We start from the raw sequence: 206032 nt of genomic DNA, 5'->3' as shown, positions 1-206032 counted from the left end.
GACCGCTAGCTTGCTGTGGTCGTCGTTGATGTCTGGTTGCGGGTTTTATGGTTTGAGGGGGTGGGGGGGGGGGGGAGGGGGGGGGTGGGGGGGGGGGTGGGGGGGGGGGGGGGGGGGGGGGGGGGGGGCAGATGAGGTTTTCGGTTGTGCTCGTGCTACATACGTGACGCGTGACGCTATCTACAGGTTTTCGGTCCGAATAGACTTAGTAAGGACCATATGACTGAATCGCTACTGTCTGCCTTGATAGGTCTTGTCCCTGATTTGGGTGATTCTGGTGGCTATCGCGGTCCAATAAGTAAGGACCATATATCCTTAACGTTACTTCTTGTCCTGATTCGGCTTGTCCATCAAGCGGGCGATCTCGGCAGCCATCTCGGCGACCCGGCGCCGCTCCTCTTCGGTCAGGCTCGCCGGCACGCTCACGGTGACCCACTCGGTGTCACCGGTCTGTACTGTCGCTACCTCATAGTCCAGGTACTGCTCGATCGCCAACGCGCGCACTACATCGAGGTCAACACCCATCCCGGCCGCCAGGGCACGCAACCGCCATAGGTCTGGTGTTCTCTTTAGCCGGCCGCTCGCCACATCCCGGATCCACTGATCAGTCAGGGACTGCCCTGTGATCGGATCCTCGCAGCGGCTCGCCAGAGTGATGTAACTGATGCCCTTGTCGATAACATGGGCATGAATGAAGTCGCTCAACGGTCGCTTGGAGCGCCCGTTGCGTTGATCCCCGCTGGGCGGCATCTCACATACACCTCTTCGTATGTCCCTCGCGGCAGTGCTCGCCATCGTGCCTGAATATTGTGTTGTCAGCCCGTCACGGAGTGTGTAACGCACATCACCTCTGTAGACAAGATGCTGCCATTGAATCAGGACAGAGGGGACAGCCTGGTGTCACCTCTCCGATTGAGTCCCCGCAGTTATGGACACTCCATCTTGTCTACAGCTACAGTGACAAAAAAATCTGGTGGGAACGAACGGAGGGATTGGCGATGCCAGGCAGACCCGAGATGACCATCCGGAGCCGGAGGGTCCTCAACGGCCTCATGGGGGACCGCAGCGCCCGCGCCATCGCACGCGCCCATGGCTGCAACCACCAGGTGCTTTCCGCGCTCGCCTCCGGTCGTCGCGCCTCATGCAGCCGTACGCAGGCCGAAGCCATCGCGCAGGCGCTCGGCGTCGAAGTCGATGACCTTTTCATGGAGCGAGCAACAAAAAAATCTTTTGTGAAGGAACAGGCGGCATGAACAGGACCGTCACCTACGACCAGGCGCTCAACGAGGCGGCACAGATCTTCGCCGACGCCCGCGCCCGCCGCGACTCCCTGCCCGCCGACCAGGCCGCCCGCGAGGCATGGGTACCCGGCGGCCCCTCCGTCACCGAGATCACCGCCCTGATCAACCGGCAGCGCGCGCAGTGCCGCGAGCGCCGCCTGGCCAACGCCGCCGCCTGAACCACCCGCACCACCCCTCACCGATGAGGAGCCCGCACCTCATGCCCGAGCAGATGACCCCCGAGGAGCGTGACGCATTCCTGGCGTCCATGACCGCCCTGGAGTGCCGCCTGGTCCTGTGCGCCCTGGCGAACGTCGCCCCCGAGGCGTTCGACGCCGCCGCCGCTGCCGTCCAGCGCGATCGCGCCCTCGCCACCAACCCGCCCAAGGAGACCCGATGATCAGCACCGACCGAGACTCGATGCTCGATATCCAGCACGCCGCCGCGCTCGTGCTCGCCGACCTGCTTACCCGTGATCTGCCCAGCGCCAGCTGGACCGTCTGCAACGTCTACGACTCGCTCGACGGCCAGATCAGCAGTTGGAGCAGCAGCAAGGACGACCGGATCGCGATGATCCGCCGCTGGGCGGACACCTTCGGCGTCGAGCCCACCGTCCAGCACGCCGGGACCAAGGCCGAGAACTTGCGAGTGGTGTTCCGCCACCAGGGCGTGGAGGTCCAGGTGTGGACCTGCATTGCCGACCCGGCGGAGCCCGCTTCTGGGGAGGCGTGATGGGCCGCCGTCACCGCTCCGGCCGCCTCGCCGCCATCCGCGCCTGGTGGCAGCGCCGCCGCCGCATCTCCCGCGAGATCGACGCCTGGAACCGCCGCTTGCCCGGCGACCCCGCCATGTGGACCGCTGACCTCGAGATCGGGTCCTGGCACGTCGCCGCGCAGCTCCGCCGCACCTACCGCAACCGCGGCGACCTTCTCCCGACCCACCCGCACAAGGAGAACCCGTGACCATGCCCGCCACGCTGGAAGGCCGCCTCGAATGCGGCACCCCCGGCTGCCCGACCGTCTTCACCCTCGACCCCCTGCCGGTCCACCACGGCGCCTACACCGACCGGGAGATCCTCCGCCGCAACGCCGAACCCGCCGGGTGGCGCGTCTGCTCCGGCGGCCTCGACCGGTGCCCCGCCTGCGCGACCGGGCCCGCCGACTTCCTCATCCCCGGATGGGTGCAGCGGTGGACGCCGCCCGACCCGGACGCTGAGGCCGTCCGCCAGCTGCTGCACGCCAACAGCGACCCCACCGGCACCTTCGCCGTCGTCAACAAGGACGGGGGAGACCAGTGAGCAACGCCGCCTTCTGGATCTCCGTCGCCTGGCTGTCCCTGGCCGGGCTGGTCCTGATCGCCTGGAACCGCATCCGCCGCCGGGACAAGAATCGCCCCGGCCCGGCCAGCCCGCTCGACCACCACTGGGACACCCTCCCGCGCGAGCACCGAGGCGGCCAGGAATGAACCAGCTGATCGACCCCGACATGCCGCTGCGCCTGTTCCTCGCCTGCATGGCCGCTCTGGCCGGATCCGTCGCCGGATCCGCCGTCTGGCACCTGCTGCGTGCGCTGGGACGGGCCATACGACGCGCCCGCCAGCAGCGGTTCACCGCTCGCGCGGATCAGGCCCTGGCGCTCGTCGCCGACCTGCACCTGCACTGCGAACGGGCCGGGAGGCGGCGATGAGCTTCGCCGGATACGCCGTCACGTTGACGATCGCCGCCGCGGCCACCTTCGCCTGGGTCGGGTCCCTGCTGTGGATGACCGGCGGCGACTACCCGGCCGACCGGCTCGGCACCTGGACCCCGGAGATGACCGAGGCGTTCCGGGCCGCCCTGCGCGCCGAGGCCGAGAAGGGCGGCCGCCCGTGAACGCCGAGACCCGCGCCATGACCACCCGCATCATCCGCCAGCACCTGGAGGTCGCCGGCCAGCACCTCGGCCACGCCCGCCAGCAGTTGGAGCTGCTGCACGACACCGAGGGCTACGCGGACGCGCTCACCGAGCTGGAGGAGACGCGCGCCGCCCTGCTGTCGACCGACCGCGCCGCCGCCGACATTGCCAAGGAGCAGGCGTGAACGACTTCGAGACTCCGTCCCGGCACCAGCCCCCCGCATCGGGGGAGGGGGCTGTGGCCGCGACGGACCAGACGCTGCCCGTCCTGGGGGGTGCGGGCAGCACCCGGCAGATCCCTGACCCCACGCAGGGGTCTGCCGGCCCCACCGGCCCGGCCGCCGCTCCCGTCCTTCCCACGGTTGAGCAGCCCGGGCTGGTGGGCCAGCCCGCGGACGACCCAAGCGGGGGGTCGTCCGCGGGCCCAGGCCCCCGAAAGCGCCGCAACAAGTCCAAGGAGATCGGCACGAAGGCGGAGACCGCCGTCGTCCGCTACCTCCACGCGAACGGGTTCCCGCACGCCGAGCGCCGCAGCCTGCGCGGCCAGCTCGACGCTGGGGACATCACCGGCACGATCGGCGTCGCCTGGGAAGTGAAGGGCGGCCACGCCGCGTGGGACGCCTCCGACGCGCAGATCGCTGCCTGGTGGGACGAAGCCGAGGCGGAGCGAGAGAACGCCGGTCTGGCCTGGGCCGAGGTCGCCGTGCTCGTCGTGCAGCGGCGCGGCTACGGACCCGAACGAGCCGGGAACTGGTGGGCGTACGCCGACCTCGCCACCATCACTGCCCTCGCCACCGCCGGCGAAGGGTTCCTCTCCGCGGCGGCCCCGAACTTCTGGCTGAAGACGCGGCTGTCCGACATCGTCCTCGCGCTGCGCTGGGCCGGGTACGGCGAGCCCCTCCCGGGACGGGAGGTGGAGCCGTGATCCGCCGACGCGACACTCGCCGCCTGGTCGCCGCGCTCGTCGCCCACACCAACGAACTCGGCATCGACCGCCAGGTCTTCGCCGACGCTCTCGGCGTCACCCGCTACACAATCAACGCCTGGTTCAGGCACGCCTACCTGCCCAGCTACGTTCACGCCGCCGCCTGGGCCGAGTACATCGGCCTGCGCCTGGCCGTCGTCCTGGACGGACGGGTGTTCTCCGAAGGGGCCGATGTCCCCTCCGACTTCGTGTGGCTCCGGCGCCGCCAGGAGCTGTCTCAGAAGGAGGTGGCCGCCCGCGCCAACACCCATCGCGCCGTGATCAGCATGCGCGAGCGCCAGAAGCAGAAGCACGGCCTGGCCACGGTGCATGACCACGTCACCCTGCTCGGCTACCGGCTCACCCTCCTGCACGCCCGCCAGGCCGAGGCGGTGAGCGCATGACCCTCTTCGACCTCGGCGGCGCCGTGCCCGAGCCGCGACGACCCGCAGATGAGGAGACCGGGAAACCGGTGTGGACCAAGCTCTGGCGCGGTGGCCGCGACAAGTGCCAGCGCTGCGTCCAGCGCATCGCGGGCGGCGACGACACCAGCCGGGCCGCCACCGCGCGCTACCGCCGCCGCCACCAGGGTGCCGACCTCTACCTGTGCTCGCCGTGCGCGCAGGACCAGAAGGTCGCTGACGGCTTCGCCCAGACCGACCAAGACGGCACGTCATGACCCGGCATGTCGTCTTCATCGTCGCGCTGCTGGTCCTCGCCCTGGCGTGCCACGCGCTCGCCGCCGCCATCGACAAGGCCCACCCGGCCCCGCCCTCGGTGGTCCGCACCTGGACGCCCGAGACGCCGTTCATCACCACCACTACACACTGATCGGAGGAACCCCCCGTGTCCCTGACCCTGCCCGTCACCGCCGCCGGCATCCGGGTGGAACACCACACCCACAACGGCACCCCGCACCCCGGGCTCGTCGACACCCACCACGGCCGGCCCATCGCCTGCCTGGACCCGCACTGGGCGCGTGTGCTGGCCGCCGCGATCCTGGCCGCCTGCGACAACCCCGCGCCGGAGGACACCAACACCAACGACGTCCCCGAGGAGCTGCTGCTGCTCGCCCTCATGGGCGCCTTCGGGACCGGCGCCACCAGCATCGACGGCTACGACGGCGACGACGTCATGTGGCTCACCCTCGCGCTCGCCACGGTCATCCCGGCGATCCACTACGCCACCCGTCGTGAAGTGGCCGCCGTCCTCGTGAACCGCGCCAAGACCGTCACCTACGGCCAGACGCAGGCGGAATCCAACGCCTACGCCCAGGGCCTCGCCGACGGCGCCGCCCTCATCGAGCTCGGAAGGACCGCGTGACCGTGATGTTCACCCAGCCCGCACCGGTCGGCGACCAGTCGCCCGCCTTCGTTCAGCCTTCCACTTTCGTGGGCGCATTCACCGCGCCCGGGCTCGCGCCCACGCCCGAGCAATCCGACATCCTCGACGCGGCCGAGACCCGGCGCGACCTCGTAATCGAGGCCGGAGCCGGGACCGGGAAGACGACGACCTTGCGCATGGTCGCCGGCGCCGTCCGCAGCAACCGCTCCCTCTACCTCGCCTACAACAAGGCCATCGCCGAGGACGCCCGCGCATCCTTCCCGATCGTCACCCACTGCGCGACCGCGCACTCGATCGCCTTCCGGGCGGTCGGCTACCGGTACGAGGCCCGGCTCAACAGCCCGCGGCTGCCCGCGAAGATGGTCGCCCGGATCCTCGGCATCCCGCCGGTGCTCGACCTCGGCAAGCACGCCCTGACCGCGCCCAAGGTCGCCCGGGTCGTCATGGACACCGTCGCGAAGTTCTGCCACTCCGACGCCGACACCATCGGCCCCGAGCACGTTCCTGTCGTCCCTGGCCTGGAGGACGCCAACGCGCGCATGGCCCTTCGCGCCGCGATCGTGCCCCTGGCCCTGCGCGCCTGGACCGACATCACTGACCCGAACGGCAAGCTGCGCTTCACCCACGACCACTACCTGAAGATCTGGGCACTCGGCCGGCCCGCCCTGCCGTACGACCTGGTGATGCTCGACGAAGCCCAGGACGCCAACCCGGTCATCGCCGACGTCGTCACCCGCCAGTCCGCCCAGCGCATCCTCGTGGGCGACCGCTCCCAGGCCATCTACGGCTGGCGCGGCGCCATCGACGCCATGACCACCTTCGACGGCCAGCGGCTCGCCCTCACGCAGTCCTGGCGGTTCGGCCAGGCCATCGCCGACGAAGCCAACGTCTGGCTCGACCTGCTGAACGCGCCCCTGCGCCTGGCCGGCAACCCCGCCCTCGACTCCCGGCTCGCCCGCCTGACCAACCCGGCCGCCATCCTGTGCCGGACCAACGCCGGCGCCATCGCCCAGGCCATGGCCGCCCTCGCCACCGGGCAGAAGGTCGCCCTGGTCGGCGACGGCGTCGAGATCCGCGCGCTGGCCGAAGCCTGCCGGGACCTGCGAGCCGGGAAGCCGACCTACCACCCCGAGCTGATGGCCTTCAAGACCTGGGCCGAGGTCCAGGACTACGTGGAGAACGACTCCGGCGGCACCGACCTCAAGGTCCTGGTCAAGCTGATCGACTCCCACGGGCCCGAGACCATCATCAGCACCGTCGACCAGCTCTCCTCCGAGCTCGTGGCCGACGTCGTCATCAGCACGGCTCACAAGGCCAAGGGCCGCGAGTGGGCCACCGTACGGCTCGCGCCGGACTTCCCCGACATGCTCGACGACGACGGCACGCTGAAGACGGCCGAGGCGATGCTCGCCTACGTCGCCGTCACCCGTGCCCGGGAGGTCCTCGACCGGTCTGCCCTGTGGGGCGGCACCGGCGACGAGACCTGGGCCCAGACCCCCATCCCTGTGGAAAACGCTGTAGATGCCCCCAGAACCGAATTCGGCGCGGCGATCTGTCGCTCGCTGGATCAAGACTCAGAAACCATGAAGATCCTCACCGAGGAGAAGGAAACCGACCCCGCCGAGGCGAAGGAAACCGACCCCGCCACGGTCGAGCTGCCCGCCGAGGCCGCCAACTGGCTCGCCCTCTACAAGGAGGCCGCCAAGAACGAAGCCGCGTGGAAGGCCGCCAAGGAGCGCGCCGAAGAGCAGCTCCAGGCCCTCATCGGCGACGCCCAGGAGGCCACCATCGGCGGTCGACCCGCCATCACCTGGAAGTGGTCCAAGCCCGGCGGCGGCATCGACGGCAAGGCTCTCAAGGCGGACCACCCCGACATCTACGCCAAGTACTACAAGGCCAAGAAGCCGGGCCGTCCCTTCAACCTGGTGGGGGAGTGGAAGTGACGACCGCGTTCTCGCAGCCGACCGCCGGATGGGCGTCCCCGGCGCTCACCGGCCTCGCCGCCGAGATCGCCGCCCACGTCACCGGCGTCATCAAGGCCGCCAACGACAACGCCCCCCGATCCCGGCAGCGCTCCATCGGCCCGTCCGAGATCGGCACCCCGTGCGTGCGCCGCCTCGCCTACAAACTGCTCGACTGGGACCCCAAGCCCAACAGCGACACCGACCCGTGGGCGGCGATCGTCGGTACCGCCGTCCACGCCTGGCTGGAGCACACGTTCGGCGCGGCGAACTACGCGCTGCCGGACGGCCGGCCCAGGTACGTACTCGAGCGCCGGGTCGCCGCCGACGCCAAGCTCGTCGGCTCGTCCGACCTGCTCGACCGGCTCTTCAAGTGCGTCATCGACTGGAAGGTGCCCGGCGCCACCGCGATGACCGAGTACCGCAAGAAGCAGGACCCCGGCCTCACCTACCGCGTCCAGGCCCACACCTACGGCCTCGGCTATGCCAACGCGGGCGAGGACATCGAGCACGTCGCCATCGTGTTCCTGCCCCGCTCCGGCCGCCTCGACGGCATGTGGGTGTGGACCGAGCCCTTCCAGCCGCTGCTCGCCCAGGCCGCCCTCCAGCGGCGCGACAACGTCCTCGCCGCCGTCGTTGGCCTGGACCCCGAGGCCAACCCGCAGATGTGGGCGGCCTTCCCCACCACGGAGGCGTACTGCACGTACTGCCCCTGGTTCCTGCCCAAGTCCACCGACCTCTCCCGGGGCTGCCCGGGAGCCAACCAGTAACCCTCCGAAAGGAACGTCCCATGCAGTTCAGCCAGCCCAGCGCCGGATCCGACTGGCGCGCCAAGGACTACGTCGGCCACCTGATCCTCTTCTACGTCCGCGAGCTGAGGAAGGGCATCGTCACCCAGTTCGGGGCGTCCGACGCCATCCAGGTGGACCTCGTGGTCCTCACCCACCCCGAGGGCCCGAAGGCCGAGGAGAACGTGCTCCTCTTCCAGAAGCCCCTCATCGGCTCCCTGTCCGCCAACATCGGCAAGGACCCCGTCCTCGCCCGCCTCGGGCAGGGCACCGCCAAGCCGGGCCAGAGCGCGCCGTACATCCTCCAGCCGTTCAACGAGCAGGACGCCGCGTACGCCGCGCAGTACCTGCAGAGCGTCGGGGGCAACCCGTTCGGGACCACGAACTTCGGGGCCGCGGCGCAGCAGCCCGCTCCCCAGGCTCAGCACGTGCCGCTCCCGCAGGCCGCCCCGGCTCCGGTGGCCGCCGCGCCGGTCGCCCCCGCACCCGTGGCCCCGGCCGTGGCCTACCCGCAGCCTGCTCCCCAGGCGGTCCCGGCCGCCGTGCCCGCTCCGGTGCCTGCTGCGGTCCCGGCGGTCGGGACGGTCACCCTGCCCAACGGGCAGCAGGTCACGCCCGAGGTCGCCGCCGCCATGGCGCAGCTCGGCATGGCCGTTCCACCGGCACCACCCGCCGCCTGAGACGGCGGCACCCAGACGCGGGCGGGTCAGGAGGCGGGTCCTGGCCCGCCCGCCCCATTCCGAGATCGAAAACCGACGAAGCGGGGGGAACCACACCTTGAACGACAACGCCATCCTCCAGGCGGCCCACGCCCTCGCGAACGCCGGGCTCTGCGTCCTCCCCGCCGCGCCAGACGGCACCAAGCGGCCCGCGGTCCCCTGGAAGGAATGGCAGCACACCCGGCCCACACCCGAGCAGCTCGACACCTGGTTCGCCGGGGGAGGGCACCAGGGCCTCGGCGTCGTCTGCGGCGCCGTGTCCGGCGGCCTGGAGATGCTGGAGCTGGAAGGCCGCGCCGTCGCCGACAACCTGCTCGCCCAGATGACCGAGCTCGCGCACGCGTCCGGCCTCGGCGACCTGTGGCGGCGCGTCGCCGGCGGCTACATGGAGGTCACCCCCACCGGCGGCATCCACCTGCTCTACCGCGTCACCGGGCCGGTAGCCGGGAACACGAAGCTCGCCCGCCGCCCCGGCCCGCCCGACCCCGCCACCGGCCGCCCCACCATCGAACTCCTGGCCGAGACCCGCGGTGAAGGCGGATGGGTCGTCGTCGCGCCCTCCGCCGGGACCACGCACCCCAGCGGGAAGCCGTGGACGCTCGCGGCCGGCGGCCCCGGCTCCATCGCCACCCTCACCGAGGCCGAGCGCGACGCCCTCCACCACCTCGCCGGGGCCTTCGACGCCATGCCCATCGGCCCCCAGGACCTGCACGCCCAGCCCGACGGGACGCGGCTGTTCACCCAGCCCGCCCCCGGCTACGAAGACGGCGGAGTGCCACCCGGCGACGACTACAACGAGCGGACCACCTGGGACGAGATCCTGATCCCGCTCGGCTGGACCCGCGTCTGGCAGCGCGGCAACGAGGTCTTCTGGTGCCGCCCCGGCAAGTCCACCGGGATCAGCGCGACCACCGGCCGCAACGACGCCGACAACCTGTTCGTCTTCTCCACCTCCACCGACTTCGAGCCTGAGCGGCCTTACGACAAGTTCGGCGCGTACGCGCACATCCACCACGGCGGCAACCACTCCCAGGCCGCCCGCGCGCTACTGGCCGCCGGGTACGGCAGGCGCCCCGAGCCCACCCGGCCTGCCACCGGCCCACAGGCGCCGCCGCTCGTGGACGGCAACCTCGCCACCGTCCACGAGCTCCAGCCCGGCACCGCCCACCTCACGCTCGTGGAGGAACGCACCTACGCCAACTCCGACGACGGCAACGCCCTGGCGCTCGTCGATCGCTTCGGCGACGTCGTACGCTTCTGCGCCGACCGCGGCCGGTGGCTCGCCTGGGACGGCACCCGCTGGGAATGGCAGCCCGTCTCCGGCGGCATCGTCCGCGAGTACGCCAAGCGCGTCGCCCGCGCCCTCCCCGAAGGCGACAAGCAGTCCACCACGCACAAGAAGTACGCCCTGTCCGCGTCCGGCGTCACCGCCATGCTCACCCAGGCCAGCACGGACACGAGGACCGTCGTCGCGTTCGGCGACCTCGACGCCCACCCCTTCGAGCTCAACACCCCAGCCGGGATCATCGACCTCACCAGCGGCCAGCTCCTGCCCTCCGACGCCTCCCGCCTCCACACCCGCATCACCAGCTGCGCCCCCGACCCCAGCGCCGACACAACCCTGTGGACCCAATTCCTGAACGACACCTTCGGCGCCGACGACGAACTCATCTCCTACCTGCGCAGGCTCGTCGGCTATTCCGCCACCGGGGCCGTCACCCGCCACGTCCTGCCGTTCTGCGTCGGCTCCGGAGGCAACGGCAAGGGCGTGTTCCTTGAGGCGTTGATGGCTGTTCTCGGCGATTATGCGACCACCGCGCCGAGTGGTTTCCTGATGGCCAAGGCGCACCCCCAGCACGAAACAGAAATTGCGCGCCTGGCAGGTGTAAGAATGGTCGTCTGCTCCGAAGTCGGAGACGACGACCGATTTGACGAAGTGAAAGTCAAGCTGCTGACCGGTGGCGATTCCCTGACCGCCCGGTTCATGCGCCAGGACCATTTCACGTTCACCGCCACGCACACGCTGTGGCTCATGGGAAACCACAAGCCCCACGTCCGCGCGGGCGGACGGGCCTTCTGGCGCCGCCTGCGCCTCATCCCCTTCGAGCACGAAGTCCCCGAAGACAAGATGATCGATGACCTCCAGGGGATCCTGGCACGCGACCACGGGCCCGCCCTGCTCGCCTGGATCGTCGCGGGCGCCGCAGAGTACGCCGCGGGCGGCCTGGCCGAGCCCGAGCGGGTCAAGGCCGCCACCGCCGAGTACGCCGCCGACCAGGACACCGTCAGCCGCTTCGTGGAGGAGCGCTGCCACCTCGCGCCGCTCACGCCCGACCACGTGCAGACCCAGACCACGAAGCTGCGCCAGGCGTACGAGGCGTGGTGTTACTCCGAGGGCGAAGCCCCGGTCTCCGCCAAGAAGCTCACGCAGGAGCTCGCTCGCAAGTTCGGCGTCGGCCAAGACCGCACATCCAAGGCCCGGTCCTACACCGGCATCGCGCTGCTCGCCGACGACGAGGATCCGTCATCGGGTCCAGAGGCCGACAACGGGAAGATCGGCGGCCCAGGTTGGTGACCAACCGCCTCCCGGGCCGCCCTCACCCGTCACCCGATGACAGATGCGTCATCGCCTCGATCCGGAACCTGACCTGCACAAAGACCATACCCAAGCAAGATCGAATGACAGATGACAGATTCGCTCCCGTTGATCTCCTTACACACGCGTGTACGCGCACGCGCGCGCGTCACGCGCCCGTGTGTAGGCCGTCAAGCGGAGCCACGTGTCACATCCGTCATCCGTCACCCCGGACGGCGAGGCGATCATGACCGAGCACTTCATCTCCACCCCCGCACTCCTGGACACCTGCCACCGCTGCGGCCGGCCCATCCTCGCCGCCCACAGCCAAGGACTCCTAGCTCGCGCCGACCCGGCCCCCATCGACCCCGCCGACGAGCTCGCCGCCCTCATCGCCGGCCGAATGACCTACGACATCCACCCCATAGGCCTTCCCCGAAAGCCCTACCTCGTGCACCGCACCCAATTCCGCATCCGAGCTCCCCGGAAATGGACCGTCGTCGCCGAACACCAATGCCCACCCGGACCGCATTTCCCGCCACCACGAAAACCCGCCGTCCACCTCGAAATACCCATCGCCCCGCCTACGCCCGACCAGCCGCCGTACTGAAAGGACAGGAAACATGAGCCTTCCCTGCCCCACCCACGGATGCACGCGGCAAATGCCGGGCAACCATCGGATTTGCCGAGCCTGCGCAGCGAAAACAATCCGCGACCTCGCCGACTGCCCATCCCTCGACCGGCACCTCGACATCACCCTCACCCGCCAATCCCGCATCGGCGAAACCGGCGGATCCAGGTCCACCGAGACCGCCCTCCCGTGGGACCAAAGGGCACGCGAAGCCCGCCAGATCCTCCACAGCGCCCTTTCCGGCTGGTGGACGGCGCTCGCCGCCCGCGCCGACCTGAAAGACGCCCATGGGCCGGTCTGCCGTCTCTGCGACCACCTCTCATGCGAACGCATCGACCTCACCCGCCCACCGGCCGACACAGTGCCCGCCCTCGCCCTGTGGCTCCTACGCCACCGCGGACGGCTCCTCGGCCACCACGGCGCCGCCCAGGCCGTCGACGAGCTCGGCGACGCCGTACGCCAGGCACGACGCGCCATCGACCTGCCACCAGGCATGTGGTACGCCGGGCCCTGCGGGGTCAGCGGGTGCGACGCCGACCTGTACGCCCGGCACGGCGCCCGCACCATCCGCTGCCGCACCTGCGGCGCGACGCACGACGCCTCGGCGCGGGAGGCGTGGCTGATGCAGCAGGTGGCCGACCGACTCGGCACCGCCACCGAGATCGCCCGCGCCCTGCACGGGTTCCGGCCCGACCTCACGCCGTCGATGATCCGCGGCTACGCCCACCGCGGGCGCCTGCTCGGGCACGGGGCCGACGAGCTCGGGCGCCCGCTCTACCGGGTCGGGGACGTGCTCACGCTTATGGGTCGTTGACGTGGTGACTTTCATGCTGCCATGTCCCCGCGTGCCGTCGTCTCGTGCGGGACAGACCACCATGCCTGGCCGTCTTCTCGCCCCGACGGGTTACCTGGGAGGCGAATCGTCATCCCACCGTATCGGCTGGGCTTGCGGTAGCTCGATCCATAGCCCTGCTTGGGCGATCATGCCGCTTATCTGATCCGAGAGCGCTTTAGTGTCGGAGGATTCCAGAAATTGCCGAAATGCACTTGCGAGACGTTTCATGTTGTCACTCCTCCAATCATCGATGTACTCGTTGTCGATGACGTAAGAGAAGGTAGCGACCAGGACGCCCAATCGGGTAAGTGCGTCACTCGCGCCCCTTGCATCCCCAGCCAGGGCTCGCTGCGCTAACTCGTTAAGGGCAATAAGGAAATCCTGGCCTACGTCGTGGCGGCGTGCTTCGCGCTGCCTTTCCTGAGCCGCCTCTAGCTCTGCTTGATGTCTAAGTTGAGCATCATTTCGCTCTCGCTCATGTTGCTCGCGAGCCGCCGCCATCTCCAGCTCGTGCCTAGCCTGCGCTGCTTCCATTTGTTCGTGGTGGCGCACAGCAGCCAAGCGAAGGTCCTCCTCGCGGTCCGCGCGCGTCTGCAACTCACTCTCTCTCCTTGCCTCTGCTTCGCGGTTGAGAAGCCATCGGGCGACGGCGAAGGCAACAACGCCGCCAATGACCGCTCCAAGGAAGGCTCCCGCAAACCCGTCCAGCAGAGTGCTCGGCCAGTTCACGCTGTCTGGTGGAGTGGTGATGATAGGTGTCGGAATAGAAGTGGGGACGATGACGGTGTCTGTGACAGTAACTGTGGGGGCTGGCGTTGGTGGCGACGGTGTTGGTAGCGAAAAGAGCACAGAGGGACATTATCTAGACGATCGTCAGAAGGGGAGCGTTGTTAGCCGTCGTGTATCTTCGCGCGGACTCCAGTTGGCCAGCTCTCGTGCGTGTCGACTTGACGGACCACCTGCGCGAACGCATCATCATGGTGTCCTGAAACGAGTAGGCCCGCCGGTGAGCGGGCCTTCGTCGTGTTCGGATCGCGTTATCGCTCGACGGTCGCCGACTCCACCCAGCGGGCGAGCATGCTGAACGCCGCCAGCTGCTCCAGCGCCTCGTGCTCGGGAAGCTCGGGCTGAGGCACGTGACTGCTGGGGTTGCGGATCGCGCGGTAGCAGCCCTCCGCGAAGGCGGCCACGCCCTCCTGGAGGCTGGTGTACGTGGGCGAGCCGTCGTCGGGCATCAGCCGCAGGCGCGCCTTGCCAGGCTCCGGCGCCTTCGTGGTGAACGCCTGCCGGAAGAGGTCCTTCTCGGACACGTCGTTGCGGCCGATCTTGTTCTGCAACTCCGCGTTCAGCTTGATTGCCGCTGCGACGACCGCCTGTCGGTAGTGACCGGACTGCCACATCGCCTTGGCGCCGTCCCAGATCCACGGATGCATCTGGGACGCGTTCAGGTCCGGAGCGTCCTCGCCGAGCTTCTCGGCGATCTCTTCACGGCGCTCCAGCTCAACGACCGCTCTGCGGGCCGCCTCGATGTGCTGGCACCACTTGTTCACGGTCTCGTTCTCGTCGGCAGGAACCGCAGTCCTCCACCGAGGCAGGGCGCGATCAAGGATCTTCTCCACGACCTGCGCGCTCTCTGCGATCTCGTCGTCGCTGGCGGCGTTCCACATCCCGCTGCCGAAGTAAGCGATGTCGGGGATTTCGATTGGACGGAGTTTCGCCAGCTCAAGGAAGTGCCTCAGCTCAGCAACCGCCCATGGGATGTCCATACTCACGTCACCATCATCCACTAATGCGGGACCAATTCGGGCATTGTGACACCAAGGACCCAAAGGTACATAAGACCTAATCGGGAGAAATGTCACGGCACCATGGGCGTAATAGCTTTCGCTCTGCCTTTCGTCGCGTCCGGGCTCATCCACAGAACCGCCCTCGACCCCACCCGGCACAGCCCGGCCTGGTCACCCTCGGGGGCATGATGACCAACCTCACCGCCGAGGCCCTCGCCTACCTCGACCAGGCCCGGGCCGCGCTCACCGACCACACCCTCGACCCGCATGCTGCAGCGCTCGACGCCTACCGCTGCACGCGCATCGCAAGCCTGGCCCTCGCCGAACACCTGGGCCACACAGACTCCGACGGGCGGTCGGAGGTCGGGGAAGACGGGGCGGCAGGAACTGACGCGGGGTCCCTGCCGCACCCACCCTCGGGAGGGAGCCATGGCCGCCGGCCGGACTGAGCTCGCCACGTACGAGTACCGCAAGCTGCGCGCTCGCATCCTGGCGGAGTCCGACGTCTGCCTGGTGTGCGGGCACGGCGGGGCCGACGCCGTGGACCACGTGGTCTCGGTCAAGCAGGGCGGAGCACGACTCGACCCCGAGAACATGGCGCCCATTCACGGCGTAGACGGCTGCCCGGTGTGCCTGCGCAAGTGCAACAGCGAGAAGGGCGACAAGCCGTTGTCCCAGGTGAGACGGCTGATCACCTCGCGGGATTGGTACGCAGGGCCCTGACCTGCGGAGACCCGAGGGGGCGAAGATCGCCACCAGAATCGGACATTCTCGCGTTTGTGCAGGTCAGAGTTTTTTGATCACGATCTTGTCTTGACCCGCGCCCAGGCTGCCATTTTTCTCCCCCTGAAGCCGATGATCACATCGGCGATGATGGCGAGCGCCGAGACGGAGGCGGTCATGGCGAGCAGGCCCGTGGACATCGGCAAGATCGGTGAGCACGTCGCCGAGGCCATCGCTCGCCTGCGCCGGGGCCGCGGGTGGGATCAGGGACAGCTCGCCGATCGGGTCACCGAGGCCGGCCGCGTAATGAGCGCCTCGGTGCTCAGCAAGATCGAGTCGGGGGCGCGGCGAGTCGACGTCGACGACCTGGTCGCGATCGCGACCGCCCTGGAGGTCACTCCGGCGCTGCTTCTGCTCGCGGCCCCGGACGCCAGTCAGCCGGCGACGCTCCCTGAGGAGGCCCTGCGAGGGCCGGTGACCGCCGCCGTACAGAGCGACATTGAGGCTCTGGGCGATCTGGTGGGATTGGAGCCGTCGCTGGCCCAGATGGCCTATCGGCTCGCTCGCGAGATCGACAACGGCGGTGGCGAGGACGGCAAGCTCCTGCCACAGCTGAATCGCGAGCTGCGCGCCACGCTCGCGCAGCTGATGGAGGCCAGGGCTCCCGAGGAGGACGATGACGACCTCGGAGACCTGGCAGATCCCACCTGAGTTCGCCGAGCAGTGCCGCGAGCTGTACGGGCTGGAGTGCCCGCCGCTGTGGGGCACGCCGCGCCGGCCGGACCGGCCGTCACTCGGCCCGAAGGCGTGGAAGGTCATGGAGCGGCTCGGCTACCCGCCGATGCCGTGGCAGAAGTACGTGCTCGACGTGGCGCTGGAGATCGACCCGGACACGGGTGTGTTCTCCTACCGCGAGGTCGGGCTGAGCGTGCCGCGACAGCAGGGCAAGACGCAGCAGATCCTCGGCCTGATGGTGCACCGGATCGCGGCCTGGCATCGGCAGCGGGTCGTGTACGCGGCGCAGACGCGCGGGATGGCGCGGGAGCGGTTCGAGGACGAGTTCCTGGTCACGCTGGACGAGTCGTCGCTTGCTGGGAAGTACCGGACTCGGATGTCGAACGGCAACGAGGCGATCATCTGGTCCAAGACCAGGTCCAAGCTCGGCATCACCGCGAACACCGAGAAAGCCGGGCACGGCCCGCCCTTGGACCTGGGCGTGATCGATGAGGCGTTCGCGCACGAGGATGACCGGCTGGAGCAGGCCTTCTCCCCGGCCATGCTGACCCGGGACATGGCCCAGCTGTGGTGGGCCAGCGCGGGCGGCACCGAGAAGTCGGTGTGGCTGAACAAGAAGCGCGCCGCCGGCCGGGAGCTGGTCGAGCGGCTGTGGGAGACCGGGGAGCACTCGCGGATCGCCTACTTCGAGTGGTTCGCCCCGGACGAGCTGCCGCGGGACGACCCGGAGACGTGGCGCACCTGCCTGCCCGCGCTGGGGCACACGGTCACCGAGGACACGATCCGCGCCGAGCTGGACAAGCTCGACCCGGCCGAGTTCGACCGGGCGTACCTGAACCGGACCCGCAAGCAGGTGCCGCCGCAGGACCCGAACATCCCCGTGAAGGCATGGGCGGGGCTGGCCGACGCCGACTCGCAGGCCGGGCGCGAGCTGGCGTTCGTGATCGAGGTGGCGCACGACCGGGCGTGGTCCTCGATCGGGCTGGCGGCCCTGCGCGACGACGGCCGTGTGCACCTGGAGGTCGTGGACCGGCACCCGGGCACGGACTGGGCGGTCCCGGCGATCGTGCGGCTGCGGGCGCTGTGGGATCCGGTCGCGGTCGCGGTGGCGTCGACCGGCTCCCCCGCAGGGTCGCTGATCGATGACCTGGTGGCGGCCGGGGTGACGACGCCAAAGGACAAGGACCGGCCGATGCGCGGCGACCTGATCGTGATGCGTACCGGCGACATTGTCGAGGCGTGCGGCCAGATGGCCGATGCGATCAACCAGGGCACGGTGGTGCACCGCGACCAGGCGGAGCTGACGGCCGCGGTGAACGGGGCGCGGACGCGGCCATTCGGGGACGCGTGGGCGCTGGACCGGCGCCGCTCGCTGGTGGACGTGAGCCCGTTCTTCTCGGTGACGCTCGCCCGGTGGGTGCTGCTGATCATCGGCCCGCAGGTGAGCAGGGACTACGACCCACTCGACTCGGTGTACTGAAGGAGGCGGCGGCGTGCGGGAGCTGGTGACGGACCTGCTGGACGTGCTGGGGCTGCTGCTGGTCGCGGCCGGGGTCGCCGCGGCGCTGCTGCCGCTGCTCGGCTGGGGAGCACTCGCCGCCGCCGGTGTGGTGGTCCTGGCTGGGTCATGGTGGGCGGCACGGCAGGACCGTCCGGACCCGGCGGCTGAGCGGCGGGGGGCGGCGTGAGCCTGTTCTCCCGGCGGGCCGCGCGGGTCTCGAAGGTGCAGGGCCCCGGGGACATCCCGCCGCGGCCCGAGGCGCGCCGCGGCGCGGTCACCGTGACCCAGGAGTCCGCGTTGCGGCACAGCGCGGTGTGGGCGTGCCTGCGACTGCGGGCGAACCTCATCAGCACGATGCCGATCGACGTGTTCCGCAGGGTGGGCGGCGTGCAGGTGGAGATGCCCAAGCCCCCGGTGCTGATCAACCCGGGCGGCGAACGCGTCGACATGCTGGAGTGGATGTACTCGACGCAGTTCGACCTGGATCGGGGCGGCAACACGTTCGGACTGATCGCCGCGCGGGACGGGCTGGGCCTGCCGGCGCGGATCGAGCTGCAGCCGCTGTCCGACGTGGTGGTTCGGGTCCGGAAGGGCGAGCTGAAGTACGTCATCGGCGGGATCGAGTACAGCCCAGACCAGGTGTGGCACGAGAAGCAGTACACGGTCTCCGGCCTCCCGGTAGGCCTGTCTCCCGTCGCGTACGCCGCATGGTCGATCGGCGAGTACCTGTCGATCCAGGACTTCGCGCTGGACTGGTTCGCCGGCGGCGCCGTCCCGGCCGCGCACCTGAAGAACACCGAGAAGGTCCTGACGACGGCGCAGGCCGACGAGACCAAGCGCCGTTTCAGGGCGTCGGTGGAGACCGGCGGCGTGTTCGTCACGGGGTCGGACTGGGAGTACCACATGCTCCAGGCCGAGCAGGCCGGGGCCGACTGGATCGAGGGCAAGCGGTATGGCGTCAACGACATCGCGCGGTTCTTCGACTGCCCGGGTGACCTAATCGACGCCGCCGTGTCGTCGGGCAGCATCACCTACGCCTCGATCACGCAACGGAACCTTGAGTTCCTCGTGCTGCACCTCGGGCCGACCGTCGTGCGCCGGGAGACGGCGCTGAACCGGCTCACCCCCAAGCCGCGGTATGTGAAGCTCAACGCCGACGCGCTGCTGCGGATGGACCCCCAGGCGCGGGCGCAGACGCTGAAGACGCAGATCGACGCCCGCATGCTCACGCCATCGGAGGCGCGGGAGCTGGAGAACCGGCCGCCGCTCACCGAGGAGCAGTACGCCGAGTTCGACCGGGTGTTCGGCAGCCCCAACAAGCAGCCGGCCGCGACCACAGCGAAAGGATCGTCATGACCGACCTGTCTCAGCTGCGCGCCACCGCGGCGGCCGAGCGCGCCAAGGCGGCCCGCTCCACCGAGATGGCGCTGCCGCGCGACCGGCCCGAGCAGCCCGACCTACGGTTCACGTCGTCGCTGCGCGCCAAGAAGGTCGAGCGCGACGGCCAGCAGTGGTATCTGGTCGAGGGCTACGCCAGCGTGTTCGAGCGCGGGTACGAGATGTACGACTGGTATGGCCCCTACACGGAGGTCGTGTCGGCCGGCGCGGCCGACAAGACGCTGGAGGCCAACCCTGAGGTGGTGTTCCGGTTCAACCACGCCGGCACGCCGATGGCGGGCACCAGGAACGGCAGGTTGGAGCTGTGGGCCGATGAGACCGGCCTCGGTGAGCGGGCGTACCTGAACCCCAAGCGCAGCGATGTGCAGCTGCTCATGCAGGCCATCGAGGACGACGACGTGCGCGAGCAGTCGTTCATGTTCCGCATCACCAGCGGGCACTGGTCGCCGGACTACACCGAGTACCGGATCGACGCGTTCGACCTGGACCGCGGCGACGTCGGCCCGGTGACGTACGGTGCGAACCCGCACACGAGCATCTCGGCGCGGACCGGGGAGTTCCTCGACGCGATCCCGCAGATGCCGCTGCTGGCCGCCCGGGAGGCGTACGAGCGGCTCGGGCAGCGCCTGGACGTGGCCGCCTCGCTGCGGCACACGCCGCCGCCCGCGCCGGAACCGAAGGGCGCCTCTGTCGCGCTGCTCCAGGCGCAGCTGCTCGTGGAGAGGGCCCGCGAGGACTTCTGACCTGGCGCCCCCGGCAGACGCCCGGGGCCGCCCTGCACCACCCCCGCTGTCCGGCAGATCGCCCGGCGGCAGCCCCGAATCGGCTGGCAGATCGCCCAGCGTGAGGGCCTTTCCATCCGGAATCAACACGAAGGGTTCGCCTCATGGCTGGAACCATTGACGACCTGATCGCATCGATCGAGGTCGAGCTGGAGGCCGCGCAGAAGCGCGTCTCCAAGACCCTGAAGGAGGGCGAGCTCATCCTCGCCAAGGCCCAGCAGGAGGGCCGGTCCCACCTCACGGAGGAGGAGACCGAGCGGGTCGAGGAGCTCAAGAAGATCCGCGAGCAGGCCAAGGCCGACATCGCCGGGGCGAAGGAGAAGCTGGCCCGGGCCCAGGAGGTCAAGGCCGAGGAGCTGGAGCGCGACGAGCAGCAGCGCGAGATCAAGCCGACCGGTGTCCGCGCGCAGGGCCGGGATCAGCGGATCCAGGTGGGCCGCGAGGAGCGCACGTACCGGCCGGACACCGACCCGTACGGCAAGGGATTCCTGCTCGACGTGGCGCGCAGCTTCCTGTTCCAGGACGTGGAGGCGTCCAACAAGCTGGCGCGGCACATGGCCGAGGAGCGGGTCGAGCGGTCGGAGTACTTCAAGCGCGCGGTGGGCACGGGCGCCTTCGCCGGCCTCACGGTGCCCGCCTACTTGACCGAGATGTACGCGCCGGCGACCGCGGCCCTGCGGCCCTTCGCCGACGTCTGTAACCGTCACCCGCTCCCCGAGAGCGGCATGAGCGTGAACATCTCCCGCATCACGACCGCCTCCGGCGCGGCCCTGCAGTCGGCCGAGAACGCGGCGGTGCAGGAGACCAACATGGACGACACGCTGCTGACCATCCCGGTGCAGACCGCGGCCGGCCAGCAGACCGTGTCCCGGCAGGCGATCGACCGCGGGACCGGCATCGAGGACGTCACGCTCCAGGATCTTTTCAACCGGGTCGCGACGGTCCTCGACGCGACGCTGCTCAACCAGGCCACGACCGGCCTGACGAACGTGGCGACGGCCACCAGCTACACCGACGCGTCCCCGACGGGTGCCGAGCTGTACCCGAAGATCCTGGGCGCGGCGGCCGGGGTGGAGGCGGCACTGCTGGCGATGGGCCGCCCGTCGCACGCCATCATGCACTCGCGGCGCTGGTACTGGCTGTCCAGCCAGATGAGCAGCACCTGGCCGATGATCAACTGGGCGGGAATCCCCACGCAGGCGGGCGGCGTGGCCAACCCGAACAGCTCCTACGCCTCCGGCCCGCGCGGTGTACTGCCGTGCGGCCTGGAGGTCATCGTGGACAACAACATCGCCACGAACGTCGGTGCCGGCACCAACGAGGACGAGCTGTACGTCGTCCCGCAGGCCGAGTGCCACCTGTGGGAGGACCCGAACGCGCCGCTGTTCATCCGGGCCGAGCAGCCCGCCGCGGCCTCGCTGGGCGTGCTCCTGGTCGCCTACTCGTACTTCGCGTACACCTTCGGCCGGTACTCCAACGGCATGGGCAAGGTGTCGGGCACGGGCATGGTGACCCCGACCTTCTAGGGCGTGATGCCGGGCCAGGGGGTGCCCCTTGGCCCGGCTCAGGAAGGAGCAACGGGTGGGGCTTCGGAACGTGCTCGGGGACGCTGCGCTGCCATCGGCGGCGCGCGCCGCCGGCACCTACACCAGCGGCCCGGTGGCCAACGCCGGTTTGGCCGCGGACGTGTGGCTCATGGTCCACGTCACCGCCGTCTCCGGCACCCCGACGCTGAACTGCTCTCTGGAGGAGTCGGCCGACGGGTCGTCGTGGTCGGCCGTGCCTGGCAGTTCGACGTCGCAACTGACGGCGGCCGGGAACGCGGTCGCCGCGGCGGCCGTGACGAAGAACTACGTCCGGGTCACCGCGACGGTGGCCGGGACGACGCCCAGCGTGACCTTCAGGGCCTCGCTGCTGATCGTCCCTGAGTGACGAAGGAGGAGACCATGGTGGCCAGAGACGAGAACATGATCGCCGCTCTGAAGCGGGAGCGGGCGGTCTACGCCAACCAGGGCGACACCGACCGGGTGGCGCAGGTGGACGGGCAGCTCAAGCACTACGGGTACGAGGGGACGCAGGACGCCGACCCGAACGCTCCGGCGGAGCCGCCGCAGGGCCGTACGGCCGCCGGTGAGCGGCAGACCGCCGAGGGCGGCCAGGGCAAGACGGCCGCGGCGAGCAAGGCCAAGCCGAAGTCCTGATGGCCACCCTGGTCAGCTTGGAAGAGGCCAAGGCGCACCTGAACATCAGCTCGGGCACGGACGACGCCGAGATCCTCCGGATGGTCGAGGGGATCACGGCGCCGATCGAGCGGATCGTCGGCTCGGTGCTGCCCGCCAGCTACACCGAGCGGCACGACGGCTGGCGACCCGGGATCGCGCTGCGGCACCGGCCGGTGCAGTCGGTGACGTCGGTGACGCTGCCAGGCGGCGCCGTGCTGGGCGTGGACGGCTACGAGCTGGACGGCGACGCCGGGGTGCTCACCAGGTTGTCCGGCGGCCGTGAGTGGGTCTGGGAGGACGGCCGGATCACGGTCGTCTACACGGCGGGGATGGCGGAGGTCCCGGCGAACGTGAAGCTGGCCGCGCTGATCGTCCTTCAGCACATGTGGAAGACGCAGCGCGGCACGAGCCGGGATGCCCGGTTCGGCGGCGGCGGTGAGGAGCAGTGGACGCCGGGGATGGGGTTCACGCTGCCGCGCCGTGCGCTGGAGCTGCTCGGCGACCAGGTCTCGGGGATCGCGTGATGGCGTCGACCATCCCGGCCGTGCTCGACCGGCTCGTCGCCGTCGCCCGCCTGGCAGTGGACGACGGCGTGGAGGTCATCGACGGACAGCCCGTCAGCGGCACGCAGCCGGACTTCATCGCGATCGGCTTCACCGGCGAGCCGGGCGAGGCCGTGGTGGAGGCCGCCCTCGACCGCGAGCAGCTGGCGTTCACGCCGGACCGAGAGCGGTACGACGTGTACTGCCTGGCGTCGTCGCTGCGGGGCGAGACCGACGCCCAGGCCGTACGCACCCAGGTCTTCAAGCTCATCGAGGCGCTGCGCGGTGAGCTGCGGCGCGATCCGACGCTGGACGGGCTGGTGATGTCGGCCCAGCTGGCGGTGCTGACAGTCACGGCGGAGCAGACCGAGGACGGCGCGCTGGCGGAGGTCCGGCTGGCCATCCGCATCGACGCGTTCGCGGGGTGATGCGGTGAGCGAGATCCGGCGCCTGATCGAGTCGTTCGGGAAGATCCCGCCGGATCTGCGGCGGGAGCTGCGCCCAGCCGTACGGAAAGCCGCACGGAGCGTGCTGGAGGAAGCGCGAGGGCGGGCGTCGTGGTCGTCTCGGATCCCGGGCGCGATGCGGGTCAGCGTGCGGCTCTCCGGCCGAGGGGCGGGGGCGTCGGTCGTCGTGTCGGCCGCGAAGGCACCCCACGGCAGGCCCTACGAGCACCTTGGCCAACCCGGCACGTTCCGTCATCCGGTGTTCTGGCCGCGCTCCCGGCACATGGTCTTCGGGGTGGAGCGGCCCGGCGCCTTCAAGCACGGCCGATGGGTGTCCCAAGCGGCACGCCCATACCTGTTCCCGGCCGCGGAAGCTCGGGCGGACGCGGCGGCCAAGGAGATCGACCAGGCGGTGCAGCGCGTGATGCTCCGCCACGGATGGAGCTAAGGAGGGCGGCGTGGCCGCATTGACCACGACCGTGGTCCCGAATACGGGACTGCGGATCGACAACCTGTTCGTGGCTGCCGGTGGCAGCGGTGACACCTGCGAGACCGGCGCCGGGGTGAACCTGATCGTGAAGAACGGCGCCGGATCGTCGGTCACGGTCACCGTGGCCTACCCCCAGAAGTACGACGGCGACCAGACGGTCAGCGGGCGGACCTTCACCGTGCCGGCCACATCCGGGGAGTTCGTCATCCCGGTGCGGGACATCTACCGGGACCCGGCGACGGGGCGGGCGTCGGTCACCTACAGCTCGGCCACGTCGGTGACGGTGGCTGTGGTGCGGACGCAGGTGTCGTGATGGCGACCATCACACACCCGGACATCCCGGGTTCCGAGGTGGACGTGCCGGACTCGTCTCTGCCGTTTCACCAGGCGGCCGGGTGGGTCGTCAAGGGGTCGGAGGACGACCCCGAGGTGAAGGCCGCGGCCGAGAAGGGCGAGACGGCCGACGGCGGCAAGGACGCCCAGCCGGACAGTTCGAAGGAGACGCCGAAGGGTCGGCGCGCGAGCACGAAGGACGGTGACTGATCGTGGCGGCGACGCCGATCACCGCGAGCACGCGGTACATCAACCCCGGGGTGACGGTCGTCCTCTGGCTTCCGTCGGTCGCGAACAAGAGCGCCCCGACCCGGGCAGAGATCAACGCGGGCACGGACCTGTCGCGTGAGATCGCGGACAACTCCGGCTGGCAGACGACGTCGAACCAGTCGGACGCCCCGGACATGGGGTCGCGGTTCACAGGCAAGGTCGCGGGCCGGATCAGCGCGGATGACTCCTCGTTGACGACGTACGCGAGCAAGAACGGCATCGACTCCCGGCAGTTGATGCCGCGCGACGCGACCGGGTTCGTGGCGTGGATGGACGGCGGCGACGTGGCCGGGCAGCCCATGGACGTCTTCCCGGTCACGGTGTCGTCGGTGAGCAAGCCCCGCTCGGTGGGTGACGAGGTGGCCAGGATCGTCCACCAGTTCGCCATCACGAGCCAGCCGGCCGAGAACGTCACGATCCCGGCATGAGCCTTCGTGACCGGTTGAAGCAGCGGTCCAGGCCCTCGACGGTCTGGCCGCTGCGGATCGCCGACCTGCCGGTGGTGGAGGCGGCCCGCGGCGAGCTGGCGCGGGCCGAGGACGAGCAGCGCATCACGGCGATCAGCGCCGAGCCCGGATCGGCGGAGCTGGCCGCCGCCGACGCTCGTCTCGCCGCCGCCCGCCAGGCCTTGGCGGAGTGCTTCGAGCCAGTCGAGCTCGTGGCGCTGGACGCGCCCGGGTACGAGGCGCTGCTGAAGGAGCATCCGGCCGTCGCTGATGATCAGGCGTGGGGGCCGGGGTTTCCCCGCGCGCTGTTCCTGGCGTGCGTGCAGGGCGAGCTGGAGCGGGACGAGTGGGTGCTGTGCTTGGACACGCAGCTGTCCCATGGTGAGCGAGTCGAGGCATACAACCTCGCGCTGGCCATCAACCTGCGGGTCCCTGATCCCGGCCTCCCAAAAGGCTGGACCTCGACCCCCAGCTGATCGCCGAGCTGGAGATCTGCGAGCTGTACGGCATCCGCCACTCGGAGTTCCTGTCGTGGTCGGCCGACGACCGGGACAAGGCGCTGGCGTACCGGGCCAGGAAGCATCAGGAGTGCCCGAACTGCGGCACCAGGGCGGCTGAGTGGGATGAGCGGGTCGGCGGTGACCGGCACGCCTACCGCGGTGACAAGTATCGCTGCCGCGGCTGCGAAGTGCTCGAGGAAGTGCATTCATCGATCACGCCTGAGGACGGCAAGGGCGTGTTCCCTGTGTTGAGACCGAGGGAGGTCGTGCGTGCCGAGTCGTGACCTGCGGGTCAACATCGACGCCGACCCGTCCGGTTTCAACCGGGGGATGAAGAGCGCTGAGGAGAGCGCAAAGGTCTTCGAGCGCGAGCTGGAGAAGCTGGAGCGCAAGCGGCACGAGGCGATGACATCCTTCGGGCAGGTCGCCGTCGGCGTCGGTGCCGGCCTCCTGGCCGGGTTCGGTGTGGCCATCAAGACCGCCGCCGACTTCGAGAAGGCCATGTCCGGGGTGGCCGCCGCCTCCGGCGCGGCCGGGGCCGAGTTCGACGCCCTGCGGGATGCCGCGATCCGGGCCGGGGCCAGCACGGCGTTCTCCGCGAGCGAGGCGGCGCAGGCGGAGACGGAGCTGGCGAAGGTCGGCATCTCCACGGCCGACATCCTCGGCGGCGCGCTGAAGGGCAGCCTGGACCTGGCGGCGGCGGGGCAGCTCGACCTCGCGCAGGCGGCCGCCATCTCCGGCGAGGCGATGACCATCTTCCAGCTCAAGGGGAAGGATGTCGGGCACATCGCCGACGTCCTGACGAGCGGCGCGAACGCCAGCTCGGCGAGCGTCGAGAGCATGGCCGAGTCCATGCAACAGGCCGGGCTCGTGGCCGCGCAGACCGGCCTCAGCCTGGAAGACACCGTCGGCACCCTCACGGCCTTCAGCAAGGCCGGGCTCAACGGGTCCGACGCTGGCACCTCGCTGAAGACGATGCTCCAGCGGCTGTCCGCGCCGACGAGCGTGGCGGCGGGCCTGATGGACGAGCTGGGTATCCAGGCGTACGACGCCAGCGGGCAGTTCGCCGGCATCACGACCGTCGCCGGGCAGCTGCGCCAGGGCCTCGGTCAGTTGACGCCCGCCCAGCGGCAGGCGGCGCTCGCCACGATCTTCGGCAGTGATGCGATCCGCGCGGCGACCGTGCTCTACTCGACCGGCGAGCAGGGCCTACGCGGCTACATCCGGGCCGTCGACGACTCCGGCGCCGCGTCTCGCCAGGCCGCGAAGCTCACCGACAACCTCGCCGGCGACTTGGAACGGCTCCAGGGGTCCTTGGAGACCGCGCTGATTCAGTCCGGGTCCGGCGCCGCCGACGCGCTGCGCGTGCTCGTCAAGGCTGCGGGAGGGGCCGTGGACATCTTCAACGAGCTCCCTCAGCCGCTCCAGACCACCGTGACCGTCGCGGGCGGCCTGGCCGGTGTCATCTCCACCGTGTCCGGCGCGTTCCTGCTCGGCGTTCCGAAGATCGCCGAATACAAGGCCGCCCTCGCGGACATGGGGCCGCGGGCGCAGAAGTTCGGATCGGCCCTCGGCGCGGTCGGCTCGTTCCTGAGCGGGCCGTGGGGCATCGCGGTCGGCGCGGCCGTTGTCGGCCTGGGCTACTTCGCCGTCAAGCACGCCGAGGCACAGCAGCGCGTGCAGGAGCTCGCCAACACCCTCAACGCTGAGACCGGCGCGTTCACCGACTCCACCCGGGCCATGGTCGTTAACCGGCTGGAGTCGGACGGCGTCCTCAAGGCCGCCCAGCGGCTCGGGTTGAGCATGAGCGACGTGACGGACGCCGCGCTCGGCATGCCTGACGCGCTGTCGCGGATCAGCACCGGGATGAAGGCGGCCCGCGACCGGGCGATTGAGCTCGACCGGCAGTATGACAGCGGTATCGACGCGCAGAACGGCTACGCGATCAATGCCAACACCGTCCGCTCGGCCTTGGACGGGCAGAACAGCGACCTGCGCGAGTCCCAAGAGCAGTGGAAGCGCACCAACGAGGCGATGAAGGAATCGCAGGGCGGCGCGGCTCCCACGGCCGAGGCGATCCGCCAGGTCGGCGGCGCCGCGCAGGAGTCAACCGATGAGCTGGAGGACCTGAAGGCCGCACTGAAGGACGTCTTCGCCCCGAGCATCGACCTGTTCGAGGCCCAGACCGACCTCAAGCGCGCCTTCGCCGACGCCCGCGAGGCCATCCACAAGTCCGGCGGGTCGCTCGGCCTGAACGGCGAGGCGGCGCTTGATGCCCGCGACAAGTTCGCCGCCCTACTCCACTCGGTGGTCAACGTGGCGACCGCGCAGGGCACGGTGTCCCGCACCAGCGACAGCGCCCGCGAGTCGTTCCTGAAGCAGCTCCCCGGCCTGGCTGCGCTGGCCGGGAAGAACGCCACAGCTCAGGATCAGGTGGCCGCGCTGGCCCACTCATTCGGCATCAGTGGCAAGCAGGCGGCCGACGCCGGGGTGAAGACGCAGGGCCTCATCAACAAAATCAACGGCCTGCACAGCAAGAAGGTCGACATCACGGCGAACACGGGCCAGGCGCAGGCCGCGTTCGAGGACCTCCGGCGTCGTCTGCTCGCGATCCACAACAAGACCGTCACCATCACCGCCGTCCGCATCGGGGACTTCTCCAGTTCCGCGCCGGGGGCCGGCCGGGCGCTGCACGCCGACGGCGGCCTGGTGACCGGGCCCGGCGGGCCGCGCGACGACCGGGTGCCCATCCTGGCGTCCAACGGCGAGTTCGTCGTAAACGCCGCGGCGACCTCGCGGCACCGGGACCTGCTGGAGGCCATCAACGCGGGCCGGTTCGCCGCTGGCGGCCTGGTCGGATACGCCGACGGCGGGTACGTGCGGGGTTACGCCAGCGGCGGCGCCGTGGACGCCGTGGACGTGCCGCTGAGCGGGTTCATCGACCGGTACATGGGCAAGACGGCGACGAAGGACGACCTCAAGAAGGCGACGAACGCTCGCAAGGACGCGATCGACCAGCTGCGGCGGGCGGAGCGGAAACTGGCCGACGACCGCCGGCACCACCGCAGCGCGCGGACGATCGCTGACGACGAGGCCCGCGTCCGTAAGGAGCGCAGAGACCTCGCGGCGGCGACCGACAAGCTGCGCACGACCGAGGCCAACTACAAGAAGACCAAGCTGACCCCGGTTCAGCGGCTCACCGCCGGGCTCGCGCTCGGCATCAAGAACACCGGCGCGTTCATCAAGAACATCCAGAAGCTCGCTGACATGGGGTTTTACGACCTGGCGCAGCAGCTGCTGAACATGGGCGGCCCGGACGCCGAGAAGATCGCCGCCGAGGCGGTCAAGCTCAGCAAGTCCAAGCTGAAGGCCCTCAACGCGCAGGTGACGAAGGCCAGCGCGCAGCAGGCGCAGCTGGAGCAGCTCCCGAACATCTTGAAGATCAAGGATGCGCTGAAGCACGGCGCCAAGTCGGTGCCCGCGATGATGCAGTACACCGGCCTGAGCGAAGACGAGCTCGCCGCCGCCAACGCCGTCGGGCACCTCTTCGAGGCCGGCGGCATCATGCGGTACGCCTCGGGCGGGCTGCGGCCCGGCCCAGGCGTCGCCACCCGACCGACCGTGCTGTTCGGCGAGGGCAAGTACCCCGAGGGCTACGTGCCGTACGACCCGGCCTACCGTGGCCGGGCGATGGGCTTGGTGGCGAAGATGGCCGGCGACTTCGGCATGGGCGGCGTGGTCAACCACATCGTGGTCCAGGGCGCTATCGATCCGCTGTCCACCGCTCGGCAGATCGAGCAGATCCTGACCAAGCTGTGGCGGGCCAACGGCCGGTCCAGCACCAACGTCATGATCCGGAGGTGAGCGGTGCCGCACGCCCCGATCGTTGAGGTGGACTGGCCGAACACCAACACCTGGACCGACGTCACCCGCTACGTCCGCGACGAGTCCGGGATCCAGATCACCCGTGGCCGCGGAGACGAGCAGGGCGACATCCAGCCCGGCACGATGTCGCTGACGTTCCACAACCCCGACGGGCGCTTCACCCCCGGCCTGGCAACGGGGGCGTATTGGCCGAACGTGCGGAAGAACCGGCCGATCCGGTGCCGCCTGGTGACCTGGACGAAGAACATGGTCACCAACTCGGGGTTTGAGACGAACATCAACGACTGGTCGGCCGCCGGGACGGTGGCTCCATCCTTGGCCCGCTCGACCACCCGGGGGCAGGTCGGCAGCGCGAGCCTGCTCGTCACCTGGGGCACCGGCGGGACGGGCCCGGCCGCGCAGGTCACGGTGTACGGGTTCGAGATCGGTGAGGTCTACACGGCCAGCGCGTACGTCTGGGTGCCCTCGGGCGGGTCGCCGGCCGTACGGCTCGGCGTCTCCGGCGTCGGCACCGGCACCGCGTCGAGCACGACGAACGCCTTCCAGCGCATCACCTTCACCTGGACGGCGACCGACACCTGGCAGGTCCTCCAGATCACCCCGTCGACCTCCCCCACATCGGGCCAACAGGTCTGGGTGGACGCCGTCCAGGTGGAGCGGGGCGGATCGGCGAGCGCCTACAGCAGCACCGACGCCGCGATCTCCACCCGGTTCATCGGCACCGTGAACGAGTGGCCGGTCGCCTGGCTCGACGGCCCGGGCCTGGCCCTGTCGGACGTGACGGCGTCGGATCTGCTGAAGCGTCTCGGCAGGCTCAACCCCATGCGGTCGCTCCTCGAGGAGGAGATGCTCTTCCAGGGGCCGCACGGCTACTGGACGCTCGGGGACGACAGCGACTCCACGTCCGCTGGTGACACGTCCGGCTACGCGCAGGAGAGCCTGAAGACCTACCAGGTGGCCGGCGCGGGCGGCGTGGTGGATTTCGGGGCGGCTGATGGGCCGGGCACGGACGATATCCCCGCGCCGCGCTTCACCCCGTACAGCTTCACTCAGGGCAAGGGCCTGCGTGCGAACCTAGCTTCGGCCACCGGCGGCATCGTGGTGGCCTGCTGGATCAACACCACCGTCGGCGGCAGGGACTTCTTGCAGGTGTGCAACAGGTTCACCGGGCTCGGCGGGGCGGCCGTCGTGCTTGATGTGACCCCCGCAGGATTCCTGCAGGTGGGCGTGTTCCTCGGCGACGACTTCTCCATCGGGGTGTTCAACCTGACTCAGTTCCCCGCCGGGTTTAACCTCGCGGACGGCAAGGACCACTTGGTCGCGCTGCAGATCAGGTCGGACGGCGGGGTCTTCGCGACCATCGACGGCGTGGCCGGCGCGACAGGCTTCGGGTACGGCAGCATCGTCCAGACGGACTTGTACGACCGGATCGTCGTCGGCGGCTTCAAGTCGCCGGACGGGTCGGCGAACTTATTCGACGGCGTGATCAGCCACGTGTGGTACATGCGGCGCAACACGATGCCGGACTGGACGTACGCCTACTCGGCCGGGGCGGGCACCACCGAGTCCACGCCGCAGCGGTTCCTGCGGGTGTATGGGCTGCTGCACCTGGAGGGCGCGGTCAGGGGGTCGTCCACGACGCAGATGTCGCCGCAGGTGGCGGGCGGGTCCACGCCCCTGCAGGCGCTTCGGGACGTTGCCGCGGTCGAGGCCGGGCTGGTGTACGCCGACCGCGAGCTCGGCGACACGGTCGTGCTGGAGTGCCGCAACTGGCGGTACAACGAGGCGTCGTCGGTGACGCTCGTCGCCTCGGACCTCTTGGACGACCTGAAGTGGTCGGATGACGACCAGCCGATCGTGAACGATGTGACGCACCGCAGGGACGGCGGCGCCGACCAGCGGGTGACCAACGCGGCGAGCATCGACGAGTACGGCACGTACGACGACAGCAAGAGCAGCCCGTGGGCGACCGACGATGATGCACTGGCGGCGGCGCAGTGGGCCGTCTACAAGGGCGCGGACCCGCCGCCTCGGATTACGCAGGTCACCTTCATGGCCAACACGCGCGCCCAGTACGCGTCGATCCTGGGCGTCGACATCAGCGATGTCATCACCCTGACGGGGCTGCCGGCCCCGTCGCCGACGTCCTCCATGGACCTGCATGTGGAGGGCTACAGCGAGACGATCTCGCTGACGCAGCACAGGATCACGTTCAACACTTCGCCGGCTGCGGTCTCGCAGGTGTGGCAGCTCGGGGTGCCAGGCCGGAGCGAGCTGGGCGTGACCACGCGGATCGGGCTGTGAGGGGGCTGCCATGGCCGGTCCGGTGATTCCCGCGGCGGGCCTCCTGGAGGACAAGACCTTCTGGGACGCCGAGGTCTACCAGAAGTGGGTGGACCTGTATGCCGGATGGACTGCCTACACGCCGACGTGGTCGACCAGCAACGCCACCCAGCCCAGTGTCGGCAACGGCACCCTCACCGGGGCCTACCGCGCGGTCGGCAAGACGGTCTTCTTTCGGTTGAGGTTCCAGGCCGGCAGCACGACGACGTTCGGCGACGGATTGTGGAGCTTCTCGCTCCCTGTCGGTTACGCGCCGACGGCGGTCCAGGCCGCGCCGGGTGTGGCGATCGGCCCGTCGTCCGCGCGCTACCCCATCGGCTGCTATCTCACCAGCGGAAACGGGGTTTACAGGATGCCGGTCAACGGGTCCGGCGGCATCCGCACCAACCTGGGGGCGACGGTCGACGTCCCCTTCGAGTGGGGCAGCGGTCATCAAATCATCATCGCGGGTGTGTATGAGGCGTCGTAGGGGGATCCGATGGCCGCACCAGTGAGCCCGGCGTCCGCGCAGTTCATCGACGCCACGTTCTGGGCCCAGGAGATCACCAACAGGTGGACGGACCTGTACGCCGGGTGGACCTCCTACACGCCGACGTGGACAGGGTCCACGAGCAACCCGTCCCTGGGGAACGGGACGATCACGGCGGCGTACAAGCGGGCGGACACTGCCAAGACCGCGTCGATCCGAATCCGATTGGCGGCGGGGTCGACCACGACGTACGGCAGCGGCCAGTGGTCGTTCAGCCTGCCGCCGGGCCTGGCGCCGGTGACGATCCAGGCGATCAGTGGACACATCCTGGACGCCTCCAGCACCAACCGATGGGCGTGCACCGCCTACATTGCCGCCGCGACCGGGGTGGAGCGGATCGCGGTCGATGGGTCGCTTGGGGTGTCCGGGCTGATTCCGATGACGTGGGCGGTGTCCGACCAGTTGCTACTGGCCGGCACGTTCGAGATCAGCTAGGGGAGCCATGGCCGCACCCGTCGCACCGTCCAACGGGGACTTCATCAACCGGGCGTTCTGGAAGAGGGAGGTATCAGACCGCTGGTCGGACCTGTATTCCCCGTGGACGTACTACGCCCCCGCGTGGAGCGCGTCCACCACAGCGCCTGTCCTCGGCAACGGCACCTTGGTCGGGGCGTACCTCCCTGCTGGGAAGACGGTGTATCTGCGGCTGCGGCTGCAGATCGGATCGGGCACGAACGTCGGATCGGGCGCCTGGTCGTTCTCGCTGCCGACCGACGCGCAGCCCGCGTTCATCCAGGGGATGCAGGGGTTCGTTGCGAACGCCGGCGGCACCGTGCGGTGGCCGATGACGGCGTTCTTGACCACAGCGAACGGCATCGAACGGATGGGGATCAGCAACAACATCGTCGGGTCGGCGGTGCCGTTCGCGTGGGCGGCCGGCGACCAGCTCGTTCTGACTGGCGCGTACGAGATCTAGGAGGCGCGGTGCTGCGGTGGATCCCCGACCAGGGGTTCGTGTACCTGCCCCCGGAGGGGCCTGCCGATTCGAGTCCGGGTGGGCTGCTGGCGTACGCCCGGCAGATCCTCGCCGAGGCGGTGGCCGAGTCCGAAGCGTGGCTGCTGGAGCAGGAGCGCATGTCGCCGTGGGAGTTGGCCCCGGCGAACCTGCTCGGCCGGTCGCTGATTGCCTGGTGGAACGAGGACCTGGGGTTCGTGCAGGAGCATCATCCGGAGGGGCAGCTGGTGGCGGTGGTGGCCGTGCCCGTGCCGGACCTGCCGCCGCCGCCTCCGGAGCCGGAGGACATTCCAGCGCCGCCAGCTGAGCCCGGAGAACGGCTGTGACGGACGTCCTGGATCCGGCGGATCCACGGGCGCTGCTGCGGCGCCTGGCGGCGTTGGAGCGGCGCGTACGGTCCAACGAGGTCATCGCCCGGGGTGGGCAGTACGCCGCCGACGAAGGTGGCCAGCGGACCGTCGCGAGCGCAGGCAGCTTCTTGGACTTCACGTCCCAGCCCACGGTCACGGTCGCCGTGCCCGACAGCGGCCGGATCCGCGTCAGCTGGGGCTTCACCGGCTTCAACTCCAACACGGGCGGCTCGACGTTGCGCCTGGCCGTGGCCATGTCCGGGGCGAACACCCAGGCCGCGTCGGTGACCAGCTCGGCGAGCGTGGCCGGCGACAACAACGGCGCCGGAACCGATCCGACGCAGCCGCCGATCTCGGCCACCCGGATCAAGATCTACGAGGGTCTCACCGCAGGCTCGACGACCTTCAAGCTGCAGGGCCGCATCTCGTCCGGCACCACGAGCACGCACAGCATTCAAGATTCGTGGCTGTTGGTCGAGCCGCTGCCATAACCCGGGGGAGAGCATGAGCGGTGAGGACGTGAGCCTCGCACGCATCGAAGCGAAGATCGATGTCCTGGTGTCCCAGACGACGGCCGACCGGACCCGCCTCGACGACCACGAGACACGCATCCGGGCGCTGGAGAAGGCGGACGTCACCGAGGACGTGGACGACCACGAGAAGCGCATCCGGTCCATCGAGCAGTGGCGTTACGCGCTGCCGATCGCCAGCGTCGGCACGGTGCTCACCGGCGTCGCCGCCATCATCGCCGCAATCGCAGCCCTCAAAGGAGGCTGACCATGGCCGACCTCGTCACCCGGACAGAATGGGGTGCCCGTGCGCCGCACGGTTCCTACAGCACGCTCATGAGCACACGCGGGGTGAAAGTCCATTACACCGGCGGCCGGGTGGACCCGAAGATGCTCGACGACCACGACCGGTGCATCGGCGCGGTGAAGTCGTTCCAGAACTTCCACATGGACGGCAACGGGTGGATCGACCTCGGCTACACGTGCGTCGCGTGCTGGCACCGGAAGGTCTTCGTCGGCCGCGGGCTCCACCACTTGCCGGCCGCGAACGGGCCTGGCCTCAACTCCGGCCACTACGCGGTGCTCGCCCTGGTCGGCAACGCGGGGTTGGTCGAGCCCACCGACGAGCTGCTGCTCGCGATCTGGGACGCGATCGATTGGCTACGCGCTAACGGCGGCGCGGGCAAGGAGATCAAGGGTCACCGAGACGGCTACTCCACCGACTGCCCCGGCGACCCGCTGTACTCGTGGATCAGGAAGGGTGCGCCGCGACCCCGTGGCGGGACGCGACCGGCGGACGTGGATGCGAAACCGGTCACCGGCCACACGCCACGGTGGCCCGGCCGACTCCTGACGTATCCGCCGCTCACCGTCGGCGACGACGTCGAGGACTGGCAGCGGCAGATGGAGCGTCGGGGCTGGGACATCACGGTCGATGGGCAGTACGGCCCGCAATCAGCCGACGTGTGCCGCCGGTTCCAGGCAGAGAAGGGTCTGGCGGTCGACGGGATCGTTGGCGCGCGCACCTGGCGAGCCGCGTTCGAGGCTCCGATCACATGACCGGAGCAGCAGTCCTCCCTGCAGATGAGGCTTTCCTGGGCACTTAGTGCATGGGGCACGTCGGTTTTACCTGATCTGCGCGTCCAAAACATGAGAGCCCCGGCGCGAGCCGGATCGGCGATGTACAGTCGCGCCGAACCACCCGAGAACCGACATTCGCGGACGTGGGGGTGCGCCACCGATGACCGACCTGATGGATCCGCTGGACGAGCAGGAAGGGCAGACCAAGGGACGCGAAGGACGAGTTGCCGGCGTCCGGCTGACCGTCGAACAAGCCGAGGCCTTATGGGAACTGGCGCTCGGCGGCTTCGAGGGTGACGCCAAGACGATCGTTACCTACGAGATCGGCGGGGACTCCACCAAGGCCCGCACCCCCGCCAGGCTGTGGCCCATGCTCGGGGACCGCGAAGCGCTCGACAACCTCCGTATGGAGGCCCGCCAGCAGGAGCCGTACCGCCACGTCACGATTCAGCTCGGCCCCGGCAAGTGGACCACTTACACCGTGCGGGCTGAAGACCCCACCTGGGCCCTCGGCCGGTACGAGGAACTCACGGAGTGGCTCGTCGCCCGCCAAAGCTTCCTGGTCAGGGTAGACACCAAGAGACCCGAGATCGCCCTCACCCCGCCGGCTGACGCCCCCTCGCGCAAGGCAACCGACTCCGACACCACCTGGGCCAGCCGCGACGTGTGGTCCCCCCGCCCGACACGCCCGTGGGAAACCCCGACCAGCCTCGCCATCATGCTGATCTGGGCGCTGGCGGTGTGCGCCACCGTCGGATGGCTCTCGCTCGTCGTCGGGCAGTTCACCGGCCGCAACTATATGGAGAACGGGTCGCCCCCGATCACGCCCGCCGATCTGTCCCAGCGCGGGTTCTACCTCTGGTCCGCGATCGCGCTTGGTGCCGCCGTGTTCGCAGTCAAGCGGGCGACCGCCCTCAAGATGCGCACCCAGGTCCAGTTGAAGCCGCGCAAGGAATATGACACTGGGACGGTCATTTCGATCGCCGCCGCCGTCGTCGGTGCCGTCGGGACAGTCCTCCAGCTCTTCAAATGACCCGCGCGCCGCGGTCAGCCGACTGCGGGTGGCGCAGCTTGCCCAGCGGCGGTGGTGGGCGCCTCTTGATCCGAGAGTCCACCTTGGGATCCAATTGTCGCCACCCGTGCAGAAGCGCGCGATCGATGCTGGTCATGCGGCAGGCGTTGGTGTAGCCGATGTCCTGGCCGCCCGTCTAGAGCTGTCAGCGCATCCTCAACCCGGCTGGGCTGTTCCTCCACCCGCTCGCCGAGGGCGGGTGCTTCCAGCCGGAGCGCGAGCACCGTGGCGGGACCCGGCACTGGCCCGAATCTGACAATCAACGGCTCGCGATGCCGCCCATGAGGAAAGCGATGTCGAAGATGGCCGCAGGAATGCCCATCAGGTAGCCGAGGATGAGCCCGGCGACCGCCATACCGTGGCCACCCTTCTGCCCGTTCTTCGTCTCCTTCAGCGCCTGGTGACCGGTGGCAATCGCGATGAAGCACGGCAGGCCGAAGGTGCACCAGCCGATGAGCACCCCGATGATGCCGAGCACCATGCTGGCGGTCGCCACCCCGGACGTCGGCGGGGTCTGCACGAACATCGGCATGGGCTGGTAGCCGTATGGCGCCGACTGGTAGGGCTGCGGCGGGTACGGCTGCGGCGCCTGATAGGGGTGGCCGCTCGGCTGCGTCCCGTACGGGTCACTCGGGTAGGGCGGCATCTCGCTCATCTCGGCGGCTCTCGGGTCGGGGGGCTCCAGCGTAAGCAGGACGCCACAAGATTCCCACGGGTTGGCCGCCGCGACCTGATCGTGATCAGAGGTTTCCAACAGACGTGGCCGTGCGGTTGGAAGTACGGCCCTGCCCTCTCACGGAGGTTGCACGGTGGACAGAATCGAAGCCCTCGCCCGGGCGGCCCGCTCGCTGGTCCAGGGTGCGATCGCGGCCGGCGGCGTCGCGGCCTGGTTGGCGCTGCAGACGGCCCTGGCCGGCGGTGAGTTCCAGCCCCGCATCGTGATCGTGGCCGTCGTGACCGCGTTCATCACGGCCGCCGTCAGCTACCTCTACAACAGCATCGCGCCGCGCCTCGGCATCGCAGGTAACCCGCGTATCGAGGCGCTCGTCCGCGCGCTGCGGACGCTGCTCGCCGGTGCCATTTCGACCGCGCTGCTGGCCGCATGGGAGACCATGTACTCGGCCGCACAGGCTGGCACTTTCAGCCCGTGGGTCCTGGGTACGGCGGCCGCGTCGGCCGGGGTCACCGCATTTGTTGCGTTCGTGCACAACCTGCTCCGGCCGCGGGATCCCGTACGCCCGCCCGCGACCCTGTAGCCGCTTCTGGCCGTAGCTCGACCGCCCCGCCCTCTCCTGCCTGGGGAGGGCGGGTTCTTCCGCGTTACGCCCAGCATCGACATGGGGATACTGATACCAACTTTTCCCTACTCTTTGGTGATCGGCGGAGGTTTTGCATGCATGCGCTCTGGCAAGACGAAGTTCGGTCGGTGGCTAATCGGTACCGCTTGGCGCTGTCCGTTGCGAAAAAATTTGGCGAGGAGGCGGCACAGCTCGCCGACTGGGCGTCGGATGCCGACGAGGACGGCGCTCCCTGGGATCAGTGGGCCACAGTCAAGGCGGCCCAGGCGAGTGAAGCGTGGGCTCGGGCCACCAAGCAGTTCAAGACCGAGATGAATGAGATCCGCTCGTGGCGTGATCACCCGGCCGTCTGGATCCGTAGTTATCAGCAGAGTTCTCTGAAGGCTTACCACCTCCGCGATGACTGCGGGTGGATCGGTGACGAGCGGGGTCGCAAGCAGGTGCTCTTGGGGAGGGCGATCAAGGAGGGGTTGCACGTCTGCAAGGCGTGCAGGGAGATGGCCGGATCGGCCTCTCTTCTGGCCGCTGCCGGGTGCTCCTAAGGGCACAGGCTGCGGCACTGGGAACACGAAGGCCCTGGTCCTCTTCTGAGGTGCCGGGGCCGTTCCTTTTCTGTTCGCCTGATGCCTGCCAAAGTTCGCGCTCAATGCTGACACTCCCTGCCCCAGCAGCGAGGAGGCAATGGTCTGAACATGTGGCCCGTGAGGTCCGCGCTCTGATCAGGCATGTCACAGCTTTTCGGCTAATTCACCCTCGCGGCTGGATGTCGCGTGCCAGACTGTGGCTGCTCGGGCGGCCCCACCGTCCGTGCCATCACCACTCCTCAAGGACGCCTCCTGTCGGTCTCTCTCCTGGCGGGGCCGCGGGGGCCTCAGGTTCTCACCAAGCCTGAGGTGATCAGTTGGGCTACAACTAAATACGCAAACCACCACCACTGGCGTTCATACGCTGTGCCTGCGCGCGGGTTACCAGGAGACCCGCCTTTGAAGGGGCACTCGTATGGGCGCTTTTCGTTTTCGGGAGAAAGGAGAAAAGTCACCATGAGCGACGAAGGTAGCGAACCACCTGGGACCGAGGTAGCAGAAGAAGCAGGCCGGACGGCCCGGGCAGCTATCGAGAGCTGGCCCAAGACCGCCCGGCTCGGCGTACTGTGCCTGTTCGCGGCAGGCGCGTTCGCCGTGTTCTATGCGCTGACTCACTCTTCGCGGGAGGAGCCACCGCAGTGTCGCATCGACGTCGTCATCCCCGCACCCGGCAAGGTTGGAGGTGAACTGCGCGTCTAGCTGACCAGTAAACGACTGTACGCCCTATTAAGACGCCAGCCCTGGCTTTCGGTAGACGGCCGGGGCTGGCGCCCCTCCACGCACGGCCCCCCGATGACGCGCGGGGCTAGTCGGCCCGGTCAAAAGTGGCCGGAGGCGAGAGCCACCGCGCTACAGCTTTATCGTGGCGCTGGCGGGGCGTGGGCCTGGTTTCGTCGGGTGCTCGCGTCGCTCGTCGAGGTCGCCGCGGCGGAAGCGCGGAACCCCGGACACGCCTACGGGCGCCAGGCGCTGCTCGTGCTGGTCACGCCGCAGCGTGCCGTGGTCGATCCCGATTCATGATGGTCGACGAGAGCGTCATGCCGGCAGTTCCCTCGGCGTTGGCCGCCGCCTATTCCGTGGCCTGGCAGGTGATCTCGTCGAGATGCTGTTCGGCCTCTTCTGAGTGGGGTACGCGGTGCCAAAGGCCGCCCAGTCCGACCTGTCGTCGCGCACTCGTTTGTAGCGGTGGGCTTCGGCCTTGGGAAACACGAACGGCCCCGCTCTCCGTCGCAGGAGGGTGGGGCCGTTCATCGCCTTAACTTCCGTCGGATGGTTGTCCGGCGGGGGTATTCCGCCGCTTCACCTTGACGTTCCAGCGCTTCCGCAGCCACTGGACGCCTTCATAGGTGCAGACGACGCTGGGCAGCGTGAAGAGCGCCGATCCCCAGCCCTGAGAAAGGTGCACGTTGATCACCGCGAAGACCAGGATCGGCCCGAGGAGGCCCCATGTGCGAAATTTTGAGATGAGGATCCAACATAAAGTGCGGTGGAGCCGGTAGAACCGTGGCTGATCCGGTGCCTGAAGTGCAGCTCGAAGCTGCCATACTCGCCGCAATTGCTGTATGGCGTAGATGACCTGCATAATTGGAGTGGCCTTCGCCTCGGCCAGTCCTCGCACCTCCGAGTAAAACTCCTCCCGGTAACGGCTCCGGTATTCGTTTGGCAATAGTCGCATCTCAACGCCGATTAAGTGCGACGCTGATCGCGCAACGACTGGTTCCGGCTTCGGGGACTGAGGTGCGAGCGCTGCCGGAGGCATCGGCTGAAGATTCGCCAAAAGGGACTGGGCCAGCCAGTAGGCTCGGTCAAGTTCGTGAGGAAGCTTATGGGTCCGGTTGTATTCCCTACGAGCCTGCTTAAGAACTGCGGCGAGCTCACGGTAACGAAGATAGTCGATAGTGCATTGGCGGGTAGTCTGAGGCCGGGCGAGAAGACGATTTGAAAAATTCGCGATCCACTCGGCGAGGAGGCATGCATGGTCCACGTAGGCGACTAGTACGACATTGAGATCACGGAGCGCTGCGCGCTCAGGGGAATCCTTGTACGCGCTCCAACTTTGGGGCGACTGGAGGATCAAACGGACACGATCGCGAGCCAGGATCCCCGCGTCTTGGAGGATAGAGCAAAGGTCTACGGCATCGCTTCTAAGCTCGTCCCCTGGGTAGTCGCGATGATCGATGTCCGCGGCCGAGTTGTTCTCACTCATATGGGACGGCCAGCCAGTCGGGAGCGGAAACTGTCGAGCTCGGCGACCTTAGTGCGAGCCTGGGCGAGGGCTAGACGAGAGCGCTCCACGCCCTCCGGTGTGAGCCGGTAATAGCGCCGACGGGGTCGTCCCTCTTCGCTGGGGTCGAGGTCCTCCCAGCGCGATTCGAGCCAACCAATTCCCTCGAAGCGCGCCAGGATCGGATGGATGGTGCCGCTGGGCAACCCGGCGGCGCCACAGATCTCCAGCCCGTACATCTCGCGCGTCGGGTCCTCCAGGAGCGCGCGAAGAACGAGCTGGGTTGGCATGGTCATTCTCGGCATGCTACCCATGCTGTAACTCTACCTAGGGGCTAGGTAGAGAACAACCAGGACAGGCGAAGTCGGCGCCGACCGTCCTCGTGCGGGCGCTGAGGTCGTGGGAACCCGACTTCCCGCAGGATGACCGGTACGCCACCGGCCCAAAGTGCCTCTAGTGTGTGCAACGTGGCACAGATCGAAGATCGACCGTCCGGTGATGGTGAGGTGCCGGAGGACGCGTCAGATCGTGAGCAGAGCACCCTCCCCGGAGAAGATTCTGTAAGGCTCGACGCCGCTGTGGACCCGCTCAGGGAGTACATGCGGCGGACCCTAGAGCCGCATACCAACGCCCTCTCGCAGGCACTTGCAGCGGCATGGCGGCCGCACGCCGAGCAGATCTCGCAGATCGTGACTGAGACGCTGCTGCCTCGGGTGGAGGGCTACTACCAGGAGAGGTTGCGTCTTCTCGCGGATGCTTGGCGTCCGGCTTTCTCTCGCCTTTGGGAGCAGATGGCTCCCGCGATGGCCGACCTCCAGAGATGGATAGAGGAGCAGCTTCCCCCGAACTGGCAGGATGCCGACATCGAGTACGGGAAGATCGAGGAGATCGTCTCTCGCGACAGTATCCCGCTCGTGTGGGTACCTCGTGCGGATATCATCTCCGCGATCATGAAGGTGGACTCTCGGGATGAGCGCGTCGCGATCCTGGTAGACCGAGGTGCCGAGATCGCGGAGGACTGCCTGGCGGTGCTCGATGAAATCCACCAGGAGGACCTGCTGACGCGAGCGGACTTCGCTCGCAAGGCCATCGCCGCATGGCGCGACGGACACATCGAAGCAGCTCAGGTACTCGCCGCATGCGTCACGGAGGCCCTCGTTACCAGGTACATCGGAAAGCCTTCAGACGCCGTCGAGCACGCAACGATCGACTGGGGTGAGCTTTCGCTCAGGCGCCTCAAGTGGGCGGCCGCCATCGGGCCGCTGCTGCAGTTCTACGCCAGGTGGTGGCCAGACAAGGGCGAGCCTCCGCTGACGACGTTGAGCCGGCACGTGAGCGTCCACGCGCCCTCCGCTCAGCAGTGCACGCCGGAAAACTGCACGATCGCCGTGATGCTGCTGACTTCTCTGCTCAGAACCATGCAGGAGATGCTCCATGAGCAGCAGCGGCGCGAGAAGGAGCATGCCGATCATTGAGGTGAAGAACACATAGGGCGCCGCTCGATGGGCGGCGCCCTTTACTTGTGCTTCGTGCCTACCGGGCTGCAGGCGTCGACGGTCGTGGGCCTGGCTTCCCCGGGTGGTCGCGGCGTTCGTCGAGGTCGCTGCGGCGGAAGTGCGGCACCCCGCATACCCCGATGGCGTTCAGGCGCTGCTCGTGCTGATAGCGCCGCAGCGTGCCGTAGTCGATGCCGAGGTACTCGGCGGCCTCCGGTCCGTCGAGTAGGTCGTCGGGGTGCTGGCGGGTGTCGACTGGCCACGTCGGGAGCTCGCGGCCGTCGCGGGCTGCTTCGACCTGCGCCCGGTCGAACAACGGCTTCCGGGCACCCGGATTGAAGGGGCGCAGACCGAAGCGCTCGGCGCCGCCGGTGTTGCGCCAGGTCTTGTAGCTGATGCCGAGCAGCTGCGCGGCGGCCTGGCCGTCAACGGCCTGGCGGTCGTGCGGGATCACGCGTCGTCCCTGTCGTCGAGGATGGCCGAGTGGTACGGCATCGTCGTGTCCGGGGTCATGGTGAAGGTGGCGGCGAGCTCGCCCGTGTCGGCGTTCACGATGGTCCACGACAGCGTCATGCCGGCGGTTCCCTCGGCGTTGGCCGCGGCCTGCTCGGTGGCCTGGCGGGCGATCTCGTCGAGACGCTGTTCGGCCTCTTCGAAGGTGGGCCGGCTGTCGATGACGTTCTCGCGGTCGTCTCTGATCTCGTACATGTGTGGTCCCCTCGGCGCGTGTTCGGTCTCAAGAAGGGTGCGCGGGCGGCGGCCCGGCCGTGTGGCCGAGCCGGATTCTGTGGACAGGAGGTGGCGGGCTCGAGGGCCCGCCGGTCACCTCCAGACCTCGGGAACCAGGGCGGCCGCCTGCGCCCAGGTGGTGGCCTGCCGGTCGAACGCCGCCCGGTCGTCGCAGACGATCCGGAGCGCGCCCACCTGGACCTTCAGCTCGCCGCAGCGGCTGGGGGAGTGCTGCGGGGTGCGGCCGTAGACCTGGACCCCACTGAACATCCCGATCAGGGACACCGCGCTGTGGACCACCTGTGTGCCCTGCCCCCAGCCGGGCACCTCGTACGGGGTGGCGGTCTGGCCGTTGAAGACGGCGTCCGCCTGACGCGCCGCGCGCCGCCAGACGGTGGCCATCTGCCAGGCGGCGATCCGGTCGCGCAGGACCACCAGGAGCCCGGGGATCAGGACGTGGATGGCGTCCGCCTCGGTCAGGACACGGGTCTCGTGGGCGCCCATGAGGCGGATCGAGATGACGGGGAGGTGGTGGCGGGTCTGCATTTCCCGGCTCCTCTCGTGAGGGTTGATCGGCCTGTCGTTCGGGGCTCTCACCCCCCTCCCGACACCCTTAAATCTACAACAGTTCTGCCCCGGATGGAAGAACTCCCAGGTAAAGAACTACGCTGGGAGCCTCGGCTGATCGGCCGATCGGGACTGGCGGACTCTCACCGGCGCGAGCCGACCCCCGTCGGTCCCTCAGACCTCTACCCGTCGCCGGTGCTTCGTCGCACGGTGGAGACGCGGCTGGGAAGCACGCGCCCCCGGCCTCCTGTGAGGGGTCGGGGGCGTTCTCACATGTGTGACGCAGATCACTATCGGCGCGAAAACACGTATCAACTACACCATTACCATTTCTCGGGCGCTTCCCGAGACCATGTAGACATGAACCTGAACATTAGGTGCGAGGTGTGCACCAACGTGTCCATGACCGTGCCCGACGCCGACTGGAACGAGGCTCAGCGGCATCTCGTCGGAGAGTGGTGGGACCGGCACCTGAAGGATGCCCACGATGGCGAGGAGGGTGTCGTGTACACGTTCGACGAGAACATCTTCTACGAGCGGCCTCGGCGCTTCTGAGACGCCCGCACACGGCTGCGCGTGGGATGCGCGGCGGATACTTTTTGATCTTGCTGCCCGGGTGCCACACCCGGGTGCCACACCCTCGCCACATCGGTGCCACCCCAGGTGCCACGAAGGGGTGCCACGACCGTGGCACCCCTCCTGACCTGTAACCCTCCCCCCGACCCCCCTACCGTGGCACGCCGAGGGGTGCCACGCGATCATTCAACCTCGGGCCGCTCCGGCATCAGGTACCTCTGTCGCTCGTCGTCGTACCCGCCCAAGATCCCCGCCTGGGCGAGCCGCTTCAGCTGCTTCTGCACCCACGCCCGGGAGATGTCCGTCGTCTCCCACAGCACCCGCAGGTCCCCGCTGGAGAAGTCGCGGGCGCCGTCGTCCCACATCTCCTGCAACCGCTTCATCAGCGCCGCGCCCCGCTCCTCCGGGCTCATGCGCTGCCCCGGCGGAGCGAACTTCCACGGCGGCTCGCCCTCATCGATGTCCGGGATCTCGTCGTCGATCCCGGCCTGGACCCCGGGGTCGGGGTCGTCGGTCTCCAGGTACTCGCTCGCCACGTCCTCCGGCACGTCGTCCTCCTGCTCGGTCTCGTCGCCCGTCTCCTCCGCTGACGTCGGCGAGCTGGACAGCCGGGACAGAGCCGCGGTCGTCGGATCGACCTTCTTGGCCGAGGCCGGCCACTGGGCGGCGTGGTTGCGCATCGCCGCGCTCGCGAGCTCGTCGTCGAACTCGCCGTCCTTGATGCCCCACGCGTACGTGCGCATCGGCATCGCGATCCGGCCCTGGTCGATGCCGGGAGCGTCCAGGAACGCCATGCCGGGCTGCTTGGCCGCCCACAGCTCCGGGCGGGCGTTCGCGTCCTGCTGCGCCTCCGACAGGCCGAACGAGGCGTCGGCCGCGTTCTCGACGCCGAAGCACATCTTGGCGAGCTGCCCACGGGCGATCGTCGGCATCTGCGTGTAGTCCGACCGCTGCAAGGACAGCACGATCGTGCCGCCGCCCGAGCGGAGCGCCTTCACCAGGGACAGGAACTTCTCCATCTCCGGGTCGGTCATCGCGTCCAGGATGTCCGGGCACTCCTCTAGCCAGATGATCCAGTACGGCAGGCCGCAGCCGGGCTTCCACTTCTGCAGCCCGAGCTGGGCGAGCTGGCTCGTGCGCTCCTTCACCCGGGCCTGGAGGTCGCGCAGCATGGCGCGCGCGCCCTCCGTGGTCGTCTCCAGCCGGTGCAACGCCCCGGCCAGCGGGCCGAGGGTCTGCGTGCCCTTGGTGACGTCGGCCGCGAACACCGCCACGTCCGTCCTGGTGATCGCCTCACCGAGGATGTTCCAGCACCCGCCGATGGACTTCCCGGCGCCCGACATGCCCATGATCTGCAGATGGTGACCCATGATCCGGTACTCGACCGGGTCCAGGTCCTGCCACAGGCCGATCCGGATCGGGTCGGCGATGCTGCCGCCGGGCCACGCCGGGCCCGGCCACAGGATCGGGGACTTCATCACCCGCGGGTCGGAGACCGTCACCTTGGCTTTGCTGGCGTCGTCCGGGTCGATGCTCGTGCTGATCGACCCGGGCGGCAGCGCACTCCCGGACTCGATGTAGCCGACCTTCTTCTGCAGGTCGTCGGCGGTCTGCCGGCCGGGCTCAAGCTGGACCTCGCCCTCCACCTTGTGCGCGGTCGCCTTCGTCGTCTTGGCCTCGATGGCCAGCCCGGCCCGCTCGGCGCCCTGGCCGAACAGGAACGCCAGCGGGTCAACGACGGCGCCGGGCTGGTCCCAGCCCTTGAGCCGGATCACCGTGCGGATGTTCCACGACAGGGCCATGGTGACGCCGCCGACGACGCCGAGCCGCCAGATGACCGGGTGCCCGGGGCCCGCGATGATGACGGCGACCGTCCACATCCCGGCCAGGTACGTGCTGGCCGTCGTGTGGATCCGCCCCCAGTTGCCGCGGGCGTGCGACTGCCCGTACGTCACCGCGGTCAGGATCAACACGCAGATGGTCACCATGGACGCCCAGCCCGCTATCCAGCCCGGGTCCGGGCGGTAGAGGACGAAGTGCAGGCCGGACGCCAGCCCGAAGCCGAGCATGCCGACGAACCACGGCAGGGCGACCGCGATCGCCTTGCCGATCTCCTTGGCCGCGACCTTCGACAGCGAGGACTCCTCGACGGTCGCGACTTCCTTGCTCCGTGTCGCTGTGGCTGCCATCACGAGTCCTTCGTCCAGTCGAACGTCTGCCGCTTGGCGGGCTTGGCCGGCGGCAGGACCTCGACGAACTCCTTGCAGAACTGGGCGTGGAACTTCACCAGCTCCACGCCGGCCCCGCGCTGGAGCTCGGCCGCGCGCTTGAGCCGCTTGACGACGCGGCGGGCGCGCATGCGCACGTCCGGCGCGCCGAACACCTTCAGGACCGGGTGCCCCTGGAAGCTGCGGATCAGGACGGCGTACAGCTCATCGGAGCCGAGGGCGAACTCCTCGCCGACGTCCCGGCATAGGTCGCGCCCGACCTTGGCGTACTGGGTGACGGAGACGGGCCCCTCCCAGGGGATCGCGGACAGTTCGGGGATCCGGGCCCGGCCCGGCTTGTCGGTGCTCATGGGGTCCACTCCCAGGTTTCACGGGCCGCGTCGGCGAGCTGGTGGGAAAGGAAGCCGACGCGGCGGGTGCCGATCGCGGCGGTGATCAGCGCGTCGAGCGCGCCCACCGCGAGCGTGACGAGATGGCCGAGGAATGCCAGCCAGATGACGATGCGCGCGAGCGCCACGAGGGCGAGGAACCGCGCCCGCTGCGCGCGGGAGCTGGGCGCGGTGGTGACGACGTACACGGTCCTCATCGGCGGCCCGCCCACCAGGCGAGGCACAGCGCGCCGACCGCGCCGGCCGCAACATGGGGGACCGGCTCGGGCAGGCCGACCACCTTGGTCAGGACGGCCCACGCGAACCAGGCGAGGATCAGCGCGGTGCACAGCGCCGCGAACACGTTCATGCGCTTCTTGCGCTTGACCCGGGCCATCACAGGACACCGTTCGTACGGCCCGTGGGGGCCGATCCGTTGACGCTCGCCGTCAACGCGTCGTCGGCCATCAACGCCGCGGCGCGCATCGCCGTGACCCTCTGGCGGATCGCCTCCGGGCTGACGTCCTCGCGGGTGTCCTCGACCTCGACCTCGACGTCGGTCTTGATGTAGCCCGCCTGCCGTTCACTGATCCCGGTCACGGTGGACAGGCGCTTGCGGGACAGCTCCACCCCGGCCTCCAGGCACGCGCGGTACACCAGCTTGGCCACCTCGCGCGGGTCCGGCTCGACGGCCGCCGGGGGCGTCTCGGGCTGCTCCGGATCGCCCTCCGGGGCCGTCCCGGCGTCCACTTCCGGCCTGGCCGCGGTCGTCGGTAGGGGAGCGGGGGAGTCGGAGCCGACGCTGGGGAACAGGTGCCGGAAGACGTGCACGAGGATGTGCGACCCGAAGAAGATCGCCGCGATGACCTGGAGGGCGACGAGCGCGACGACGGGCCAGGGGAGCGGCTTCACCAGCTCGGCGGTTCCCGGGTGTATGGCGAACCAGCCGAGTCCATGCAGGTGGTTGATGACGTACGAGGTGCCGGTGAACAGCGCGACGACGGTCAGACAGTAGAAACGTGCCCCCCGGGAGTGCCGCAGCACCATCGCCGCCACCAACGCGATGATGATCAGCCCGTCAGGGGCGAACGGATAGAGGCCGGCGCCCATCGGGTCGAAGTGTGCCCCGAGGGCCGCGTCCCGGTGAGCCGTCCACGAGCCGCGGAACGCCACGGCGATCAACGCGACCAGGAGCCCGCCGAGGGCGGCCACGGCGATCGACTCGCCCTTCGACGGGCGGCCCCGCCGTACGAGCGGGACGGCCCCGGACGGCGGCCGGGAGGCGGTCGAGACGTCCGCGGGGGATGGTTCCCGCAGGGCCGCGATGACGGCGTCGGCCTCCGCGCCGGCCGCAGCCTCGGCGGCGCGGTCCCGGCGGAGCCAGGACCACAGGCGGCCCGCTCGGCTGGGGGCCGGTACGGCCTGCGCCGGGTGGTCCGCAGGCGGCGCGTCCGGCTCGCTGGTTGTGAGATCTGGCGCGCTGATCGCGCCGTCGTTAGGGTCTCGCATAGCCCGGATCTCCTGTTCCGTAGGTGCATCTGGGTCAGGAGCCCGGCCGGTGCTTTGATCACCGTCCGGGCTCCGTTCAGTTGTGGGGTGGCCCCGCCTGACCCTCCAGTGGCGCGCGGGGCCACCAGCCCGCCAGGTTGGCGGGCCGATCAGAGGGTCAGACGGCGCGGCCGGTGAGGATCCAGTCCCACATCTCCCGGGTGATGGCGGTGCGTAGGCGCTCGGTCTCGACGGTGTCGTCGGCGTTGACGCGCTGGATGAACGCCAGCCCGCCCGTCTGGAACAGCGTGTAGACCACCGCCCGGCAGGGGCAGGTCTTCGACCGCTCCCGCACGCGGGTGTTGCGGTGCCAGTCCGGCTTCAACCAGCGCAGCTTCACGTGCCCAGGCCGAAGGTCGGGCACGTGAACGCCGTGGTAGCTGGCCAGAAGGAGGCTCACGCCTGAACCTCGGCGAGCAGCTGCTCCTGAACGGCGAGCAGCTCGGCGAGCTCGTCGAGGGAATGTGCCTCCAGCGTCATCGCGAGGGCGGTCTCGTGGGTCAGCCGGAGGGGAAGCTGACGCAGGCGCGTCGCGGACGGCGCCGGGACGTCTCGGATCACCCAGTTCTGGCCGTACCGATCTTTGAGTTCAAGGAGAGTCATGAACCGACAGTACGGCTCTCGGTCGGCACCTGTCTATATACCTGTCGGCGGCTGACCACGCACATAGAGATCAGAGTAGGGGCAGACAGGTACCCTCGTACGGTCCGACGTATGAGCCTGATCGATCCGGAGTCCGCGGTGCCCGTCTACAAGCAGGTGGCTCGTGCGCTGCGCGAGCGGATCGACGACGGCCGGCTCCAGCCCGGCCGCCCGCTGCCGTCCGAGCTGCATCTCCAGCAGGAGTTCGGCGTCGCGCGGGACACCGTCCGCAGGGCGATCGGGCACCTGGCCGAGCTCGGCCTGGTGCACACCGTGCCCGGCCGCGGCACCTTCGTCCGGGCCGGCCATCACGTGATCGATGCGCGACCCGGCATGCGTGTGTTCGCGAGGAAGGCGAGCGAGGCGGAACGGGCACGGTTCGACCTCTCGGAGGGCGCGTTCATGCTCGTGGCCGAGGCGGCCGGGGGAGAGGTCGAAGCCTGGCCGGCCGAGTCGGCCGAGGTGCGCATCCCGGAGTAGGTCAGCTGCCGAGCGTCAGTCTGAGCGCCTCGGCCAGCTGCGCCTCGGTGTACTGCAACCTGCCGCGATGGGACACCTCGACTCCGTAGAAGCGGCGTCCCGCCGGCGCCTTGACCAGGAAGGGGAAGACGCAGCTGCGCGTGCCCCAGGCCTGAAGGTTCGGCAGATCGAGTGTGCCCTCCCCGAGGTTGCCGATGGCTATGGTGGTGCCTTTCTCGTCGCTGACGACGACCTGGGCGCCCTGGCGGATGTCGCTGTAGCCGCCGTCCATCACGCAGGTCTGGCCGGGCCCTCCGTCGAGGCCCTGTTCGGTGACGCCGCCGGGGACGGTGATGGTCCCGAAGACGGCGAGCGTCTTGGGTGGCGCGGGGGCGGGCGGGTCGGCGGCGCACGCGGTAAGGGCGGAGGCGGCGGCAAGAATCAACGCGACACGGGTCCGCATGATCGCTCCTAGCGGGGTGGGGAGTCGGATGCGCCCAGTGGACGCCGCCGGCCGCCGGCCCGTTGGCTTATCCGCCCCGAGAGGATGGGGTCCCAGGTCCGGAGGCGCGTGCTTTAGAACAACTCTCAAAGGAGAGGTTCACCACGTCGGCCCGGCCGCCGCGCAGCGCGGCGAGCGCGCGCAGCAGCGCCGCCTCGTCGCTCACGCCGTCGCTGTCGAGGAGGCGCAGGACGCGCAGCCGGACGCCGGGCGCGTGCCGCAGGATCAGTCCGGCCACGAACGTGCCGTGCCCCGCCTGCCGGTCGCGCGCGCCGTCGCCGTCCGCGTCGGGCGTCTCGGCGATGTCGTCGCTGTACCACCGGGCCAGCCAGGGGTGCGGCGCCAGGCCGGTGTCGAGGACCGCCACGGTGACCTCGCCCGGCTCGCCCGGCTCGTACGGCGGCGCCGCCGCGGGCAGGGGCGGTCCGCCGGGTCCGCCGAAGAACAGCGGCTGGCCGGACAGGACGTGGTTGGGGGAGGCGGCGTGCCCGCGGTCGCGGAGCGTGGCCGTCAGGTCGATCACGTCGGTGCCCGGCGGCAGCCGTACGCGATGGACGCGGCCGGCGCCCGGAAGGGGTTCTGAGGCCAGGGCCCACCGGGCGACGGCGGCGGGGGAGGAGGTCAGGAGTTCGTCCGGACGGATGAGAACGGGCCGTCCCGGGAGGGGTTCGACGAGCCGGCTGCGCATCGGGGGGCCTTTCCGTGATGGTTACGGAACGCGTCCTTCCCGATTCGGTTGGTCGCCAAGCACCAATCGGTATGACCCCCCTCTGGTGCCAGACTGCGACGGACGGTAGTCTCTCCTACAGTCATCCAACCGTGATCATTCCAAGTGTGAGGCCGTTGGGGAAGGCGCACCTCATGCGAATTGGGAGGTCCGGTGGCTGCTGCTCGTGGCGTCCTGTACGTCCACTCGGCTCAGCCTGCGCTGTGCCCGCATATCGAGTGGGCCGTCGCAGGCGTTCTTGGCGTGCCCGTCGACCTGACGTGGACCGCCCAGCCCGCCGCGCCCGGGACCCTGCGGGCCCAGGCCGAGTGGGAGGGGCGTCCCGGCACGGCGGCGGCGATCACGTCCTCACTCATGGGCTGGCAGCGCATCCGCTTCGAGATAACCGAGGACGCGTCGCCGGGCGTCGACGGCTCCCGGCACGCCTACACGCCGACGCTGGGCGCCTTCACGGCGGTCGTCGGCGCGAACGGGGACATCCTGATCCCCGAGGACCGGCTACGCAACGTGATGCTGATGGCGGCCCAGGGCCGGGTCGTCCTCGAGGAGGAGCTCGACCGCCTGCTCGGCAAGCAGTGGGACGAGGAGCTGGAGTCGTTCCGGTACGCGGGCGAGGGCGCGCCGGTGCGCTGGCTGCACGCGGCCGTCTGACGCCTTTATGCGGATGGTGATAACAATCCGCCCTTGCGCCTTGTGAAAGCGACATAGCAAGTCGTCTTTTTCGCAGATATACCGGGACTCATCCACGTCCGCACCCCCCGACGCGGACCCGAGGAGGAGTCCATGAGCGTTCTTGCCCGGCGCCTGGCGATCGGCGTGGCGGCGGCGGCGCTGCTGGCCGGCCCGGCGGCGCCCGCCCAGGCGGCCGCCGCCTACGACTACCACCCCAGCGACGCCGACTGGGCCGACTGCCCACGGCTTCCGGCCGGTGCCACGCCCGACACCTGGAGCTGCATCTTCATCATCACCGTGGGCGGCTCGATCAAGCTCGGCTCGATCAAGCAGGACATCAGCGAGCCCCTGCGGATCACCGTGGCCCAGGGCAAGCTCGCCGACGGCAGCACGGCGGCGGCGTTCGGCAGCGTCGCCGGCGGCCGGATGAAGGTGCCCGGCGGCCTCATCGGCAAGCCGTTCGAGGTGCCCAAGCTCACCGACGTGTACGTGGAGACCCAGGGCACCGGGAAGGTCGAGGCCGGCCCGATCTTCCCCGGAGGTGTCGGCATCAAGATCCGCATGATCCACTCACTGCTCGGCAAGAGGTGCTACATCGGGAGCGACGCCGCTCCGATCGTGCTGAACCCCGAGGTCACCTCGCTGGACCTGACGTCCATCGACGGGACGCCGGTCTTCAAGGTCGCGGCCACGGACACGACGTTCGCCGTGCCGAAGGCGTCGGGCTGCGGCCTCGACTGGGGCCTGGTCAACACGGCCGTGAACCTGCGGGCCGGGCTGCCCTCGCCGAGCGGCAAGAACGCGGCCGACTTCCAGTGGTTCGTCCGCGGCAAGTCCTACCTGGAGCTTCCCCAGCTCACCTCCTGACCTCGTCCGCATCCGCCCGGCCCCCTGCCTGGGGAGGCCGGGCGGGTGACGCCTCAGGCCAGCCCGTCCAGCAGGGCGATGTCCTCGGGGGGCAGGCGGAGCCGGGCCGCGGCCATGTTCTCCTCCAGGTGAGCGAGCGAGGAGGTGCCGGGAATGGCCAGGGTGACCGGGGAACGGCCGAGCAGCCAGGCGAGCGCCACCTGGGCGCGGGTCGCGCCGCACCGTCCGGCGACCTCGTCGAGCACGGCCAGCCGCTCGGCCGAGGGGGCCATGCCGGGCGGGGCCTGCGACAGATCCACGTCGGGCCGGAGCAAGCCGGCGGCGAGCGGGAAGTAGGCGGTGAACGCGATGCCGGCGGCCTCGCACGCGGCCAGGACGTCCGCGCCCGACCGGTCGAACAGGTGGAGCCGGTTCTGCACCGCCGCCACGGGCGCGATCGCACGCGCCTCGGCCAGTTGCCCCGTCGTCACGCCGCTGAGTCCGAGCGCCCGGATCAACCCGCGTCGGTGCAGCTCGGCCAGCGCCCCGAAGGACTCGGCGAAGGGCGCCTCGCCGGGGAACAGCAGTCCGTCGCCGCCCACACGCAGATAGACGAGATCGAGCCGGGCCCGGCCGAGCCGGACCAGGTTCTCCTCGACCTGCTCGCGCAGCCGCTCGGGCTCCGCGGCGGCCTCGAACCCGCGCCACTCGTCGCGGACCACGCCGACCTTGGTGGCGACGACCAGGTCGTCCGGATAGGGGTGCAGGGCCTGTCTGATCAGGTCGTTGGCGACGTGCGGGCCGTAGAAGTCGCTGGTGTCGATGTGGGTGACGCCGAGTTCCACGGCCCGGCGCAGCACGGCGAGTGCGGTGGCGTGGTCCCGCGGCGGGCCCCACACGCCCGGACCCGGCAGCCGCATCGCGCCGTATCCCAGCCGCCGTACGGCCAGGCCGTCCGCCAGCCGCAGGACGTCGCCGGTCGTTACGGTCATTCGGGCCTCCTCATGCCGGCCGCGGCCTGGTCGCCGCGGCTACGGGAGAGGCGGGCCTGGATCGACGCCGTGGTGATCGCACCCTCGGGATCGCGGTCGAGCTTGTGCCGGCGCACCAGGTCGTGCACCCCCTGACGGGTGATGCCGAGCATCGCCGCCGCCACCGAGACCGGCACCGCGGTCGCGGCCGGGTGCCCCGCGCGCCGGGCGACCGCCCGGCCCAGTGGCGTGCCCCACCAGGCGGCGGGCGGGTCGAACGGCGCGTCGCCCGGATACAGCGCGCTCACCAGCCGGATCGCGAGGAAGGCGGCCGCGCGGTCGTCCTCGCCGCACAGCACGTCGGCCCAGGCCCGGCTCTTCACCGCCAGAAGCTCGCGCAGTCGCGTGTCCTCGCCGGACAGCTCGCCCGGCTCGAAGAGGATCTCCAGCGCGTCGAGCACCCTGCCGCCGACGACCCGGCACAGGTCCTCGGCAAGTTCGCGGCGCTCGTCCATGCCCGCCTCCCTTCTACTTGACGACAAGCATCAAGTACTTGTCGCCTAGCGTCAAGTAGCTGAACGTCCGGTCCCGGAGAACGCGGAAGCGCCGGTCCCCGGATGCGGGGACCGGCGCTTCCGGTACGTCGTCAGAGCGGGATGTTGCCGTGGGCGCCGCGGGCCGGGGTGGCCTGGGCGAGCACCCGGGCGATCATGCCGCGCGTCTTGGCCGGCTCGATCACCTCGTCGATCACGCCGAGGTCGAGGGCGCGCTGGAGGCCGCCCGCCGTCTTCTCGTGCTCCTCGGCCAGCCGGGCCTCGAGCGCGGAGCGCTCCTCCTCCGGGGCGGCGGCGAGCTCGCGCCGCTTGAGGACGCGGACGGCCGCGACCGCACCCATGACGGCCACCTCGGCGGTCGGCCAGGCGAACACGCGGGTCGCGCCCAGTGCGCGGGAGTTCATCGCGATGTAGGCGCCGCCGAACGCCTTACGGGTGATCAGCGTGACGCGGGGCACCGAGGCCTCGGCGAACGCGTGCAGCAGCTTCGCGCCGCGCCGGACGATGCCATCGTGCTCCTGGCCGACCCCGGGGAGGTAGCCCGGCACGTCCACGAGCACCACCAGCGGCACCCCGAAGGCATCGCACATCCGGACGAACCGGGCGGCCTTCTCCGCGGAGGTGGAGTCGAGGCAGCCGCCGAGCCGCATGGGGTTGTTGGCGATGACGCCGACCGTGCGGCCACCGAGCCGGCCCAGGGTGGTGACGATGTTCGGCGCCCACTTGGGGTGCAACTCCACACCGGGCTCGTCGAGCAGCCCGTTCACCAGTGGGTGCACGTCGTACGCGCGGCGCGGGTTCTCGGGGAGCAGGCTGCTGAAGTCGACCTCGTCCACCTCGCGCATCCGGCCCTGGTGGCCGAGCAGGCAGGCGAGCTGGCGGGCCCTGAGCAGGGCCTCACCTTCGCTCTTGGCGACGACGTGGACGACGCCGCTGCGCTTGCTGTGCGGCTCCGGTCCGCCGAGCGAGGCCATGTCGGTCTGCTCGCCGGTCACGCTGCGCACGACGTCGGGCCCGGTGACGAAGATGCGGCCGTTGTCGGCGAGGATCACGATGTCGGTCAGGGCGGGGCCGTAGGCGCCGCCGCCGGCCACCGGGCCGACCACGACGGAGATCTGGGGGACCAGGCCCGACGCCTTGGTCATGGCGGCGAACACCCGGCCGACCGCGTGCAGGGACTCCGCGCCCTCGGCGAGCCGGGCGCCGCCGGAGTGCCACACGCCGATGATGGGCACCCGCTCGCGAACGGCCACGTCGTAGGCGTGGACGATGTGCTCACAGCCCTCCGAGCCCATCGCACCGCCCTGGACCCGGGCGTCGCTGCAGAACGCCACGACCGGTACGCCCTCGATGCGCCCGGTCACCGCCCGCACGCCGCTCTTGTCCTCGGGGGTGATGGGCCGGATCGAGCCCTCGTCCAGCAGGTGGCCGAGGCGCACCAGGGGGTCACGGGCGTCGACGGCGGCCGCGTCGGCGGCGTCGGCCACCGTTCTGCTGTCCAGCACTGTCATTCGAGACTCCCTTGTCAAAACGTCGTGAAGGCCACGGCGACGTTGTGTCCGCCGAACCCGAAGGAGTTGTTGATCGCGGCGAGCTGGTCGCCCTCGAGCTTGCGGGGTTCGCCGCGTACGAGGTCGACTTCGATGCCGTCGGCCGGGTCGTCCAGGTTCGCGATGGCCGGCACGATCCGCTCGTGCAGGGCGAGAATCGTGAAGATCGACTCGATGCCGCCGGCGCCGCCGAGGAGGTGGCCGGTCATCGACTTGGTGGCGGTGACGATCGCGTGGTCGCCGATGGCCTCCTTGATCGCACGGGCCTCGATCTCGTCGCCGAGCGGGGTCGACGTGGCGTGGGCGTTGACGTGGACGACGTCCGACGGGGCGAGGTCCGCGTTCTTGAGGGCCCGGAGCATGGCCTCCGTGCCGCCCTTGCCGTCCGGGTCCAGCCCGGTGATGTGGTAGGCGTCGCTGGTGTAACCGGCTCCTGCGGCCACGGCGTAGATGCGGGCGCCGCGAGCCAGGGCGTGCTCCTCCGACTCCAGCACCACGATGCCCGCGCCCTCGCCGAGCACGAAGCCGTCGCGGCCCTTGTCGAACGGGCGGGAGGCGCGCTCAGGCTCGTCGTTGCGGGTCGACATGGCCCGCGCCGCGGCGAACGACGCCACGTTCAGACCGTGGATCGCCGCCTCGGTGCCGCCGGCGACCACCATGTCGGCCCGGCCGGAGCGGATCATGTCGATGCCGTAGCCGATGGACTCGGCGCCGGTGGCGCAGGCGCTGACCGTGGCGTGCGCGCCGGCCTTGGCGCCCAGCTCGATGCTGATCCAACCGGCCGAGCCGTTGGGCATGAGCATGGGCACGGTGAACGGCGACAGCCGGTTCCAGCCCTTCTCACGGTAGAGGTCGTAGGCGGACAGGATCGTTCCGATGCCGCCGATGCCGCTGCCGACCACCACGCCCAGACGGTCCCCGTCCACCTCGGGGGCGCCCGCGTCCTGCCAGGCCTGCCTGGCGGCGATCAGGGCGAACTGCTCGGCGCGGTCGAGCCTCCTGGCCTCGGGCCGGGGTAGCACCTCGCCGGGGTCGACGGCCGCCACACCGGCGAACTTCACCGGCACGGTGTCGACCCAGTCCTCGGTGAGCGTGCGGATGCCCGACCGCCCCTCGAGGAGCGCCGACCAGGTCGATGCGACGTCTCCACCGAGGGGCGTCGTCGCGCCGAGCCCGGTGACTACGACACGTACCCGGTCCTTACTCACTTGTCTGCACTCCTCTTGGTATCGGGGCGTGAAAGGGGGCCGGACGCGCCCTGTCGCCTCGCCGGAGGCGAGGCGGGCACGTCCGCGCGGCCGTCGTGCGGCGGAGGTCAGGCCTGGATGAAGTTGATGACGTCCTTGACGGTCTTCAGGTGCTTGAGCTGGTCGTCGGGGATCTCGACGCCGAACTCGTCCTGGGCCGCGACGGCGATCTCGACCATGGAGAGCGAGTCGATGTCCAGGTCGTCCACGAAGCTCTTCTCCGGGGTGACCTCGTCGGCCGAAATGCCGGTGATCTCGTTGATGATCTTGCCGAGGCCCGCGAGGATCTCCTGCTCGGTCAGTGCCATGTCGCGACTACTCCTTGGATTTACTGTCTTCCGGGTTTCCTGGGTTGCCCCAGCTCTGTACGGCAGGCCGTACAAGTTCCTCAGGGGATCTCGATCACCTGGGAGGCGTAGGTGAGGCCGGCGCCGAAGCCCAGCAGCAGGGCCAGGCCGCCCGACTGGACCTCGCCGCGCTCGATCATGCGCGAGAGCGCGAGCGGGATCGACGCGGCGGAGGTGTTGCCGGCGAGCACGATGTCCCTGGCGACGACGGCGTTGTCGGCGCCCAGCTTGCGCGCGATGGCCTCGACGATCCGCAGGTTCGCCTGGTGGGGGACGAAGGCGGCCAGGTCGGCGGGGTCCACGCCCGCACGCTCGCAGGCGAGCTTGGCCACCGGGTGAAGCGCGGTGGTGGCCCAGCGGAACACCGTCTGGCCTTCCTGGTGGAGGAAGGACCGGCGGTCCTTGATCATGATCGCCTCGGCCTTGTCGCCGGCGCTGCCCCAGGCCACCGGGCCGATGCCCGGCCGGTCGGAGGGGCCCACGACCGCGGCGCCCGCGCCGTCGGCGAAGATCACCACCGTCGACCGGTCTTCGCCGTCGACCCACTGGCTGAGCTTCTCGCTGCCGACGACCAGCACGTTGGTCGCCGAGCCCGACCGCACCGCGTCGGACGCGGCGGCCAGCGCGTAGCAGAACCCCGCGCACGCGGCGTTGAGGTCATAGGCGCCGGGGGCGGTGATGCCGAGCCGGTGGGCGACGCGGCCGGCGGCGTTGGGGATGGGAGCCTCGATCGTGCAGGTGGCCACGATCACCAGGTCGATGTCGTCGCTCGACAGGCCGCTGGCCGCCAGGGCCTTGCCGCCCGCCTGCACGGCGAGGTCGATCTCCGACTCCTGCGGGCCCGCCACGCGGCGTTCCTTGATGCCGACGCGGCTCTGGATCCACTCGTCGTTGGTGTCGAGCCGGGCGGCGAGGTCGTCGTTGGTGACGACCTGGGCGGGCTGGTAGCCGCCGAACGCGAGGATCCTCGCCGCAGGGGCGCCTTGGCCGAGCCTCACTTCAGCACCTCCCGGGCGGTGTCCAGGTCGTCAGGGGTCTTGAGCGCCACCGTCTTCACCCCGGGCAGGGCCCGACGGGCCAGGCCCGTCAGCGTGCCGCCGGGCAGCAGTTCGATCATGGCGGTGACGCCGCGCTCGGCCATCGTCGCCATGCAGGCGTCCCACCGGACCGGGTTGGCCACCTGATTGACCAGCCGGTCGAGGAACTCGTCTCCGCCGCCGACGGCCGCGCCGTCGGAGTTGGACAGCAGCGCGACCGACGGGTCCGCGGGGGTGAGGGCCGCGGCCTCGGCGCGCAGATAGTCGACGGCGGGGGCCATGTGGACGGTGTGGAAGGCTCCGGCGACCGCCAGGGGGCGCACCCGCGCCTTCTCCGGCGGCTCGGCCGCGAAGGCCTCCAGCTGCGCCCGCGTGCCGCCCGCGACGATCTGGCCCGCGCCGTTCATGTTGGCGGGGGTCAGCCCGTGCTTGGAGATCGCGGCGAGGACGTCGTCCTCCGCGCCGCCGAGCACCGCGCTCATGCCGGTCTCGGTGACGGCGGCGGCCTTGGCCATCGCCCGGCCGCGCTCGCGCACCAGGGCGAGGGCCTGCTCGGGGGTCAGCACCCCGGCCATCGCGGCGGCGGCGAGCTCGCCCACGCTATGCCCCGCGACCATGTCCGGCCGCACCCCGAGCGTCTCGAACGACGCCAGGGCGGCCGCCACGAGCAGGGGCTGGGCCACGGCGGTGTCGCGGATCTCGTCGGCGCCGGCGGTCGTCCCGTACGTCACGAGATCGAGCTCCACGATCTCCGACCACGCGGAGATCCGCTCGCGGAACTCGGGTATCTCGAGCCACGGACTGAGGAATCCTGGGGTTTGGGCGCCTTGGCCCGGAGCGACGATGACGAGCACGTACTCAACCCTGCCCTGTAGAGGTTCACCACACTGATGGAGATCCGAACGAACTTTGTGGCCGCCGCGTTGTGGGGTACCTACAGTTTCGGTGTCGAAGAGATTAAGGCACCCGGCTCAGGTTACGGACAGGCGCCCGAGTATGAGCCCCACCTGGAGGGTGAATGCGGACCGCCCCTCCGTGGGCTGGTACCCGGTCAGTTCCGTGATCTTACGTAGACGGTACCGCACGGTGTTGGGATGGACGAACAGCAGCCGGGCCGTCGCCTCAAGGGAGGTCCCCTGCTCCAGGTACGTCGCGAGCGTGTCGAGCAGCGGGGTCCCGGCGAGCGGCTTGTAGACGTTCTCCACCAGCTGGGCGCGGGCGTCCTCGTCGCCGTCCAGCGCGCGCTCGGCGAGCAGGTCCTCGGCGAGGACCGGGCGCGGGGCGTCGGGCCAGCCGGCGGCGGCGCGCAGGCCGGCGATGGCGGCGCGGGCCGAGCTGGCCGCCGCGTGCAGGTCGGGCACCTCCGGCCCGATCACGACGGGCCCGGGACCGAAGCGCGCCACCACGCCGCGCGCCGCGTCCTTGACGCCGTCCGCGCCGCCCACGATGACGATGAGCCGGTCGCCCTGCACCCCGGCGAGCAGCTCGTGGCCGAGGCGCCGTCCCTTGTCGCGCAGCCCGTCGATGACGCTCTGCGGATCCTCGTCGGGGGCGTATCCCGCGAAGACGACGACGGGCGCGGAGGTCCAGCCGAGCGCGGCAGCCCACGAGTGCAGCCCGTCGTCGACCTGGCCGCGCACCAGCGCGTCCACGATCAGCGCCTCAAGCCGCGCGTCCCACGAGCCGCGCGCCTCGGCCTCCCTGGCGTACACCTGGGCGGCGGCGAAGGCGACGTCGCGCGTGTAGCGCAGCATCGCGTGCCGCAGCAGCTCCGCGCCTCCGGGCGCGGCCAGCTCCTCGACCTGGGCCTCGACGACCTCGACGACGATGCGGACGAGGTCGACCGTCTGCTGGAGAGACACGCTGCGCTTGAGTTCGCGCGGCGCGGTGCCGAAGAACTCGATGCTCGGCGTCGGCCGCCCCTCGCCCGCGTGGCCGAACCACTCCACGAACGCCGCGATTCCGGCCTGCGCCACCAGGCCGACCCACGACCTGTCCTCCGCCGACAGCGCGCGATACCAGGCCAGCCGCTCCTCCATCCGGGCCATCGCGGCCGTCCCGAGGCTGCCCATGGCACGGTCGAGCCGCCGCGCCGTGTCCTCCCGGATCTTGTCGCTCATCGGCACATCGTCTCCGGCCATCCGGACCACGTCGTCGCTCTGCCCGTCCGTACGCACCTGTCCGCCGTTCCACGCGCCCCGCTCGCTCACGCCCTCTAGCGTGCCAGGTCATCCCGGTGATCGTGCCGTACGGGGGTGTGGAGGGTGTCGCCGCAGGTAGGAACGGCGGCCCGCGGCCTCAGGAGCCGATGCGGTGCAGGACGACGATGTCGTCCCGGTCGAGGCGCAGCTCGTAGCCCTCGGTCAGATAGCTGTTCACCACGCCGCGCAGGTCGTTGTTGACCGAGGCCACGATCCAGGGCGTGCCGCGCTTCTGGTAGTCCCACCACAGCACGGTCGTCCGGCCGGACAGCCGCGCGCCGAAGTCGTCCGTCGCCTCCACCACCACGCCGTCGGGAACCAGGCTCATGGCCTGCTCCCTGGCCTCCGTACGCGGATCGGGGTGGTAGAAGTCCGGGCTCATCAGGTTGTCGAACGGCCGGTAGGGGACCGTGGTGACCGCGACCGCGAAGACCGCGGCGGCGTAGGCCAGCCGCAGGCCGTGCCCGGGGCGCGGCACCCCGCGCCGCTCCAGCCACCGGATGAGCCGGGCCGCGCCGTCCACCCCGGCCATCAGCAGGATCACCACCACGAACGCGTCATAGTGCCAGCCGGTCGACCACCAGTTGTCCGAGTCGGCCAGCAACCGCTCCAGGATCAGCGGCAGCGCCGCCAGGACCAGCGGGGACAGCAGGCACAGGAACAGCGCCGGCCACAGCAGCAGGCCCCAGGTGTCCCACTTCGAGTGGTCGTCGAAGAGCATGGCGACGAACTCGTGCGGCCGGGTGACGGCGCTCCACAGCATCTGCGGCAGGTCCTCGCCGAGCTTGGAGTAGCGCGTGTAGTAGGCCGGGTTGCCGCCCGCCAGGGGGATCACGAACTTGCGCACCACCTCGAACACGGCCACCCCGGTGAACACCAGCCCGGAGCCGAGCCTGCGCTGCCCCATGAAGAACAGCCAGACGCCGATGCCCGCCACCATGAGGCCCAGGTCCTCCTTGGTGAGCAGCAGGCCGAGCACCGCGAGCAGGCCGGGCAGCCGCCGCCCGGCGTGCAGCCGCTCGATGGCGATGGCGCTCAGCAGCGGCACGAAGGCCACCTCGTGGAACTCCACCGCCGTCGCCTGCGCGATCGGCCAGGAGATGGCGTACGCCACGGAGACGAGGTAGGCGTGCGGGGTGCCCAGCACGCGGCGGGTGAACATCCACACGAACGGGATGGCCAGCGCGAACAGCACGGCCTGTGCCACGAGCAGCGTCTCGGGCCCGTTGTGCAGCCAGTAGAGGGGCGCCAGCACGGCCAGGATCGGCGAGAAGTGGTCGGCGAGCTGGATGTAGTCCATGCCGAGGCCGCCGGTGACCCCGCGCAGCGGCACCGTGGGCGCCGAGAAGTGCGAGTATCCCCGCACCGCCTGGTCGAAGATGACCAGGTCGTAGGTGGCCACCTGGAAGTGGGCGAACCTGAGCAGCGAGAGGGTCCAGTTCAGGGCCGACGACAGCGCGCAGAGCACGGACACCGCGATCAGGTGCCGGTTGGACCTCAGGAACCGCGAGACGGGGTGCGGAGCCGCCGCGCCGCCCGGCCGATCCTCCGGTTCGACGGCGGCCGTGGCGCCGGCGGTGTCTCCGGGTTCCGCCTCGCCGGCTGCCCGGGTGCCTGCGGTGTCTCCTGGCTCCGCGACGGCCGTTCCGTCCACGGCGGCTGCCTCCAGGGTGTCGTCGGGGTCGCTGCCTTTCCGGGGCGGCTCCTCCGCCGGTTGCCCGGACGTCGCGGTCCCCGTGATCACGAGGAGGAGAGTAGGCCCTCCGGGCGGGAACGGTCTATACGGGCGTATCCCCGGAAACTCCACGATGGGACGCCCGACGCTCCCACCTGGGCCTCCTCACACGCGCCCATGAATCTTTCACTGGCGCGGGACTGTTGGCGGGTCGGATGACCCGCAGCGAAGCGAGGATCGTCTGACCGGCCCTTGCGGGGGTCCGGGGGTCGTCCCCCGGTGTGGACGGGTCGGATGACCCGCAGCGAAGCGAGGATCGTCTGACCGGCCCTTGCGGGGGTCCGGGGGTCGTCCCCCGGTGTGGACGGGTCGGATGACCCGCAGCGAAGCGAGGATCGTCTGACCGGCCCTTGCGGGGGTCCGTCCGGGGGTCGCCCCTGGTGTTGGCGCCTCAGATGACGGCGACGGCCGTGATGAGGCCGATGAAGAAGTGGGTCACGCCGAGGAGGACGGCGGCGGGCTGCAGCGTGGCCTCCCGGACCAGCTCACGCACCGAGATGCCGGCGACCTTGTCGAAGGCCACCATGCCGATGGTCTGCACGGCGATGCCCACCAGGCCGAACACGAGCGTCGCGAGCAGGCCCTCGCGCAGCGCGCCGCCGGACGACCAGATGGAGGCCGCCACGACGAGTCCGACGCCGGCGACGCTGGAGGCGGCCAGCACCGTGGCGTTGGGATTGCGGTCGGCGCGGATGATCTTGCTGAGCCGCCCGGGCGTCGCCAGGTCGATGACGTAGAACCCGGCGACGAGCAGCAGCACGCCCAGGATGGCGTACGCGAGGATCGCCAGGGCGCCGTGCGTGAGCACGTCGACGATGGAGGTTGTGGTGTTCACGGGGGGCCTTCGCTTTCAGCCGTGGATGCGATGGGGGACGAAAGAGGACGTGTCGTCGGTGACGAGGCCGGAGGTCTCCCGGATGCCGAGCCCGGCCGACTCGTCGTCGACCATCCACGCCCCGAGCACCGGACGCCAGCCGTCGAAGTCCGGCAACGGCAGGAACTCCTGGTAGACGAAGCCCTCCCTGCCGTAGTCGCCCTCGGTCTCCATCTCGACGCCCGGCGCGGCGATCCGCATCGAGGCGCCCTCGCGGCCGAGCAGCGGCTTGCGCACGTATCCGGGGCCGCCGGCCAGCTCGCGGGGACCGTCGAGGTAGGCGGGCAGCAGGTTCGGGTGGTCCGGGTACAGCTCCCACAGGATCGCCAGCAGGGCCTTGTTGGACAGCAGCATCTTCCACAGCGGCTCGATCCACGTCATCGAGATCTGCTGCGCGAGCGCGTGCGGCGCGAACGGCTCGGCGACGATCCACTCCCAGGGGTACAGCTTGCACAGCGTGCGCAGGACCCGGTGCTCCATGTCGACGAACCGGCGGTTGAGCGCGTCCCAGCCGATGTCCTCCATGGCGATCGCCGCCGTGACGAGCCCGGCCTGCTCCGCGGTCTCCTGGAGGTAGCCGATGGTCATCACCTCCTCGCCCGTCTCGTCGGCGCTGGTCCACGCGAAGTGGGCCGGGCCCGTCTGGAGCGTGAGGGACTTCCAGCGGTCGACAAGGCGCTCGTGGATCGAGTTCCACTGGTCGTCTTCGGGATACACGTCCTTCAGCCAGAACCACTGCACGACGGAGCTCTCGACCAGGCTGGTCGGCGTGTCGGCGTTGTACTCCAGCAGCTTGGCCGGTCCCGTGCCGTCGTAACGCAGGTCGAACCGGCCGAAGACGTGCGGGTCGCGCCGCCGCCACGACTCCGCGACGGCCGCGCGGCAGTGCGGCGGGATGCCGAGGTCGGCGAACCGGTCGGAGGCCACGATGTGGTCGGCCGCGGCCAGGCACATCCGGTGCAGCTCTTCGACCTGCTCCTCCAGGGCGAGGACCTCGTCCATGGTGAAGACGTAGTGGACGCTCTCGTCCCAGTAGGGCCGGGTGAGGCCCTCGGGGTGGGCGGAGCGGTGGAACGCGAGCCCCTGCGATTCGATGAGGGCGGCCCAGTTCTCCCTGGGCGCCGAGGTCAGCCTGCGCACGTGCCGGCCCCGCTCAGCCGCCGCCGCCGAAGTGGAAGCCGAATCCGCCCCGCTGCACGACCCGCCCCGACCGGGTCGTGATGTGGGCGTCGGCCGGCCGGACCGTCGTGCCGCGGTAGATCCGGCCGCCCATGCGGGTGCCTCCGTAGTACCAGCGGTACGCGCCGTGCGAGCCGTAGTAGTGGCTGCTGCCACCGCCGTCGTCGTCGCAGTAGTCGTCGTCGACGACCAGGTAGGACCCGTCGGGGTTGAGCGTCGAGGTGTCCACGCAGTCGGCGCCGACCTCCTCGTAGTCGTCCTGCGCCGCGCAGAAGCCGACGACGAGGACGGACAGCACGCCCAGGGTGCCGAGTTTGATCGCGGTGGAGGACTTGATACCGCTCCCGGGCGGCGGCGTCTTCGGTGGCGTCTTCGGCCACGGCATGCCCATGGCCATGGGATGGGTGGGCACGGAGGAGCCGTCGAGTGGCGTCTTCTTCGGTGGGGGGCTCTCCCCGGGCTCTGCCAATCGGGCTCCTGCTGTCGAGATCGGCACACATTATCGTCTCGTTGGACGAACGGGACAGGCGCGCGCGGGGTTCCTGATCGGTCTGTTATGTCCGCCCGGCTGAGATGCCGTACGCCGGGTAGCGTGCCGGATGTGGATCCCGTCGAGGCGCTGAAGCGCATCGCCTTCCTGCTGGAACGGGCCGGCGAGCCGACCTACCGCGTGCGCGCCTTCCGGGGCGCCGCCGCCGCGATCGAGGACATGCCCCGGGAGGAGTTGGCACGGCTCGCGCACACCGGCGGCCTGACCGACATGAGGGGCATCGGCAAGGTCACGGCCCTGGCCATCACCGAGGCGCTGGACGGCGCCGTGCCGACCTACCTGCGGCGGCTCGAGGACACCAAGGACGTCGACCTGGACGAGGCCGCGCAGGCGCTGCGGTCGGCGCTGCGCGGCGACTTCCACAGCCACTCCGACTGGTCGGACGGCGGATCGCCCATCGAGGAGATGGCCGACGCCGCCCGCGCGCTCGGTCACGAGTACCTGGCGCTGACCGACCACTCGCCCCGGCTGACCGTCGCGCACGGCCTGTCCGCCGACCGGCTGCGGCGGCAGCTCGACGTGGTCGCCGAACTCAACGAACGGTACGGGGGGGACGGCGGCCCGCCGTTCCGGATCCTGACCGGCATCGAGGTGGACATCACCACAGACGGCTCGCTCGACCAGGAGCCGGAGCTGCTCGAACGGCTCGACGTCGTGGTGGCGAGCGTCCACTCGCTGCTGCGGATGGACGCCGCGGACATGACCCGGCGGATGGTCACGGCGGTGGCCGACCCCCACGTGGACGTCCTCGGTCACTGCACAGGCCGGGTCGTACGCGGACGGGGGCGGCCGGAGTCGCAGTTCGACGCCGAGATCGTCTTCGAGGCGTGCCGGAGGTTCGGGGTCGCGGTGGAGATCAACTCCCGGCCCGACCGGCTCGACCCGCCCAAGCGCCTGATGCGGCTGGCGTACGAGATGGGCTGCGAGTTCGCGATCGACTCCGACGCACACGCGCCCGGCCAGCTCGACTGGCAGCGGTTCGGGTGCGAGCGCGCAGCCCTGTGCGGGATACCGCCCGAGCGCATCCGCAACACCCGCTCCTGGGGGACTGCTGCGGACTTGGGGTGATAGTGCTGTGGCGTCCGAGTGAGGTGTGTTGGGCGGGTTTCGCCGGACTGATCGACGTAGCGTCGAATCATGAAACGCCGCGACGCGCTGGTGAAGGAGCTGGAATCCGCCGGATGCCTGCCGGCCCGCGAGCTCGCCTCGCGCCTCGGGGTCAGCAAGAGCACCGTCGTGCGCGACGTCGCGAAGCTCCGGGAGGCCGGTGTCCCGATCCGGCTCGACCAGGGCGGGTACGCGCTCGCGGGCCCCGACTCCGTGAAGCGCGCCATCGACAGGGCGCTGCACGGGCGGCACGTGCTGCGCCTGGAGTACGTGAACAGCAAGGGCGTGCCCACCGTCAGGGACGTCGAGCCCAGCATCTGCCTGGGCGGCCGGGGCGGGCACTGGTATCTGGTGGCCTGGTGCCGGTTACGCGACGACGTGCGCGTCTTCCGGCTCGACCGGATCTCCTGGGCCGAGGTCCTGGACGAGCGCTTCCCCGAGCCGGGGCGCGACCGCCTGGCCGAGCTCGCCGAGGCCGTCGGCGGCTGAGCCGCCGCCCCGCGGCGCCGGGCGGCGGCGTGCGTACGACCGGAAACGCGGGCGGCACGGCCGGGGGCGGGTGCGGCGGAGTCCTGGAGGACCCGCGAATCCGTGAGCCGGGCGGACGGGCGTCGCTCGGGTGCCCTTTCGACGTGCGCCGATGGGGTTTAGTCGAACGCGTCAGCGAGAAATGTCGGTGGGGTGGCCTACCCTCTGCGGCGTGAACCGTACCGACCGGCTCTACGCGATCGTCGAGGACCTGCGGGCGATCTCCCCGCGCTGCCGGTCCGCGCGTGAGCTCGCCCTGCGCTTCGAGGTGAGCTCGCGGACCATCGAGCGGGACATCTCCGCGCTGCAGCAGGCCGGCGTGCCGATCTACGCGGAGGTCGGGCGCAGGGGAGGGTACGCGCTGGACAAGAGCATGTCCCTGCCCCCGCTCAACTTCACCCCCGCCGAGGCCGTGGCGGTGGCGATCGCCCTCAGCCGCACAGAACAGCAGCCCTTCGCCGACGAGGCGCGCAGCGCGCTGCGCAAGCTCGTCGCCGCCATGCCCGGCCCCGAGGGGGAGCGGGCCCGGCAACTGGCCGCCCGCGTGCAGATCCTCACCGACGACAAGCCGGAGTCCCGATACACCGGGTCGATCGGCCGCGTCATCGAGGAGGCCCTGCTCAAGGGGGTCGTCTTACGCATCCACTACAGCGACGCCCAGGGTGTGCTCACGACAAGGGAGGTGGAGCCCGGGGCGTTCGTCGGCGGGCGGAGCGGGTGGTGGTATCTGGTGGCCTGGTGCCGGCTGCGCGACGCCGTCCGCGTCTTCCGGCTCGACCGGATCGCCGAGGCCGTCCTCACCGAAGATCCGGTGCCCGGCCGGCCCCTGGAGGCGTTCGACGCCGGCGTGCCCGACATGATCGCGCGGACGCCGGTGCTCGACTGACCGTTGATTCGAAAAGATGTTCGTTAGTTTCCGGGAAACGCCGACAGGGGGGTGTCGCCGGAGGGCGGGAGGCTCTACTCACACGACGGACCGGTCATGGTCCACCGAGCGCCTTCCCCGCTCGTCACGCCGTCTGCCCGGTGCCGTCGCGCAGGAACGCGAGCGCCCACTCAGAAGGCAACAGAGAAAGAGACCGACGATGACCACTCCCGCCGCCCCCGCCGTCAACACGGTCGCCTGGTTCGAGATCGCGAGCGACGACCCCGAGGGGGTCCAGCGCTTCTACGGCGACCTGTTCGGCTGGCGGTTCCGGACCGACGAGGACTCGGCCGCCATGGGCATGGACTACCGGCTCATCAGCTACGACGGTGACGAGGAGATGCGCGGCGGCGTGTTCGGCACCCGTGGCGACATGCCCGGCCACGCCGTCTTCACCGTGCTGGTGCGGGATGTGGCCGAGACCTGCCGCAAGGTGGAGGCCCTGGGCGGCAAGGTGCTCAGCCAGGTCGTGGGCAACGAGGGCGGCCCCGACTTCGCCTACCTCCACGACCCGTCCGGCAACCTCTTCGGCGTCTTCGCTCCGGCCGGCGCCTGACCGGCCGGAGCGTACCCAGGCCGTCCGAACGCCCGCCGGGATCCCCCGTGCTTCCCCTGCGGCGCCTTTCCCCCCGGGCCCTTCCCCTCCGGGCCGTCAGGGCGTTCGGACGGCCGTTCCCCGCCCCCGCCGGCCGGGTGGGGTCCGCCGGCCGCCCGTTCGAGGTGCCGATACGGGCGGCCGGCGGCGGCATTGCCACGCATGTGGTGGCGGTGCCCGCCAGGTGGCCGGCGGTGGGGTGCCATCTGTGCGGTGGCGGGGACACGCGGCCGGACGCGCGACACCACGCGTGCCGTGGCGGTGTCAGGCGGCCGGTGGCGGGGCCCCGTCACGCCTCCGGCGGCCGGTGCTGCAACTGGCGTCGCAGTTCGGCGATCTCCCGCTCCAGGTCGGCGACGTCCGGGGCGTTGGAGTCGGCCGGGCCCTGGCCCGGTGCGGCCTGCGGTCGTTGCTGTTCATAGGGCGAGGGAGCGGGACGCACGTACTGCGTCGCGCCGTCGGGCCGCTGGGGGTCGTAGCCCCGGCCCGGCCGCTGGGGGTCGTAGTCGCGCGGGCGCGGAGCCTCGTAGCCTCCGGCCGTCCGCCCGGGCTGGTGGCCGTTGGCCGGCGGCAGGCTCTGCGGCTGCCAGCCCTGAGGCAGCCCGGGCAGCACCTGGCCGTTCACCGGCTGCCGGTCATAGCCGCCGCCGTTCACCCCCGGGTAGGGCCCGCCGTACGCGGGGGAGGGCGACTGGCCCTGCGGGGAGGAGGGGGCCTTCTTGCGCCTGCGCATGAGCACCAGCAGCAGGAGACCGCCGCCGACCACGACCAGGACACCGGCGCCGATGGCGATCCACAGCCACACCGGCTGCGGGGTCTCGTCCTTGCCGGACGAGATCGCCTGCTGGGAGTCGGTGATGTACTTCGCGACGTACGGGTGGCTCGGGAACAGCGCCTGCACCTCGCGGAACTTCGGCAGCGCGTCCTTGTAGTGCCGCTGGAAGAAGTCGTCGAGCGCCTCGTTGTACTTCGTCGTCGTCAGCGACGCGGCGGGCTTGACGTTCTTCTCGTTGAGCTTCTCCTTGATGATCGAGACCGGGAGCACGAAGCTCTCGTTCTCCGACGCCTCGCCGTTCTCGCTGACAGTGCCGGCGATCAGCATGCCGACGACCTTGCCCGCACGGCTGAAGACGGGACCGCCGGAGTTGCCGTGGTAGGAGGGCGCCTGCGTCTGGATGTACGGCACGCCTTCCTGGGTGCTGCGCTTGGCGTTGTACGGCCCCTCGGTGAGCGCGGGGTCGAGCTTCGACTCGATGCTGAACCACGGCGTGTTGGTCACCAGGCCGGGGAAGCCGCTGATGTAGAGCGTGTCGCCGGTCTGCACGTCGATGTCGTCGCCGAGCGGCACGGTCGGCAGGTTCTGCTGGCCGTTGACCTTGAGCAGCGCGAAGTCCTTGCCCGGGTAGCTCTCGCCGACCGACACCAGCTCGGCCGGGACCTCCTTGGCCGTCTTGTCGACGCCGCCGCCGGGCAGGCTCTGCAGGACCGACAGGCTCTTCTGCAGGCCGCGGATCTCCAGGTGGGTGCTGTTGAAGGTGACGTAGATCTGCTGGACGAGCTCGATCATCTCCTTGTCGGCCTCGAAGTTCCGCAGGGCGTTGATCATGTCCTTCGCGTCCTGCTTGTTGAACTTCGCCAGCGCCTGCTGCGCGAAGGTCTGCGACAGCTCCTCGTCGCTCATCTGAACGCAGTGCGCGCCGGTGACCATGTAGCCGTCGGGGGTCACCCACCAGCCCGTGCACATGCCGCCGACCTGCGCCTTGACGGTGCGCTCCGGGCCGACGGGCTGGAGGTACCGGTCGACGTCGGCCGCCACGCGCTGGAAGAAGAACTTGGCGATGCTCCGCTCGTCGGAGGGGATCTTGCCGGCGAGCACGGCCTGGGTGGCCTCGTTGGTCAGCTGGTCCCAGGCCGCCTGCTTGGCCTGGCTGCTCGGGACGACGACCTCGCCCGAGTACGTGATGCTGGTGAGCTGCACGGCCGGGTGGGTGCGAGCGGCCAGCCGGGTGCCGACGGGGACCTCGTCCCCGGTGTCCGCCGAAGCGGGAGCGGCCACGACGAGCAGGGCGAAGGCCGCCATCGCGGCCATCCCCCCGGTCAGTCTGCCGAAGTATTTCCTGATATTTCCATCCACGGCAGCAAGCGTGATGGAACGGTCTTGTTTCTTGCTTGGAGGTGGCTTGGGATCGGACGGTGCCGCACTGCAAGAGCGTTTTCGCGCCGCTCAGGGGCGGTGTGGGCCTCAAAGACGACGGCGGCCCCCGCCGAGACGGGGGCCGCCGGACGCGATCCGCGGATCAGACGCCCATCGACTGGGTGTCGTTGGTCTCCGGGGTCTGCTGAGCCGACACCTCGGTCACCCCGTTCTTGAGGTGATAACGGGCGACGGCCTCCTGCAGCGTCTCGGCCTTGACCTCGCCGCGCCGCACGAGCTGGGTCAGCACCGCCAGCGTGATCGAGGCCGCGTCCACGTGGAAGTGGCGGCGCAGCGCCGAACGCGTGTCGGACAGGCCGAAGCCGTCGGTGCCGAGCGAGGTCCAGTCACCGGGCACCCACTGGGCGATCTGGTCCGGGACGGCGCGCATGTAGTCGCTGACGCCCACGAACGGCCCCGGCACACCCGACAGCTTGGTGGTCACGTACGGCACGCGCTGCTCGGCGTCGGGGTTGAGCAGGTTGTGCTCCTCGACGTCGAGGGCGTCCCTGCGCAGCTCGCTCCAGGAGGTGGCCGACCAGACCGAGGCCGACACGCCCCAGTCCTCCGCCAGCATCCGCTGCGCCTCCAGCGCCCACGGGCCGGCGACGCCGGACACCAGGATGTTCGCCTTCGGCCCGTCGCCCGTCGCCGGGGCGTAGAGGTAGAGGCCCTTGAGGATGCCCTCCACGTCCACGTTCTCCGGCTCGGCCGGCTGCGGGTAGGGCTCGTTGTAGACGGTCAGGTAGTAGAAGACGTCCTCGGGGTGCTCCCCGTACATCCTCCGCAGGCCGTCCTTGACGATGTGCGCGATCTCGAACGCCCACGCCGGGTCGTACGCCACGGCGGCGGGGTTGGTCGAGGCGATCAGCGGGGTGTGGCCGTCCTCGTGCTGCAGGCCCTCGCCGTTCAGCGTGGTGCGGCCGGCCGTCGCGCCGAGCAGGAAGCCCCGGCCCATCTGGTCGCCCAGCTGCCACATCTGGTCGGCGGTCCGCTGGAACCCGAACATCGAGTAGAAGATGTAGACCGGGATCATGTGCTCGCCGTGGGTGGAGTACGACGTGCCGGCCGCGAGCACCGAGCCCATCGAGCCGGCCTCGCTGATGCCCTCGTGCAGGATCTGACCCTCGGTCGACTCCTTGTACGACAGCAGCAGCTCGCGGTCGACCGCCTCGTACGTCTGCCCGTGGGGCGAGTAGATCTTGGCGGTCGGGAACATCGCGTCCACACCGAACGTGCGGGCCTCGTCCGGGATGATCGGCACGAACCTGGCGCCGATCTCCTTGTCGCGCATGAGGTCCTTGAGCAGGCGGACGAACGCCATGGTGGTGGCGACGTTCTGCTTGCCGGAGCCCTTGCGCAGGCCCGAGTAGACGGGGTCGCCGGGGAGCTTGAGCGGCTTGGCGCGTACTACCCGCTTGGGCAGGTAGCCGCCGAGCGCCGCCCGGCGCTCCTTCATGTAGGCGATCTCGTCGTTGTCCTCGCCGGGGTGGAAGTACGGCGGGAGGTCGGCCTCGAGGTCCTTGTCCGGGATGGGCAGGTAGAGCCGGTCGCGGAACTCCTTGAGCTCGGCCTTGCTCATCTTCTTCATCTGGTGCGTGGCGTTGCGCGCCTCGAAGTCCTTGCCGAGCGTCCAGCCCTTGATCGTCTGGGCCAGGATGACGGTCGGCTGGCCGACGTGCTCGCGGGCCGCCTTGAACGCGGCGTACACCTTGCGGTAGTCGTGGCCGCCGCGCGACAGCTTGCGGATGTCGTCGTCCGACATGTGCTCGACCATCTTGCGCAGGCGCGGGTCGCCGCCGAAGAAGTTCTCCCGGATGTACGCGCCCGACTCGACCGAGTAGGTCTGGAACTGTCCGTCGGGCGTCGTGTTCATCTGGTTGACCAGCACGCCGTCGACGTCGGCCGCGAGCAGCGGGTCCCAGTCACGGCCCCAGACGACCTTGATCACGTTCCAGCCGGCGCCGCGGAAGTACGACTCCAGCTCCTGGATGATTTTGCCGTTGCCGCGCACCGGGCCGTCGAGCCGCTGCAGGTTGCAGTTGATCACGAAGGTGAGGTTGTCGAGCTCCTCGCGGGCCGCGACGCCGATCGCGCCGAGCGACTCGGGCTCGTCCATCTCGCCGTCGCCCAGGAAGCACCAGACGTGGCTGCGGCTGGTGTCCTTGATCTTGCGGCTGAGCAGGTAGCGGTTGAACCGCGCCTGGTAGATCGCACCGATCGGGCCGAGGCCCATGGAGACCGTGGGGAACTCCCAGAAGTCCGGCATCAGCCGGGGGTGCGGGTAGGAGGGCAGACCCTTGATCCCGTGGGACAGCTCCTGGCGGAACGCGTCGAGCTGGGCCGCGTCGAGGCGGCCCTCCAGGAAGGCCCGGGCATAGATGCCGGGGGCCGCGTGGCCCTGGATGAAGACCTGGTCACCCGACTCCCCGTGGTCCTTGCCGCGGAAGAAGTGGTTGAAGCCCACCTCGTACAGCGAGGCCGCGGACGCGTAGGTGGCGATGTGGCCGCCGACGTTGGTCCGCGCGTTGGCACGGGTCACCATCACCGCCGCGTTCCAGCGGATGTAGGCCCGGATGCGGCGCTCGACGTATTCGTCCCCCGGGAACCAGGGCTCGCGCTCCGGGGGGATGGTGTTGATGTAGTCCGTGCTGCGCAGGCCGGGCACGCCGACCTGGTGTTCGCGGGCGCGCTCGAGCAGCCGGAGCATCAGGTATCGGGCCCGGGTGCGGCCCTCGGTCTTGATGACGTTGTCGAGCGATTCGAGCCATTCGTTGGTCTCGCTCGGATCGACATCAGGCAACTGGCTGGGTAGGCCGTCACTGATGATCGAAAAACGCTGGCGTCCGGAAGCCACTGGGTCTCGCCTTCCGAGAATGGACTTTGTCTCGTCGGATCTGTTACGTCTGTGTTGCCTGCTGCGATGCGGTCAGCGCTCGATCGCGGCGTTGCGGTCTTCTTCCATCCTGTCTCGTCCCACCGGAAAGTGCATCTCTACTGCCCGGTAACCGAACCGTCCGCACTGCCCGGCAACCGAACCGTCCGCGCTGGCCGCAGGGCAGGTCTTGGCCTAGACCACCGATGGTAGGACGATTTTTACCTACCATCCATTCCCGGCCGCCGCCGGGGGCGTCGCAAGGTCGCCGGGGTCACATCGTGCCTGGTCGGAACCTCCGTACCCGGCCTGGCCGCGCCCTACCCGGAAGGCGGGGCGCGGTGGCCGCGCGGTCGCGGTCGACGCCGTCCCGCCATTGTCTCCGGAACCCTCAGCCTCGCCTGTCTCCACGTCTCCGGCACGTTTCCGGGATCGCGCGAGCGGGGCCGGGGGCGGCGTGCCGACGTGTAACGTTTTGGTATGAGTTGTCCCTTCCTCTGAGAAGAGGGGGGTTTCTCCTCTTTCCAGGTGGCGATAGCCGTACCAGGCTCTGGAGAGAGGGGGATCGAGATGCACGCAACGGTAGGGGACCGGCTGGTGGTGCACGGTGCCGTCGTGGGCGACCACGAGAAGCACGGTGTGATCGTCGAGGTCCGCGGTCCAGAGGGCGGCCCGCCGTTCCTGGTGAGGTACGAGGACGGGCACGAAGCGCTCGTCTTCCCCGGTCCGGACGCCGTCGTCCTCCCAGCTCAGCGCGAATCGTAATATCGCGGATGTGAAATCGACGGTGATCGAGGTGCGGACCGGCGCGCGCGAGCGCGTGCACGACATAACGAAGGAGTGCGCCGATTTCGCGCGCGAGTGCGGGGGAGACGGGCTGCTGCACGTCTTCGTCCCGCACGCGACGGCGGGCGTGGCGCTGCTGGAGCTCGGCTCCGGCAGTGACGAGGACCTGCTGGCCGCTCTGGGGGACCTGCTGCCGGCGGACGACCGATGGCGGCATGCGCACGGCTCCCGTGGGCACGGTAGGTCGCATGTCATGCCCGCCTTCATCCCGCCGTACGCGACCGTCCCCGTCCTCGGGGGCAGGCTGGCGCTGGGGACCTGGCAGTCGGTCGCCCTGATCGACCTCAACGTCGACAACCCCGACAGGCGTGTTCGTTTGTCGTTTTTGACCGATTAAGAGATAACGGTGCGGGTCACCCGCCGTGGCGACCGTTGACGACGACGGGTCACAGCGTGTGGACTGTGCCGAAGCATGGCTCTCAACGAGCCAGGACAACCGCATGGGCGGGGTCACCCAAGCAGGAGGGATAAACGTGAGCGCGACCGCGGGTCAGGCGCAGGACGAGCGCGGCCTGGCCGAACGACTCGGCCTCAAAGCCGGTCAGGTGGTGCAGGAGGTCGGCTGGGACGAGGACTGCGACGAGGCGCTGCGCCAGTCCATCGAGGAGCTGACCGGCAACGAGCTGGTGGACGAGGACTACGAGGACGTCGTCGACGTGGTGCTGCTCTGGTGGCGTGACGGCGACGGTGACCTCTTCGACGCGCTGAGCGACGCGATGACCGCACTCGCCGACGGAGGCCAGATCTGGCTGCTGACCCCCAAGGCGGGGCGCGAGGGCCACGTGGAGCCCAGCGACATCGGTGAGGACGCGGCGACCGCCGGGCTGTCGCAGACGAGCAGCGTGAGCGCCGCCAGGGACTGGTCGGGCACGAGGCTCGTCGCCCCGAAGGCTCGCCGCTGAGTATTGCCCTGCCGTACGGCCCGGGGATGCCGTACGGCAGGATGATGGGCGGACACCTGGGGAGGGACTGCTCATGGCGATAGAGGTCGGGCAGCAGGCTCCGGATTTCGCACTCAAGGACCAGCACGGCGTTCCCGTGCGCCTCTCCGACCTGCGGGGCAAAACGGTCATGCTCGTCTTCTATCCCCTGTCCTTCAGCCCCGTCTGCCACGGCGAGCTCGCGGCCATCCGCGACGAGCTCGCCGGCTCCCTTCCTCCGCATGTCCAGGTGCTGGCGGTGTCGGTCGACTCGATGTTCAGCCAGCGCGCCTGGGCCGACCAGGAGGACTTCTCCTTTCCCTTGTTGTCGGATTTCTGGCCCCACGGTGAGGTCGCCCGGGCGTACGGTGTCCTCGATGAGGACAGGGGACTCGCGCTCCGGGGCACGTTCATCATCGACGGCGAAGGCGTCGTGCGCTGGAAGGTCGTCAACCCGATCGGTTCCGCACGCGATCTCGACGAGTACCGGAAGGCGCTCGCGGAAATCTGATCGTTTCATTGCCCGCCCCCGGGCACTGACATATTCGACTCCGACTCCGACTCGCCCCATTGGAGGCCACGATGCCCTGCTACAGGTGCGGGGCCCGGCAGACCGACCCCGTCCGCGGCGCCAGCCCATGGAAGCGCGCGGTGCGCCACGAGGCGCAGGTCCTCGTCTGCCCGGACTGCCAGCGTGTGCACGACCTCGATCTCGACACGTGCGCCTCGTGCGGCTCGATCGCGCTGATCTGCCGCCTGGGGGAGATCGAATGCCGCTCCTGCGGTGAGGTGCGGCTCGCCCGCGCCGGTGAGCCGCTCGTCACGGCAGGCTCGCCGGGCTGCGCTCGCATGCCCGGTCTCGCCGCGGAGGTGGAGGCGGCGCTCGACCGCGTCCTGGGCCGCTCGTGACATACGTCGTCGCGCTGGATGTGGGCGGCACCTCCATGAAGGGCGGCCTCGTCACCCGCGGCGGCGAAGTCACCGTCCTCGCCGGGCGCCCCACGGGCCGCGAACAGGGTCCGGACGCGGTGGTGGAGGCCGTGCGCGCCTACGTCGGCGAGATCGCCGACCTCGGCCGCTCCCGGTACGGCGTCGAGCCCGCCGGGGTGGGCCTGGCCGTCCCGGGCATCGTCACCGCGTCCAGCGCCGTCTACTCGGCCAACATCGGCTGGCGCGACGTGCCCGCCGAGGCCTTCACGCCTCCGGGCGTCCCGGCGCGGCTCGGCCACGACGTCCGCACGGGCGGCCTGGCCGAGAGCGTCTTCGGTGCGGGTCGCGACGTCGCCGACTTCCTCTTCCTGCCCATCGGCACCGGCATCGCGGGAGCGGTGGTGCTCCGCGGCGAGCCGTACGGCGGCGCGCACGGCTGGGGCGGCGAGATCGGGCACGCGTCCGTCTGGCCGGCGGGGGAGAAGTGCGCCTGCGGGCAGATCGGCTGCCTGGAGACCTACGCCTCCGCCTCGGCCGTGGCCCGCCGCTTCACGGTGCGCTCCGGCAGTACGGCGACCGCGAAGGAGGTCGTCGGGCTCGCGGTCGCGGGAGACCCGGTGGCCGCCGAGGTGTTCGGCGAGGCGATCGAGGCCCTGGCCATCGCCCTCGCGTCGTACGTGCTCGTGCTCGACCCGGCTCTGATCGTCATCGGCGGCGGCCTTGCGGAGGCCGGTGCGGCCCTGTTCGAGCCGCTGCGGGAACGGCTGGCCGGCCGGCTGTCCTTCCGGGAGCCCCCGCCCGTACGCCCGGCCGCCCTGGGCCCCCGGGCGGGCATGCTGGGCGCGGCCCTCCTCGGCTGGCAGGCGGCGGGAGACGACGACGCTGGCGCCGACTGGTCACTCGATGTGCTGAGAGGCGGGTCGGTGTCGTAAGGTGTAGTCCGGTCCGGGCGGTTAGCTCAGCGGTAGAGCACTCGCCTTACAAGCGAGGGGTCACTGGTTCGAACCCAGTACCGCCCACCTGCGAAAAGAGCCCCGTCTCCCATCAGGGAAAACGGGGCTCGTGCCATTAACGTGCCATTAGCGAACGCAATCGATCTTGTTTAGTGACCACTCGCCTCGGTCGGTAGGACCTGTGTGATCTTGCCGTTCATAACGTCGGCGATCTTGTGGTCTGCTTCCGCCGTGCGGTGCTGATAGATCATCGCGGCGCGCACGCTGTCATGGCCCATGCGTGCCATCAGGTCGCGGAGGGAAGCGCCGGCACTGGCCGCGATCGTGTTCCCGGTGTGGCGAAGATCGTGGAAGTGGAGCCCGGGAACGCCGAGCTTCTTGGTCGTCTCGCTCCACTTGGCGGCCCGCCGGAAGTTGCTGCGCCGCAGGATGCCGCCGTTCGCCCCGGTGAAGACGAGCGCGGTCGGTTCGGACTCGGTGAACTGGCCAAGGTGCTGACGTAGCGCCGGAATGATCGCCTCTGGGATCGCCACCGTCCGCAGACCGGCACGGGACTTGGGCGGCCCGACGAGGAGTTCGCCCGTGTCCAACTCGACGTGCTGTTGCCGAACGCTGACGGTCCCGGCGTTCAGGTCCAGGTCCATCCGCCGCAGCGCCGCGACCTCGCCCCACCGCAGGCTCGCGAAGGTGGCGAGCAGGATCAACGCGCGTAGCCGTACCGGCACCAGGTCGGCGAGCTGGAAGACCTGGGCCACGGTGAGGACCGGCCGCTCTTCCGACTTCTCCTCGCCGGCACCGCGAATGCGGCAGGGGTTGCGCGGGATGAGCTGATCGTCCGTCGCGGTCATGAGCACGGCCCGCAGGAATCGGTACGCCTTTGCGATCTCCGTTGCCCCGACGCCGTTGCTCGCCAGAGTCGCCCGCCACTCGCGGACCATCTCCGTATTGATCTTCCCGAGGGGGACGTTGCCGAAATACGGAGCGACGTGCCGTCGAAGAAGCCCGCTGTAGATCTCGACCGTCCGGGGTCGCAGCTCCGTCCGCTCACTGATCCACTTGGCCGCGTAGTCGCCGAGCTTGACCTTGGACCGCTGAGGGTCCGTCCAGTCCCCGGTGACCATCTTCGCTTCGAGCAGGGACAACGCCCGCTCGGCGTCGCGCTCCCGCTCGTATGTCGTCTCTCCACTGCGAAGCTTCCCGTCCGGTCCGGGATAGCGGATCTGGAAACGCCCGGACGGCAGCTTACGGATGCTCCCGAAGCGGCGGTGACCTGCCTTGTTCGCCATCAGGCCGCCCTCGCTTCCGTTGCCGAAAGATTCGGCCCGTCCCCGAGCGCCTGGAGTTGATTCATGTGGTTGCGCCAGCGCTGGCGTTCGTGGACCGAGCGGAGGAGTCGCACGCCGATGGGGGCCAGTTCGGGATCACCCGGCTTCACGGGCTTCCAGACGTAGCGGTGGGGATCGACCGGCTCGTCAGGCAGGCCGAGGGCTTCCAGGACCCAGGTACGCCGGTCCTGCTTATGCTCCGTGAGGGTCTTGTTCGACCACTTCCGCGACACGAGGACACGGCGGCCTGCGTAGCCGAGGTGATCGGGCTTGTGTGCCTTGCCCTTGCACCGGCCGGGGGCCATGCCGGGCTTGGCGCCCTTGGGCTGGATCCCGTACCGCAGCCAGTTCGGGCAGGTCGGCGAGCAGGGCTCGAACCGCAGGGCGTCGAGCAGGCGTTCGGCGTGTGCCTTGCGGCGTGGGTCGTCGGTGCCGAGGGCGTCGCCGAGGGACTTGGTCAGGTACTTCGACAGGTACTGGATGAGCTGGTCAGCGTCCGGGGTCCCGGCGAGCACGCTCTGTATGTCGAGCTGGTCGCCGAAGCGAAGCACGTGCAGAGGTTCGGCGTCCTCGTCGGCGTCGAGCTTATCGAGGGCCTGGTCCCAGGTCGGCAGCAGTTCCCCCGTGGTGGGGTCGAGGTAGCCGGCCCCGTCCTCCCAGACCGGCAGGTGCTCCCCCTCGAAACGGACGTTGTTGGTCGAGGGCCACCACACTTGGTGGTAGGTCGCGGCGATGATCTGCCGCAGCTCAGCACGCGGGAGGGTGCCGCGGATGGCCATGTGCAGGTGCGGGGCGAGCCGCTTCTGCGGTTCGACGGTGGCGAAGTACTGCACGTCATAGCCCGCGACCCGGCGGAGGTTCTGCACGAAGCGGTCGACGAGCTTGGAGAAGTGCAGCGCGTCCCGGGCCGCGCGGGCGTAGTCGTAGGCGTCCGGGTTGAGCGGCGCACCCTCCAGCACGCGCCCGTAGGAGGGCAGGGTGAGGGTGACGAACATCGAGGGCCGGTAGGTCGTGCCGTCGGAGCCGGTGAAGGTCCGCCCGAGGGTGGTCTTGGTCATCTGCCGCTTGGGTAGATCCGGCGCGTCCTGCCGCCGTTTGGTTGAGCGCGACCGTTTGCCGGAGGTGCGGCCGAGGACGTTGCCGCGCATGCCCGCCCGGTTGATCTCCTCGTCCAGGTCCTCGATCGCGGCGTCGAGGTCGGTGGTGTCGCCGCCGGCCTTTTCCACCTCGTCCCGCCACGCCTGGGCATCGGCCCGCAGCTCCACGAGATGACGCTGATACTCGTCGGCGTTATCGGGCAGGTTGACCGGTTCGTGGTCGAGGTGCCAGCCTTCCCGGCACTGCGCCCGCCGCAACTGGCGATTCCGCTTCGCGCACGGCGGGCACTTGCTCTCCAGCGTGGCGCCGCAGGGGACGTCGATGACCTCGACCTGACCGGTGAGGATGTCCTGCCGCCGGAGCGGAACCGGGCGGATGCACACCCCGTACTGCTTGGCGATCTCTTCCACGACCTCGCGGGCCAGCGGTTGAGTCATCCGGACGGCGCGGGGTGTGGAGCGGTCGTGCGGGTTGGTCACCGGTCACCTCCGTACCCGTCGAGGGCGTCGACCAGGTCGAGGCCGTCAACGATGACGGTGGCTTTCTCGCCGCACTCGTGGCACTCGATGGTCCCGCGCACGGAATCGAGCCAGAGCACATCGAGCGCGCCGCAGCATGAGCAGCGCAGGCCGTCGAGGATGTGAGCCAGGCGCATCATCGGCTCACTCCCGCGAACTCGGCGACCATCGCCCGGATGTCGGCGTCGGAGACGTACGCCGCACGCACGCGCAGTGGATCAGGGGAGGTCTCCAACCGGACGTAGCCGACGCCCGCGCCCAGCTCGGGAACCGGCGAGATGTGGTCGGCCAGCGCTCCCCGGTCGCGCGCCCCGTCACCGAGGACCATGTCCACCTGTTCCGACTCGTCCAGCCGGAGCGCGATCTTGTCGGGGAACAGGTTGCGGATGTTCATGACCTCCTTGCGCGGGTCCTGCAAGGCCGCCATGACGCCGACACCGACCGCGCGCCCTTGGGTGGTCAACGTGGCGAGGGCCGCCGTGATGCGCTGACGGAGTTGCTTGTCGGGCTGGTAGGCGGTCAGGAACGCCACCTCATCCACGAGCACCAGGACGAACGGGTCATCGACGGTTGGTGTGTGGGAGCGCTTGAGGCCGGCGAACCGGTCGGCCCGCTGCTGCATCACCGAGACGGCCTCATCGAGCAGGTCGGCGCACTCCTTCGGATCAGCGGCGTATCTCGCGCCGAACAGCGCGCGTCCGAAGGACAGTTCCATCCGCTTGGGGTCGAGCGCCCAGACCTGGACCAGGCCCGCCCGCATCGCAGGAAGGAGGCCGCGGATTGTCGACCACAGGTAGGAGCCCTTGCCCGCACCCGTGGCCCCGGCGATCAGGACATGCGTGCCGTGGACCTTGAGCCGCAGCGGTGTACCGTCCTCGCACCGGCCGATCTCGACCGGCCCCACCGATGACACATCAGGGATGGGAACGGCGGGCAGCGGATCGGCCAGCGGGTCACGCCGGGGGAAGGTCAGCACGAGCCGCCCAGCCCGAGCAACCGCCACCCGGCAGGATGCAGCGCCGAAGCCGTGGGCCAGGTGCTCGATACGGTCCGCCCAGTCGGTGACCGCTTGGCCGTTGAGCATCTTCACGCTGACGCGGTCGGCCCAGCCGTCGCACTCCACCCGGACCAGGCGGGGCAGGTAGTCGCGGCCCCGGATGTGCCGTCCGAGGCCGGAGACGACCATGACCGGTTGCCAGTGCCGCCGGTAGACGGCGACGAGCCGCCACCAGGCCAGCAGCGGCCAGCCGACCAGGCGCAGGAACGAGGCCCGATCCAGCAGCAGCCACGACAGGCCCGCCGAGGGCACGAACCCGGTCATCACCAGGGCCAGGCGCCAGCCGCACACGGTCCAGATCACCCCGAAGGTGACCGGGACGACCACCGCAACGGGATGCCGCACGATCAGGCGGACCAGGCCCGCGACGAGCCGCGACAGCCAGATCACGATCGTGACGATGGCGGGAGTCCGGACGACGGCCGGGCGGAAGACCACGGCCGTATCCGGTGTGGTGGAGACGAGGTTACGCGCCTCGTCGCCAGGCAGTTTTCGGAACATTAGACTTCGTGTCCTCTCGTGATTTCGCAGTCAGGGAGAGTTGAGGGGCCGCCGGAAGTTGCCGCTTCCTGCGGCCCCGCTTGCATGTCAGGCCGCCGAGTCGCTGGCCTGGGCGTGTTCGGCGTGCATGCGCTCGCAGTCGGCCAGGTACCGCGCGGCGGCGTTGAAGATCTCCCGCGCGATGTCCAGGTCCTGACTGGTGACCGGCCCGGCCCCGGTGGTCGAGACCGTCACGTCCGCCTCGTCGGACTCCAGGACCAGGTACGGCCGCCCGGACTCCAGCACCCGAGCCCGCGCCCGAGTGATCGAGGCGTAGAACGAGATCCCAATGCGGGGACGCTCGCCCGGGTCGATCGACATCGACAGGTGGGTGTACGGCCGCCCGGTCACGCCGCCGCCTCCTTGCCGTTGCCGGCCGCCTTGGCGTGAGCGCGAGGAGCGCGCATTTCCCGAGCCCGGATGGAGTAGGCGAGCCGTCCGGACCCGTTGACGTACGGGGTCACGGTCAGCCCGTCGAACTCGACCGGTGTGAACGGCAGGCCCGCCACCGGGGCCGGGGGCACCGGCTGAACCGGGGCGAGGATCTTGACGGCCACGGTCTTCTGCGCCGCCTTGAGCGACGGGTCGGCGTCCATCACGGGGATCTGCCAGACGAGTTCGCCCGTCTGCTTGTCCCGCGCCTGGACGAACCGGCCGTTGCTCGACGCCTCGAAGTCCTTGACCGGCTCGACCTCGCCCACGGCATAGCACCCGTAGGGGAAGATCTGGCCGAAGCTGATCGGAATGGGTCCCTGTAGAGCCATGTGGCACCACCTCCTCATCTTGTCCTGTCGGTCAGCTTGACTGACCAAGCTGCTCCTCCATGAAACGCGAAACCCGCTTGGCTAGTCAAGTACACCAAGCGGGTTCGCGGAGGAAAGTTGGATTACCGGATGGGGTAGGCGTCTTCGAGCTCGTGACGGTCGCCGGGGAGGATCGTCTCCACCACGATCCAGGGCTTACCGGTGGCGTCGCAGGCGACGGCATAGACGGCCAGCAGCGCGGCCGAGGCTTTGACGCCGAGGAGGTCGCGCTCCTCCGGTGTGGGGTTGCGGGCGGTCACGTGCTCGACGATGTGATCCAGCTCGACACCGGCCGCGGCTTCCACGTAGCGCCGTACGCCCTGCTTGAGATCAGCGGAGTCCGTCAGCGCCGTGCCTTCGGCCACGTCGGCCGGTACCCAGGTCGAGGAGACCTCGGATGCCTCATCGTCACTGGTGACGAGCGTCTTGCGGAGCACCACCGACGACTTCGGCGCGATGCCGAGGTAGGACGCGATGCGGTTGGGTGCCTCGGCCGGCCCCGCCGTGAGGAGTCGGCTGGAGACCTGGACCTCTTTGCGGTCGAGCAGTTCACGCCCGGTGCGTACCTGCTGGGCGGAGGCGATGGCCGGGCGTCCCCGGACGAACCGGCCCTTGCCTTGATGCGTGACGATCCATCCGTGATCGCGCAGCACGCCCAGCGCCTTGACGACGGTCGGCCGTGCCATGCCGAACTCGGCCATGAGCTGATGTTCGCTCGGTAGGGGAGAGCCGGGCGGATACTCGCCGGACTCGATGCGCCGTTCCAGTTCGGCGATCAGTTGCGCGTATTTGGGAGGGGTGTATTCAAATGACATCAGAGCCCCACATTCAACATGCCTGTCTAGCCAAGCAGGCTAGCAGTGCATGCGATGCTTGCGAAGGGCTTCCGCCGACATGAACTCCTACCCCTTGAGCGCGACGGCGCAGGACACCCGCGCCTTGATGGAGTCGACCACGCCGCCGCGCCCGTCTATCGGACCTGACCGGTCAGCAGCGCCGACCAGGTCTCCCAGCCCTGCCCCACTCGCCAGCGGTGGGTCTCGCTGATCTCAGGGGCGCCCTCGTTCTGCACTGTGCGCCGGATGAAGGCGACACCGCCCGACTGACACAGTTCGTAGAACCGGGCCTGACAGTCGCAGGTCCAGGCCAGCACCCGGACGCGCCGTGCCGGCGTCGGCTCCCACCACTCCAGCTTCCGGAAGTTGCCCCGGCGGAAGGGGACGTGCGCGCTGTGCAGGCGGTTCGGCTCGTCCAGATCGTTCACGAGCCCTCGCCAGCGAGGTACGGCGGGCACGGGTGGACGCGGCGAAGCTGCCCGTAGCGATGAGCCACCCGGCGCGCGGCGGTGACGACGTCGGAGGCCGGAGCGAAGGCGTAGACGGGCCGCCCGCTGGTCGAGGTACGGCCCGAGCGCCAGCGGAACCAACGGCCATCGGTCCACACGACCAGCTCGACCCAGACCGACACCAGCGCCAGCCCGTACCCCTCGTGCACGTCGGCCGCCACGCCGTACTGCTCCAGCTCCACACGCAGCCGCTCCGCAGTGCGGGCAGCGCTGACCACCGGAGGACGCCGACCGTACACGAGCTGATCGGCACCCATCACGCCGCCGCCGGCACGCCGGTACCCGCACAGTCGAAGCACTCGACCGCCACCAACTCCACGGCCACACCGTCAAGCCGAAGCCGGGCATCGGCCGAGGACTTCCGAACGAACCGCCAGCCCTTCCCCCGGCAGGCTCCGCATCTGTCCATCTCCGTAACCATGGGATCAAGGGTCGGAATTCTCGTTCTCCCAGCCCATCCCCGCGTGGCATCCCTTGACGGGATAGGTCGCGACCGCGTAGCAGTGGAAGGCACTTTCCGTTGCCCACCCGGTGCGAAGGGAAAGCCCGCGGATGCCGCCACGCATGGCCGAGCCGTACGAGGTCCCCGCCTCGCTATGGCACCGCCCCGACATGCTCGCCGCGCTCAAGGCTCGCGACATCGGCGCAGTCTTCCGCCTCGTCCGCCAGTACGGCGGCTTGAGCCAGACCGCGATCGGCAGCCTGACCGGCTACAGCCAGGGCAAGGTCAGCGCCATCATGAGCGGAAGTCAGCAGGTCACCGCCCTGGAGGTGTTCGAGCGCATTGCCGACGGCCTGCACATGCCCGACCAGGCCCGCATGGCTCTCGGCCTCGCTCCTCGCGACCTGGCCGCCGCAGCCATCCCACGGCAGGATCCCCGCCCAGCAGGTCCGCCGCCTACCGTTGGTCTCGTCCGACACGGAGAGGACGAGACCGAAGTGCGACGTCGTGACTTCGTCGGCCTCGCGGGGGCCGCCCTGTTCAGTGCCGTAGTAGCCCAACCCCTCACCCGCGACGAGGAAGCCGCAGGCGCCGACGATCTCGCCGCAGCCCTCACCGAATACCCGATCGCCGGCCCCCAACTCCCGGAGCTGTCGCAACTCGCCGCCGCCGTCGCCAGAGCGAAGCGGACCTACCAGGCGTGCCGATACTCCGAGGTCGCGGCCATGCTTCCCACGCTGATCCGCTCCCTGCGCCTCGCCTGCGCCACGCTCGACGGGGACGCCCGACTCAAGGCACACGCCCTGTCCGCCGAGGCGCACCACGTGGCCGCCTCCATCCTGCTCAAGCAAGAAGACAAGGGCCTCGCCTGGCTCGCCGCCGACCGCAGCATCCACGCCGCCCAGGCCAGCGAGAGCCCGCTGATGATGGGCTCAAGCGCCCGCATCATCACCCACGCCCTGATGGACGGCGGCCATCACCGAGCAGCCACCGGCATGGCGAGCAGCGCCGCCCAACGCCTCAACGCCGCACTGTCCCAGCCGTCCCCGAACGACCTGTCGGTCTACGGCACTCTCCTCCTACGCGGAGCTGTCGCCGCCGCCCAGCACAGCAACCGGCACACCGCCGCCGAACTCCTGGACGAGGCCGAGAACGCAGGCCGGCGACTCGGCTACGACGGCAACCACATGTGGACCGCGTTCGGCCCGAACAACGTCCTGTGTCACCGCGTGAACATCGCCCTCTCCCTTGGCGATGCCGGAACCGCGATCGAGAACGCCCGCAGGATCGACATCAACGCCCTGCCCATCAACGAGCGCAAAGCGACCGTCCTCCTCGACACCTCCCGCGCGTTCCTCGCCTGGGGCAAACACGACCGCGCCCTCTACATCCTGCGGGCCGCCGGAGACATCGCCCCCGAGGAAATCACCACCCGCCCCGCCACTCATAGGCTGGTCCGCGACATCCTCGCCGCCGCGCCCATCAGCATCCGACGCGAAGCGCGAGAGTACGCCGAATCCCTGGGAGTCACCGCGTGACCGAGTCCGGCAAGGTCCTGTACATCATCGTCTGCGCCGCAGGACCCGCCGGCGACGTCGGCAAGCTCGTCACCATGGCGCAGGACGACGGGTGGATCGTCCAAATTGTCGCCACCCCGAACGCACTCGACTTCATCGACGTCTCAGCGCTGGAGAAGCAGACCGGCCGCCCCGTCCGCAGCCAGTACCGCAAACCCGGTGACCCCAAGCCGCCGAGGGCAGACGCCATCATCGTCGCCCCCGCGACCTACAACACCATCAACAAATTCGCCCAAGGCGTCGCCGACACCTACGCCCTCGGCCTGCTCGCCGAAGCCCCTGGCCTCGGCATCCCCGTCGTCGTCCTGCCGTTCGTAAACACCGCCCTTGCCGCCCGTGCACCCTTCCGGTGCAGTATTCAGCGGTTGCAGGACGAGGGTGTATGTGTCCTTTTAGGCCCTGGCCAATTTGAACCTCATAATCCCGGTTCTGGAAGTGTTCACTTCGCAAGCTTCCCATGGGAGTCTGCACTCATGAAAGTCGCGCATTCGGCGGGCGATAGGCAAAGCTAAGGGCTAATATTGCTTACCGCTTCGATGAGCTGTCGGAATTTGCCGAACAGTTCATCGAAGGTCACTATCTCCACCCCGCTCAGACTCCTGCGGTAGAGCTCAAAAGAGTCGCGCTTGGCGGAACTGTCCAACTCGATGGCAGCGTTGCCTGCTATGACTATGCAGGGGGGATCGGCGGACTCCCATTCTGCATCATCAGACTTATGTATAATATAGTGACGCGAGAGTGTGCTTCTGTAATGCAATATCTGAGCCACTGCGCCAGCTAGCTCCATCGAGGGGCCGAAGACATTATCTCGATACTGCTTGCCCAGTAGCTTCGCTATTGGGGTTTTAATTTCTACGATGACTGCGGTACCTACAACCGAGTTCTTCAACAGGAAGTCGGCATACTTCCCATGGTGATTACTAAGATTCTTTCCGCCAAGGTAAGCCTTGTCCTGGTGAAGAATCAAAGGCGCATGTAGAATTTGGGAGAGAAGGGCAAAGTTATTTGTCAGAGTGCTCTGCCAAAATTCTTCAGAAGAGTTGTTTTGCTGCTCATCCCAGATTTTAACCACAGCTTTCATGGCTTCGAGTCCTGGAGAGCTGTATCCCTGCCAGACAAGGGGTTCCAGGTGTTGCGTATACATCAGGATGCAGCGTGCTACTTCTAGACGACTCATCAGCCATGCGGCTTTCATCGGTTCTGCAGAGGTAAGATCTTCCTTCAAGGCGCCAGCCAGTACATAGACCGCCCATGCCCAATACTCCTGAAGGTCATGCCGACCATCCACCTGTTCCAGGACGGCATTCAGTCCCTCCTCTGTATCCAGGTCGAGGCTAGAGAACATGGCACTGTTTTCGAGAACGCCTTCAGCGGTCTTCTGATAGTCGTCTAGCGACCGCTCCAGGTCGCTCTCAGTGTGAGCTACAGTATCTAAAAAGAATTTTCGGACTAGCCAGGAGACGCCTTCTCTTGTGAGTTTGCCGGTGGATATCCTCCTATCGAGTGATATTTGAATCGCCCCTGCCGGGACAACTATCGTCTCACCCTCCATAACGGTAAGTCCATCCGCTGACGGCGCTCGAAATATTTTCCGATGACAACTGTCGCAATCTTTTACCGCATAGATGGATTTCGGAGGCTCAATAAGTTCGTTGCACTCTGAGCAGCGCTCTTTGTAGTCGCGTGAATCGGTCATGCTATTCCTCTTGGGCCAGTTCCACCTGTGACGCAGAGGGTACACCCCGCTCCTAGCCGGTGCTGCCGAATTAATCTCATAGAAATCAAGCGGCGGCGCGCCGCGCCGCCGTACCCCCCGCGTCGACGTCCCCGCGCCGCGCTGCGGCCTGGGGGCCGGTCGCGGCGCGGGCGTCCGCGGGGCCTCGCCGCACGCGCACCGCGCCGTATCGAGCTATCGCGCCGAACGCCGGCACGCCGCCGCTAGCAACCCGCGATTCGATCCAACGCCGCTAACAGTTCAACCGCTGACGAGACCTCGACTCCTTCCGGATCAAGCGACTGGTCGTCACAGTTGATTCGGGTCACGTCCAGAATGCCGCCTCGGAAAACGGCGACATCGATCTCCACCGGAGGCTGCTCCAACCGGAGGATGTAGACGGGGTCCATGCCGGGTGCCTCAAACGGTCCTTCCATAGTCAGGGCTGTCCCTGCCGCTTGAAGCACCCCAGTACGATCACGCCGCCATTGCTCCATCGCAGCGATGATCGTCTCGTCATCGCCAAGAGGATGAAGGTCTCCCATGATCCGTCATCCTGACATCGCTCCGCACAACCATGCCTCCGGCGGGGGCCTCGGCTCCGGGATGATCGCGATGAACACGGGGCAGGTCGGTAGTGGCTGAGGTGGGCCTGATCGTCCCGCCTGCCCCGACCCAGGCAGAGCCCAGCAGCCCGACTCCTCCAGCCCAAGCCCGTCCGTAAACGTTGGCATCTGATGATTGAGGAACGGCGGCCGGTTGAGGTACACGCGAGGACGGGCTTGACCTTCCGTCGCCGGCCCGCTGCCGCTTCGCGGTGGGTCGAGGCAGACGGGAAGATCAGGCAGGGGAGATGCGTGCAGGTCTGCACCTCGCGGCACACCCCTTGATCGTCGTGCCATTAGCGTGCCATTAGACGGCGGAAAGGTGGCCGACAAGCCGTGATCACAAGAGGTCGCGAGCTGCGACAAGAGGCATGATCGCCGTGCCATTAACGTGCCATTAGACCAGCTCGGAGACGGTGGGCGAGGAAGCGGTGTCCCAGGTCCGCCCGCAGGTCAGCGTGCCACCGGGAGCGCTCATGGCTCCTTACAAGCGAGGGGTCACTGGTTCGAACCCAGTACCGCCCACCAGCCAAAACAAGCCCCGTAGCGATCACGCCACGGGGCTTGGTGCCATCAACGTGCTTCAGCTTCGAGTCTTGCCCCTTTGGTCGCCCGCCGGAAGTTGCTGCTCCGCGGGGTGCCACTCGGCTCTGGCGAGTAACGGCGTCGGGGTAACGGAGATCGCGAAATCGTACCGGTCTCTGCCAGGCAGGCATGGGCGAAGGCTGCATGCTTGCACTTTCGGGTGCGTCTCAACACATCGAGAGATTATGAAATGGCTGGGCTTTCATTCGCGTCGGGGTTCGTCTGCACGCCGATGCGCCCGAGGGTGGCGTGAGAACGTCCGGCCTGGAACTCGGCCTTCTGCAGGAGATCTTCGATCAATTGGGTGCGATGGAGCACTTCAGCGAGCCGGGCCCCCGGGTCCGGGTCGCCGATTCTGTCACGCAAGACATATCTAGTCGGCAGTGCTTTGACTTCGGTGCGCACATGGGCGGCTACGGTGGCGGCGGCCTCGATCATCTCGCGTAGGAGCCTTCCCGCTTCAAGCAGTTCGGAGGGGTTCAGCTCGCGCCCCTCCCTCACGGCCCGAACGCATTCGTCGAAACGCGCCAAGTCTTCCGTCTCCATCGTTGCCTCCCGTATCTTCCGAACCGACTGCGGGCTGCACCGTCACCGCCGGGATGATGCGGCCATATCAATACTGTTGTGCAAGGCAGAGCCTTTGTAGGGAGACGAGCGCAGACGCCCTCGTCGGCGGGACCCGTGACAGGGTCGCAACTTCTCCATGCGGCGGAGCCTGGCCGGTGATTCTGGGACTGCCGTTACGCCGCTCTCCTCCCCCTCGCGTTGGCCCTCGCCTGCCATCGACGATCTCTCAGGAGCCGGCTATCGCCGATGCTCGTGTCCTCGTCAGGCATGCAACCTAGACTGGGGCATGAGCGCCATGCGCGAGGAGCTGCACTATCTCGTGGACCAGTTGCCAGAGTCGGAGCTACGCCCGGCTCTGGAGTTGATCCGTGGCCGTCTAGACGAGCCTGCCTCGGCGGAGCGTGACCTCCCCTTCTTCGCGTCGTTCGAGGCTGAACCGGATCTCGCGGAACGGCATGAGGAGATCCTGCGCTCCGAGATGGGCCGTTGACGTGCTCCTGTGCGACACTGGCGTTCTTCTCGCTGCCGGCGAAACGCCAAGGATGAGCACCGACAGGCCTGTCTTAAGTTGCTGCGTCAGGCGGAGGGGCCGTTGCTTGTGCCGTCGCCGGTGATCGGAGAGGTCGGCTATCTCCTGGAATCGCGTGTCGGCCCGCAGGCTGAGGTCACGTTCCTGAAGTCTTTCGGCGGCAACGGGTCCCACGTGGCCGAGTTGGAGGACGAGGACCTTCCTCGGATGGCGGAACTCGTCGAGAGGTACATCGATCTTCCTCTCGGATTGGTGGACGCTACCGTCATCGCGATCGCGGAGCGTCTGGGGCTGAGGGAGGTCGCGACAGTCGACCACAGGCACTTTCGAATCGTGCGCCCGCGCCACGTCGAGGCTTTCACACTGCTGCCCGGCTGATCACGGTCGCGGCCGTCTGAGTGACTATCTGGGTGACAATCACCCTGCACGAGCCTGGACGGCGGTGGACAACGGTGGACCGTACAGCCAGGTGAGGGCGGGTGCCGGTGCTGGTCCCGCCCTTTCCTGGGGTGACTTACAAGCGAGGGGTCACTGCTTCGAACCCAGTACCGCCCACCAGCCAAAACAAGCCCCGTAGCGATCACGCCACGGGGCTTCGTGCCATTAGCTCTGGATCTTGGCCCCCTTTTGATCTTTCGATTGGCCACACCGTGGACCACATTGCCGGCTAAGCCACAAGAACACCGGTCGCCAGCCCAGCCGCTGCGATCAAAACTGTCCGTCGACGTAGGCTCCGACCTATGACGGACTCTGCACTTCCCTGCCCCGTTTGCACGAACGCGATGGAACCGGGGTTTGTTGTGGGAAGATCGCCTGGCGTCAAATTCAAGAAGCAGGCGGACGTGCTCGGCGACCTTGGCGGCGTGCTACTTACGAGCGGTTTCTTCAACCACAGCGCTGCGGCCTTGCGATGCAGCGACTGCGGCACCGTGGTCATTCCGGGCCGCTGAGCTCGATCGCACTTACCGTTGGGGCGCCCGACGAATTGTCGCTTGCGTCGCCCTCACCTGCGCTAGGACACTGGTCGCTCAGCTCTGTCCGGTTCGAAATGTTGTCGCCCTTCAACCGACGTCGTAGCTCAACTGACCTGGAGACAGCGCTGCCGTTGATCCGGCAGAGCTACCCTTCTCTCTGCGGCAACGCCAAGGATGAGCACCACCACGCCTGTCTGAAGCTACTGCTGCCAGGCAGTGGGGCCGCTGCTGCTCGCGCCGTCCCGAGTGATCGTGAGGTCGGTCACCTCCTGGAGTCGCGCGCCGGCCCGCAGGCCGAACCACCTTCTCAAGTCCTGTGTTTGCCTGGGCCGCATCGAGTGCCTGTACGTCACACTGGCGGCATGAGCGCGCAATCGCAGGAGTTCACACCCGATGGTCCCCTGCCGGAGAAGAATCTGCGTGCCATCCGTAGGGCGTTGGTCGTGCCACAGGACCGAGATGGGTTCGACGCAGGTCTTGACGTCGTACTTGCTGAGGTTCGTGCCAGTTTGGACCTCGGCCGGTTGAGCGAGTTCATCCACACCTGGTGGCTGATCGCGTGCGACTCCTTGAAAGATCCGCAGGGCCGCAGAGACCTCTACCAGCGGGCCGTCCGTGTCCAGGAACTGGCCGACGCCGGCAAGCCGATTCCTCGGGGCGCCAAGACGTGGCGCGAACTGCTCGCTGAGCGCGGGGTCGAGCGGTAGGTGTACTCGATCGTCGAGCCCGATCCTGTCGCTCAAGAACAGATCGCGGCCCTTTGGGCGCATGCCGCCGTTGCCCTGGTTTGATCTCGGCGTGGTGCGGAGAAACCTCGGGGCTGCAGGTCACCGAGGCCGGTTGCCCTTCCTTCTACGGTTGGCCGGTACGGCCCGGCGGCCGGAGCCGTTCTTTACGGGTTTTTGTGCCTGCCGCCGTGCTGGTTTCTCCGCAGGGGAGGCAACGGCAGGAGTACGGCCCCGCGAGCTGTTCACTGTCCGGCCGCGGACGATGCCGATGAAATCTTCCACAAGGTCAGTGGTCGCGTCCGTGGGCCAGGCCAGCGCGACCTGAGACTGCGGCGCGTCCGGCACCGGCCGGTAAGTGAGATCCCTGCGGTGGTGGAGGCGCGCCAGCGACTGCGGAACCAGGAGAAGCCCAGTGCCGGCCGCTACCAACTCGACCGCGTTCGCCGTTGTGGCCGGGCGGGTGAACGCGGGCAGCCCGGGCCGGATCGTCCACTCGATGGTGTCATCCAGAGGATGGAACACCTCGTCGTCGGCCAGGTCGGCGATGGCCACCTCGTCGACGGCGGCCACGGCGTGGTCCTTGGGCACCACGACCACCGTGGTCTCCACGTAGAGAGGAATCACGCTGAGCCCGTCCCGGTCGACCGGAAGCCTGACGAATCCGGCGTCGGCGCCCCCATCCCGCAGGAGTCCCACCACCTCGGCGGCGGGAACCGTGACCAGGGTAATCGGCACATCGGGCATCCTCTCGGCCCAGACGTTGACCCATTTCGCGGGTGTCACCCCGGGCACGTACGCCAGCCGGAACACCCTGCCGGTCTCCCCATCATTCACTTCCTCAGGGTATCGATGTCAGGGGAACCCGTTCCGACTGACTACTCTTGGCACCATGAGCTCGTCCAAACCGAAGACCATCCAGACGATGAAGCCCGCGACCGCGGCCAAGAAGCTGGGTGTCCTCCTCTCGGCCACTCCCGCCGAGTTCCAGGCGGGTGTCGTCTCCAGGGACGAGCTGAACGAGTTGCAGTCGAGGCCGCCCGCCTGGCTCGTTGACCTGCGCCGCAACGGCCCGCACCCCAAGCAGGTCATCGCCGCGAAGCTCAGGATCTCCATTTCCGGCCTGATCAGAGGCGGGATCACCGGACCGCTCACCACCGCCGAGATCGATGCGCTGAAGGCGGAGAACCCGGCGTGGCTGGAGCGCGAGCGATCCGTCCAGGCCGAGACCCGCAAAGAAGCACTCCGCCTCAAGCAACGAGACAGCTGAGATCCTGCACGTCTCCGACCCGAGACGAGCCCGTCGAATGAGCCGCCGAGAGGTCCTCGTCGCTCGAGGAACCAAGAAGCTTACGCACTGGGACTACCTCGAGCTGCGGGTACGAAACCAATCGGGACCTGGAGAAGGCGCTCCCGTTGATCCGGCAGAGCCATGAGTCCAGTCGAACAAGGAACTGTTCGATCAGGTAGTGGCGTCTCGAAGGTGAGCCATGCGGCATCTCAGGGAGCATGCGGGGAGCGCGACCTCTCGGTCTTCGCGTCCTTCGAGGCTGAGCCGGACCTTGCCGAGCGGCACGAGGAGATCCTGCGCTCGGAGATGGGGCGCTGACCCAGTCTCCATGACACTTGTCCCCATCTCGCTCTTCGCCAAGCAGCGGGACCGCTGCTCGTACCGCCCCCAGCAGCACCTGGTCGTCTCGTGTTCCCGGGTGCGTCGAGGAAGAGGCTCAAGCTGAAGCCGTGAGCGGTGGCGGGACGCACACGCTCCTCCGTCGCCCTTCTACGGGCGGCCGGAGACAGCCACCAGGACAGGGCCTGCTCGGTCAGGTCGAGGACCGCACCGCCCGGACGGTGGTGCGGGTCTGCTGCACGGCCGTGGTCAGTGCCCGGGATGGACGAGGCCGCATTCGTAGGCGAAGACCACGGCCTGGACCCGGTCGCGGAGACCCAGCTTGGCGAGGATGCGGGTGACGTGGGTTTTGACCGTTGGCCCGCTGAGGAAAAGTTCCGCGGCGATCTCTGCGTTGGAGCGGCCTCGGGCGATGAGCCTCAGCACCTCGAGTTCGCGCGGGGTCAGCGTCTCGAGTCCGGCTGGGCGGTCAGAGCCCGGCCGCGGGCGGCGGACGTAATCCTCGATCATTCGCCGGGTGATCTCCGGTGCCAGTAGTGCCTCGCCTGCGGCGACCGTACGGACGGCCCCGGCCAGCTCGCGCGGCGGTGCGCTCTTGAGCAGGAAGCCGCTCGCCCCGGCCCGCAGCGCCTGGTAAACGTACTCATCCTCATCGAATGTGGTGAGTATGAGGATGCGCGCCCGGCAGGTGCTGCCGTTCAGCAGGTGGCGCGTCGCCTCGATGCCGTCCAGGCGCGGCATGCGGATGTCCATGAGGATGACGTCGGGCTGCAGCACGGACCCCCGGTCGATGGCCTCGACGCCGTCGACCGCCTCGCCAACCACCTCGATATCGTCCTGACCCTCCAGAATCGAGCGGAAACCGCCGCGTACGAGGGCTTGGTCGTCGACGAGCAGGACCCTGATCATCGCTGGCCCGCCTCCAGCGGCAACTGTGCCGTCACGGTGAAGCCACCGCCGGGCGTGCCCGCTGTCTCAAGCGAGCCACCGTAGAGCCCGACCCGTTCGCGCATCCCGATCAGGCCGTGCCCGACACGGTCGGTGTCGGCTCCGCCCGGCCCGCCCGTTCGCCCGGTGTCGCGGATGCTCACCCGTACGGACTGATCGTCGTAGTGCAACCTGACGTGCGCGGTGGTCGGAGCGGCGTGTTTCAGCACGTTGGTGAGCGCCTCCTGCACGATCCGGTAGACGGTCAGGTCCACGCCGGGTGGGAGCGGCCGGCTCGAACCCTCCACGGTGAGCTCGACCGGCAGGCCGATCGCGGCCATGTGGTCGACCAGTTCGGCCAGGTCGGCCGTGCCCGGCTGTGGCTTGAGGGCGAGCTGGGCCCGTTCCCCGCGCAGCAGGCCGAGCATGCGCCCGAGTTCGCCGACGGCCTGCCGCCCGGTTTCCTGGACTGAGCGCAGCGGTGCTCGCGCCTTCTGCGGGTCACGGTCGAGCAGGTCCTCGGCGGCGCCCGCCTGGACCACCATGACGCTGACGCAGTGGGCGACGATGTCGTGCAACTCGCGCGCGATGCGGGCGCGCTCGTCGGCAAGCGCGACTCGGATCGCCTCCTCGCGCTCGGCCTCCAGCCGCCGGGCCCGGGCGCGGTCGTCGGAGTGGCTGCGGGCGCGGGCACGCAGCACCCGGCCGGCGACGAAGCACACTGCCAGCGGCACCGCGACGAACGGGATGTTGCCGACGGTGCCGGACTCCGGGTTGCGCAGGAACACCACGACCAAGCCGGCGCCGACGGCCGCCACGCCGATGAAGGCCCGCGCCGGCACGCTGTGCCTGGCCACCGAGTAGGTGGCGACCAGGATGGGCAGGAAGTGGCCCCACAGCGTGACCGTCAGCGGCGTCACCAGCATCGGCCCGGCGATCGCGACCGCGAGGATCACGGCGGTGGCGAGCGGCGTCACCCGGCGCAACGCCAGGATCGAGGTCGCCACCAGCGTGGAGGCGACCACGGCCGGCATCGGCCCGTACGGCGTCGAGTTGTCGAGATGGAACGCGATATCGGCCTGGGCGAAACCGGTGATCGCCAGGGCGAGCAGCGCGTCGGGGAGCAGCCCGGCCGGCCTGTGCCGCAGCCACGCACGCGCCGGCGACTCCACCCGGGCCTGGGCCGGGTTTGTCACGTCCATCACACCCGCAAGTTACCTACGGGCGCGCTCGCGTGGCGTCATCCGCAGGTCGCATTTCCGGCAGCGTGGTTCCCGACCGGGGTATCAACCGGTGCCGACCCCGGTACGACGACGCCGCGGGTGCGCGGGGCCGACGCTGAGGACTGCGCCGCCGACGGACGGCATCGCGCACAGCGCCTGGCGCTGCGAACCATGGAGGAGACCATGCCCGTGAACGTGAGGCGCCTCGCCGGATGGGCGCTCATCGTCGGCACGATCGTCGCGGGGGCGGGTTACCTCGCCGCCAACCTGCTCGCGCCGGGCAGCGGCGACGAGGTGTTCCGATACCAGAACTGGCCGCTGTTCGAGGGGATCGCGCTTGTCGGGGACGTCGTCATCGCGCTGGGGCTGCCGGTGATCCTGACCTTCGCCGGGCGTGCGCCGAAGCTGCACATCGTCGGCTACGCCGGCGTATTCGCCGCGCTGGTGATGCTCAATGTCGGAGAGGGCACCACTGAGGCGTTCGTCAAGCCGTATCTGGTCGGCCACGGCGGCATCCCCGCACAGGAACCGCCGGGTTTCGCGGTCTTCGAGGGTGTCGCGCTCCTCGCGCTGGTCGTCGGCTCGATCTGCCTCGGCATCGCGGTGCTGAGGGCGCGGACGCTGCCGTGGTGGATCGGGGTCGCGTTGATCGTCTCGTGCCTCCTCGGCGCCCTCGGGCTGCCCGGGGCCTGGTTCCTGGTGCCCGACGGCGTCTTCTTCGCGGCGCTGTTCGCCATCGGCGTCTTCGCCCTGCGCGGGAGGCCGGACCATATCCCCGCGACGGTCGGGCAGGCGGCCGCCGGCACCCGGGGATGACCTTTTCGCCCCGCCCTACCGGCTTCTCCTGGCCGCACCGCGAAGGAACCGGTACGTGCGGCATGAGGTCCTGACGCCGTGGACCCTCGCCACCTGAGCCGGCACTTCGCGGTACGGCTGTCCGGGCCTGAACAAGGGATACGGGCTCAGTCGTAGTTGGAGATCTCGATGAGGTTGTGGTCCGGGTCGCGGATGTACAGGCTGGTGATCGGGCCGAGCGCGCCCGTCCGGGGCACCGGACCCTCTTCGATGGGTACGCCCGCGGCGGTCAGATGAGCGGCCACCTGATCGAGGGGGGAGTGGGTGATCAGGCAGAGGTCGGCGCTGCCCGGCACGGGGCGGAGGGCGTGTGGCCGGATCTCGTGCCCGGCCTGGTGCAGGTTGATCTTGCTGGAGCCGAAGGCGAGCGCGTGGCGGCCACCGCCGAAGGTCACCGGCTCCATTCCGAGGGCGTCCCGATAGAAATCGATCGTCCGGGAGATGTCGGCCACGGTCAGGACCAGGTGATCGAGGCTCGCAATGCGGACGGCGAAGGTCTCCTTGACGGCCTCCCAGGCGACCGGTGGCAGGAGCACCCGGTTACGGGCGAAGAACGCGTGAAGCGCGGCCCCGTGTTTCGCGCGGATGTCCGCGTTGTGGCGGGCGACGTCGATCTCGTTCGCGGCCGTGATCAGGATGAACGCTCGGAGTTCGGCGACGGAGGGGTCAACCGGCCGGCCCGTGAAGCGGTCGACGAAGCGCAGGGCGGGATAGGTGGCCGCGCGGTCGCAGGATGCGTAGAGATACACCAGCGCCTCGGCCGGGACCCCGATCACCTCGGCCAGCGCGGTGCGATCGGCGAGGTCGAGGAGCCGGTGGCCGAAGCCGTCCGTGCCGTAGGTCGCGTGACACAGACCGGCGAGCTGCACCTCTTCAGGCGCGTCCCAGTCCTTGAGCTGGGCAGCGACGCGGTGCAGGTGCTCCAGGAGCGTGCCGCCGGGGTGGGGGATCTCGGCGGCGCCCTTGGAGGCGAGGAATGCTGTCGAATCCGTGAAGGTATCCGCTGTCATGTTCGCCTTGTATACACCGGCGGGTGAGACCGGCGCGGACAGGGGCGTGTGCGGGCTGGGGGCCGTTCTCGCGCGGAGCCGGCGCCGCGCCGCATCCGCCCGCATCTCGAAATGAGCGCTGCGGACGGCCGGGCCGCCGCCGCTCGACCGCTATGAGCGCCCTACAGCCTCACCGGCCCGCCTGGAGGAGAACATGGCGGCCGCCGATCTGATCCTTTCAGACGACGACCTCGCCGCCTTGGGCAAGCTCGCCTGATCAGGCCCCTCTGCCGGACGAAGCGGGCCGCAGCCGGTACCGGGTTGGATCAGTGCGGCGTACAGTCCGAGGCGGTCCACGATTTCCGGGAACGCCCGACAGCGACGACGCTCACTGGAGGCGTGTGATGACGCCCGCTCGCCCGGCCGTTCACCGCGGCGCTCGTTATGCCGCCGCGCGCAGACCTACGACCAGCACGCAGAATGCTTCCCTGCAATGGCAGATTCTGTTCCTGGTCGTCGCGGGAGCCTTCGCCGTGCACGCCAACGGCCTCGGCAACGGATTCATCTATTTCGATGACCCCGAGGGCGTGGTGGACGACGTCTCCATCCGGGAGTTCAGCGGGACCAACATCGGCCACTGGTTCACCACGCCGCTGCAGTTCATGTATACGCCGCTGGTGTACGTGTCGTACGCGATCGACTATCTGTTCGGCCATGGCGCGATCGGCATGTACCACTTCACGAACCTGACACTGCACCTGGCCAATGTGGTGTTGGTGTTCCTGTTGTTCCGCCGGCTCACCGAGCGCGCTTTCCTGGCCTGCTTCGTCGCGGTGGCGTTCGCGATCCACCCCGTGAACGTCGACACGGTCGCCTGGATCTCCGCCCGCAGCAACCTGCTGGCCACACTCCTCTCATTGGCCGCGCTCCTGGTCTACCTGCGTTACACCAGGTCACAGCGGTGGCAGCCGTTGGCCTGGTCCGTGGTCCTGTTCGGGCTGGCCGCGCTTTCCAAGTCGACCGCCGTCGCGCTTCCCCTGGTGTTGTTCCTCGTGGATCACCTTCAGGGCCGCAGGCCGAGCCGGCGTTTGTTCCTGGAGAAGATCCCGTTTCTCGTCATCGCCGCGGTCACGGTTCTCGTCGCGCTGAACGTACGGCAGGACGTGGTCCCGCAGGGCGGGTACACCGTTGTCGACCGGATCCTCCTGACCTGCTCGGCGTTGGTGAACCACCTGGTGCAGTCGGTCTCCCCGTTTCACCTGTCCCTCGCCTACGAGTACCCCCACACGCCGTTCCCCTGGTACTTCTACCTTTTCCCGTTGGTGCTCGCAGCCGGGGCCGCCGCTTTGTGGCTGGTGAGGCCGGCTCGCAGAATCATCGTTTTCGGACTCGGGTTCTTCGCGGTCACCATCGCGCCGACCCAGGCCGTGCTTCTCATCGACGGCTACCACGCGAACAGATATGCGTACCTGCCGTATCTCGGCCTCTTCCTCATCGCCGGACATTTCGCGGACAGAGCGCTCCGGCACCGCGATCGAAGGCTGCGTGCCGGCGTGATCGGGGCGACGGCGGTGCTCGTGGTCCTCTTCGCCGCGCTGACCATCATCAGGAACACGGCCTGGCAGAACACGGAAACCATCATGAGCGACGCCATCGCCAAAGAGCCCGGCGTTGCGTTCACGTACAACAGCCGGGGCATCGCCAGATTCCGCGACGGAAACTACACCGGCGCCACATCGGATTTCGAGCGCACCGTCGAACTCGACCCGGACTTCGTCCTCGCGCACCACTACCTCGGCATGATCAAGTACCACGACCGCGACTACACCGGGGCGCTCGGCGAGCTCGATTATGAGGTGTCGCGGCTTCCGACCTTCGCGGCCGCCTACAGCGAGCGCGGTAAGGTCAAAATCGCTCTGCGCGATTACTCGGGCGCGTACGCGGACCTTTCCACGGCCATCGCCTATGATCCGCAGCTGGCGGAGGCCTACTACTCCCGGGGAGCGGCCGGGATCGGGCTGGGTAACCCGCGCGGGGCGATATCCGATCTGAACGCGGCGATCGGGCTGATCCCGCAGTACGCCGACGCCTATTACCAGCGTGGAGTGGCCGAATCCCGGCTGGGCGACACCGGTGCCGCCTGCGCCGACTGGAACACGGCCGTGTCCCTCGGCAACCCCGATGCGAACAAATCCCTGGCCGACAACCGCTGCGCCGGTTGACCGGATCGCCTCGGCGCGACACCACGTGGCGCCGACTGCCGGCGGAGCGCGGGAACGAGCGGTAGGCGCCTCGATCGCCGAGCCCGCGCCTCCGCTTGACCTTGACACAGTGAGAAGGTCTTCACTGTGGCCGAGGAGGAGGTGGTTCCGATGACCACGCCGCAAGACGACACGAACACGTCGCGAGCTCTTCAAGCGCTGGAGAGCGGCAGCTCGTCGGTGCGGCTGCAGGCGGTGCTGGCGGTCGGCACGAGCCCCGACCCGCGGTTCATCGACAAGCTCATCGAACGATGCGCGGTCGAGCCCGATTTCTACGTGCGCGACATGCTCACGTGGGCGCTCACCCGTCACTCGTCGTCGATGACGGTTCCCAAGCTCATCGAGGAGCTTCGCTCGGAGCGTTCGCAGGCGCGAAGCCAGGCGCTGCACACGCTGTCCAAGATCGGGGATCGGCGGGCGTGGCCGGCGATCACGCGGGCGCTGCTGACCGACGCCGACGACGAGGTGGCGCGGAGCGCCTGGCGAGCAGCGGTCGTACTCGTGCCCGAAGGTGCAGAATCCGAATTGGCCGGGGTGTTGGCGACACAGCTCGGACGCGGCGAGCGTGAGACGCAGTTGAGCCTCAGCCGGGCGCTGATCGCGCTGGGTAAGGTGATCATGCCGCCCCTGGGCGCCGCGATGACGAGTCGCGACCCTCGCGTGCGTCAGCACGCGATCGCCACGGAACGGCTGTCGCACGACCCGGATGCCGGATTCGAGTTCGCGATCGAGGAGGCGAAGCGCGTCGCGGTCCTCGGCACGACCGGCCAGGAGGGGTGACAGGCGGTGTTGATCGGTGATGTGGCACGACGCTCCGGGGTCAGCGCCCGGATGCTCAGGCATTACGAATCGCTCGGCCTGGTGCGGCCGACGGGTCGCACCGAGGCCGGCTACCGGGAGTACTCCAGCGAGGACATCCGGCGGATCTTCCATATCGAGAGCCTGCGGTCATTGGGGCTGTCGCTGCGTGAAGTCGGGCGTGCGCTGGATGATCCCGGCTTCACGCCGTCGGAACTCGTCGACGACCTCGTCCGCCGGACGCGAGAACGCATTGCGGCCGAGACGGAACTGCTCACACGACTGGGCCGGATCGGTGCCGCGGAACCCGCCGACTGGGAGGACGTCCTTCGGATCGTGGCACTCCTCCAGGCCCTGGGGTCGGAGAGCGCAGGCAAGCGCCAGCGCGCGGCCCTGTCCTCGGTCGAAGAGGGTCCGGTGCCGGTGGAAGCTCTGGTCGAGGCGGCGCTGAGCGAGACGGACCCGAACGCCGCCGGGGCCATTCGATGGGCTCTGGCGCGATCGGGCGACAGCGGACTGCCGCTGCTGGCGGAGGGCCTCGGCTCACCGGCGGCCGAGGTGCGCAAACGTGCCGTCCAGTCCATCGCCGAGATTCCGGACGGTGCGGCCACCGCACTGCTGCAGCACGCCCTCACGGACTCCGACGCCGTGGTTCGCAGGTGTGCGGCGCTGGCGCTCGGGGCACGTGGAGTGGCCGACGCGGTCCCGACGCTCATCGACATGATCGTCGAGGGGGCGAACGACGTCGATGCGGCCGATGTGCTGAGCGCGCTGGCGAGCGATCCCGCGTTGACGGATCAGATCGCTGCCAGGCTCGTCGGCTGCCTCGCCCGGGGCGGCATCGAACCGTCCGCACGTCGGCGGCTGACACAGGCGCTCGCGGATATCCCGGGGATCACGGCGTCGCGTGCCCTCGCAGATCTGTCGAACGACGAAGATCGTGCCGTCGCGCTTACCGCGACGTACATTCTCAGGCTGCGTAACGCCCAATAGCGCCTGGCCAGGGCACGCCTGCCCGGCCCTACCGATTGACTGTGCCAGCCCGGCGATGCAGGGCGACTCCCAGCCGGTCGTCGGAGTCGAAGTGCACGTCGGTGGCGTCCTCCAGCCACAGGGTCAGCTCGGGTGGATCTCCCGTCTGCAGGCCGGCGTCGTAGCGGCGCGGGGCGACCAGGACGAGGCACGCGGTCAGTCGTGTGCCGACACGTTCGATCAGCAGGGTGTGGACCTGGGCGGCGGCCAAGTCATAGTCGGTCGCGAGTTCGAGCGTGGCCTCGGCCGTCAGCGGCATGAACAGGGGAGTCACGTGCCCTCGCCAGTCCCTGGTGTACAGAGGCTTCGCCACCGGTGGCGGCAGAAACCGCTCCAGTGAGTGCCCCGCGGCCGCGGCCTGCTCGATCATCCAGCTTCGCCGCTCCGATCCGAGATGGGCCATCCACGTGAGGGCAGCGCGGGCACGCCGCTCACGCCCGACGGAGGTGAGGGCGGTCGCGGCATGGAACAGAGGGAAGGTGTTGTTGTCCCACACGTCCGCGACCTCGTAGATCGTTTTCCGGTCGTACGTCCGGGCGTCCGCCGACGCCTCCGCGATCTGTACGAGCGACCTGTCCAGCAACTAGCCCAGGGCGCTCAGCGCCGTCCCACTTCTGATCATCTGGACGAGATATCACGATCGACGAAGGACCGGTGCGGCATCGCCGGCACGACGTGGGGGTGCGGGAAGTCGCGCAGGGGGCGGAACGGGCCGAGCAGCAGGATGGCGACCGAGAGGAGCTGGACGACGGCCATCAGCATCAGGGTCTCGCGTACGCCGATCGCCTCGCCCAGCAGGCCGCCGAGCAGCCCGCCGAGGGGGATCGCGCCGTAGTTCAGGGCCGAGGCGCTCGCGGTGATCCGTCCGAACAGTTCGGCCGGGCAGTAGTGCTGGCGGAAGGTGCTCGTCAGGATGTTCGAGGCCACGATGCCCAGGCCGGTGCCGAAGCCGGCGGCGGTGAAGAGCACCAGTCCCAGGCCACCGCTGCCGATCGGCCCGAGCAGAGCCATCGGCGCGGCGAGCGCCTCGCACAGCAGGAATCCCCGTGCCGTTCCGAAGCGTGTGGCCGTCCGGCCGGACAGCGCGGCGCCGAACAGGCCGCCCGAGCTCGCCACCGCCAGCACGACACCCACCTGTCCTGCCCCGGCGCCGAGGTCGCGGGTGAGGAACACGACCTGGATCGACGAGTAACCCATCAAGGCGATGTTGGACATCGCGCCGAAGGCGGTGAGCGTGCGCAGGTAGGGGTCGCGGACGACGAACCGCAGCCCGTCGCGGATCTCAGCGCGCAGCCGCCGTTTGGCGGCACTCTCCCGGTGGGTCTCGCGCGTGCCCACGGCACGCAGGCACAGCACGGCGATCGCGAAGCTGACCGCGTCGGCCAGCACGCCGCTGACCGCGCCGAACCATTGCGCGAGCAGCCCTGCCAGCCCGGGGCCGGCGATCTGTGCGGCCGATTCGCTGCCCTGGAGCCTGGCGTTGGCTTCCAGCAGCCGCTCGCTCTCGACCAGAACGGGCAGGTAGGCCCGGTAGGCGAGGGTGAAGAACACCTTCGCCGCACCGCCCGTCGTGGCCGCCACGAGCAGGTGCGTCGTCGTCAGCGCGCCGAGCCATGCCACGATCGGCACGCTCGCGAACACCGCCAGGGACACGCTGTTGCAGACCAGCATCACCGGCCGTTTCGGCATCCGGTCCACCCACGCGCCCGCGGGCAGCCCGACCAGCAGCCACGGCAGCCAGGCGGCCGCGGTCAGCAGCCCGACGGTGAGCGGGCTCGCCTGCAGCGTCATCACGGCGACCAGCGGAAGCGCCACGCCGCCGACGGAACTGCCGAGCGTGCTCGTCGTCTCGCCGATCCACAACAACCGGAAGTCGCGAGTCCCCAGCAGTCCACCGCGTACGACCGGCGTCGTGGTCACGGCCGGCCCGGCACGGCGCGGACGGTGAGGAAGACGAGCTCGCGTTCCTCTCCGTCGTCGGGAACCTCCCGGTCGGCCAGCGAGGCGAACAGGGCGAAGATCTTCTCTTCCAGCTCGGCGAGCTCGGCGACCGACAGCCTCGCCCAGTGGTCGGTGGTGAACGCCGCTCGCCGCCACGGCTCCGGGTAGCCGTCGCGCTCGGCGAACCACTGCCGTACGAGCGAGGTCTGCCGGTCGAGGACGAGCGATTCCGCCGCCGCGGCCACGGGGTCGTCGGGGAAGTCCGACGCCGACCAGCTGAGGACGTCCGGTGACCTGCGCCACCAGCGTTCCCGGCGGTCACGCGCGAGCTCCGGCACCTCCTCCACGAGTTCGCTCCCGGCGAGGACCTTCAGGTGATGGCTGATGTTGCCGACGGCCTGCCCGGTCCTGTCGGCGAGCACCGACGCCGTCGAGGGCCCGTCCACCCGCAGGATGTCGAGCAGCCGCCGGCGCAGCGGGTGGGACATCGCGGCGAGCACCTTCGAGTCGCGTACCTCACGCGTTGGACGATCATTCACTCGTTCACCCTAGGTATACAAGAAGTGTTGTGCAACAGCTCTTGTAGGTCTGGGCGCCTTTTGCCGACCGGCTGGCCGACGCGATCGACAACTCGGCTTCGGACTGACGAAGATCGAGCACGGGTGACCGCGGCCGGGAGGCGTCGTCCTCCCGGCCCGGGTCGGCGGGTTCGGCGGCGGGCCGGTCACACCGTCAGAGCGCGGAGACGATCTCCTCCACGCGTTGCCTGGCGTCGCCGAAGAGCATCCTGCTGTTGTGCCGGAAGAACAGGGGGTTCTGCACCCCGGCGTACCCCGTGGCCATCGACCGTTTGAAGACGACCACGTTCTCGGCCTCCCACACCCGCAGGACGGGCATCCCGGCGATGGGGCTGTCCGGGTCCTCGACGGCCCCCGGATTGACGGTGTCGTTGGCGCCGATCACGAGGACCACCGACGTGGTGGCGAAATCGTCGTTGATCTCGTCCATTTCGAGGACGATGTCGTACGGCACCTTGGCCTCGGCGAGCAGGACGTTCATGTGGCCGGGCAGGCGGCCGGCGACCGGGTGGATGCCGAAGCGCACCTCGACCCCGCGTTCCCGCAGCCTGCGGGTGAGGTCGGCGACCGGATACTGCGCCTGCGCGACCGCCATGCCGTACCCGGGGGTGATGACGACGGACTTGGCCTCCTTGAGCAGGTCGGCGGTCTCGGCGGCGGTGATCTCCTTGTGCTCGCCGTAGTCGTGGTCGCCGGCGGGGCCCGCCTCGATGCCGAAACCCCCGGCGATCACGGATATGAACGACCTGTTCATCGCCTGGCACATCACGTACGACAGGTAGGCGCCGGACGAGCCGACCAGGGCGCCGGTGACGATCAGCAGGTTGTTGTCGAGCAGGAACCCGGACGCCGCGGCCGCCCACCCCGAGTAGCTGTTCAGCATCGAGACGACGACGGGCATGTCCCCGCCGCCGATGGAGGCGACCAGGTGCCAGCCGAGCAGCAGCGCCACGGCGGTCAGCGCGACGAGCAGCCCGAGATTCGGGGAGATCACGAACAGCACGGTCAGGACCGCGAACGCCGCGAGCGCGCCCAGGTTCAGGAGGTTCTTGCCCGGCAGCATCATCGGGCGGGAGTCGATCCGGGCCGACAGCTTGAGGAACGCGACGACCGACCCGGTGAACGTGAGCGCCCCGATGAACACGCCGATGGACACCTCGGCGTGGTGGACGCCCAGCAGCGAGCCGGGGACCTCCGCCTGCGCCCCGCCGCCGTTCTCGACTTCCAGGAAGCCGTTCCAGCCGACCATGACGGCGGCGAGGCCGACGAAGCTGTGCAGGATGGCGATGAGTTCCGGCATGGCGGTCATCTCGACGATCCGGGCTCGCCAGAGCCCGACGGCGGCGCCGATCGCCATCGCGGCCAGGAGCAGGACCACCGCGAGGGTCTCGCCGCCGTCCGCGGCGAGGACGACCGTCGCGGCGAGCGCGATGACCATGCCGGAGATGCCCAGTGCGACGCCGGAGCGCGCGGTCTCGTGCCTGGACAGGCCGGCGAGGCTGAGGATGAACAGAAGGGCGGCGACGATGTAGGCGGCCTGTGCGGCCGTGGCGAGGGTCACGGTCAGCTCCTCGTGAACATGCCGAGCATGCGCCGGGTCACGGCGAAGCCGCCGACGATGTTGATGCTCGCCAGCAGGATGGCGACGAACGACAGGACGGCGACGACCGTGTCGCCCTGGCCGATCTGGAGCAGCGCGCCGACCACGATGATCCCGGAGATGGCGTTGGTGATCGACATCAGCGGCGTGTGCAGCGCGTGGTGGACGTTGCCGATGACGTAGTAGCCGATCACGATCGACAGGACGAAGACGGTGACGTGCTCGATCAGCGCGTTCGGTGAGAAGGCGGTCAGGAGGAACAGCGCGGCGGCGACGGCGGCGGTGACCAGATGGCGTCGCCGTCCGGGCGGCGACGGCGGTCTCCCGGCGGGAGCCGCCGTTCCCGACACCTGGGCCGAGGGGGTGACGGGGGCCGCGCTCACCGGCACGGGCGGTGGCGGCCAGGTCTTCTCGCCGTCGCGGACGACGGTCATCGCGCGCTGCACGACGTCGTCGAAGTCCAGCACGAGCCGGCCGTCCTCGCCGGGGGTGAGCAGCTTCATCAGGTTGACGACGTTGGTGCCGTAGAGCTGCGAGGCCTGCGCGGGCAGCCGCCCCGCGAGGTCGGTGTAGCCGATGATGGTCACGCCGTTCTCGGTGACGACCGCCTCCCCGGGGCGGGTGCCCTCGACGTTCCCGCCCTGCGCGGCGGCCATGTCGACGACGACGCTGCCCGGGCGCATGCGCGCCACGTGCTCGGCCGTGAGCAGCCGGGGAGCGGGACGTCCGGGAATCAGGGCGGTGGTGATGACGATGTCCACGTCGGCCGCCTGCTCGGCGTACATGTCGGTGGCGCGGCGGTCGTAGTCCCGCGAGGTCTCCCGGGCGTACCCGTCCGTGCTCGCCTCCTGGGCGACCCCGACGTCGAGGAACTCCGCGCCCAGCGAGCGCACCTGCTCGGCGACCTCGGGACGGGGGTCGGTCGCCCGTACGACCGCGCCCAGGCTGGTCGCCGTGGCGATGGCCGCCAGCCCCGCCACGCCCGCGCCCGCCACCAGGACCTTGGCCGGGGGGACCTTCCCCGCCGCGGTCACCTGGCCGGTGAAGAGCCGCCCGAACGCGTGCGCCGCCTCGATGACGGCGCGGTAGCCGGCGATGTTCGCCATCGAGCTCAGCACGTCGAGCGACTGCGCACGGGACACGCGCGGCACGGCGTCCATCGCGAGCACGGTGATCGGCCGTCGCGCGAGCGCGTCCACCAGGTCGGCGTCGGCCGCCGGGCCGATCAGGGAGACGAGCGTGGCTCCCTCGCGCAACGCCGCGATCTCGTCCGCCGACGGCGCGTTCACCTTCAGTACGACGTCGGCGTCCCACGTCTCCTCGCGGCCGGCGATCCGCACCCCGGTTCTGGCGTACGCGTCGTCCGTGAAGCCCGACCGTCTGCCGGCGCCCGATTCGACGATCACCTCGTAGCCGAGCGAGACCAACTGCGGGACGGTGGCCGGGGTGGCCGCCACGCGTGTCTCGCCCGGCGCCGATTCGGCGACCACGCCCAGGCGTTGTGCTGACTGACTCATCACGATCCTTTCTGTCGGGCGGGTCGGGTTGGCCGACCCTGCGGTCGCCGCCGTCCTCCGCTCACTTGTGGGTCGCGGTGGTAGGGAACGGCGGCATGCCACGCGTCGCCGTACGGGCGGCGGTGAAAGGGATGGATGCGATTTGATGTGAATATCGGGGAGATTGTCCCGACTTCCCTGCGTGCGGATCAAGGCATACCTGCCGGTGGTCGTCCACACGGCATGAGTCCTGGGATCGTCCAGTTCACCGGCCGCTCGGTTCCCCGGGCGCTGCAACTTTCATCCGGGGCGCCGGCCGCCCCGGCCCGTCACAGCGGAAATACGAGGTCATCGGTGGCTCGCGCAGGCGGCGCCGGAGTCGCCCTGGCGCGGGACCTGGTGCGGTTGACATCATTGGCGATCATGGGCGCGGCCGCCGCTCGCCGCGTACGGCCCAGGGGAGCAGCAGTGGTCCGGGGGATGGACCCCGCTTCGAGGCGGAAGGACATCGTGCTCTGAAGCGGTAGGACACCGCGCGGCGAGGACCGGCAGGTGCGAGAGGAGACGGCACGTGACGGCTTTCGTCCAGGAAGCTGAGCACGACCCCGAGCGCGGGGAGCGAACCGGGCCGGACACGGAGGCCGACGGGCACTCGGGCCTCCCCGCCGGCGAGGCCGCCGCGGAACCGCTGTGGCGCAGCGCCACCGTCCGGGACGCCCTGCTGCTGTGGGTGGGCACCAGGGCGGGCATGCTCCTCGTGGCGGTCTACGGAATCCTGATCGTCTCCGGTCAGAACCACGCCCCGCTGCTGGAGCGGTGGAAGTTCTGGGACGTCGACCTGTTCCGGAAGATCGCGGAGTTCGGCTACGACGGCGATCCGAAGCTGGAGCCCGATCCGGGGCTGCCGGCGTTCTTCCCCGGCCTGCCGCTGGCGCTGCGGCTGGTCCATCTGGTGGTGGACGACTGGACGCTGGCCGGGCTGATCATCTCGTTCGCGGCCGGTGCGGTGGCCGTCGTGGCACTGGCCCGGCTCGCCGATTTCGAGGGGCCCGCCGGGGCGGGGCGCTGGGCCGTCCTGGCGCTGCTGCTGTGTCCCCCCGCCGTCTTCCTGTTCGCCGGCTACTCCGAGGCGCTGTTCCTCGCCTTCGCGCTGCCCGCCTGGCTGGCGGCCCGCCGTCGCACCTGGCCGCTGGCCTGCGCCCTGGCCGCCGGGGCGTCCTGCGTACGGATCACCGGACTGTTCCTGGCCGTCGCGCTGATCGTCGAGTTCGTCGTGAGCCGCATCCGGAGGGACGGCTGGGCGGGCTGGTGGCGGGGGGCCTGGCTGGCGCTGCCGTTCGCGCCGATCCTCACGTACGCCGCCTACCAGTACTCCCGTACGGGCGACTGGCTGGCCTGGAACAACGCGCAGCAGACCGGATGGGGGCGCAAACCGGTCTGGCCCTGGGAGGCGTTCCGCGCGACGTGGGACTCGACCGGCGGGGACGGCGGGTTCGCGCCGATGTTCCGCCTCGAGATCGCGGCGGCGATCGTGGGGGTGCTGCTGCTCGTCTGGCTGCTCGTCGCCCGCCGCTGGGCGGAGTTCGTCTACGTCGGGCTGCAGCTGGGCGCGCTGGTCACCTCCACGTTCTACATGTCGATCCCCCGGTCGGCGCTGCTGTGGTGGCCGCTGTGGGTGCTCATCGGCCGGGCGGGCGCCCGCCACCGGTCGGTGATCATCCTCTATGCCGCGGTGATCGGGCCGCTCATGGTGCCGATGATGATGTCCTTCCTCAACAGCTCCTGGACCGGCTGAGCCGCCACCAACCGGGGTGCTCAGCCGACCGCACCCATCACTCGCCCAGGGAGTCCACCTGGACGCGGCACACTCCATAAGGGCCGGTGGATTTCGCCTGCCGTACGGTCTTCCCGTCCACCTTTATCCGGCATGTCACCGTGCCATGGTCGGCGGCGTTCTGCACCCACAGGCTGACTATCGGGGTGCCTTCCGCCAACTGCTGGGACTTGGTGAAGGGCAGGGAGACGCCGGCCTCCTGCTTCAGGTCGAAGCCGGAGGTGTAGGTGATGTTGCCGGCCGAATCAGCTCCGCCGGCCCCCTCGGCCTCGAACACGACCTCGTGCTTGGGCCCGTCCGCGTCCACCGGGAAGCTGGGGAACGGGGTGAGCTGAGAGATGGCCTTGTTGACCTCTTCCGCCCCCTTGTTGGCCGCGACCACCACCACCGCGAAGCACCCGCCGAGGAGCAGCAGGAGAACCACGCCTATGACGGCCAGGATCAAACCCACGTTGGACTTCTTCGGGGGCGGCTGCGGCGGGTAGCCCGGCTGGGGCGGGTAGCCGTACCCGGGGGGCGGGCCGTACGGGGGCTGACCGGGAGGACCTTGCTGGTACGCCATCGTGGGGAACTCCGGGGGGTGTTCGAAAACCTTGACGGAGTTGGGACGGGCGGCGTCTCCGGTTGGGTTACCCTTCGCTGGAGGGAGAGATCGGATCGTTAGCAAGATCCTTGTCGTATGGCGCAACGTCGGCTCGTCCGGGCGTCACCGCGTGTGCGGTCGCCACGCCACGGAATCTCACCGGATAAATGCAGATGCAGGGGCTCGGTCCGACTTGTAAGCATGGCGAGGTGGATCGACAACTGCTCAGCGCCATCGCCCATCGTGATCACCCCATCGCCGCGCCCGTCTCGGCCGCCAACCTCGACCGGCTGCTGCGCCGCGCCGCGCTGCGGGAGGGAGCACGCATCCTCGACCTGGGATGTGGTGAGGGCGAGTGGTCGCTCCGGGCGCTCGAACTCGTCCCGTCCGCCCGCGCCGACGGCGTGGACATCTCGCCGCACGCCGTGGCGTCCGCGAACGAGGCGGCCGTCAGGCGAGGGGTTGCCGACCGGCTGACGCTGCACACGTCGCCGGCCGACGCCTTCACGGCCGCCCAGCCGTACGACCTGGGGTTGTGCGTGGGCTCGACGCACGCCTTCGGTGGGCTGACGGAGACGATGGAGGCTCTCACCCGGTTCGTACGGCCCGGCGGCCTCGCACTCGTGGGGGAGGGGTACTGGGAACGCACTCCCGCTCCCGGAGTCATCGAAGACATCGGCGAATATCCGGACCTCGCGGGCACGGTGGAGGCCGCCGAGTCCAAGGGGTGGCTGGCCGTCTACGCCCACGTGAGCGACCTGGCGGAGTGGGACGAGTACGAGTGGTCGTGGACCGGGACGCTGGCGCGCTGGGCCGCGGACAACCCGGGACCCGACGGTGAGCAGGCCCTCGCCGTGATGCGGGAGCACCGCGACATGTGGCTCAACGGCTACCGGGGTGCCCTCGGTTTCGTCACCCTGCTCCTTCGGCGCGTCTGATCCCCGGCGGTCAGCGGCGCAGCAGCCGTACCAGGCGGAATCCCGCCAGGAGGCCCACTCCGAGGTGGGCCGTGACGAGGGCGATCTGGAAGACCCGCTGGCCCGCCGTGAGGTCGGCGGCGTAGCCGCCGTCGTAGAAGCCCGACATGAAGGCGAGCACCCCGGCGATGACCAGGAGGACCGAGGCGGGGACGGCGACGCCGCGGCGACGCCGGGTCGCGCCGATGACCAGCAGGACCTGGGCGATCATCATCGGAATCGGCGCCGACAGCCGCGCCTGCGGCCCGAGGGCGTCGAGCAGGGTCGGGCTGAGGCCCGCGGACAGGGAGATGATCGCGCCGGCGACGTCCATGGCGAGCAGCAGGCCCACGCCGGCGACGAGCGCGGACGAGAGCGGGCGGGCGGCGGGCACGGTGGTGGGTGTGGCGGTGGGTGTGGCGGTGGGTGCGGACATGTCCTCTCCTCGAAGAACGCAGTGGTTGGTTGCGGGTTCGAGGGTCCGGCGCGGGACGTCCGGCCGGCATGAGCCGTCGGTCCTGCGCAAGACGGGACATCTCGTCCCGTGACGACGGGACACGCGGATGGCAACATCCCCTTCATGACGGACAGATCGGCCCGGCGCGCCGCCGTGGCGGCGGGCGCGCTGCTCGTCCTGGTCCTCGGGACGCTGGTCGTCGAGCCCAGGCTGCGGCAGCTGGGCGTGACGGGGATCGTCGAACGGTTCGACGCCTTCCGCGCGGTCGCGGCGCTGTCGTTCGGCGTGCCCGGCCTGTTCGTGGTGGCGCAGCGGCCGGGGAGCCGGGTCGGCTGGGTGATGGTGGTCGTAGGCACGGCCCAGGGGCTCGGGCTCGCCCTCGGCGCGTACGGCCTGCTCGGCATCAACGACGGCGTCAACGACAGCGTCGACGACGGCATCGGCCTGCCGGGGGACGAGTGGGCGATGTGGGTGTCCAACTGGGTGTGGATCCCCGCCTACCTCCTGGTCCCGACGATCTTCTTGCTGATCTTCCCGGACGGCCGGCTCCCCTCGCGCCGATGGTGGCCCGCGTCGGCCGCGGCGTACGCCGGCATCGGGGTGAACACGCTCGACTGGATGCTCCGCCCGGTGACCTACGAGCAGGTCCCCGGGCTCTTCCCGAAGGGGTACACCGGCGTGCTGGCCGGACTCACCGGGGTTCCTGACGTCCTCAGAGCCGCGGGCACGGTGTGCACGGTCGGCGCGGTGCTCGCCGCGGTCGGCTCGCTCGTCGGCCGTTACCGGTCGGCGGACGAGGAGGTGCGACGGCGGCTCCAATGGGTGCTGGCCGCCGCGCTGCTGACGGTGGGCCTGCTCGGCGTCGCCCTGTTCGTGCCGTGGGGGCCGGTCATCGTGGCGCTCGCCGCCGTACCGCTGCCGGTGGCGGTGTCGGTGGCCGTCGTCGCGCACCGCCTCTGGGACCTCGATCTCCTGCTGTCGCGCGCGCTCGCGTTCGGCGCCGTCAGCGTCGCCCTGCTGGCCGCGTACGCCCTGGTCGCGGCCACGCTCGGCAACGCGATCGGCTCCGGCGCGTCCGCGCTGATCGTGGCGCTCGCGGTGCACCCTCTCTACCTGCGGGTGTCCGCCGCCGCGAACCGCCTCGTGTACGGCGATCGCGACGATCCTGCACGCGCGCTGCGCCGCCTCGGTGTGCGGCTCTCGGACGCGGGTGCGCCCGGTGACCTCCTGGAGCGGATGGCCGCGGAGGTCGGGCGGGTCCTGCGCATCCACTACGTGGCCGTCGAGGAGCCGGGTGCGGTCGTGGCCTCCTGGGGCCGCCCCGGCGGCGTCGGCGTCGACGCGACTGAGCGTGTTCCGCTCCTCTACCAGGGCGAGCGGGTCGGCACGCTGGTGCTGGGGGAGCGGCTGCGCCCCAAGGACCGTGCGCTGCTGGCGCAGCTCGCGCCGCACGTCGCGGTGGCCGTGCGGGCGCACCGCCTCGGGGCCGATCTCGAGCGTTCGCACGGGCGGCTGCTTGCGGCCCGGCAGGAGGAGCGTGACCGGCTGCTCTACGAACTCCACGACGGGCTCGGCCCCACGCTGGCGGCCCTCGCGCTGCAGGTGGACCGCGGCCGGCGCCTGGTCGACACCGACCCCGAGGGGGCCAAACGGGTGATGGACGAGCTGTCCGGCCGCATCCGCGGCACGGTCGAGAACGTCCGTGCGATCGTCAACGACCTGCGCCCGCCGCCTCTGGACACGCTGGGGCTCACCGGCGCGCTGGCCGAGCTCGGCAGGGGCTTCGCGGGCGACCTCGCGGTCGAGGTGGAGGCCCCGCCCGACCTGCCCGCCCTTCCGCCGCCGGTCGAGCTGGCCGCCTACCGGATCGCGGCCGAGGCCATGACGAACGCCGTACGGCACGCCATGGCGTCCCGGTGCACCGTCAGCCTGCGGGCGAGCGACGCGCCGGGCGTTCTGGAGTTGCGGGTCGACGACGACGGCGTCGGGGTGGGGGCTCCCGCCCGCCACGGGTTCGGCCTCGCCTCGATGCGGCGCCGGTCCGAGGAGCTCAACGGCACCTTCGAACTGCTCGACCAGGCCGGGGCGGGCACGCACCTGGTCGTACGGCTTCCGCTGGCGGTCCGATGATCCGCGTCATGGTGGTGGAGGACCACCCGGTGTTCGCCGAAGGGCTGGTCGCGCTCTTCCGTGATCTGCCCGAGGTGGAGGTCGCGGGGGTGGCGAGCACCGGCGAGGCGGCCGTCGAGCTGGTGGACCAGGTCGCTCCCGACGTCGTCCTGATGGATCTGCATCTGCCGGGCATGAGCGGGATCGAGGCGACCTCGCGCATCACGGCCCGGCATCCCGAAGTGGCCGTGCTGGCCCTGACCATGCTGTCCGACGACGCGTCGATCCTCGCCGCCGTACGGGCCGGAGCCCGCGGCTACCTGCTCAAAGAGGCGACGCCCGCGGACATCGTGCGCTCGCTGGAGGCGGTGGCCTCGGGACAGGTCGTGTTCGGCGCGGCGACCGGAAGCAGGGTGCTGGCCGCTCTCACCGCGTCGGCCGTACGGCCCCGGCCGGTGCCCGAGCTGACGGAACGCGAACTGGAGGTGCTCGACCTCGTCGCCGCCGGTCTCACCAACCACGCCATCGCGCGGCGCCTGTATCTGAGCGAGAAGACCGTACGCAACCACGTGTCGAACATCTTCGCCAAGCTCGGCGTCTCCGATCGCGCGGCGGCGGTGGCGCGCGCCAGGGACGCCGGCCTCGGCGGGCGGTAGGGGGCCGGCGCCTATCACTTCCTCACGTCCTCTTGACCGCGATGACGGATTTCACCAGTCCGCCCAGCCGCTCGAAGCGGAAATGTCACGGACATTCAGCGGCGAAGAGCGCCGGAAACCGGCGCGGTATGTCACCGCGGCGAGTGCGTACAGTGAAGGGGTGCTGATCCATCCCTGGGACGCCGCCACGGACGAGGAGGCGCTGGCGTTCGTCCGCGCGAACGAGTTCGGTCACCTCATCGCGTCCGGACGCGATCGCGACGTGCCGGTGGTCGTGCCGACGCAGTTCCTCCTCGCCGACGCCTCCACGATCCTGCTGCACCTCGCCCGGCCGAACCCCGTCTGGTCGGCGATCGAGGAGAACCCCGCCGTGGTCATGGCCGTGGCCGGTGACTGGGCGTACGTCGAGGGGGCGTGGAAGGCGCTGCCCGGCACCGGCGAGGATCCCCGGCTCGGCGTCCCCACGACGTATTACGCGGCCGTCCAGCTGGTGTGTCACGCGGAGATCGTCGACGACCCCGACGGGAAACTCGGCATCCTGCGTGCCCAGCTCGCCCGTCTGGACCACGATCTCGCCGACCCCGCCGAGCATCACCGGCGGCTGCCGGGCATCCGCGGCCTCCGGCTGGCCGTCCAGAAGGTCGACGGCAAGTTCAAGTACGGCGGGAACGTGGACGGGGCCCACCGCCGCTACGTCGCCGAACGCCTCGCGGAGCGGGGCGGCCCCGGCGACCGCGCCGCCCGCGAGCACCTCCTGCGCCGGCTCGGCTGACACCCGAAGGAACCGCGTCGCGCAGTGAGCAGGAGACGGTATGTGGCAAGAGGGGTGCCGGGCGGCTACCGGATCTGGGACAACAAAGCCCGCCGATGGTGGGGAGATCTCTACGAGCTGTGCCCCGACGATCTGCTGAACGAACTGAACGGCGGCGCGAACCACGAGAAGATCACCGCTCTGCTCAAACGGTACCGCGCTCTCAAGCGCTGAACGGTCGCCCGTGCTGGGCAGGCATACGTCCGATCCGGTCGTGCGCGTGCGAAGAGCTCGCACGACCGCGCACCGGGGGTGCGCGACTTGTCGTACCCGGGGTGTAGAAGTGTGGCGTGGTTGCGGAGACGACCTGGGCGCAGGTGCTCGCCTGGAGGCTGAGACGGCAGTTCGTCGAGCCCGCGGACGGCGGCGACGCGGTGGCGATCGTCCGGCGGCTGTGCGGGGTGCAGGCGCAGGTCGCCTCGTCGGCGGCGCTGGCCGTGGCCGTACGGCATGCGAACCCGCGCCCGGGAGAGATCGAGGACGCCCTGTGGCGTGACCGCACGCTGGTCAAGACCTGGACGATGCGCAGCACGCTCCATCTCCTCCCGGCCGACGAGTTCCCCGCCTACCGCGCCGCCCTCGGGGCGTTGCGCTTCTGGGAGAGAGCCTCCTGGCAGCGCGGTCACGGGGTGTCCGCCCGGGAGATCGAGGCCGTCGTGGACGCCGTTCCGCGCGCGTTGTCCGGCCGGGTGCTGACCCGCGAGGAGCTGGTCGAGGCGGTCATCGAGGTGACCGGGGACGCCCACCTGAGAGAGGCCCTCACGTCCGGCTGGGGCGCGCTGCTCAAGCCGCTCAGCTTCCTGGGCGAGCTGTGCTACGGCCCGCCGCGTGACCGCAGGGTCACCTTCACCACGCCGGCCGACTGGCTTCCAGGCGGCCGGGGGGAGGTGCTCTCGCCGGAGGAGGGGGGAGTGCGCGTGCTCCGCGCGTTCCTCGGCGCCCACGGCCCGGCCACCCCCCGGATGTTCGACGCCTGGCTGTTCCGCGGCGTCACGCCGAAGGCCGCCCTGCGCGGCTGGTTCGGGGAGCTGGAGGGTGAGCTGGCGCAGGTCGAGGTGGAGGGCATGCCCGCCGTGCTGCCGGCGGAGCTTCTCGACGACCTGCTGGCCTGCCCGCCGTCGGAGGACGTGCATCTGCTGCCCGGCTTCGACCAGTTCATCCTGGGCGCGCCGCGTGACCTGGAACCGCTCCTGCCGAAGGCCGTGCGGCCCAAGGTGAGCCGGACGGCGGGGTGGATCTCGCCCGTGGTCGTTCATCGAGGCCGGGTGGCGGGCGTCTGGGAGGCCAAGGAGGGGCGTCCGGTCGTCGAGCTGTTCGAACCGGTGCCGGAGCACCTCCTGGCCGCGGAGACCGACCGCATCGCCATGCTCCTCGACCGGCTGTAGCCCACCGTTGGGCTGGCCCGGTCAGGTCACCTCCTTGCGGAGCACGCGGACCAGGCCGGCGGCCATGGGGATGACGATCCAGAAGGCGACCGATGTCGCGAGCCGGGCGCCCTCGCTCCACGTCATGTCGCCGCTCACCAGGGGAGCGACGGTGGAGTTGAGGTCGAGCCACTCGGCGAGGGTCGCGCCGATGGAACCGAGTCTGCCGACGACGGCCCACAGGACCGGAGTCGACAGGTTGATCACGATCGCGGCGGGTGCGTTGAGGAGCAGCGCGCCGAGGGCGAGTCCCGCGGCGGCCACGAAGACGTTCACCCCGGTCCAGCCGAGCAGCCCGAGAGGCCGGACCTCCCAGACGGCGGGCATGTTCCGGACCCCGGCCACGGCGGCCGTGACCGGCACCGCGACCAGCATGGCGAACAGGGAGAGCGCCACCGCCGCGAGCAGGGGCGGCAGGCATTTGGCGGCGAGGACCCGATGACGGCGCGGTTCGAGCACGAAGGTGGTCAGCGCCGTGCGGTGCGCCCACTCGCCGGTCACCGTGAGGATGCCGAGCACCGGGAGCAGGGTGCCGAGGGCGATCCCCGCCGTGCCCACCAGGGTCTGCAGCTTCGGCCCGGCGACGGCGCCGCGCGCGGCGACGGACGCGACCACCAGCCCGACCATGACCAAAGCGATGATCTTGCCGCTGCGGGTGTCGGCGAGCTTGCGGGCTTCGACGATGAGCAGTCTGCGGAACGGGATCGGCCGGTCGGCGTTCATCTTGTCGTCCTTCGTGACGGGGCTCGGCGCGGCCCCCGCGATGTCGTCCGGGTGGTGCGCGGCGCGGCTCATGCGGCGCCTCGGCCCACGTCGGCGCCCGGGGACGTGCCGGCGCCCTGGCTCCGGTCCGTGTGCGCGGTCAGTTCGAGGAAGGTCTCTTCGAGGCCGCGGCCCCGGCTCAGCTCGTCGACCGTGCCCTGGGCGAGCACGCGGCCCCGGCCGATCATCACGATGCGATCCGCGGCCTGTTCCACCTCGTGCAGCAGGTGCGAGCTGAGCAGCACGGCACACCCGGCCTCGGCGAGGTCGCGCAGCAGGCGGCGCATCCAGTGGATCCCCTGAGGGTCGAGGCCGTTGGCGGGCTCGTCCAGGATGAGCACCTCGGGAGCGCCGAGCAGGGCGTGCGCGATGCCGAGCCGCTGGCGCATTCCGAGTGAGTAGCCGCCGATCGTCCGCCGGCTCTCCCGCTCGGTCAGCCCCACCAGGTCGAGCACCTCGCCGACCCGGGTCCGCGGCAGTCCGAGCGTCATCGCGCCGAGCGTCAGGACCTCCCTGCCGGTGCGGCCCGGATGCTGGGCCCCGGCGTCGAGCAGGGTGCCGACCCACAGGCCCGGGCAGGCCATCTCGGCGTACGGCACGCCGAGGACGGTCGCCGAACCGGAGGAGGGGCGGGCGAGTCCGACCAGGATGCGCAGGGCCGTCGACTTACCGGCGCCGTTGGGCCCGAGGAAGCCGGTGACGCTCCCGGCCCCGACGGTGAAGGTCACGTCGTCGAGCGCCTTCACCTTCCCGTAGATCTTGCTGACGTTTCTGAACTCGATCATGCCGCCCAGTCCACCGCGAGGGCGGACGCCGCCGCATCGGACCGGGGTCCGGTGCGTCTCGACGCGGGGCCCGGCCTTTCGGTCGCGGGCGATACCCACGGTTGTCCACAGGTCGACCCAGGTCGCTAATAGCTGTCCGGTGTGGTCCCTAAGCTGTGGGGCTGTGCACGGCCGACCGGACTACCAGCCACCCCTCGACAGGCAGGGTGTCGCGCTGCGTTACCTGTGCGCCGTGGTGCCCATGCTCTTCCACGGCACGGTCCTGGCCTGGCTCGTCCTGCACGACGGCGACCGTCTCCCGAAGGCGCTGATCGACACGGCGCTCGGCCTGATCGGGCTGGTCCTGATGCGGTGGCGGCGCCGGTGGCCGTGGCAGATCGCCCTGGCGACGGCCCTGCTGACCACGTTCTCGGCCACGGCGACGGGTCCCGCGCAGGTCGCGTACGTGTCCCTGGTGACCCATCGCCGATGGAGCCGGACGATCCCGGTCGCGGTCGTGTCCGCGGTGTGCCTGCTGGCCGGCGGGGCCGTGGGCGGCATAGACCAGGCCACGGTCGTCTCCTCGGTGTCGGGGCTGACGATTCTCGGCGGGCTGACCGTGTTCGGCCTCTACCTGCGCGGACGCCGCGACCTGGAGTTGTCCCTGCGCGAGCGGGCGCGGGCCGCCGAGCGTGAGCAGCGTCAGCGGATCGACCAGGCGCGGCTGGCGGAACGGGTCAAGATCGCCCAGGAGATGCACGACGTGCTCGCGCACCGGATCTCCCTGCTGGCGATGCTGGCCGGCGGCCTGGCCTACCGGACCGATCTCGGCCCGGAGCAGACGCGCGAGGCCGCGCTGGCCATCCAGGAGAACGCGCACCAGTCGCTCAACGAGTTGCGCACGGTGCTGCGCACGCTCCGCGACGACGGCGCCGTGGAGGCGCCGCAGCCCGACCTGGCTCATCTGGACGCGTTGTTCGGCGAGGTCCGCGCCGCAGGCCAGCGGGTCGAGGTGGACGACAGCATCGACGGCCGGGAGTCGCTGCCCGCGCAGACGGGCCGGCACGCCTACAGGATCGTGCAGGAGGCGCTGACCAACGCGCGCAAGCACGCGCCCGGCGCCGGGGTCACCGCCGAACTCGGCGGACGGCCGGGGGAGGGCCTGCGGATCCGGGTGACGAACCCCACCCGCTCCGGCTCGGCTCCCGGCCCGGGCGGCAGGCTGGGCCTGGTGGGCCTGGCGGAGCGGACGAGGATGGCGGGCGGCACCCTGAGCCATACGATCCAGGACGGGCGATTCATCCTTGATGTCCGATTGCCATGGGAGGCTGCGGATCGTGACCCGGCTGGTGATAGTGGATGACGACGCGATGGTGCGGACCGGGCTGCGTCTCATCCTCGGAGGCGAACCCGACTTCGACATCGTCGGCGAGGCCGAGGACGGGCTGCGCGCCATGGACGTGATCCGCGACCTGCGTCCCGACGTGGTGCTGCTGGACATCCGGATGCCCAACCAGGACGGGCTGACCACCACCGAGCTGCTGCGGGCGCAGCCCGGCCCGCCGCGGATCCTCGTGCTCACCACGTTCGACGCCGACGACATGGTGCTGCGGGCCCTGCGGCTCGGCGCCGACGGCTTCCTGCTGAAGGACACCCCGCCGCCCCGGATGATCGAGGCGGTCCGCGCCGTGGCGAAGGGCGAGCCCGTGCTGTCGCCGAGCGTCACCCGGCAGGTGATCGCCGCGGCGACCGGCGGGTCCGGACCGGCCCTCCCGCGGGCGCGGGAGGAGCTGGGCAGGCTCACCGAGCGCGAACTCGAGGTCGCGGTCGAGGTGGCGCACGGCAGGTCGAACGCCGAGATCGCCGAGCGTCTCTACATGAGCGTCGCCACCGTGAAGGCGAACATCACCAGGATCTTCGCCAAACTCGGCACCGACAACCGCGTCCAGGTGGCGATGAAGGTGCGCGACGCCGGTCTCCTGTGAGCGCCGCTTCCCGTACGCGCCCTACCCCCGGGCCGGCACCTGACCGAGAACCGGGAAGCCGGGCGGACGATCAGTCCAGCCAGGCGGCGGGAGAGGGCAGGTGCCGGTCGAGTTCGTCCCACAGACCCGGCGGGATCGGCGTGGTCGCGAGGCTCAGCGTCTCCTCGAGCCGCTCGGGTTCCGAGACGCCGACGATGGTGGACGCCACCCGGGGATCGCGCAGCGAGAACTGCAGCGCGGCGGCGGCGAGGGGCACGCCGTGCGCGTCGCAGACCCGCCGCATGGCGCGGACCGCGTTCCGGACGGACTCGCCGGTGTCCCGGTAGGCGTAGCGGGGCTGGGCGTCGGGTCCCTTGACCAGCATCCCGCCACCGTACGGCGCGCCGTTGACGAAGGCGACGCCGCGATCGCGGGCCTCGTCGAGCAGCGGGCCGGCCTCGCGGTTCACCAGCGTCCAGCGGTTGTGGCTGATCACGGCGTCGAACACGCCGGTGGCGACATACCTGCGCAACAGGCCGACAGGGCCACCCGCGATGCCGAGATGGCCGGCGACGCCGGCGTCCCGCAGCGCGACCAGCGCCTCCACCGCACCGCCCGGGCCCATGGCCTCCTCGAAGGTGATGTGGAATTCGGGGTCGTGCAGGTACAGCAGCGGCACGTGGCCGACGCCGAGCCGTTCCAGGCTCTCCTCGGCCGAACGGCGCACGCGCTCGCCGGAGAAGTCGCCGGTGTCCGGGTCGGCGTCGACCTTGGTGGCCAGGACGAATCCGTCGGGCACGCCGTCGCGGCGGCGGACCACGGCGCCGATGCGTCGTTCGGCGCTGCCGCCGCCGTAGTTGTTCGAGGTGTCGAGGAAGTTGAACGGCCCGTCGAACACGGCCTCCACCGTGGCCCGCGCTCGCTGCTCGCCGACCTCGTACCCGTACAGTCCCGGCATGCTCGCCAGGGGACTGGTGCCGACGCAGATCGGCGTCACCGCCAGGCCGGTGCGCCCGAACGGCCGGCGCAGCGCCGGGTCCGGGACCGTCAGGTCGTCGCGGGAATCGAGGGGCATCGGGAGCGTCCTTCCGTCACGAGCCGTCAGCGGTGGCCGGGCGCCAGGCGTGCCACGGCCGCCGAGGCGATCCGGTGTCCTTCGGCCAGCCGGGCCAGCACCGCGTCGGTCGCGGCGTCGGGCCGGGTCTCCTCCCGGTGGGCGGACCGCCAGGCGTGCAGTCGCCTGGCCCCTTCCGCCCAGGTGACGACCGGCCGGAACGACGGGACGAACCGCCTGATCTTCGTGGTGTCGAACAGGGCGGTGTGCTGGAGGTCGCCGACGATCAGGTCGGACCAGAACCAGTCCGGCGCGACGAGCGGCAGGAACTCCGCGGGCAGGTGGAGGAGCCGGGCCGGTGCCGCGGCCGCCCTCCCGACGACCTCGTAGATCTCGTTCCAGGTCAGCGCCTCGTCGGAGGTGATGTGGAAGTCCTCGCCGAGCGCCTGCCAGGCGCCGATCAGGCCGACGAGGCCGACGGCGAAGTCGTCCGCGTGCGTCAGGGTCCACAGGCTGGTGCCGTCGCCGGGCACCACGATCTCGTCGCCGCGCGCGACCCGGTCCCACGCCGTCCAGTCGCCGGGAAGCGGCGGGTGCGCGTCGTCGTAGGTGTGCGAGGGGCGCACGATCGTGACGGGGAAGTCGCGCTCCTCGTAGGCGCGGCGCAGGACGTCCTCGGCGGCGATCTTGTCTCGTGCGTAGGCGAGGTAGGGGTTGCGCCGGGTGGTCGATTCCGTGAACGGCGCCCGCCGCACCGGCTTGTGGTAGACGGAGGCGCTGCTGATGTAGACGTACTGGGCGGTGCGGCCGTCCAGCAGGTTCACCGCCGCCGCGGCGTCCTCGGCCGTGTAGCCGAGGAAGTCGACGACGCAGTCGTACGTCCTCCCGGTCAGGGCCCGGCGCAGCGCGTCGCGGTCCCGCACGTCGGCGGTGAGCGTCGTGACCCCCTCGGGCAGGGGACGGCGCCGGGCGGTGTGGCCCCGGTTGAGCACGTGGACGTCAAGGCCCCGGCGCACCGACTCGGCCACGCAGGCCGAGCTGATCGTTCCGGTGCCGCCGATGTAGAGGACCTTCACGCGGACTCCGAATCATGTGGCGGCGACGGGTCGTGCCGCACCCGTCCGGCGGGTATCGGCCGACTCGAAACCTTTCGGGAAATTTGTGAAAATTGTCGGTTTCTGCAGCAACTTAGAGCGCGGCGTCAGCCCACGTCAAGAGCGTCGTCACCGGAGCCTGCCAGGAGTCCGCGGATGCGGGTGGCGTACGCGCGGGGGTGGGTCGTGCCGCCGTTGTGCCCGCCGGGAAACTCCCGCGCCTCGACCCCGAGGAGCGCGGCGAGCTCCTGTGCGCACCGGTAGTCGAAGACGTGCCGCGGCGTGGTTCGCCCGAAGGCCGGGACGACGCGGACCGGGGTGTCCCCGAGCGCGGCGACGTCCAGCGTGTCGCGGGCGATCGCGGTGAAGTCGTTGCGGATGAAGAAGTCGAAGCCGGCCCGCCGCCGGTCGTTCAACGGATGCGGGGTCAGCCCGGGCTCGGTGTCCTGGGCGACGGGGTCGATGCCCAGGGTTTCGGCGATCTTGACGAACGCGTCGGCGAGGCCGCGCTCACGGTAGAGGTGCTGCAGCTCCTCCAGCTCCCGCACGTGACGGGCACGTTCGGAGGCGGGCAGGAGACCGGGGGTGACCGGCTCGTGCGCGATCAGGGTGTGGAGCTGTTCCGGATGCTCGACGGCCAGGTGCAGCCCGATGGCCGCGCCGAAGCTGCATCCGAGCATGTACGCCGGCCGGTCGGTCACGGCGGCGAGCAGGCGGTGGACATCGTCGGCATGGTCGGCCATGGTCGCGCCGCCGCCGGAGTCGTCGAGGGTGCTGCGGGACAGGCCGCGCCGGTCGTAGGTGATGACGGTGTGGTCGCCGGTGAGGTGCCGGACCAGGTCGGTGGTGCGGTCCGCGTCGCCCTCCCCGCTCTGCGAGATGAGGAGCACGGGCCCGGTGCCGTGCACCTCGTAGTAGATGGTGGCGCCGTTCGTGCGGAGCGTGCCGTTCATGGGGGCGTCCTCTCGGATCGGGTGATCCGGACGATAATCCATCAAATCTGATGCATCAAGTTTGATGTATTGTGGAGTGGTGAACGGAGTCGACCTCTTCCTGCTCGGCAGGACCCTCATGAAGATCGGCGAAGAGGCCATGCCGGTCGGGGACATCAGCCCGTCGAGAACGACGCAGGCCGCCAGTGTCCGGACCGTGCTGGTGGTCGTCGCCGACCTGCGCGCCCATCCGGAGACCTCCGTAGGGGAGATCGCGGCCCGCACGGGGTTGCCGCAGAGCGCGGTGTCGGGGGCCGTCGCCCGGCTGAAGGAGGCCGGGGCGGTCGTGACGGCCCCCGATCCGGCCGACCGCCGCCGGGTCGTGATCAGGCAGGCGCCCGGGCGACCCACGCGCGTGGAGGCCGTACGCGCGGCGGGTGTCGAGGGGCCCCTCGCGGCGGCCCTGGGCACCGACGACCCGGCGCAGGTCGCCGAGGTCGTCGCGGCGCTCGAGTTCCTCGCCCGCCGCCTCGCGTCGGGTTCGGATCCCCGCCGTCCCTGACGCCGGGGGAACCGGCCGGGCCCGCCGCCGGTCGTGTTCCCTGCGCCGTGTTCCGCGCCGTGCTTCCGGGCTCTAATCCGGGGAGGTCACCAGCCGGACGGCCAGGGCGGCGAAGACGGAGCCGCTGACGACGTTCAGGCCGCGGGCGAACCGGCGGCTGCGCCGGAGCAGCGCCGCGAGCCGTCCCGCGAGGGTGCCCACCGTGGCGTCGACGCCGAGGCCGAGCAGCACCAGGGTCAGCCCGAGGATCAGGAACTGGACGGTGACATGGCCCAGGGCCGGGTTCACGAACTGCGGCAGAAACGCGATGTTGAACAGGATGACCTTGGGGTTGAGCAGGTTCGTGACCATGCCCTGCCAGAAGGCGCGCAGGCGGCGCGGGTCGGGACCGGCCAGGGGCGCCTCGTCCCCGCCGGCGGTGCCGCGGTCACGGAACGCCTTCACCGCGAGGTACACGAGATAGGCGGCGCCCGCCCATCGCAGCACCTGGTAGAGCACCGGCAGGTGCGCGAACAGCGCCGACAGCCCGGACATCGCGGCCAGGGCGTGCACCAGGGCGCCGCAGGCCACGCCCACGGCGGCCAGCACGCCGGTGGCCGGGCCGCCCCGCCCGCCCATGGCCACGATGAACATCATGTCGGGCCCCGGAGCGACGCACAGGGCCGCCGCCGCGACGACGAAGGCCAGGTAAAGGGAGAGGTCGACCATGACGCCATCCTCCACGGTTCCGGCACCGGCGCACCGCCGCGATCCACGTGCTGAGACGGCGGGTCAGCGCGGCTTCACGCCGAGACGGGCGGCGCGGGCGGTCAGGTAGCCGCGCTCGGGCAGGCTGGCCGTGAGGCTCGCCGCCGCGCGGTAGTCCTCGACGGCCGCCGTCAGGTCGCCGGCCATCTCCAGCAGGTGCGCGCGCGCCGTGTGCAGGCGGTGGTGCCCCGCCAGCGGGCCGTCGGCCAGCGGTTCGAGCAGCGCCAGCCCGGCGGCGGGACCGTGCACCATGGCGGCGGCGACGGCGCGGTTGAGGGAGACCATCGGGTTGGGCGACATGCGCTCCAGCAGGCCGTACAACGCGAGGATCTGCGGCCAGTCGGTCTCCTCGGCGGTCGCCGCCTCGTCGTGCACCGCGGCGATCGCCGCCTGGATCTGGTAGGGCCCGGCGGCGCCCCGGCGCAGGGCGGCCGTGAGCAGCGCGATGCCCTCGGCGATCGCCTCGCGGTCCCACAGGCCGCGGTCCTGCTCCTCCAGCGGGACGGGGACACCGCCCGGACCGGTCCTGGCGGGCCGCCGGGCGTCGGTCAGCAGCATCAGCGCGAGCAGCCCGGCCGCCTCGCAGTCACCGTGCGGGGAACCTCGCAGCAGGCGATGCAGCGTCCTGGCCAACCGGATCGCCTCGCGGGACAGCTCGACGCGGTGCAGGCCGAGGCCGCCGCTGGCGGCGTACCCCTCGTTGAAGATGAGGTAGAGCACGTGCAGCACGGCGGCGAGCCGCGCGGAGCGCTCCTCCGGCTCCGGCATGCGGAACGGCACCCCCGACGCCCTGATGCGCTGCTTGGCCCGGCTGATCCGCTGCGCCATCGTCGCCTCGGGCACCATGAAGGCTCTGCCGATCTCGGCCGTGGTCAGCCCGCCGACGGCCCGCAGGGTCAGGGCGATGGCGGACGCGGGCGTCAGCGCGGGGTGACAGCTCAGGAACAGCATGACGAGCGTGTCGTCCCCGTCCGCCTCGTGCGTCAGGTCGGCGGCCGGGGAGGTCCAGTGGCCGGCGGGAGCCCGCGCGGCCACCAGTTCCTCGCGGCGGCGGCGTGCCTGCTCGCCCCGCACCTGCTCGATCATCCGCCGGTACGCGACCTGGACCAGCCAGCCCTTCGGGCTGTCCGGCACGCCCTCGGCGGGCCACTGGGCGAGGGCGTCGAGCAGTGCCTCCTGGACCGCGTCCTCGGCCGCGTCGAAGTCGCCGAACCTGCGGGTGAGCACGCCGACGACCTGCGGCGCCAGCGGGCGCAGCAGGTCGTCGACGTGCGGGTGCGGACCGTTCACAGTTCCTGGGGCGGAGCCGACATCACCTGACGCACCTCGATGGGCATGTTGAGCGGCTCGCCGTTCAGGCCGGGCGCCGTCGAGATGTGGCCCGCCAGCTCGTACGCACGCTCGGGTCCCTCGCAGTCGACGATCCAGTAGCCGACCAGGAACTCCTTCGTCTCCGGGAACGGGCCGTCGGTGACGACGGGGACGCCGCCCTCGCCGGCCCGCACGATCCGCGCCTGGTCGGGCATCGCCAGTCCCTGGGCGTCCACGAGCTCGCCGGCCTCGACGAGCCCGCGGTTCACGTCGTGCATGAACTCGATGTGCGCCTTGACGTCCTCCGGCGACCAGGTGTCCATCGAGGAGATGCCGCTCTGCGGGCCGAACTGCATCAGCAGCATGTACTTCATGTCTCGCTCCTCCTGCCGCTCGCCCCTCGTGGGCGCGCTCACCCCTGGGTAGAAGCCGGCTCCCCGATTCTCGACATCCTGCCGGAGAAATCTCAGAGATTTCTCCCAGCCGATTCCAGGGACACGCCTCAGACGATACGGCTCAGAGGGATACGGCCACCTGGGCGTCTCCGGGCTCGTCCAGCGTGAACGTGCAGGACCGGCCGCCGGCCGTGATCTCGTACTCGCCGAGGAAGCCGTCGAATCGGACGCGCCCGTCCGCGTCGGTCACCATGGTCGTCGGCGGCAGCCACCACTCGCCCTTGATGAGCGAGCGCAGCGCGTCGTACGACGGCTTGGGGGTGCCGTCGGCACGGACGAAGCCGCCCGGCGCCCCGAGCCAGCCGCCGTCCGACAGGCCCCAGTACGTCATGGCCTCCACGGCCGGGTGGGACAGCAGGGTCTTGTAGTGGCGCACGACCTCGTCGGCCTGGCGGGCCTCGCCCTCGGGCGTGGTCGGCCACTCGGGGATCTGGTAGTCGTTCAGGTCGACGATCTCCTCCGGCATGATGTGGCCGGAGACGATCGTCGTCTCGGTGAAGTGGATGGGCAGGCCGTACCGCGCGAAGCGGTCGATCGTGGCGAGCGTCTTCTCCTCGCCCCAGTAACCCTGGTGCATGTGGCTCTGCAGGCCGAGCACGTCGATCTTTATGCCCGCCTCCAGCACACCCTCGATCAGGCACTCGTACGCCGCGGACATGTCGAAGTCGTTGAGCAGCAGCGTGGCGTGGGGATTGGCCTCGCGGGCCGCGTCGAAGACCATCCGGACCATCGGGATCCGGCCCATCTCCCGGCAGATCCGGGTGATGCCGTTGTCGTACTTGTCGAAGATCGGCATGATCACGACCTCGTTGATGACGTCCCACATGTCGATCACGCCCGAGAACTCGGTCACGTCGCGCCGGATGCGGTCCACCTGGGCCTTGGCGATCTCGGCGTTCGACAGGTCCATCAGCCAATCGGCGGTCTCGGTGTGCCAGGCGAGCGGGTGCCCCTTGACCGGGACGCCCCGGTCGGCGAACCACCGCGCCGTGGTGAGCAGCCGCTCGGTGTCCGGGCGGCCCCGGACCGGCTCGAACTGCCCCCAGTAGAAGGGCAGCGTGGCGAAGTTGAACAGGTCGAACCACAGGTCGGCGACCTGCTGGGAACCGGCAGCCGGGGCCTCGCCGAGCGACCGCCGCTCGCCGGTGTCCTTCGCGGTCTCGCCGTTGGCCAGCGGGATGAAGTCGAACCCGATGCAGCCGAACAGGAACTTGTGCCGGCGCTGCGCGACGACCACCTCCTGGCCGGCGAGGGGCGTGCCGTCCGCGGTCACGGTGAGCGTGGCGCCGGCGGTGCGGTGCTTCCTGATCAGCGGGTCGGGGTCGACGGGCCCGGAGCTGGAACCAGGGTGGGACGACATCGAGCGGCCTCCAGGGATGCTCAAAGCGGAGAAGTCCCCTCCGGGAGCCTCCTCGCCCCCGCCGGAGAGGTCTGTGATCCCGAGCACGTTAACGCTCTTGACGCTCGAAAGCGCACAGACCTCTCCATCGATGCGATCAACGGCCGAAGCAGCGCGTTCAGTGGATGAAATGGGTGAAGCGGGCGGCGGGCTCGCCGTGCAGCCGTCCCTCGGGCAGCCGGCGGCCGCACAGGACCAGCACCAGATCCTGCGCGGCGCCGGACAACGGGGTGCCCGTGCCGAGCGACCAGTCGACGTCGTCGGCGCGCAGCTCGACGCCGTCCAGGTCGACGCCGAAATACTTGCGGCTCCGTGGGGACAGCGCGTTGTCGAGCAGGACGCGCAGCCGGTCGCCGGGAACCCGCCGGTCGATCCCGAGCGCCACGGTGATGTCCATGCCGTGGATCACGTCGTGCGACAGCGCCCCCGCGTAGCCGCCGCCCGGGGGGCGCCAGGGGTGCTCGGCGTTGTCCCGCAGGCACGCGGTCAGCTCCCGCGGGCCGAGCGCCGCCGCGTCCCGGCGGGCGAGCCGGTCGGCCAGCCGGTCGAAGTTCCCCCGGGCCCTGACGAGACCGGCCAGCACGCTCAGCCCGGAGTGCCGGTAGGGCATCGTCATGTGGGCCACCACCTCCTGCACCCGCCACCCCGCGCACAGCGAGGGCGCGTCCCACGAGTGCGGCGGAAGCTCGCTCAGCAGGTCCGCCAGTTCGCGCCGCTCCGCCGCGATCTGCTGCCGGATATCGGTGTCCATGCGTTCGTCGCCCTTCCGGTCGTGTCCGTCCGTACGTCCACCCGACGAACGGGCGCTGCCCGGATGGACACCCTCCTGACGCGCGTCAGCCGAGGGCGGCGAAGGGTCAGCCGAGGGAGGCGAGGCGGCGGGCGAGGTAGCGGCGCTCGGCGTCGGTGGCGGCCAGGCCGGCCGCCTCCCGGTAGGCGTGGGCGGCCTCGGCCGTCCGGCCCAGGCGGCGCAGCAGGTCGGCGCGGGCGGCGGGCAGCAGGTGGTAGCCGGCCAGGGCGCCCGTCTCCCGCAGTGTCTCCTGCAGTGCGTCGACCAGCGCCAGCCCCGCGGCCGGGCCGTACGCCATGCCGACCGCCACCGCGCGATTCAGCTCCACGACGGGCGAGGGGACCAGCCGGGCGAGCCGCGCGTACAGCACGGCGATCTGCGCCCAGTCGGTGTCCTCCGGGCGGGCCGCGGTGGCGTGGCAGGCGGCGACGGCGGCCTGCACCTGGTAGGGGCCGGGCCGCCCCCGCCGCAGCGTGCCGTCCAGCAGGGCCACGCCCTCGGCGATCTGGGCGGCGTCCCACCGGTCGCGGTCCTGGTCCTCCAGCACGACCAGGTCGCCGGCCTCGTCGAGGCGGGCGGCGCGGCGCGCGTGGTGCAGCAGCATCAGCGCGAGCAGGCCCGCCGCCTCCGGCTCGTCCGGCATCAGCCGCACCAGCACCCGGGCCAGGCGGATCGCCTCGGCCGCGAGCTCGTGCCGTACGAGGGCGGCGCCGGCCGTCGCCGAGTAGCCCTCGTTGAACAGCAGATACAGCACGGCGAGCACCGCCGGGAGGCGCTCGGGCAGCAGGTGGGCGGGCGGCACCCGGTAGGGGATGCCCGCATGCCTGATCTTCTGCTTGGCCCGGGCCAGCCGCTTGGCCATCGCCTGCTCGCCGACCAGGAACGCCCGCGCGATCTCGGTCGTGCTGAGCCCGGCGAGGGTGCGCAGGGTCAGCGCCACCCTGGCCTCCAGCGCGAGCGCCGGATGGCAACAGGTGAAGATCAGCCGCAACCGGTCGTCCGGCACGTCCGGCGCGTCGCCGGCGTCGCCGTCGTCCAGCCTGAGCACGCCCGCCACCTCCCGTAGTTTGGCGGCGCCGGTGGCCTCGCGGCGCAGCAGGTCCACGGCCCGGTTGCGCGCGGCGGTGGTCAGCCACGCGCCGGGCCGGCGCGGCACGCCGTCGCGCCGCCAGGTCCGCAGGGCCAGGGCGAAGGCGTCCTGCGCGCACTCCTCGGCCAGGTCCCAGTCGCCGGTCCAGCGGATGAGGGTGGCCACGACCTGCCCCCACTCCTCCCGGAAGGCCCGGTCGACGGCGGCCTCGACCGGCGGCGTCACAGGTCGACGAGCGGCCGGATCTCGATCGTGCCGTACGCCGCGGCGGGATGGGCGGCGGCGATCTCGATCGCCTCGTCCAGGTCGGCGCACTCGATCAGGCAGAACCCGCCGAGTTGCTCCTTGGTCTCGGCGAACGGCCCGTCCGACAGCAGCACCTCGCCCTCGCGCACCCGCAGCGTGGTGGCGTCACTCGGCGGGCGCAGCCCGGCGCCGCCTTGGAGCACGCCGCGCTCCGCCATCTTCTCCGACCACCCGCCGCAGCCGTCCTCGGCGTGCTCCGCCGCCGACTCGTCGCCGCAGATCAGCAGCACGTACTTCATGCGTCCTCCTCGGGCCGGTATTCCATCATGTCCCTACGACGAACGGGGACGGCTGGAACGGACACCCCTGTACGGGGAACCGGGCGGCGGGGACGGCTCGTTGGCAGCGGTGAACGACCCGCGACCAAGGGAGTGATCGGTGTTCCGCAAGCTGATGGCCGCGCTCGGGGCCGGCGTCGAGGTCGACACGGTGCTGCGCGACCCGCACGTGCGCCCGGGGGAGACCCTCTACGGCGAGGTCCGCTTCAGGGGCGGGTCGTCCGACCACAAGGTGGACGGGATCACCGTCGACTTCACCGCCGTCGTCGAGGTCGAGCACGGCGACCAGGAGCACCACGCGACCTACAGCTTCCTGCGGGCGCCGGTGTCCGGGCCGTTCGACCTGCGCGCGGGGGAGGCCCGCACGCTGCCGTTCGCGATCCCGGTGCCATGGGAGACGCCGGTCAGCGCGGTCGGCGGACGCCCGCTGCCCGGCATGCGGCTCGGCGTGGCCACCGAGCTGGCGCTCGCGGGCGCGCTCGACAAGGGCGACCTCGACCCGCTGTACGTCAACCCGCTGCCCGCGCAGGACCACCTGCTGGGGGCGCTCGTCCACATGGGCTTCCACTTCAAGCGGGCCGACCTGGAGCGCGGCACGCTCCGGGGCTCGACCATGCCGTTCTACCAGGAGATCGAGTATCACGCCGGTCCGGAATGGCGGCGCCACTTCAACGAGCTGGAGCTGACCTTCATCGCCGGGCCGCACTCGATGGACGTGATCCTGGAGGCCGACAAGCGGGGCGGCTTCCTCACCTCCAGCCACGACGTCTACAACCGCTTCCGCGTCGCTTACGGCGACCACCCCGGCAGGGTGGAGCAGGCGCTGCGGGACGGCCTCGCCGCGATGGCCCGGCACCGCGGCTGGTTCTGACCCTCGGTCGGGAAAAGTCCGGACTCGCCCCGAGCCGGGCCACTAGGATGATCACCTCTTTGGTTCCGGAGGTGAAAACGGGTGGTCTCCCGCTCGGCCGCGGCGGTCCTTCCCCTCGTCTGCTGCCTGCTGGCGGTCCCCGCACCGGCGCGGGCCGAGTCCGGCACCGGCGTCACGGTGTCCACCTGCCCGCCGTATGGTCCGCTGACCCTCGGGGAGGCCGGCGTATGCGGCGGCGACGTGCTCGATGCCCTGTTCACCGGCCTCGTCGAGTATGACCCCCGCACTTCGCGGGCGACGTACGCGATGGCGCGGTCGATCAGCACCAAGGACAACCGCCGGTTCACGGTCAGGCTGCGCGAGGGCTGGACGTTCCACGACGGCACCGAGGTGAAGGCGCACAACTTCGTGGACGCCTGGAACCAGACCGCCGCCGCGGGCAAGTCCGGCACCGCGTTTCTCTTCGAGGACATCAAGGGGTACGGATCCCGCGTGATGTCCGGGCTCAAGGTCGTGGACGACCACACGTTCACGATCGAGCTGAAGCGGCCGTTCGGGCCGTTCACGCAGAAGCTGGGCCATGTCGCCTTCTCGCCGCTGCCCGACTCCGCACTCAAGAGCCCCGCGTCGTTCCGGCGCGAGCCGGTCGGCAACGGGCCGTTCCGTGCGGTCACGTGGGCGCCGGGCACCGAGACCGTGCTGGAGCGGTACGACGGCTACGCGGGTCCGTCCAAGGCACAGATCGACAAGATCACCTACCGGGTCTACCCGGACGACTACACCGCCTACGCGGAACTGCTCAACGGTGGTCTCGACTTCCTCGCCTACGTGCCGCCCGTCAAGCTGGACCGTTTCGCCAAGGACCTCGACGGCCGCGTGATCAACCGGCCGGGCGGCGTCATTCAGGAGATCGGCATCCCGCTCCGGCTGGGCACGAACGCCGACCTCCGCAAGGCGGTCTCGATGGCGATCGACCGGAAGGCGATCACCCGCAAGTTCTACGGCGGGCGGAGCCCGGCCGAGTCGTTCGTCCCGTCCACGGCCGAGGGCGCGAAGCCCGGCGCCTGCGGCTTCTGCCGCTACGACCCCGCCCGCGCACGCGTCTACCTCGCCCGGGCGAAGGCGAAGGGGTTCCGCACACCGGCGAGCATCCCGCTCTACTACAACGCCGACAGCGCGCATGGGGACTGGGTCAGGGCGGTCGCCGCGAGCGTCGACAAGGTCTTCAGAGGCGAGGTGAAGATCGTCCCCAAGACGGTGAAGACGAACGACGCCTTCCAGCGAGCGATCGACAAGGGCACCCTCCAGGGGATGTTCCGGATGGGCTGGCAGCTCGACTACCCCCACATCCAGAACGTGCTCGGCCCGCAGTTCGCCTCCGGCGGGACGTTCAACTACGGGCTGTACCGCAACCCGCGGTTCGACGCGCTGCTGCGCGCGGCCGACCGGGAGGTGTCGCGGGCCAAGGCGATCGGGCTCTACCGCAGGGCCGAGGCGATGCTGGTCCGGGACATGCCGGCGATCCCGCTGTGGTTCTACCGGGACACGTCCGGGTATTCGCGCAGGATCGCGGCGCCCGCTCTGACGCCGTTCGGCTGGCTCGACCCGGTCTCGGTGCGGCCCGCCTGACCTCTTCACGGTTCGCCGTACGCGGTGATCTAGCCTGGCGGACATGGACGAGATCTGGCGGCTGGTCGAGTGCTGTCACGCACCGGTCTACTTCGCGCCCGAGGCGAAGGAGGCGTACGCCGCGGCGGGACTCAAGGGCTTCTGGATGGGGTATTTCGCGTCCAGGTCCGCCGCGCTCGGCCCGGTCTCCCCGCAGGTCGTTACCGCCGCGTTCTACAACTTCGCCCCGTCGATGGTCGCCCGTGCGATCCCCGACGCCTGGCGGTTCTGCCCGCCCGAGGAGGTGCTGGCCGCGCGCCTGGAGGTGGCCTGCCGGTGCCTGCGCCGCCTGCTCGGCGACCTCGCCGATCACCCGGACGTGCGGGAGGCCGCGGGCCTGGCCGGGGCAGCGGTGGAGGCGTGCCCCGCCGGCGGGCGGGTGCTGTTCGCGGCGCATGCCGCCCTGCCGCCGCCCGGCGAGCCGCTCGCGGCGCTGTGGCACGCGCTCACCGCGTTGCGCGAGTTCCGCGGCGACGGGCACGTGGCCGCCCTGGTCACCGCGGGGGTGGACGGCTGCGAGGCCAACGTCGTCGCGTCGGCGCTCGGGCTCGTGCCGTCCGAGCAGCGGGCCTACCGGGGGTGGACCGAGGAGGAGTGGCAGGCCGCGGCCGGCCGGCTGCGCGAGCGCGGCGTCCTCGACCGCGAGGGAGCCGTGACCGAGAAGGGGCGGCGCGAGCGCGACGCCGTCGAGGCGGCCACCGAACGTCTCGCGCGGGCGCCGATGGACGCCCTGGGCGAGGTTGGGGCGGCTCGGCTGGCGCGTCTCCTGCGCCCGCTCGTCACCCGGATCATCGACGGGGGAGGGGTGCCCTTCCCCAACGCGATGGCCATGCCGCGCCCCTGAACGCCCAGCCCCTGAACGCCCAGCCCCTGAACGCCCAGCCCTTGAACGCCCAGCCCTTGAACGCCCAGCCCTTGAACGCCCAGCCCTTGAACGCCGGGCGTCTCGTGCTCCGGTCAGCCGGCGCGGTGCCGGACGGGGCCGGCCGAGGAACGGCCGGCGCGGGGATGGCCGGCCGGGGGATGGTCGTGCCGGTGGCCGTCGAGGACGGCGTGGTGGTCCACGCCGTCGTGGGGCAGCGGGTCGGCGTGCACGATGGCGGCCGTCAGCCGGGGGATGGCGTGGATCAGGTTGTGCTCGGCCTCGGCCGCGACCCGATGGGCCTCGACGACCGTGGCCGCCGGGTCGACGACGACCTCGCACTCGGCCCTGAGCCGGTGGCCGATCCAGCGCAGCCGCACCTGACCCAGGCCGAGCACGCCGGGGGTGCCCCGCAGGGTCGCCTCGGCGCGGTCCACGAGAGCGGGGTCGACGGCGTCCATCAGCCGCCGGTACACCTCTCGCGCCGCCTGCCGCAGCACCATCAGGATCGCGACCGTGATGAGCAGGCCGACGGCGGGGTCGGCCCAGGTCCAGCCCAGGGCCGCCCCTCCGGCTCCGGCCAGCACGGCCAGTGAGGTGAAACCGTCGGCGCGGGCGTGCAGCCCGTCGGCGACGAGGGCCGCCGAGCCGATCTCACGCCCGACGCGGATGCGATGGCGGGCGACCAGTTCGTTCCCGGCGAAGCCTGCCAGCGCCGCCGCCGCGACGGCCCCCAGGTGGGAGACCTCCCGCGGCTCCAGGAGCCGCCCGATCGCGGCGTACGCCGCGGCGATCGAGGACGCGGCGATCGTCACGACGATGACCACGCCGGCCAGGTCCTCGGCCCGTCCGTAGCCGTAGGTGTAGCGGCGGGTGGGCGGACGGCGGCCGAGCAGGAAGGCGATCCCGAGCGGCACGGCGGTCAGGGCGTCGGCCGCGTTGTGCAGGGTGTCGCCCAGCAGCGCCACCGACCCCGACAGGGCCACCACCGCCGCCTGGACCAGCGTGGTCGCGCCGAGACCGGCCAGCGACACCCACAGCGCGCGCATCCCCCGGGCGGACGACTCCATGGCCGGGTCCACCTTGTCCGCGGGCTCGTGCGAGTGCGGGCGCAGCAGATGCGCCACCCGCGCGCGGATCGTCGCCCCACCGTGCCCATGCCCATGCCCATGCCCATGCCCGTGCCCATGCCCGTGCCCGTGCCCATGCCCGTGCCCGTGGCCGTGCCCATGCCCGTGCCCGGGGGCGGCCTGTCGCTGGCTCATGGCACCTACGATGCCGCGGAAAATCCGTCGCAGCATCTCGACAAGAGCAGGTCCGGGGCAGTTGCGAACGCCCCGCACCTGCTCCGCTTCCAGAGCTCGGACAAGGGGGCTCAGGCCGGCGCGTCGCCGGTGCGGCCGGTGTTCCCCGCGACCGCACGGATCTCGCGCAGGAGCGCCTCGCTGCGGCTCACGAGATGAGGCAGGTCGAGCCGCCGGTGTGCGTCCCGCCCGGCCTCCGCGTGCGCCAGGGCGGCCGGAACGTCGCCGGCCCGGTGCAGGAGCCGGGCGACCACGTCGTGAAGCGTTCCCCACGACAGGCAGCCCGTGCCCATGGTCATGAGCTCGCCGGCGATCGGCCGCAGCTCGCCGAGCAGCTCGTGCGGGTCGGGCCGGCCGAGCTCGGCGGCGACCAGGGCCCACTGCCAGGCGACGAACTGCCACGTCCAGTCGCGTGGCCGCACGGCGCCCCAGCGGTCGATCAGGCGATGGGCCAGCTCGTGGTCGCCCGCCTTCAGGGCGGCGAGGACGGCCGTGGGCCGCGCGATCATATTGGAGTCGTCGGCCGCGGCCTCGACCAGCTCCGTCAGCAGCGGGCTGGGCCGTCCCCGGCACCAGTCGGCGTAGAACGCGTAGAGCAGCTTGAGGACGTCCGGCCCCCACAGGCTGGTGCGGCGGAAGCTGCCGGTGCCGATGACCGCCTGCCGGTCCATCTCCGCCCAGTCGCCCGCCAGCATCGCCCGCCCGGCCGCGGCGTACGCGACCTGCGTCTCGATCTCCGGCATCCGCACTTCGGCGGTGAGCCGCAGGCAGCGGGCCAGCTCCGCGTCGTAGTCGGCGAGCATCCCCGCCTTCATGAACCTGGGCATGCGGTGCAGGCGGGCGACGATCTCGGTGGCCCTGGGCAGGCCGGGGAGGCCCAGCATCTCCTCGGCCGCCCGGTAACGCTCCTCCTCGTGCTCCGGCGTCCAGGCCGCGATGACGAAGTTGTTCAGCGTGCGGGCCAGCAGAAGGGGGTCGCCGGTGCGCCGGGCCAGTTCCACGGCCTCCAGGGCGTGGCGGCGGCCCTCCTCGCGCCGGTCGCCGTAGTACAGCTCGACGCCGAGCGTGCCGAGCAGCTCCGCGCGGGTGCGCACGGCGCCCGGGTCGAGCCGGGAGAGCTGGTCCTCCAGCACGGTCACCATGCGGTGGTCCACCACGCCGTACGAGCGCCAGTTCCACAATGTGACGCCGCCGAAGACGGTGGCCGCCTCGATGACGGCGTCGTCGTCGCCGATGCCGGTCGCGAGCGTCACGGCCTCGTCCAGCGCGCCGCGCGCCCCCTCCACATCGCCGGTCACCCGCCGGGCCTTGCCGAGGCCGATCAGCAGGGCGCAGCGGGTGGCCGCGGGTCCGGCGGCGCAGGCGTCCAAGGCCTGCTCCCAGTAGAGGACGGCCTCGTCGTAGGCGAGCCGGGCCGTCGCCTGCCCGGCCGCCTCCATGGCGTACGAGACGGCCTTGTCCGCGTAGCCGACCCGGGCGGCCAGCCCGAAGTGGTGGGCCAGCGCCGGCAGCCGCGACGCGGTCTCACCCCACCGCAGGGTCTCGATGGCCTCGCCCACCCGGCCGTGGAGCTGGGCCCGCTGCCTGCGGCTGAGGCCGGAGTACAGCGCCTCCTGCACCAGCGCGTGGGAGAAGCGGTAGTCCCAGCCGCCGTCCACCTCGACCAGCAGCCCGGTCGCGACGGCCGGTTCGAGCAGCATCATCACCCGGGCGCCGCCGACCCCGGTCGCGGTCTCCAGCACGTCGGCGTCCACGTCCCTGCCGATCACGGCGGCCGCCCGCAGCAGGGTCTGGGAGTCCTCCGGCAGCCGCGACACCCGCTGGTTGATCACGTCGCGCACGCCGTCGGGCACCGCCAGGGCGAGCACGTCCGCCACGCCCACCCGGCCGTCGGGATGGGTGCTGGTCAGCAGGCGCAGCAGTTCGCCCAGGAAGAACGGGTTGCCGCCGGTCCTGTCGTGCAGCGCGGAGGCGAGCACCGGCCCGGGACCGGCCCATCCCGCCTCGCGCAGGTAGTCGGCGATCTGCTCGGGAGTGAGCGGAGCGACGGTCATCCGTTCGGTGCCGCGCTGGCGGGTCAGCTCGCCGAGCGCCTCGGTCAGCGCCTGCCTGCCCACCGCCGGCTCGGGCCGTACGGTGGCCAGGACCAGGAGCGGGACGCGGTGCAGGTCGGCGCCGAGGAAGGTGAGCAGCTTCAGCGAGGCGGCGTCGGCCCAGTGCAGGTCCTCCACGACGACAAGCACCGGGGCGGCGGAGGCCCGCCGCGTGAGCGCCCGCGCCACGCTGTCGTGCAGCAGGAACCGGGCGGTGTCGGGGTCGGCCGTGTCCGTACGGTCGCCGTCCGAGAGGCGGTGGGCGAGCCTGGCGAGGTCGCCGCCCGCCTCCCCGGCCTCGCCGGTTCCCGGAGCCGGGCCGGTCGCCGGGGCCCTGTCCATCGCGTGGGTCTGTGCCGTTGCGATTGCCTGGGCCGTTCCCGGAGTCTGCGTCGTCGGTGCATGGGCCGCAGCCAAGGCGTTCAGCGCCTGGATCCAGGGCCAGAACGCGGGGGCGCCACTGCCCTCGACGCACCTGCTCCAGGCGACCGCGGCCCCGCGCTCCGCCGCCATGCTCGCGGCGGCCTCCGCCAGGCGGGTCTTGCCGATGCCGGACTCCCCGCTCACCAGGAACACCCCGCCCACGCCCCGGCGCAGGTCGTCGAGCCGCTCGCCGATCCGGCGCAGGTGCGGCTCCCGCCCCACCAGCCCCGGCACGGCCGCGTCCCCGGCGTTCTCGTCGCCGGTGTTGCCGTCCCCGGTGTCTTCGCCCGCTGCGCCGCCCCGCACGCCTGCGCCCGTGCCTCCCCGTGCGTTCGGGGCCGGCTCCGGCGGCACGGCGACCGCGGGGGCCCACACCCCCGCCAGGGACTCGTCCTGGACGAGGATGGCCTGCTCAAGCCGCCGCAGTTCGGGACTCGGATCGAGCCCCAGTTCGTCGCCGAGCAGCGTGCGGCAACGCTGGTAGGCGGCCAGCGCCTCGGCCTGCCTGCGCTCCCGGTAGAGGGCCCGCATGAGCAGCGCCCACAGGCCCTCGCGGTAGGGGTCCTGTTCGAGCAGGCGCTCGACCTCGACCGTCACCTCGGCGGCGCGTCCGACCGCGAGCCACGCCTCGGCGCGTACGGTCAGCGCGTGCAGGCGGGTCTCGCTCAGGCGGGCGACGGTGGACCGGGCGAAGGGCTCGTCGGCCAGGTCGGCCAGCGGCTCGCCCCGCCACAGCGCCAGCGCCGGGCCCAGGATCCGCTCGGCCTCCTCGGGACGGCCCGCGGCCAAGGCGGCGTGCGCGGCCTCGGCCGCCCGGCCGAACCGCTCGGCGTCGACCTGGTCGGGCTCGATGTCCAGCAGGTAGCCGGGCTCCCGCGTACGCAGGACCCGGGCCGGGGAGCGCGGGCTCCGCCGGGGTTCGAGCGTCCTGCGCAGATGTGAGATGTACGCCTGGAGCGTTCCCGTGGCGCTGGAGGGCGGCTCGTCCCGCCACAGCCGGTCGATGAGCTGGTCGAGCGGCACGACATGGGGCGCGTTCAGCAACAGCAGGGCCAGCACGGACCGCTGCTTGCGGGGCCCGAGGTCGAGGATCGTCCCCGTGCCGTCGGCGACCTCCAGGGTGCCGAGGAGGCGGAAGTCCAGAGCGGGGCCCTGGCGGCCGTCCAGGCCCGGGCGCGGCGCCGGTAATCGCGCGCCGTCGATGCTCGTGCGCATCACAACTCCCGAAAGAGCCAGGCGGCCCAGGGCCGGATTTCTGGCTCATCATACCCGTATGTCCGCTCGTTCTCCCGGGAGAAAGCGCGGTTCGTGTCGTCTCTGAAACCGGCGCTCTCCAGCAGGGCGCGCAGGCCGTCGTCCCCCGGCCCGGGGAGGAACCACACGGCCCGTACGCCGTCCGCGCGCAACTCCATCAGCAGGTCGTCGAGCAGGCGGCGGCCCAGCCCCCGGCCGCGGTGCGGCACGGCCACGGCGAACGCGTGCAGCACGGCCCACTCCGGGACGTGCCGGGGCGCCCCGGTCTCCAGCAGCGCGGCGGCGAGCGGGGCGGCGGCGGCCGGCCGGCCGAGGTCGGTCAGCACATAGAGGCGGCACCGGGCGGCCGGCGCCTCTCGCAGGACGTGTTCCAGCGCCGGTCCGATGATCCGGGCTCCCGGCGCACCCGCGTGCGCCGGCACCTCGCGCAGCAGCAGTGTTCCCGGTGACGTTCTCGGCGGCGCGGCGTACCGCGGCCGGCGCTTCTTCGACGGCGACGACATCGCCCCAGCGTGCGCGGGCCGTCTTGGACACTCCTAGTACGTCTCTAGGAACCCTTTTAAACGCCCCGCCGAACCCGGGCCCGGGAGGCGCAAGAGAACACCAAGACCCGGCTGCGACAACTGTCCCCGTCACAGACAACGACATCCGAAGGACGGACATGCACAGCACCATCGAAGACGCGCTGCGGGGACAGATCGCCGGCCGGGTCCTGCTTCCCGGACAGGACGGGTTCGAGGAGGAGGCCGCCGGGTTCAACCTCGCGGTGCGCCACCGGCCCGCCGTGATCGTCGCGGCGCGGGACGCCGGCGACGTGGCCGCGGCCGTACGGCTCGCCGCCGCGCACGGGCTGCCCGTGGCCGTGCAGTCGACCGGCCACGGCGCCGTGCAGGCGGCCGACGGCGCGGTCCTGGTCAGCACCCGTGCGATGCGGGAGGTCGTGGTGGACCCCTCCGCCCGCACCGCCACGATCGCGGCCGGCTGCACGTGGGGTGAGGTCGTCACCGCCGCGGCGCCGTACGGCCTGGCCCCGCTGTGCGGCTCGGCGACCGGCGTCGGCGTGGTCGGCTTCACCCTCGGCGGCGGCATCGGGCCGATCGCGCGGACCTTCGGGTTCGCGGCCGACCACGTGCGGGAGCTCACCGTCGTCACCGGGGACGGCGTGGTGCGCACCGCCGACGCGGCCCGCGAGCCCGACCTGTTCTGGGCGCTGCGCGGCGGCAAGGCCGGATTCGGCGTCGTCACCTCGATCACCGTGGAGCTGCTGCCGCTCACCGGCCTGTACGGCGGCGGCCTGTTCTACGCGGCCGAGGACGCCGGGCGGGTCCTGCACGCCTACCGGAGCTGGACCGGCACGCTGCCGGAGACCACCACCACCTCGGTCGCGTTGCTGCGCCTGCCCCCGCTGCCCGAGCTGCCGCCGCAGCTCAGCGGCAAGTTCGTCGTCCACCTGAGGGTCGCCCACGTGGGGGACGGGCAGGAGGCCGAGGCGCTGCTGGCCCCCATGCGGGCCGTGGCCGAGCCGGTGCTCGACGCCGTCGGGCCCCTGCCGTACGCGGCGATCGACTCCATCCACCGGGACCCGACCCACCCCATGCCGGTCGCGGAGCGGGGGGCGCTGCTGCGCGAGCTGACGGCGGAGACCGTGGAGGCGCTGCTCGCGGTCGCAGGACCGGCCGCGCGGGTTCCGCTGGCCGTCGTCGAGCTCCGCCAGCTCGGCGGCGCGCTCGCCCGTCAGCCCAAGGAGCCCAACGCCGTGGGCGGGCGCGACGCCGCCTTCACGCTGCTCGCCATCGGCGCGCCGGTGCCCGAGCTTATGGACACGGCCGTCCCCGCGGCCGTACGGGCCGTGATCGAGGCCCTCGCGCCCTGGTCGACCGGCGGCGCGCTGATCAACTTCCAGGGCGGCGCCCTGGCCCCCGAGCAGATCTCCCGGGCCTGGCCGGAGGAGACGCTGCGGCGGCTGGTGAAGCTGCGCGAGGTCTACGACCCGGCGAACCTGTTCCGCTTCGGCCACGTCGTCCCCCGCCAGGGCTGAGCATGGTCCTGTGAAGGATGCTCGTGTGCTCGGTGTCGACGCGTGCAGGGCGGGCTGGATCGGGGTGGTCCCGCCCGCAGGCCCCCGGGACGGGGGTGCGGCCCGCGCCTACTTCGCGCCTCGCGTCGCGGACCTGGTCGCCCTGGCGGACGCGGACGGGGAGGTCGCCGTCGTGGCCGTGGACATGCCGATCGGCCTGCCGGACGGCGCCCCCGGCGGCCCTCCGGGCCGGGGCCGCCGTCTCGCCGACGTGCGGGCGCGCGCGGAGCTCGGCCCCCGGTGGCGGTCGGTGTTCATGACCCCGGTGCGCGCCGCGCTGGAGGCGGACGACTACGCCTCGGCCGTGGCCGTCAACCGCCGCCTGGCCGGCGAGGGCGTTTCCCGCCAGGCTTTCGGGCTCAAGGAGAAGCTGCTGGAGGTCGAGCGCTGGGTGCGGGAGGCGGGCAGGCGGGTCGTGGAGATCCACCCCGAGCTGAGCTTCGCCCGGCTCGCGGGGGCGCCTGTGCCGCACCCGAAGACGACGTGGGCGGGCGCAGAACGGCGGCGTGAACTGCTGGCGGCGGCGGGCGTCGTGCTCGCGGGCGGCCTCGGCAGGGCCGGGGCGGCGGCGGGGGTGGACGACGTGCTCGACGCGGGCGCCGCGGCCTGGACGGCCCTGCGGGTGGCGTCCGGGGAGGCGCGGCCCCTGCCCGATCCTCCCGAGGTCTTCTCCGACGGCATCCCCTGCGCCATCTGGGCCTGACCAAGGCTCTGGAAGCACTAACCCCAATAGGAGTATAAGTATGAGGTAACCCCTTCATAACCCCATAAATGGAAGGGTGCCTCCGGATGCCTCCGATGTCGAAGAGCAAGGCGGCCCCGCCCGACGACCGGGCCGCCGTTGCGCGCGTCCTGCTCAGGTCGGCGGCCGTCGCGGTCTTCTGGGTGCTGCTCCTGCTGCCGCTGCTGCTGCACGCGGGGCGGTGAGACGGCCGCGGGCGTGCCGAGCCGTACGCCGCGTGCCCGGGGGTGCGGCGTACGGCTCGGGGGAGTTCAGGCGAGGTGCTCGGCGAGCCGGTCGAAGAACTGGAGCCAGCCCGCCTTCGCGGCCTCGGCGTGCGCCTCGTCGGTGTTGTAGCCCTCCTGCCTGAAGCTCATCTCCGTACGGTCCCCGAGGTCGGTGAGCGTGAGGGTCGCGACCGAGGCCACGGCGCCCTCCTGGTTGTCCGGGTCGCCGGTGGTGAACACCAGCCGCTCGGGTGCCGCGATCTCCCGGTAGACCCCGCCGAGGGGGGCCTTCGCGCCGTCCGGCGACACGAGGCACGCGCTCCACTCGCCGCCGGGACGCAGGTCCATGGTGATCAGCGAGACCGGGGTGGTGAAGCCGTGCGGGCCGAACCACTGGCTGAAGCGCTCCGGCTCGGTCCAGGCCTTGAAGACGGTCTCGCGGGGGGCGTCAAGGACGCGGGTGATGGTGTATTCGAGGTCGGGGGTGTTCGTCATCGTCATGCCCTTCGTGGTCAGGAGTTCGGACGTGCGTTAGTGCATAGAGGGTCAGGGGAAGAGCCGGGAGAGCCAGGACCGCCAGGCGCCCTCGACCTGCTCCTGATCGGCGTCCTCGGCGAAGACGTGGTGCCCGAGGACCACCACGTTGCCCCGCTGCGGACCCGAGTGGATGAACCGGTAGAGCCCGTCGGCGGTCCGCACGCCGAGGAAGGTCGGGAAGCCGGTGTAGTCGACCACCCCGTCCTCCGGCGCCAGCCCGTCCACCGCGAGCCGCACGGGGTCGCCCAGGCGGACCGTGGCCGGCAGGCCCAGCGCGTCCTTGATCGCCGCCCAGGCCGGTGCGCTCTCGGCCGCCTGGGGGCGCACGGCGGACACGACCGTGGCCGGGCGCCCGCGGAAGTAGGTGAGGTACTGCGCGAGCTTGTGCAGGTACATGTCCCAGCCGACGCCCATCGCCTCGAACTCGGTCTCCCAGTCGTCGTCGCCGAGGAAGCCGTGCTGGACCAGGCGCAGGACCGTGCTGCCGTGGTCGCGCCCCTCGATGAGGTACTCGAACGCCATGAACGTGCCGTCGGGGTTCTCGTCGCCGCGGTACGCGAACCGCTTGCCGGGCTCGTACCCGGTCACGGTGGTGCCCTCGCTGTTGCCGAACATCGTGAACCGGCCGCGGCCGCCCTCGACGGGCTCGATCTCGGTGCGTCCCATGAACCAGGAGTCCACCCCCGGGCCGGTGGCGATCGCGTCCCAGACCTGCTCGGGGGTCGCGTCCAGCTCGATTTCCTTGCGCAGTTCGAACTCGTGGGGCACGCTTCAGCGCTCCTCTATGTCGGCCGCCCGGGGGACGGCGGGATGGACGGCGATGACCAGACGGTGCTCGCGCCCGCCTTCGGCCGAATCGTCGTGGTATTTGCTCACGAGCGCGGCCACGGCGGCCGACAGCTCCTCGGCGAACGCGGCCCTGTCGGCGGCCGAGGCGAAGCGCACCCGGCCGTCGATGGCGAACGTCGCGAGCTTCTTGCGCGCCTGGGACGCTCCGACGATCAGCGTGCCCACGTCGCGTACGAGCTGGGCGGCGAGCGCCAGCAGCCACCGCGCCGACAGCCGGTCGGGTGCGCGTGACGGATCGGGCGCGACCGACGCCAGCGCGGCGGGAGAGATCACGAACGACGCCGCCGTCGCCCGCATGACCCGCTCGTTGACGTTGCCCTTGCGGCGCTCCTCGACCAGCTCCACGAGGCCGTGCCGCTCCAGGGTCTTGAGATGGTAGTTCACCTTCTGCCTCGGCAGCCCCACCTTGGCCGCCAGCATGGTCGCCGAACTGGGCTCCGTCAGCTCGGCGAGCAACCGCGCCCGCATCGGATCCAGGGAGGCCTCCGCCGCCGCCGGATCCTCGATCACCGCCACGTCTTTCATGCCTCAAGGATGGCCTCCGACAAACAATTTTGTCAAGGCAAAGAGAGATGTCGGTTGGTGCCGACGCCCGAGTGCCAAGTCGGCCTTATCCACTCATTACGCCTATAACGTTGTGCGACCGATCTGTCACGCGATGTAATCACATCGGCGATGGGCCGGACCTACTGGCTCCGAAGGAGTGAATATGACGTTCACGGCTATGAACCCCACGTCCATGGCGACCACGCTGGGGTACGGCGCTCAGCACCAGATCTCGCCCCTGCAGCAGCTCGGTCAGCAGATCCCGGCGATACAGCAGCAGCTGTCGCCGCTGGCGATGATCCAGCAGGAGGAGCACATCCTCCCGCAGGAGCACCTGGTGAGCCCGGTGACCTTCTGGACCAAGGTCGCGCGGTACAGCGTGCGTTACGGCGCTCCCGCGGCCCGCCAGATGCTGGAGGGCGTGCTCTACCAGCACCAGGTCCGGGAGCAGATCCAGCAGCAGGTTCAGCAGCAGGTGCTTCCGCCGCAGGTTCTGCAGGCCCTGCAGGCCATCCAGGCCCAGGCCCAGCAGATCCCGCAGGTTTACGGCCAGCCGTACGCCACCCAGGCGTACGCGCAGCACCCCGGCCAGCAGGCCCTTCAGCTCGGCGTCCCGTCCATCCACGGCGCGTACGGGCACCAGGTCCCGCTGACCATGCAGCCGCTGTCGCAGGTCTACGGCCAGGCCTACGGCCAGCAGTACGGCCAGCTGCACCAGCAGGCCGCTCAGCAGGTCCCGGTGCCGGCCGGTGCCGCGTTCTGATCGGAGGAACACCGTGGAGTCGATGGGTCCCGGGATGGGTCCGGTGACGCCCCCGGCCGTGGGAGTCGCGACGGGGCATCCGGCGCCGGTCGCGCCGCTGCAGGCGCACTGCGCCATGACGCTCCAGCGGCTGTACGGCTGGCTGCAGGCGTCACTCCCGCAGGCGCCCCAGGTCGCGGGGATCATCCCGCTGCTGGTGCAGGCGGTACAGCTGTACCGGGCCGGGCGGTACGACGCGTGCCTGGCGCAGATCCAGTTCGCGCTCGGCGCCGTCACCCCCGGACGGCCCACGGTTCCACTGCTGTGACGTGATCACCTCGGTGGCCCGGACCGGTCGGCGGCCGGTCCGGGCCCCCGCCGTCCCGAGACCGGCGAAATGTGATGACAGAGCCTGAACTGCCCGCCGCGCCCTACGGGGCGCGGCCGGCCACACCAGCCTGAGCTGGGGAGAGTCGGAGACGTTGTGACCAATAACGACAAGCCCAAGGACGGAAGCGAGGAGCCGCGCCCGGCGTCCCCGCGGGGGCGGCAGGCGTCCCGCCAGGCGCCGCAGCCGGTGGAGTCCCGGCCGCGGCGCTACATGGTGGCCGCGCTGCCCCAGCCGCATCCGGCGGCACCGGGAGCAGCCGCGCCGGCTCTCGACGGCGACACGGTGCGCAGGCTGCTGGAGGACGACCCCGAGGTGCGCGTGCTGCGCCGCCTGCGGGGGACGGCGGGGAACCCGGGGGCTCAGGCACCCGGGTTCCCCGCTGTGGTCGTGGCGGAGATGACCGCCGAGCACGTCGAGGCGCTGCGGCGGCAGTATCCGCAGCTCTACTTCGAGCGCGACCGGCTGCTCACCTACAGCGACGTGCCCCAGCCGCCGCGCAGGCGGCGGCCCGCACCGGCGGTGGTGCCGCCGGGCGTGGAGAGCACGTTCGCCTTCCTGATCAGGGACGCGGACGGCACGCCGCTGCCCGGCGCGAGCGTCCTGGTGACCGGGCACGGCTGGCCCGCCCAGACGTCCACCGGGGCCGACGGCCGCGCGGTGGTCACGATGGTGGGGGAGACCCCGGAGTCGATCACCGGGGTGACGGTCCGGCCGCGCTCCGGCTACTGGAGCGTCCACATCGACCGCCCGGCCCTGTCAACGACCCGGGACAACCTGATCGAGCCGATGCGCCTGTCGGAGACCTTCGGCGGTTTCCCCGGCAAGCAGGTCTTCGGCTGGGGCCAGCAGGCGATGAACCTCGACCGCCTGCCGCCCACGCTGCGCGGCGCGGGGGTCAGGATCGCCATCATCGACTCCGGGGCCGACGTACGGCACCCCGACCTGCGTGACCGCGTCCGCGCCGGCGTCGACCTGGTCGGCGGGGCGCCGGACGGCTGGTCCGTCGACGCCGCCTACCACGGCTCCCACTGCGCGGCCGTCGTCTCGGGCGCCGACGACGGCCGCGGTGTCGTCGGCTTCGCGGTCGAGGCCGAGGTGCACGCCTGCAAGATCTTCCCGGGCGGGCGGTTCAGCGACCTCATCGAGGCGCTCGATTACTGCATCGAGCAGCGGATCGACGTCGTCAACCTGAGCCTGGCGAGCAGGCACCAATCCCCGCTCGTCGCCGCGAAGATCGAGCAGGCGCGCGAGGCGGGGGTGGCGTGCGTGGTGGCCGCAGGCAACGACGGGGGACCTGTCGGCTTCCCCGGCATCCTGTCCGGCGTGCTGACCGTCGCGGCCGTCGGCAAGGCCGACGCGTTCCCGCCCGGCACCGCCCATGAGGCCGAGATCCGCGGGCCGGTGACCGGCGACGGCTACTTCTCGCCGCGCTTCACCTGCCACGGCCCCGAGATCGACGTGTGCGCCCCGGGCGTGGCCGTCCTGTCGGCCGTCCCTCCGGACGGGTACGCCGCACTGGACGGCACCTCCATGGCCGCGCCGCACGTCGCCGGCCTCGCGGCCCTGGTGCTCGCGCACCACGGAGACTTCCGGGGCCCCTTCAGCGGACGGGACGCGCGGCGGGTCGATCACCTCTTCCACATCATCAGATCGAGTTGTGTCCCGCTGAACCTCGGCGACCTCCACCGCACCGGCGCGGGGATGCCGAACGCGCTGCGCGCCCTCGCGCCCGCCCTCGCGCAGATCACGCCCGAGCCGATCGAGGCCGGCACGCTGCTCGGGCAGCTCACCGCCGAGATGACCGGCGCGGGGCTGCTCGCGTCCGCGGACTGGGGGCCGGGCGGCGACTCCGGGCATACGGTCCACGGCGGCCAGGCGGGCCCCGGAGTCCAGCCCGGCATGGCCCCTCAGGCGGCGGCGTACAGCGCGGGCACGACGGCCAACGGGCCGGTGCCCGGCGGTCTCGTCACCGGCGGGCCGCGCGGGCGCGCCACGGCCACCGGCGGCGGCGTCCCGCCCGACCAGGGCGGAGCGCCCGGCGGCGCGGGGACACGGGGCAAGCGAGGGGGAACGGCCGCGGCCCGGCCGTATGCCACCGGGCCCGGCGGGAGCCGGACGCCCGGCGGCGCGGCGGGCGACGTCCCGGCCGGTCCCCGTACGGCGAACGGCACGCCGACGGCCGGGCCCGGTCCGGTGGGAGGCGAGCAGGCCGCCATGGCCTGGCTGACCGAGGAGATGCGGGCCGCGGGGCTCCTCGGCGAGGACCCGGCCGACCCGGTCGAATGAGGACGCCGGTGTAATGAGGACGCCGGTGGGATGAGGACGTGACGCGCGGACTCCCGGGGGCTCGGGCGGAGCCCCCGGGCGCCGGCTCCGCCGCCAGGCCCGTCCCCGGCACTCCGGCGCCTTCGGCGCGCACACGCCGCCGCCGGCATCGCGGCCGGAGAGCGGGGCGGGGTCTCAGTACGACTCGTAGGCGGGACCGGCGAGCTGGGCCACGTCCTCCGCGCCGTCCCCGATGAGTTTCGCCCCCAGGTCGGCGAGCGCCCGTCCGGCCGCCAGTTCGTCCCCGATCTCGGGCACGGGCCGGTCGGACGGGTTGCGGCGGGCTCGGCCGACGCTCTCGTGGCGTCGTCCCGCGGGCGTGTAGAGCACGGCGGTCGCGGTGGTGACGTCGTCGTTGTCGTCCTCGTTCACGAAGATCTCGACGGTCCAGCGCTTCGATTCCATGTCGGACCACCTCCAGGACTCCAGCATCCCTCCCGGCCGCGGGGCCCCGGCACCGGCCCCGGGCCGAGGACCTACGACTCTGGAGGGCCCCGGCCGCCGGTGGTCACATGGAGGAGGCTCCAGGTCGGAAAGGCCAGTAAGAGGAAGGAGCGCCCATGCCCGGCCCGATCATCGTCGGCACCGACGGTTCGCCCGCCGCGACGGCCGCCGTGCGGTGGGCCGCGGACGACGCGGCCCGCCGCGGCTGCCCGCTGCGCTTCGTCTCCGTCGTGGACCACTGGGCGTACGGCATCCCGAAGTTCCCCACCTCGGGCGGTGACCCGCTCACCGCGCACGCCGAGCGGGCGCTGTCCGCCGCGGAGGCCGTGGCCCGCGAGCGGCAGCCGGACGTGAAGATCAGTACGGAGATCATCGAGGGCATCCCCTCCCGCGTCCTGCGCGACAAGGCCGAGGAGGCCGTCGAGATCGTGCTCGGCAGCAGGGGGCTCGGCGGCTTCGCCGGCATCGTCGTCGGCTCGGTCAGCACCCACGTCGCCGGGCACGCCCCCTGCCCGGTCGTCGTCGTACGGCCCGGGTGGAGCGGCGAGAGGGGGGAGATCGCCGTGGGCGTGGACGACTCGCCCGAATGCGAGCCCGCCCTGGCGTACGCGTTCGAGCAGGCCAGGGCGCACGGCGGCGCGCTGCGGGCCGTGCACGCCTGGCAGCTGCCCGCCCATCCGCTCGCGCCCGAGATCACCTACGACGTGGAGGAGGTGCGCGAGGCCCGTCAGCGCGTGACGCGGGAGAAGCTGGCGGACCCGCGGAGGCGGTATCCCGAGGTGCCGGTGCGCGAGGAGATCGCCTACGGGCACCCGGTCGACGCGCTCGTCCAGGCCTCACGCGGGGCCGGCCTGCTCGTGGTCGGCTCCCACGGCCGGGGCGCGCTGGGCTCGGCGATGCTCGGCTCGGTCAGCCGGGGAGTGCTGCACCACGCCGAGTGCCCGGTCGCCGTCGTAAGGTCCCCGTCGGCGCCCTGAGCGGCCGAGCAGACCCTGAGGAGCTGAGCGAGCTCGGGCCCGTCCGGCGCGGTGCTGCGGACGGGCCCGGCGTGGGCGCCTCAGCTCTGCGGCTGCCCGGCTCCCGGCTTCTCCTCGATCGGGATTCGCCTGCGCTCCTCCCGCTCCTCGGCGAGCCGCACGCTCACCTCGAGGATGCCCTTGTCGTAGGTGGCCTTCACGTCGTTCTCGTCCGCGTTCGGCGGCAGCACGACCGACCGGGTGAAGGCTCCGTAGCGGAACTCGGTGCGGTGCGCCTGCCGCTCCTCGTGGCGCCGTTCGGCGTGGATGGTCAGCACGCCGTTCGACACGCTGATCTCCACATCGTCCGGGTCGATTCCGGGCAGTTCGGCGCGCAGCACGTACCGGCCGTCCTTCACGTAGTCCTCAAGCCGCATCTGCTGCCCGGCCATCGGCCGGAGCGCGGCCATCGGCGCCTCCAGCAGGTCGAACAGGTCGGGAACGAGACCTCTGGACTCCCGTCGCATCGGAACGCTCATGCCTGTCACCTCCGTCCGGCAGAACTCATCATGGAAGAAATACCCGGCAGGAACCGGACAAATCGCCATGGCTGGGCCGCTGACCGGCCCGTGATGCAGGATGGTGATCATGCTGCCAGAACGGATCTATCACGGCACCGGCCCCGGCCCGATCACTCCGGACGGGTGCGCGGTCGACTACTACGCGACGCTCACGCCCGACGGCGAACCCGAGATCGTCCACGCCGCGATACCGGAGGGTGCGGCGATCCTCGAACTCGGCGCGGGGGTGGGCCGGATCACCCACGCCCTCCTCGCGCTCGGTCACGAGGTGGTCGCCGTGGACGAGTCGCCCGAGATGCTCGCGCACATCCACGGGGCGGAGACGGTCCTGTCCCGCATCCAGGACCTGTCGCTGCCCCGGACGTTCGACGTGGTCCTGCTGATGTCGTACGTGATCGACACCGCCGACGACGACCTGTGCCGTGCGTTCCTGCGGACCTGCCGCCGCCACGTGGCCCCCGGCGGGTGCGTGATCCTCCAGCGCCAGCCGCCCGAGTGGTACGACACGGTGGGGCCGTCGGAGACGCGCCGCGACGGACGGGTGATCCGGATGACGGACGTGAACCGGCCAGAGCCGGATCTGCTCGCCGCGACGATGGAGTACGTCGTGGGGGACCGGCGATGGACGCACACGTTCGTCAGCAGGCGCCGCACGGACGACCGGTTCGAGGAGCTGCTGTGCGAGGCCGGGCTCACGACGGAGGGCTTCCCCGGCGGCGATCGTAGATGGGTGCGGGCGGTGCCGGCGTGACGCGACCGGCCCGCGGCGAAAGGAGCGCGTGATGAGGTTCGTACGCGAAGGCGAGATCAAGGCCACCCGGCCGGGACCGGACAGGTTCACCGACGGCGTGTGGGAGGCGGAGGCGCTGAAGGCGGTGGAGCCGGACGGCCTGCGCGCCCAGCGTTTCTCCTACGACCCGCGGGCCCGCTCGGGCTGGCACACCCACGACGGGGAGCAGGCGCTGTACGTGCTGTCGGGGCGCGGGGTGGTGACGCGCTGGGGTGAGGCCGAGGGCACGCTCATCGGGCCCGGCGACTGGGTCCACGTGCAGCCGGGCGAGAAGCACTGGCACGGCGCCGTCGACGACGACACGCTGGTGCACATCGCCGTCACGGCGAGCGGCAAGACCCACTGGCACGGGCCGGTGACCGACGAGGAGTACCGCGCAGGACTGGGCTGAGCGGCGGCGGGACGGCTTGGGCGGCCGTCGGCCCGGCCGCCCGGGTTTCCGGGTGAGAACGGCCGGACGGGTTTCGGCGGCCGCCGGCCGGTGAGAACGGCCACAATGAACGCGGAATTCAACTACCCGGAGCCGCCCGGCCCGGCCTTCCTCTTCGATCTCGACGGCACTTTGATCGACAGCGTCTACCAGCACGTCATCGCCTGGCGCACCGCTCTTCGCGGGGTCGGCATCGATCTGTCGGTGTGGCGCATCCACCGCAGGATCGGCATGAGCGGCGGCCTGCTCGTCAACGCGCTGCTGCGGGAGACCGGCGTCTCCCTGAGGGACGAGCAGATCGAGGAGCTGCAGCAGGCGCACGCCGAGGCGTATCTGGAGCAGATCGACTCGGTGCGCCCGCTGCCGGGCGCGACCGAGCTGCTGAAGCGGCTGTCCGACAACGACGTCCGCTGGGCGATCGCGACCAGCAGCCGGGCCGACACCGCCCGGCGCGCGCTGGACATGCTGGGACTGCCGCCCGACGTGCCGCTCGTCCACCGCGACCAGGTCCGCCGGGCCAAACCCGATCCGGACCTGTTCCTCGCGGGCGCCGCGCTGCTGGACGTCGAGCCGAGGTTCACCATGGTCGTCGGCGACAGCGTCTGGGACCTGCTGGCCGCGCGGCGCGCCGGCGCCCTGGGCGTCGGGCTGCTGTCCGGCGGCTACGGCAGGGACGAGCTGGAGCGCACCGGCGCCTTTCGCGTGTACGCCGATCCCGCCGACCTGCTGACGCGGCTCGACGAGGTCGGCGTGCGGGTCCGTTCCTGACGGGACTCGGCGACGACGAGGCGCGCGTGCGGGCCGTTCCTGACGGGGCTCGGCCGCCCGACGAGGTTCGGCCGCCCGACGAGGTTCGGCCGGCACGCTGCGGCTCAGCCGGTGACGATGACGAGGTCGGCCCGGGAGCGGACGTCATGGCGGGCGTAGTACCGCTCCTCCTGCTCGGCCCAGCGCCGCCAGTGGGGCGCGTACAGCTCGCCGTCGCGGGCGAGCGCCCGCGCCCTGCGGACCTCCTCACCGGCCTCCAGCCACACCAGCCCGCTGAGGTACGGCCCCGCCTCGCGGGCGCCGCAGCCCACACCCTCGATCACGACGGCGTCCGCCCGGGCGATCTCGTGCCATTCGGCGTAGCGGCCCCGGGTCCAGTCGTAGCGCCGCCAGCGCGCCCGGCCCCCGCGGCCCAGGGGACGCAGCACCCACTCCAGCAGGGCGTCCACCCCGGCCTGCAGGCCGTCCCAGCCGTCGTACAGGTCGTCCATGCGGACGACCGGCGCGCCGAGCGCCGCGGCCACGGCGGCGGCCAGCGTCGACTTGCCCGCACCCGAGCGTCCCTCGACGGCCAGCACGCGGGGGCCGGCCGCGCGGGCGGGCCGCGTGCGCAGCCAGCGCGCGACGGCCTCGGGATCGGGGGTCACGCGCGCCGAGCCTAACGGAGGCGCCGGGCAGCCGACTCCGTCACCCCTGACGGGGGCTGACTCCCGCTATGGCCAGGCCGAGCAGCCGCTGTGCGTCGGCCGCGGGGTCCGGGTGGTGTTCCGTGGCCAGGGCGATGCCGGTGATCAGGGCGAGCAGGTCGCCGATGGTCACGCCCGGTGCCAGCGCGCCGTCGTCCGCGGCGCGGCGCGCCAGTGGGCCGCCCGCCTCCGTGAGCTGCGCCGAGCAGCAGTGCTCCTGCACCGCGCCGGGGTCGGTCGCGTGGTCGCGGGCCAGCGCGGTGGCCAGCCCTCGGATGGTCGCGGCGTCCGCGAGGACGGCGCTCAGCCACTCCAGCAGCGCGGCCCGGGTGTCGGCCCTGCCGGTCAGGTCGCGGGCGTGGGCGCACAGGGTCTCGACCCGTTCGCGGAAGACCGCCTCCAGCAGCGCGTGGCGATCGGGAAAGTGCCGGCGCACGGTGCCGGATCCGACTCCTGCGGTGCGGGCGATCTGCTCCAGGGACGCGTCGGGCCCCTCCGCGGCGATCGCCTCCTTGGCCACGGCGAGCAGGCGCGCGTAGTTGCGGCGGGCGTCCGCACGCTGGACGGGCATGGTGTCACCTCATCGGTTGCTAAGTGGCGGGGTCCGCCGTATCTTACCGAAGCATAAACGGCGGGGCCCGCCGCTTATTCATTTACCACAGGAGGGGCCTCATGTCCACCGATTCCGCACCCGTCCTGGTCACCGGCGCCACCGGACGGCAGGGCGGCGCCACGACCCGCGCCCTGCTCGCGAACGGCGTTCCCGTGCGGGCGCTGGTCCGCGACCCCGCGACCGATCGGGCAAGGGCGGTCGAAGCGCTCGGCGCCGAACTGGTCACCGGCGACCTCGACGACCGCGACTCGTTGATCAGGGCCGCGCGCGGTGCCCGGGCCGTCTTCTCGGTGCAGATGCCCCAGATGAAGGGAGACGCCCTCGACTTCGAAGGCGAGCTGACCCAGGCCGTCAACCTGATCGAAGGCGCGCTGGCCGCAGGCGTGCCGCAGTTCGTGCACACGTCCGTCTCCGGCGCGGGCCGGCACACCGAGGCCCCCGGCTGGGCCGAAGGCCGCTGGGCGTCGATGGAGCCCTACTACTCCGCCAAGGCCGGCATCCAGGACCGGGTGCGTGAGGCGGGCTTCACGCACTGGACGATCATCAAGCCGGGCTTCTTCATGGACAACTTCCTTCCGTCCCTGGCGTACCTGTTGCCCCGTGGCGTCGAGGGAGGCATCGTGACCGTGCTGAAGCCCGGCACCCGGCTCTCCCTCGTCGCGGTCGACGACATCGGCGCGGCGGCCGCCGCGGCCGTCGCCGCGCCGGAGCGGTTCCACGGGGTCGAGCTGGAGCTGGCCAGTGACTACCTGACGCTGAGGGAGATCGCCGGGATCCTCTCCCAGGCTCTGGGCACCGAGCTGACCGCGCCCGACATGACCATGGAGGAGGCGGTCGCCGCGGGAATGCCGGGAGCCGGCGTCACCTCACACGAGTTCATCGACACGGTCGGTCAGCCGGCCCGCCCCGAGTACGCGCGGGCCCTCGGCATCCCGCTCACGACCTTCGGGGAATGGGCGCACCGGCACATGCGGGCCGCGGCCTGACGCTTCCGGGGGCGGGCACGGGGCGGCCCGGGAGACCGGCGGGTCCCTCCGGGCCGCTCGTGGAAGCCCTTGCCCGCCCGCTACACGCCGGCGCGGGTGGGGCGGCGGATGTCGCTGCTCTGCTCCTGCCACTCGGGAGTCTCCCGCCCCTTCTCCTCGGCCATCTCCTCCATGCGCAGGGCGATCCCGATCGCGAAGAAGGTCGGCGCCCACTCGCCGACGAACAGCGCCCAGCGGTCGGCGCGTTCGATGCCGGCCGCCTCGTACTTGTTCGAGATGACCCACGAGGCGATCGACATGCCGATCGACCCCAGAGCGGCGCCGTACATCACGTTGGAGCGCAGTCCCATTTTGTGGAGTGTGCTGATCATGCGTGTCCCCCTTGTGGTGATTTGCCCCAATTCGGGGCGTACCCGGCCTGTCCTCCCGTAACCCGGCCGACGGCGCGACGCCGTGCGATACTCGCGACCGCGCATGAGGCGGGGGCGGCTGGGTAGCCGTCCAGCCGGACCAGGAGGGAAGTCATGGAAGTTCTGGGAATCGACATCGGCGGTTCCGGGATCAAGGGCGCCACGGTGGACACGGCCGCCGGCGTGCTCACCCGGGAGCGCCTGCGCATCCCGACGCCGCGGCCCGCCGCGCCGGGGGCCGTCGCCCAGGCCGTACGCGAGATCGCGGAGCACTTCTCCTGGGCCGGCCCGATGGGCGTCACCTTCCCCGGAGTGGTCCTCGACGGGGTCATCAGGACGGCGGCCAACGTGGACAAGTCGTGGATCGGCGTGAAGGGCGCCGACCTGTTCGGCGAGCAGACGGTCGTGCTCAACGACGCGGACGCGGCCGGCGTCGCCGAGATGACCTTCGGCGCGGGCCGGGACCGGCACGGGGTCGTGCTCATGCTGACCTTCGGCACCGGCATCGGCAGCGCGCTCTTCGTGGACGGCACGCTGGTCCCCAACACCGAGTTCGGCCACATCGAGATCCGCGGCAAGGAGGCCGAGCACCGCGCCTCCGACCGGGTGCGCGAGGAGGAGGACCTGAGCTGGGACAAGTGGGCCCGGCACGTGGAGGAGTACCTCAGGCACATGCGCGACCTGCTGTCGCCCACCCTGATCGTCGTCGGCGGGGGCGTGAGCAAGAAGGCCGACAAGTTCCTGCCGTACATCGACCTCGGGGACACCCCGGTGGTGCCCGCCGTGCTGCGGAACGAGGCCGGGATCATCGGCGCGGCGATGGCCGCCGCGGGGGCCGCGCGCATCCCCTGAGCGATAGAAGTCCCTTATTCCTACCTGGACAGCGGGTAATTCCGCTGTCATGATGATCCCATGAGTTCCTCGGGGAGGTTGACCCAGCGCCGGCACATCGACCTGCTGCGCGTCTGCGCCGCCGCCTGTTGACGACCGCGGTCACCACCGTCCGGTACGCCACGAGGCAAGGAGAGGGGCATGTCCCACCAGAACGTGATCGACTTTGTGGAGCGCAGGCGCGAGCAGGGCAATGAGCCCCCCGATCTCGGGCAGGGGTCCGTGCTCGGCGTGCTGCCGGTGCCGGAGACCGGCGCCGTGCTGATGATCGTGGGCTACCTGGTGCCCGCCGCGGTCGCGGCGGACGCGCCCGAGCCGCCGGCCGCCGCCCTGCAGAGGCGGGCGGCCCCCGGCGAGGAGGAGCTGGTCCTGGACCGGGCCGCGCGGGTGGCCCGGGCCGACGGCGAGGAGATCGAGCTGACCTTCCGCGAGTTCGAGCTGCTCGACTACCTCAGCTCGGCCCCCGGCCGGGTCTACAACCGCCGCCAGCTCATGGCGGCCGTCTGGGACAGGTACGACGACGAGGGCGGCCGTACGGTCGACGTGCACGTCCTGCGGCTGCGCCGCAAGCTGGGCCGGCACGCGGGCCGGATCGTGACCGTGCGCAACGTGGGGTACAAGTATCAGCCGTCGCGCCGCCGCTGACACCGCCAGGAAAGGGCCGCAGGAAAACGGCTGGCAGATCGGCGGGGGGTGTTGCCTATCCTTGAGCATGGAATGAACACGCTCGCCGATCTCCAGGCCCGCCTCCCCGACCTGATGCTGCGCGACCAGCGCAGGCTGCGCCGCCGTCTCGACGGCATGCGCCGGGTCCGCGACCGCGCCGCCCGCCAGTCCGTCGTCCAGGAGATCGCGGGGGACGTGGAGGCCGCGGAACGCCGCGTGGCCGCGCGCCGCGCGGCCCTCCCCGCCCTCAGCTACCCTCCCGAGCTGCCGGTCAGCCGGCACAAGGACGACCTGCTCGCCGCCATCAGGGACCACCAGGTCGTCATCGTGGCCGGTGAGACCGGCTCCGGGAAGACCACCCAGATCCCCAAGATCTGTCTTGAGCTCGGCCGGGGGGTCCACGGCGTCATCGGCCACACCCAGCCGCGCCGCATCGCCGCCCGCACCGTCGCCGAGCGCATCGCCGAGGAGCTGTCGATCGAGCTGGGGGAGGCGGTCGGCTACAAGGTCCGCTTCACCGACCACTCCAGCGACGGGACGCTGGTCAAGCTGATGACCGACGGCATCCTGCTCGCCGAGATGCAGACCGACCCGCTGCTGCTGCAGTACGACACGCTGATCATCGACGAGGCGCACGAGCGCAGCCTCAACATCGACTTCATCCTCGGCTATCTCAAGCAGCTCCTCCCCAAGCGGCCCGACCTCAAGGTGGTCATCACCTCCGCGACCATCGACCCCGAGCGGTTCGCCAGGCACTTCGCCCAACCGGGCGGGGAGCCGGCGCCCGTGATCGAGGTGTCCGGACGCACCTATCCCGTGGAGGTCCGCTACCGCCCGGTCGACGAGGACGACGACCAGACGCAGGCCATCGTCGACGCCGTGGACGAGCTGTGCGCCGAGGGGCCGGGCGACATCCTGGTCTTCCTCAGCGGCGAGCGGGAGATCCGCGACACCGCCGACGCGCTCAAGGGCCGTCCCGAGGAGGTCCTCCCGCTGTACGCGCGGCTGTCGGCCGCCGAGCAGCACCGGGTCTTCCAGGCGCACAGGGGCCGGCGGATCGTGCTGGCCACCAACGTCGCCGAGACCTCGCTGACCGTTCCCGGCATCAAGTACGTGGTCGATCCGGGCACGGCGCGGATCTCCCGCTACAGCCACCGGCTGAAGGTCCAGCGGCTGCCGATCGAGCCGGTCTCCCAGGCGTCGGCCAACCAGCGCAAAGGCCGCTGCGGCCGTACGTCGGACGGCGTGTGCATCCGGCTCTACTCCGAGGAGGACTTCCTCTCCCGGCCGGAGTTCACCGACCCCGAGATCCTCCGTACGAACCTGGCGAGCGTCATCCTGCAGATGACCTCGCTGGGCCTGGGCGACATCGCGGCGTTCCCGTTCGTGGAGCCGCCGGACAGCCGTCAGGTCAGGGACGGCGTCAACCTGCTGCTCGAGCTCGGCGCCCTCGGGGACAAGGCCGCGGGCCGGGAGGCGGGGAAGGGCACGCAGCTCACGCCCCTCGGGCGCAAGCTGGCCCAGCTTCCGGTCGACCCCCGCCTCGCCCGGATGGTGCTGGAGGCGGACAAGAACGGCTGCGCCCGCGAGGTGATGATCATCGCGGCCGCGCTGTCGATCCAGGACCCGCGCGAGCGGCCGGCCGACAAGCAGCAGGCGGCCGACGAGAAGCACCGTCGCTTCGCCGACAAGGAATCGGACTTCCTGACCTACCTCAACCTCTGGAACCACCTCCGCGACAGGCAGAAGGAGCTGTCGTCGAGCGCGTTCCGGCGGCTGTGCAAGGCCGAATACCTCAACTACCTGCGTGTGCGCGAGTGGCAGGACATCGACAGCCAGCTCCGCCAGGTGGCCAAGACGCTGGGCATCGTGCCCAACAGCGTGCCCGCCGACCCCCAGCGGATCCACCAGTCGCTGCTGGCCGGCCTGCTGTCGCACATCGGGGTCAAGGACGTCGTCGAGAAGCGCAGGCAGGACGGCCGCAGGCCGATCACGGAGTACATCGGCGCCCGCAACGCCCGCTTCGCGATCTTCCCCGGCTCGGCCCTGGCCAAGGCGCAGCCGCAGTGGGTGATGTCGGCCGAGCTGGTGGAGACCTCCCGGCTGTGGGCCCGGGTCAACGCCAAGATCGAGCCCGGCTGGATCGAGCCCCTCGCGCAGCATCTGGTCAAGCGCACCTACAGCGAGCCGCACTGGGAGAAGGACCAGGCCGCCGTCGTCGCGCTGGAGAAGGTCACGCTCTACGGCGTGCCGATCGTGACCGAGCGGAAGGTCAACTACGGCCGCATCGACCCCGAGCTGAGCCGGGAGCTGTTCATCCGGCACGCGCTGGTCGACGGCGACTGGCGCACCCACCACAAGTTCTTCCACGAGAACCGCAAGCTGCTCGAGGAGGTCGAGCGCCTGGAGGAGAAGGCCCGCCGCCGCGACATCCTCGTGGACGACGAGACGCTGTTCGACTTCTACGACCAGCGGATCCCGGCCGACGTGGTCTCGGGCAGGCACTTCGACAGCTGGTGGAAGAAGGCGTCACGGGAGACGCCCGAGCTGCTGACCTTCTCGCAGGAGATGCTGGTCAACGACAGCGCCGGGGTCAGCGCCAGGGACTACCCCGACGCCTGGCGGCAGAACGGCCAGCGGATGCGCCTGACCTACCGCTTCGAGCCCGGGGCGGTGGAGACGGGCGAGGCGGACGGCGTGACCGTCCACATCCCGCTGGCCGTGCTCAACCAGGTCGACCCGACCGGCTTCGACTGGCAGATCCCCGGCCTGCGCGAGGACCTCGTCACCGCGCTCATCCGGTCGCTGCCGAAGAACCTGCGCCGCAACTTCGTGCCCGCCCCCAACTACGCCAAGGCCGTGCTGGAACGCGTACGGCCCGGCGGCGAGCCGCTCCTCGGCGCGCTGGAGCGCGAGCTGCGGGCGCTGACCGGCGTGGAGGTGCCGCGCGACGCGTGGGCCCTCGACCAGCTCCCCGCCCACCTGCGGATCACCTACCGGGTGATCGACGACCGCAAGCGCACGGTGGCCGAGGACAAGGACCTGGAGGCGCTCAAACGGCGGCTCGCGCCGAAGCTGCGCGCCACGCTGTCGAAGGCCGCCGACGACCTCGAACGCGACGGCCTGCACGGCTGGACGATCGGCACGCTGCCGAAGGTGTTCGAGCAGGGCAGGATGCGGGCCTACCCGGCCCTGGTGGACGAGGGCACGAGCGTCGCGGTCCGGATGTTCGAGACCGAGCGCGAGCGCGACAGGGCCATGTGGGCGGGCACCAGGAGGCTGCTGCTGCTCAACGTGGTCAACCCGGCCAAGGCCATCCTGCGGACCCTGACCACCGCGCAGAAGCTCGCGCTCAGCCGCAGCCCGCACGGCGGGGCCGCCGCCCTGTTCGACGACTGCACGGCGTGCGCCGCCGACACGCTGATGGCGGAGGCGGGCGGGCCCGTCTGGGACGAGGCCGGGTTCGAGCGGCTGCGCGACCACGTGCGCGCCTCGCTGTTCGAGACGACCGAGGAGGTCGTCTCGCGGGTGGAGCGCGTCCTGGCGGCCTGGCACGCCGCGCAGAACCGGCTCGGCGCGCTGGGCGGCGCCGTGGCCGATCTCAGGGCCGACATCGCCGAGCAGCTCGACGGGCTGGTGCACGACGGGTTCGTCACGGAGACGGGCTACGACCGGCTGCCTGACGTGCACCGCTACCTGCGGGCGGTCGAGCGCCGGCTCGACAAGCTCCCGGACGACCCGCACCGCGACCGCGAGTGGATGCACCGCGTGCACGACGTCGAGGACGAATACCGCGACCTGCTCGACCGGCTGAAGCCCGCCGAGCGGGACGTCAAGGCCGTGCGGGACATCCGGTGGATGATCGAGGAGCTGCGGGTGAGCTTCTTCGCCCAGCAGCTCGGCACGCCCACCCCGGTCTCGGAGAAGCGCATCCGCAAGGCCATGGAGCAGGTCGAGTCCGCCGCCCGGGCCGGCTGACCTGAGTAGCCGATCTGGGAGCCTGGCCCGGGCGGCCGGGTTTCCCGTTCAGCGACCCAGGGCGGCGCCGATCAGCGCGCGGGGGTCGGCCGCCCCGGCGAGCATGCCCGACGGGAGCAGGTCGATCAGGTGGGCGTGGCCGAAGTTGGAGCCCCACTCCACCGTCTCGACGGCGTGCCCGCGTTCGCGCAGGCCGTCCGCCCACGGCGCGCCCTCCTCGACCTCCACAAGGGGGGCGGACCGCCAGGTGTCGAAGCCGGTGCCGCTGCCGAGCGCCCAGCGCGGCGCGCCGATCGCCTCGCCGGGCGTCTGGCCGTGCGCGAGCAGGCGGGTGACGAGCTGCAGCAGGATCTGCGGCTGCGCGTCGCCGCCCATCGTGCCGAGGACCGTGCGCAGCGTCCCGTCCGGCCGGGTGACCAGCGCCGGGCACAGCGTGTGGGGCGGCCGGCGGCCCGGGCCGTACTCCGCGGGATGGCCGGGTGTGAGCGAGAAGCCGATGCCGCGGTTGTGCAGGTTGATCCCGGTGCTGGGCTCGAAGAGCAGGCTGCCGAAGCCCGACGCGTTCGACTGGATGAGCGAGACGCCCATGCCGTCCCCGTCGACCACGCACAGGTACGTCGTGTCGCCCGGCCCGGCGGGAGCGTCGGGCAGGGGGGAGCGCCGCTCGGGGTCGACCAGCGCGCGGCGGGCGGCGGCCGTGCCGAGCGGCGCGACGGCGGCCTCGTGGAGGACGTCGAGCCGGTCGTGCCCGGCGGCCCTTGCCGACTCCATCAGCAGGTGGGCCCAGCGCGGGTCGGCCGGGTCGGCGGGCGGGCCGAGCTCGGCGAGGATCTCCAGGGCCAGCAGGAGCAGGTAGCCCTGGGAGTTCGGGGGAACGGTCCAGACGCGGTGCCCGAACACCTCGGCGCTCAGCGGCTCGACCCAGTCGGCGTTCGGCCGGGCCAGGTCCTCCTCGGTGTACTCGCCGCCGCCCAGCTCCAGCAGGCCCTTGCCGAACTCGCCCTGGTAGAACCCCGCCCGGCCGCCCTCGCCGAGCGCAGTGAGGGCCCTGGCGACGCCGGGCCTGCGGATCACGTCCCCGGCGCGGCGGGCGGCCGCGAAGTCCCCGGCTCCGGGCAGCGAGCCGATGAACTCCCCGCCAGGGGCGAGCAGCGGCGAGGCGGGGAAGCCCTCCGCCGCGAGGCGGATCGCGGGGGCCAGCAGGTCGGCGAGCGGCAGGCGGGCGTACCGCTCGTGCAGCGCCAGCCAGCCGTCGGCGCAGCCGGGCACCGGGACCGAGCGGATGTCGTACAGGTGGGGCATCCGGCCGAGGCCCTCCGCCCGCATCCGGCCGGGGTCGGCGCCCGAGCCCGCCCGCCCCGAGGCGTTGAGCGCGCTCACGGTTCCGTCGTGGACGAGGGCGAACAGGTCGCCGCCGAGACCGCACATGTGCGGGGCGGTGACCGCCAGTACGGCGTTGGCGGCGATGGCCGCGTCCACCGCGTTGCCGCCTTTGTCGAGCACGGCGACGCCCGCCGCCGAGGCCAGATGATCGACCGTGCACACCATGCCGTTCAGGGCATACCGAGTCTCGCTCACGTTCGGCGATGTTACGGCACACCGTAGAGTGGCTGCCGTAACAGGATGAAAGGGAGAGGCGGTCATGGTCCGGGCACTCGTGTTCGACGTGGGGGAGACGCTCATCGACGAGACCCGGATCTGGTCCCGGTGGGCCGACCGGCTGGGCGTGCCGCGCCTGACCTTCATGGGGGTGCTCGGCGGCATGGCCGCGCTCGACCGGAGCCATCGGGAGGCGTTCGAGCTGATCAGGCCGGGGATCGACCTCGACGCCGAGATGGAGGCGTGGCGGCGCGAGGACCCCGGCGGGCTGCGCGAGAACTTCGACGCCGACGACCTCTACCCGGACGTGCGGCCCGGCCTCGCGGCCCTGCGGGAGGCCGGCTACGACCTGGTCGTGGCGGGCAACCAGCCGCCCCAGGCGTACGACGCGCTGGTCGCGATGGACCTGCCGGTGGACGGGATCCACACCTCGGCGGGATGGGGAGTGGAGAAGCCCGATCCCGCGTTCTTCGCCAAGGTCGCGGCGGTCTGCGGCCATGAGCCCGGGCAGATCCTGTACGTCGGCGACCGCCTCGACAACGACGTCCTGCCGGCCGCGCGCGCCGGGATGCGGACGGCCCTGCTGCGCCGGGGGCCCTGGGGCTACCTGCACTCCGAGCGCCCGGACGCCGCCATGGCCGACCTCGTCGCCGACGGCCTCGCCGACCTCGTCCACCTGGTCCCCACGCTCGGCTGATCAGGGGCGCGGCCGGCGGGCCGTACGGGGCCGGTGAGCAGGTGCTGGAACACGTAGCCGTTGGTCGCGGCGCTGTACGCCTGCCTCTGAAGGTCCGCCGGGGGACGGGCAGCGCCGCGACGCGGGCGCGCTCAGCTCTGCGCCTGCTTCTTCCGCTTGACGGCGGCGATCAGCTCGTCCTTGCTCATTCCCGACGCACCCTCGACGCCCAGTTCCCTGGCCTGGTGCAACAGCTCGTCCTTCGTCCGCGAGCGCGGCTTGATCGGAGCGGCCAGCACCTCGGCCTTCCGCTTGCTGAAGGCCTTGCCGAGCTGCACCCGCTCCTCGAAGGGGACGGCCTTCTCCAGGACCGGGAGGATGTCGTTCTCCTCCTCCTCGACGTGGTGGGTCACCGCCTCGATCAGCTCGTGCAGCAGCGTGTCGAACTCGGGGCTCTCCGGGGCGGTCTCCAGGAGCTGGGAGATCATCTCCTCGGCCTCGTGGTGCTCCTCCGTGCCGTGGTGGACCTCCTCCTTCTCCTCGGGCTGCCGCTTGGCGAGCACGGGGTAGACCTCGTCCTCCTCGCCCTCGCTGTGGGCGATGAACTTCGCCGCCAGCTCCGCGAGGAGGGCCGGCCGGTTCTCCGGCATCTTCTGGAGCCGCTCGAACAGCGACTCCACGTCGCGGTGATCTTCCTTGATCAGGCTGATGACGTCGGTTGCCATGGGTTCCTCCTGTGGGTGGACGCGCTCGCACTACCCGGCGTCACCGTGCTCACACCGGTCCCGGCAGGATCTGCGCGGTCGCCGCCAGGCGCCGATCAGGAGTCCTTGGTGAGGGTTCCCTCGTAGGCGAACAGCCCGAGGTCGTCGGTGTGGCGGTAGGCGAGGCCGTCGCCCTTGCGGGTGAGCACGACGTCGCCAGGGACGCACTGCGGGACGTCCTCCAGCCGGAACGTGAGCGCCGAGCCGGACGCCGCGGTCAGCCGCAGCGTGCCGTCGCAGGAGTTCGCGGGCTCCTTCCACCTGCCGGACGGCTTGCCGCGCTTCAACTCGATCTCGATGTCGTACTCGCTCGTGAGGAGGCCGGCGGTGGGCGCGATGTGCCCCCGCCACTTCCCCTCGAACGCCTGCGGGATGCCCGCGGGTGCGGAGGCCGTCGCCCGGTCCGTCCCGCCCGTGTCGCCGGGTTCGGGGGCGGTCGGCGTCGGTTCCGCCGCGTACGTGCTCCGGGCGGGGGTGGCCGCCTGGGGCGTGGGGGACGGGCCGCCGGACATCGCGGCCAGGCGCGGGACCAGCAGCGCGGCGGTGATCCCGAGAGCCGCCACGGCAGCGCCTGCCCCGGCCAGGACCCGGGTGCGCGACCCGCCCCGGCCGCCACCCGGAACGGTATCGGCCGCCCCGGACTTCACGGCCGGACCCGCCGACGGCGGGGGCGCCGTCCACGGGGACGGGTCGTACGGCTGCGCGGGCCCGGTAGGAGGGACGTCCGCGTCCGTACGCACCGGGCCGGGCGCGGTGCCGACCAGTTCGAGCAGCAGGTCGCGGGCGGCGGGGCGGGCGGCGGGGTCCTTGGCGAGGCAGCGTTCGACCAGAGCGCGCAGGGGCGGGGGCACCGGCGTCAGGTCCGGGAAGGTCGTCATGATCCGGTGCAGCACGGCGGCGACGTTGCCGGCGCCGAACGCCGCCCGGCCGCTGGCGGCGAAGACGATCGTCGCTCCCCACGCGAACACGTCGGAGGCGGGGGTGGCCGGATGTCCCGCGATCTGCTCGGGCGCCAGGTAGGCCGGGGTGCCCACCGGGCCCGCGGTCATCGTCTCGCTCTCGCCCTGGCGGGCGATGCCGAAGTCGACCACGCGGGGACCGTCCGGCCCCAGCAGCACGTTGCCCGGTTTGAAGTCGCGGTGCACGATGCCCGCGCCGTGGATCGCCGCCAGCGCGGTCGCCGTCCCCACCGCGAGCCGTTCCAGCTCGCCTCCGCGCAGCGGCCCCGACGCGGTCACCCGCTGCTGGAGCGAGGGGCCGTCGACGAACTCGCTCACGACGTACGGCTCGCGCCCGTCCACCATCGCCGTGATCACTCTGGCGGTGCAGAAGGGAGCGACGCCGCGCAGGACGTCGAGTTCGCGCGCCAGCCGTGCCCGTACGACGGGGTCGAGCCCGGTCTTGAGCACCTTCACCGCGACCGGAGCGCCGTCGGGGGCATAAGCCAGGTAGACGACGCCTTGGCCGCCCTCGCCGAGACGTCCGCTGATACGGAACCCGCCGAGCGTGCGCGGGTCGTCGGGCTCAAGGGGGGCGACCATGGTCACACGGTAGCGACCCCGCGGCCGTTCGGGGATCAGAGCAGGCGGGGGTTCACCGCGTCGGCGAGCGCGAGCCGCCCGGCGTCGCTCAGGTGCAGGTGATCGCCCGAGTCGTACGAGACGGCCAGCTGTTCGGGGAACTCGGGGTCGCGTACGGCCCGGTCGAAGTCGAGGACGCCGTCGAACACCCCGCTCGTGCGGATCCACGTGTTCAGCCGCTGCCGGATCTCCTCGCGCTCCGGAGTCCAGGTGCTCCAGCCGTAGAAGGGGGTGAGCGTGGCGCCCAGCACCTTGACCTTGCGGGCGTGCGCCTCGCGGATCAGCCTCTTGTATCCGTAGGCGAGCGGCTTGATCGAGGTGTAGTCGCCCCGGGCGATGTCGTTGATCCCCTCGTAGACCACCACGGTGCGCACCCCCGGCTGGGACAGCGCGTCGCGGTAGAACCTGCTGAGACCGCTCGGGCCGACGTTGGGGAGCAGCAGCCGGTTCCCGGCGATGCCGGCGTTGAGCACCCCCATCCGCCGCGACGGCGACTGGTGGGCCAGCCGCTGCCGCAGGTAGTCGGTCCAGCGGCGGTTGGCGTCGATGGCCTGGCCCGCGCCGTCGGTGATCGAGTCGCCGAACGCGACCATCGAACCGACCGTGGCGCCGCCCGCCTCGACCGCGATCCTGTCGAGGAAGTACCACTGCGTGCTGGTGTAGGTGAAGCCCGCGCCGCTCTCCTCCGCCGCGTGGTCCCCCGGGTCCGACAGGTAGGTGGTGCTGTAGGCGCGTTCGTGCCCGGTCACACCCCTGACCGTCCCGGGCAGGTGGAGGCTGACGACCAGGGCGGAGCCGCCGGCGATCCGGCCCGGGATCGGGTCGCTCCAGACGGCCTGGCCCGGCGGCACCCTCACCGAGGCGCGCTTGCGGAAGGTCACCGGCCGGTTGGTCCCCGCGAGGATCTCGGCGCCGTACGCCTGGACGCCCACGTGCACGTTCGCGAACGTCACCGGCGCCGCCCCGAAGACGTTGGACAGGCGCAGGCGCATGCCGGCGCCGCCGACGCTGGCGCGCACGGCCATCCGCACGGTCTGCCCGCCGAGTGCCGCCGTGATCCGGTCGGTCGACGTGGTCCACGCGCCGACCAGGCGGTGCTGTACGGACGAGTCGCCACCGGGCCTCGGCGCGGCCGCGCGGTGCCTGTGGGTCGCCGACGCCGCTGCGAGTCCTCGGGCGGCGGAGGACGAAGCGGTGGAGGACGAAGCGGCCGCGGTGCTCGCGGCCGTGAGGGACTCCGCGTGGACCGGCGCCATGGGAAGCGCCGCGGTCGTGCCGCTGACGGCGAGGGCGAGAGCGGCCATGGTCAACCGGTGAGCCGGCCGTGCCATCCGGGTCCTCCATTTGGGTGTGGCTGCCTGGTGCGGGTCCGTGGCGGCCCCGCTTCCGATCACTCCGCCGAGACCGTTGATCGAGAAGCGTCCGCGACGCCATACATTACGGCTGTTTGGCGAACACTGGGGAAGAACTTGACCGTCAGGCGTAACAGTCGCTCCCATTCTGGTTGAATCCCGACTGTAGCCGTGCCCGTTCTCCGAGCCGTCCGATGTCGACCGCATGTCCTGGAGGACCTGACGGATGCTCCCGTCCACGCGCGACGACGCGGCGACCCGCAGGGCGGCCTCGCGCGCCCGGACCCTGCTCGACCGCGTCACGCCTCCCTGACCCGGCGGTTCCGCACATCACGCGCCTCGGTGCAGAAGGGACATTGAGTCAGGTAGCGGGACCGATGCGACAGCGGGTGCAGATCTTCACTCTGCACTCATTCTTCCGTCATAGAGGGACGGATAGGCTCGGCATGATGAATGCATACGAGCGTTGGATCGTTCTGGAAGGCGCGGCGAACGTACGGGACCTCGGCGGGCTGCCCACCACGGACGGCGGGACCACGGTGCCCGGCCGGATCCTGCGGGCCGACAACCTGCAGGGCCTGACCGAGGGGGACATGGCACTGCTCGTGGGCGACCTCAAGCTGCGGCACGTGGTCGACCTGCGGTCGGAGACCGAGGTACGCCTGGAGGGGCCCGGTCCGCTGACCCTCCTGCCGGAGGTCGGCATCCACCACCACAGCCTGTTCGCGGAGGGCGGGCACCTCACCGACGTCGAGGCCGACACCATCGACGACAGGGCCCTGCCGTGGCAGGGCGAGCGGGACGAGGAGGACCTGGCCGAACTCCGCGTGACCGGCTACTACTACGGATATCTGCGCGACCGGCCCGACTCGGTGGTGGCCGCCCTGCGGGTGCTCGCCCGAGACGACGGCATGGCCGTGGTCCACTGCGCGGCGGGCAAGGACCGCACCGGAGTGGTCTGCGCCCTGGCGCTCGCCGTCGCGGGGGCCACCCGGGAGGCGATCATCGAGGACTACGTCGCCACCGGCGAACGGCTGGAGGGCATCCTCGCCCGGCTGCGCGCCAGCCGCACCTACCGTGAGGATCTCGACTCGAAGCCGGCCGACAGCCACCTGCCGCGGCCCGAGTACATGGACCAGTTCCTGTCGACGCTGGACGACCGGTTCGGCGGCCCCCTCGGCTGGCTGCACACCCACGGCTGGACCGACGCCGACACCGAGGCCCTGCACGGCCGGCTGCGCGACTGACCTCCGGCCCCGCTCCCCGAAGCGGGGTCAGGTGAGGGTTTCGCCGCCGTCGACGGTGATGACCTGGCCGGTGACGTAGTTGGCGGCCATGAGGAAGACGGCCGTGGCGGCGGCCTCCTCGGCGGTGCCGAAGCGGCCGAGAGGGGTGGACGTTCCGGCGGCGGCGACCGCGTCGTCGGAGTCCAGCCCCGGCAGCGAGCGCAGGAGCGGGGTGTCGATCCGGCCGTAGCGGACGGTGTTCACGCGCACCCGTGCGGGGGCGAGTTCCACGGCGAGGGCCCTGGTGAGGGTCTCCACGGCGCCGGCGAGCGACAGCGGGACGGTCATCCCGGGGTAGGGGCGGACCACGAGGATGCCCGAGCTCAACGTGAGCGAGCCTCCCGCGGGAAGCCGGGTCGCCGCCGCGCGGGCGACGGCGAAGACCGTCTGGAGGGGGCCAGAGCCGAGGGTCGTGCGGATGTCGTCGGCCGACAGCCCGGTCAGGGGGCCGGCGCCGCTGATGCCGCCGGCGGTGACGTACACGTGGTCGACGTGGCCCGCCCGGTCGAAGGCCTCGGCGAGGGTCTGCTCGTCTCCGCCGTCCCCGGCGACGCCCAGCACGGCGTCGTCGGCGTCCTCGGCCGGGCCCGCGTCGCGCACCCGGGAGACGGCGGCCTTCAGCCGCTCGGGGTCGCGGCCGACCAGCACGACGCGGGCGCCGACCGAACGCAGCAGGACGCCCGCCGCCAGCCCGATGCCCGAGCTTCCGCCGACGAGGAGGGCGGTCGTGCCGGAGAGGGCGCTCGGCAGCGGCGACCGGACGGGGATGGGGGTCACAGGGCTCAGTGTCTCGGTGCTCATCGGAGTGCCTTTCGGTGAAATAAACCATCTGGTTGTTTTATTGCTGACTCGATACTGCCGCCTGGACGGCGGGGAGTCAACCGGATGGTTTAATTCCTTCATGGCCTACGACGCGGAGGACACCAGACGGCGGATCTTCGACGCCGCCGCCGCCGAGTTCGCCGAGCACGGCCTGGCCGGGGCCAGGGTGGACCGCATCGCGACGGCCGCCAAGGCCAACAAGCAGGCCATCTACCTGTATTACGGCAGCAAGGAGAAGCTGTTCGCCGCCATCCTGCGGGCGAAGCTGGAGGAGGTCCGCGACTCCGTCTCCATCGATCCCGACGCGGTGGCCGAGTCGGTCGGGCAGATGTTCGACTGGTATCGGGAACACCCGGAGCTGATCAGGCTGCTGCTGTGGGAGGCGCTGGAGGCGTGCGACGAACCCGGCGAGAGCGAGCGGGAGCGGCGTGACGCCTTCCGCGAGAAGGTCGGCCAACTCGTCGACTCGGGCGCGGTCGGCCACCTTCCCGAGGACGCGCGGGTCCGCGCCTGCCAGGACCTGCTGTTCACCGTCATGGGACTGATCTCGTGGAACTTCGCGGTGCCCCGGATGTGCCGCCTCGTTCTGGACGAGGAGACCGAGCAGGCCGCCCTGGCCCGCCGTCGTGAGACGGTGATCGAAGTCGCCCGCAGGCTCGCCACCGCCCCCGGCGCCCCCGCGGCGCGGGCCCCGGAGTGAGCGGACGCTATTCCTCCCGATCGGGGAGGGTGACCACCTGGCCGCGGGCGGCAGAGAGGGCGGCGGCCTCCAGGACGGCGATCGTTTCGGCCGCGCCGTCCGGCTCGACCGGAGGCGGCGCGCCGTCCCGCAGGCAGGCCACGACGCCCTCGTAGAACCGCTGGTACGCCCCGGGCTCGGTGGGCACCGGGCGGGCGTCGCCCTCGGCCCCGAGCGTGCCCCAGCGTTCCGAGGACTCCGCGCCCCATCCGGTGCCCGCGCCCGAACTCCTGCCCGGGCCGAAGTCGGCGGCGTCCGGGCGCTCGCCCGCCCGCAGGCGTTCCTCCTGGGGGTCCAGCCCCCACTTCACGTACGACGCGCGGGAGCCGAGCACCCGGAACCTCGGGCCGAGGTTCGCGGCCACCGCGCTCATCCACAGGTGCGAGCGGGTCCCGCTCCGGTGGGTCAGCGCGACGAACGCGTCGTCGTCGTTGCGCACCCCGGCCCGCCTGACGTCGGTCTCCGCGTAGACCTGGGAGACCGGGCCGAACAATCGCAGGGCCTGGTCCACCAGGTGGCTGCCGAGGTCGTAGAGGGTGCCGCCGATCTCCTCCGGGCCGCCCGACTCGCGCCAGCCGCCCTTGGGCACCGGCCGCCACCGCTCGAACCGCGACTCGAACCGGTGGACCTCGCCCAGCTCGGGCAGCAGCCGGCGCAGCGTCAGGAAGTCGCCGTCCCAGCGCCGGTTCTGGAAGACCGTCAGCATCAGCCCGCGGTCGCGCGCGAGCCGTACGAGGTCGCGGGCCTCCGCGGCGGCGCCGGCCAGCGGCTTGTCGACGACCACGGGAAGCCCGGCCTTGAGCGCCTCGGTCGCCAGGGGCACGTGCGTGCGGTTCGGCGTCGCGATCACCACGAGATCGCACCGGTCCCACAGGTCGTCCGCGGCGGGCACGACGTCCGCGCCGGGGTGTTCGGCACGGACGCGCTCGGCCCTGGCGGGGTCGCGGGTGACGACGGCGGCGAGGCGCAGTCCGGGCGTGGCGGCGATCAGCGGCGCGTGGAAAAAGGATCCGGCCGGACCGAAACCAGCCAATCCGACGCGGATTTCGGGGAGATCTGAGGGCGGCATGAGGGGCGAGGCGTCCTTCTGACGGGTCGGGGGCGGGCGTTTCGCGGCGGCTCAGGAGTCGCGGTCGTCCCGTTCGGCGAGGAACGCCTCGAACTGGGCGGCGAGCTCGTCACCCGTGGGCATCTGCGCCTCCTCGGCCAGCAGGCTCTCCCGTTCGGCGCCCGACTGGAACGCGTCGTACTGCTGCTCCAGGCCGCGGATGGCGACGGCGAGCTCCTCGGACGCCGCGATCTGCTCCTCGATCTCGGTGTTGGTCTTGTCGGCCGCGTCCCTGAGCGCGTCCATGGGGAAGACCAGCCCGGTGCCGCGGGTGACGGCCTCCAGCGCCGTCACGGCGGCCTGCGGATACTCCGCCTGGGCGAGGTAGTGGGGCACGTGGACGGCGTAGCCGAGCGCGTCGTGACCCTTCGCCCCGAGCCGGAACTCGATGAGCGCGGCGAGGCTCCCCGGCACGCGGACCTTGCCGAAGGGGCTGCTCTGCCCGTGGACGAGGTCGGGGCGCGTGGCGTGGGCCGTCATGCCGAGCGGCCGGGTGTGCGGGACGCCCATCGGGATGCCGTGGACGGTCACCAGCCTGCCGATGTTGAGCCGGGTCACCAGCATGCCGACGGCCTCGGTGAACAGCTCCCACTCCCGGTCCGGCTCGGGGCCGTTCATGATGAGGAACGGCGTGCCTGTGACGTCCTTGGTCAGGTAGACCGCCAGCTCAGGAGTGTCGTAGTCGCTCCAGTGATCGGTGTCGAAGGTCATCGCCGGGCGGCGGGACCGGTAGTCGAGCAGCCGGTCCACGTCGAAGGTCGCGATGACCCGGTGCTCCAGTTCGGCGAGGAGGTGCCCCAGGGCCAGCCGCCCGGCGGCACCGGCGTCGACGAACCCCTCGAAGTGGTAGAGCAGCACCGGATCGGTCAGCTCGGGCAGGTCCCCGTCGAGCCGATAGAGATCCGTGGGGTCGGACACGTGTCCCAGCCTTTCTCACGAAGTCTTTACCTACTGAACCTACGGGACCCCCGGTCGATTCCGTGCGTCTTCCGTGCTCGATTCCGGAGGGGTAGCGGCGACCTTACCGTTGGACTATGGGGAACATGCAGCCGGACCCTGAGCTGGAGGAGTTCGCCACCAGGCTCTTCGATCTCGCGAGGTCGGGGCGGACCGAGGCGCTGTGCGCGTACGTCGACGCGGGCGTGCCCGTCAACCTGCGCAACCAGAAGGGCGACACCCTGCTCATGCTGGCGGCCTACCACGGGCACGCCGCCACGGTGCGCGCCCTGGGCGAGCGGGGCGCGGACCCCGACCTCGCCAACGACCGCGGGCAGACCCCGCTCGCCGGCGCGGTGTTCAAGAAGGAGCCCGAGGTCGTGCGGGCGTTGCTGGAGCTGGGAGCCGATCGCTACGCCGGGACGCCGTCGGCCGTCGACGCCGCCCGCATGTTCGGGGACGCGGAGATCGTCACCCTCATCGAGGGCTCATCCGGCTGAGTGGGTCTGTCCGGACGATGTGTCCGTAATTATGGTAAGGCTGGCGCCGATCATCTGGTAGGACCATGCTTGTCGGATGGCTACTGCGAAAGCGGATTCCCTCAGTGGGCGCCCCCTCCGCCTTCCCTCGCTCACCTGCCCCTTCCCGAGTGCCGTGAACCCGCACGTCGACGAGGTGAACCGAGACACGCTGGCCTGGCTGACCGCCTCCGGCATGATCGCCGACGACGACCAGCTTGAGCGTTTCCGGCTCGCCCGCTACGGATGGCTCGGCGCCCGGACCTACCCGTACGCCTCCCGGGAGCTGTGCCAGCTCGTCACGGACTGGTGCGTGTGGCTGTTCGCGTTCGACGACGCCTACTGCGAGTCGGACCGGCGGGCGGCCGAGATCGCCCGCGCCCTGCCCCAGCTCTACAGCGTGGTCGAGGACAACGAGGGGGACGAACCCGTCGAGAACGTCTTCGCCCGCGCGCTCCTCGACATCAAGACGCGGATCGGGAAACACGGCACCGCCGACCAGCTCGACCGGTGGCGCGCGACGACCAAGGACTATCTGTTCGCCCAGGTCTGGGAGGCCGCCAACCGGGAGGACGACGTCGTTCCCACGATCGACGACTACATCTTCATGCGCCGCAGGACCGGTGCGATGCTCACCGTCTTCGCGCTGATCGACGTCGCCGCGGAGGTCTGCCTCACGACGGACGAGTGGCGCCATCCGGTGGTGCACGAGATGACCGAGCACGCCAACGACGTGGTCGTCTGGGACAACGACCTCATCTCGTACGCGAAGGAGCGAGGTGAGGCGAACATCCGCAACAACCTCGTCAGCGTGCTGGTCGGGCACACCGGCTGCACGGTCCAGGAGGCGATGGACCGGATCGGCGGGATGCGCGACGAGGCGGTCGCCGCGATGGCGGCGCTCAGCCCCGCCACCGAGGCGCTCGGCTCGCCCGCCGTCGACGCGTACGTGAACGGCCTGAAGTACTGGATCAGCGGCAGCGTGGACTACTCGCTGACCAGCTCCCGGTACGTCGGCGCCTGGCAGTGATCACCGTGGCCGGCGGCCCGGTCAGTCCAGGTGGAAGTCGTCGAGGTCGTCCAGCGCGTACTCGACGAGGTCGCCCAGGCTGAACCGGGTCCCGGCGGCGTACGCCTCGTCGTAGGCGGCGTCGCCGATCAGCTTCTTGCACTCCTTGACGCACTGCTCGTGCTCGGTCGTGAAGAACGGCGACCCGAACTGGGGCAGCCCGAAGGTCCGCCAGTTGGACTGGGCCGCCCCGAGGAGGGTCGCCGTCCGTTCCGGCTCACCGGCCTCGAGGTTCAGGGTCGCGAGGTTGTCCACGCACAGGACGATCCCGAGCACGTCGTGGAAGTGCCGCTTGATGCGCAGCGCCTCCTTGCACGCCACCAGCGCCTCGTCGCGCCTGCCGGTCGCCCGGTGGACGAGGGAGGAGACGTACCAGGCGTAGGACCGCAGCCACAGCTCGCCGCGCTCCTGGCAGACCTGCAGGCAGTCGACCAGCAGCGTCTCCGCCTCCTCGAACTCGCCCTGCGCGAGCAGCACCATGGACAGCTCGACGATCGCCGGCAGCAGGCCCGGGTTCAGCTCCCGGCCGCCGCGGTGGAACTCGATCGCGACGCCGAGCAGCGCGGTCGCCTTCTTCGCGTCGCCCTGCAGCATGGCCGCGGTGCCCTGCATCTTGGTCGCGAGCAGCACCGCGCCCGAGTCGCCCACGCGTACGGCGTCGGTGCTGCACTGCTCGGCCGCGGCGAGCGCGCCGGCCATGTCGCCCTGGGCGCTGCGGATGTAGGCCAGCACCCACAGGGCCTTACAGCGTTCCTTGCTGGGCGAGGGGCTGGCCTTGAGCGCGCGCTCCAGGTAGATCACGCCCTCCCGGGCGAAGCCGCAGGAGACCCACAGGAACCACAGTGCCGACAGCAGCTCAAGACCGACGCGCTCCTCGCCCGGAGTGGACAGGCAGTAGTCGAGGGCGACGCGGATGTTGTCGTGCTCCTGGCGCATCCGCGTGTACCAGTGGACCTGGCGCGGCCCCGACCACGAGTGTTCGCTGCGCTCGGCGAGCTCGAGGTAGTAGTCGCGGTGGCGGCGACGCAGGTCCTGCGTCTCGCCGAGCTTGTCCAGCCACTCGCCGCCGTACTGCCGCAGCGTGTCGATCAGCCGGTAGCGCTGACCGGCCGGGGTGGGGAAGCTCAGCAGGACCGACTTGTCGACCAGGCCGCCGATCACGTCGAGGATCCGGTCGGAGGGCAGGGCGTCGCCGGCGCAGACGTGCCGGGCCGCCTCCAGTTCGAAGTCGCCGGCGAACACCGACAGCCGCGCCCACAACAGCCGCTCGGCCGGCTCGCACAGCTCGTGGCTCCAGCCGATCGCCGCGCGCAGCGTCTGGTGGCGCGGCAGAGCCGTACGGCTGGCTCCGGCGAGCAGGCTGAACCGGTCGGCGAGCAGCGCGAGGATCTGCTCGACCGACAGCGTGCGCAGGCGCACGGCGGCCAGCTCGATGGCCAGCGGGATCCCGTCGAGGCGGCGGCACAGCTCGGCGACGGCCGTGATGTTGTCCTCGTCCACCCCGAAGTCGGGCACGACGGCGGAGGCCCGCGCGCCGAACAGCTCGACGGCCTCGTTGGTGAACGCGTTGTCCGCGGGGTTGTCTCCGGGCACGGTCAGCGGCGGCACGGCGGCCGTGTACTCGCCAGGCGCGTTGAGCGATCGCCGGCTCGTCGCGAGGATGCGCAGGTGCGGCGCCGTGTCGAGCAGTTCCTGGGTGAGCTGGGCGCACGCGTCGACCAGGTGCTCGCAGGTGTCCAGGATGAGCAGGAGCTCCCGTTCTGCCAGCCACTCGGCGAGGGTGTCGGCCCCTCCACGCGGCGACTGGTCGGCGATGCCGAGCGCGGCCGTGATCGTGTGGTAGACCATCGCCGGGTCCTGCAGCCGGGCCAGGTCGACGTACCAGACGCCGTCCCTGAACTGCCGTCGCACCTGGTGCGCGACCCGCAGCGCGGTGCGCGACTTGCCGACCCCGCCGATGCCCGTCACGGTGATCAGCCGGTACTCCTGCAGCTTCTGTCGCAGCGATGCGAGCAACCGCGTCCGCCCGACGAAGCTGGTCAGCTCCACGGGCAGGTTGCCCTCTTGCCGCCATCCTGCTGGCGTTGCCATGCCGCCTCACGGGGGGGTTCGTCCGGCGTGCTCCCTGCTCCCGCATCGTACCTTTGGGTGCGGTTGGCTGTCCGGTGGTACGGGCGTGACGTTTGCCCGGCGATGAGGCGGGGTGATCTCCCCTTGGGGCAAGGAGTCCCAGCCTCCGCCCGGCCGTGGCCCCGGTTCCACGACTGCCCGGGACTCCACGGCTCTCGGGACTCCACGGCTTTCGGGATCTCCACGGCTCACGGGGACTCCACAGCTCTCGGGGACTTCACGGCCGCCCGGCTCCCCGGCGCTCGCGGCTTCGCGGCTCCGGGCGGAGCCCAGTAGCATTGGGCGCGTGAGTGTGCAGCATCCGGATGACATGCGTCCGGTGGACCTCTTCGACGAGGGGCTGCCGGTGCTGCCCGACCAGACGAGCGACGACACCGACCTCGGGTGGGGCGATTGGCGCTCCGACTCGGACGTCTCCCACCTGCTGGAGGAACGCCCTCCTCACTGGGACTAGGACCGCGCCGCCAGCTCGAACCAGACGGCCTTCCCCCTGCTCGTCGGGCGCACGCCCCAGGAGCGGGACAGGGACTCGACGATCAGCAGCCCCCGGCCGCCCTCGTCGTCCGGTGACCTGTCCCGGGCCCGCAGCGGAACGCGCGCCTCGTCCTCGACCTCGCACCTCAGGACGCCGTCCCGCAGCAGGAGCGTGAGGACCGGTTCCCCCCGCCCGTGCCGCAGGGCGTTGGCGACCAGCTCGCTGACCAGCAGTTCCGCCACCTCGGGCACCTCGCCCTCCGCGCCGCCCGCCCAGTCCCGCAGCGTGGAGCGGACGAGCCGGCGCGCCCGGCTCGTGGAGGACGGGACGGCGGGGAGCACCCAGGAGGCCCGGCGCGCGTCCGGCACGCCGTCGTCGGCCGCGTCGTCCGGCGCGGCCGGGAGCCGTTCCCCCGGGAAGGCGCCGTCCGGCCGCCGGGTCATGGGGACGAGCGCGGCCACCCCTGCCACACCCGTGGACTCACGCGGCCTGCGCATAGCAGGCCCGGTGGGGCAGAAGGCTCCGGCCGTCGGGCAGCAGTTCGCCGGTGTCCTCGAACACCACGACACCGTTGCAGAGCAGCCCCCACCCCTGCTCGGGGTGGAAGGCCACGAGACGGGCGGCGTCGTGGTCGGGGGCGTACGCGGGCGGACACGGCGGGGTGTGCGGGCACATGTGTGTCACCTCGATCCTTCAGCAGGCGGCGGGCAGTTCACGAAGATCCGGGACGTGCCGGCGGCCCGCTCCGGGCCCGCAGCGGGCCCGACCGGCGTCGGCGCGGCCGAGCCCCGGCCGGTGGCCTCGCCGGCCCACGCCTCGTGGCGGTCGGTCGGCATCGCCGCCTCCTTCCGGGCCTCGGGTGATCTCGCCTGCCGCGCGGTCGCTCGCTGACACCTCCCACGATGGCCTCTGGGAGGCCCCGCCGTCTGCGCTGGCAGCCCCCATGCGAAGGGCGTGCCCGCGGCACCCCGGCATGCCAGCTAGCTGCAATGACGCGGACGCGCTCCGATGTCACTCTGAAGATGTGCCCCTACGGTGTCTCATCGTGGACGACAGCGACCACTTCAAGGAGGCCGCCCGCCTGTTGCTGGAGGCGGACGGCGTCGCCGTCGTGGGCGTCGCGTCCTCGACCGCCGAGGCGCTCGGCCGGCTCGGCGAGCTCCGGCCGGACGTCGTGCTGGTCGACATCGACCTGGGGGAGGAGAGCGGGTTCGACCTGGCCCGGAGACTGCACGACGCGGGCGACCGGGAACCGCCCCGGGTCATCCTGATCTCGACGTACGACGAGCAGGACTTCGCCGAGCTGATCGCGACCAGCCCGGCCGTCGCCTTCCTGTCGAAGCCGCGCCTGTCGGGACGGGCCATCGACGAGATCCTGCGGGGCGCGGACGCCTGAACCGGCCGTGCGGGCGACACCGGTACGGCCTCAGCGGGCGTCGAGGAACGCGAGCACCGCGAGCACGCGGCGGTGGTCGTCCTCCGTCTCCGGCAGCCGCAGCCTCCCCATGATGCTGCGCACGTGCTTTTCGACCGTGCCCTCGGTGATCCAGAGTTTGTGCGCGATCCCGGCGTTCGAGCGGCCCTCCGCCATGAGGGAGAGCACCTCGCGCTCACGCTGGGTGAGCAGCTCCAGCGGATCCTGCCGTCGGCGGGCGTTGAACAGCTCGGTCACGAGGCTGGGGTCCACGACCGATCCGCCGTGGAGGATGCGTTCGAGCGCCTCGACGAAGTCGGACACCGCGGTCACCCGGCTCTTGAGCAGGTAGCCGATCCGGTGCCCGGTGGCGAGCAGCTCCATCGCCTGGTCGACCTCGACGTGCGCCGACAGCAGCAGGATGCCCACTTCGGGGAGCTCCGCGCGGATGACCTTGGCCGCCTCGACGCCCTCCGTCGCGTGCCCGGGAGGCATCCGGATGTCGATCACGGCCAGGTCCGGACGGCGTTCCCGCACGAGGGCGAGCAGCTCGGCCGCGTTCCCCGCCTGGCCGGCGACCTCGAACCCCGTTCGCTCCAGCAGGCTGGCCAGCCCCTCACGCAGCAGGACGTCGTCGTCCGCCAGCACCACTCGCGTCCGAGTCTCGTCCACCGCTCTGCCGCCTTCGTCACGTGCCGGTCCGGCGCGGCGGGCGACGGCGTTGACCAGGGCTTTCGCCCGTACCTCTATCCGTCCTGCGAGAGTAGTGTGGCCTTGTGCGCGCGCGGTTGCTGTCGTTGCTGCTACGCGCGAGCCGCCCGCCTCTGGTGTGGGGCATCCTGACGGGCGCCGCATGCGTGGCAGCCGAGACGTTCATAGCCTTTGCGCTGGCGCAGGTGGCGCCCAGCAATGCCCTGGACGTAGTTTACCTGCTCGGTGTTCTCGTGGTCGCGTACCTCTGGGGCGTGTGGCTCGGTGTGATCGTCGCTCTGGCCAGCGCGATGGTCTACGACTTCTTCCAGGTCCCGCCCCTCCATCAGGTCAGCATCTTCACCGGCTGGACGTGGGTGCCCCTGCTGGTCTTCCTGGCCGTCGGGCTGCTCGTGAGCGCCGCCGCCTCGCTGATGCGGTCCCTGGTCGTCGAGGCGGAGGAACGCCGTCGCGAAGCCGATCTCGACGCCAGGACGGCCCGTCTCCTCCTGCGCGCCGAACATCTGCGCGCGGCGCTGCCGGTCGTGGCCCGGCGCCTGGCGCAGGGACTCGGCCTGCCGTTCCTGGCCATCGAACTCGGGCCGGTCGGCGACGACCCGCGCCACACCACGCTGCGGCTGACGGACGACGGCGCCGGGATCGGCACGCTCGTCGTGCCCGCCGGCCTGCCGGCGGCCATGATGCGCCGCCTGCGGGAGCGCGTGGTGCCCTCGCTGGAAGCGGTGCTGGTGGCGGCGCGCGACCGCGAGGCCATCAGCACCGCCCTGGCGGCGAGCCGGGACGAGCTCGCCAGGATCGCCGAGGAGCAGGCCGCTCTGCGACGGGTCGCCACCTTGGTCGCCCGCGGAGTCCCGCCGACGGAGATCTTCGGTGCGGTCGCCCGTGAGATGGGCCTGATCGTGAACGCGGACCACACCGCGATCGAGCGCTACGAGCCCGACCGGGCGGTCGTCCTGGCGGGCTCGTGGAGCGCGCCGGACCGCAGGTCGCCGCCGCCGGTCGGCTCGCGCCGCCCGCTCAGGGAGAGCGGCCTGTCCGCCCTCGTCCTGCGAACGGGACGGCCAGGCAGGATGACGGTGGACGAGGGCGCGGCCGGCGAGCTGGACGGGTGGGCCAGGGACGAGCAGATCGTCTCCGCGGTCGCCAGTCCCATCGTCGTGGAGGCGCGGCTGTGGGGTGTGATGATCGCCTTCTTCTGCGGCCGGGAGCCGCAGCCGGACGACGTCGAGGAACGCATGCGGGACTTCACCGAGCTCGTCGCCACCGCGATCTCGAACGCCGAGGCCCGCGACGAGCTCGCCGCCTCGCGCGCCCGCGTGGTCGCGGCCTCGGACGAGACCCGGCACCGGATCGAACGCGACCTGCACGACGGGGCCCAGCAGCGCCTCGTCTCCCTGGGGCTGGAGCTGCGGGTGGCGGAGGCGGCCGTGCCTGCCGAACTGCCCAAGCTCAAGCAACAGCTGTCCCACACGGCCGAGGGCCTGACGCTGGTGCTGGAGGACCTGCGCGAGCTGTCCCGCGGCATCCACCCGGCGATCCTGTCCAAGGGCGGGCTCGGGCCCGCGCTGAAGATGCTCGCGCGCCGCTCGGCCGTCCCCGTCGAGCTGGACGTACGGGTCGACGGGCGCCTCCCGGAGCGGGTCGAGGTGGCGGTCTACTACATCGTCTCCGAGTCGCTGACGAACGTGGCCAAGCACGCCCGGGCCTCGACGGTGTGCGTCGAGGTCGACGCGGCGGGCGACGCCGCGAGAGTCGCGATCCGCGACGACGGGGTGGGAGGCGCGGATCCGGCCAGGGGCTCGGGGCTCATCGGTCTCATCGACCGCGTCCAGGCGCTCGGGGGCACGATAGGGGTCGTCAGCCCGGCCGGCCGGGGCACCACGCTGACGGCGGTCATCCCGATCGGCGACGGCTGACGAAGCGGTCACGGCCGACGGCCTACGGGGGATCGGCGAGCGGCAGGCGGACGGCGTACCGGGCGCCGTGCCCACTCCTCCACGCCGATGGTCCCGCCGTGCGCCCGCACGATCGCGTGCGCGACGGCCGGGCCCAGGCCCGGGCCGCCTCGCCGGCGCTGCGGGGGCCCCTCCACCTGCGCCCGCAGCCCGGCGAGCGACAGATGCCGGCCGGAATTCCGGGGATGGCGCGGGCCCCGCGTCAGGACACGATGTCCCGGCGCCGGAAGCGGCGGAAGGCCAGGGCGACGAGGACCGCCGAGTAGGTCACGGAGACCGCCACGCCCTTCACCATGCCGCTGTAGTCGGGCTCCGGCGCGAGCGCGTCGAGCCACGCGGAGTTCCAGAACGTGGGAAGGAACTCGCGCAGCGAGCCCAGCGCCTCGACCGCCTGCAGGATGCTGCTGACGATCACCAGGCCGACCGCGCCGCCGACCGCGCCGAGCGGGGAGTCGGTGCCGACCGACAGCAGGAAGGCGACCGCGGCGACCACCAGCTGGCTGACCAGGGCATAGCCGATGACGACGGCGAACTTGGGCAGCACGTCGGCGGCGGGGATCACCTCGCCGGTCCCCGGCACGGTGATGTCGTTCCACCCGAAGGCCAGCGTGCCGGCGAGCAGGGCCATCAGCGGAAGCACGGTCACCGCGGCGGCCGAGTACGCCAGCGCCACCACCAGCTTCTGGCGCAGCAGCCGGTCGCGGGGAACCGGCGCGGCCAGCAGGTAGCGCAGGGAGGACCAGCTCGCCTCGCTCGCCACCGTGTCACCGCAGAACAGCGCCACGGCGACGACCAGCAGGAAGTTGGCCGACACCGACAGGGCGAACGCGGCGAAGTTGAGCCCGCCCGCCGTGGCCAGATCCGACAGCCGCAGGCTGCCCTGCCCCCGCCCGGCCGGCCCGAACTGGAACGCCACCACGAGCACCCACGGCAGGGCGAGCAGCACGGCGAACATCGCCATGGTGCGGCGCCGCCGCAGCTGCCGCACGAACTCCACCCGCAGCGGCAGCGTGCGTCCCGGAGCGTAGCCGGGCGCCCGGCCCCTCGCGGCGTCACCGCCCGTGTCCGGTCCGTCCTGGGCGGCGGCCGGCGTGGCCCGACCGTCGTCGTCGATGTGTCCGGTCAGGTCCGGGGCCGGTCGCTTCGCCGGGCTCAACGGCTCTCTCCGATCAGGTCGAGGAACACGTCCTCCAGGCGGGGGCCGGCGCCGTTGGCGGCCGGCGCGGCGCCGAGCAGGTCGCCGACCGGCCCGGCGGACACCAGCCGCCCGCGGTGCATGACGACCACGTGGGTGCAGGTCTGCTCGACCTCGGCGAGCAGGTGGCTGGAGACGATGACGGTGCGCCCCCGCTCGGCGTACGCCTTGAGCACCCGGCGCATCTCGGCGATCTGCGGCGGGTCGAGGCCGTTGGTCGGCTCGTCCAGCACGAGCAGGTCGGGAAGGCCGAGCATGGCCTGCGCGATGGCGAGGCGCTGGCGCATGCCCTGGGAATAGGTGCGCACCGCGCGCTCCAGGGCCGCGCCGAGCCCGGCGATCTCCAGCGCCTCCTCCATGTGGGCGTCCTGCGGCGGTCGTCCGGTGGCCTGCCAGTACAGCTCCAGGTTGGCCCGGCCGGACAGGTGCGGCAGGAACCCCGGCCCCTCGACGAACGACCCGAGCCGCGACAGCACCGGAGCCCCCGGCCGCACGCGGGTGCCGAAGATCCGGATCTCGCCCTCGTCGGGGTGGATGAGACCCATCAGCATGCGCATGGTGGTGGTCTTGCCCGCGCCGTTCGGCCCGAGCAGGCCGAGCACCTGGCCCTTCTCGACCCGGAACGACAGGCCGTCGACCGCCCTCTCGCCGTTGCGGTAGCGCTTGCCCAGGCCGCTGATCACCAAGGGCACGTCGGCCGACTCGGCGTCCACCGCCGGGTCGTCGCCCGCGTCCCTGCCGCGCCTGGCCCTGCCGGTCAGCAGGAGCACGGCCGCGATCGCGATCGCGGCGAGCGGCATGGCCCACGTCCACCACGCCGGGCCGGTGGCGGGCGTCCGCAGCGCCGCGTCCCCGGGCAGCTCCAGCGCGGGGGACTCCAGCGCGACGCGGTAGACGGCGGGGGCGGCGGGCGTCGCGTAGCCGAGATCGGTGGTCGAGACGACCACGCGCATCCTGTGCCCGGCGTCGAAGCGCCTGTCGATGGCCGGAAGCGTCACGGTGACCGGCGTGCCCGCCTCGCTCGCGGTGACCCGCAGTGGGGAGACGAGGCTCGACGGCAGCACCGGGAGCGACCCTCCGGAGACGTCGTAGAGCTTGGCGAACAGTGTGGCCTCACCCGTGCCGTACACCCTGATCGTGACGGTCGGGCTGCCGGTGACCTGCGCGGGCCCGGCCAGCGGCGCCGACTCGAAGGCGGCCGCCTGGCCGGGCATGTCCAGCGCGATCGACGCGCCGCCGCCGTTTCCGCCGAGCAGCCCGCCGAGGCCGGGGACCGCCGAGATCGACGACGGCGACCCGCCCGCCGGGTTGGCGATCGGCTGCTGGGGGCCGTTGAGCGCGACCGTGGTGCGCTCCCCGCCCGGCAGGCCGGGGTAGCGGTCGGCGGTGGCGTGCAGGAGCACGGGACGGCGCGTGCCCGGGTCCCGGCCGCCGTCCCTGGTCACGGTGAACGCCGCCGAGTCGCCCTCGCCGGCGGAGGACCCCTTGAGGTAGCGGTCGAACCAGCCGGTCGTACGGTCGGACAGCCAGTCCGTCTCGCCGTCGCCGCCGTCATGGCCGCCGTTGAACCAGGCGACCTCGACCGGAGCGCCGGTGGCGGCGATGGCCCGGGCGTTGGCGTCGGCGTGCGCGAGCGGGAACAGCGAGTCGCGCTGGCCCTGGATCAGCAGCGTCGGCACCTTGATCCGGCCGGGCACCGAGATCGGGCTCGACCGCCGCAGGAGATCGACCGCCTCCTTGGTGGCCCGGCCGGTCTCGGCCACCTTCTGGTACATCTCACAGATCTGCGGCAGGAACCGCCCGCACTGGACCTGCTCGATCCCGGGCGTCCGCCCGGTCTCCCGGCCCCCGGACGCGTCCCCGCCCGCCGCCGGAGTGGCCGCCGGAGTGGCCGGGGCGGTCGCTCCCGGACTCTGCCCGCCGGCGCCCGCCGTGGCACCGGCCGCCCCCGGCGTCGCCGTCCCGCGCGCCTGGGACTTCGTGTCGCCCGAGCCCGCGCCCGAGCCCGCGGCCGCGCCGGTGAGGCCGGCCAGGCCGCCCGCGCCGAGGCCGCCGTCCGGGGCCAGCCGGTCGGCGGCGGCGCTGAAGAAGATGCCGGCCCACATCTTCTTGAAGACGCCGTTGAGCGGACCCTTGCCCGAGGCGTCGGGGAAGAGCGCGTCGGCGAGGTCGTACCAGGTGATCTGGGGCACGATCGCGTCGACCCGGCTGTCGTAGGCCGCGGCCATCAGCGCGATCGCCCCGCCGTACGAGCCGCCGGCGATCCCGACGCGCGGGTCGCCCGGGGCGTCGAGACGCACCTCGGGGCGTTCGGCCAGCCAGTCGATCAGCCCCCGCACGTCCTTGACCTCGTAGTCGGGGGAGTTGAGCGCGATCTGCCCGGTCGAGCGGCCGAACCCGCGAGCCGACCAGGTCAGCACGGCGTAGCCCTGCTCGGCGAGCCGTCCCGCCTGCTCGCGCATGCTCTCCTTGCTGCCGCCGAAGCCGTGGGAGAGCAGCACGGCCGGAGCCCTGCCGCCGGAGGCCGGGGGATAGAAGGTGGCGTCGAGATCGACGCGCTGGTCGCCGGCCGGCCCGTCCAGGACGGGGATGACCAGGTCACGGCCCTTCACCACGGGGCCGGAGGGCCATAGGGCCCACGTCACGCCTCCGGCCATCAGGATGACCAGCGTGACCACGATCGCGAGGGCACGCCGCCCACCCGGAAACGTCATGTCGCGATGCTACTTGTCTCTGCTGAGAGACCGCTGAGGAGCGGCCGCGCCTGTGGATAACCGTCGCTTCGGCGGGCGCCGACCCGGTCCACGCACGAATCGTGATGATGCATCGGGGTAAACCCTGATTGCGCCTCACCATAGGGAACGGCATCATTTCGCGCGTGAATGGAACGCCGCTCAAGCAGATCCCCGCTCGCGTGATCGAGTGGGCTCTTCCGTACTGGACCCGGGGGGAGGCTGGCAGGCAGACGCCGCAGGACCTTTTCCGGGTGCTCTACCTGGGCTGGCTCGCGGCGTTCGTCCTCAAGGTGCTCGGGTCGAGCTGGGACGTGTCGTGGCACTTCAAGTGGCTGCGCGACGACCTGGCCCCGCCGCACCTGCTCAACACGGTCGGCACGGCGATCGCGGTGGCGCTGACCATCGTGCACTGGTACACCGGCTACGGGGTGGACCGCACGTCTTCCCGCCTGATCGTGTGGGGCACCGGGGTCTTCCTCATCGCCATCCCGCTCGACCTGATCAACCACCGGGTCAACGGGCTCGACATCACCGCGTGGAGCCCCTCCCACGCGCTGCTGTACATCGGCACCGCGCTGATGCTCGCCGGAGTGATCCGCGGCTGGTACATCGGCTCGGGCCGGTACGCCGAGATCACCCGCGGCCGGCGTGCGCTGGTGCTGGGCGGCCTGTTCGCGTTCTTCCTGGAGAACGCGCACTTCCCCGAGCTCCAGCAGGAGTACGGCGTGCTGGAGCTGGCCTCCTGGGACCGCGGGCAGCCGTACGCCGAGCCGACGCTGCTCGAATTCGCGGCCAACCAGATGGGGCGGGCCGTGGACCGGGCCATGGTGCTCAAGTTCTCGCTGCCGATCCCCGACGTCGTCTACGCCGTGTACGCGGGGGTGGTGGGCGTCGCGATCCTGGTCTTCGCCCGCGTCATGGTCGGGCGCCGCTACACGGCCACCGCGATCGCCGGGGCGTACGTGGCCTACCGGTGCCTGATCTGGCCGCTGCTCGTCGGTGGCGGCTTCCCGCCGTCGGCGATCCCGTTCTTCTTCCTGCTCGCCGGAATCGCCGTCGACGTGGCCTTCCTGGTGCCGATCAGGCAACTGCGGCCGCTCGTGGGCGCCGTGCTCGCCACCGCCGGGGTGTACGGGGGGCTGCTGGCGCAGGACCGGATGCTCGAAGCCCCGCCGTACGCGCCGCAGGCCTGGCCGGTGGCGCTCGCCGCGCTGGCCGTCGTGTGGTACGCGGTGGAGTGGTTCGCCGGCGGCAAGGGGCTGACGGCCGCCGCCGCGGAGGACAGGATCGCCCGGGAGACGCGGCCCGCGGACAGGGAGGTCACGGCCGAGCCCGGATCGTCGCGCGATGCCGGGTCGGAGACGGCGTCAGAGGCGGCGTCCGAGGCGACCCCCGCGCCCGCCGCCGTGTCGGAGCCGACGGCCTGACGGCCCGCACCCGCGCTCACACGCCTTTCCCGAGCCGCTCCCCTTGCCGGGGGCGGCTCTCGGCGTCTCGGAGGCGAGACGGGCCAGGCCGCGGGCCAGAGCCGTGGGCCAGAGCCGTGGGCCAGAGCCGCGGGTCAGGGCCGCGGGTCAGGCGACCGGGGTCTTGGTCAGTGCGACCGCGACGCCGTACGCGAGGCCCATCACGGTGAGTTCCAGGGCCGCCCAGGCGGCGAACGCGGCCGGGGCCTGACGCGTGACCGCCGGCAGCAGCCGCCAGCGGATGTTGCCCCCCAGCAGCGCGATCACTCCGGTGAACACCGCCTTGGCGACCACGAGCCGGCCGTACCCCGTCGTGACCAGCGACGCGGGGAAGCTCTCGCGGGGCGCGAGCAGCAGCTCCACCAGGCCGTTGAAGAGCCCGGACAGTCCCACGACGACCAGCGCGTACGTCGCCAGCCGGGAGAATCGGGGCAGCGTGCGGGCGAGCAGGTCGCGATGACGCGGCAGCAGGACGGCGAGCGCGACCAGGCCGCCCACCCAGGCACAGGCCCCGATGACGTGCAGCTCCATCGAGACCATGCTGAGGTCGTGCCAGTACCAGTTCGAGGCGTGCCCGGTGACCGGGAGCGGCAGCAGCCCGAACCCGGCGACGAGCACCCGCAGCTCGGCCGGCACCTTCTCGCCGAACCGCACCGCCAGCATCCCCACGGCGGCACTGGTCAGGGCGCACGACGCGCTCACGATCATGCCCTGCCCCGCGCCGATGCCGTCGACGTACGCCGCCACGTCGGGGAACGTGCCCGGCGTGACCTCGGCGGCGCTGAGGACGGCCGACACCAGCGCCGCCGCGCACCAGACCAGGGAGAACAGCACGGCCCAGTGCCGGGCCCTGGCGGCGACCGGCTCGGTCCGGTCCGGATCGTCGAAGCCGAGGAGCTTGGGGAGCAGGCTGAGTCCGATGGTCGCGGTGGCGGCCAGGTCGAGCACGAGCCGGACGACCGGCAGTCCGTACTCCACGATCGTGCCCGGCATGGGAAGCCCTGGCACCGTCGCGGGCAGCGTGAGCCAGGTCGCGATCACGACCGCGAGCAGGGCGCCGGCGGTCAGCCCCGCCGCCGGGACCCGGGCGCGGGCGTGCGCGGGTCCCGAGCCGGACCGGCCCGCCGACACGTGTGGTTCCGAGGTCGTGGTCATGCGGCGCCGCCCGAGGCCGGGGAGCTTCCCGCGCCGGTCCCGGCGGCGGTGGGGCGTCCGGTGGCCGGGCCTTCCGCGCCGGAATCCGCCGCGGGTTCCCCCGCCGCCGGGGGAGCCGGGATCGTCCCGTCGCGCAGGCGCCGGTCGTGCCGCACGAGCACGCGGGTGCACAGCGCCAGCAGAGCGGCGGTGACGGCCAGCAGCCCCCAGACCCAGCTTCCGCCGCCCGGACCGGCCGTCCCCGCACCGGTCGCCGGAGCGCCGGGGTTCGCCGTGACGGGGTTCGCCGGCCCGGGCGCGGGGGTGGCCGCCGGCGCGGTGACCGCCCCGGGAGCCGCGCCCCCGCCGGTCACGGTGAACCTCACGGCGCCGGTGACCGGGTGGCCGTCGTTCGACACGATGCGGTAGCCGATCGCGTACGCCCCCGCGGGGGTGCTCGTCCGTACGCCGACGGAGACGTTCCTGCCGTTCACCGTGATCTCGCCCTGCTCGTAGTGGGCGCCGTCCGGCCCGGTGACGGCGAGCCGCGCGAAGTCGCGGCGTACGGCCTGGTCGAAGGTGAGCGTCACGGAGGCGGGCATGGCGCCGAGGACCGCGCCGTCCTTGGGGTCGCTGGCGACGAGCACGTCGTGGGCCCGCGCGGGCGTCGCGACCAGCATCACCGAGAGCAGGGCCAGCAGCGGCACGGCGAGCACCCGCAGACGGCCGCGCGGCACGGCGAGCACCCGCAGACGGCCGCGCGGCACGGCGAGCACCCGCGGCCGGTTACGCGGCGGGGCGGTGCGCGCGAGCGCCGGGGGCGGCGCGGTCCTTCCGGTCGTTCGCCGACCGCCGCGTGTGGTCGGGGCGTCGTTGCACATCCGGGCGACCTGCTCCACCTGCCTTGCCTTCCTTTTGCCGGGCGCCGACACAGTCATGGTCCCATTGATCGCGTCCGCCGCACGCCGCGCGGCGGACCGGCGACGGCTGCGGACCGTGCCGTCGTGATCGGTTCCGGTGATGTGCCGGGCGGCGTACGCATTCTCCTGGTTGAGTGGACGACGGGCCGATTCCGGCATGACGACACCGCGCGAAGGAGGGCTCGTTGACCCCCCAGCCGACCGTAGGCGGATCCGAGCGGAGTGAGGCGCCGGCGCGGCGCTCGCCGTGGCTGACGATCATCCTTATCTACCTCGCCGGCGTCGTGGCGGCGATGAGCTACGGCAAGTTCGCCGCGGTCGGGCCGTCGATGGCCGACGAGCTCGGGCTGTCGCTGTCGCAACTGGGCTGGGCGATCTCGGCGGTGGTCGGGGTGGGCGCCGTCGCCGGGCTGCCCGCCGGGTATCTGGTCCGCCGGTTCGGTGCGGGCAAATCGCTCGTCGCCGCCCTGGCGCTGATGGTGGCGGCGAGCGCGCTGAGCGCGGCCGCGGGGAGCTTCGCCTGGTTGCTGGCCGCCCGCCTCGCCGAGGGCGTCGGTTATCTCGTGGTCACCGTCGCGTGCCCGGCGCTGGTCCTCCACCTCGCCGAGGAACGGGACCGGGGGGTCGCCCTGTCGGTCTGGGCGACGTTCGTCCCTGTGGGCATCGGCGTGAGCACCCTCGTGGGCGGCGCAGCCGGCGAGGCCCTCGGCTGGCGCGGCTGGGTGCTGCTGATCGCGGGACTGACGCTGCTGATGACGGTGGCCGTCCGGGTGCGGCTGCCGCGGACGTCCGCCTCCGGCGCGGCCGCCGGGCCCGTGCCCGGCGTGCGGGCGCTGGCGTGGCCCGCGGTGCTCACCGTGTCGTTCTGCCTGATGGTGCTGGTGACGATGCCGGTGGTCGTGCTGCTGCCCACGCTCCTGATCGACGAGCACGCGAGCTCCGCCGGCGCTGCCGGCGCCCTGACCTCGGCGATCTCGTTCGTCGGCGTTCTCGGCGGGCTGGCCGTGGGCGTCCTGCTCCGGCGGGGCGTGCCGCTCGCCGCGCTCGCCGTGTCCGGGCTGCTGGTCGTGCCGGCCGCCTGGCTCGTGTACAGCGCCGACGCGCCGCTTGCCGCCGCGGCGACCGGCGCGGGGATCGTCTCCCTGGAGAACGGGCTGCTGGGCGCCTTCGCCTTCGCCGCCCTTCCCTTCGTGCTCGAGCGCCTCGACCACGCCGACGTGGGCACCGGGATGGTGGCCCAGATGGGCAGCCTGGGCGCGCTTGTCGGCCCTCCGTTGTTCGGCCTCGTCGCCGGGGCCTCCGGGTTCGGGGCCGTCGTGCCGGTCATCGCCGCCGGCATGCTGGCCTCGGTCGGCGGGATGCTGCTGGTGACCAGGAACGTCGCCCGCCGTTCTCGGGGTCTCGCCACGGAGGGATGAGAAGGTCCCCGGACGGCGCGATGCCCGGCGGTCTCTCGACTTGTGATCGGCTGAGACCGCCGGGCATCGGCTCCGGGCCGTACCGGTGTCACCGGTCCGGGACGGCCCGGAGGCTGTGCCGTACGTCCGGGCGAGTCGCCGCGGGACGTACGGGCAGGGGGTGGGTCAGAGCTTGGTCCAGAGGGCGGGGACGTTCGGCGGCTCCCAGCCCGCCAGTGCGGTGTGCGGCTGACGGCACTGGTAGACCGCGCCGCCGTAGGTCACCCGGTCACCCGTCGCGTACGCCGTGCCGGTCGCCCAGGCGGGGTAGCCGCCGGGGCTCGCCGACGGCGAAACCGACGGTGACGCAGAAGGCGAGGCGGACGGCGAGGCGCTGGGAGACGGGCTGGGAGACCGGCTGGGGGAAGCGCTGGGAGACGCTGACGGTGAGGCCGACGGTGAGGCCGACGCGCAGGGGCCCTGGTCAAGCCACACCTGGGCGTTGCCGGGCGTCTCTCCCTGGGTCCACCACTGCGCCTTCCACGTGTGACCGGCGTACGAGACGAGGTTGCCGCCCGTGTAGACGGTCGTGGACGACCACGCGGGAGCCGTGCACGTCCCGGCCGACGGCGACACGCTGGGAGACGCCGACGGGGAGCCGGACGGGGAGGCGGAGGGAGAGGCCGTCACGCCGCCCCTGGCGAGGTCCTGCGTGATGCCGTACGTCGCGCCGCCGAAGGAGACCGTCCAGTTGGAGGGGGTCGAGGTGGGCAGGTAGTAGACGAAGGCCACGTCCACCGAGGCGCCCGGCGCGAGGGCCTGCCAGCTGGGCAGCTTCAGCGACACCCGGTTGTAGTCGCCCTTCAGGCCGCCGACGTTGCTGGGCGCGGTGTGGTCCCTGCGGATGATCGTGGAGCCGAAGCCCGACTGGTCGGCCGCGTTGCCCGGAGCCGAGCTCGCGTAGTCGAACTGGAACTCCGTCCCGCCCGGCAGCGTCACGCCCGAGTTGTTGGTGATATGGATCTTCGGGTTGATCGGGTAGTTGTTGTCGCCCAGGGCGAAGTCGCGGAACTCCACGGAGACGTCCAGCTTCTGTGCCGGGATCGGGGTGGTCGCCCGCACGTTCCCGTACGGCGTGGCGGCCTTGAACTTGTCGTACATGAGCGTGGTCAGCGTGGTGCCGGGCTCGTACTGGCCCTTGGCCGAGTTCCAGCCGTAGTCGCCGGCCAGCTCCCAGATCATCGTGCCGCCGATGCCCCTGGAGATCACGTAGTCGGCCTTGGCCGCCACCGACTGGTCGTCCTCGGTGGACAGGAACACCTTCTTGGTGGAGTTCCACAGCCACGGGGCGGTCAGCGTCGAGTCGTAGTAGCGGGCGTAGGCGCCGGTCAGCGACGTGTCCGTGACGCCGTAGGAGGCCAGGTAGTCGCCGAGGATGCCCTTCTCGAGGTTCTTGGCGTGCCACATCGGGTTGGAGCCCGCCGGCGACTCCTTGCCGTTGTCGTCGAGGTCGTGCCACAGGTTGTCGATGCCGACCGCGCCGTCGCCGCAGGTGGTGAGGCCGGAGCCGGCCGGGCAGGTGGTGGCGGGGGCGGTGCCCCACAGCCCGTTCGTGCCGCCCTGCACGTTCTTGAACCCGCGCGTGTAGTACGGCAGGCCGATGTTGATCCGGCCCGGCTGCATGGCCCCGCGGAAGTAGTGGTAGGCCCAGTCGGTGTTGAGGTAGCCGATGCCGCCGTACTGCCCGGCTCCGTACACGCCGGCGGCGGCGAGCTCGCCGTCCTTGCCGTCGTCGAACAGATACGCGTTGGGGCCCACGTACTTGTTCCACGCGCCGTGCAGGTCGTAGGACATGATGTTGACGTAGTCGAGGTACTGCGTGACCTGGTAGGTCTCCATGCCGCGCAGCAGCCAGCCGGACGCGGGCGCGGCGACGGTCAGCATGTAGTACCTCCCGTCGGCGGCGGAGGCGCGGTCCAGCTTCTCGCGCAGGGTCTTCATCAGCGCGGCGTAGCCCTTCATCAGCGTCGCGCGCTTGGAATTGGCGATCGGCCAGTCGAGCGGGTTGCCCGCGTCGTTGTTCGACGTCGGGTACTCGTAGTCGATGTCCACGCCGTTGAAGCCGTACGTGCGCAGGAACGACACGACGGAGTCCGCGAACGTGTCGATGCCCGCCTGGGTCGACGTCATCGTGTAGAAGCCGCCGCTCGCCTGCCGCTTGCCCGCGTCGTCGAAGTAGCCGCCGGTCTCGGCCCAGCCGCCCACGCTGACCAGGGTCTTGGTGTCCGGAAACTGCTTCTTGAACTTGCCGAGCAGGTTGAAGTGGCCCTTGTAGGAGTACGCCGGGTCCATCTCGGCGCCGGCGACGCCGGGCCAGGTCATGCCGATGGCCGGGTTCTTGTCCGTGTTCGACCCGACGGAGATCTTGTTGTCCGGCCCCACGTGGGCGAACGCGTAGTTGATGTGGGTGACCTTGCCCCAGGGGATGTCACTGGCGAGGTAGCGGGTCTGCCCGTTGGAGCCGTCGCGCCAGCCGGTGAAGTAGCCGATGATCCGGCGGGGGTGGCCCGCGCCCATCTTCTCCCGGCCGTCGGTGTCGTAGGCCAGGCAGTAGGGGATCTCCACGCCGGGCGTCCGGTAGAGCCCGTCGGGCCGGCACGCCTCGTCGCCGGCCGCCGCCCCGGCGGTGCCGCCGGTCGCGGCCAGCGCCGCGGCCCCGGCGGCGAACGCGATGCAGACCGCCGAAGCGGTCCGCGCCAACGATGATCTCAACAGGCGCACAGCCATACCTCCGACAGGCGAAGTGCCGATCTTCCACACCCCGCCCCCCAGGGGTTGATCGGAACGTAAGCCGCCGGACCAGCCGCGTCAATGCTCTCTATTAAGAAACTTTCCTTTTAATCAGCGCTTAAGGCGAGCTTGATCAAGACAGCAGCCAGCCGTACAGCCAGGCGAGGAACGCGAGGCCGGTCAGGGCGGGGACGATCCGGGCGGCGGCGGCGTTCAGCCGGAACGCCTCGACGATCGACAGCCCGGTGGAGACGAGGGCCAGCAGGCCATACCAGGCCAGGGCGTGCGGCACCCCGATCGCCAGCGTGGTCACGTCCTGGATCCCCGACAGGCTGAGCGCCGACAGCCCGCACAGCGCGACGCCCGCCAGGCCCGCGAGCGCGCTCAGCCCGCCGCCGCGCCTGCGCAGCAGGGAGACCAGCCCCGCGACGAGCTGGACGGCCGACACGAGCAGGAAGGCCGCGGGGACCCCCAGCGGGATCGGCGACCGGGACAGCCGGTAGGCCGACGACGTGAGGAGCAGGTCGCCCGGACGCACGATGGGGTACGGCGCGGCGCCGGGGTCGCATGCGCGGGCCGTCGCGGCCGGGTCGTCGAGGAACGCGGCGATCGTCTGGCGGCTGCAGGCGCTCGACAGGAAGACGGCGTGCCCGACCCCGGCGAACTCGGCGAACCGCGCGCCCTGTACGGCCGACACCGCCTGCCGCGCGGCCTCCGGCGGGGTGGTGGGGTCGTACTGGCCGCCGAGGACCAGGACCGGCGGCGTCGCGGCCGTCGCCGCCTCCGGCGACGTGCCGTCCGACGAGGCCGGGGTGGCCCCTTGCGGGGAGGCCCCTTCCGAGGAGGCGCTCTTCGACACGACCGTGGTGACCCACCCGCCCGGGGCCAGGAGGTCGGGTTCGGCCCGCGCGGCGGGCAGGTCCCAGGCGTCGCAGACCGCCGCGTCGACGACCCCCGTGAACAGCCGGGGGCCCCGAGAATCGGGGAAGGAGTTGTGCGGCGTCTCGTCCTGGCACTGGACCGCGTAGTACAGGCCCCACTCGTGCGAGGTCAGCCCGTCGCCGGCGGCGTCGACCAGGGGTTGCAGCAGTTCGGTGCGGCCGGAGGCCAGCCCGTCCACGAGGGCCGGCACGATCGGGATCACGTCGGTCTCGTGCAGCGCCTCGCCGAGGATCGTCGCCACGTCGTCCCCGTTGAGCTGCACCGTCAGCCGCTTGCGGGTGAGCGGGTCCTTGGTCTCGTACGTCGCGGGGTGCGCGTTGAGCGCTTTCACCATGGCGTCGAACCGGGCGGCGATCCCCAGCTTGGTCATCGTCGCCGAGAGGGCGGCGGACGACTCGTCGTACCAGCGGGCGCTCGCGGGAAGCAGCGAGTCGAGCACGACCCCTCGGGTGCCCTGGGGGTCGCGCCCCGCCGCCAGCAGCATCGGACGGGTGGAGTAGCTGACGCCGAACAGGTACCACCGCGGGTAGCCGAGCGCGGCCCGCAGGTCCACGACGTCGGACGCGATCTCGGCGGTCCGGTAGCCGCGCAGGTCGACGTGCTCGCCCTCAAGGCGTGACTGGCAGGCCAGCGCCTGCCGCGCGAGCGGGGCGGTCTCGGCCGACGTGGGCCCGGGCGTGCGCAGGGTGTCCACGACCCCGCGGACGATCTCGGGGCAGCTCAGTCTGGGCTCGGAGTAGCGCCCGCCGCGCTGTTCGAGGACGACCACGTCGCGGTCGGGGAACATCTGGGCGAGGAACCCGGTGAGCTGGAGCGAGGCCGATCCCGGCCCGCCGCTCATGTAGACGACCGGGTCGGCGGCCTGTCCCGAGGCCTGTGACGCCCGGTGCACCGCGTAGCCGACCTTGATGGTCCTGCTGTTGGGGACGTCACGCCGCTCGGGAGCCAGGAGGTAGCCGCAGGTCGTGCCGGACGGCACGGCGACAGGACAGGGATGCTCCTCGACGGACGGCCCTTCCGCCACCCCGGCCGCCCGCCTGCCGGGAACCGCCGACGCAGGGGCGGCCACCGCGTGCTCCGCGCCCCGCACCGTCCCGGGCCACGCCGTCCCGGTCCCTGCTGTCCCGGTCCCATGGCGTACCGGCGCCGCGAGGGCCGCCGACCCGGAACCTCCCAGAAGCATGAGCGCCGCGGCGAATGCCATGACGGCCGCTCCACGCGAACTCCGCAACCGTCAGCCCCGTCCCGCGAACCCGGCGATATCCGCAGAAACCTTAGCGTGTTCGTCGGTCATCCTGCCCCCATTCGTCCAAGCGCTCCCATTTTGGACGATCATGGGACGAGCCCGGTTTCACCGGGGCCGTGCGGTGCTCTCCCGGACCACCAGGTCGGTGGACAACTCGACGCGGCGCGCCTCGGTGTTCTCGCCCCGGCCCATGGCCAGCACCATCCGCGCGGCCAGTGCGGCCATCTCCTCCAGGGGCTGGCGCACGGTGGTCAGCGGCGGCCACGCGGACCGGGACAGCGGCAGGTCGTCGAAGCCGACCACGCTGAGGTCCTCGGGCACCCGCAGGCCCCGCTGCCGGGCCGCCTCGAACACGCCGAACGCCTGCATGTCGCTGCCGGCGAAGATGGCGGTCGGGGGGTTGTCCAGCGAGAGCAGCGCGTGACCGGCGTCGTGGCCCGAGTTGACCAGGAAGTCGCCGTAACGGATGAGCTCGGGGTCGATGGACACCCCGGCGGTCTCCAGCGCGGCGCGGTAGCCGTCGATCCTGGCCCGGCTGCACAGCATGTCCGGCGGACCGCCGATCATGCCGATCCGGGTGTGACCGAGGTCGAGAAGGTGGCGCGTGGCCGCGAGGCCGCCGTGCCAGTTGGTCGCGCCGACCGACGCCACGCCGGGCGGCGGCTCGCCCTCGGGGTCGACGACGACGAACGGGATCGAACGGGCGCTGAGCTGGCCCTGCTGGCGCACCGAGAGCCGGGAGCTGACGATGATCACGCCGTCCGTGCGCCGCGCCGCTATGCGCTCCAGCCAGTCACGGCCGGGGCCCGCGTGCGTGTGCAGCACGGAGATCACCACGCTGGCGGCGGCCTCGTGCGCCGCCTGCTCGGCCCCGCGCACCAGTTCCATGGCCCACGGGCTCTCGATCTCGGCGAACACCAGGTCCAGTAAACCGACCGGGCCGTCGCCCTGCCCCGTCCTGCGCTGGTATCCGTGCTTCTGCAGGAGGCGCTCCACCCGCTGACGGGTCTCCGGCGCGACCTCGGGACGGCCGTTGATCACCTTGGACACGGTCGGAACGGAGACTCCGGCCTCCTCCGCTATCTGGGCGATGGTCACCCGCCTCTTCACTGGCATGAAGCAGATCGTAGCCGAAAGTTTCGGGAAACCTGAACCGGTTCCCCCTGATGGGACGCGTGACCGCCGTGATCAAGCTCAGAGTGCCCTTGACGCTTAACCTTAGCTTTACTTATTCTCCGGACCACGAAACATTCGGATGTTAGCCGAAACTTTCAGCGCGACTGTCGACAGCGGGTAGCGGAGGAGAAGGCGGGGGCCGTCGCTCTCCGGCCACGCCGCCGGTTTCGAGGATTGAGGAGAATCGATGACGCTGCTGCGCGTGTCCGGATCCCGGCTGGTCGACGAGGCGGGCGACCCGGTGAGGCTGCGGGGGGTCGGCCTGGGCGGCTGGCTCAACATGGAGAACTTCATCACCGGTTACCCCGCCAACGAGTCCTCGATGCGCGCGGCGGTGCGGCAGGTGCTCGGCGAGGAACGCTACGAGATGTTCTTCGACCGCTTCCTGACCTCGTTCTTCACCGAGGCCGACGCCGACCTCCTGCGGGACATGGGCGTCAACTGCGTGCGGATCCCGGTGAACTACCGGCACTTCGAGGCGGACGACCGGCCGATGGAGATCGTCGAGCGCGGCTTCCGCCATCTCGATCGCGTGATCGGAATGCTGGGTGAGCGGGGCGTCTACAGCGTCATCGACCTGCACGCGCTCCCGGGGGCGCAGAACCAGCACTGGCACTCCGACAACCCCACCCACGTCGCCTCCTTCTGGGAGCACCGGCACTTCCAGGACCGGGCGGTTCACCTGTGGGAGGCGCTGGCCGACCACTACAAGGACAACCCGTGGGTGGCGGGCTACAACCCGATCAACGAACCGGCCGACCCCAGCGGCCGGATGGTCGGGCCCTTCTACGACCGTCTGGTCAAGGCGCTGCGTGCGGTGGACCCCGCCCACGTGCTGTTCCTCGACGGCAACACCTACTCCACCGACTTCTCGGTCTTCCACGAGGTCTACGAGAACACGGTGTTCGTCTGCCACGACTACGCGCTGGCCGGGTTCGCCCACGGCGGCCCCTACCCGGGCTTCACCCGGGGCGAGTGGTGCGACCGCGACGAGCTGGAGCGCACCTTCGCCCGCCGCACCGCCTTCCAGCGGGAGACCGGCACGCCGATCTGGGTCGGCGAGTTCGGGCCCGTCTACACCGGCGACCCCTCGGTGGACGAGCAGCGCTACCAGATCCTGCGCGACCAGCTGGAGATCTTCGACGCGTACGAGGCCGGCTGGTCCATCTGGACCTACAAGGACGTCGGACTGCAGGGCCTGGTCTGCGCGGGTGGGTCCTACATGGAGCGGTTCGGGCCGTTCATGGCGAAGAAGAAGCGGCTCGGCGCCGACCGGTGGGGCTCGACGATGGAGGAGACGGCGAGCGAGCTCGCGCCGCTGCACCGGCTGATCGACACGGAGTTCCCTTCCTGGGACCCTTACCCGTGGGGCGCCCGCTACCAGACCGACGACCTCATCCGGCACATCCTGATCGCCCAGGCGCTGCTTCCCGAGTACGCCGAGCTGTTCCGCGGACTGGACGACGACGAGCTGCTCGCGCTCGCCGACTCCTTCGCCCTGTCCACCTGCACGCGGCGCGAGCCCCTGATCCGGCTTCTCGCCGACAACCTGACCGCGCGCTAGCGCGGCACGAGGAGACCCCCCGATGCGCAGCCTCCTTCACCGGGCGGCCGCGGTAGTCCTGTGCACGGTCATGGGACTGCCGGCGGTCGCGGCGAGTGCGACTCCCGCAGGCGCCGCGGCCGTGCAGGTCGCGAAGTACGACTTCGAAGACGGCACCACCCAGGGATGGGGGCCCAGAGGCGACGGGGTCGAGGTCGGCGCGACCTCCGACGCCGCGCACTCGGGGTCGCGCTCCCTGCTCACCTCCGGCCGCACCGCCACCTGGCACGGGGCGTCCATCAGCCCGCCCTTCCAGAAGGGCGTCACGTACCAGGTCACGGCGTACGCCCGGATGGTGAGCGGGGAGCCGTCGAGCACGATCGCACTGACCGTGCAGCGCACACCCGACGGCGGCGACACCACCTACGAACGGGTGGCCGCCGCCACCGTGACCGACGGCGGCTGGGCCGAGCTGTCGGGCACCTACTCCTTCGGCGCCGACTCCACCGGCCTGCAGCTCTACGCCGAGAGCTCCGAGGCCACCGCGAAGTACTACATCGACGACATCGTCATCACCTCGGACACCGATCCCGCGCGTTCGGGCCTGAGCACCGACTTCGAGACCGGCACCGCCCAGGGCTGGTCGCCGCGCGCCTCGGCGTCCCTGGCGGCCACGACGGACGCCGCGCACGGCGGCGCCCGCAGCCTCGCGGTGACCGGCCGCTCGGCCTCCTGGGACGGCCCGGCGATCAGCGTGCTCGGCAAGATGGCCAAGGGGTCGAAGTACACCCTGTCGGCCTGGGTGCGCCTCGGCCCGGACACGACCTCGGGCACCCTCGGCCTGTCGATCGAACGCCGGACGAACGGCACCCCCAGCTACGAGCGGGTGGCCGCGCCGAAGGCCGTCCCCCAGGGACAGTGGGTGCAGCTCACCGGCACCTACACGCTCGCCTACGACGTGGACTTCCTCAGCGTCTACGTGGAGTCCGACGCCGGCACGTTCCCCTTCTACCTGGACGACTTCACGCTGACGTACGTCGAGCCCAAGCCGATCCAGACGGACATCCCCTCGCTCAAGGACGAGGTGCCGTTCACCCTGGGGGCGGCCGTCGCCCGCGCCCAGACGCTCGGCGAGCACGGCGACCTGCTGCTCAAGCACTTCAGCGGGGTCACCCCCGGGAACGACCTGAAGTGGGACGCGACCGAGCCGCGCGAGGGCGAGTTCACCTTCGCCGAGGGCGACTACCTGGTGAACTACGCCGTCCAGCACGGGCTGACCTTCCGCGGGCACACGCTCGCCTGGCACAGCCAGACGCCCGACTGGGTGTTCAAGGACGGCGACCGCGACCTCACCTCCTCGCCTGAGGACAAGGCGCTGCTGCTGAAGCGGCTGGAGAACCACGTGAAGACGCTGGTCGGCCGCTACAAAGGCAAGATCGCGGTCTGGGACGTGGTCAACGAGGTGGTGGACGAGAACCAACCCGACGGCCTGCGCCGGTCGAAGTGGTTCCAGATCACCGGCCTGGACTTCATCCGCACGGCCTTCCGCGTCGCGCACGAGACCGACCCGGCCGCCAAGCTGTTCATCAACGACTACAACACCGAGTTCCCGCGCAAGCGGCAGGCGCTGTACGACCTGGTGAAGAAGCTGAAGGCCGAGGGCGTGCCGATCGACGGCGTCGGCCACCAGCTCCACCTCAACATCGAGCAGCCGCCGGCGTCGGACGTCGAGGACACGATCTCGGCGTTCGCCACGCTCGGGGTGGACCAGCAGATCACCGAGCTGGACGTGAGCGTCTACCCCGACTTCGTCTCCACCTACGACGAGGTGCCGGCCGAGGTGCTCGCCGAGCAGGGCTACCGCTACAAGGAGCTGTTCGACGTCTTCCGCAGGCACAAGGCGCAACTCAGCTCGGTCACCGTGTGGGGCCTGGCCGACGACGCCACCTGGCTGTCGACCTTCCCGATCACCCGGCTGAACGCCCCGCTGCTCTTCGACGACGAGCTCCAGGCCAAGCCGGCCTACTGGGGCGTCGTGGACCCGGCGAAGCTGCCGCCGCTGGTGCGCAGGCTCGAGGCTCCCGCCGCGAGCCCCACGGTGGACGGCAGGCGCGACCTCGAATGGGACCTGCTGCCCGACGCTCCCATCGCCCGCGTCGGTGACGTGTCGGCCGGGTTCCAGGCCCGCTCGTCGGCCAAGTGGCTGTACGTCCTGGCCGAGGTGCGCGACCCGAGCGACGACCGGAGCGACCGGGTCACGTTCACCGTGGGCGGCACGCCGTACGCCGTCCGGCGCGACGGCGGCCACCCGCGCGGCGTCGACGCGGCCGTGAAGAAGACGACCGGCGGCTACCGGGTGGAGGCGCGGCTGCCGATCGGGCCCTCCCGAGAAGACGGCACCGGCGTCGCCGTGGCGGTCACGGACGCCTCCGGCGGCTCGCAGACCTCCTGGAACGGAAAGGTCACGGCCACGCCCGCGGTGAAGCTGACCACCGCACCGCGACGGCAGCCGGTGGTCGACGGCGCCGTCGACCGGGCCTGGGCGGCGGCGCCGGAGATCCGCACCGCCACCTGGATCCAGGGCACGTCGGGGGCGACCGCGCGGGCCCGGGCCCTGTGGAGCGGCGACACGCTGTACCTGCTGGCGCAGGTCGCCGACCCCACGCTCAGCGAGCAGTCGGCCAACTCGTGGGAGCAGGACTCCGTCGAGTTCTTCGTGGATCCCGGCAACGGCAAGACCAGGGGCTACGGCGACGACGACGGCCAGTATCGGATCAGCTTCTCCGGGAAGGCGTCGGTCGGAGGCCCGCTCGACCCCGCAGCCGTCGCGGGCAACCTGAAGGCCGCGGCCAAGGCCGTCCCCGGCGGCTACGTGATCGAGGCCGCCGTGAAGCTGCCCACGATCACGCTGCGGGACGGCACGCTGCTCGGCTTCGACGTCCAGGTCAACGACGCCACGGGCGCCGCCAGGACCAGCGCGGTGACCTGGAACGACGCCACCGGGCAGGGATACCGGGACACCAGCCACTGGGGCGTGCTGCAACTGCGGCGCTGAGCTCCACAGGGGGCTCGTCACTGGGCTCCGGCACCGACCGGAACAGCGGAGCCCGGCAGGCGGGGCCTGGCGCAGGGAGGCCCCGCGCTGAAAGGCTCTGGCGCGCCAGTGCCGGTGCCGGACGGCCCGGTTCCCCGCATGGGGGACCGGGCCCGTCACGTTCGAGGAAGGGACGAATGATCGACGAAGTCGACGGGTGGGACTACCGGAACCCCGTCATCCCCGGGTTCCACCCCGACCCATCGGTGTGCCGGGTGGGCGAGGACTACTACCTGGTGACCTCCAGCTTCGAGTGGTTCCCAGGCGTGCCGATCTTCCACAGCCGCGACCTGGTCAACTGGCGGCAGCTCGGGCACGTGCTCGACCGCCCGTCCCAGCTCGACCTGGACGGCATGCGGCCCTCGGGCGGCGTCTACGCGGCCACCATCCGCCACCACGACGGCGTCTTCTACGTCATCACCACGCTGGTGGACCGGCCGGGCAACTTCATCGTCACCGCCACCGACCCCGCGGGCCCCTGGAGCGAGCCCCGATGGCTGCCGGGCACCCGGGGCATCGACCCCTCGCTGCTGTTCGACGACGACGGCCGGCTCTGGTTCACGGGCACCAGGGAGAAGGAGGCGGCCCGCTACCCCGGCGAGACCGAGGTCTACCTCCTGGAGCTCGACCCGGCCACGCTGGAGCCGCGCGGCGAGGAGCGGGTCGTCTGGGAGGCCGCCCAGCGGGGCGCCGTGTGGTGCGAGGGACCGCACCTGTACAAGATCGGCGGCAGGTACTACCTGCTGACCTCGGAGGGCGGCACGTCGTACGACCACGCGGTCGTGGTCGCCAGGGCCGACCACGTCACCGGGCCGTACGAGCCGAACCCGCGCAACCCGATCCTCACCCACCGGCATCTCGGCCTCGGCCACCCCATCGCCTGCACGGGCCACGCCGAGCTGGTGGAGACCCAGAACGGCGAGTGGTGGATGGTGCTGCTGGCCACGCGCCCGTACGGCACCCCGGGCGACCTGGGCGCCGGCAACCTGAGAGGCGACAACCTGGGCAGGGAGACGTTCCTCACCCGGGTCTCCTGGGAGGACGGCTGGCCGGTCGCCGCGCAGGTCGCGCCCGCGGCCGCGGGACCGGCGCTGCCCGAGCACCGCTGGCCCGCCGTCCCCGCCTGCGACCACTTCGACGCCGACCGGCTCTCACCCGTCTGGAACCACCTGCGTACCCCGCGCACGCCCTACTGGAGCCTGGGCGACAGCCGCCTGCGGCTGCGGCTGCGGCCGGAGACGCTGGCCCAGCGGGTCAACCCGAGCCTGGTCGCCCGCAGACAGCAGCACATGGACTTCGCCGTCCACGCCGCGCTCGACTTCGCGCCCGCGGCCGGGGAGTGCGCCGGTCTCGCGCTCGTGCAGAACGACGACCACCACGTGCTGCTCGTGCGCACCGCGCGCGGCCTCGAACTCGTCCGCAGGAAGGCGGGCGGCGACGACCTGCTCGCCTCCGTACGGGTGCCCGGCCAGCGGCGGCTCTACCTCGGAGTGGAGGCGCGGGGGCAGGCCTACCAGGCCAGGTACGCCGTGGCGCCGGGGGAGTGGACCGACCTCGGCGACCCGGTGGACGGCAGGATCCTCAGCAGCGCCGTGGCCGGCGGCTTCACCGGCGCCTACATCGGCATGTACGCCAGCTCCAACGGCCGCCCGAGCTCCAACGTCGCCGCGTTCGACTGGTTCGAGTACCTGCCGCTCGGCCCGTGAGCCCGCCCTGACTCAGCGCATGATGCGGCGGAAGGCGGAGCCGGCCGCCCGCACCGCCAGGGCGGGCGAGAGCCGTACGGCCCGCCAGGTGGCGCGGGCGGACGCGGGCGCGACGATGAGCGCCTGGTTCCTGGCCACGCCGCGCAGCACGTCGCGGGCGAGCGACTCCACGGGATACAGGCGGCCCTGGGCCCGCACGGCCGTCGTGCGGGCGCGCAGGCCGATTTCGGTCTGCGGCAGTCCGGGGTTGGCGTTGTCCAGCAGCGGGGTGTCGGTGAACCCGGGGCAGACCACGCTGACCTTCACGCCGTGCGCCGCCGCCTCGGCCCGCAGCGCGAGCGACAGCCCGACGACGGCGTGCTTGGTCGCCGTGTAGGGCAGCATCATGGGCGCGGGGGTCAGCCCGGCCAGCGACGCGGTGTTGACGATGTGCCCGTAGCCCTGCTCGATCATGAGCGGGTACGCCGCGTGCACGCCGTGGACCACCCCGCGCAGGTTCACGTCGATCGTCCGGTTCCAGTGGTCGAGCGTGAACTCCTCGGCACGGCCGCCCACCGCGATGCCGGCGTTGTTGAACAGGAAGTCGAGCCGCCCGTGCTCGGCCGCCACGCCGGTGACCAGTTCGCGCACGGCCTGCGCGTCGGAGACGTCGCACACGACGCCCGCGCAGCCGAGATCCTTGGCGGCGTCCTCGGCCCCCAGGACGTCGGCGATCGTGACGAGGGCGCCGCGCCGGACGAGCTCGGCGGCGACGGCCCGCCCGATCCCCGACGCCCCGCCCGTGACGACGGCGGTCTTCCTCACACGTTTCCCCTCGCTTGAGCCTTCGGCTCGTCCCAGATGCCCAGCGCCCGCCACAAACGGCGGCTGATCGGGTTCATCATGCCCAGATCAGCGCAAAGCTCTCTCGTTCTGGCCACCGAGTCGCGGGTCTGCGCGGCCGTCTCGGGGTTGTCGAGGTAGACCTCGCGCACGACGTCGTCAGGGATCCGGAACGCCCGGATCATGGAACCGGGCGGGGACAGCATGATCCGCGCCATCAGGCCGATGATCAGCGGTGTGATCAGGCTCAGCGCGGCGCGGCGGTAGCGCGGCATGCGCGGCACCCGCCGGCGCAGGTAGTGACGGGCGAAGGAGATGTGCCGCGCCTCCTCCGCCACGTGGATGCGCATGATGGTCTCCTCCAGCGGATGCCGGATGCGCCCGCTCTTGAGCGTCGTGCGCTGCACGTGGTCGATCGGGTCCTCGCCGCCCAGCACGAAGATGAAGAACAGCTCGGTGGAGATCAGCGGAATCCACGGCACCACCTGGGCGAGCAGGCTGAGCGGCCCTGGCATGCCGCGGATCGGGAGCTTCGTGCGGTTCACGAACTCCTGGAACATCATCCCGTGATGACCTTCTTCGATGGTCTCGTGGTAGACGTACCGGAACTCGGGGGAGCCGTTCGGCAGCCGGTAGGCGTAGTTGAGCAGCCCGCGCTTGAGCAGGTTCTCGAACTGCAGACCGATCTTCATGGCGGTCGCGACCCGCCAGAGCCCGATGCGCGCCCTGACCTCAGGCGGCCGGCTTCGATACCAGGGATGGCCGCCCAGCCTGTCGACCGGCGGCAGCTCCCAGCGCGGGTCGGTCTGGTCCACGTGGAACTCCGGGTCTTCCCAGGGGATGTCGACGTACGGCTCCCAGTGCTTGTCGACCGAGGCCTTCGACAGGCGTTCGACGACGGCCTCGTACGCGCTCCGGTCGGCGACGTGATCGTCGTTTTCCCTGGTCGTGGTGGTCTTCGGCGCGGCGGACATGCGGCCCTCCCTTCCGGCGCCGCAATTGTACGACTCATCCAATAACCGGGGAAGAGGCCGCCGTGCCGCCACTCGGCGGAATTCCCGGCCGGCAAGATTCCCGCGCGGTACAGTTCGGCGAGGTCACCCGTGTGTGACCTTCTTGAACGGCCCTCCCTCGCCTACTGTCGAAGCGAGGGGACGGCGAATTGGAGCCCGCGTGCCTGAGACCTGTGACGTCGTGATCATCGGTGGTGGCGTGATCGGCTGCGCGATCGCGCACAGGCTCGCCGCGCGCGGCACGAGCGTGGTGCTCGTGGACGCGGGGCAGCGTCTCGGGCTCGGCGCCTCCGACGGCGCGATGGGCGGCATCCTCACCCAGACGGAGCCCTCCTGCCTCGGCCCGCTCAGCAGCGTCATCAAGCGCAGCCGCGACGTCTACCCGCAGTGGCTGGAGGAGATCCGCGCCGACTCCGGCGTCGAGGTCCCGGTGCTGGACGGCGGCGACATCCAGGTCGCGCTGGACGAGGCCGAGATGGAGCGCCTGGAGTCCAAGGTGCTGCCGCAGTGGAAGAACTCGCCGTTCGCCGTCGAGCGGCTGACGGCGGCCGACGCCAGGAATCTCGAACCGCTGCTGAGCGAGCGCGTGGTCGGCGGTTTCCTGCTGCCGGAGGAGCTCGCGCTCGACCCGCGGGTGCTCATGGCCGCCCTGACGACGGCCGTGCTGTCGGGGCGCACGCCGATCCGGGTGCTGAGCGCGGTGCGCGCCACCGGCCTGCGGACCGGGCCCCACGGTGTCGAGGTGGACCTCCACGACGGCCGGCGGGTGTCGGCGGAGCAGGCCGTCGTCGCGGCCGGACACCTGAGCGGAACCTTCCTGCCCAGCCACCGCGCCCACCTGTTCCCCATCAAGGGCGTGGCGTTCGACGTCCGCCCGCCCGGGGCAGTCACCTACCCGCTGCGCCACCACGTCTTCGCGGAGATCAAACAGGACGGCCGGGAGTACTTCCCCTACCTCGTCCCCCGGCACGACGGCAGGGTGGCCGTCGGCGTCACCTACGAGGAGAACGTGGGCGACGTGACGGTGACCGCCGCGGCGATCGAGGAGATCCGGCGGGGCGTCGCCGCCCTCATGCCCAAGGCGGCCACCTGGCCCATCGGCCGGCGCTGGGCCGGGCTGCGGCCGGGCAGCGCCGACCACATGCCCATCCTCGGCCACGTGGACGACCACGGCCGGGTCGTGGCGGCCACCGGCCACAGCGGCCTCGGCGTCACGCTCGCCCCCGTCACGGCGGAGCTGGTGGCGGCCCTGGTCGGCGGGACCGCCGGCGCCCGGGAGAGCGAACTGCTCGCCGTCTGCCGGCCCGACCGCCCCTTCCCGCCCGCGCCGGTCCCGCCCGCGCCGCTTCCGCCTACGCCGCCGGTGTCGCCGCCTCCCACAGTTCGGTGAACCGTTCGGCCCGCTCCCGCACCCTCTCCCGGTCCTGTACGAGGATCGTGCTGTGGATCACCGGGGCGATGCCGTCGCCGACCTGCGGGGCGGGGTTGGACTCGTAGTAGACGACCCCGTCGAACAGGATGAAGTCGGACAGCGAGCCGCGCAGCAGGGGCGGCGCGTCGGCGAGGAGGAGCGTGCGCACCTCGATCCCGACCGTGGTCTGCCACTTCCACACCCGGCGGAACTCCTCGGAGTCGAGCCGCTCGGAACGATCCACGACGAACACCCGGCGCACCCGCGCCCCGCGCTGGACGAGGTCGCGCTGGAGCTTGACGTAGCGCTGCCCGAGGTCGGTGTGCCAGAAGCCGCCCTCGAACTCGGTGTCGCGAGCGTCCACGCTGGTCAGGCTGATCGCGTCGAGACTGACCCGGGCGTTGCGCGCGAGCGCGAGCAGCCAGTCGCGGTCCTCGCCCTCGTACAGCGCGTACCTGCCGTCGGACAGCTCGCCGAGGAACTTCGCCATCCGGGTGACCTCGTGGTGCACCAGGCTCTTGACGAGGTCGGGCATGTCGTCGCGGATCTTGGCGGCGTTCTGCACCAGCTCGGCCACGCCCCTGGTCTCCAGCGCGGACATCTCCACGACGCCGAACAGCTTGCTCGCCTCGTTGATCTTGGCGAAGCTGTCGGCCACCAGATTGTGGGTCTTCGTGTGCTGCCTGCGCTGCTCCTGCAGCACGGTCTCGAGCTGGTCGTCCACGTCCGCGAGGAACTGCACGACGAAGACGACGCCGCTGATGAACGTCGCGAGCAGCAGGCTCCACAGGTCCTCGTTCGGCCCGTGGATGAGCGCGTTGCTCACGAGGTAGCTCACGCCGCCGACGAGCACCGTCACGAGGACCTTGCGCACGATCCTCGGGACGAGCGACGGGGAGGGCTCGGGTGCTGCTCCGGTCACGGTCATCTCCGTCCGGCTTCGGCGGTCGCGCTGAGCAGGGCCAGGGTGTTCATCGCGACCTGGTCGCGGACCCGGTCGACCAGGGAACGCCACTGCCGGGTGAACCCCGGCCGCCGCTCCAGGCTCTCCCAGAACGGCGTCAGCCACTCCTCGACCCGGGCCGCGGGCATCCACAGGTGCATGAGGTGGTCGATGGCGGGTGCCAGGCGGGCCACGGCCTGGGCTCCCGGCGTCCCGCCGATCCGCGCCCGCTCGACGATGACCAGCAGCGACGTCAGCAGCCAGTCGTGCGTCGCCAGGTCCTCGCACAGGTCGACCACGGCGGGGGTGAACGGCCCGGGATGCGTCAGGCGCAGCGTCCGGTCCTGCTCGGTGTGCAGGGTGAACCGGATCGACGGCTCGCCGGTCTCGGCCACCCACCGCAGGCTCGTCCGCGGGATCTTGAAGGGGGCCCGCCGGTCCAGCAGCGGGGACGCCTGCACGAGGTCGAGGAAGCGACCGCTGACGGCCCCCAGATCGAGGCAGCCGGGCGCGAAGTCGCCGGTGAACCCTTCGGCGAGGTCGGCCGCCTTCGCCTTCCCCAGGACCTCCACGACCCCCGGCCGGGCCAGGTAGTGCGACCAGGGCAGCCTGCGGTCGGCCTCCGAGCGCACCACCCGGACGTACGACGATCCCTGGGCCACCCGGCCCCCGGTCACCGCGCAGCGGGACACCACCGTGCCGACGCCCCTCACCCGGGAACGGGACGCGGTGGGCAGCGCGCAGTCCACCCCGGTCAGCCGTTCCGGCGACAGTGCGTGGACGATGGGACGGCGGGAGACGCGCACGGTCTCCCCGGCCATGAGCCCGAGCACCTGACGGCACGTCGACTCGGAGATCTCCCCGGAGTTCTGCAGCAGCCCGGTGTGGACTTCCCCCATCACCAGCATCGGGCCCCTCAGACGAAGACGTAGGAGATGCGGTCGACGAGCTCCTCTTCGAGCCGGACTCCCTCGCTCTCGCTCCGGGTGGCGACCTGCCGCAGGACCTCGTCGTCCACCGCGACCTGGCTCAGGATCGTCCGTACGGCCAGCTCGACGGGCAGGAACCGGGGGGAGAGGACGGACAGCGTGGTGTACGCGCTGAACGGCGCGGCCTGGGGGTTGAGCCGGACGACCGCGGGCAGCCCGCCCCAGTCGCGGGGCCAGTCGCCGTCAAGGGCGACCGGCGGGAGCGGCACCTGGCCGTCGCTGCGCAGCAGCCCCAGCCGCAGGAGCTGCCAGACGGCCGCGAGGAAGGGACACGACCAGGTGCGCCGCGGTCCCCTCTCGTCCCACAGCTCGACGTCCACGAAGATCGAGTGCCCGCGCTTGGCGTTCTGCGCCGGCGGCTCCCACGGCCGGGTCTTCCCCATCGCCTGCATCGGCGTGGTGCGCGGCGAGCGGGAGCCGTTGCACAGCCAGCCCGTCTCCTTCACCGGCGGGCGGGACCCGTCGGTCTCCGGCGGCGGGTCGTCCACGAGCCGGTCCTCCACGAGCCGGGCCAGCTCGACGCCGCCCGACTGCGCGTCCTCGAACTGGGCACAGGCCGACTCCCGGGCCAGGTAGTCGATGGTGAGGTCGTGCTCGGCCGCCGCCTCGAGGACCATCGGCACCAGCTCGGCGGGGGTGCTGAAGCGGCTGAAGTAGTCGTCCACGAGGAAGCAGGTGCTCACCCGGGCCCGGCCCCCGGGCACCCGCTCCCGCCACAGGGAGCGGACCGTGGCGAGCCACGGCGCGACCCTGCGGAACTGCTCGCGCAGCCGGTCGGGGCCCGCCTCGTAGTCCTCCATGTACAGGTGCCCGAGCTCGACGGACACATGGGAGAGGGGGACGGAGGCGATCCTGCGCTCGGCCGCCACCTCGCCGAACGTCGCGTGCACCGGCGTCACAGGCCCTCCCACGCGCTGTCGTCGACGATCTTCTTGGCGAGATCGTCGAACGCGGCGGCGGTCTCCGCGTTGGCGATCTTGCTGGCCAGCACGTCCTCGTCGGTGATGAGCTGCTCGCGCCACTGCAGGACCGGGTCCAGCGGGATCTTGCCGAGCATGGCCGTACGGCCGACGCCGTGGCGGCCCGCCAGCTCGCGCAGCTCGCTGTCGCACGCGCTGAGCCAGGCACGCTGCTCGTCGCGCAGCCCGACGAGCTCCGCCGCGTCCGGTTCGAGCACGGCCGTGCGCACGAAGCGGATGCGGTCGCGCAGGTCCTCGGGGTCGTGGCCGAACCTGGTGCCGACGTCGAGCAGCCCGTCGGCGCCGGTGACGAGCCCGTCGGCCGCGATGATGTGCTGGCGCGTCCAGCGATGGAAGACCAGCCAGCGGAACGGGATCGCGGGCATCCGCACGGTCGCCGCCAGGACCAGCTCGGCGGTGAACGAGCGGCCGGCGCTGACGTCGACCACGCAGAGGTCGAACTCCTCGTCCAGCCGCCCGAGCAGCTGGACGCAGCGGCCGACGACCTCGTCGGTGAGGGCCGACAGCTCGCCGCCGCCCTCGCTGCCCGGCAGCAGCACGAGCCGTCCCGCGCCGGGCGGGCGGGTGCGCAGCCCCTCGCGGTCGGACTCGGCCCACACGTCCACCCGCCGCGGCTGCGGGCACTCGCCCCGCAGGTAGTGGTGCAGGCCGTTCTCCCGGGTGCCGCGCGCCACCGCGCTGACGCTGAAGATGGCGCCCGCGGTCGGCGAGCCGAAGTCGAAGTCCAGGTAGCAGACGTCGTTGCCCTGCAGGGCGTGGCGGTACACGATGTTGGTGCCGGTGACCGAGCGCCCGGTCCCTCCCTTGTCGGAGATCGCGAAGACAAGCATCTAGATCGCCTCCGACGCGCTGTCGCGGGCGGCGGACAGCCGTTCGAGGCCGAGCAGGGCGTCGTTGATCAGCGCCTGGGCGGTGGCCGGCCGGTCGCTGACGATCGCCCTGGCCCGCTGCAGCGACGCCTGGATCGAGCGCAGCTTGGGCTGGATCGTCTGCCCGCCCACCAGGGGCCGGGTGACCAGCTCCTGGTCAAGCAGGTGCTCGGCCTCCCCGAGCATCTGGAGGGCGAGCTCGACGAGCTGGGGGCTGCGCAGCGGCGGTTCCCCGCTGGACGTCGCGGCGGAGACGAGGAACTCGACGACCCGCTCGCTGAAGTACCAGGACGGCTCCTCGTCGCGCACCTCGATGTCGGTGAAGACGTTGGCCGGCTGGTCCCACAACCCGGCGGCCGGGCCGTCCGTCTGGCGGCGCAGCATGATGTGCCGCCAGATCTGGTCGGCGAGGGCGAGCAGCCGCTCGCGCATCCGCGTGTTCTGCGCGATGGAGGCGGCCCAGATGGTCCGTTTCAGCAGCGTGATGGCGAAGTCGGAGACGACCCAGAGCAGGTGGGGGCCGAGCGCGTCGCTGCCGTGCAGGTTGATCGGGACGCCGGGGGAGTGCATGAGCACGGGCGGGTCGCCCGGCACCGCCCTGCGGATGATCCTGGCGCGGACGGCCAGCTCCTCCAGCACGGCGGCGACCCGGCCGAGGTCGACGTCGGCCGCCCGGTTGTTGACCAGGCTCTGCACGACCATGGCGGTGACGCCGAGACTGTAGTAGTCCGACTCCTTCTCGTCGACCGTCCGCCAGGGGATGTCCTCCAGCGGCCAGGTGCCCCGTCCGTACGTCGCGATGGTGCGCCAGTAGGACTGGGTGAGGTCCCAGCGGCGCTGGATGGCCTGGGCGAGGGTGATCTGGTCGTCGTTGAGCAGGCTCAGGACGCGGGTGCGGGCGGAGAACAGGTCGGCGATGCCGACGAGGGCGTTGACGGTGAAGTACAGGAACGGCGTGTCGGCGGCCACGCCCTTGGGCTGGGGCCCGATGTCGAGCGGCGTGACGATGTCGGGGGCGTCCTTCACGATGCCCCACGTCCAGCCGCACTCGAACAGCAGGTTCTCGTTGTCCAGGTCCACCTGGCTGCCCGAGCCGATCGTCAGGTCGCGCAGGCCGGCCCGTACGGGCCGCAGCTCGCGCCGCAGGTCCTCGAGCACGCGGCGGGTGGGCGCGCCGGTCTGGTTCACGGTGCGCAGCAGCGCGCGGCCCGCCGTGGAGCCGGGGTCGAACGCGTTGACCGTGAAGCTGCGCAGCAGGCCCGCCATCGCGGCCGACAGCCGTTTGCTGGCCAGGTCCTCCAGCTCGCGGATCTCGCGGCGGATCGACTCGCGCCGCACGCTCTGGCGGAAGACCTTGAGGAAGCCGAGTGTGCCGAGCGCCAGCGTGACCGACATCGAGAAGGAGTCGACGACGTCGAGCTGGAGCTGCTCGGGGGTGACCTTCGCCTCGTCGTCCAAGGGCCGGAAGTAGCTGCCGCCGGAGAACAGGGGCCGCCCGTCCTCGGCCGTGTAGGTGCGCAGATACTGGCCGATCACTCGCAGCAGCAGCTTGGGGATCTCCACCGAGTCGCCCAGGACCGCGAGCGCGGCCAGCACGTCGTCGGCCGTCTCGTCCGGCGTGTCCAGGCGGAAGCCCGGCAGTTCCGAGGCCGGGTACATGAAGCACAGAAGCTGCTCCGCGTCGGAGATGGAGTTCGACCCGTCCCGGCCGCCCCACGTCCACACGCCGTCCCGGTAGGAGGCGCGCGCGGCCGCCTCCCACAGCTCCAGAAGCTGCTGTCGCGGCTGGAGTTTCATGTGCGGCCCTCTCTGCGACTGCGCCGTCCCGTGCGCCCTCTCCGTGCTGCCGTCAAGGAGAAAGGCATGCTCGTGTGGCCGGGCGGGACCGAGGCCGGG

223 protein-coding genes and 1 tRNA gene are annotated in these 206032 nt (G+C 71.0%); 120 read left to right on the top strand and 104 right to left on the bottom strand.

Features of this window, described 5'->3' with window-relative positions; all coding sequences use genetic code 11:
• Positions 1-321: 321 nt before the first annotated feature.
• Positions 322-750 carry a hypothetical protein gene (locus FLW16_RS12520; protein ID WP_142560160.1) on the bottom strand — a complete coding sequence of 143 codons (429 nt, stop codon included), beginning with the start codon at positions 748-750 and terminating at the stop codon, positions 322-324.
• A 266-nt stretch (positions 751-1016) separates the two neighbouring features.
• Here FLW16_RS12520 and FLW16_RS43615 point away from each other — a divergent pair, with 266 nt between their 5' ends.
• The 21 genes from FLW16_RS43615 to FLW16_RS12430 all read left to right on the top strand — a co-directional run bounded on the left by FLW16_RS43615 (position 1017) and on the right by FLW16_RS12430 (position 12967).
• Positions 1017-1253, top strand: a complete 237-nt coding sequence (locus FLW16_RS43615) for a helix-turn-helix transcriptional regulator (protein ID WP_185949382.1) — start codon at positions 1017-1019, stop codon at positions 1251-1253.
• Positions 1250-1459: a hypothetical protein gene (locus tag FLW16_RS45920; protein WP_185949381.1), complete on the top strand. Its 210-nt coding sequence runs from the start codon at positions 1250-1252 to the stop codon at positions 1457-1459. The genes FLW16_RS43615 and FLW16_RS45920 overlap by 4 nt, the downstream gene beginning before the upstream one ends.
• 41 nt (positions 1460-1500) lie before the next feature.
• A complete protein-coding gene (locus FLW16_RS12510) occupies positions 1501-1680 on the top strand; it encodes a hypothetical protein (RefSeq protein ID WP_142560158.1) in 180 nt (59 codons plus the stop codon).
• The gene (locus tag FLW16_RS12505; RefSeq protein ID WP_142560157.1) at positions 1677-2012 is read left to right on the top strand and encodes a hypothetical protein; all 336 of its coding nucleotides are present in this window, start codon (positions 1677-1679) and stop codon (positions 2010-2012) included. The genes FLW16_RS12510 and FLW16_RS12505 overlap by 4 nt, the downstream gene beginning before the upstream one ends.
• Positions 2012-2242, top strand: a complete 231-nt coding sequence (locus FLW16_RS12500; RefSeq protein WP_142560156.1) for a hypothetical protein — start codon at positions 2012-2014, stop codon at positions 2240-2242. Before FLW16_RS12505 ends, FLW16_RS12500 begins: the two co-directional genes overlap by 1 nt.
• Positions 2239-2577, top strand: coding sequence for a hypothetical protein (locus FLW16_RS12495; RefSeq protein ID WP_142560155.1), 339 nt, complete (start codon positions 2239-2241; stop codon positions 2575-2577). Before FLW16_RS12500 ends, FLW16_RS12495 begins: the two co-directional genes overlap by 4 nt.
• Positions 2574-2744 carry a hypothetical protein gene (locus FLW16_RS43605; RefSeq protein ID WP_185949380.1) on the top strand — a complete coding sequence of 57 codons (171 nt, stop codon included), beginning with the start codon at positions 2574-2576 and terminating at the stop codon, positions 2742-2744. The genes FLW16_RS12495 and FLW16_RS43605 overlap by 4 nt, the downstream gene beginning before the upstream one ends.
• Complete coding sequence (locus tag FLW16_RS12490) at positions 2741-2965, top strand: hypothetical protein (protein WP_142560154.1); 225 nt, start codon at positions 2741-2743, stop codon at positions 2963-2965. Before FLW16_RS43605 ends, FLW16_RS12490 begins: the two co-directional genes overlap by 4 nt.
• Complete coding sequence (locus tag FLW16_RS12485) at positions 2962-3150, top strand: hypothetical protein (protein ID WP_142560153.1); 189 nt, start codon at positions 2962-2964, stop codon at positions 3148-3150. Before FLW16_RS12490 ends, FLW16_RS12485 begins: the two co-directional genes overlap by 4 nt.
• Positions 3147-3356: a hypothetical protein gene (locus FLW16_RS12480; protein ID WP_142560152.1), complete on the top strand. Its 210-nt coding sequence runs from the start codon at positions 3147-3149 to the stop codon at positions 3354-3356. Before FLW16_RS12485 ends, FLW16_RS12480 begins: the two co-directional genes overlap by 4 nt.
• On the top strand, positions 3353-4096 hold the full coding sequence (locus tag FLW16_RS45135; protein ID WP_260615190.1) for a hypothetical protein: 744 nt from the start codon (positions 3353-3355) through the stop codon (positions 4094-4096). Before FLW16_RS12480 ends, FLW16_RS45135 begins: the two co-directional genes overlap by 4 nt.
• Entirely contained in the window at positions 4093-4539 is a 447-nt protein-coding gene (locus FLW16_RS12470; RefSeq protein ID WP_142560151.1) for a hypothetical protein, read from the top strand. The genes FLW16_RS45135 and FLW16_RS12470 overlap by 4 nt, the downstream gene beginning before the upstream one ends.
• Entirely contained in the window at positions 4536-4814 is a 279-nt protein-coding gene (locus tag FLW16_RS12465; protein WP_142560150.1) for a hypothetical protein, read from the top strand. Before FLW16_RS12470 ends, FLW16_RS12465 begins: the two co-directional genes overlap by 4 nt.
• Positions 4811-4966 carry a hypothetical protein gene (locus FLW16_RS43600; RefSeq protein WP_185949379.1) on the top strand — a complete coding sequence of 52 codons (156 nt, stop codon included), beginning with the start codon at positions 4811-4813 and terminating at the stop codon, positions 4964-4966. The genes FLW16_RS12465 and FLW16_RS43600 overlap by 4 nt, the downstream gene beginning before the upstream one ends.
• A 15-nt stretch (positions 4967-4981) precedes the next feature.
• Positions 4982-5458, top strand: coding sequence for a hypothetical protein (locus FLW16_RS12460; RefSeq protein WP_142560149.1), 477 nt, complete (start codon positions 4982-4984; stop codon positions 5456-5458).
• A 5-nt stretch (positions 5459-5463) separates the two neighbouring features.
• Complete coding sequence (locus FLW16_RS12455) at positions 5464-7422, top strand: UvrD-helicase domain-containing protein (RefSeq protein ID WP_260615199.1); 1959 nt, start codon at positions 5464-5466, stop codon at positions 7420-7422.
• Complete coding sequence (locus tag FLW16_RS12450) at positions 7419-8210, top strand: hypothetical protein (protein WP_260615189.1); 792 nt, start codon at positions 7419-7421, stop codon at positions 8208-8210. Before FLW16_RS12455 ends, FLW16_RS12450 begins: the two co-directional genes overlap by 4 nt.
• 20 nt (positions 8211-8230) lie before the next feature.
• On the top strand, positions 8231-8908 hold the full coding sequence (locus FLW16_RS12445; RefSeq protein ID WP_142560148.1) for a hypothetical protein: 678 nt from the start codon (positions 8231-8233) through the stop codon (positions 8906-8908).
• 97 nt (positions 8909-9005) lie between these two features.
• On the top strand, positions 9006-11522 hold the full coding sequence (locus tag FLW16_RS12440) for a phage/plasmid primase, P4 family (protein ID WP_260615188.1): 2517 nt from the start codon (positions 9006-9008) through the stop codon (positions 11520-11522).
• 205 nt (positions 11523-11727) lie between these two features.
• Positions 11728-12132: a hypothetical protein gene (locus FLW16_RS12435; protein ID WP_142560147.1), complete on the top strand. Its 405-nt coding sequence runs from the start codon at positions 11728-11730 to the stop codon at positions 12130-12132.
• A 382-nt stretch (positions 12133-12514) separates the two neighbouring features.
• On the top strand, positions 12515-12967 hold the full coding sequence (locus tag FLW16_RS12430) for a hypothetical protein (RefSeq protein ID WP_142560146.1): 453 nt from the start codon (positions 12515-12517) through the stop codon (positions 12965-12967).
• A gap of 90 nt (positions 12968-13057) precedes the next feature.
• On the opposite strand, the gene FLW16_RS12425 is transcribed toward FLW16_RS12430, so the two are convergent.
• Together FLW16_RS12425 and FLW16_RS12420 are read right to left on the bottom strand one after the other, a co-directional pair.
• Positions 13058-13717 carry a hypothetical protein gene (locus FLW16_RS12425; protein ID WP_142560145.1) on the bottom strand — a complete coding sequence of 220 codons (660 nt, stop codon included), beginning with the start codon at positions 13715-13717 and terminating at the stop codon, positions 13058-13060.
• 308 nt (positions 13718-14025) lie between these two features.
• Entirely contained in the window at positions 14026-14754 is a 729-nt protein-coding gene (locus FLW16_RS12420) for a TIGR02391 family protein (RefSeq protein ID WP_142560144.1), read from the bottom strand.
• Positions 14755-14960: 206 nt separating this feature from the next.
• On the opposite strand from FLW16_RS12420, the gene FLW16_RS12415 reads away from it, so the two are divergent.
• The 27 genes from FLW16_RS12415 to FLW16_RS12285 all read left to right on the top strand — a co-directional run bounded on the left by FLW16_RS12415 (position 14961) and on the right by FLW16_RS12285 (position 35847).
• The gene (locus FLW16_RS12415; protein WP_142560143.1) at positions 14961-15224 is read left to right on the top strand and encodes a hypothetical protein; all 264 of its coding nucleotides are present in this window, start codon (positions 14961-14963) and stop codon (positions 15222-15224) included.
• Complete coding sequence (locus tag FLW16_RS12410) at positions 15205-15498, top strand: HNH endonuclease (protein WP_142560142.1); 294 nt, start codon at positions 15205-15207, stop codon at positions 15496-15498. The genes FLW16_RS12415 and FLW16_RS12410 overlap by 20 nt, the downstream gene beginning before the upstream one ends.
• A 90-nt stretch (positions 15499-15588) precedes the next feature.
• Positions 15589-16209, top strand: coding sequence for a helix-turn-helix domain-containing protein (locus FLW16_RS12405; RefSeq protein ID WP_221891032.1), 621 nt, complete (start codon positions 15589-15591; stop codon positions 16207-16209).
• The gene (locus FLW16_RS12400) at positions 16175-17713 is read left to right on the top strand and encodes a terminase large subunit domain-containing protein (protein WP_142560141.1); all 1539 of its coding nucleotides are present in this window, start codon (positions 16175-16177) and stop codon (positions 17711-17713) included. The genes FLW16_RS12405 and FLW16_RS12400 overlap by 35 nt, the downstream gene beginning before the upstream one ends.
• A 13-nt stretch (positions 17714-17726) precedes the next feature.
• A complete protein-coding gene (locus FLW16_RS12395) occupies positions 17727-17921 on the top strand; it encodes a hypothetical protein (RefSeq protein WP_142560140.1) in 195 nt (64 codons plus the stop codon).
• Positions 17918-19090: a phage portal protein gene (locus FLW16_RS12390; RefSeq protein WP_142560139.1), complete on the top strand. Its 1173-nt coding sequence runs from the start codon at positions 17918-17920 to the stop codon at positions 19088-19090. Before FLW16_RS12395 ends, FLW16_RS12390 begins: the two co-directional genes overlap by 4 nt.
• Positions 19087-19875 (top strand): HK97 family phage prohead protease, encoded by a 789-nt coding sequence (locus FLW16_RS12385; RefSeq protein ID WP_142560138.1) that lies wholly within the window; start codon positions 19087-19089, stop codon positions 19873-19875. Before FLW16_RS12390 ends, FLW16_RS12385 begins: the two co-directional genes overlap by 4 nt.
• 143 nt (positions 19876-20018) lie before the next feature.
• Complete coding sequence (locus FLW16_RS12380; protein ID WP_142560137.1) at positions 20019-21440, top strand: phage major capsid protein; 1422 nt, start codon at positions 20019-20021, stop codon at positions 21438-21440.
• A 55-nt stretch (positions 21441-21495) separates the two neighbouring features.
• Positions 21496-21846, top strand: coding sequence for a hypothetical protein (locus FLW16_RS12375; protein WP_142560136.1), 351 nt, complete (start codon positions 21496-21498; stop codon positions 21844-21846).
• A complete protein-coding gene (locus FLW16_RS12370; RefSeq protein ID WP_185949378.1) occupies positions 21843-22115 on the top strand; it encodes a hypothetical protein in 273 nt (90 codons plus the stop codon). Before FLW16_RS12375 ends, FLW16_RS12370 begins: the two co-directional genes overlap by 4 nt.
• A complete protein-coding gene (locus tag FLW16_RS12365; RefSeq protein ID WP_142560134.1) occupies positions 22115-22660 on the top strand; it encodes a hypothetical protein in 546 nt (181 codons plus the stop codon). Before FLW16_RS12370 ends, FLW16_RS12365 begins: the two co-directional genes overlap by 1 nt.
• Entirely contained in the window at positions 22660-23106 is a 447-nt protein-coding gene (locus FLW16_RS12360; protein WP_142560133.1) for a hypothetical protein, read from the top strand. The genes FLW16_RS12365 and FLW16_RS12360 overlap by 1 nt, the downstream gene beginning before the upstream one ends.
• Positions 23107-23110: 4 nt before the next feature.
• A complete protein-coding gene (locus FLW16_RS12355) occupies positions 23111-23572 on the top strand; it encodes an HK97 gp10 family phage protein (protein WP_142560132.1) in 462 nt (153 codons plus the stop codon).
• A gap of 10 nt (positions 23573-23582) precedes the next feature.
• On the top strand, positions 23583-23927 hold the full coding sequence (locus FLW16_RS12350; protein ID WP_142560131.1) for a hypothetical protein: 345 nt from the start codon (positions 23583-23585) through the stop codon (positions 23925-23927).
• On the top strand, positions 23927-24157 hold the full coding sequence (locus tag FLW16_RS12345) for a hypothetical protein (RefSeq protein ID WP_142560130.1): 231 nt from the start codon (positions 23927-23929) through the stop codon (positions 24155-24157). Before FLW16_RS12350 ends, FLW16_RS12345 begins: the two co-directional genes overlap by 1 nt.
• Positions 24158-24159: 2 nt before the next feature.
• Complete coding sequence (locus FLW16_RS12340; RefSeq protein WP_142560129.1) at positions 24160-24645, top strand: hypothetical protein; 486 nt, start codon at positions 24160-24162, stop codon at positions 24643-24645.
• On the top strand, positions 24642-25139 hold the full coding sequence (locus FLW16_RS12335; protein WP_142560128.1) for a hypothetical protein: 498 nt from the start codon (positions 24642-24644) through the stop codon (positions 25137-25139). Before FLW16_RS12340 ends, FLW16_RS12335 begins: the two co-directional genes overlap by 4 nt.
• Positions 25140-25433: 294 nt before the next feature.
• The gene (locus FLW16_RS12330; protein WP_142560127.1) at positions 25434-29027 is read left to right on the top strand and encodes a phage tail tape measure protein; all 3594 of its coding nucleotides are present in this window, start codon (positions 25434-25436) and stop codon (positions 29025-29027) included.
• A gap of 3 nt (positions 29028-29030) precedes the next feature.
• On the top strand, positions 29031-31352 hold the full coding sequence (locus FLW16_RS12325; RefSeq protein WP_142560126.1) for a carbohydrate binding domain-containing protein: 2322 nt from the start codon (positions 29031-29033) through the stop codon (positions 31350-31352).
• A gap of 10 nt (positions 31353-31362) precedes the next feature.
• Entirely contained in the window at positions 31363-31860 is a 498-nt protein-coding gene (locus FLW16_RS12320) for a hypothetical protein (RefSeq protein WP_142560125.1), read from the top strand.
• Positions 31861-31869: 9 nt separating this feature from the next.
• Positions 31870-32355: a hypothetical protein gene (locus FLW16_RS12315; protein WP_142560124.1), complete on the top strand. Its 486-nt coding sequence runs from the start codon at positions 31870-31872 to the stop codon at positions 32353-32355.
• A gap of 7 nt (positions 32356-32362) precedes the next feature.
• Positions 32363-32836: a hypothetical protein gene (locus tag FLW16_RS12310; protein ID WP_142560123.1), complete on the top strand. Its 474-nt coding sequence runs from the start codon at positions 32363-32365 to the stop codon at positions 32834-32836.
• An 8-nt stretch (positions 32837-32844) separates the two neighbouring features.
• Positions 32845-33201 carry a hypothetical protein gene (locus tag FLW16_RS12305; protein ID WP_142560122.1) on the top strand — a complete coding sequence of 119 codons (357 nt, stop codon included), beginning with the start codon at positions 32845-32847 and terminating at the stop codon, positions 33199-33201.
• On the top strand, positions 33198-33716 hold the full coding sequence (locus FLW16_RS12300; protein ID WP_142560121.1) for a hypothetical protein: 519 nt from the start codon (positions 33198-33200) through the stop codon (positions 33714-33716). Before FLW16_RS12305 ends, FLW16_RS12300 begins: the two co-directional genes overlap by 4 nt.
• 13 nt (positions 33717-33729) lie before the next feature.
• Entirely contained in the window at positions 33730-34002 is a 273-nt protein-coding gene (locus tag FLW16_RS12295; protein ID WP_142560120.1) for a hypothetical protein, read from the top strand.
• A 2-nt stretch (positions 34003-34004) separates the two neighbouring features.
• Complete coding sequence (locus FLW16_RS12290) at positions 34005-34793, top strand: N-acetylmuramoyl-L-alanine amidase (protein ID WP_142560119.1); 789 nt, start codon at positions 34005-34007, stop codon at positions 34791-34793.
• 181 nt (positions 34794-34974) lie between these two features.
• Positions 34975-35847 carry a hypothetical protein gene (locus tag FLW16_RS12285; protein WP_142560118.1) on the top strand — a complete coding sequence of 291 codons (873 nt, stop codon included), beginning with the start codon at positions 34975-34977 and terminating at the stop codon, positions 35845-35847.
• 298 nt (positions 35848-36145) lie between these two features.
• Here FLW16_RS12285 and FLW16_RS12280 read toward each other — a convergent pair whose 3' ends face one another.
• Positions 36146-36541, bottom strand: coding sequence for a DUF4190 domain-containing protein (locus tag FLW16_RS12280; RefSeq protein WP_142560117.1), 396 nt, complete (start codon positions 36539-36541; stop codon positions 36146-36148).
• Positions 36542-36695: 154 nt separating this feature from the next.
• On the opposite strand from FLW16_RS12280, the gene FLW16_RS12275 reads away from it, so the two are divergent.
• The 4 genes from FLW16_RS12275 (at position 36696) to FLW16_RS45130 (ending at position 38788) form a co-directional block, all read left to right on the top strand.
• Positions 36696-37142, top strand: a complete 447-nt coding sequence (locus FLW16_RS12275; RefSeq protein WP_142560116.1) for a hypothetical protein — start codon at positions 36696-36698, stop codon at positions 37140-37142.
• A 137-nt stretch (positions 37143-37279) separates the two neighbouring features.
• Positions 37280-37726 carry a hypothetical protein gene (locus tag FLW16_RS12270; RefSeq protein ID WP_142560115.1) on the top strand — a complete coding sequence of 149 codons (447 nt, stop codon included), beginning with the start codon at positions 37280-37282 and terminating at the stop codon, positions 37724-37726.
• 498 nt (positions 37727-38224) lie between these two features.
• A complete protein-coding gene (locus FLW16_RS12265; protein WP_142560114.1) occupies positions 38225-38467 on the top strand; it encodes a hypothetical protein in 243 nt (80 codons plus the stop codon).
• A 198-nt stretch (positions 38468-38665) separates the two neighbouring features.
• Complete coding sequence (locus FLW16_RS45130; RefSeq protein WP_260615187.1) at positions 38666-38788, top strand: hypothetical protein; 123 nt, start codon at positions 38666-38668, stop codon at positions 38786-38788.
• 235 nt (positions 38789-39023) lie between these two features.
• Here the strand turns inward: FLW16_RS45130 and FLW16_RS12260 are convergent, their stop codons facing one another.
• A complete protein-coding gene (locus FLW16_RS12260) occupies positions 39024-39386 on the bottom strand; it encodes a hypothetical protein (RefSeq protein ID WP_142560113.1) in 363 nt (120 codons plus the stop codon).
• Between the two features lie 584 nt (positions 39387-39970).
• Positions 39971-40288 (bottom strand): PadR family transcriptional regulator, encoded by a 318-nt coding sequence (locus FLW16_RS12255; RefSeq protein ID WP_142560112.1) that lies wholly within the window; start codon positions 40286-40288, stop codon positions 39971-39973.
• A gap of 171 nt (positions 40289-40459) precedes the next feature.
• Here FLW16_RS12255 and FLW16_RS12250 point away from each other — a divergent pair, with 171 nt between their 5' ends.
• On the top strand, positions 40460-41467 hold the full coding sequence (locus tag FLW16_RS12250) for a hypothetical protein (RefSeq protein WP_142560111.1): 1008 nt from the start codon (positions 40460-40462) through the stop codon (positions 41465-41467).
• A 58-nt stretch (positions 41468-41525) separates the two neighbouring features.
• On the opposite strand, the gene FLW16_RS12245 is transcribed toward FLW16_RS12250, so the two are convergent.
• The 3 genes from FLW16_RS12245 to FLW16_RS12235 form a co-directional block, all read right to left on the bottom strand.
• Positions 41526-41942, bottom strand: a complete 417-nt coding sequence (locus tag FLW16_RS12245) for a helix-turn-helix domain-containing protein (RefSeq protein WP_142560110.1) — start codon at positions 41940-41942, stop codon at positions 41526-41528.
• Positions 41939-42196 carry a hypothetical protein gene (locus tag FLW16_RS12240; protein ID WP_142560109.1) on the bottom strand — a complete coding sequence of 86 codons (258 nt, stop codon included), beginning with the start codon at positions 42194-42196 and terminating at the stop codon, positions 41939-41941. The genes FLW16_RS12245 and FLW16_RS12240 overlap by 4 nt, the downstream gene beginning before the upstream one ends.
• Before the next feature lie 114 nt (positions 42197-42310).
• Complete coding sequence (locus FLW16_RS12235; protein WP_142560108.1) at positions 42311-42763, bottom strand: hypothetical protein; 453 nt, start codon at positions 42761-42763, stop codon at positions 42311-42313.
• 381 nt (positions 42764-43144) lie between these two features.
• Here FLW16_RS12235 and FLW16_RS12230 point away from each other — a divergent pair, with 381 nt between their 5' ends.
• Complete coding sequence (locus FLW16_RS12230) at positions 43145-43339, top strand: hypothetical protein (protein ID WP_142560107.1); 195 nt, start codon at positions 43145-43147, stop codon at positions 43337-43339.
• A gap of 203 nt (positions 43340-43542) precedes the next feature.
• Here FLW16_RS12230 and FLW16_RS12225 read toward each other — a convergent pair whose 3' ends face one another.
• From FLW16_RS12225 to FLW16_RS12195, 7 genes are all read right to left on the bottom strand, one after another.
• On the bottom strand, positions 43543-45549 hold the full coding sequence (locus tag FLW16_RS12225; RefSeq protein WP_142560106.1) for a hypothetical protein: 2007 nt from the start codon (positions 45547-45549) through the stop codon (positions 43543-43545).
• A complete protein-coding gene (locus FLW16_RS12220) occupies positions 45549-45938 on the bottom strand; it encodes a hypothetical protein (protein WP_142560105.1) in 390 nt (129 codons plus the stop codon). The genes FLW16_RS12225 and FLW16_RS12220 overlap by 1 nt, the downstream gene beginning before the upstream one ends.
• On the bottom strand, positions 45935-46174 hold the full coding sequence (locus FLW16_RS12215; RefSeq protein WP_142560104.1) for a hypothetical protein: 240 nt from the start codon (positions 46172-46174) through the stop codon (positions 45935-45937). Before FLW16_RS12215 ends, FLW16_RS12220 begins: the two co-directional genes overlap by 4 nt.
• A complete protein-coding gene (locus FLW16_RS12210) occupies positions 46171-46353 on the bottom strand; it encodes a hypothetical protein (protein WP_142560103.1) in 183 nt (60 codons plus the stop codon). The genes FLW16_RS12215 and FLW16_RS12210 overlap by 4 nt, the downstream gene beginning before the upstream one ends.
• The gene (locus FLW16_RS12205) at positions 46353-47465 is read right to left on the bottom strand and encodes a DUF2637 domain-containing protein (protein WP_142560102.1); all 1113 of its coding nucleotides are present in this window, start codon (positions 47463-47465) and stop codon (positions 46353-46355) included. The genes FLW16_RS12210 and FLW16_RS12205 overlap by 1 nt, the downstream gene beginning before the upstream one ends.
• A 157-nt stretch (positions 47466-47622) precedes the next feature.
• Complete coding sequence (locus FLW16_RS12200; RefSeq protein WP_142560101.1) at positions 47623-47904, bottom strand: hypothetical protein; 282 nt, start codon at positions 47902-47904, stop codon at positions 47623-47625.
• The gene (locus tag FLW16_RS12195) at positions 47901-48107 is read right to left on the bottom strand and encodes a hypothetical protein (RefSeq protein ID WP_142560100.1); all 207 of its coding nucleotides are present in this window, start codon (positions 48105-48107) and stop codon (positions 47901-47903) included. Before FLW16_RS12195 ends, FLW16_RS12200 begins: the two co-directional genes overlap by 4 nt.
• 111 nt (positions 48108-48218) lie before the next feature.
• On the opposite strand from FLW16_RS12195, the gene FLW16_RS12190 reads away from it, so the two are divergent.
• Positions 48219-48626 (top strand): GntR family transcriptional regulator, encoded by a 408-nt coding sequence (locus FLW16_RS12190; RefSeq protein WP_221891031.1) that lies wholly within the window; start codon positions 48219-48221, stop codon positions 48624-48626.
• Between the two features lies 1 nt (position 48627).
• Here the strand turns inward: FLW16_RS12190 and FLW16_RS12185 are convergent, their stop codons facing one another.
• Together FLW16_RS12185 and FLW16_RS12180 are read right to left on the bottom strand one after the other, a co-directional pair.
• On the bottom strand, positions 48628-49068 hold the full coding sequence (locus FLW16_RS12185; protein WP_142560099.1) for a hypothetical protein: 441 nt from the start codon (positions 49066-49068) through the stop codon (positions 48628-48630).
• Positions 49069-49135: 67 nt separating this feature from the next.
• Positions 49136-49795, bottom strand: coding sequence for a S8/S53 family peptidase (locus tag FLW16_RS12180; protein ID WP_142560098.1), 660 nt, complete (start codon positions 49793-49795; stop codon positions 49136-49138).
• A gap of 192 nt (positions 49796-49987) precedes the next feature.
• Between FLW16_RS12180 and FLW16_RS12175 the strand changes: the two genes are divergently transcribed.
• Both FLW16_RS12175 and FLW16_RS12170 read left to right on the top strand, forming a co-directional pair.
• Complete coding sequence (locus tag FLW16_RS12175) at positions 49988-50485, top strand: DUF3145 domain-containing protein (RefSeq protein ID WP_179155579.1); 498 nt, start codon at positions 49988-49990, stop codon at positions 50483-50485.
• Between the two features lie 132 nt (positions 50486-50617).
• On the top strand, positions 50618-51373 hold the full coding sequence (locus FLW16_RS12170; RefSeq protein WP_142560097.1) for a hypothetical protein: 756 nt from the start codon (positions 50618-50620) through the stop codon (positions 51371-51373).
• Between the two features lie 53 nt (positions 51374-51426).
• On the opposite strand, the gene FLW16_RS12165 is transcribed toward FLW16_RS12170, so the two are convergent.
• The 12 genes from FLW16_RS12165 to FLW16_RS44450 form a co-directional block, all read right to left on the bottom strand.
• On the bottom strand, positions 51427-52344 hold the full coding sequence (locus FLW16_RS12165) for an oxidoreductase (protein ID WP_142560096.1): 918 nt from the start codon (positions 52342-52344) through the stop codon (positions 51427-51429).
• On the bottom strand, positions 52341-52838 hold the full coding sequence (locus FLW16_RS12160) for a hypothetical protein (protein ID WP_142560095.1): 498 nt from the start codon (positions 52836-52838) through the stop codon (positions 52341-52343). Before FLW16_RS12160 ends, FLW16_RS12165 begins: the two co-directional genes overlap by 4 nt.
• Before the next feature lie 131 nt (positions 52839-52969).
• Positions 52970-54388, bottom strand: a complete 1419-nt coding sequence (locus FLW16_RS12155) for an acyl-CoA carboxylase subunit beta (RefSeq protein ID WP_142560094.1) — start codon at positions 54386-54388, stop codon at positions 52970-52972.
• 14 nt (positions 54389-54402) lie between these two features.
• Positions 54403-55635: a beta-ketoacyl-ACP synthase II gene (fabF, locus tag FLW16_RS12150; protein ID WP_142560093.1), complete on the bottom strand. Its 1233-nt coding sequence runs from the start codon at positions 55633-55635 to the stop codon at positions 54403-54405.
• Positions 55636-55742: 107 nt separating this feature from the next.
• Positions 55743-55982 (bottom strand): acyl carrier protein, encoded by a 240-nt coding sequence (locus tag FLW16_RS12145; protein ID WP_079320816.1) that lies wholly within the window; start codon positions 55980-55982, stop codon positions 55743-55745.
• A gap of 80 nt (positions 55983-56062) precedes the next feature.
• Positions 56063-57019 (bottom strand): beta-ketoacyl-ACP synthase III, encoded by a 957-nt coding sequence (locus tag FLW16_RS12140; RefSeq protein ID WP_142560092.1) that lies wholly within the window; start codon positions 57017-57019, stop codon positions 56063-56065.
• Positions 57016-57912, bottom strand: a complete 897-nt coding sequence (locus FLW16_RS12135; protein WP_142560091.1) for an ACP S-malonyltransferase — start codon at positions 57910-57912, stop codon at positions 57016-57018. Before FLW16_RS12135 ends, FLW16_RS12140 begins: the two co-directional genes overlap by 4 nt.
• A 117-nt stretch (positions 57913-58029) precedes the next feature.
• A complete protein-coding gene (locus tag FLW16_RS12130) occupies positions 58030-59199 on the bottom strand; it encodes a CdaR family transcriptional regulator (protein WP_260615198.1) in 1170 nt (389 codons plus the stop codon).
• 157 nt (positions 59200-59356) lie between these two features.
• Positions 59357-61003, bottom strand: a complete 1647-nt coding sequence (locus FLW16_RS12125) for a DUF2079 domain-containing protein (RefSeq protein WP_142560090.1) — start codon at positions 61001-61003, stop codon at positions 59357-59359.
• A 382-nt stretch (positions 61004-61385) separates the two neighbouring features.
• Positions 61386-61829, bottom strand: a complete 444-nt coding sequence (locus tag FLW16_RS12120) for a DUF350 domain-containing protein (protein ID WP_142560089.1) — start codon at positions 61827-61829, stop codon at positions 61386-61388.
• Positions 61830-61844: 15 nt separating this feature from the next.
• Positions 61845-63008, bottom strand: coding sequence for a glutathionylspermidine synthase family protein (locus FLW16_RS44455; RefSeq protein ID WP_221891030.1), 1164 nt, complete (start codon positions 63006-63008; stop codon positions 61845-61847).
• A gap of 13 nt (positions 63009-63021) precedes the next feature.
• The gene (locus tag FLW16_RS44450; RefSeq protein WP_260615184.1) at positions 63022-63516 is read right to left on the bottom strand and encodes a hypothetical protein; all 495 of its coding nucleotides are present in this window, start codon (positions 63514-63516) and stop codon (positions 63022-63024) included.
• 132 nt (positions 63517-63648) lie between these two features.
• Between FLW16_RS44450 and FLW16_RS12110 the strand changes: the two genes are divergently transcribed.
• The 4 genes from FLW16_RS12110 to FLW16_RS12095 all read left to right on the top strand — a co-directional run bounded on the left by FLW16_RS12110 (position 63649) and on the right by FLW16_RS12095 (position 66713).
• Complete coding sequence (locus tag FLW16_RS12110) at positions 63649-64665, top strand: PHP domain-containing protein (protein ID WP_185949377.1); 1017 nt, start codon at positions 63649-63651, stop codon at positions 64663-64665.
• Between the two features lie 69 nt (positions 64666-64734).
• The gene (locus FLW16_RS12105) at positions 64735-65193 is read left to right on the top strand and encodes a YafY family protein (protein WP_142560086.1); all 459 of its coding nucleotides are present in this window, start codon (positions 64735-64737) and stop codon (positions 65191-65193) included.
• Positions 65194-65404: 211 nt separating this feature from the next.
• Positions 65405-66118 carry a YafY family protein gene (locus FLW16_RS12100; RefSeq protein ID WP_139576415.1) on the top strand — a complete coding sequence of 238 codons (714 nt, stop codon included), beginning with the start codon at positions 65405-65407 and terminating at the stop codon, positions 66116-66118.
• Positions 66119-66317: 199 nt separating this feature from the next.
• A complete protein-coding gene (locus FLW16_RS12095; protein ID WP_142560085.1) occupies positions 66318-66713 on the top strand; it encodes a VOC family protein in 396 nt (131 codons plus the stop codon).
• A 328-nt stretch (positions 66714-67041) separates the two neighbouring features.
• Here FLW16_RS12095 and FLW16_RS12090 read toward each other — a convergent pair whose 3' ends face one another.
• Entirely contained in the window at positions 67042-68886 is a 1845-nt protein-coding gene (locus FLW16_RS12090; RefSeq protein ID WP_260615183.1) for a trypsin-like peptidase domain-containing protein, read from the bottom strand.
• A 163-nt stretch (positions 68887-69049) separates the two neighbouring features.
• A complete protein-coding gene (gene aceE / locus FLW16_RS12085) occupies positions 69050-71803 on the bottom strand; it encodes a pyruvate dehydrogenase (acetyl-transferring), homodimeric type (RefSeq protein WP_142560084.1) in 2754 nt (917 codons plus the stop codon).
• 588 nt (positions 71804-72391) lie between these two features.
• Between aceE and FLW16_RS12080 the strand changes: the two genes are divergently transcribed.
• From FLW16_RS12080 to FLW16_RS12050, 7 genes are all read left to right on the top strand, one after another.
• Positions 72392-72586: a DUF1918 domain-containing protein gene (locus FLW16_RS12080; RefSeq protein ID WP_139576418.1), complete on the top strand. Its 195-nt coding sequence runs from the start codon at positions 72392-72394 to the stop codon at positions 72584-72586.
• Positions 72587-72596: 10 nt separating this feature from the next.
• On the top strand, positions 72597-73004 hold the full coding sequence (locus tag FLW16_RS12075) for a YjbQ family protein (RefSeq protein ID WP_079313602.1): 408 nt from the start codon (positions 72597-72599) through the stop codon (positions 73002-73004).
• Positions 73005-73140: 136 nt separating this feature from the next.
• A complete protein-coding gene (locus FLW16_RS12070) occupies positions 73141-73569 on the top strand; it encodes a DUF3052 domain-containing protein (protein WP_030505660.1) in 429 nt (142 codons plus the stop codon).
• A 73-nt stretch (positions 73570-73642) separates the two neighbouring features.
• A complete protein-coding gene (locus FLW16_RS12065; RefSeq protein ID WP_185949376.1) occupies positions 73643-74098 on the top strand; it encodes a peroxiredoxin in 456 nt (151 codons plus the stop codon).
• 71 nt (positions 74099-74169) lie between these two features.
• The gene (locus FLW16_RS12060) at positions 74170-74496 is read left to right on the top strand and encodes a hypothetical protein (RefSeq protein WP_142560082.1); all 327 of its coding nucleotides are present in this window, start codon (positions 74170-74172) and stop codon (positions 74494-74496) included.
• Positions 74493-75449 (top strand): ROK family protein, encoded by a 957-nt coding sequence (locus FLW16_RS12055; RefSeq protein WP_142560081.1) that lies wholly within the window; start codon positions 74493-74495, stop codon positions 75447-75449. The genes FLW16_RS12060 and FLW16_RS12055 overlap by 4 nt, the downstream gene beginning before the upstream one ends.
• Before the next feature lie 15 nt (positions 75450-75464).
• Positions 75465-75536, top strand: a tRNA-Val gene (locus tag FLW16_RS12050).
• 83 nt (positions 75537-75619) lie between these two features.
• Here FLW16_RS12050 and xerC read toward each other — a convergent pair.
• The 9 genes from xerC to FLW16_RS12005 all read right to left on the bottom strand — a co-directional run bounded on the left by xerC (position 75620) and on the right by FLW16_RS12005 (position 82374).
• Positions 75620-76756 carry a tyrosine recombinase XerC gene (gene xerC / locus FLW16_RS12045; protein WP_142560080.1) on the bottom strand — a complete coding sequence of 379 codons (1137 nt, stop codon included), beginning with the start codon at positions 76754-76756 and terminating at the stop codon, positions 75620-75622.
• A complete protein-coding gene (locus FLW16_RS12040; protein ID WP_142560079.1) occupies positions 76756-78372 on the bottom strand; it encodes a replication initiator in 1617 nt (538 codons plus the stop codon). The genes xerC and FLW16_RS12040 overlap by 1 nt, the downstream gene beginning before the upstream one ends.
• Positions 78369-78551 (bottom strand): hypothetical protein, encoded by a 183-nt coding sequence (locus FLW16_RS12035; RefSeq protein WP_142560078.1) that lies wholly within the window; start codon positions 78549-78551, stop codon positions 78369-78371. Before FLW16_RS12035 ends, FLW16_RS12040 begins: the two co-directional genes overlap by 4 nt.
• Complete coding sequence (locus FLW16_RS12030) at positions 78548-79969, bottom strand: FtsK/SpoIIIE domain-containing protein (RefSeq protein ID WP_142560077.1); 1422 nt, start codon at positions 79967-79969, stop codon at positions 78548-78550. The genes FLW16_RS12035 and FLW16_RS12030 overlap by 4 nt, the downstream gene beginning before the upstream one ends.
• An 87-nt stretch (positions 79970-80056) precedes the next feature.
• Positions 80057-80359 (bottom strand): hypothetical protein, encoded by a 303-nt coding sequence (locus FLW16_RS12025; RefSeq protein ID WP_142560076.1) that lies wholly within the window; start codon positions 80357-80359, stop codon positions 80057-80059.
• Positions 80356-80772 (bottom strand): plasmid replication, integration and excision activator, encoded by a 417-nt coding sequence (locus FLW16_RS12020; RefSeq protein WP_142560075.1) that lies wholly within the window; start codon positions 80770-80772, stop codon positions 80356-80358. Before FLW16_RS12020 ends, FLW16_RS12025 begins: the two co-directional genes overlap by 4 nt.
• Positions 80773-80894: 122 nt before the next feature.
• Positions 80895-81626: a GntR family transcriptional regulator gene (locus FLW16_RS12015; RefSeq protein WP_142560074.1), complete on the bottom strand. Its 732-nt coding sequence runs from the start codon at positions 81624-81626 to the stop codon at positions 80895-80897.
• Between the two features lie 155 nt (positions 81627-81781).
• Positions 81782-82075 carry a hypothetical protein gene (locus FLW16_RS12010; protein ID WP_142560073.1) on the bottom strand — a complete coding sequence of 98 codons (294 nt, stop codon included), beginning with the start codon at positions 82073-82075 and terminating at the stop codon, positions 81782-81784.
• The gene (locus tag FLW16_RS12005) at positions 82072-82374 is read right to left on the bottom strand and encodes a hypothetical protein (protein WP_142560072.1); all 303 of its coding nucleotides are present in this window, start codon (positions 82372-82374) and stop codon (positions 82072-82074) included. Before FLW16_RS12005 ends, FLW16_RS12010 begins: the two co-directional genes overlap by 4 nt.
• A 346-nt stretch (positions 82375-82720) precedes the next feature.
• Between FLW16_RS12005 and FLW16_RS12000 the strand changes: the two genes are divergently transcribed.
• Together FLW16_RS12000 and FLW16_RS11995 are read left to right on the top strand one after the other, a co-directional pair.
• Complete coding sequence (locus tag FLW16_RS12000; protein WP_260615182.1) at positions 82721-84136, top strand: helix-turn-helix transcriptional regulator; 1416 nt, start codon at positions 82721-82723, stop codon at positions 84134-84136.
• Positions 84133-84687: a flavoprotein gene (locus tag FLW16_RS11995; RefSeq protein ID WP_142560070.1), complete on the top strand. Its 555-nt coding sequence runs from the start codon at positions 84133-84135 to the stop codon at positions 84685-84687. The genes FLW16_RS12000 and FLW16_RS11995 overlap by 4 nt, the downstream gene beginning before the upstream one ends.
• Here FLW16_RS11995 and FLW16_RS11990 read toward each other — a convergent pair.
• The 3 genes from FLW16_RS11990 to FLW16_RS11980 all read right to left on the bottom strand — a co-directional run bounded on the left by FLW16_RS11990 (position 84684) and on the right by FLW16_RS11980 (position 87625).
• Positions 84684-85871, bottom strand: coding sequence for a Shedu immune nuclease family protein (locus FLW16_RS11990; protein WP_142560069.1), 1188 nt, complete (start codon positions 85869-85871; stop codon positions 84684-84686). The genes FLW16_RS11995 and FLW16_RS11990 overlap by 4 nt on opposite strands.
• A 242-nt stretch (positions 85872-86113) precedes the next feature.
• The gene (locus FLW16_RS11985) at positions 86114-86434 is read right to left on the bottom strand and encodes a hypothetical protein (protein ID WP_142560068.1); all 321 of its coding nucleotides are present in this window, start codon (positions 86432-86434) and stop codon (positions 86114-86116) included.
• Between the two features lie 828 nt (positions 86435-87262).
• On the bottom strand, positions 87263-87625 hold the full coding sequence (locus tag FLW16_RS11980; RefSeq protein ID WP_142560067.1) for a hypothetical protein: 363 nt from the start codon (positions 87623-87625) through the stop codon (positions 87263-87265).
• Between the two features lie 307 nt (positions 87626-87932).
• Here FLW16_RS11980 and FLW16_RS11975 point away from each other — a divergent pair, with 307 nt between their 5' ends.
• The 4 genes from FLW16_RS11975 (at position 87933) to FLW16_RS11960 (ending at position 89856) form a co-directional block, all read left to right on the top strand.
• Complete coding sequence (locus FLW16_RS11975) at positions 87933-88136, top strand: hypothetical protein (protein ID WP_142560066.1); 204 nt, start codon at positions 87933-87935, stop codon at positions 88134-88136.
• Between the two features lie 108 nt (positions 88137-88244).
• Positions 88245-88553, top strand: coding sequence for a type II toxin-antitoxin system VapC family toxin (locus FLW16_RS11970; RefSeq protein ID WP_260615195.1), 309 nt, complete (start codon positions 88245-88247; stop codon positions 88551-88553).
• 362 nt (positions 88554-88915) lie between these two features.
• On the top strand, positions 88916-89125 hold the full coding sequence (locus tag FLW16_RS11965) for a PF20097 family protein (RefSeq protein ID WP_142560065.1): 210 nt from the start codon (positions 88916-88918) through the stop codon (positions 89123-89125).
• A gap of 386 nt (positions 89126-89511) precedes the next feature.
• Positions 89512-89856 carry a DUF6247 family protein gene (locus FLW16_RS11960; RefSeq protein WP_142560064.1) on the top strand — a complete coding sequence of 115 codons (345 nt, stop codon included), beginning with the start codon at positions 89512-89514 and terminating at the stop codon, positions 89854-89856.
• A gap of 120 nt (positions 89857-89976) precedes the next feature.
• On the opposite strand, the gene FLW16_RS11955 is transcribed toward FLW16_RS11960, so the two are convergent.
• Entirely contained in the window at positions 89977-90687 is a 711-nt protein-coding gene (locus FLW16_RS11955; RefSeq protein ID WP_142560063.1) for a LysR family substrate-binding domain-containing protein, read from the bottom strand.
• A gap of 79 nt (positions 90688-90766) precedes the next feature.
• On the opposite strand from FLW16_RS11955, the gene FLW16_RS11950 reads away from it, so the two are divergent.
• The gene (locus FLW16_RS11950; protein ID WP_142560062.1) at positions 90767-91144 is read left to right on the top strand and encodes a DUF5997 family protein; all 378 of its coding nucleotides are present in this window, start codon (positions 90767-90769) and stop codon (positions 91142-91144) included.
• 609 nt (positions 91145-91753) lie between these two features.
• On the opposite strand, the gene FLW16_RS11945 is transcribed toward FLW16_RS11950, so the two are convergent.
• Complete coding sequence (locus FLW16_RS11945) at positions 91754-92413, bottom strand: response regulator transcription factor (RefSeq protein ID WP_142560061.1); 660 nt, start codon at positions 92411-92413, stop codon at positions 91754-91756.
• A complete protein-coding gene (locus FLW16_RS11940) occupies positions 92410-93633 on the bottom strand; it encodes a sensor histidine kinase (protein ID WP_260615194.1) in 1224 nt (407 codons plus the stop codon). The genes FLW16_RS11945 and FLW16_RS11940 overlap by 4 nt, the downstream gene beginning before the upstream one ends.
• Before the next feature lie 204 nt (positions 93634-93837).
• Between FLW16_RS11940 and FLW16_RS11935 the strand changes: the two genes are divergently transcribed.
• Entirely contained in the window at positions 93838-94470 is a 633-nt protein-coding gene (locus tag FLW16_RS11935) for a hypothetical protein (protein ID WP_142560059.1), read from the top strand.
• A gap of 146 nt (positions 94471-94616) precedes the next feature.
• Here the strand turns inward: FLW16_RS11935 and FLW16_RS11930 are convergent, their stop codons facing one another.
• Positions 94617-95519 carry a VOC family protein gene (locus FLW16_RS11930; RefSeq protein WP_142560058.1) on the bottom strand — a complete coding sequence of 301 codons (903 nt, stop codon included), beginning with the start codon at positions 95517-95519 and terminating at the stop codon, positions 94617-94619.
• A gap of 383 nt (positions 95520-95902) precedes the next feature.
• On the opposite strand from FLW16_RS11930, the gene FLW16_RS11925 reads away from it, so the two are divergent.
• The 3 genes from FLW16_RS11925 (at position 95903) to FLW16_RS11915 (ending at position 99550) form a co-directional block, all read left to right on the top strand.
• Positions 95903-97720, top strand: a complete 1818-nt coding sequence (locus tag FLW16_RS11925; protein ID WP_142560057.1) for a tetratricopeptide repeat protein — start codon at positions 95903-95905, stop codon at positions 97718-97720.
• A 126-nt stretch (positions 97721-97846) separates the two neighbouring features.
• Positions 97847-98539 (top strand): HEAT repeat domain-containing protein, encoded by a 693-nt coding sequence (locus tag FLW16_RS11920; RefSeq protein ID WP_260615181.1) that lies wholly within the window; start codon positions 97847-97849, stop codon positions 98537-98539.
• 6 nt (positions 98540-98545) lie between these two features.
• Positions 98546-99550 carry a HEAT repeat domain-containing protein gene (locus tag FLW16_RS11915; RefSeq protein ID WP_142560056.1) on the top strand — a complete coding sequence of 335 codons (1005 nt, stop codon included), beginning with the start codon at positions 98546-98548 and terminating at the stop codon, positions 99548-99550.
• A 28-nt stretch (positions 99551-99578) separates the two neighbouring features.
• Here the strand turns inward: FLW16_RS11915 and FLW16_RS11910 are convergent, their stop codons facing one another.
• From FLW16_RS11910 to FLW16_RS11890, 5 genes are all read right to left on the bottom strand, one after another.
• Positions 99579-100172: a hypothetical protein gene (locus FLW16_RS11910; RefSeq protein ID WP_142560055.1), complete on the bottom strand. Its 594-nt coding sequence runs from the start codon at positions 100170-100172 to the stop codon at positions 99579-99581.
• A gap of 35 nt (positions 100173-100207) precedes the next feature.
• Positions 100208-101509 carry an MFS transporter gene (locus FLW16_RS11905; RefSeq protein ID WP_142560054.1) on the bottom strand — a complete coding sequence of 434 codons (1302 nt, stop codon included), beginning with the start codon at positions 101507-101509 and terminating at the stop codon, positions 100208-100210.
• Positions 101506-102069 (bottom strand): helix-turn-helix domain-containing protein, encoded by a 564-nt coding sequence (locus FLW16_RS11900; protein ID WP_221891029.1) that lies wholly within the window; start codon positions 102067-102069, stop codon positions 101506-101508. Before FLW16_RS11900 ends, FLW16_RS11905 begins: the two co-directional genes overlap by 4 nt.
• A gap of 193 nt (positions 102070-102262) precedes the next feature.
• Positions 102263-103669 (bottom strand): Re/Si-specific NAD(P)(+) transhydrogenase subunit beta, encoded by a 1407-nt coding sequence (gene pntB, locus FLW16_RS11895; protein ID WP_142560053.1) that lies wholly within the window; start codon positions 103667-103669, stop codon positions 102263-102265.
• A 2-nt stretch (positions 103670-103671) separates the two neighbouring features.
• On the bottom strand, positions 103672-105225 hold the full coding sequence (locus FLW16_RS11890) for a Re/Si-specific NAD(P)(+) transhydrogenase subunit alpha (protein WP_142560052.1): 1554 nt from the start codon (positions 105223-105225) through the stop codon (positions 103672-103674).
• Between the two features lie 550 nt (positions 105226-105775).
• On the opposite strand from FLW16_RS11890, the gene FLW16_RS11885 reads away from it, so the two are divergent.
• On the top strand, positions 105776-106999 hold the full coding sequence (locus tag FLW16_RS11885; RefSeq protein ID WP_260615180.1) for a hypothetical protein: 1224 nt from the start codon (positions 105776-105778) through the stop codon (positions 106997-106999).
• Between the two features lie 37 nt (positions 107000-107036).
• Here FLW16_RS11885 and FLW16_RS11880 read toward each other — a convergent pair whose 3' ends face one another.
• Positions 107037-107600: a hypothetical protein gene (locus tag FLW16_RS11880; RefSeq protein WP_142560051.1), complete on the bottom strand. Its 564-nt coding sequence runs from the start codon at positions 107598-107600 to the stop codon at positions 107037-107039.
• Between the two features lie 230 nt (positions 107601-107830).
• Between FLW16_RS11880 and FLW16_RS11875 the strand changes: the two genes are divergently transcribed.
• Positions 107831-108559, top strand: coding sequence for a cyclopropane-fatty-acyl-phospholipid synthase family protein (locus FLW16_RS11875; RefSeq protein WP_142560050.1), 729 nt, complete (start codon positions 107831-107833; stop codon positions 108557-108559).
• Between the two features lie 10 nt (positions 108560-108569).
• Here the strand turns inward: FLW16_RS11875 and FLW16_RS11870 are convergent, their stop codons facing one another.
• Positions 108570-109013, bottom strand: coding sequence for a hypothetical protein (locus FLW16_RS11870; RefSeq protein ID WP_142560049.1), 444 nt, complete (start codon positions 109011-109013; stop codon positions 108570-108572).
• A 144-nt stretch (positions 109014-109157) separates the two neighbouring features.
• Here FLW16_RS11870 and FLW16_RS11865 point away from each other — a divergent pair, with 144 nt between their 5' ends.
• From FLW16_RS11865 to FLW16_RS11845, 5 genes are all read left to right on the top strand, one after another.
• A complete protein-coding gene (locus tag FLW16_RS11865) occupies positions 109158-111164 on the top strand; it encodes a GAF domain-containing sensor histidine kinase (protein ID WP_142560048.1) in 2007 nt (668 codons plus the stop codon).
• Positions 111161-111799, top strand: a complete 639-nt coding sequence (locus FLW16_RS11860) for a response regulator transcription factor (RefSeq protein ID WP_142560047.1) — start codon at positions 111161-111163, stop codon at positions 111797-111799. The genes FLW16_RS11865 and FLW16_RS11860 overlap by 4 nt, the downstream gene beginning before the upstream one ends.
• 160 nt (positions 111800-111959) lie before the next feature.
• Positions 111960-112571 carry an FMN-binding negative transcriptional regulator gene (locus FLW16_RS11855; protein WP_142560046.1) on the top strand — a complete coding sequence of 204 codons (612 nt, stop codon included), beginning with the start codon at positions 111960-111962 and terminating at the stop codon, positions 112569-112571.
• 42 nt (positions 112572-112613) lie between these two features.
• Positions 112614-112784, top strand: coding sequence for a hypothetical protein (locus tag FLW16_RS11850; protein ID WP_142560045.1), 171 nt, complete (start codon positions 112614-112616; stop codon positions 112782-112784).
• Positions 112785-112900: 116 nt separating this feature from the next.
• Positions 112901-113995 carry a winged helix DNA-binding domain-containing protein gene (locus FLW16_RS11845; RefSeq protein ID WP_142560044.1) on the top strand — a complete coding sequence of 365 codons (1095 nt, stop codon included), beginning with the start codon at positions 112901-112903 and terminating at the stop codon, positions 113993-113995.
• Positions 113996-114016: 21 nt separating this feature from the next.
• Here FLW16_RS11845 and FLW16_RS11840 read toward each other — a convergent pair whose 3' ends face one another.
• Both FLW16_RS11840 and FLW16_RS11835 read right to left on the bottom strand, forming a co-directional pair.
• On the bottom strand, positions 114017-114829 hold the full coding sequence (locus FLW16_RS11840; RefSeq protein WP_142560043.1) for an ABC transporter permease: 813 nt from the start codon (positions 114827-114829) through the stop codon (positions 114017-114019).
• Entirely contained in the window at positions 114826-115581 is a 756-nt protein-coding gene (locus FLW16_RS11835; protein ID WP_142560042.1) for an ABC transporter ATP-binding protein, read from the bottom strand. The genes FLW16_RS11840 and FLW16_RS11835 overlap by 4 nt, the downstream gene beginning before the upstream one ends.
• A gap of 163 nt (positions 115582-115744) precedes the next feature.
• On the opposite strand from FLW16_RS11835, the gene FLW16_RS11830 reads away from it, so the two are divergent.
• Both FLW16_RS11830 and FLW16_RS11825 read left to right on the top strand, forming a co-directional pair.
• Positions 115745-116923 carry a sensor histidine kinase gene (locus FLW16_RS11830; protein WP_185949375.1) on the top strand — a complete coding sequence of 393 codons (1179 nt, stop codon included), beginning with the start codon at positions 115745-115747 and terminating at the stop codon, positions 116921-116923.
• Positions 116898-117545: a response regulator transcription factor gene (locus FLW16_RS11825; protein ID WP_260615179.1), complete on the top strand. Its 648-nt coding sequence runs from the start codon at positions 116898-116900 to the stop codon at positions 117543-117545. Before FLW16_RS11830 ends, FLW16_RS11825 begins: the two co-directional genes overlap by 26 nt.
• 70 nt (positions 117546-117615) lie before the next feature.
• Here the strand turns inward: FLW16_RS11825 and FLW16_RS11820 are convergent, their stop codons facing one another.
• The 3 genes from FLW16_RS11820 to FLW16_RS11810 form a co-directional block, all read right to left on the bottom strand.
• Positions 117616-118599, bottom strand: a complete 984-nt coding sequence (locus FLW16_RS11820; protein WP_142560039.1) for an aldo/keto reductase — start codon at positions 118597-118599, stop codon at positions 117616-117618.
• 26 nt (positions 118600-118625) lie between these two features.
• Positions 118626-119654 (bottom strand): NAD-dependent epimerase/dehydratase family protein, encoded by a 1029-nt coding sequence (locus FLW16_RS11815; RefSeq protein ID WP_142560038.1) that lies wholly within the window; start codon positions 119652-119654, stop codon positions 118626-118628.
• Positions 119655-119779: 125 nt separating this feature from the next.
• On the bottom strand, positions 119780-120625 hold the full coding sequence (locus tag FLW16_RS11810) for an alpha/beta fold hydrolase (RefSeq protein WP_142560037.1): 846 nt from the start codon (positions 120623-120625) through the stop codon (positions 119780-119782).
• Between the two features lie 79 nt (positions 120626-120704).
• Here FLW16_RS11810 and FLW16_RS11805 point away from each other — a divergent pair, with 79 nt between their 5' ends.
• Entirely contained in the window at positions 120705-121166 is a 462-nt protein-coding gene (locus FLW16_RS11805; protein WP_142560036.1) for a MarR family winged helix-turn-helix transcriptional regulator, read from the top strand.
• A gap of 72 nt (positions 121167-121238) precedes the next feature.
• On the opposite strand, the gene FLW16_RS11800 is transcribed toward FLW16_RS11805, so the two are convergent.
• The 7 genes from FLW16_RS11800 to FLW16_RS11770 all read right to left on the bottom strand — a co-directional run bounded on the left by FLW16_RS11800 (position 121239) and on the right by FLW16_RS11770 (position 127503).
• Positions 121239-121874, bottom strand: coding sequence for a LysE family translocator (locus tag FLW16_RS11800; protein ID WP_142560035.1), 636 nt, complete (start codon positions 121872-121874; stop codon positions 121239-121241).
• Between the two features lie 63 nt (positions 121875-121937).
• Positions 121938-123203 (bottom strand): RNA polymerase sigma factor, encoded by a 1266-nt coding sequence (locus FLW16_RS11795; RefSeq protein ID WP_142560034.1) that lies wholly within the window; start codon positions 123201-123203, stop codon positions 121938-121940.
• Positions 123200-123598 carry a YciI family protein gene (locus FLW16_RS11790; protein ID WP_142560033.1) on the bottom strand — a complete coding sequence of 133 codons (399 nt, stop codon included), beginning with the start codon at positions 123596-123598 and terminating at the stop codon, positions 123200-123202. Before FLW16_RS11790 ends, FLW16_RS11795 begins: the two co-directional genes overlap by 4 nt.
• 142 nt (positions 123599-123740) lie before the next feature.
• Complete coding sequence (locus tag FLW16_RS11785; protein WP_221891027.1) at positions 123741-125126, bottom strand: endo-1,4-beta-xylanase; 1386 nt, start codon at positions 125124-125126, stop codon at positions 123741-123743.
• Between the two features lie 70 nt (positions 125127-125196).
• Positions 125197-125829 (bottom strand): maleylpyruvate isomerase family mycothiol-dependent enzyme, encoded by a 633-nt coding sequence (locus FLW16_RS11780; RefSeq protein WP_142560032.1) that lies wholly within the window; start codon positions 125827-125829, stop codon positions 125197-125199.
• Between the two features lie 106 nt (positions 125830-125935).
• Entirely contained in the window at positions 125936-127183 is a 1248-nt protein-coding gene (locus FLW16_RS11775; protein ID WP_142560031.1) for an RNA polymerase sigma factor, read from the bottom strand.
• On the bottom strand, positions 127180-127503 hold the full coding sequence (locus FLW16_RS11770; RefSeq protein ID WP_142560030.1) for a YciI family protein: 324 nt from the start codon (positions 127501-127503) through the stop codon (positions 127180-127182). The genes FLW16_RS11775 and FLW16_RS11770 overlap by 4 nt, the downstream gene beginning before the upstream one ends.
• A gap of 139 nt (positions 127504-127642) precedes the next feature.
• Here FLW16_RS11770 and FLW16_RS11765 point away from each other — a divergent pair, with 139 nt between their 5' ends.
• From FLW16_RS11765 to FLW16_RS11755, 3 genes are all read left to right on the top strand, one after another.
• Positions 127643-128413: a sporulation protein gene (locus FLW16_RS11765; RefSeq protein ID WP_260615178.1), complete on the top strand. Its 771-nt coding sequence runs from the start codon at positions 127643-127645 to the stop codon at positions 128411-128413.
• 81 nt (positions 128414-128494) lie between these two features.
• Positions 128495-130042: an ABC transporter substrate-binding protein gene (locus FLW16_RS11760; RefSeq protein WP_142560029.1), complete on the top strand. Its 1548-nt coding sequence runs from the start codon at positions 128495-128497 to the stop codon at positions 130040-130042.
• Positions 130043-130085: 43 nt separating this feature from the next.
• Positions 130086-130925 (top strand): SCO6745 family protein, encoded by an 840-nt coding sequence (locus FLW16_RS11755; RefSeq protein ID WP_142560028.1) that lies wholly within the window; start codon positions 130086-130088, stop codon positions 130923-130925.
• A 113-nt stretch (positions 130926-131038) separates the two neighbouring features.
• Here FLW16_RS11755 and FLW16_RS11745 read toward each other — a convergent pair whose 3' ends face one another.
• The 3 genes from FLW16_RS11745 to FLW16_RS11735 all read right to left on the bottom strand — a co-directional run bounded on the left by FLW16_RS11745 (position 131039) and on the right by FLW16_RS11735 (position 136520).
• Complete coding sequence (locus FLW16_RS11745) at positions 131039-132208, bottom strand: cation diffusion facilitator family transporter (protein ID WP_142560027.1); 1170 nt, start codon at positions 132206-132208, stop codon at positions 131039-131041.
• 110 nt (positions 132209-132318) lie between these two features.
• Positions 132319-135978: a BTAD domain-containing putative transcriptional regulator gene (locus tag FLW16_RS11740; RefSeq protein ID WP_142560026.1), complete on the bottom strand. Its 3660-nt coding sequence runs from the start codon at positions 135976-135978 to the stop codon at positions 132319-132321.
• Complete coding sequence (locus FLW16_RS11735; protein ID WP_142560025.1) at positions 135978-136520, bottom strand: GNAT family N-acetyltransferase; 543 nt, start codon at positions 136518-136520, stop codon at positions 135978-135980. The genes FLW16_RS11740 and FLW16_RS11735 overlap by 1 nt, the downstream gene beginning before the upstream one ends.
• Before the next feature lie 158 nt (positions 136521-136678).
• On the opposite strand from FLW16_RS11735, the gene FLW16_RS11730 reads away from it, so the two are divergent.
• The 3 genes from FLW16_RS11730 (at position 136679) to FLW16_RS45125 (ending at position 139021) form a co-directional block, all read left to right on the top strand.
• Positions 136679-138055 carry an FAD-binding oxidoreductase gene (locus FLW16_RS11730; protein WP_142560024.1) on the top strand — a complete coding sequence of 459 codons (1377 nt, stop codon included), beginning with the start codon at positions 136679-136681 and terminating at the stop codon, positions 138053-138055.
• A 25-nt stretch (positions 138056-138080) separates the two neighbouring features.
• Positions 138081-138797 carry a DUF429 domain-containing protein gene (locus FLW16_RS11725; RefSeq protein WP_260615176.1) on the top strand — a complete coding sequence of 239 codons (717 nt, stop codon included), beginning with the start codon at positions 138081-138083 and terminating at the stop codon, positions 138795-138797.
• 95 nt (positions 138798-138892) lie between these two features.
• Positions 138893-139021 carry a hypothetical protein gene (locus tag FLW16_RS45125; RefSeq protein ID WP_260615175.1) on the top strand — a complete coding sequence of 43 codons (129 nt, stop codon included), beginning with the start codon at positions 138893-138895 and terminating at the stop codon, positions 139019-139021.
• A 66-nt stretch (positions 139022-139087) separates the two neighbouring features.
• Here FLW16_RS45125 and FLW16_RS11720 read toward each other — a convergent pair whose 3' ends face one another.
• The 3 genes from FLW16_RS11720 to FLW16_RS11710 are packed head-to-tail and all read right to left on the bottom strand — an operon-like array spanning position 139088 to position 140953.
• The gene (locus FLW16_RS11720; protein ID WP_142560022.1) at positions 139088-139543 is read right to left on the bottom strand and encodes an SRPBCC domain-containing protein; all 456 of its coding nucleotides are present in this window, start codon (positions 139541-139543) and stop codon (positions 139088-139090) included.
• Between the two features lie 45 nt (positions 139544-139588).
• A complete protein-coding gene (locus FLW16_RS11715; RefSeq protein ID WP_142560021.1) occupies positions 139589-140347 on the bottom strand; it encodes an SRPBCC domain-containing protein in 759 nt (252 codons plus the stop codon).
• 3 nt (positions 140348-140350) lie between these two features.
• A complete protein-coding gene (locus FLW16_RS11710; RefSeq protein WP_185949374.1) occupies positions 140351-140953 on the bottom strand; it encodes a helix-turn-helix domain-containing protein in 603 nt (200 codons plus the stop codon).
• Between the two features lie 184 nt (positions 140954-141137).
• Between FLW16_RS11710 and FLW16_RS11705 the strand changes: the two genes are divergently transcribed.
• The 3 genes from FLW16_RS11705 (at position 141138) to FLW16_RS11695 (ending at position 144393) form a co-directional block, all read left to right on the top strand.
• Positions 141138-141737 carry a hypothetical protein gene (locus FLW16_RS11705; protein ID WP_142560020.1) on the top strand — a complete coding sequence of 200 codons (600 nt, stop codon included), beginning with the start codon at positions 141138-141140 and terminating at the stop codon, positions 141735-141737.
• A gap of 22 nt (positions 141738-141759) precedes the next feature.
• On the top strand, positions 141760-142044 hold the full coding sequence (locus tag FLW16_RS11700; RefSeq protein WP_142560019.1) for a hypothetical protein: 285 nt from the start codon (positions 141760-141762) through the stop codon (positions 142042-142044).
• A gap of 156 nt (positions 142045-142200) precedes the next feature.
• Positions 142201-144393, top strand: a complete 2193-nt coding sequence (locus FLW16_RS11695; protein ID WP_142560018.1) for a S8 family serine peptidase — start codon at positions 142201-142203, stop codon at positions 144391-144393.
• Between the two features lie 174 nt (positions 144394-144567).
• On the opposite strand, the gene FLW16_RS11690 is transcribed toward FLW16_RS11695, so the two are convergent.
• Positions 144568-144837, bottom strand: coding sequence for a DUF1876 domain-containing protein (locus tag FLW16_RS11690; protein WP_139580661.1), 270 nt, complete (start codon positions 144835-144837; stop codon positions 144568-144570).
• A gap of 155 nt (positions 144838-144992) precedes the next feature.
• On the opposite strand from FLW16_RS11690, the gene FLW16_RS11685 reads away from it, so the two are divergent.
• Positions 144993-145853 carry a universal stress protein gene (locus FLW16_RS11685; protein WP_142560017.1) on the top strand — a complete coding sequence of 287 codons (861 nt, stop codon included), beginning with the start codon at positions 144993-144995 and terminating at the stop codon, positions 145851-145853.
• A gap of 80 nt (positions 145854-145933) precedes the next feature.
• On the opposite strand, the gene FLW16_RS11680 is transcribed toward FLW16_RS11685, so the two are convergent.
• The gene (locus FLW16_RS11680) at positions 145934-146371 is read right to left on the bottom strand and encodes an Hsp20/alpha crystallin family protein (protein ID WP_142560016.1); all 438 of its coding nucleotides are present in this window, start codon (positions 146369-146371) and stop codon (positions 145934-145936) included.
• A gap of 109 nt (positions 146372-146480) precedes the next feature.
• Here FLW16_RS11680 and FLW16_RS11675 point away from each other — a divergent pair, with 109 nt between their 5' ends.
• The 3 genes from FLW16_RS11675 (at position 146481) to FLW16_RS11665 (ending at position 148401) form a co-directional block, all read left to right on the top strand.
• The gene (locus tag FLW16_RS11675) at positions 146481-147164 is read left to right on the top strand and encodes a bifunctional 2-polyprenyl-6-hydroxyphenol methylase/3-demethylubiquinol 3-O-methyltransferase UbiG (protein ID WP_185949373.1); all 684 of its coding nucleotides are present in this window, start codon (positions 146481-146483) and stop codon (positions 147162-147164) included.
• A gap of 31 nt (positions 147165-147195) precedes the next feature.
• Positions 147196-147594 (top strand): cupin domain-containing protein, encoded by a 399-nt coding sequence (locus tag FLW16_RS11670; protein WP_142560014.1) that lies wholly within the window; start codon positions 147196-147198, stop codon positions 147592-147594.
• A 105-nt stretch (positions 147595-147699) separates the two neighbouring features.
• On the top strand, positions 147700-148401 hold the full coding sequence (locus FLW16_RS11665) for an HAD family hydrolase (protein ID WP_142560013.1): 702 nt from the start codon (positions 147700-147702) through the stop codon (positions 148399-148401).
• A gap of 104 nt (positions 148402-148505) precedes the next feature.
• On the opposite strand, the gene FLW16_RS11660 is transcribed toward FLW16_RS11665, so the two are convergent.
• Both FLW16_RS11660 and FLW16_RS11655 read right to left on the bottom strand, forming a co-directional pair.
• Positions 148506-149048 (bottom strand): hypothetical protein, encoded by a 543-nt coding sequence (locus FLW16_RS11660; RefSeq protein WP_221891026.1) that lies wholly within the window; start codon positions 149046-149048, stop codon positions 148506-148508.
• 40 nt (positions 149049-149088) lie between these two features.
• On the bottom strand, positions 149089-149658 hold the full coding sequence (locus FLW16_RS11655) for a TetR/AcrR family transcriptional regulator (RefSeq protein ID WP_142560012.1): 570 nt from the start codon (positions 149656-149658) through the stop codon (positions 149089-149091).
• A gap of 101 nt (positions 149659-149759) precedes the next feature.
• Here FLW16_RS11655 and FLW16_RS11650 point away from each other — a divergent pair, with 101 nt between their 5' ends.
• A complete protein-coding gene (locus FLW16_RS11650) occupies positions 149760-150686 on the top strand; it encodes an NmrA/HSCARG family protein (RefSeq protein WP_142560011.1) in 927 nt (308 codons plus the stop codon).
• Between the two features lie 80 nt (positions 150687-150766).
• On the opposite strand, the gene FLW16_RS11645 is transcribed toward FLW16_RS11650, so the two are convergent.
• Positions 150767-151057: a hypothetical protein gene (locus FLW16_RS11645; RefSeq protein WP_079313532.1), complete on the bottom strand. Its 291-nt coding sequence runs from the start codon at positions 151055-151057 to the stop codon at positions 150767-150769.
• Positions 151058-151210: 153 nt separating this feature from the next.
• Between FLW16_RS11645 and ppgK the strand changes: the two genes are divergently transcribed.
• From ppgK to hrpA, 3 genes are all read left to right on the top strand, one after another.
• Complete coding sequence (ppgK, locus tag FLW16_RS11640) at positions 151211-151948, top strand: polyphosphate--glucose phosphotransferase (RefSeq protein ID WP_142560010.1); 738 nt, start codon at positions 151211-151213, stop codon at positions 151946-151948.
• 180 nt (positions 151949-152128) lie between these two features.
• Positions 152129-152632 carry a winged helix-turn-helix domain-containing protein gene (locus tag FLW16_RS45915; RefSeq protein WP_142560009.1) on the top strand — a complete coding sequence of 168 codons (504 nt, stop codon included), beginning with the start codon at positions 152129-152131 and terminating at the stop codon, positions 152630-152632.
• A gap of 72 nt (positions 152633-152704) precedes the next feature.
• Positions 152705-156631 carry an ATP-dependent RNA helicase HrpA gene (hrpA, locus tag FLW16_RS11630; protein ID WP_142560008.1) on the top strand — a complete coding sequence of 1309 codons (3927 nt, stop codon included), beginning with the start codon at positions 152705-152707 and terminating at the stop codon, positions 156629-156631.
• Between the two features lie 48 nt (positions 156632-156679).
• On the opposite strand, the gene FLW16_RS11625 is transcribed toward hrpA, so the two are convergent.
• On the bottom strand, positions 156680-158209 hold the full coding sequence (locus tag FLW16_RS11625) for a gamma-glutamyltransferase family protein (RefSeq protein ID WP_142560007.1): 1530 nt from the start codon (positions 158207-158209) through the stop codon (positions 156680-156682).
• 64 nt (positions 158210-158273) lie between these two features.
• Here FLW16_RS11625 and FLW16_RS11620 point away from each other — a divergent pair, with 64 nt between their 5' ends.
• Positions 158274-158927 (top strand): HAD family hydrolase, encoded by a 654-nt coding sequence (locus tag FLW16_RS11620; RefSeq protein ID WP_142560006.1) that lies wholly within the window; start codon positions 158274-158276, stop codon positions 158925-158927.
• A gap of 131 nt (positions 158928-159058) precedes the next feature.
• Here FLW16_RS11620 and FLW16_RS11615 read toward each other — a convergent pair whose 3' ends face one another.
• The 3 genes from FLW16_RS11615 to FLW16_RS11605 form a co-directional block, all read right to left on the bottom strand.
• Positions 159059-159631, bottom strand: a complete 573-nt coding sequence (locus tag FLW16_RS11615) for a hemerythrin domain-containing protein (protein ID WP_142560005.1) — start codon at positions 159629-159631, stop codon at positions 159059-159061.
• Positions 159632-159726: 95 nt separating this feature from the next.
• The gene (locus FLW16_RS11610) at positions 159727-161211 is read right to left on the bottom strand and encodes a serine/threonine-protein kinase (RefSeq protein WP_260615173.1); all 1485 of its coding nucleotides are present in this window, start codon (positions 161209-161211) and stop codon (positions 159727-159729) included.
• 35 nt (positions 161212-161246) lie between these two features.
• Positions 161247-162581, bottom strand: a complete 1335-nt coding sequence (locus tag FLW16_RS11605) for an SGNH/GDSL hydrolase family protein (RefSeq protein WP_142560003.1) — start codon at positions 162579-162581, stop codon at positions 161247-161249.
• A 470-nt stretch (positions 162582-163051) separates the two neighbouring features.
• Between FLW16_RS11605 and FLW16_RS11600 the strand changes: the two genes are divergently transcribed.
• Positions 163052-163849: a tyrosine-protein phosphatase gene (locus FLW16_RS11600; RefSeq protein WP_142560002.1), complete on the top strand. Its 798-nt coding sequence runs from the start codon at positions 163052-163054 to the stop codon at positions 163847-163849.
• A 27-nt stretch (positions 163850-163876) separates the two neighbouring features.
• Here the strand turns inward: FLW16_RS11600 and FLW16_RS11595 are convergent, their stop codons facing one another.
• On the bottom strand, positions 163877-164689 hold the full coding sequence (locus tag FLW16_RS11595) for an SDR family NAD(P)-dependent oxidoreductase (protein ID WP_142560001.1): 813 nt from the start codon (positions 164687-164689) through the stop codon (positions 163877-163879).
• A 100-nt stretch (positions 164690-164789) separates the two neighbouring features.
• Between FLW16_RS11595 and FLW16_RS11590 the strand changes: the two genes are divergently transcribed.
• The gene (locus FLW16_RS11590) at positions 164790-165410 is read left to right on the top strand and encodes a TetR family transcriptional regulator (protein WP_142560000.1); all 621 of its coding nucleotides are present in this window, start codon (positions 164790-164792) and stop codon (positions 165408-165410) included.
• A gap of 7 nt (positions 165411-165417) precedes the next feature.
• On the opposite strand, the gene FLW16_RS11585 is transcribed toward FLW16_RS11590, so the two are convergent.
• On the bottom strand, positions 165418-166518 hold the full coding sequence (locus FLW16_RS11585; protein WP_142559999.1) for a Gfo/Idh/MocA family oxidoreductase: 1101 nt from the start codon (positions 166516-166518) through the stop codon (positions 165418-165420).
• Between the two features lie 51 nt (positions 166519-166569).
• A complete protein-coding gene (locus FLW16_RS11580) occupies positions 166570-167475 on the bottom strand; it encodes a proteasome assembly chaperone family protein (protein ID WP_142559998.1) in 906 nt (301 codons plus the stop codon).
• Between the two features lie 116 nt (positions 167476-167591).
• Here FLW16_RS11580 and FLW16_RS11575 point away from each other — a divergent pair, with 116 nt between their 5' ends.
• Both FLW16_RS11575 and FLW16_RS11570 read left to right on the top strand, forming a co-directional pair.
• Complete coding sequence (locus FLW16_RS11575) at positions 167592-167993, top strand: ankyrin repeat domain-containing protein (protein ID WP_142559997.1); 402 nt, start codon at positions 167592-167594, stop codon at positions 167991-167993.
• Between the two features lie 175 nt (positions 167994-168168).
• Positions 168169-169041 carry a 4-epi-cubebol synthase gene (locus FLW16_RS11570; protein WP_185949372.1) on the top strand — a complete coding sequence of 291 codons (873 nt, stop codon included), beginning with the start codon at positions 168169-168171 and terminating at the stop codon, positions 169039-169041.
• A 21-nt stretch (positions 169042-169062) separates the two neighbouring features.
• Here the strand turns inward: FLW16_RS11570 and FLW16_RS11565 are convergent, their stop codons facing one another.
• Positions 169063-171171 (bottom strand): AAA family ATPase, encoded by a 2109-nt coding sequence (locus FLW16_RS11565; RefSeq protein ID WP_142559995.1) that lies wholly within the window; start codon positions 171169-171171, stop codon positions 169063-169065.
• 325 nt (positions 171172-171496) lie between these two features.
• Between FLW16_RS11565 and FLW16_RS43595 the strand changes: the two genes are divergently transcribed.
• Entirely contained in the window at positions 171497-171664 is a 168-nt protein-coding gene (locus tag FLW16_RS43595; RefSeq protein WP_185949386.1) for a hypothetical protein, read from the top strand.
• Here the strand turns inward: FLW16_RS43595 and FLW16_RS11560 are convergent.
• From FLW16_RS11560 to FLW16_RS11550, 3 genes are read right to left on the bottom strand one after another with little or no spacing between them, the layout of a single operon-like run.
• Complete coding sequence (locus tag FLW16_RS11560; RefSeq protein ID WP_142559994.1) at positions 171661-172182, bottom strand: ATP-binding protein; 522 nt, start codon at positions 172180-172182, stop codon at positions 171661-171663. The two genes, FLW16_RS43595 and FLW16_RS11560, sit on opposite strands and share 4 nt — an antisense overlap.
• On the bottom strand, positions 172166-172360 hold the full coding sequence (locus FLW16_RS11555) for a DUF5999 family protein (protein ID WP_079313607.1): 195 nt from the start codon (positions 172358-172360) through the stop codon (positions 172166-172168). The genes FLW16_RS11560 and FLW16_RS11555 overlap by 17 nt, the downstream gene beginning before the upstream one ends.
• A gap of 5 nt (positions 172361-172365) precedes the next feature.
• On the bottom strand, positions 172366-172521 hold the full coding sequence (locus FLW16_RS11550) for a hypothetical protein (protein WP_185949371.1): 156 nt from the start codon (positions 172519-172521) through the stop codon (positions 172366-172368).
• A gap of 209 nt (positions 172522-172730) precedes the next feature.
• Here FLW16_RS11550 and FLW16_RS11545 point away from each other — a divergent pair, with 209 nt between their 5' ends.
• Positions 172731-173081 (top strand): response regulator transcription factor, encoded by a 351-nt coding sequence (locus tag FLW16_RS11545; protein ID WP_221891025.1) that lies wholly within the window; start codon positions 172731-172733, stop codon positions 173079-173081.
• 30 nt (positions 173082-173111) lie between these two features.
• On the opposite strand, the gene FLW16_RS11540 is transcribed toward FLW16_RS11545, so the two are convergent.
• Positions 173112-173771, bottom strand: coding sequence for a response regulator transcription factor (locus FLW16_RS11540; RefSeq protein WP_260615172.1), 660 nt, complete (start codon positions 173769-173771; stop codon positions 173112-173114).
• Between the two features lie 104 nt (positions 173772-173875).
• Between FLW16_RS11540 and FLW16_RS11535 the strand changes: the two genes are divergently transcribed.
• Positions 173876-175726 carry a DUF4118 domain-containing protein gene (locus FLW16_RS11535; RefSeq protein WP_142559990.1) on the top strand — a complete coding sequence of 617 codons (1851 nt, stop codon included), beginning with the start codon at positions 173876-173878 and terminating at the stop codon, positions 175724-175726.
• Between the two features lie 241 nt (positions 175727-175967).
• On the opposite strand, the gene FLW16_RS11530 is transcribed toward FLW16_RS11535, so the two are convergent.
• Positions 175968-176921 (bottom strand): ABC transporter permease, encoded by a 954-nt coding sequence (locus FLW16_RS11530; RefSeq protein ID WP_312847131.1) that lies wholly within the window; start codon positions 176919-176921, stop codon positions 175968-175970.
• On the bottom strand, positions 176918-179674 hold the full coding sequence (locus FLW16_RS11525) for an alpha/beta fold hydrolase (protein ID WP_142559989.1): 2757 nt from the start codon (positions 179672-179674) through the stop codon (positions 176918-176920). The genes FLW16_RS11530 and FLW16_RS11525 overlap by 4 nt, the downstream gene beginning before the upstream one ends.
• A gap of 164 nt (positions 179675-179838) precedes the next feature.
• Between FLW16_RS11525 and FLW16_RS11520 the strand changes: the two genes are divergently transcribed.
• Positions 179839-181122, top strand: coding sequence for a hypothetical protein (locus tag FLW16_RS11520; protein WP_142559988.1), 1284 nt, complete (start codon positions 179839-179841; stop codon positions 181120-181122).
• Between the two features lie 147 nt (positions 181123-181269).
• Here FLW16_RS11520 and FLW16_RS11515 read toward each other — a convergent pair whose 3' ends face one another.
• Entirely contained in the window at positions 181270-182316 is a 1047-nt protein-coding gene (locus FLW16_RS11515) for a copper resistance D family protein (protein WP_142559987.1), read from the bottom strand.
• On the bottom strand, positions 182313-183194 hold the full coding sequence (locus FLW16_RS11510) for a copper resistance CopC family protein (RefSeq protein ID WP_221891024.1): 882 nt from the start codon (positions 183192-183194) through the stop codon (positions 182313-182315). Before FLW16_RS11510 ends, FLW16_RS11515 begins: the two co-directional genes overlap by 4 nt.
• 206 nt (positions 183195-183400) lie before the next feature.
• On the opposite strand from FLW16_RS11510, the gene FLW16_RS11505 reads away from it, so the two are divergent.
• Positions 183401-184633, top strand: a complete 1233-nt coding sequence (locus FLW16_RS11505; protein ID WP_142559986.1) for an MFS transporter — start codon at positions 183401-183403, stop codon at positions 184631-184633.
• A gap of 165 nt (positions 184634-184798) precedes the next feature.
• Here FLW16_RS11505 and FLW16_RS11500 read toward each other — a convergent pair whose 3' ends face one another.
• The 3 genes from FLW16_RS11500 to FLW16_RS11490 form a co-directional block, all read right to left on the bottom strand.
• Positions 184799-187372 carry a chitinase C-terminal domain-containing protein gene (locus FLW16_RS11500; protein WP_312847130.1) on the bottom strand — a complete coding sequence of 858 codons (2574 nt, stop codon included), beginning with the start codon at positions 187370-187372 and terminating at the stop codon, positions 184799-184801.
• Between the two features lie 163 nt (positions 187373-187535).
• A complete protein-coding gene (locus FLW16_RS11495; RefSeq protein ID WP_142559984.1) occupies positions 187536-189548 on the bottom strand; it encodes an alpha/beta fold hydrolase in 2013 nt (670 codons plus the stop codon).
• A 147-nt stretch (positions 189549-189695) separates the two neighbouring features.
• Complete coding sequence (locus tag FLW16_RS11490) at positions 189696-190706, bottom strand: LacI family DNA-binding transcriptional regulator (protein ID WP_079316791.1); 1011 nt, start codon at positions 190704-190706, stop codon at positions 189696-189698.
• 247 nt (positions 190707-190953) lie between these two features.
• Between FLW16_RS11490 and FLW16_RS11485 the strand changes: the two genes are divergently transcribed.
• From FLW16_RS11485 to FLW16_RS11475, 3 genes are all read left to right on the top strand, one after another.
• On the top strand, positions 190954-192330 hold the full coding sequence (locus tag FLW16_RS11485) for a glycoside hydrolase family 5 protein (protein ID WP_142559983.1): 1377 nt from the start codon (positions 190954-190956) through the stop codon (positions 192328-192330).
• Between the two features lie 22 nt (positions 192331-192352).
• Entirely contained in the window at positions 192353-195364 is a 3012-nt protein-coding gene (locus FLW16_RS11480) for an endo-1,4-beta-xylanase (RefSeq protein WP_142559982.1), read from the top strand.
• Between the two features lie 176 nt (positions 195365-195540).
• Entirely contained in the window at positions 195541-197109 is a 1569-nt protein-coding gene (locus FLW16_RS11475; RefSeq protein ID WP_142559981.1) for a glycoside hydrolase family 43 protein, read from the top strand.
• A gap of 12 nt (positions 197110-197121) precedes the next feature.
• Here the strand turns inward: FLW16_RS11475 and FLW16_RS11470 are convergent, their stop codons facing one another.
• Complete coding sequence (locus FLW16_RS11470; RefSeq protein WP_142559980.1) at positions 197122-197913, bottom strand: SDR family oxidoreductase; 792 nt, start codon at positions 197911-197913, stop codon at positions 197122-197124.
• Positions 197910-198905 (bottom strand): diiron oxygenase, encoded by a 996-nt coding sequence (locus FLW16_RS11465; protein WP_142559979.1) that lies wholly within the window; start codon positions 198903-198905, stop codon positions 197910-197912. The genes FLW16_RS11470 and FLW16_RS11465 overlap by 4 nt, the downstream gene beginning before the upstream one ends.
• A 199-nt stretch (positions 198906-199104) precedes the next feature.
• On the opposite strand from FLW16_RS11465, the gene FLW16_RS11460 reads away from it, so the two are divergent.
• On the top strand, positions 199105-200334 hold the full coding sequence (locus FLW16_RS11460; protein WP_185949369.1) for an FAD-binding oxidoreductase: 1230 nt from the start codon (positions 199105-199107) through the stop codon (positions 200332-200334).
• On the opposite strand, the gene FLW16_RS11455 is transcribed toward FLW16_RS11460, so the two are convergent.
• Genes FLW16_RS11455 through FLW16_RS11435 form a run of 5 tightly spaced genes read right to left on the bottom strand, consistent with a single transcriptional unit; the run spans position 200297 to position 205933 of the window.
• A complete protein-coding gene (locus tag FLW16_RS11455) occupies positions 200297-201277 on the bottom strand; it encodes a phosphatidylserine/phosphatidylglycerophosphate/cardiolipin synthase family protein (protein ID WP_142559977.1) in 981 nt (326 codons plus the stop codon). The two genes, FLW16_RS11460 and FLW16_RS11455, sit on opposite strands and share 38 nt — an antisense overlap.
• A 2-nt stretch (positions 201278-201279) precedes the next feature.
• A complete protein-coding gene (locus tag FLW16_RS11450) occupies positions 201280-202206 on the bottom strand; it encodes an SCO2521 family protein (protein WP_142559976.1) in 927 nt (308 codons plus the stop codon).
• A gap of 8 nt (positions 202207-202214) precedes the next feature.
• A complete protein-coding gene (locus FLW16_RS11445; protein WP_185949368.1) occupies positions 202215-203186 on the bottom strand; it encodes an SCO2522 family protein in 972 nt (323 codons plus the stop codon).
• The gene (locus tag FLW16_RS11440; RefSeq protein ID WP_142559975.1) at positions 203183-204097 is read right to left on the bottom strand and encodes an SCO2523 family variant P-loop protein; all 915 of its coding nucleotides are present in this window, start codon (positions 204095-204097) and stop codon (positions 203183-203185) included. Before FLW16_RS11440 ends, FLW16_RS11445 begins: the two co-directional genes overlap by 4 nt.
• Positions 204098-205933, bottom strand: a complete 1836-nt coding sequence (locus FLW16_RS11435) for an SCO2524 family protein (RefSeq protein WP_142559974.1) — start codon at positions 205931-205933, stop codon at positions 204098-204100. It abuts the gene before it with no gap.
• Positions 205934-206032 lie beyond the last annotated feature (99 nt).

This window comes from Microbispora sp. KK1-11, from assembly GCF_006874435.1.
GTDB lineage: Bacteria > Actinomycetota > Actinomycetes > Streptosporangiales > Streptosporangiaceae > Microbispora > Microbispora catharanthi.
Note: the sequence above shows the minus strand (reverse complement) of the source record. Positions and strands in the feature narration are given on the sequence as shown.

Excerpts from the sequence above, each read along its gene's own strand:
- FLW16_RS11585 (WP_142559999.1), bottom strand. The coding sequence starts at position 166,518 with ATGCCGCCCTCAGATCTCCCCGAAATCCGCGTCGGATTGGCTGGTTTC.
- FLW16_RS12400 (WP_142560141.1), top strand. The coding sequence starts at position 16,175 with ATGACGACCTCGGAGACCTGGCAGATCCCACCTGAGTTCGCCGAGCAG.
- FLW16_RS11865 (WP_142560048.1), top strand. The coding sequence starts at position 109,158 with ATGACGGACAGATCGGCCCGGCGCGCCGCCGTGGCGGCGGGCGCGCTG.
- FLW16_RS11655 (WP_142560012.1), bottom strand. The coding sequence starts at position 149,658 with ATGCCCGTCCAGCGTGCGGACGCCCGCCGCAACTACGCGCGCCTGCTC.
- FLW16_RS11590 (WP_142560000.1), top strand. The coding sequence starts at position 164,790 with ATGGCCTACGACGCGGAGGACACCAGACGGCGGATCTTCGACGCCGCC.
- FLW16_RS12190 (WP_221891031.1), top strand. The coding sequence starts at position 48,219 with ATGAGCCTGATCGATCCGGAGTCCGCGGTGCCCGTCTACAAGCAGGTG.
- FLW16_RS11980 (WP_142560067.1), bottom strand. The coding sequence starts at position 87,625 with ATGGAGACGGAAGACTTGGCGCGTTTCGACGAATGCGTTCGGGCCGTG.
- FLW16_RS11940 (WP_260615194.1), bottom strand. The coding sequence starts at position 93,633 with ATGGACGTGACAAACCCGGCCCAGGCCCGGGTGGAGTCGCCGGCGCGT.
- FLW16_RS11950 (WP_142560062.1), top strand. The coding sequence starts at position 90,767 with ATGAGCTCGTCCAAACCGAAGACCATCCAGACGATGAAGCCCGCGACC.
- FLW16_RS11550 (WP_185949371.1), bottom strand. The coding sequence starts at position 172,521 with ATGCCGACCGACCGCCACGAGGCGTGGGCCGGCGAGGCCACCGGCCGG.
- FLW16_RS12020 (WP_142560075.1), bottom strand. The coding sequence starts at position 80,772 with ATGGCTCTACAGGGACCCATTCCGATCAGCTTCGGCCAGATCTTCCCC.
- FLW16_RS11870 (WP_142560049.1), bottom strand. The coding sequence starts at position 109,013 with ATGTCCGCACCCACCGCCACACCCACCGCCACACCCACCACCGTGCCC.
- FLW16_RS11515 (WP_142559987.1), bottom strand. The coding sequence starts at position 182,316 with ATGACCACGACCTCGGAACCACACGTGTCGGCGGGCCGGTCCGGCTCG.
- FLW16_RS43615 (WP_185949382.1), top strand. The coding sequence starts at position 1,017 with ATGACCATCCGGAGCCGGAGGGTCCTCAACGGCCTCATGGGGGACCGC.
- FLW16_RS11560 (WP_142559994.1), bottom strand. The coding sequence starts at position 172,182 with ATGCGCAGGCCGCGTGAGTCCACGGGTGTGGCAGGGGTGGCCGCGCTC.
- FLW16_RS12500 (WP_142560156.1), top strand. The coding sequence starts at position 2,012 with ATGGGCCGCCGTCACCGCTCCGGCCGCCTCGCCGCCATCCGCGCCTGG.
- FLW16_RS12335 (WP_142560128.1), top strand. The coding sequence starts at position 24,642 with ATGAGCCTTCGTGACCGGTTGAAGCAGCGGTCCAGGCCCTCGACGGTC.
- FLW16_RS45915 (WP_142560009.1), top strand. The coding sequence starts at position 152,129 with ATGTCCCACCAGAACGTGATCGACTTTGTGGAGCGCAGGCGCGAGCAG.
- FLW16_RS11680 (WP_142560016.1), bottom strand. The coding sequence starts at position 146,371 with ATGAGCGTTCCGATGCGACGGGAGTCCAGAGGTCTCGTTCCCGACCTG.
- FLW16_RS11840 (WP_142560043.1), bottom strand. The coding sequence starts at position 114,829 with ATGAGCCGCGCCGCGCACCACCCGGACGACATCGCGGGGGCCGCGCCG.
- FLW16_RS12295 (WP_142560120.1), top strand. The coding sequence starts at position 33,730 with ATGAGCGGTGAGGACGTGAGCCTCGCACGCATCGAAGCGAAGATCGAT.
- FLW16_RS12270 (WP_142560115.1), top strand. The coding sequence starts at position 37,280 with ATGCATGCGCTCTGGCAAGACGAAGTTCGGTCGGTGGCTAATCGGTAC.
- FLW16_RS11610 (WP_260615173.1), bottom strand. The coding sequence starts at position 161,211 with ATGGTCGCCCCCCTTGAGCCCGACGACCCGCGCACGCTCGGCGGGTTC.
- FLW16_RS11710 (WP_185949374.1), bottom strand. The coding sequence starts at position 140,953 with ATGAAAGACGTGGCGGTGATCGAGGATCCGGCGGCGGCGGAGGCCTCC.
- FLW16_RS11475 (WP_142559981.1), top strand. The coding sequence starts at position 195,541 with ATGATCGACGAAGTCGACGGGTGGGACTACCGGAACCCCGTCATCCCC.
- FLW16_RS12225 (WP_142560106.1), bottom strand. The coding sequence starts at position 45,549 with ATGGCAGCCACAGCGACACGGAGCAAGGAAGTCGCGACCGTCGAGGAG.
- FLW16_RS12170 (WP_142560097.1), top strand. The coding sequence starts at position 50,618 with ATGAGCGTTCTTGCCCGGCGCCTGGCGATCGGCGTGGCGGCGGCGGCG.
- FLW16_RS12145 (WP_079320816.1), bottom strand. The coding sequence starts at position 55,982 with ATGGCACTGACCGAGCAGGAGATCCTCGCGGGCCTCGGCAAGATCATC.
- FLW16_RS11615 (WP_142560005.1), bottom strand. The coding sequence starts at position 159,631 with ATGGCAACCGACGTCATCAGCCTGATCAAGGAAGATCACCGCGACGTG.
- FLW16_RS12420 (WP_142560144.1), bottom strand. The coding sequence starts at position 14,754 with ATGGACATCCCATGGGCGGTTGCTGAGCTGAGGCACTTCCTTGAGCTG.
- FLW16_RS11650 (WP_142560011.1), top strand. The coding sequence starts at position 149,760 with ATGTCCACCGATTCCGCACCCGTCCTGGTCACCGGCGCCACCGGACGG.
- FLW16_RS12485 (WP_142560153.1), top strand. The coding sequence starts at position 2,962 with ATGAGCTTCGCCGGATACGCCGTCACGTTGACGATCGCCGCCGCGGCC.
- FLW16_RS11985 (WP_142560068.1), bottom strand. The coding sequence starts at position 86,434 with ATGGGAGACCTTCATCCTCTTGGCGATGACGAGACGATCATCGCTGCG.
- FLW16_RS11620 (WP_142560006.1), top strand. The coding sequence starts at position 158,274 with ATGGTCCGGGCACTCGTGTTCGACGTGGGGGAGACGCTCATCGACGAG.
- FLW16_RS12360 (WP_142560133.1), top strand. The coding sequence starts at position 22,660 with ATGGCGTCGACCATCCCGGCCGTGCTCGACCGGCTCGTCGCCGTCGCC.
- FLW16_RS11480 (WP_142559982.1), top strand. The coding sequence starts at position 192,353 with ATGCGCAGCCTCCTTCACCGGGCGGCCGCGGTAGTCCTGTGCACGGTC.
- FLW16_RS11525 (WP_142559989.1), bottom strand. The coding sequence starts at position 179,674 with ATGACGTTTCCGGGTGGGCGGCGTGCCCTCGCGATCGTGGTCACGCTG.
- FLW16_RS11720 (WP_142560022.1), bottom strand. The coding sequence starts at position 139,543 with ATGACGATGACGAACACCCCCGACCTCGAATACACCATCACCCGCGTC.
- FLW16_RS11665 (WP_142560013.1), top strand. The coding sequence starts at position 147,700 with ATGAACGCGGAATTCAACTACCCGGAGCCGCCCGGCCCGGCCTTCCTC.
- FLW16_RS12015 (WP_142560074.1), bottom strand. The coding sequence starts at position 81,626 with ATGTCATTTGAATACACCCCTCCCAAATACGCGCAACTGATCGCCGAA.
- FLW16_RS12490 (WP_142560154.1), top strand. The coding sequence starts at position 2,741 with ATGAACCAGCTGATCGACCCCGACATGCCGCTGCGCCTGTTCCTCGCC.
- FLW16_RS12510 (WP_142560158.1), top strand. The coding sequence starts at position 1,501 with ATGCCCGAGCAGATGACCCCCGAGGAGCGTGACGCATTCCTGGCGTCC.
- FLW16_RS12445 (WP_142560148.1), top strand. The coding sequence starts at position 8,231 with ATGCAGTTCAGCCAGCCCAGCGCCGGATCCGACTGGCGCGCCAAGGAC.
- FLW16_RS12265 (WP_142560114.1), top strand. The coding sequence starts at position 38,225 with ATGAGCGACGAAGGTAGCGAACCACCTGGGACCGAGGTAGCAGAAGAA.
- FLW16_RS11735 (WP_142560025.1), bottom strand. The coding sequence starts at position 136,520 with ATGTCGTCGCCGTCGAAGAAGCGCCGGCCGCGGTACGCCGCGCCGCCG.
- FLW16_RS11880 (WP_142560051.1), bottom strand. The coding sequence starts at position 107,600 with ATGGCGTACCAGCAAGGTCCTCCCGGTCAGCCCCCGTACGGCCCGCCC.
- FLW16_RS12080 (WP_139576418.1), top strand. The coding sequence starts at position 72,392 with ATGCACGCAACGGTAGGGGACCGGCTGGTGGTGCACGGTGCCGTCGTG.
- FLW16_RS12365 (WP_142560134.1), top strand. The coding sequence starts at position 22,115 with ATGGCCACCCTGGTCAGCTTGGAAGAGGCCAAGGCGCACCTGAACATC.
- FLW16_RS11595 (WP_142560001.1), bottom strand. The coding sequence starts at position 164,689 with ATGAGCACCGAGACACTGAGCCCTGTGACCCCCATCCCCGTCCGGTCG.
- FLW16_RS11925 (WP_142560057.1), top strand. The coding sequence starts at position 95,903 with ATGACGCCCGCTCGCCCGGCCGTTCACCGCGGCGCTCGTTATGCCGCC.
- FLW16_RS11890 (WP_142560052.1), bottom strand. The coding sequence starts at position 105,225 with ATGAGTCAGTCAGCACAACGCCTGGGCGTGGTCGCCGAATCGGCGCCG.
- FLW16_RS12410 (WP_142560142.1), top strand. The coding sequence starts at position 15,205 with ATGGCCGCCGGCCGGACTGAGCTCGCCACGTACGAGTACCGCAAGCTG.
- FLW16_RS11965 (WP_142560065.1), top strand. The coding sequence starts at position 88,916 with ATGACGGACTCTGCACTTCCCTGCCCCGTTTGCACGAACGCGATGGAA.
- FLW16_RS11555 (WP_079313607.1), bottom strand. The coding sequence starts at position 172,360 with ATGTGCCCGCACACCCCGCCGTGTCCGCCCGCGTACGCCCCCGACCAC.
- FLW16_RS45920 (WP_185949381.1), top strand. The coding sequence starts at position 1,250 with ATGAACAGGACCGTCACCTACGACCAGGCGCTCAACGAGGCGGCACAG.
- FLW16_RS11465 (WP_142559979.1), bottom strand. The coding sequence starts at position 198,905 with ATGTCCGCCGCGCCGAAGACCACCACGACCAGGGAAAACGACGATCAC.
- FLW16_RS12310 (WP_142560123.1), top strand. The coding sequence starts at position 32,363 with ATGGCCGCACCCGTCGCACCGTCCAACGGGGACTTCATCAACCGGGCG.
- FLW16_RS12385 (WP_142560138.1), top strand. The coding sequence starts at position 19,087 with ATGACCGACCTGTCTCAGCTGCGCGCCACCGCGGCGGCCGAGCGCGCC.
- FLW16_RS12060 (WP_142560082.1), top strand. The coding sequence starts at position 74,170 with ATGCCCTGCTACAGGTGCGGGGCCCGGCAGACCGACCCCGTCCGCGGC.
- FLW16_RS11700 (WP_142560019.1), top strand. The coding sequence starts at position 141,760 with ATGGGTCCCGGGATGGGTCCGGTGACGCCCCCGGCCGTGGGAGTCGCG.
- FLW16_RS12315 (WP_142560124.1), top strand. The coding sequence starts at position 31,870 with ATGGCCGCACCAGTGAGCCCGGCGTCCGCGCAGTTCATCGACGCCACG.
- FLW16_RS11450 (WP_142559976.1), bottom strand. The coding sequence starts at position 202,206 with ATGCTGGTGATGGGGGAAGTCCACACCGGGCTGCTGCAGAACTCCGGG.
- FLW16_RS11485 (WP_142559983.1), top strand. The coding sequence starts at position 190,954 with ATGACGCTGCTGCGCGTGTCCGGATCCCGGCTGGTCGACGAGGCGGGC.
- FLW16_RS12240 (WP_142560109.1), bottom strand. The coding sequence starts at position 42,196 with ATGTACGAGATCAGAGACGACCGCGAGAACGTCATCGACAGCCGGCCC.
- FLW16_RS11835 (WP_142560042.1), bottom strand. The coding sequence starts at position 115,581 with ATGATCGAGTTCAGAAACGTCAGCAAGATCTACGGGAAGGTGAAGGCG.
- FLW16_RS11945 (WP_142560061.1), bottom strand. The coding sequence starts at position 92,413 with ATGATCAGGGTCCTGCTCGTCGACGACCAAGCCCTCGTACGCGGCGGT.
- FLW16_RS11860 (WP_142560047.1), top strand. The coding sequence starts at position 111,161 with ATGATCCGCGTCATGGTGGTGGAGGACCACCCGGTGTTCGCCGAAGGG.
- FLW16_RS12210 (WP_142560103.1), bottom strand. The coding sequence starts at position 46,353 with ATGGCCCGGGTCAAGCGCAAGAAGCGCATGAACGTGTTCGCGGCGCTG.
- FLW16_RS12505 (WP_142560157.1), top strand. The coding sequence starts at position 1,677 with ATGATCAGCACCGACCGAGACTCGATGCTCGATATCCAGCACGCCGCC.
- FLW16_RS11930 (WP_142560058.1), bottom strand. The coding sequence starts at position 95,519 with ATGACAGCGGATACCTTCACGGATTCGACAGCATTCCTCGCCTCCAAG.
- FLW16_RS11600 (WP_142560002.1), top strand. The coding sequence starts at position 163,052 with ATGAATGCATACGAGCGTTGGATCGTTCTGGAAGGCGCGGCGAACGTA.
- FLW16_RS12165 (WP_142560096.1), bottom strand. The coding sequence starts at position 52,344 with ATGACCGTAACGACCGGCGACGTCCTGCGGCTGGCGGACGGCCTGGCC.
- FLW16_RS12465 (WP_142560150.1), top strand. The coding sequence starts at position 4,536 with ATGACCCTCTTCGACCTCGGCGGCGCCGTGCCCGAGCCGCGACGACCC.
- FLW16_RS12230 (WP_142560107.1), top strand. The coding sequence starts at position 43,145 with ATGAACCTGAACATTAGGTGCGAGGTGTGCACCAACGTGTCCATGACC.
- FLW16_RS11990 (WP_142560069.1), bottom strand. The coding sequence starts at position 85,871 with ATGACCGATTCACGCGACTACAAAGAGCGCTGCTCAGAGTGCAACGAA.
- FLW16_RS12160 (WP_142560095.1), bottom strand. The coding sequence starts at position 52,838 with ATGGACGAGCGCCGCGAACTTGCCGAGGACCTGTGCCGGGTCGTCGGC.
- FLW16_RS11810 (WP_142560037.1), bottom strand. The coding sequence starts at position 120,625 with ATGAACGGCACGCTCCGCACGAACGGCGCCACCATCTACTACGAGGTG.
- FLW16_RS11645 (WP_079313532.1), bottom strand. The coding sequence starts at position 151,057 with ATGATCAGCACACTCCACAAAATGGGACTGCGCTCCAACGTGATGTAC.
- FLW16_RS12065 (WP_185949376.1), top strand. The coding sequence starts at position 73,643 with ATGGCGATAGAGGTCGGGCAGCAGGCTCCGGATTTCGCACTCAAGGAC.
- FLW16_RS12000 (WP_260615182.1), top strand. The coding sequence starts at position 82,721 with ATGGCCGAGCCGTACGAGGTCCCCGCCTCGCTATGGCACCGCCCCGAC.
- FLW16_RS11675 (WP_185949373.1), top strand. The coding sequence starts at position 146,481 with ATGCTGCCAGAACGGATCTATCACGGCACCGGCCCCGGCCCGATCACT.
- FLW16_RS12130 (WP_260615198.1), bottom strand. The coding sequence starts at position 59,199 with ATGGCCGGAGACGATGTGCCGATGAGCGACAAGATCCGGGAGGACACG.
- FLW16_RS43600 (WP_185949379.1), top strand. The coding sequence starts at position 4,811 with ATGACCCGGCATGTCGTCTTCATCGTCGCGCTGCTGGTCCTCGCCCTG.
- FLW16_RS12220 (WP_142560105.1), bottom strand. The coding sequence starts at position 45,938 with ATGAGCACCGACAAGCCGGGCCGGGCCCGGATCCCCGAACTGTCCGCG.
- FLW16_RS12280 (WP_142560117.1), bottom strand. The coding sequence starts at position 36,541 with ATGAGCGAGATGCCGCCCTACCCGAGTGACCCGTACGGGACGCAGCCG.
- FLW16_RS12285 (WP_142560118.1), top strand. The coding sequence starts at position 34,975 with ATGACCGACCTGATGGATCCGCTGGACGAGCAGGAAGGGCAGACCAAG.
- ppgK (WP_142560010.1), top strand. The coding sequence starts at position 151,211 with ATGGAAGTTCTGGGAATCGACATCGGCGGTTCCGGGATCAAGGGCGCC.
- FLW16_RS12095 (WP_142560085.1), top strand. The coding sequence starts at position 66,318 with ATGACCACTCCCGCCGCCCCCGCCGTCAACACGGTCGCCTGGTTCGAG.
- FLW16_RS12035 (WP_142560078.1), bottom strand. The coding sequence starts at position 78,551 with ATGATGCGCCTGGCTCACATCCTCGACGGCCTGCGCTGCTCATGCTGC.
- FLW16_RS11975 (WP_142560066.1), top strand. The coding sequence starts at position 87,933 with ATGAGCGCCATGCGCGAGGAGCTGCACTATCTCGTGGACCAGTTGCCA.
- FLW16_RS11490 (WP_079316791.1), bottom strand. The coding sequence starts at position 190,706 with ATGCCAGTGAAGAGGCGGGTGACCATCGCCCAGATAGCGGAGGAGGCC.
- xerC (WP_142560080.1), bottom strand. The coding sequence starts at position 76,756 with ATGGCGAACAAGGCAGGTCACCGCCGCTTCGGGAGCATCCGTAAGCTG.
- FLW16_RS12155 (WP_142560094.1), bottom strand. The coding sequence starts at position 54,388 with ATGACAGTGCTGGACAGCAGAACGGTGGCCGACGCCGCCGACGCGGCC.
- FLW16_RS11435 (WP_142559974.1), bottom strand. The coding sequence starts at position 205,933 with ATGAAACTCCAGCCGCGACAGCAGCTTCTGGAGCTGTGGGAGGCGGCC.
- FLW16_RS11730 (WP_142560024.1), top strand. The coding sequence starts at position 136,679 with ATGCACAGCACCATCGAAGACGCGCTGCGGGGACAGATCGCCGGCCGG.
- FLW16_RS11670 (WP_142560014.1), top strand. The coding sequence starts at position 147,196 with ATGAGGTTCGTACGCGAAGGCGAGATCAAGGCCACCCGGCCGGGACCG.
- FLW16_RS11575 (WP_142559997.1), top strand. The coding sequence starts at position 167,592 with ATGGGGAACATGCAGCCGGACCCTGAGCTGGAGGAGTTCGCCACCAGG.
- FLW16_RS11740 (WP_142560026.1), bottom strand. The coding sequence starts at position 135,978 with ATGCGCACGAGCATCGACGGCGCGCGATTACCGGCGCCGCGCCCGGGC.
- FLW16_RS12205 (WP_142560102.1), bottom strand. The coding sequence starts at position 47,465 with ATGCGAGACCCTAACGACGGCGCGATCAGCGCGCCAGATCTCACAACC.
- FLW16_RS12235 (WP_142560108.1), bottom strand. The coding sequence starts at position 42,763 with ATGCAGACCCGCCACCACCTCCCCGTCATCTCGATCCGCCTCATGGGC.
- FLW16_RS12185 (WP_142560099.1), bottom strand. The coding sequence starts at position 49,068 with ATGCGGACCCGTGTCGCGTTGATTCTTGCCGCCGCCTCCGCCCTTACC.
- FLW16_RS12195 (WP_142560100.1), bottom strand. The coding sequence starts at position 48,107 with ATGACTCTCCTTGAACTCAAAGATCGGTACGGCCAGAACTGGGTGATC.
- FLW16_RS12380 (WP_142560137.1), top strand. The coding sequence starts at position 20,019 with ATGGCTGGAACCATTGACGACCTGATCGCATCGATCGAGGTCGAGCTG.
- FLW16_RS11770 (WP_142560030.1), bottom strand. The coding sequence starts at position 127,503 with ATGAAGTACGTGCTGCTGATCTGCGGCGACGAGTCGGCGGCGGAGCAC.
- FLW16_RS11605 (WP_142560003.1), bottom strand. The coding sequence starts at position 162,581 with ATGGCACGGCCGGCTCACCGGTTGACCATGGCCGCTCTCGCCCTCGCC.
- FLW16_RS11690 (WP_139580661.1), bottom strand. The coding sequence starts at position 144,837 with ATGGAATCGAAGCGCTGGACCGTCGAGATCTTCGTGAACGAGGACGAC.
- FLW16_RS12180 (WP_142560098.1), bottom strand. The coding sequence starts at position 49,795 with ATGCGCAGCCGGCTCGTCGAACCCCTCCCGGGACGGCCCGTTCTCATC.
- FLW16_RS11960 (WP_142560064.1), top strand. The coding sequence starts at position 89,512 with ATGAGCGCGCAATCGCAGGAGTTCACACCCGATGGTCCCCTGCCGGAG.
- FLW16_RS12105 (WP_142560086.1), top strand. The coding sequence starts at position 64,735 with ATGAAACGCCGCGACGCGCTGGTGAAGGAGCTGGAATCCGCCGGATGC.
- FLW16_RS11935 (WP_142560059.1), top strand. The coding sequence starts at position 93,838 with ATGCCCGTGAACGTGAGGCGCCTCGCCGGATGGGCGCTCATCGTCGGC.
- hrpA (WP_142560008.1), top strand. The coding sequence starts at position 152,705 with ATGAACACGCTCGCCGATCTCCAGGCCCGCCTCCCCGACCTGATGCTG.
- FLW16_RS12320 (WP_142560125.1), top strand. The coding sequence starts at position 31,363 with ATGGCCGGTCCGGTGATTCCCGCGGCGGGCCTCCTGGAGGACAAGACC.
- FLW16_RS11820 (WP_142560039.1), bottom strand. The coding sequence starts at position 118,599 with ATGCCCCTCGATTCCCGCGACGACCTGACGGTCCCGGACCCGGCGCTG.
- FLW16_RS45125 (WP_260615175.1), top strand. The coding sequence starts at position 138,893 with ATGTCGAAGAGCAAGGCGGCCCCGCCCGACGACCGGGCCGCCGTTGCG.
- FLW16_RS11440 (WP_142559975.1), bottom strand. The coding sequence starts at position 204,097 with ATGCTTGTCTTCGCGATCTCCGACAAGGGAGGGACCGGGCGCTCGGTC.
- FLW16_RS11780 (WP_142560032.1), bottom strand. The coding sequence starts at position 125,829 with ATGGACACCGATATCCGGCAGCAGATCGCGGCGGAGCGGCGCGAACTG.
- FLW16_RS12215 (WP_142560104.1), bottom strand. The coding sequence starts at position 46,174 with ATGAGGACCGTGTACGTCGTCACCACCGCGCCCAGCTCCCGCGCGCAG.
- FLW16_RS11495 (WP_142559984.1), bottom strand. The coding sequence starts at position 189,548 with ATGGCATTCGCCGCGGCGCTCATGCTTCTGGGAGGTTCCGGGTCGGCG.
- FLW16_RS11565 (WP_142559995.1), bottom strand. The coding sequence starts at position 171,171 with ATGGCAACGCCAGCAGGATGGCGGCAAGAGGGCAACCTGCCCGTGGAG.
- FLW16_RS11755 (WP_142560028.1), top strand. The coding sequence starts at position 130,086 with ATGGACGAGATCTGGCGGCTGGTCGAGTGCTGTCACGCACCGGTCTAC.
- FLW16_RS11745 (WP_142560027.1), bottom strand. The coding sequence starts at position 132,208 with ATGAGCCAGCGACAGGCCGCCCCCGGGCACGGGCATGGGCACGGCCAC.
- FLW16_RS12520 (WP_142560160.1), bottom strand. The coding sequence starts at position 750 with ATGCCGCCCAGCGGGGATCAACGCAACGGGCGCTCCAAGCGACCGTTG.
- FLW16_RS12455 (WP_260615199.1), top strand. The coding sequence starts at position 5,464 with ATGTTCACCCAGCCCGCACCGGTCGGCGACCAGTCGCCCGCCTTCGTT.
- FLW16_RS12290 (WP_142560119.1), top strand. The coding sequence starts at position 34,005 with ATGGCCGACCTCGTCACCCGGACAGAATGGGGTGCCCGTGCGCCGCAC.
- FLW16_RS12030 (WP_142560077.1), bottom strand. The coding sequence starts at position 79,969 with ATGTTCCGAAAACTGCCTGGCGACGAGGCGCGTAACCTCGTCTCCACC.
- FLW16_RS12345 (WP_142560130.1), top strand. The coding sequence starts at position 23,927 with ATGGCGACCATCACACACCCGGACATCCCGGGTTCCGAGGTGGACGTG.
- FLW16_RS11685 (WP_142560017.1), top strand. The coding sequence starts at position 144,993 with ATGCCCGGCCCGATCATCGTCGGCACCGACGGTTCGCCCGCCGCGACG.
- FLW16_RS12415 (WP_142560143.1), top strand. The coding sequence starts at position 14,961 with ATGATGACCAACCTCACCGCCGAGGCCCTCGCCTACCTCGACCAGGCC.
- FLW16_RS11705 (WP_142560020.1), top strand. The coding sequence starts at position 141,138 with ATGACGTTCACGGCTATGAACCCCACGTCCATGGCGACCACGCTGGGG.
- FLW16_RS11800 (WP_142560035.1), bottom strand. The coding sequence starts at position 121,874 with ATGGTCGACCTCTCCCTTTACCTGGCCTTCGTCGTCGCGGCGGCGGCC.
- FLW16_RS11790 (WP_142560033.1), bottom strand. The coding sequence starts at position 123,598 with ATGAAGTACATGCTGCTGATGCAGTTCGGCCCGCAGAGCGGCATCTCC.
- FLW16_RS12255 (WP_142560112.1), bottom strand. The coding sequence starts at position 40,288 with ATGACCATGCCAACCCAGCTCGTTCTTCGCGCGCTCCTGGAGGACCCG.